The sequence below is a fragment of the Brevundimonas sp. SL130 genome (genome assembly GCF_026625805.1).
GTDB lineage: Bacteria > Pseudomonadota > Alphaproteobacteria > Caulobacterales > Caulobacteraceae > Brevundimonas.
Window position 1 is genome coordinate 2,802,472 of the sequence record NZ_CP113064.1, and the last position, 229,007, is coordinate 3,031,478.

Below are 229,007 nucleotides of genomic sequence, written 5' to 3' on the forward strand. Positions count from 1 at the left end.
CCACCTCGACCCGCCCGCCCTCAGGCGTCAGCCGATCCATGACCGCCAGCTCGGCGAAGGTCCGCCCCGTCCGGTCCCACTGCTCCAGCGCCAGGGCGTCACGCTCTGCGTCGCCCATGTCCGGAAAGGCGATCCGCAGATTGCGCATCACCGTCTTCTGCGTGCCCGTCTTCGGCCCCAGGGTCCGCAGCAGCCAGCCGCCCAGGCCCGAGGCCCGCTCGACGCCGAGCAGGCGCAGGAACGAAAACAGCGCCTGGAAGCCGAAGGCCTCCAGGCGCCACATCAAATCTTGTCGCACATTTCTGGCGCTACCGCCCTTCGGGCTGCTTGAGCGCGTTTTCTTACCAGGCAATCGTCAATCCACCGTCCACCACAAGGGTCTGCCCCGTCACATAGGCCGAAGCGGGGCTGCACAGATAGACCGCCGTGCCGGCGATTTCATCCGGCTGACCGATCCTTTTCAGCGGCGCGGGCTCGGCCACCGTCTTCAGCAGCTCGGGATTCTCCCACAGATATTTGGCGAAATCGGTCTGGACCAGGCCCGGGGCGATACAGTTGACCCGCACGTTCGACGGCCCCCACTCCACCGCCAGGTTCCGCACCAGCTGCATATCGGCCGCCTTGGAGATATTATAGGCCCCGATCAGGGCGTTGCCGCGCAAGCCCCCGATGGACGAGATCACCAGGATCGCCCCGTCCCGGCGCTCCACCATCTGCGGCGCGACCATCTGGATCAGCCAATGGTTCGAGATGACGTTATTCTGCAGGATCTTCTCGAACTGATCATCGGCGATCCCGCCCATCGGCCCGGCATAGGGATTGGTCGCGGCGTTGCACACCAGGATGTCGATCTGGCCGAAGGCGGCGTTGGTCTGATCCACCAGCCGCTGCAATTCCGCCTTCGAGGCGATATTGGCGGGAACGGCGATGGCGCGCCCCTCGCCGTACTTGCCGTTGATCTCGGCGGCGACCTCGTCGCAGGGGCCGGCCTTGCGCGAAGAGATGACCACCTTGGCGCCGTGTTCAGCCAGCCGCTCGGCGATCGCCTTGCCGATGCCGCGCGACGAGCCGGTGATGACGGCGACCTTGCCGGTCAGATCGAACAGTTCCATTGCGTTTCCCTTGGGTTCCGCCGGGTTATTTGCACCCCGGCTCTAGCCGAACGACATTGATAGCCTGATACTCAGGCGATTCCATCCGGGAGTGGCCACCGCCAGCCGATGCGTAACCTGACTACGGGCTTTTTGTTTTTCGCCTATCTGTTCCTCGGCATGACCGTGGGCGCCTTCCTGTGGCGTGCGGGCTTGGGCGCCGGCGCCGGCGTGGCGGGGGCGCTCGGAGCCCTGGGTCTGCTGGGCGCCTTCCACGGCATCGTCACGGGAATGGCGGCCCGTCGCGCCCTGAAGAAGGAGATCGATCAGGTGCGCGAGGCCCATCGGTTGCTGGCCGACGCCATGGAATCGACCCAGGGCGCCCTGACCGAACTGGCCCACGCCATCGAGAGCGGCGCCTTGACCGACACCGACGCCCTGACCGGCGAGGTGCGGATGCTCGAGACCCTGGTCCAGCAGATGAGCGACAGTATCGACCATCGTCTGTCCAGCGCGCCCAACATCGGCGTCGAGACCTTCGAAGGCCGCCGCCTGGCCCAGTCCAACGTCCTGCTGCGCACCATCCATGAGGCGCTGAGCGAGGGTCGGGTCGATCTGTACCTCCAGCCGGTCGTCTCCCTGCCCCAGCGGCGGACCATCTTCTATGAAAGCTTCACCCGCCTGCGGGATTCGACCGACCGGGTGATGATGCCGGCCGAGTACCTGTCGCTGGCCGAGGGCGAGGGCCTGGTGCCGGCGATCGACAATCTGCTGCTGTTCCGCTGCGCCCAGATCGTGCGCCGGCTGGCGCGGCAGGATCGCAAGGTCGGGGTCTTCTGCAATGTGGCCCTGACCTCGCTGGGCGACGACACCTTCTTCCCGCGCTTCCTCGAGTTCCTGAGCGAGAACCGCGACCTGAACCAGGCGCTGATCTTCGAACTGGGCCAGGCGAACTTCGACGCACGCGGCGCCATCGAGGCCCGCAACATGGCCAAGCTGGCCGATCTGGGCTTCCGCTTCTCGCTGGACAAGGTTCAGACGCTGGACCTCGACTTCGCCGACCTGCAACGGGCGGACGTCAAGTTCATCAAGGTCTCGGCCGACCTGCTGATCGAGCAGTTGCTGGATCTGGACGGCGGGGCGCCGCTGCGGTCCATGCCCGACATCCAGGCCGCCGACTTCGCCGCCCTGACCCGCCGCTACGGGGTCGAGGTGATCGCCGAAAAGGTCGAGTCGGAACGCCAGATCGTCGACATCCTGGAGCTGGACGTCGGCATGGGACAGGGCCACCTGTTCGGCGAACCCCGCGCCATCAAGGAAAAGGTCCTGGCCGAAACCGACCCGCCGGCGGAGTTCCTGCGCTCGACTCTGCGCAGCGCCGAGCAGCGGCGCCGGTTCAGCTGAACCTCTTCCCTTCTCCCCTTGCGGGAGAAGGTGGCCGAGCGCAGCGAGGTCGGATGAGGGGTTACCCCCTCTGACCTTGAACGCTGTAACACCCCCTCATCCGGCCCTTCGGGCCACCTTCTCCCACAAGGGGAGAAGGGCTATGGGATGGTCATGACCCTCCCCCACGCCCTGCCTCACCTCGGCGCCGTCGCCGGCGACTACGACATCCTGCTCTGCGACGTGTGGGGCGTGATCCACAACGGGCGCGAAAGCTGGGCGGCGCCGTGCGAGGCCCTGATGCGGTTCAACCGCGAGGGCGGGCATGTGGTGCTGATCTCCAACTCGCCGCGCCCGGCCTCGGATGTGATCGCCCAGTTGGACGGGCTGGGCGTGCCGCGCGAGGCGTGGAAGGCCTTCGTCACCTCGGGAGACGCCACCCGCGCCGAGCTGGCCAAGCGGGCGCCGGGGCCGGCGCTGCTGCTGGGGCCAGAGCGCGACGCGCCGCTGTACGCCGGTCTGGACCTGGACGTGGCGAGCAACGCCGCCGAGGCCGCCTTCGTCTCGGTCACGGGCCTTGTCGATGACGAGGTCGAGACGCCCGAGGATTATCGCGAGCGGCTGACGGTCGCCGCATCGCGCGATCTGGAACTGATCTGCGCCAACCCTGACCGGGTGGTTCAGCGGGGCGACCGGCTGATCTACTGCGGCGGGTCATTGGCCGACCTGTACGAATCGCTGGGCGGCCGCGTCGTCATGGCGGGCAAGCCCTATGCGCCGATCTATGATCTGGCGATCCGGGAGGCGCAGGCCCTGCTGGGGCGGCCGGTCGATCGGTCGCGGGTCCTGTGCATCGGCGACGGTGTGGTGACCGACGTCATGGGCGCCAACGCCCAGGCCCTGGACTGCCTGTTCATCGCCCAAGGCATCCACGGCGACCAGGCCAAGGGCGAGGACGGGACGCTGGATCCGGCCCGCGCCGGCGACCTGTTGAAGGCTGAAACAACATATGCGCGATACGCCGCGCTCGAACTGGCCTGGTAAGGCTCGCCATTTTGTCGCACCGCAGCTAAAGCCTGATCCATGGTCGAATTGGTACAGCAGCATCCGTCCGGTGGTTACATCCTGGACGAACTTCACGTCGGCATGGCCGCGGAAAAAATCGTGGTCGCGACGGAGGATCGCATCCGGCTGTTCGCCGAGGCGTCCGACGACTTCAACCCCGTCCACCTGGACGAGGCCTTTGCGTCCAAGACCGCCTATCGCGGTCGGATCGCACACGGTCTGCTGAGCGCCTCGTTCGGCTCGGCCGTGGTCGGGACGATGCTGCCGGGCGCCGGGTCGATCTACATCTCCCAGACCCTGGCCTTTCATCAACCGGTGCGGATCGACGATGTCGTCCGCATCCTGATCACCGTGATCGAGGTCGAACCCGAGAGCGCGCGGGTCAAGCTGAGCTGCGAAGGCTTCGTCGGCGAGACTATGATCATGGACGGCGTGGCCGTCGTCCGCGTGCCCCGCCGGCGCAAACCTTCCCAGCGCTGATGCAGATCGTCCGCGACTGGCGCGACGTGCCGGACGCCCTGAAGGGCGCGGCGGTGGCGGTCGGCGCCTTCGACGGCGTGCACCGGGGACATCAGTCGGTCATTGCCGGCGCCAAGGCGGCCGCCGAGCGCCTGGGCGCGCCCTTGGGCGTGGTCAGTTTCGATCCCCACCCGCGTCGCTGGTTCCAGCCTGAGGCGGCGCCGTTTCGCCTGATGACGGCGGACCAGATGGCCCAGGCCCTGGCGCCGCTGGGCGTGGACATCCTGTACGTGCTGCCGTTCGACGGCGAGATGGCCGGCATGAGCGACGCCGACTTCGCCGAGCGCGTGCTGTCCGAGGGCCTGGGCGTCCGCCATGCGGCGGTCGGCTTCGACTTCACCTTCGGCAAGGGGCGATCAGGCTCGCCCGAGGCGCTGAGGATCTATGGCGAACGGCTGGGCTTCACCGTCTCGGTGGCCGAGCGGCTGGACGACGCCGACGGGCTGAAACTGTCGTCCAGCGCCGTGCGCGAGGCCCTGAAGGCCGGCGACATGAAGCGGGCCGCCGCCATACTGGGCCGACCCTTCGCCATCCAGGGCCAGGTGATCCACGGCGACAAACGCGGCCGCACCATCGGCGTGCCCACCGCCAATATGCCGCTGGGCGATTATATGCGGCCCGCCTATGGCGTCTATGCGACGCGCAGCCGGCTGGCCGACGGGCGGGTCGTCGATGGCGTCGCCAGTCTGGGCGTGCGGCCCATGTATGCGCTGGAGACGCCGCTGCTGGAGGTCTGGCTGTTCGACTTCGACGGCGACCTGTACGGCCAAATCATCGAGACGGAACTGGTCGCCTGGCTGCGGGGCGAGGAAAGCTTTGACGGGCTGGAGGCCCTGAAGGCCCAAATCGACGCCGATGCGACGGCGGCGCGGGCGGTTCTGGCGGGGTACCGTCTCTAATCGGCGCGGCGCCGATGGATCGGGCGCTGAAATGGACGGAATCCACTCGATAAAAAAACAGTCTATTTTCGTACAATCTTCGCGGCCAGTGCAATTTGGCCATGGGATTGTTTTTTAAGAACAAAAAACTGCACCCTGTGCAAAGGAGTGCAATTTCAGGGATTGAGAAAGCGCAGAGCGGCGCGTCTCGGCCGGCAATGGCTCGTCCGCAACGATGTCAAAGACCCGGGCGAAAGCCCCACCCGAATCCTAACCTGGATCCAGAGACCGATAGGTCGATGGGCGAATTATTTCTCAAGCCCCTGAAAATCAGGCGCTTTGCCTTTCAGATTAGGAAATCTGGCGCAGGTCCGCCGCGAACCGTTTCCAGTTCTGGACATAGTGTTCGGCCGACATCTGGAGCACGGCGATCTGATCGGGATCGCGTTCGCGCACCACCTTGCCCGGCTGGCCCACCACCAGACTGTTGTCGGGGATGATCTTGCCCTCCGTCAGCAGGGCGTTGGCGCCGATGATGCAGTTACGGCCGATCTTGACCCCGTTCAGCACCACCGCCCCGATGCCGATCAGGCTGTAGTCTCCGACCTCGCAGCCGTGCAGCATGGCCTGGTGGCCGACGGTGACGCCCCGGCCCAGGGTCAGGGGCGAGCCCATGTCGGTATGAAGGACGCTGCCGTCCTGGATGTTGCTGTCAGGACCCACTGTGATCGGCTCGTTGTCGCCGCGCAGCACCGCCCCGAACCAGACGCTGGCGTTGGGATGCAGAATCACGTTCCCAATCACGGATGCGCTCGGCGCCACCCAGTATTCGCCCTCAGGCGGAAACTGAGGTTTGCTGTCGCCTAAGGCGTAAATGGTCATCAGAACGCCGCCTAATATTCTAAAAACGAGGGCTTTAACAGATTTCTAACCACGATAGCATCTAACTGTTGATGCGATTCGCAGGCCGCCATTTCGGCCCCGGATCCGAAGCCGGATCAAGCCCGATCCGGTCAGTTGTCGGGGCTTTCGCTTGGCGCGTTGGGATCCTGGTTCGGTTGTTCGGCGGCGGGTCCATCCCGTTGCGGACGGCCCAGCTGTCGATCCGGGCGGTCGCCGTGACGCGGGCCGCGACCTTTTCCTCCCCAAGACCAGCCAAGGCGGAACCCCTATGGGTCCGCCTTTTTTCATGCCCTGGAGGCGTCCATGACCAAGCGTGCGGCAATGAAGCGTCAGTCCCGTGAGAGCGGTATCCTCGATTCTCGGGAGTTCATCGAGGAGTCGAAGGTTCGCCGGCTCCACAGCCCTCACAACGAACGATCCGGGTGGTCGCCCCACCCGTCCAACGATGATCGCGAGCAGGGCTATCTGAAGACGCTGAAGCCGAAGTCGGAGGGCCAGATCGAACTGATGGCGGCCATCGACGCGCACAATCTGGTCATGGCCCTGGGTCCGGCAGGCACCGGCAAGACCTATCTGGCCGTGGCCAAGGCGGTCGAGGCGCTGGAGGCCGGCAAGGTCGGCCGTATCGTGCTGAGCCGTCCCGCCGTCGAGGCCGGCGAGTCCATCGGCTTCCTGCCGGGCGACATGGAGGACAAGCTGGCCCCCTATCTGCGCCCCCTCTATGACGCCCTGTCGGATCGGCTGTCGATGAAGCGGGTCAAGGCCCTGATGGCCGAGGGCCTGATCGAGATCGCGCCCATCGGCTATATGCGCGGCCGCACCCTGAACAACGCCTTCATCGTCGTCGACGAGGCCCAGAACTGCACATACGTCCAGCTGAAGATGTTGCTGACGCGGCTGGGCTGGCACTCGACCATGGTGGTCACCGGGGACCCGCAGCAGTCCGACCTGTTGCCGGGCATTTCGGGCCTGTCGGACATCTCGGCCCGGCTGGAAGCCATCGACAATATCGCCGTGGTGCGGCTGGCCGAACGCGACATCGTGCGCCACCCTCTGGTCGCCTCGATGATCGGTGTGCTCTGAGCCGGGGTTCGCCCTCAGGTTTTAAGGGGCCGACGCACCTCGACATCACGGATGCGGCCTGATGAGGGGCCGGGGATGAGACCCATCCCCGGCCCTTGCGTCATTCGCGATCGCTCCGCCTGCCTATTTCGCGCGCCAGGCGTTTGTGTCCAAAATGGCAAACAGTCCTGAGCGAACGAACCTCGGACAGGGCGCTGGCCGCCGCAGCAGCGGGTCCGACAGAGAGGCGGTCGTCCAGTCAAACGCTTGAATAAAAATAATAATTTCTCCAACATATAGCCCGCAGGCTTTCGCCGCCCTGAAACGACATGTGAAGCCCCGCCCCTCATACCCGCGTTCGATCATGTCCATTTCGTGTTGTGAACGCTCTCAATACATGCTTACCTAGGCTTGCGAGGGGCCGAAGAGCCTCCGCACAGGGAGCGGAAGATCATCGGCCTCATCGGTCGGCGAAATCTGGCGTCACAGACGTCATCCGCAAACATGATCGAAAAGCCTGCTGTCGCGGGCGATGCTGACGGCTGTCCGCCGCCATCATGGATTGTGTGCGCCGCCTCCCAACTCTTGTCCTGACGGCGGTCGCCGTCGCGGAGTAGGTCTTGGGGGACGTCTTGAAGTTTCGTACGCCGTCGCGGATCAGCCGTCTCGCCCTGGCTCTGGCCATAGGCGCAGCGCCGCTTTCCGCACTCGCCCGCTCGCCTGAAGCCGCGACCGTCGCAGCGATGGCGGACCTGACGGAGACGGACGTGGACGCACGGGCCGACGACCTGTTGTCGCGGATGACGCGCGACGAAAAGCTTCAGCTGATCCACGGCTATTTCCCGCCCATGGCCGAGCGCACCCCCGACGCGCCCGTCGCCGACATGATCCCCTCGGCCGGCCACATCCCCGGCATTCCTCGCCTGAGCATACCGACGCTGCGCGAGAGCGACGCCAGCCTGGGCGTCGCCAACCAGGTCGAACAGCGCAAGGGCGACGTCGCCACCGCCCTGCCCTCCAGCCTGGCCACGGCCGCCACCTTCGATCCCGAGATCGCCTATGCCGGCGGGGCCATGATCGGGTCCGAGGCGCGGGCCAAGCGGTTCAACATCCTGCTGGCCGGCGGGGTCAACCTGACGCGCGATCCGTGGAACGGGCGGAATTTCGAATATCTGGGCGAAGACCCGCTGCTGGCCGGGGTCATGGCCGGCGAACATATTCGCGGCGTCCAGTCGAACCGGATCGTCTCGACGATCAAACACTTCGCCTTCAACGCGCAAGAGACCGGGCGGATGATCATGGACACGCGCCTGGATGAGGCGTCCCTGCGCGAAAGCGATCTGCTGGCCTTCCAGATCGCCATCGAGCGGGGAAACCCCGGCGCGGTCATGTGCGCCTATAACAAGGTCAACGGCGACTGGGCCTGCGAGAACGACTTTCTGCTGAACCAGGTGCTGAAGCGCGACTGGGGCTATGACGGCTGGGTCATGTCGGACTGGGGCGCCGTCCACTCGACCGAGAAGGCGGCGCTGGCGGGTCTGGACCAGGCCTCGGGCCAGGAGCTGGACCGGGCGCTCTATTTCGACGCGCCGTTCCGCGCGGCCCTGGACGCCGGGCGGATCCCCGAGGCGCGGCTGGACGACATGGTGCGCCGCCTGCTGGTCGGCCTGATCGAGACGGGGGTGCTGGACGCGCCCGTGGTTACGACCGAACAGCCGATCGACTACGCCCGGAACGCCGAGGTCGCTCAGCGCGCGGCCGAGGCGGGGATCGTCCTGCTGAAGAACGAGGGCGGGGTCCTGCCGCTGGCCAGGACGGCGAAGCGGATCGTGCTGATCGGCGGCCATGCCGATGTCGGCGTCCTGTCGGGCGGCGGGTCGTCCCAGGTGCGGTCGGTCGGCGGGGCGCCGGTCGAGATTCCGCTGACCTCGGGGGCGGCGGCCTCGTTCGCGCGGATCACCTGGCATGCGTCGTCGCCGCTGAACGCCGTCCGCGCCGTCGCGCCGGACGCGACCGTGACCTATGTGGACGGCAAAGACCCTGCGGCGGCGGCTGCTGCGGCGCGGGCCGCCGATATCGCCGTGGTCTTCGCCACCCAATGGACGACCGAGGCCCAGGACGTCGAGAGCCTGTCGCTGCCGGACGGGCAGGACGGACTGATCGCCGCCGTGACCGCCGCCAACGCCCGGACAGTGGTGGTGCTGGAGACCGGCGGGCCCGTGCTGATGCCCTGGTTGGAGAAGACCCCGGCGGTGATCCAGGCCTGGTATCCCGGCCAGCGCGGCGGCGAGGCCATCGCCCGTATCCTGTTCGGCGAGGTCAATCCGTCCGGCCGCCTGCCGATCACCTTCCCCGCCTCGGCCGACCAGGCGCCGCGCCCGACACCGCCGGGGCTGGCGGAGATGAAGGCAGTTGATGCGGCTGCGGCCGCCAACCCCGGCGCGCCACAAGGGGCGGAGTTGCAGCCCTTCGCCGTCGAATACGTCGAGGGGTCGGACGTCGGTTATCGCTGGTACGCCCGCGAGGGCCGCAAGCCCTTGTTCCCGTTCGGCTACGGCCTCAGCTACACCCAGTTCGCCTATTCCAACCTGGCGGTTTCCAGCGCTGACGGCGTCAGCGTCAGCCTCGATGTGACCAATACCGGCGATCGAGCCGGGGCCGAGGTTCCGCAGCTGTATGTCGCCGCAGGCGATCACCCCCGACGTCTGGCGGCCTTCGCCCGCGTGAGCCTGGCGCCGGGCGAGACACGCCGCATCGTACTGACCGCCGAGCCGCGCATCCTGGCCGAGTACGACACCGCCCTGCCCGGCTGGCGGATCGCGCCGGGCGACTACCGCATCACCGTCGCCCGCGACGCCGCCGAGGCGGGGTTGAGCGCGACGGCCACGCTTTCAGGGTCGACCATCAAGCCTTGAACCAATGCCGCACAACAAAACGCGGCGCCAATGAGGAGGGAGAACGAGATGAGAATTTACAAGAGGCCCATGATGGCCGCCCTGCTGGCGAGTTCGGCGCTTGTCGCGCCGGCCTATGCCCAAACTGGGGCCCAGGTCGCGGAACAGGCGCCGATCCCGGCGCCCCAGGACCCGACCGAGATCGGCGAAATCGTCGTCACCGGCATCCGCGCGTCGCAAACCCAGTCGATCAACGTTAAGCGCAACGAGACCGCCATCGTCGACGCCATCTCGGCGGAAGACATCGGCAAACTGCCCGACGTCACGGTCGCCGACGCCCTGCAACGGATCGCCGGCATCCAGATCCGACGCTCCGCAGGCGAAGGCTCGACCGTCAATATCCGCGGCCTGCCGCAGGTCGTGACCCTGTTGAACGGCGAACAATATCTGAGCCCCGGCAACCTGGGCAGCGCCCAGCCGAACCTGAACGACGTGCCGTCGCAGCTGATGAGCTCGATCGTCGTGTTCAAGTCGCAGGACGTGTCGAACGCCCAGTCGGGCATCTCGGGCACCATCGACCTGCGCACCCGTCGACCGATGGACTTCAGCTACGGCACGACCGTGACGGGCGCGGCCGAATACCAGACCGGAGAACGCACCCGTCAGGACGACTATCTGATCAACGGCCTGCTGAACTGGCGCGGCGACCGGATGGGCGCGATGATCTCGGGCGTCATGAGCAACTCGAACCTTGGCAACAACTACGCCGGTTCGGCCGGCAGCCTGCTCGGCAGCAACGACTGGGGCGGCTCGGGCAACGCCTGGTTTGCACCTCACGGCTATGAGATGTTCAACCGCGTGGTGGAACGCGAGCGGATCGGCCTGAACGCCGCCTTCCAGTTCGACATCGAGGACGGCATCCGCCTGACGGCCGAAGCCTTCTACACCAAGCAGGACGAGTATAACCGCGCCGCCGGCCTGAACGTCTCCAACCGCTGGAGCGGCCTCGGCTGGCTGACGCCGACCGAGTCGACCGACACCGGTCTCGGCTGGCTGGACGTCGAGGAGTATGATGTCGACGCCTGGTGGGTGAACTCCTTCACCGTCAACCGCGTCACCAACAACGAGTCCAAGAACTTCAACCTGGAGCTGGACTACGACAAGGGCGGCCCCTTCACCTTCAACGCACGCGCCATCAAGGCCGACGCCTCGCTGCTGAGCATGAACGGCCAGGTGCAGGGCGACCTGTCGAACTGGCAGTATAATTCGGATCGGGCCTTCACCCTGTTCCGTCAAGGCGCCGACCGCACGCGCGGCACCTTCTTCCCCGCCTCGATCGCGGCGCTCTATCCCGCCTCGCAGTATTCGAACGGCGTGGTCGGCAGCCAGGGCGGCCGCTACATCAACCCGAACCCCCTGGGCTACGGCGCCGATCCGCAACTGCACATCGACACCGGCGGCTCGACCCTGGCCTGGAGCGGTTTCCAGAACAACATCACTGGCGGCCTCGGCAATGTCCCGCTGAGCCAGTATATGGCGAACCTCGACAGCTACACGGTCGGCGCCTATTCTTCGGAAAACAACCAGCGCAACAACTCGGATCTGACCGTTGTCCGGTTCGACGGTTCGTATGAGTTCCAGGAAGCCCCGGCCTTCGGCTTCCTGACCCGCGTCGACGCGGGCGTCCGCCACAGCGGCCGTGAAGTCGAAATCACCAACTTCCACCTGTTCTCGGAATTCTACGCCGGACAGGGCGCAGGCAACCAGGCGGGTTGTTCGGCGCAGTGGAAGGCCATCGACGTCGTGATGGACAACGCCCAGTGCCAGGCGGGTGAATATGTCACCAACCCCGGCTTCAACTCAGCCCTGGCGGTCGATGCGACGCCCAGCAGCTGCACCGCCGGCACCGTCTCCAACACCCCGACCTGCTTCCAGGGCTATACCGTCAACCGGCCCACGCTGCTGCGCGAGAACAACAACACCTACTTCCTGACCGACTTCGGCTCGGTCGCCTCGGGCATTCCTGGGGTGTGGGTGGCGGATCCGCGCGACTTCGACGACCCCCGCGCCTTCCAGGAGCGGGTGTTCGGCAACGCCTTCGACGTGATCATTCCCGGCAACTCGTATGACGTCGACCTCTATGAGGACAGCGCCTATGTGAACGGGGCGATCGAGTTCGGCCAACTGCACGGCGACGTCGGCGTGCGTATGGTCCGCACCGAACTGCGTGTCCGTCAGAACCAGACCGGCGATGTCCGCGCCTATGGCGACACCAACAACGACCTCGGCGACACCCTCACCAGCCGCAGCTACACGGATTGGCTGCCGTCGGTGAACCTGGCCTATGACTTCACCGACAAACTGAAGCTGCGCGGCGCCTTCGCCAAGACCATGATCCCGCTGGATCTGGGCAACTACGGCGGCGGCGTCACGATTTCGACAGCGGACTCCAACGGTCCGACGCCATCGGATCCGACGGCTCCGCCGCGCGGCATCCGTCGTGTGACCGGCGCCACCCTCTCCGGCAGCCCGGATCTGAACCCGTGGCGTTCGGACAACTACGACCTGACGCTCGAGTATTATTACGGCCCGGCGACGATGTTCAACATCGCGGCCTTCCGCCTGAACATCGAGAGCTTCGTCACGCGTCAGACCATTCCGCAAAGCGGGGAGTATCCCGACGCGGACGGCGTGGTGCGGCGACTGGTGGATGTGAACCGTCCGGTGCAGGGCGAAGGCGGCCAACTGCAGGGCGTTGAAATCGGCGCCAAGATCGGTCTGTCGGACTTCATCGATACGCCGATCTGGTCCGACTTCGGCTTCGACGGCAGCTACACCTACTCGGACAGCTCATCGAACGAGACCATGCTGGACGGGAATGAACTGCCCTTCCAGGATAACTCCGAGCATTCGCTGAACGCTGCGGTCTGGTACCAGGGCGACAAGCTTCAGGCCCGCCTGGCCTGGAACTATCGCACGCCGCGCCTTAACAGCACCCTCGGCACGACTTTGGACGGCGAGGCGGTGAAGATTCCGATCTATCAGGACACGTCGCAATACGTGGACGTGAACGTGACCTACGACGTCAGCGATATGGTCACGATCTACGCCAACGGTTCGAACGTCCTGGGCGAAATCGAGGAATACTACCTCGAGTTCAAGGACGGCGCGAAACAGTTCCAGAGCCGCAACGAGTTCGAGCCGCGTTACACCATCGGCGTGCGCGCTCGCTTCTGATCTCTTTCCTGAGCCGACTGGCCGGCGACATTCGTGTCGCCGGCCTCTTTTTTCGCCTATTGGTATCGAGCCATGGATGAGATCGACGATCCTCGCATCCGTTCCGTCGTCATCGTGGGTGGCGGCACCGCCGGCTGGATGACGGCTGCGGCCCTGGTTCAGCATTTCCGCACAACCCCGCTGAAGATCACCGTGGTCGAGTCCTCGGACATCGGCACGATCGGCGTGGGCGAGGCGACCATTCCCACCATCCGCCGCTTCTATGCCCAGCTGGGCCTGCGCGACGACGACGTGATGCGCGCCACCCAGGCGACGTGCAAACTGGGTATTCGTTTCCTCGACTGGTCCGGCCCCGGCTCGGACTTCATCCACCCCTTCGGCCTGTACGGTCAGGACGTGAAGGGGATCGGGTTTCATCATTACTGGCTGAAGCAGCGCCGCGCGGGCGACCTCGCGCCGCTGGCGGCCTATTCGCTGGGCGCGGCGCTGGCCGCCGGCGGGAAATTCACCCTGCCCTCGCCCAATCCGCCGTCGTCGTTGTCGGTGTTCGACTGGGCGCTTCATCTGGACGCCAGCCTGTTCGCCCAGCATCTGCGGACCTATGCCGAGGCCGGGGGCTGCGCCCGGATCGACGCCCGTATCCGCTCGGTCGAGCTGCGGCCCGAGGACGGGTTCGTGCGCGCCCTGACCCTGGACGATGGCCGCGAGGTCGAGGGCGATATGTTCGTCGACTGTTCGGGCTTCAAGGGGCTGGTGATCGGCGAGGCCCTGGGCGTCGGGTTCGAAGACTGGGGCCGCTGGCTGCCGTGCGACGCCGCCTATGCGGTGCAGAGCGAGAACCGGCCCGGCGACGCGCCGGCGCCCTTCACCCGCGTCACCGCCCGGTCGGCCGGCTGGCAGTGGGGGATTCCGCTGCGCCACCGGGCCGGCAACGGCCTGGTCTTTTCCAGCGCCCATCTGAGCGACGATCAGGCCCTGGCCGAGCTTATGCCCCATCTGCTAGGCGATCCTTTGACGGAGCCGCGCCGCATTCCCTTCCGTCCCGGCCGTCGCGCCCAGGCCTGGGCCAAGAACTGCGTCGCCATCGGCCTGTCGGCGGGCTTCCTGGAGCCGCTGGAGAGCACCAGTATCGCCTTGATCGAAACCGGGATCGAGCGGCTGAAGGCCCTGTTCCCCGACCGCCGCTTCGCCCAGCCGATCCTGGACGAGTTCAATGATCAGACGGCGCGCGAGATGGAGCGGGTCCGCGACTTCATCATCCTGCACTACAAGCTGAACCGGCGAACCGACACCGACTTCTGGCGCGACTGCCGCGCGATGGCGATCCCCGAGACCCTGGAGCGCAAGATCGCCCTGTGGACCGCGCGGGGTCAGTTCGTCCGCTATCGGTGGGAGATGTTCCACCCGGCCAGCTGGCTGGCCATCTATGACGGCTTCGGCCTGTACCCAGACAGTCACGATCCCGCCGTGGACGCCATGGACCCGGCCTATCTGGCGCGCAGCCTGGCCGAGATGCGCGCCAATATCGCCGACCTGGTCGCCCGCACACCCGACCACGCCCAATTCCTGGCCGGGCTCGATCCCGCCGCCTCTGCCGCATGAGACCCGACATGGACCAGCCCCGCCGCCCCCTGAAGAAGATCTGCATCGTCGGCGGGGGCACCGCCGGCTGGATCGCCGCCGCCCTGATGGCCGAACATTTCAAGGGGCGGATGGCCGAGATCGAACTGGTCGAATCCGACGATATCGGCACCATCGGCGTCGGGGAATCCACCGTGCCGCCCTTCCTGGAACTGCTGGCCAAGCTGGGCGTCGATGAGCGGGACTTCATCCAGAAGACCCAGGCCAGTTTCAAACTGGGGATTCAGTTCGAGGACTGGACGCAGAAGGGCGAAAGCTATTTCCACCCGTTCGGCGCCATCGGGGTTCCGGTGGATGTCAGCGACTTCTACCCCGTCTGGCTGAAGGCGCGGATGCACGGCTATGACCGGCCGCTGATGGACTTCGCCGCCTCGGCGCGGATGGCGGCCCAGGGCCGGTTCATGCTGCCCTTCAAGGCCCAGCGCACCCCTATCGGCGGCGCCGTCTACGCGGTTCACGTCGATGCGAAACGGGTGGCCCGCTATCTGCGCGACTTCGCCGAGGCGCGGGGCGTCAAACGCACCGAGGGGATCGTCGAGGATGTGATGACGCGGCCCGACGGCTTCGTCAGCGGCCTGAAGCTGAAGTCGGGCCAGACGGTCGAGGCGGACTTCTTCATCGACTGCACCGGCTTCCGCGCCCTGCTGATCGGCAAGACCCTGGGCGTCGGCTATACGGACTGGTCCGAATGGCTGATGTGCGACCGGGCCATCGCGGTCCAGACCGAGAATGTCGGCCCGCCCCAACCCTATACATTGGCCCAGGCTCAGGACTGCGGCTGGCGCTGGCGGATTCCGTTGCAGCACCGCACCGGCAACGGCCACGTCTTCTCCAGCCGGCATATGTCCGACGACGAGGCCACGGCCGTCCTTTTGGCGCAGGTCGAAGGTCGCCCGGTGGTCAATCCCATGGTCGTGCCGTTCAAGACCGGGGTCCGCGAGAAGATCTGGGACAAGAACGTTCTGTCCCTGGGCCTGGCCAGCGGTTTCATCGAGCCGCTGGAATCGACGGCCATCCACCTGATCTATCGCGGCATGGACTTCCTGTTCCGCCTGATGCCGGACCTGGATTGCGATCCGAACCTGGCGGCCGAGTACAATCGGCGGATGGCGGTGGACTATGAGGAGATCCGCGACTTCATCATCCTGCACTACGCCCTGACGCGACGGGACGACACGGCCTTCTGGCGGCAATGCCGCGACATGGTCCTGCCCGCGGGCTTGCAGCACAAGCTGGATGTCTTCCGCGCCAACGGCAGCCTGGTCGAGGCGCTGGACCCCTTGTTCCGCAATGTCAGCTGGTATGCGGTCATGGACGGCATGGGGGTGAGGCCCAGGTCCTATCCGCCGCTGGTGGACCGGATCGATTTCGCCGGCCTGACCGACGAGATGGATCGCGCCGCCGATATATTGAACGCCTTCGTCGCCGACCTGCCGACGCACCAGGCCTTCATCGACACCCATTGTCCGGCCCCATCTGCGGATCTGGCCGTTGACCTGCCCGCTCCATTGGCCGTCCCGGCCTGACATTGACGCGCTTGCCTTGGCGCAACCAAGGCTGACACAATGGCGCAGGGGATAAGGGATCAGAGTTTGCGTCGCGCCGTCACCATCAAACACGTCGCCGCCGAGGCGGGCGTTTCGCTGCAGACCGTGTCGCGAGTGATCAACAACGAGCCGAATGTTCGCCCGGTCGTGCAGGAGCGGGTGCGCGCCGCCGTGGCCAAGCTGGGCTATGTTCCCAGTCTGGCGGCGCGGAGGATGGGCGGCTCTCGGTCCTTTCTGCTGATGGCGCTGAACGACCGGGACCGGACCATCGAAGGCTGGAAGTCCGGGGAAGGCACCGACTGGGTCGATCAGATGCTGATGGGCGGCATGCTGAAGTGCGAGGCCCACGGCTATCGGATGATCTTTGAACTGGTCGACACCCATTCCGACCATGTGGATGCGGCGGTGCGCGGAGCTATCGCCGCCCTGCACCCCGACGGCGTGATCCTGACGCCGCCGCACAGCGAGAACCCGGCCATTACCGGCCTGCTGAGCCGGCTGGGTCTGCCCTTCGCCCGCATCGCCTCGATCGCCGAGGGGGACGGGTTCGCCGTGTCGATGGACGACGCCAAGGCGTCCGCCTTCGCCGTCGATCACCTGCTGGGCCTGGGCCACGTCCGCATCGGCTTCATCACCGGCAGCGAGGAATACGCCGTCAGCGGGGCGCGGCTGGAGGGCTATCGCCAGGCCATGGCGGCCTCGACGCACGGGCTGGACGAGACGCTGATCGCCCAGGGCGATTTCTCGTACGAGTCGGGCGTCGCCGCCATGGAGACCTTGCTGGCCCTGCCTTCCCGGCCCACTGCCGTTCTGGCCAGCAACGACCGCATGGCCCACGCGGCTTTGCGCACAGCCAAGCGGAACGGCCTTTCCGTCCCCGGCGACCTGTCGGTCATCAGCTTCGACAACACGCCCCTGGCCCGGTTCGCCGACATGACCGCCGTCATTCAGCCCATTGCCGAAATGAGCGCCGTCGCCGCCGAACTTCTGATCCGCTCCACCGCCGGCGAGGCCGAACTGCCCCGGCAGAGCATGGTGGATTTCGGCTTTGCGCCGCGCGGGTCGACGGCGGCGCCGCCACGCCCGAAGTGACTATGGCGACATCGGCTGCAGGCTAAAATCGGCAATCTTCAACGAACCATGTTCCCTGAGACGTGAAAGATCGCTAGGTTCAGGCGAGACGTCGGGGGGCGGGTTGACCAAAATCGACAACTTACAGGTGCTGCGGTTTGGGGCGGCGGCGGCCGTCGTTTATTCGCACGCCATGGATTTGGCCATTACGCGGCTAGGGCAGACAACGCTCATTCCCGCCGACAGCACTCTGCACCATCTGGGCGGCGCGGGCGTCGATATATTTTTCGTGCTAAGTGGTTTTATCATCGCCACGATCGCGCGGGGCCAGCACGGCGTCGCCGCGTCAGGCGCCTTCCTTTGGCGGCGTTTCAAGCGCGTGGCGCCCATGTACTGGCTGTTGTCACTACCGACGCTGTTCAGCAAGGCGCAGGAACAGGCGCTCGTACCCGCACAGCTGATCGCGACCTTTCTCTTCTGGCCGTTCAGCGGTCTGACCATATCGTTTCCGCTTCTGGGTCCAGGCTGGACGCTGTGTTTCGAAATGCTGTTCTACGTCGCCTTCGCGGCGGGCATCGCCTTTGGCGGCCGATTCATCTGGCTGCTGGTGGCAGGGTATTTCGCGGCGCTAGTAGCGGGATTTCTGGTGGAAGCGCCGCCCTTGAAGTTTCTCGGCTCGCCTCTGATCCTCGAGTTCCTGCTAGGGATCGTCATTGCAAAAACCTGGCGCGGGCTCCCGCTTCGGGAGGCCAAGTTTGTGCTGGCGCTCGGCGCTTGCGCCCTGCTCGCACCGCCCATATTCACGTCATTGGAGGTTGATGTCGCGGCCTCAATGAACGAAGCCGTCGGCGGCCTTTGGCGTGTGGCGATCTGGGGCTTACCGGCCGCGTTGATCGTGCTGGCGGCCGTTCGCATCGAGAACCCCGCCAGCGAAGCCGGCCCCTTGCGGCGAGCGCTGATCTTCCTCGGCGACGCATCCTACGCCATCTACCTCGTCCATACGATTGTGCTGCGGGGATTTGGGCAGGTCGTCGAGAAGACTCATATCTCCGTTCCCGGCGATGTGGTCGTTATCGTCGGCGTTATCGGGAGTATTGTCGGCGGAGCTCTGGTCCATGTTTGCCTGGAGAAGCCGCTGCTGCAGTTGATGTCGGGCAAGAAGTTGACCTGGCCGAAACTGCCTTTGCGAAGCGCGCACCCCGTCATCTAAGCCGCACTAAAACCAGCGTCAGCTCAAGGCCCGGTCCCGCTCAGCCGCATGCCAACGCCAGGCGGTGCGAACAATGTCGTCCAGGGTCCGGGTCGGGGCCCAGCCCAGCACCTCGCGCGCCCGGCTGTTGTTGGCCACCAGGCAGGGGGCGTCGCCGGCGCGGCGCGGCGTGGTCTCGACCGGGAAGGGCTGGTTGGTGGTGCGGCGGATGGTGTCGATCAGCTCCTTGACCGTCGTGCCCGTGCCGGTGCCCAGGTTGAAGACCGTCGTCTCGCCGCCCTCAAGCAGATATTTCAGCGCCCGCACATGGGCGTCGGCCAGATCCATGACGTGGATGTAGTCGCGCACCGCCGTGCCGTCGCGGGTGTCGTAGTCGTCACCGAACAGTTTGAAGCCCTGACGCTGGCCCAGGGCCGTCTGTAGTGCCAGAGGGATCGCGTGGGTTTCGGGGTAATGACGCTCGCCGATCCGGCCCTCTTCGTCCGCCCCAGCGGCGTTGAAATAGCGCAGGCAGACCGAGCGGAAGCCAGCGTAGGTCGAATAGTCGGCCAGGGCCTGTTCGACCATCAGCTTGGTCCGGCCATAGGGGTTCAGCGGCGCCTGGGGATGGGTCTCGTCCATCGGCAGCCGCACCGGGTCGCCATAGGTGGCGCAGGTCGAGGAAAAGACCATGACCTCAATCCCGCCACGCCGCGCCGCCTCGATCAGGGTGATCGCTCCGGCGACGTTGTTCTCATAGAAGCGGCCGGGCTCCTTGACCGATTCTCCGACCTCGATCAGTGCGGCGAAATGCAGAACCGCGACAGGTTTGTGCTGGGCGATCACTTCGTCCAGACGCGCGGCGTCGCGGATGTCGCCGGTCTCGAGCTCGCCCCACTGGACGAAGGCGGCGTGGCCATTCGACAGATTGTCATAGACGACCGGCCGGAACCCCGCCTGCGACAGCGCTAGACAGACATGCGAGCCGACGTAGCCCGCCCCGCCGGCAACCAGGACCGTGTCGTTCATTGTGATGTCTCCGGATGCGGAGGGCGGCGATACCGGCCTCATACCCGCGGAGTCTAGGGCTTTCGCCGTGGCCTGCAACACCCTCACACTCGAGCGGACCGAACCGTGTTCATGCCCCCTTCAGAGACCCAGGCGATGAACGAAACGTACACGGCCGGAATGTCTTTGATTCGCCACCCCAACGTCACCTATCGGCGTTCTCAACGTCGCTTCTCCGACATCGCCGCCGGTTACTGATCGCCGTTCAGGCCAAGCTGGGGGAAAACACGATGGCGAATGAATTCAAGACGCGGCTTATGGCTGCGGCGGCGATGACCGGCGCGATGGCGGCGGCGCACGGGGCTCAGGCCCAGACGGCGGAACCGGCGACGCTGGACGAGATCATCGTCACGGCCCAGCTGCGCGAACAGAAGACCATCGAGGTTCCGTTCGCCCTGACCGCCTATTCGGGTCAGTTCCTGGAAGACCTGGGCATCCAGGAGTTCGAACAGCTGTCGGCCTTCGTGCCCGGCTTCCTGGTGCAGAACCAGTCGCCCAACAACCCCGGTTTCGTGATGCGCGGCATCACCTCCGACTCGGGCGCCGCCACGGCCGAGGCCCGCGTCTCGGTGTTCCAGGACGGGGTGTCGATCTCCAAGTCGCGTGGCTCGTACGTCGAGCTGTTCGACCTGGAGCGGGTCGAGATCGCCAAGGGCCCGCAGTCGACCCTGTACGGGCGCGGCGCCCTGATCGGGGCCGTCAACCTGGTCCAGAACCGCGCCCATCCCGGCGAGACCGAGGCCTATGCCAATATCGAGGCCGGCAATGAAGATTACCGGATGGTCGAGGGCGCGCTGAACCTGCCCGTCGGCGAGACGGCCGGCCTGCGCGTCGCCACCCGCCTGAAGACGCGCGGCGGCTCGGTCGAGAACCTGCTGGGCGGCGAGGACTACAACGCCATCGAAACCAAGGCCGTGCGCCTGTCCGGCGTCTGGGCGCCGTCAGACGCCATGCGGTTCGACGTGATCGCCAACTACCAGAACGACAACGCCTCGGGCACCTCGTTCAAGTCGATGGCCTATGAGCCCGCCAACCCGACCACCGGCGCCGTCCTGGGCGGCACAGAGCCTTGGGAGGGCGCGGCCCTGACGCCGGGCGCCGACTTCGACGGCGGCAAGTCGCTGGGCCTGAGCCGCGAAGTCTGGGGCGTGACGGGTCTGGCCCAGATCGACCTGAACGCGGCCTGGAGCCTGAACTCGACCACCGCCTATCGCGAGTTCGACAACTACGAGACCTTTGACGCGGACGGCGTGTCCCTGCCGATCCTGACGGTGGCGGAAGACACCCATGGCGAACAGTGGAGCCAGGATCTGCGTCTGGGCTTCGACAACGGCGGCCGCCTGTCGGGCTTCGTCGGCGCCGGCTGGTTCCATGAGGAAGGCTATCAGCGCACGCCGACCCAGTGGAACGAGGCCATGGCCCTGGCGCAACTGTCCGGCCTGCTGGACGGATCGGCGACGGCGGTTGGGGACAACACCCTGCCGGTCTCGGCCTATCCGACCGTGGCCCGCAGCATCCTGGCCTCGCTGTTGACGCCGCTGGGCGCCGGCGCTCTGGCTGCGCCGATCGCCGCCAATCTGGACTCGAACCATATCGAGACCCCGATCAACAGCTCGGAGCTGACCTCGTACGACGTCTTCGCCGACGCCACCTACGCCTTCACCGACCGGTTCGAAATGTCGGCGGGCGTGCGCTACACCCGCGACGACAAGACGACCGGCTACGCCAGCTCGGTCGAGAGCCGCTCGGCCCTGGGGGCCCTGCTGGCGATCCAGGCCGGCGCGATCTCGTCTGCCCAGCTGCCGGCCTTCTTGTCGGCCATGGCCAGCCCGGCCTTCGCCAGCCTGCCGGCCAGCGCCTTCCCGCTGTTCGGCCTGACGTCGCAGCCGACCGCCAACAACGGAGACTTCTCCTACTATGACTCGGAAGACGACGGCGTCACCTGGCGGGTGACGGCCCGCTACGAACTGACCGACGACACCAATGTCTACGCCAACTATGCGCGGGGCCGTCGTCCGGAAGTGATCAGCGCCTCGGGCCCGTCGGCGCCCGGCGGCGCGCCGACCTTCAGCCCGGTCGACGCGGAAACCGTCGACAGCTACGAGATCGGGGCCAAGTCGGCCCTGCTGGACGGACGGCTGCGCGTCGACGGCGCGGTCTTCCTGTACAACTACGAAAACTTCCAGACGACGATCCAGGAAGGCACCCAGACGATCACGACCAACGCCGGCGAGGCCAAGTCCTACGGCTTCGAGGGCCAGGCCAACTTCGCCGTGGCGGCCGTGGCGTCGATGCTCAACCTGTTCGCGACCTACGCCTACAACCACTCGCGCTTCGAGAACGGCATCTACGAAGGCAACCAGTTCCGCCTGTCGCCGGACAACGCCGCCTCAATCGGCGCGACCTGGCGCCTGCCGGTCGCCGGCGGCGAGATCGAGGTCCAGCCGACCTATACCTGGCAGTCCAAGGTCTTCTTCGACGACGACAATGACATCCCGGCCTTGCAGACCAGCAACATCGTGGCTGACCTGGTCCAGGACGAATACCAGGACGCCTATGGCCTGCTGAACCTGCGCGTCCGCTATACACCGGAAGGCGGCGCCTGGGGCGTCGAGGCCTTCGGCGAGAACGTCCTGGACGAGGAATATATCAAGGACGCCGGCAACACCGGCGACGCCCTGGGCATGCCGACCTTCATCGCCGGTCGTCCGGCGGCGTATGGCCTGGTGTTCAAGCTGAAACTGTAAGGATCGAACCATGACTCTGGATCGCCGCAGCCTTCTGGGGCTGCTCGGCGCGGGGGCGGCGACGCCCGCCGTCGCCCAGTCCGCCCATACCGGTCAGGTCGCCTTCCTTCACGGGGTGGCCAGCGGCGATCCGGATCAGCATTCGGCGGTCTTCTGGACACGCGTCACCCCGGCCGATCCGTCGGTCGGGGAGGTCGCCGTGGTTCTGGAAGTGGCCCATGACGCGAGCTTCAGCGACAGGGTTCGCCGTTCGACCGGGCTGCGCGCCCTGGCCGAGCGCGACTTCACCGTCAAACATGACCTTGACGGCCAGGGCCTGGAGCCGGGCCGCGAGTATTTCTATCGCTTCGTCGCCAATGGCGTGACCTCGCCGGTCGGGCGGGTCCGCACCCTGCCCCAGGGCGCAACGCCCCAGGTGAGCCTGGCTGTCGTCTCGTGCCAACTGTATCCGGGCGGCCTGTTCAACGCCTATGAGGCGATCGCGCAGTTGGAGCGGCTGGACGCGGTCGTCCACCTGGGCGACTACATCTACGAATACGGCGCCGCAGCCGACGACTATGGCATGACCACCGGCGCGCCCCTGAACCGGGCGCCCCTGCCCCCACACGAGATCGTCAGCCTGGCCGACTATCGGACGCGCCACGCCCAGTACAAGACCGACCCCGACCTACAGGCCGCCCACGCCCGCGCTGCCTTCATCTGCGTCTGGGACGATCATGAGGTCGCCAACGACGCCTGGATGCTGGGCGCCGAGAACCATCAGCCGGCGACCGAGGGCGACTTCGCCACGCGCAAGGCGGCGGCCCTGCGCGCCTATTACGAATGGATGCCGATCCGCGAGGCCAAGGCCGGCGGCCTGAAGGAGGCGATCAATCGCAGCTTCCACTTCGGCGACCTGGCCAGCCTGCATATGGTCGAGACGCGGCTGCTGGCCCGCAACGAGCAGATGGACTTCGCCAACATCCCTAAGACCGCCGACGGCCGTCCCGACCTCGCCGCCTTCGAGGCCCAGCGGCAGGACCCGTCGCGCGATCTGCTGGGCGACAGCCAACGCCGCTGGCTGGGCGAGGCCATGAGCCAGTCCAAGGCCGCCGGTCGTCCGTGGCAGATCCTGGGCAACCAGGTCGTCATGGCCCGGGTCAAGGGACCGAACATCGAAGAAATGGTGCCGCCGGCCCAGCTGGCGGAGATGATCGCCGGCCTGCCCGCCGAGTACCAGCCCCAGGTGCAGGGCGCGATCCAGCTGTTCAAACTGGGTCTGCCGTTCAACCTGGACAGCTGGGACGGCTACCCCGCCGGACGCGAGCGCCTGTACGAGACGATGAAACAGGCCGGGGTCGAGCCCATCGTCCTGGCCGGCGACAGCCACGCCTTCTGGGTCAACGAACTGTATGACGAAGGCGGCGAGCGCCGCGCGGTCGAGTTTGGGACCTCGTCCATCTCCAGCCCTTCGCCGGGCGATCTGGTGGCCGGCTTGCCGCTGGGCCTGGCGCTTCAAGCCGCCAATCCCGAGATCAAGTTCTGCGACCAGTCGGCCAAGGGCTACATTCTGCTGACCCTGGACCGGGATCAAGCCGTCGGCGAACTGCGCACCGTCTCGACCATCCTGGCCAAGCCGTATGAGAAGAAGACGCTGAAAACCTATCGGCTGGCGCGGACCGAGACCGGTCTGGGTCCGCTGGAAGAGGTCACCGCACCCGCCTGATCGAGGCCACCGCCAGGGTCGCCCCGCCGAAACAGGCGGTGGCGGCCAGGAACAGGCTGCGGAAGTCCAGCCCCAGGGTCTCCAACAGGACCAGTGCGATCAGCGGCGCGATCGCCTGGGGCAGGGTCACGGCCAGATTGATCAGGCCCAGATCCTTGCCCCGGTCCTCGACCGAGGGCAGCACATCGGTCATCAGGGCGATGTCGATGGCGCCATAGCAGCCCTGGCCCACCCCATAGAGGGCGAAGGCGACGACCACGGTGGTCCAGTCCTGGGTGGTCGCCAGAACCGCCGCGGCTATGGCCAGCAGCACCCCGCCTGCAATAGCCAGCGGTTTGCGCCGGGTGATCCGCGACCCGCCCATGGCGACGATGGTGCTGACCCCGACGACCCCGACCACGGCGATAGCGGTCAGCAGCGAATGGCCGGCCTCGGCCGAGCGTCCGGGGAAGAGGCGCGGAAACCCGATGGCGTCGGCGATGTAGAAGAGCAGATAGAAGGCCACCAGCGAATAACCGGTCACCACCAGGAACCGATAGGTCCAGGCCAGGGTGAAGTCGCGAACAGCGAAGGGGCGCAGCAGGCTGGGCAAGGAAAAGCCCGACAGGGGCGCCCGCACCCGGTCGGCGGGCACGGGATCCTCTCGCGACAGCAGGGCGAAGGGCACGGTGGCGACCAGGACCACGGCGGCCAGGGTGGCGAAGCGCGCGACCTCGCCCTGGGGCCCCCAGGCCATGACGACCGAGCCGATCATGGCGGCCAGCGGATAGCCCATGCCCATGACCGCAGACATGGCGCTGCGCCGGTTTTCCGGCACCCGGTCGGCGAACAGGGCGATCAGAGGGGCCAGCAGGATATTGAAGGTCAGCTGGAAACAGACCAGGCCCAGCACCAGGCCCAGAGGGGTCGAGGACTGCTGGATGGCGGCGTAGCTGCCCATCGTCAGCACGGCGCCGACCACGATCCACGGACGCCGCCGGCCATGTCGCGAGCGGGTGCGGTCGCTCAAGGCGCCGCCGATGATATTGCCGACCCCGGCCGCCATACAGCCCCAGAACAGGGCCTGGCTGAGCAGCGGCCCCTTGGCCTGACCGTCGATAAGCTCAGCGTGGAGCGGCGCGAGCACCTGAAGCAGGGGCGCGACGCCGATGAAGGCGCCGATATAGGCGACGGCGTAGCCGATCAGGAAGGCCGACCCGACCGGCCGGGTGGACGCACCGGCGGTCATGCTTCTGGTCTCAGGCCCGGACGGCTCGGGTCGCTTCGACCCCCAGCGCGGTCAGGGACGCCGCCGCGATATGTTCGGCGTTCAGGCCAGCCTGGGCGTACATGGCGGCGGGCGCGTCCTGATCCTGGAAAACGTCGGGCAGGTTCAAAGTGCGGACCTTCAACCCGCGATCCAGCGCGCCCTTCTCGGCCAGCAGTTGCAGCACGAAGGCGCCGAAGCCGCCCATGGCTCCCTCCTCCACCGTGATCAGGGCCTCGTGCTCGCGCGCCAGGCGCAGGATCAGATCGACGTCCAGCGGCTTGGCGAAACGGGCGTCGGCGACGGTGGCGGATACGCCGCGCGCGGCCAGCAGATCGGCGGCCTTCAACGATTCCTGCAAGCGGGTGCCCAGGGACAGGATGGCGACGGACGTGCCCTCGCGCACGATCCGGCCGCGCCCGATCTCGAACGGGGCGGCCAGTTCCGGAATCTCCACGCCCACGCCGTCGCCGCGCGGATAGCGGAAGGCGCTGGGGCGGTCGTCGATAGCCAGGCTGGTCGAGATCATGCCCGCCAGCTCGGCCTCGTCGGCGGCGGCCATCAGCACCATCCCGGGCAAGGCGCCCATGAAGCCTATGTCGAACGACCCGGCATGGGTCGCGCCGTCGGCGCCGACCAGACCGGCCCGGTCCATGGCGAACCGCACCGGCAGCGACTGGATCGCCACGTCATGGACCACCTGGTCGTAGCCGCGCTGAAGGAAGGTGGAATAGATGGCGCAGACCGGCTTCATCCCGTCGGCGGCCAGACCGGCGGCGAAGGTGACGGCGTGCTGTTCGGCGATGCCGACGTCATAGGTCCGCTCGGGGAAGGCCTGACCGAACAGGTCCAGACCCGTGCCCGACGGCATGGCGGCGGTGATGGCCACGATCGAGGGATCGACCTTGGCGTGTTTGATCAGCTCGGTCCCGAACACCTTGGTGTAGCTGGGGGCGTTGGAGACGGCCTTGGCCTGTTTGCCCGAGACCACGTCGAACTTGACCACCGCGTGCAGTTTGTCGGCGCTGCTCTCGGCGGGGGCGTAGCCCTTGCCCTTTTGCGTGACGACATGGACCAGCACCGGCCGATCCTCGATGGCCGCCGCCTTCTTCAGGATCGGGACCAGATTTTCCATGTCGTGGCCGTCGATGGGGCCGACGTAGTAGAAGCCCAGCTCCTCGAAGAAGGTGCCGCCGGTCACCATGCCCCGGGCGTATTCCTCGGCCTTCTTGGCGGCCTTGCGGAACGGGCGCGGCAGGTGCTGGGCGAACGAGCGGCCCAGGCGGCGGACGTTCTGATAGGCGCCGCCGGACACCAGACCGGCTAAATAGGCGCTCATCCCCCCGACCGGCGGGGCGATGGACATGTCGTTGTCGTTCAGGATGACCATCAGCTGGCCATTGGTCGCCTCGGCCGCGTTGTTCATCGCCTCATAGGCCATGCCGGCGGACATGGAGCCGTCGCCGATCACGGCCACGACCTTGTTCTTCTCGCCCTTCTGATCGCGCGCGGCGGCGAAGCCGAGGGCGGCGCTGATCGAGGTCGAGGCGTGGGCGGCGCCGAACGGGTCGTATTCGCTCTCGCTGCGCTTGGTGAAGCCTGACAGGCCGCCGGGCTGGCGCAGGGTGCGGATGCGGTCGCGGCGACCGGTCAGAATTTTGTGCGGATAGCACTGATGGCCGACATCCCAGATCAGGATGTCCTTGGGCGTCTCGAACACATGGTGCAGCGCCGTGGTCAGCTCGACCACGCCCAGGCCCGCGCCCAGGTGGCCGCCCGTGACTGAGACGGCGTCGATGGTCTCGGCCCGCACTTCTTGCGCCAACTGTTTCAGCTGGGCGATGTCGAAGCCCCGCATGTCGGCGGGGAACTTGACGGTGTCGAGAAGCGGGGTGTCGGGCATTGAAAAGGGCGTCTCTTCGCGGACTTAGCCGCCTATTCTAGTCGTCATCCTCGGGCTTGTCCCGAGGATCCATACGCTCCAGCGCCTGAAGTCGACCTTCGATGTCGGAGTCTATGGATCCTAGGCACAAGGCCTAGGATGACGATCCTGGTTCCTTATGACCGGCGCTTTAGCACAAAGTCCACGCTCGCCTTGAGGATTTCCGCCTCCAGTCCGAACGGTTCCAGATGGGCGCGGGCCTGGTCTGACAGGTGGGCGACGCGCTGGCGCGCCTCGTCCAGGCCCAGCAGGGTGACGAAATTGGTCTTGCCCAGGGCGGCGTCCTTGCCGCCGGCGGCCTTGCCCATTTCTTCGGCCGAGCCATCGGCGTCCAGGATGTCGTCAACGATCTGATAGGCTAGGCCGACATCGTGGGCGAAACTGATCAGGGCGTGCTGATGCTGGGCCGAGGCGTCGGCGATGATCAGCGGAATCTCGAAGGCATAGGCGAACAGGGCGCCGGTCTTCAGCCTTTGCATCCGCGCCACCCCGCCCAGATCGTCGCGCACGCCCAGCAGATCGATCATCTGGCCGCCGGCCATGCCCCGCGCGCCCGAGGCCAGCGACAGCCGCGCCGCCAGCTCGCACCGCACGGCCGCGTCGTCGTGGGTATCCTCGTGCAGGATGATGTCGAAGGCCGCCGTCTGGAGCGCGTCGCCGGCCAGGACCGCCGTGGCCTCGTCATAGGCGCGGTGGACGGTCGGGCGGCCGCGCCGCATGTCGTCGTCGTCCATGCAGGGCAGGTCGTCGTGGACCAGGCTATAGGCGTGGACGCACTCCAGGGCGCAGGCCGCGCGCAGCACCGACCGCTCGTCGATGTCGAACAGCCGCGCCGCCTCCAGGGCGAAGAAGGGCCGCAGCCGTTTGCCCGGACCGAGCGCCGCATAGCGCATGGCCTCGGTCAGGCGGGCCTCCGGTCCTTCGGCGCGGGGCAGCAGTTCGTCGAGGGCCACGGTGACCAGGTCCGCGACCTCGGCGACCCGGTCGATCACAGCCTGTTCGGGCGAATTGGCGGCGAGGATATGGGTCAAAACAGCCGCCCGCCCAGCGGCAGGTCGTGATCCACCCCGACCAGCACCCCCTCGCCGTCAGCGTCGGGGAAGGCTTCCGCCTTGACGATCTGGCCGACGCCGCTATCGACCTTCATGAAGTCGTCGAAGGTGATCGCCTGCGTCATTCGAACGACGCCGCCTCGACGCCCTTGGCCTGGCCGTCGGGGCCGACCACGATCTTCTCAACGCGCAGCTGGGCCGCCTTCAGACGGGCCTCGCAATGGGCCTTCAGCTTGGTGCCTTCTTCGTACAGGGCGATGGATTCCTCCAGCGGCGCCTGGCCCGATTCCAGGCGCGAGACGATGGTCTCCAGGCGCTGCAGTGCGTCTTCGAAGCGGAGGTCGGCGGGGATGGCGGCGGCGGTATCGGTCATGGCGCGGACCCTAAAGGGGGTCGACGCCTGCATCAACGGTGGATGCGGCTATCGCTTCTCGTAACGGCGCTGGGACCAGTATTTGAAGCCCTGATTATGCACCAGTTTCCAGCCGTCGGCCCTCAGCCGGGCGCCGACCATATGGTTGAAATAGCCGTGGGCGAAGACCAGCACGTCCTGGCCGGTTTCGGCGCGGGCAATCAGTTTGCGCGCCGCCTGTTCGGCGCGGACCTCGGCCTCGGCGCGGGTTTCCTGGCCGCCGTGATGATCGAAGGCATGCCACCAGAATCGCGACACCACCCCCCACCATTTCGGCGACAGCTTGATCCAGTCGGGGATGGGCGGCGGCGGCAGGGGCGCCTCGATGAACAGGACGTCGGACACGACCTCGCGTTCGGCGGCGACGGCGGCGGCGGTCTCCTGGGCGCGCCGACGGGTCGAGGCGTAGATGACGCCGGCGCCCTGGGCCGTGACGATCAATTCCGGCGGCGGGGTCTGGCCGGCCAGCAAACCGCCGACCTCGTATTTCGCCCACCAGTCGCCGTATTGACGCGCGCTCAGCAGACATTTGCGCGACAGAGCCGGCTCGCCGTGGCGTGTCAGGGTGATGGCGCCGGCGCGCACGCCGACCCCGGCGCGGGACGCAGACCCGCCGGCGGACCGGGCGGCGGAGTCTTCAGTCGAATCGAGAGACAGGGCGGGGGATGACATGGCGAGCGGACGGGCCTTTAGCTTCAAGGCGTTATACGTCCTATTCCTCCCCGAGCGCGGCGACATGTGTGACCGCAGAGCGGCCTAGTCCTTCAAGGTCGTAACCGCCCTCGAGCGCGGACACAACCTCGCCCGAACATGTCTGCGCACCGCCTGTCGCCGGTGACGCGCAGCCCGCGCCGATGTAGAGCCGCATCATGACCGAGACCCTGATCCGACTTGCCCGCCCTGAAGACGCCGTCGCCCTGGGCGCCCTGGGCCGTCAGACCTTTATCGACACCTTCGTCACCGGTTTCGGCATTCCCTATCCCGAGGCGGATCTGAACGCCTTCCTGGACGCCAGCTTCGATCCCGAGCCGACGCTGAAGAAGCTGGCCGAGCCCGGCTGCGGTTGGTGGGTGGCCGAACGGGACGACGAGCTGCTGGCCTTCGCCAACGCCGGTCCCAACGGCCTGCCCCACCCCGAGGCCCGCCCCGCGCATATGGAGCTGCGCCGCCTCTATGTATCCAAGACCGCCCAGGGTCTGGGCCTGGGTACGAAACTGCTGACCCTGTCGCTGGACTGGATGGAGGCCCACACCCAGGGCCCGCTGTGGATCGGCGTCTGGAGCGGCAACGAAAAGGCCCAGCGCCTGTACGCCGCCTATGGGTTCGAGAAGGCGGGGGAGTATGAGTACCCGGTCGGCGCCTGGCGCGACCACGAGTTCATCTTGCGACGCGGATAGACTATGGTGCGGGCATGACCCGCGCCGAACTACTGGAAAAACTGCGCGACCTGAAGCCCTGGCTCGAGGAGCAGGGCATCGTCAACGTGCGCCTGTTCGGCAGCTACGCCCGCGACGAAGCGGGACCGGACAGCGACGTGGATTTGCTGGTGGACCTGGCTCAGCCGTTGGGTTTGAGGTTCTACAGCCTTGCCGAGGAGTTGACGGACAGGGTTGGTAGAGAGGTGGACCTCCTTACGTCGAATGGCCTCCGCAATCCCCACGTCCGAGCATCCGCACTGAGGGATTGTGTTGAAGTCTGACCGCTCAGATCGTGGCCTTCTGGCGGATATCCGCGAATCCACCGAGTTGATTGCGCGATACATCGACGGCCTTTCGGGCGACGATTTCGAAGCAGATTCACTGAGACGAGACGCCACGGCCTTCAGGCTTTTGATCGTTGGGGAAGCCGCCGGAAAATTGTCGCCTGCCGTGACCGATAAACTTCCCGACATCGACTGGCGAGGCATGTTGGGCCTACGTCACCGACTGGCGCATGACTACGGATCGACCGACTTCAGCGTCATTTGGACCATCGCCAGCATCGAAGCGCCCCGTTTGGCGCAAGCACTCCAAGACCTCTGATGCTCCTGCCCTTCTTCACCGCCCTGCGCGACGCCAAGGTTCCGGTGTCGATGAAGGAATGGCTCCATCTGATGGAGGCCATGGATCGCGACCTGGCCGGGCGCGAGATCGAGGCCTTCTATCACCTGTCGCGCGCGGTGCTGGTCAAGGACGAGAAACACTATGACCGGTTCGACCAGGTGTTCGGGACCGTGTTCAAGGGCGTGGAATCGGTCGGTGCAGGCGAGGATCTGACCACCGACATCCCCGAGGACTGGATGCGGCTGCTGACCGAAAAATACCTGACCGACGAGGAGAAGGCGCAGATCGAGGCGCTCGGCGGGTTCGAAAAGCTGATGGAGACGCTGAAACAGCGGCTGGAGGAGCAGAAGGAACGCCATTCCGGCGGCTCGAAATGGATCGGCACGGGCGGGACCAGCCCCTTTGGCCACGGCGGCTATAATCCCGAGGGCGTGCGCATCGGTGGACCGGGTCAGCATGGCCGGGCGGTCAAGGTGTGGGAGAAGCGCGAGTTCAGGAACCTGGACGACACGGTCGAACTGGGCACGCGCAACATCAAGGTGGCGCTGCGTCGGCTGCGCCGGTTCGCGCGCGAGGGGGCCGCGGAAGAGCTGGACATCGACGGCACCATCGACGGCACGGCCCGCCAGGGCTGGCTGGACATCCAGATGCGGCCCGAGCGGCGCAACACGATCAAGGTGCTTCTGTTCCTCGACATCGGCGGCTCGATGGACGGCCATATCAAGCTGGTGGAGGAGTTGTTCTCGGCCGCCCGGACCGAGTTCAAGAACCTGGAGTTCTTCTACTTCCACAACTGCCTGTACGAGGGCGTCTGGAAGGACAACCGGCGGCGTCACACCGAGCGGATCGCGACCTGGGACCTGCTGAACAAATATCCCGGCGACTGGCGCGCCATCTTCGTCGGCGACGCGACCATGTCGCCCTATGAAGTCACCATGCCCGGCGGCTCGGTCGAGCACTGGAACGAAGAAGCCGGCGCCGTTTGGCTGCAACGCGCCCGGCGGCAGTGGGAAAAGTCCGTCTGGCTGAACCCGGTGCAGGAGCGATACTGGAGCTATACCGCCTCGGTCGGCCTGCTGCGCGAGGTGATGGACGACCGAATGTTCCCCCTGACGCTGGAAGGGCTCGACAAGGCGATGCGCGCACTGACAAGGTAGGGTTCGCGTCCCAGGCGAAACCGGCCGGTGGACCATCGACAGGAGGCCTGAACCGTGCTCGCCGCCATTGCCCTGCTTCTTCTGGCCCAACAGGCCGCCTCGACCGTGGTGTGGGAAGCGCCCGCTGCGACTGTGGCCGAGACGCCTGCGCCACCCGCCGCCCATTCCGTCCCCGCATGGGGCGTCGCCGATCCGTTCGGCTATGAGCGGGCGCGGTGCAGCCCCCAACTGCGTGGAGCGCGGTCGCTGGAAGTCTGTCAGGCCGAGGTTCGCGGCCAGTTGGCCCTGGCCTTAGGACCGGACCTTCCCGACGCCCTGCGCCCGGCGGGCATGGCGGGCGACTGTCAGATGGCGCAGGCGGCGGAGGGCGACGGCTCGTCCTATGGCCTGCAATGCGGCCCGCAATCACGCGCGCCGGCGGACTCGCCCCTGCCCAAGGAACAGGATTGTCGGCCTCGCCCCGAACGCGGAGGCTTCAGCTCCGAATGCCGGCCGGTCGGTGCGACGGAGGACAAGGGCCTGACGCTGAAGCTGTGGGGCAACGACTGATACAAGTGAAAACGCCGCCCGCTCGCGCGGACGGCGTCGTACTGCACGACAGGTTTCGCGTCAGTTGCGATTGTCGCGAAGGCTGTCCTTCACGCCGCCGACGGCGTTCTGAACCTTGCCCTCGACCTGATCGGCCTTGCCTTCGGCCTGTAGTTTGGAATCGCCGATCAGCTTGCCCGCGCCTTCCTTGATCTTGCCGCCGATGGTCTTGGCGGAGCCTTCGATACGGTCATGATCTGCCATGGGAATTCTCCTTTTTCCGGCGGTGCCGCCATAGCGCCGCGACGTAAAGGAAGAACGGGACGGCGGGCCGCCTTGTTCCGTACGGTTCAGCTTGCGCGACGCAGCCAGACCGCCACAGCCCAGGCGTGGGCGTCATGGCGCAGACGCGACAAGGCCACCGTGGGCTCCAGCCAAACCAGGGTGTGATCGTCCTCGCACTTGGCGTCGGGATTCTCGGCAATGACCGATGCGGTCCAGAAGCCGCCGACGTTATAGAGGGGCTCGCCATTGCTCTTCAGATGATACTGGCCCGCCTCGGTGATGCGGTTCAGCGGCGCCACGCCGAGCCCCGTCTCCTCGACGAACTCGCGCACCAGGGCCTGGACCTCCGTCTCCTCGCCGTCCACGGCCCCGCCGGGCAGGTCGAAATAGGCGCCGGCCGGACGCTCCACCCGGACGCAAGCGATCAAGCCGTCACGCTCGACGACGCCGAAAGCCGTCGCGCGATGGCGATAATCGAGGGCGGGATTGCGAAGACCGAACTGGAGCATGGCGGATGTCCGACCTCAGAGGTCGAAGGCCAACCTGGCGCGCACGCCCTTGTGGGCCGTGTCGAACTCCACGGCCGAGCGCAGGCCCGAGGCCATGGCCGAGATGATCTTGCCGCCCAGGCCGGTGCCCTTGGGCGTGCCGTCGCCCAGACCGGGACCGTCGTCCTCGACGGTTAGGATGGCGCGATGCTCGCCGTCCGGCTTCAGGTGAATGCGGATCTCGCCGCCCTGCCCCGGCTGGTAAGCGTATTTCACGGCGTTGGTGACCAGTTCGGCGACGACGACGCCTAGCGATACGGCCTGGTCCGTTGTCACCCACAGGGGGGCGGCGTCGACAACCAGACGCGGCGAACCCTCGCCCGGACCGATCGACTTGGACAGCTCGTCCATCAACCCCTCCAGATAGTCATCCATGGCCACGCGGTTCATGTCGCCCGAGGTGTAGAGGCGGCGATGAACATGGGCCACGGCCTCGATCCGCGCCTGACATTCGCGCAGGGCCTCGCGGGCGCGCTCGTCGTCGATGTGGCGCATCTGCAAGGACATGAAGCTGGACACCAGCTGCAAGGAGTTGCCGACGCGGTGATTGACCTCGCGCAGCATGGCCTCGGCGCGGTCGCGGGCCAGGCGGATCTCTTCCTGGGCGGTCTCGTTCTCGCGCTGCAACCGGCGTCGCAGCAGGGCGTCTTCCAGTGCGGAACGCAACAGCGAGGTAAAGTCCTCGGAGACGTCCTTGATCACATAGTCGGCGGCGCCGGCCCGCAGGGCGGCGACGGCGATCCGACCGTCCTGGGCGCCAGTGACATAGACGATGGGCGGGGGTGCGTTCAGCGCCAGAATGTCCGGCAGGACGTCCAGGCCGTCGCGCGTGGGCATGTAGTGGTCCAGGGCGCAGACGTCGTACTCGTTGGCCTCAAGCAGCAGCAGCCCCGCGTCCCCGTCGGGGGCGCTGGTCACGGCGTAACCGTGGCGGCCCAACTCCTTCTCGACCAGCCGCGACAAGCCACGGTCGTCGTCGATATAGAGCAGGCGAATGGCCCCCGGGGTGTCGATCACTCGATCTCCGGGGCCTGCATCACCGACAGGAACAGCCCCAGTTGGCGGATCGCCCCGGCGAAGGATTCATAGTCCACGGGCTTGGTGATATAGACGTTGCAGCCCAGGTCGTAGCAGCGCTGGATCTCGACCTTGTCGTCCGTGGTGGTCAAAACCACGACCGGGGCGCGCTTCAGGCGATCGTCGGACTTCACCCGCTCCAGAATATCCGTTCCCGACATATCGGGCAGGTTGAGGTCCAGAAGGATCAACAACGGCCCATTGGCCAGGATTTCGGCGCTGAACAGATAGTCGAGGGCCGCGCCACCTTCATCGAAATGCTTGATATCGTTGCTGATGTTGGCGCGACGGATGTTTTTTTCGATCAGTTTGGCGTGACCGTGGTCGTCCTCGACCATGATAATTTTGACGGCTTGCGTCACAGTACGCCTCCGGGTTCGGACAGGATCAGTCGTTTGGGGAATTTCAGCAGGAAAGTCGAGCCCTTGCCAAGCTCGGACTCCACGTCGATCGTGCCGCCGATACGGCGTACGCTGTTGCGCACGAAGGCTAGGCCCAGGCCTTCGCCCGCGCGATCCTGTTTGCCGGAGCGGCGGAACAGTTCGAAGATGCGCTCGTGGTCGCGCGGGGCGATGCCGCGGCCATTGTCGGCGACCCGATAGACGACCCAGGCCCCGGCGACCTCCTCGCCCGTGACGATGATCTCTCCGGGACGGCCCGGCTCGAGATATTTGACCGCATTGTCGATCAGGTTGCCGAAAATCTGCTCCAGCGATAGACGGTCGTTCTCGATCGACGGAAGGTCTTCCACCACGATCCGGGCGCCCGAGGCCTCGGTCTGGTGATGGACGCTGTCGGCGATGTTGCGGACCATGGCGGTCATGTCCAGCGGTTCAGGCAGCGGGTTGCGACGGCCTTCGCGCGAAAGCTTGAGGATGGCGTTGATCAGCCGGTCCATCTTGGCGGTCGAGGCGCGGATGAAGCCTATGGCCTCGGGCATGTCCTCACGGACGGCCATGACGACATCGGGCGGAACGGTTTCACGCGTCTCGACCTCGGTGATGGCATGGTCGATGATCTTGCCGGCCTGCTCCAGCTCGGAGGTGTAGCCCATCACATTGACCAGGGGCGCGCGCAGGTCGTGGCTGACGATATAGGCGAAGCGCTGGATTTCGTCGTTGGCGCGCGTCAGGGCGGCGGTGCGGTCCCGCACTGTATCTTCCAGCCCCGCGTTCAGGGCGTCCAACTCTTCACGCGCTCTCTGAATCTCGCCGACGTAACGGCGGACGACCCAGGCCGACAGGATCGCCAGCACCAGCACCAGCAGCCCGGCGATGGCGTTCATCACGACGGTCAGGACGCCAAACCGTTCCGACAACCGCGTGCGCTCGGCGATCCGACTAGACTTCAGCGCATCGAACGCCTGCGTCGTGTGACGCAACTCGTCCATGTAGCGCTTGCCCTGCCCGGATCTCACCAGTTGGATCGACTGTCCGATCCGGCCGGCCCGTGTCAGGTTCAGGGTCCGGTCCATCTCGGCGAACTTGGCGTCGGCCAGCGTGTGGATATGCGTCACATAGGGCCGAAGCGACGGATCCCTGGCCGCGCCTTCGTCGAGCACCGCCAATGCCGGGACGATCTCTTCGCGCGCCTCTTCAAAGGGTTCGAGAAAGTCGCTCCGCCCGGTCAGAAGAAAGCCTCTCTGGGCCGTTTCGGCGTCCAGCATAGAGATCACGACCGTGCGCGACGCCCGCCGCATCAGCTGCGCCTTCTCGATGGCGTCGTTGATCGTCGCCGTCCGCTGGATCATCACGAAACTGGTGACATTGACCGTCAGCAGCAGGACGAAGGCCAGGATCAGGAGCGCCGCAATCGAACGCACAAGCGAAGGCGTGCGTACGAAGTCACTGAAACGCGACCAGTTCTGGCTTGAACGAGATCTCATGGGGCGGAGCATTAGCGGCGTGATCGCGCACGTCAAACGCCTGATGCACGAAACCTGAGGCCGTTTGGCGACTTGGGGTTAAGATGGCGGGCTTGGACTCTGCGGGGGCAGATCAAACACGGGGAGCGGGAAGATGATCTGGTGGTGGTGGATTTTGCCGGCGGCTGTGGCGCTGATCGGCTTCGTCGTGCTGATCCGGGGCCTTCGGGCGCTGTTCGGGGGCAAGCCGGTGCGGGGCGTAGCCGGGGCGCTGTTCGGCGGCGGGGCGCTGTGGGCCGCATCGCTGGCGACCTTGTTCGGCATGAACCTCCAAACCTTCGAACGTCTGACCTATGAGCGTCCGGTGGCGACCCTGGCTGTCCGCCAGCTTGGGCCACAGTATTACGAGATCAACCTGACCCAACCGACGCCGCAGGGACGGGCGGCCGACGCCGGCGCCCTGTATCCTGTTCACGGTGATGACTGGCGGATCGAGGCCCAGGTTCTGAAATGGAAACCCTGGGCCAATGTCATGGGGCTGGATTCGCAATACCGGCTGGATCGTCTGTCGGGCCGGTACCGCGCCATTGAGCAGGAACTGCACGGGGAACGCAGCGCCTATGACCTCGCGGCCGCGACGTCCAACGCCCGTAACGGCAGGGCGCCCTTCAAGGTCGAGGCCTGGGACGCCATCCGCAAGTACCGTCCCTATGTCGATGCGGCCGACACCCTTTACGGATCGGCGGCCTATATGCCGATGGCCGACGGCGCCCGGTACGAGGTGTGGATCACCCAGTCGGGCCTGGTCGCCCGGCCCGTCAACGACGTAGCGCGCAACGCCTCAGCCGGTGGTTGGACCGTGGCGAACTGAGCGGTCAGACCTGGCCCAGGGTGCGCAGCTTGGCGCGGGGGTGGATCTCATTCTGGCTCATGACAACGGTCTGTCCGCGGAACCGCTCGATGATCGAACGGACATAGGGGCGGGTCTGCGGACCGGTCAGCAGGACCGGGTTCTCGCCCGACATGGCGATCCGCTCGAAGGTGTCGCGGACACTGCGGATAAAGTCCTGCAGCCGTGACGGAGCCATGGCCAACTGCTTGTCCTCGCCGCCGCCGATCAGGCTCTCGGCGAAGGCGGCTTCCCATTCCGGCGACAGGGTGACGATCGGCAGGGCGCCGTCCCCGCCCTGATGCTGCCAGCACAGTTGCCGAGCCAGGCGGGCGCGGACATGTTCGACCAGGGTGGTCACGCTGGAGCTGTGGGGCGCCGCCTCGGCCAGACCTTCCAGAATGGCGGGCAGATCGCGGATCGAGACCTTTTCGCGCAACAGCGACTGAAGCACGCGCTGAAGCGTGGTGACGGTGACGACCGTGGGGATCAACTCCTCGACCAGCTTCTTCTCTTCGACGCCCAGTTCCTTCAGCAGTTTCTGGGTCTCGCTGTAGGACAGCAGGTCCGCCATATTCTCCTTGAGGATCTCGGTCAGGTGGGTCGTCAGCACCGTCGAGGGATCGACCAGCGTATAGCCGTGGAAGGTGGCTTCCTCGCGCAGGTTCTCGTTGATCCAGGTGGCGGGCAGACCAAACGCCGGCTCGCGCATGTGCTCGCCCGGCAGCTCGACCTGACGGCCGGAGGGATCCATGGCCATCAGGTGGCCCAGACGCACCTCGCCCTGGCCCGCCTCCATTTCCTTGATGCGGATAGCGTAGCCCTGGGTGGGCAGGCGCATATTGTCGAGGATGCGCACCTGGGGGATGACGAAACCGTATTCCTGCGCCAGCGACCGGCGCAGGGCCTTGATCTGATCGGTCAGCCGCCGGCCCTCGAGATCATTGATCAGGCTGAGCAGGGAATAGCCCAGCTCGATCTTCACCTCGTCGATGGTCAGGACATTGCTGATCGGCTCCTCGACCTCTTCCTTGGGCTTGGCGGCGGCGGCGGCGATCTCGGCCTCGGTCGGCTGGGGCTTCAGCCGACCCCGCCCCAGTTTCCAGGCCATAAAGCCCGAACCGATAGCCAGGGCGGCGAAGGGGATCAGCGGCATGCCGGGGATCAGGCCGATCAGGCCGGCCGCGCCCGACACCACGCCCAGCGAAACGGGGTTTGTGGCCAGCTGGGTGACCATGGCCTTGTCCGCCGTACCCTCGACGCCCGCCTTGGACACCAGGAAGCCGGCGGCGATCGAGATGATGATGGCCGGCACCTGGGTGACCAGGCCGTCGCCGATGGTCAGCTGGACATAGGTGTTGGCGGCCTCCATCGCCGGCATGCCGTGCTGGAGCGTCCCGATCAGGATGCCGCCGATGGCGTTGATGAAGGTGATGATAAGGCCGGCGACGGCGTCGCCGCGCACGAACTTGGAAGCGCCGTCCATGGCGCCGAAGAAGGTCGATTCCTGCTCCAGCTCCTTGCGGCGCAGCTTGGCCTGGTCATCGGTGATCAGGCCCGACGACAGGTCGGCGTCGATGGCCATCTGCTTGCCCGGCATGGAGTCCAGGGTGAAGCGGGCCGAGACCTCGGCGATCCGGGTCGAGCCCTTGGTGATGACGACGAAGTTCACCACCAGGATGATGGCGAAGATGATCACCCCGATGATGAAATTGCCGCCCATCATCAGCTGACCGAAGGCGTTGATGACCTGACCGGCGGCGTCGTGACCTTCCTGGCCGTGGGTCAGGATCAGGCGGGTCGAGGCCAGGTTCAGGCCCAGGCGGAACAGGGTCGAGACCAGCAGCACCGTCGGGAAGATCGCAAAATCCAGCGGCCGCTTCATCATCACGGCCGTCATCAGGATCAACACGGACGAGACCAGCGAGATCGCCAGCAGCAGGTCCAGAAGCATCTTCGGGACCGGCAGGATCAGCAGCATGATCACGCCGATCACGCCGACCGCCATCAACACTTCGCCGCGATTGACCCAGCCCAGGACGTCGCGCCCGGTGGGGCGCGCCATGCCGTCCTTCATCATTGTGGGCGCGTCAGTCGCGACAGGCGTATCAGTCACGGCCCAGCGCCTTCAGGGCGCGGCGGGTCGCCTCGGCGATCACGGCGTCGCGCTGATCGTCGGTCGCCTCGGTCGCGCCGCTGAAATAGGCCGCGACGATCACCGGCGCGCCGCTCAGCGGCGTCAGCATGGCGACGTCGTTGGCCGTGCCGTTGGCGCCGGTCCCGGTCTTGTGGGCGACGGTCCAGCCTTCGGGAACCCCTGCCTTGATCCGGTTCGGACCGGTCGTCGTCGCCGTCAACCAGCCGTTCAGCAGGGCGTCGTTCTCCGGCGTCAGCCGGTCGCTGAAGGCCATTTCGCGAATATTGGCCAGGGTCTGCTCGGGCAGGCAGGTGTCGCGCGGGTCGTTGGGCAGGGCGGTGTTCAGGTCCGGCTCCAGGCGCGAAATGACAGTGGTCGTGTCGCCGAAGGTCGGCCACCACGAACGCCATACGGCGATTCCGCCCATTTCGCGGATCAGGATATTGGCGGCGGGATTGTCGCTGAGTTCGACCGCCGCCTGCATCAGTTCGCGGATCGTCAGGGTGCGGCCGACGGCCTTTTCGGTCGTCGGGGCGTGGGGGATCAGGTCCGCCGCCGTGATCCGCACCGGCCGGTCCAACTGCTCCTCGTCGCGCTGTACTCGCTCCAGGGTGGCGGCGGCCAGGAAGGCCTTGAAGGTCGAGCAGAAGGGAAAACGCTCCTGCGCCCGCCACAGGACGCGGCGTCCGCCGCCCACGTCGAGTGCGGCCAGCCCCAGGCGGCCGCCATGCCGCGCCTCAAGATCGGACAGGAAGATGTCCGCTTCCTGCTCGGCGGGGCTTTCGGCCGGGGTGCGCGGCGCGCAGGCGGTCGCGGCAAGGCTGAGCCCGCCTGCGATCAACGCCCTGCGATCCACGCCGTCGCTCATGTTCAGGCCGCGTAGCCAGAGGCGGACACGCCCGACTGCGGCGCAGGAATAGTCGTGCCCTCGTCAGCGTATTCGTTCAGCTTGTTGCGCAGCGTCCGGATCGAAATGCCCAGGATGTTGGCCGCGTGGGTCCGGTTGCCCAGGCAATGGGTCAGGGTGTCCAGGATCAGGGTCTTCTCCATCGCCGCCACCGTCTGGCCGACGAAGCTGCGGGTCACGGCGTCGGCGGCCTGCGCCGCGCGCGCGGCCACGCCGCCGCCGTAGGGGTTCTCCTGTCCGGAGGGCGCTGCGCCCATCATGCCCGAAGCCGGCGTCAAGGGCTGGCCGTCCGGCAGGCGGATCGCATCGACGTCGATCTCAGGACCGGTCGCCAGCAGCACCGCGCGGTGCATGGCGTTCTCCAGCTCGCGGACGTTGCCGGGCCAGCGGTAGGCGCTGATCGCCTGGCTGGCCCGCGCGGACATGGGCCGCACCGGCACGCCGTTGGCGGCGGCGTATTTCTTGATGAAATGCTCGGCCAGAACGCCGATGTCGCCCGGACGCTCGCGCAGCGACGGCAGGCGCAGGTTCACGACGTTCAACCGGTACAGCAGGTCCTCGCGGAACGTGCCTTCCGACACGGCGCGGGCCAGATCGCGGTTGGAAGTGGCGATGATGCGGATATTGACGGAGACCGGCTTGGAGCCGCCGACCCGGTCGATGACCCGCTCCTGAATCGCGCGCAGCAGCTTGGCCTGGAGCCGGGCGTCCATCTCCGAGATTTCGTCCAGCAGCAGGGTGCCGCCGTCGGCTTCTTCGAACTTGCCGATCCGGCGCGCGACGGCGCCGGTGAAGGCGCCCTTCTCGTGCCCGAACAGTTCGGACTCCAGCAGATTGTCGGGAATGGCGGCGCAGTTGACGCTGATGAAGGGGCGTTCCGACCGGCGCGAATTGTCGTGCATATAACGCGCCATCACCTCCTTGCCGACGCCGCTTTCGCCGGTGATCAGGATGGAGGCTTCCGAGCGCGCCACCTGATCGGCCAGTTGCAGCACCGCCTTCATCGACGGGTCGGCCGAGATCATCGGCTTCTCGTCGTCGGCGACGGCGGCCAGCACCGCGGCGATCAGTTCGGCGTCCGGCGGCAGGGGGATGAACTCCTTCGCCCCGGCCTTGATCGCCGCCGCAGCTTCGCGGGCATCGGCGTCAACGCCGAAGGCCACGACCGGCACCGTGATCCGTTCAGCCTCGTTCGCGGCGATCAGGGCCGCGATGTCGAGCTGGTAGTCGACCATCAGCAGATCGGCGCCCTGCCCTCGTCGCAACTGTTCCGTCGCCTGGTCCGCGCGCTCGACGTGGCTGACCTTGGCGCCGTGCGCCATGGCCATCTTCACCGCCGAAGCGAGCTGTCCGCTCAGTCTGCCTACCACTAGAAGACGCATTGTTCTTCTCCTCTAAACTTCCATCCGGGTCGCCGTCGTTCAGCCGCGCAGAGCCTGCGCGGCCTCACCTCAGCTCCCCGAGTCCTCGGTCTTGATGATTTCCGTCATGGTCACGCCCAGTCGGTCGTCGACGACGACGACCTCACCGCGCGCGATCAGGCGGTTGTTGACGAAAATGTCGATCGCCTCGCCGACCTTGCGGTCCAGCTCCAGCACCGACCCCTTGTTCAGCTTCAGCAGTTGGGCCACCGACATGTGCGACTTGCCCAGCACAGCCGAGATATTCACCGGCACCTCGAACACCGTCGCCAGGTCGGCGGCGGTCTTGTCGCCATGATCGTCGATCGTGGCCAGGGCGGTGGAGTCCGGAAACTCCTCGAGCGGAAGATCGTCGGAGGCCATCAGAAATCACTCCGGGCAGAATTGATCGGGGGTTCGGCATGCCCGGCCTCGGCGGCCAGGGCGGCGGTCAGGGCCTCGGCCACGCGCTGGGCCGAGCCTGCGGGATCGTGGTCGGCGCGGCCGTCGGCCCATTCCAGCTGGAAGGCCGCCGTACCCATGCCCGGTTCGTCGCGGAAGGCGACGACGCCGGTGAAGCCGCTGTCGGCGCACGCCCGCTCGATCTGGGCGCGCCCCTCGTCGTCCAGGGCTTCCGCGCGCACGACCAGACGCGGCGAGGCGTCGATCTCTTGCGCCAGGGCCTCGAGGGCGGCGCGCAGAGGCGCCTGGGGGAAGCGCTCCAGCGCCGCGCCGCCGATGGCGCGGGCCGCCGCCAGGGCCAGATCGGCGGACTGTTCGCGATGGGCCTGGGCGACGCCGCGCAGCGAGGGCATGGCCGCCGCCACGCCCTGGGCGATGTTGGTCAGGGCCATGGCGCGAATATTCTCGATCTCGGCCAGCGCCTGCTGGCGGGCCTCCAGCTTGGCGTGCGCGACCAGGGCGTCCACCTCGGCCGGCAGATAGCTGCGCTTGGCCGGCTTCCAGGCGCTTTCACGCACCACCGAGCCGTCGGCGTCGAACTCTGTGTCAAAGGCGAAGGGGGTGCTCATGTCAGTAAATCAACTCATCTTCAGAACCCTGGCCGGCCAGCATGATCTCGCCCCGCGCGGCGAGATCCTTGGCGACCTGAACCATGGCCATCTGTGCGGTATCGACGTCCTTGAGGCGCACAGGGCCCATGGACTCCATGTCCTCGCGCATGATCTTCGACGCCCGCTCGGACATGTTGGAGAAGAACATCTCGCGAAGGGGCTCGGACGCGCCCTTCAGGGCCAGGCCCAGCGAGTCCTTGTCCACCGCACGAAGCAGGGTCTGAACGCCGCCGGGGTCCAGCTTGGACAGATCTTCGAACACGAACATCAGGGCCCGGATCCGCTCGGCGGATTCGCGGCTGCGCTCTTCCAGGGCGCCGATGAAGCGGGCCTCGGTCTGGCGGTCGAAGCTGTTGAAAATGTCGGCCATCATCTCGTGGCTGTCGCGCTTGGAGGTCCGCGCCAGGTTCGACATGAATTCGGTGCGCAGCGTCGCCTCGATCTTGTCCAAGATCTCGCGCTGGACCGGCTCCATCCGCAGCATCCGCTGCACGCATTCCAGGGCGAAGTCTTCCGGCAGGGCGGTCAGCACGCGGGCGGCGTGATCGGACTTCACCTTGGACAGGATGACGGCGACAGTCTGGGGGTATTCGTTCTTCAAATAGTTGGCGAGGACCGCCTCATTCACATTGCCCAGCTTGTCCCACATGGTGCGACCGGCCGGGCCGCGGATTTCCTCCATCAGGCCGTCGACGCGATCCTTGGGCAGGAAGGAGGCCAGCAGCTTCTGCGTCTGCTCGAAACTGCCCACGACGGCGCCCGAACCCGCCAGGCCCGAGACGAATTCGATCATCAGGGCCTCAACCGCTTCTGCGGTGACGGAGCCCAGGGTGGCCATGGCCTGGGAGATCTCCTTGACCTCCTCGTCGTCCAACCTTTCCCACAGGGCCGTATGTTCCTCGCCAAGCGCCAGCAGGATGACGGCGGCCTTCTCCGGCCCCGTCAGCTTGTTGGGATCGTCGATGGAGTTTTTCTTGACCAGCTTGGCCATCAGCCTTCCGCCACCCAGGTGCGCAGGATGCTGGCCGCCTCATCCGGATGGGCCGCGACGAAATCGGCGACCTTCTTGACCGAGGAGGCCTTAACCTGACCTTCGATCCGGGCGATGTCGATCTTCTGATCCATCTCGTTCGAGGATGGGAGTTGGACGAGTTTGGGCTGGCCGTCCGCGCCGATGACGGTGGTCGTCACCATCTCGACCGGCACGCCGTCCGGACCGGCGATCATCTTAGGCCCCGCCCCGGCCCCCGCCGTCTTCAGCAGCGGACGCAGCACGAAGAAGATCAGCAGCAGGGCGACCACGGCCAGGATCGCCAGCTCGATCAACCGCATGATGTCGGTGCGCGAGAAGTCGAACAGCGACGCCTTGCCCTCCAGGCCACCGGCGATGCCGGTGTCGTGGTTGAAGCGGACGTTGATCACCTCGATCTTGTCGCCCCGGGCCTCGTCGATGCCGGCAGCGGCGGCCACCAGCGACTTGATCTGGGCGATCTCCTCGGCGGTGCGCGGCGCGTAGGTCGGCTCGCCCTGGCCGTCTGCAGCGGGGGTCCATTTGCCGTCGACGGCGACGGCGACCGCCAGCTTCTTGACCTCGCCCGGCTCCTTGGTCGTCGTCGTGGTGGTGTTGGAGATTTCGTAGTTGGTCGTCTCGGCGTTCTCGGCGCTGGTCGCGCCGGCCGGCGTGTTGGCAGGCGGCGCGCCACCGGGGATGTTGTTGGCCGCCGTTACGCCGCCGTCGTTCTGGCCTGTCGTGTCCGACGATTGCGCGCCGTTGGCGGTGGTGGAGCGCACGACCTGGCCGTCCGGATCGAACTTCTGTTCCTGAGTGGTCGAACGGCTCTGATCGATGTCGGCGGTCACCTGAACACGCGCGGCGCCGATGCCGACCACGCCCTCGACGATATCCTTGATCCGGGCCTGCAACTGGGCCTCGGTGTTGCCCTTGGTTTCGGCGGCCGAGGCGGAGGAGAAGGTCCCATCGTCGGTGCCGGCCGCCAGTGTGCGGTTGTTCTGATCGGCGACCGTGACGCGGTCAGGCTTAAGGTTCGGGACCGACGACGCTACCAAATTGCGGATGGCCCGCACCTGATCCGGCGTCAGATCCCGACCGCCCAGCCCGACCAGTACAGCCGCAGTCGGCTCCCCGGCGGCGGCGGTGAACATCTCACGGCGCGGCATGGTGATATGGACGCGGGCGGCGGTTATGCCCCGCATCGACATGATGGTGCGCGACAGCTCGCCTTGAAGCGCGCGCTGTTCGTTCAATTGCTGCTGGAACTCGGTCTGACCCAGCACCGATTGGTTGTCGAAGATTTCGTACCCGACAGAGCCGGAGGTCACGAGACCTTTCTCGGCGATCAGCATCCGGGCCGTGCCGACGTCGTCCCGGTTCACCATCACGGTCGAGCCGTCGCCTTTGGACGCATATTTGATGCCGGCCTGTTGCAGGGCGGTGGTGATCTCGCCGGCCTCGCGCAGATCGAGATTGGAATACAGCAGCGCGTCCGGCGCCTGCCCCACGCGCAGCATCACGGCGACCAGCACGGCGGTCACGCCTGCGGCGACGCCGAGGACTGCGGCCAGACGGCCGATCCCGAACTTCTGCAACGCCGCCGTAAAGCCGCCCACGCGTTCCCGCCCCAAACTCGCGGAAGACACTGACGCTCCGCTAGGCAGAAAATGCCGCCTTGATGGTAAACGTCACGTTAAGAGACGTTTACGCGGTGTCCTCGAGGAACGTCGTTAACGCGGACAGCCATCTCGGTCTTGTGATCTGAAGCCCCGAACCCGAGACCCGACTCGCGCGTATGATCCGTGCACGCCCCCGTCAGAGGGGCATGGAGGATGCTATGACGATCTGGAATCCCGGCCCTCATCCGTCGCACGGCGGCCTATGGACCGCACTGGGCTATGCCGTTGCGGCCGTGATCTCAATCGGCGTGTGGGTCGCACTCGCCAGCTTCATGGCCTGACGTCCGCGGATTTCTCGAGCTGCGGCAGGACAGCCGGCGCGCCCGAAGGCAAGGGCGCCTCGGGATCCTTCAGCCACGACACCACGTCGCGATAGACGATTTCGGCGTCGAGATCGCGGTTCAGCAGATGCCAGCCGTCCGGATACCAGGCGGTGCGCAGGCTCCCGCCCTCGGCCTGAGCGCGCTCCAGGGCGATCCGCATCGGACCCTTTTTCACGATCTCGTCGTGGGCGCCGTACATCAGGATGGCGTCGCCGCGAATACGACCCAGACTGCGGGACGAAGTTTCCATCAGATCGACCAGTCCATAGACGGTGTCGAACCGGGTCGAGAGGATGCTCATCGGATCTCGTCCGTTACGGATCAGCTCCAATGTGTTCGACGAGGCATGGATGTCGCGGGTGATGAACTCCGGCGGCTCCAGGGCCACATCGCCCAGGGCGCGGGCGGCGATGTTCAGGGCCACGCTGTTCAGCGGCCCCTGGGTCGACCAGCCCCACACCCCCGGCGCCAGCAGTATGATCCGGTCCGCGTCCGGCGGATTGTCGGATCCAAAAGCGGCCGCCGTCACCGATCCCCCCATGCTCTCACCCACGACGGCGATGACAGCGTTCGGGTAGCGGGCGCGAGCGAGGGCCGTGATCTCGCGCAGGTCGTCGGTCATGCGCTGCTGCCCGGCCCAGACGCCACGACCGGGAGCCGCGCCGAAACCGCGCTGGTCATAGGCCCAGGTCTCGATCCCCTGCTCGGCCCACCAGGGCCCCGCCAGACGGAAGCTGGCGTCGTGATCATTCATCCCGTGCAGGGCCACGATCACCGCCCAAGGCGCCTGATCGGCCGGCCCCCAGCGCAGATAGGGCAGACGCGCGCCGTCGGACATCACCAGGGCGCGATCCTCGACGTGGGCGCCGGCGAACCCCGGCGGCGGCGTCATCGGCGGCTGGACATGGGGCGTGGCGCAGGCGGCCGCCCCCAAGGTCAAAACGAGCGCGGCGATAGCGAAAACGGCTTTCATGCGCACATCCTTGTGAAACCCCGTCGAGATCAGTCGTCATCATCCTCGACGACCGGCGGACGGCGGCTCAGGGCCAGGGCCGTCTCTTCCTCGGTCGCTTGACGCAAGCGTGTCACGCCCCGGAAGTCGTCCGGATCGACCGGCTTGCCCTTCTTGGTGATGGTCAGCTTGCCCTGGCGCATCAGGCCCAGGGCCGTGGCCCGCACCTTGGGCAGCATGCGCTGCCACTGCTCAGGCTGTAGCGCCTTGGCCACTTCGGCCGGCTCGATGCTCTTGCCGGGCTCAAGCGCGGAAATTTTGTTCAGGATTGCGGTTTCGATAGGATCGCTCATTGCGCCTATATGCTTCACAGCGAGACCAGAAGTAAGGCCGAGTCGTCATGCCGAAGAAAATCACCGTCACCGAAGGCGAATTCGCCGGCTGGCAGACCTATGACCTCCACGACACCTTCGATGTGGTGGTGGGGCCCTTTTACGGCCGGCTAGACCCCGACGGCCACATGCGCTGCGCCTTCCGCGCCGAGCAGAAACACATGAACGCCGGCGGGCGGATGCACGGCGGCTGTCTGATGACCTTCGCCGACATCGCCATGTTCCAGATCGCCTATCAGGAGATGGAAGGCGCATCGGGCGTAACCGTCCAGCTGGACTCCACCTTCATCGACGGCGCCTATGTCGGCGAACTGATCGAGGCGACCGGCCAGGTGACCAAGGCGGGCAAGAGCCTGATCTTCGTGCGCGGCCAGATCAACACGGGGGAACGGCTGCTGATGACCTTCTCCGGCGTGATCCGGAAATTCACGCCGCGTTGATCAGGTCAGCAGGATCGGCACGTCGTAGTCGGCAAGCGCGTGGTCGCCGGTTACCAGCACCATCCCCTCCTCCAGCGCCTGCGCCACCAGAAGCCTGTCGAAGGGGTCCGTATGGAGCACCGGGAGCCGGCTGACCCGCCAGGCGTGAATAGCCGATACGGGTAGGAAGCGAGCCTGCCGCTCCAGATCGCGGACCAGGTCGTCGTCAAAGGCCAACCGGCCTCTGGCCACCTTGGAGGCGATTTCCAGCAGCTATGCGGTGCTGACGATCAGTTCGTTGCGCCGATCAGCCAGGGCGGCCAGCACTTCTGGCCGCAAACGCTGCCGCCACCCGGTCATCCAGACCACGACATTGGTGTCGAGCAGCAGCTTCACTTGTCGTCGAACGAGACCGGCGGCTCGGCGACCTGCGTCATTCCCGCGACGCCCTCGACCCCATACAGCCGATCCAGCATGGCCTCGTCGAACTCGGGCTGGTCCCAAGCCTCATCCAGGATCACACGCCCCTGATATTTGTCGAAGGCGGCCATGCGGTCCACAGCGGCGTCCGCTGCGGTCACAGGCGACAACCGGACCAGCGGCTTGCCCGCCTTGGCGATGACGACCTCTTCGCCCGCCAAAGCGCGTTCGATCAGTTTCGACAGGGTCGTCTTAGCTTCATGGATGTTCGCTGTGACGGCCATGACGGTAAGCTAACCTAGCTAAGCCCGATCTTCAATCAGACCCCGGCCTTAGCCGCCGGCCGCGCCCGACAGGCGTCGAACCAGCGGTGCAGGTTCTCGAACTCGGCCGGGGGCCGGTAGCGGACCATCCGCGCAAAGTCCAAACCCACCACGGCGACGATGTCGGCGATGGTGAACCGGTCCAGGGCGATGAACTCCCGCTCGGCCAGATGCCGGTCCAGCGTCTTCATGAACCGCTCGGCCGACACCCGGTTGTAGTCCGCCACCTGCGGGATCTGCACCGCCTCCAGCGCCGCCAGCGCCGGGTGGGAGTGGCGCACGTTCAGCATGATCGGGTTGGACAGATAGAACTCGCACCGCCGGGTCCACATCTCGACCACCGCCTGTTCGCGGGCGTCGCGGCCGAACAGATTCGGCTCTGGATACAGGGCTTCCAGATAGCGACCGATGGCCACGGATTCCGAGATGGTCGTGCCGTCATCCAGCTCCAGCGCCGGCAGATGCGGCACGCCGACCTTGTTCCGATATTCCGGCTTCTTGTGATCGCCGGTCAGGATGTCGATCTCGATCAGTTCGACATCCTCGACGCCCTTCTCGGCCATGACCCAACGGACCCGGCGCGGATTCGGCGCGCGGTGCGAGGTGTAGAGCTTCATTGAGCGTCTCCGTTGTTTTGGGAAACGCTACTGCCCAAACACCGCCGCTGGCAAGGCGCCGACGATGGCGGCGCTCATCAGGGTGGCCATGAAGCCAGCGAACAGGGCCTTCCAGATCAGGCCCAGAACCTCGTGACGCCGTTCCGGCATCAGCACCGACAGACCGGTCACGGTGATCCCCACCGAGCCGATATTGGCGAAGCCGCAAAGCGCATAGGTCATCAGCATCCGCGTCCGCTCGCTCATGGCCTCAGGCGGCAGCTTGCCCAGTTCGATGAAGGCCACGAACTCGGTCAGGGTCAGTTTGACGCCCAGCAGCCAGCCGCCCAGCGCCGCTTCGCGCGTCTCGACGCCGATCAGCCAGGCCAGGGGGGTGAACAGCACGCCCAGGATCCGCTCGACCGTCAGCGGCTCGCCGAAGACGATGAAGCCGCCCAGCATGATGTTGACCAGGGCCACCAGGGCCACAAAGACGATAAGCACCGCCGAGATGTTCAGCACCACCATCAGGCCGTCCGACGTGCCCTTGGAGATGGCGTCGAGACTGCTGTCGTACTTGAGCGCCGAGTCATAGCTGATCGACTGAATGGCTTCCTTGTCCGGCTCGGGCACGATGATCCGGGCCAGCAGCACCCCGGCCGGCGCCGAGACGATGGAGGCGACCAGGACGTGGCCGGCGGCGTTGGGCAGGGCCTGGGACAGGATGCTGGCGTAGGCGACCATGGTCGAACCGGCGACCGTCGCCAGGCCCACGGTCATCATCAGAAAGATTTCGGACCGGCTCAGCTTGTCCAGATAGGCCTTGATGACGATCGGGCTCTCGATCGTGCCCAGGAAGATATTGGCCGCCACCGCCAGGGCCGAGGCGCCGCCCAGGCCCATGGTGCGCTGGAACAGCACCCCGAAGCCGCGGATCAGCCACTTCAGGATCTTCCAGTGCCACAGCAGGGCCGACAGGGCCGAGATGACCATGATCAGCGGCAGGACGTTGAAGGCGAAGGTGAACAGCGCCCTCTCGTTCTGCACCGCATAGGGCTGATCCCCGCCGGCCAGATAACCAAAGACGAAGCGTGTGCCCTGGGCCGTGGCGACCGCCAGACCGTCAATGGCGCCCGTCACGGCCGCCAGAACGGTTCGCGACCCCGGAATGGCGAACAGGGCCAGCACCAGCGCCGCCTGAACCGCGACGGCGCCGATGGCCAGTTTCCAGGGGAAGTCCCGCCGGTTCTCGGAAATCGCCCAGCACAGGGCGATGATGACGACCAGGCCGAACAGGCTCTGGAGGTTCAGAAGACTGAACATGAAAGGCGATCCCCTGACCGGCCCGCGCCGGTTTCATCCGCTTCAAGGACAAAGTGACGCGGCTGACAAGGGGCGCACGAAAAAGGGCGGCGCCGAAGCCCCGCCCCTCTTCACATCAAGACCGTTCAAACCGGCTTACAGCTGGCCGCGCACCAGCCGGCCGTAGGTCTCCATCAGGTCCAGCGACAGGGCGCCGGGGGTGAAGCGATAGTCGCCCACCTCGGCCACCGGCGTCACCTCGACGGCGGTGCCGGTCAGGAAGCACTCCGAGAAGTCCGACAGTTCTTCCGGCAGGATGTCGCGCACCACGACCTCGATCCCCTTGGACTGGGCGATCTCGATCACCGTCTGACGGGTGATGCCGTCCAGGATGTGCTCGACCTTGGGCGTGTGCAGCACGCCGTCCTTGACGAAGAAGACGTTGGCGCCGGTCGCCTCGGCCACATAGCCGCGCCAGTCCAGCATCAGGGCGTCGGCATAGCCGTCCCGCTCGGCCGTGTTCTTGGACATGGTGCAGATCATGTACAGGCCGGCCGCCTTGGCGGTGGTCGGCGCGGTCGCCGGATCGGGACGGCGCCACTTGGCCCATTGCAGACGCAGGCCGCGCGCCTTGACCTCAGGATCGAAATAGCTGGGCCAGTCCCACACGGCGACCGCCAGGTGAACCTTGTTGTTCAGGGCCGAGACACTGGTCTGTTCCGGACCGAGATAGGCGACCGGACGCACATAACAGTCGGTCAGACCGTTCTTGGCGCAGGTTTCGTTACAGATGGCGTCGATTTCGGCGACGCTGTAAGGTATCTCGAAATCGAGCAGGTTCGCGGACCGCTTCAGGCGCTCCGAATGCGGCGTCAGCTTGAAGATTTCGCCGCCATACATACGCTCACCCTCGAATACCGACGAGCCGTAGTGAAGGGCATGGGTCAGAATGTGCGTCTTCGTTTCCCGCCAGGGCACGAATTCGCCGTCCATCCAGATCCAACCATCGCGATCGTCGAAAGGAACCAAGGCCATTGAAACACGTCTCCCGCAGAATTGCCGGTGTTAGAGCCGCCCGAATCGTTCAGGTCAACGCCCTGATCGCGGGGAATGTCGCATGAGCATCACCGAATACCGTTCGCAAGGCCGGTCGGGCCCTATCGCCGGGCCAGGCGTCGGCCGCCATCTGCTGATCGTCGACGACGACGACCGCATCCGCGAGCTGCTGAAGGAATACCTGTCGCGCGAGGGCTATCGCGTCACCGGCGCCGCCCACGCGGCCGCCGCCAAGCGGATGATGGAACTGATCGAGTTCGACCTGGTCGTGCTGGACGTCATGATGCCGGGCGAGAGCGGCCTGGACCTGACCTCCTGGGTCCGCGCCAAGGCCGAAACCTCTAAGACGCCAGTCCTGCTGCTGACCGCGCGCGGCGATCCAGAGGATCGGATCGAGGGCCTGTCGCGGGGCGCCGACGACTATATGTCCAAGCCGTTCGAACCGCGCGAACTGGTGCTGCGGATCGAGGCCATCCTGCGCCGCACCGGCGGCAAGCCCATCGGCCCGCGCGAGATCAAGCTGGGAACGGCCGTGTTCGACATGGAGCGGCTGGAGCTGATCCGTGACGGCGCGCCCCAGCGCCTGACCGAGGCCGAGGCCCAGTTGCTGAAGACCCTGGCCCTGCACGCCCACGCCCCGGTCGAGCGGATGAGCCTGTCGCCCGACACGGCCGACATCACCGGCCGCGCCGTCGATGTTCAGGTCACGCGCCTGCGCCGCAAGCTGGAAGCCGACCCCAAGAACCCGCGCTACCTCCAGACCGTGCGCGGCGTCGGCTATATGCTCGCGCCCGACTGATATGCGGCTGCTGCCCGCCCAACTGTGGCCGCGCTTCCTGAAGCGGCGCCTGCCGACCTCGCTGTGGGGCCGGTCCCTGCTGATCATCGTCCTGCCCGTGCTGGTCATGCAGGTGGTGGTCACCTGGATCTTCTTCGACGCCCACTGGCAGACGGTGACGGCGCGACTGTCCGAGGGGCTGGCCGGCGATATCGCCTGGGCCGTCGAGAGCTACGAGGACGATCCCAGCCCGCGAAACCTGGACCGACTGGCCGACCGCGCCGAACGCTCCATGTCCCTGTCGATCGTGCTGCAGGAAGGCCGCAGCCTGCCCACCGAACAGAGGCGCGGAGCCATTGGCGTCGTCGACCGGGTTCTGGACAAGGCGCTGGCGGCGCGGCTGGACCGCCCCTACTGGTTCGACACCACCCGTTACCCCGCCTATGTCGACATCCAGGTGCAGGAGCCTCAGGGGGTGCTGCGGATCATCGCCCCGCGCGAACGGGCCGTGGCGACCCAGGCCCATATCTTCGTGCTGTGGCTGACCATCGCCACGGTCCTGCTGATGGGGGTGGCGATCCTGTTCATCCGCAATCAGGTCCGCGCCATCGAACGTCTGGCCGACGCCGCAGAGGCCTTCGGTCGGGGCGAAACCGTGCCCCGGTTCAAACCCCACGGTGCGCGCGAGGTGCGCGCCGCCGCCGTGGCCTTCCTGGCCATGCGCGACCGCATCCAGCGCCACATCGACCAGCGCACCGCCCTGCTCGCCTCGGTCAGCCATGACCTGCGCACCCCCCTGACCCGGCTCCGGCTGGAACTGGCGCTCGCGCCGCCGTTCAAACGTCAGGCCGACATGCGCGGCGACCTGGACGAGATGGAGCATATGATCGACGAATATCTGGACTTCGCCCGCGGCGAGGCCGGAGAGCCGCCCCAACCGGTGTCGATCCCCGACCTGCTGGCTGCGGCCGGCGACGACGCCCGACGTGCGGGGGCCGAGGTCGAGCTTGCGGTCGCTGAAGGGCTGACGGCCTCGCTTCGTCCCCTCGCCTTCAAGCGCGCCCTGGTGAACCTGGCCGGCAACGCAGCAGCCCACGGCGAGCAAGTGCGGCTGTCAGCACGGTCCTTGGCCTCGGGCGGGCTTGAAATCACGGTGGAAGACGACGGGCCCGGCATTCCCGAAGCCATGTACGACGAGGCCTTCCGACCGTTTTCGCGGCTGGACGAGTCCCGCAACCAGAACCGCAAGGGCGTGGGCCTGGGCCTGGCTATCGCCCGCGACGTGGCGCGCGGCCATGGTGGCGACGTCACCCTGGATCGCAGCGACATGGGCGGGCTGAAGGCGATCATCCGCGTGCCCGGCCAGGTCTCGATCGTCGCCCCCCTCTAGCGTAACGGCGTCATAAGGCGCATCTTCATTTCCGACAGGGCATGGAGACAAATACGATGCGCAAACTCGCCTTCTTCGCCCCTTTGGCCGCGATCCTCGCCGTCGCCGCCATGGCCCAGGCGCAGAGCCCCGCCGTCAACGTCACGGTCGGCCCCGAACTTCAGCGTGAGATGGAAAAGCTGGGCGACCGAGAGGTCAACGAACAGATCGCCGCCTTGCAGGCCGAGGTCGCGGACGCCCTGGCCAAACGCTACCCCGGCGCCACGGCCAATCTGGTGCTTCTGGATCTGAAACCGAACCGGCCGACCTTCGAACAGATCCGCCAGACGCCGGGCCTGGACCCGATCCGCAGCGTCTCCATCGGCGGCGCCGCGATCAAGGGCGAGATCGTAACCGCCGACGGCCAATCACGGCCGGTCGAGTTCTCGTACTTCTCGCCGAACATCCAGGACGTCTGGGGCTATAGCGTGTGGCGTGACGCCGACCGGGCCTTCGAACGCTTCGGCGACCGGATTGAACAAGGGCGCTATTAGGCTCCCTCTCCCGGCGGGAGAAGGAAACAGTCGTCACCCCATCTCGCGGTTACGGCGCACCGCCGCCGCGACCGTTTCGTCCAGCATGAGGCCAAGACGGCCGTCCTTCGCCAATGCGTCCAGCCCGGCTCGGGTCGAGCCGCCGGGCGAGGCGATCCGGCCGATCAGGGCCTCCAGCGCGTCTTCGCCCATCGAATCCGCCGCCGACCGCAGGGTGGCGCGAGCCAGGACATCGGCGGTCGGCGCATCCAGCCCAGCCGCCTCGCCCGCCCGGGCCAGGGCCTCTGTGAAGGCGTAGAAATAGGCCGCGCCCGACCCGGCCACAGCCGTCGCCGCATCCATCAGGGCCTCATCCGCCAGAACGACGGTCTCGGCCATCGGCGCGAACAAGGCCTGTCCCAGCGCCCTCGCCCGGTCGTCCGCCGACCAGACAGAGGCCACGCCGCGTCCCCGCGACACCCCGGTCGTCGGCATGACCCGCACGATAGGCCAGCCGCCAATTCTCTCCGCCAGGGTCGGAGCGGTGACCCCGGCCATGACCGACAGGATCACGGCCCGATCGCCGAGGAAGGGCAGCAGCGGCGTCACCACCGCGCGCCACATCGCCGGCTTGACCGCCAGCACGATCACGCTCGCTTCGGCCAGGGCCTCCAGCGGCGGATTGATCCGCGCGCCCTGGCTCCGCGCCGCCTCGGCGATGGGCTTTTCAGAGGGGCTGAGAATAATCAGGTCGGCGGCCGCGACGGTTCCGGTCAGCAACCAGCCTTCCAGAATCGCCGAACCCAGCCGGCCGCAGCCGACCAGGACGACGGGGCCGCCCCCTGGACCTAGGGCCGACATCAGGCGTTGCCGACCGTCTCGAACAGGCAGGCGTCGATCGCCTCCTGCGGCTTCTTGTTCCCGCGCACCATGAAGTCGAAGGCCGGATAATAGCGGTCCGCCGCCTCAATGGCCGCATCAATCATCGAGGCCGCCTGGGCCAAGGTCGGACGCTCGCCCATGGGCAGGGCCAGCGAATGCCGGAAGACGATCTCGCCGTCCTCGGCCCAGACCTCGAAATGCCCCATCCAGGTGCGCTGATTGATCAAGCCAACCAGTTCATAGGCGGCGGTCTTGCGGCTCTTGGCCACCTTGAGGTCCAGGGCGCAGCACAGTTGCAGACAGTCCCCTTCAGGACGCCAGGCGAACCAGAGTTCGTAATCCCTCCAGTCCCCCGCCAGGGCAAAGGCCAGGTCGCCATCGTCGGTGCGGTCGAACGGCAGGTTCTCGGCCGTGAGAACATGCTCGACGACCTCCAGCGGGTCGAAGGGCACGTCCGTTTCCTCGGGCCGGGCGATGTCCATCAAGTCTCTCGATTCACGTTGCCGCGCGAATCACGGCCGTTAACAGAGTGGTAAGCCTGTTCGCGGATTCGGCTCAACCGGCTGCGTCCCCGGGTTGAGTTCCATCTGTGGACGTTCCCGCCCCTGGCTTGCTCGAAGCCTTGCCGGCCGGCTTCTTCGTCGCCTTCAGTTCCGCGATCTCGGCCCGCAGGGCGGCGATCTCGTCCTTCAGAACATCGAATTCGTCGCGGCGCACCAGATCCATCTCGGCGGCGATCCGGTCGGTTTGGGCGCGCCAAGCCGTCTTGGCTTCTTCACCGGCGGCCTGCGCCAGGCCCATGGCGCCCGTCGTCAGCTTGGCGAACTCGTCCAGGATGGGGTTGCGGGTCTGCATCGATTGCTCCGACTCAAACGTCGTTAAGAGAGGATCACCAATCATGGTGAACGAAACCTTTCTTTCTGCTGCTTCGGGGGCGCCATCAAGGCGTCGTGATGCGTCTTCACAGGCGACGGCGGCGGCGGCGCTTGCTAAACCGCCCTCAGAGACAGGCCAGCACAGGAACGCCCCTTGCCCTTTCCCGAATTCGATCCGGTCCTGATCCATCTGGGACCGCTTCCGATCCGCTGGTACGCCCTGGCCTATGTCGCCGGCATCGTCCTGGGCTGGTGGTACGCCGCCCGCCTGATCAAGACCGAACGCCTGTGGCCCCCGGGCAAGCCCCCGATCAACACGACACAGCTGGACGATCTGGTGCTGTGGATCGTGCTGGGCATCATCCTGGGCGGCCGCCTCGGCTACGCCCTCTTCTACAAGCCGATCATGTACGCCCAGCTGTTCACCGGCCAAACCCTGGGCGAACGGTTCGAGCTGTTCCAGCTGTGGACCGGCGGCATGAGCTTCCACGGCGGTTTCCTGGGCGTCTGCCTGGCCATCGTCCTTTATGCCCGCAGCCAGAAGATCGACATGCTGCGCCTGGGCGACGTCATCGCGCCGGTCGTGCCCATCGGCCTGATGTTCGGCCGCCTGGCCAATTTCATCAACGGCGAGCTGTGGGGTCGCGAGACGACCGTCCCCTGGGCCGTGCGCTTCTGCAATGATCGCATCCAGCAGATGTACGGCTTCTGCCCCGCCGGCGACGCGCCGCGCCACCCCAGCCAGTTGTACGAGGCCGGACTGGAGGGGATCGTGCTCCTGTCCATCCTGTCGCTGGGCGTCTGGAGGTTCGATCTGCTGAAGAAGCCGGGCTATATCACCGGCCTGTTCCTGGTCGGCTACGGCGTCTGCCGCGCCGCGCTGGAGAATGTGCGAGAGCCCGACTACGGCATGCCCGACTTCCCGCTGGGCCTGACCATGGGGATGATGCTGTCCATCCCGATGATCCTGGTCGGCGCCTGGCTGATCTGGCGCGCCTGGAACCGGCCGCCCGTCGAAGCCCCCGCCTCAAAAGAATGAGCGCGGTCGAAAGCCTGAAGACCCGTCTGGCCCGCGAGATCGCCCTGACGGGGCCGATGACGGTCGCCGACTATGTCACCCGCTGCCTGCATGATCCCAAGGGCGGCTACTACGCGTCCCGGCCGGCTTTAGGCGAAAGCGGCGACTTCATCACCGCCCCCCTGATCAGCCAGATGTTCGGCGAACTGATCGGCCTGTGGGCGGTCGAGACCTGGACCCGGCTCGGCGCACCCGAGCGGTTCCGGCTGGTCGAGGTCGGGCCCGGCGACGGAACCCTGATGAGCGACGCGCTGAGGGCGGCCCGCCTGGCGCCCGGCTTCCTCGAGGCCTGCGACCTGATCCTGATCGAGCCCAGCGCCCCTTTGCGCGATCTCCAGGCCAAGGCCCTGGCCGGCGCCGACCTGTCGCCCCGCTGGGTGCGCGACCTGACGCGGATCGAGACCGACGCCCCCGTCATTCTGATCGCCAACGAGGTGCTGGACTGCCTGCCCGCGCGCCAGTTCGTGCGCACCGACGGCGGCTGGGCCGAACGCCGCATCGGCGTGACCGACGACAACGACCTGATCTTCGGCCTGACCGCCATCTCGGGCGGTTTCGAGAAGCCCGTCTTCGACGTCGAGCCCGGCGGGATTTTCGAGATTTCCGAACAGCAGGCCATCTTCGGCCGCGACCTGGCCCTGCTGATGAAGGCCGCCTCGGGCGCCGCCCTGCTGATCGACTACGGCCGCGCCCGGCCCGAGGCGGGCGACACTCTCCAGGCCCTGCGCCGTCACCAGAAGGTCGATCCGCTGGAAAGCCCCGGCGAGGCCGACCTGACCCAATGGGCCGACTTCCCGCGCGTGCTCGGGGCCGCTGTTCGCGCCGGCGCAGACGTCACCAGCTGCCTGGGCCAGGGCGAGTTCCTGCGACGTCTGGGGATCGAAGCCCGCGCCGAACGATTGAAGTCGGCGCGACCCGACGCCGCCCCCGTCATCGACCGCCAACTGAACCGCCTGACGGCAGAGGACCAGATGGGAAGCCTGTTCAAGGCCGCCGCGATCTTCTCGCCCCGCTCGCTGATCGTGCCGGGATGGGAACTGTGAGCGCCCTCGCCCCCATCACGCATCCGCTGCTCAGCGCCGCCGGGATCGACCACGGCTTCTTCACCCGCGCGGGCGGCGTCTCGACCGGCATCTACGAAGGTTTGAACGCCGGGGTCGGCTCCAAGGACGATCCTGCCGCCGTGGCCGAGAACCGCCGTCGCGTCGCCGCCCATTTCGGCGCCGACGCCGATCATCTGAACGGCTGCTATCAGATCCATTCCGCCGTCGCCCGCGTCGCCGAAGCCCCCTGGCATGGCGACCGGCCCGAAGGCGACGCCGTCGTCTCGGCCGAACCCGGCCTGCTCTGTTCGGTCCTGACCGCCGACTGTGCGCCGGTGCTGATGGCCGATCCCGAGACCCGTATCGTCGCCGCCGTCCACGCCGGCTGGAAGGGCGCCCTGGGCGGCGTGGTCCATTCCGCCGTCGCCGCCATGCAGGCCCTGGGCGCAGATCCGCGCCGCATCTTGGCCGTCGTCGGCCCCTGTATCGCCCAGGCCAGTTACGAAGTCGGCATGGATTTTCAGTCGCGGTTCGCCCACCACGACCCCGGCAGCGAGCGCTTCTTCCGCCCCGGCGACATCGACGACAAACGCCAGTTCGACCTGCCCGGCTTCGTCCTGTGGCGGTTACAGCAGGCCGGCGTCGGCCAAGCCGTCTGGACCGGCCACGACACCTGCGCCGATGCGGATCGCTTCTATTCGAACCGCCGGGCGTTTCAGCAGGGCGAACCGGATTTCGGGCGGTTGATCAGCGTGATCGGGGTCTGAGAAGAACCCTCGCCCACACTCACCCCGTCATCCTAGGCCTTGTGCCTAGGATCCATAGACTCGTTAGAAGACGGTGCGCACTCCCGTGATACCGGGAGTATGGATCCTCGCCACAAGGGCGAGGATGACGACGTTAAGATACTCGAGACAGCGCGTTCGCCTGCGTTAGCGGCTCACGGGATGAGCCTCACCCCGCCTGCGCCAGCTCCGGCACGCGCGTCACTTCCCGCCACGCATGGGGCGCAGCCAGCAGGGCGCGAACCAGCTTGTTATTGACCGCATGCCCGGCCTTGTAGCCTTCGTAACGGCCAAGCAGCGGCGCGCCCAGGACGTACAGGTCGCCGATGGCGTCCAGCGCCTTGTGACGCACGAACTCGCGTTCCATGCGCAGACCGCCGGGGTTCAGGATCTCGTCGCCGTCGATAACCACGGCGTTTTCCAGCGAGCCGCCGCGGGCCAGACCCGCCTGGCGCAGGGCCTCGACCTCATGGGCGAAGCCGAAGGTGCGGCAGGCCATGATCTCCTGGCGGAAGGTCGGTTCGTCCACAACGAAGTCGATCACCTGGTTGCCGATCACGGCCGAGGGGAAGTCGATCTCGAACCGCATCTCGTAACGGTCGCACGGCAGCAGGGCCGCGTGCTTGTCGCCGTCGGTGACGTGAACCGTCTCCAGGATCTCGATATAGCGCTGCGGCGTCGCCTGGGGACGGAAGCCGGCGCGGTCCAGCAGTTTGACAAACTCCAGCGCCGAGCCGTCCAGGATCGGCAGTTCGGGCCCGTCCACCTCGACCACGGCGTTAGATACGCCCAGGGCGCAGAAGGCCGCCATCAGATGTTCGATCGTCGACAGACGCACGCCGGCGGCGTTCTCGATCATGGTGTTCAGGCGGGCGTCCACGACGGCCTCGCCCGAAACCGGGATGCGATTATCGCGATCCGTGATGTCCGTGCGCACGAAGACGATCCCCGCGCCCGAAGGCGCAGGACGAACCGCCAGCCGCACCCGGCGGCCGGTATGCACCCCGACGCCGGCGATGATCGCCGGCGCGATGATGGTGCGCTCGTGATGGTCGTTCCTGACCGACAAACTCAAACTCGCTTCAACCTGTGCGGACCGCCTTGATGTGCGGATTACGCCCCACGACCGATCTAGCGCGGGGGGCTCAAGCTCGAAATGAAAGTCGAGTTTCGGATTGTTTCGTTCCGGGACTCTCGCGCCGACGCCGCCCGCCAAAGAAAACGCCCCGGAGCCTGGGCTCCGGGGCGTAAACTTCAGAATTTCAGTCGGTCAGTTTGCGAGCCGGCGGAGAAAAGAAGGAATCTCCAGATCATCGTCAGACTCGCCGGCGGTCGATTGCGGCTGGGTCTGCGGCTGTTCAGCCGTCCGCATCTGCGAGGTCGGCCGGGTGCTGTAGGTCGGCTCGGGCTGCGGCTGGGCGCGTTTTCCCCGGCCGAACAGGCTCCAGCCGCTACGACGGTGATCGCGATCGTCATAGTCTTCAACAGCCGGTTCCGGCGCGCGAGCGGCGTACAGATCGGGTTGCGGTTCCGGCGCGCGGGGCGACTGCGCCGACGGGGCGCGGGTCGTCTCATATTCTTCGACCCAGGGATCGACGATCGGATCCAGGGCGCGCGGGGTCGGCTCCGCGACGCGGATCACCGGCTCGGGCCGAGGTTCCGGCGCGGGAGGGGCCTGAAAGGTGGGGACGACGGGCGCCGGCTCGATGCGGGGCTCCGGCCGGGCGTCGAAACGGGGCTCAGGCGCGCGTTCGGCGCGGGCCGGCTCGCGATAGGGTTCGCGGGCGGGCTCGGGCGCGGTGCGCGAGGCCTGGGTTCCGTACAGGCCGCCGGCCGAACGGCGCGCGCCGTGATCGGCCAGGGGGGCGGCCAGGGGCGATGCAGGCGCCGAAGGCTCGGCGCGCTGCACGCCGCCTTCGTCCATGCCGGTGGCGACCACCGAGACGCGGATCTTGCCGTCCAGCGCCGGATCGAAGGCCGCGCCGAAGATGATGTTGGCGTCGCCGTCCACCTCAGCCGAGATGGCGTTGGCGGCCTCGTCGACTTCCAGCAGGGTCATGTCCAGACCGCCGGTGATGTTCACCAGCACGGCCTTGGCGCCCTTGAGCGAGGTCTCGTCCAGCAGCGGGTTGGCGATGGCGTTCTGGGCGGCCAGCAGGGCCCGGTCATCGCCCGAGGCCTCGCCCGTGCCCATCATCGCCTTGCCCATTTCGGACATGACGGCGCGCACGTCGGCGAAGTCCAGGTTGATCAGGCCCGGCAGGATCATCAGGTCGGTGATCGAACGCACGCCCGAGTGCAGCACCTGGTCGGCCATGCCGAAGGCGTCGGCGAAGGTGGTGCGTTCGTTGGCGACGCGGAACAGATTCTGGTTCGGAATGACGATCAGGGTGTCGACATAGCGTTGCAGCTCGGCGACGCCGGCGTCGGCTAGGCGCATCCGGTGACGGCCTTCGAAGGTGAAGGGCTTGGTCACGACGCCGACGGTCAGGATGCCGCGATCCCGCGCGCATTTGGCGATGACCGGCGCTGCGCCGGTGCCGGTGCCGCCGCCCATGCCACAGGTGATGAAGACCATGTGCGCACCCTCGAGGTGCTGATGGATCTCGTCGGCGGACTCCTCGGCGGCGTTCATGCCGACCTCAGGATGGGCGCCGGCGCCCAGACCCTGGGTGATGGTCTCGCCCAGTTGGATGCGGCGATCCGTCTTGGCGAAGCTGAGGTGCTGCGCGTCGGTGTTGGCCACGACGAACTCGACCCCTTCAAGGCCGGCGTCGATCATATTGTTCACAGCGTTGCCGCCTGCGCCGCCGACGCCGAACACGACGATACGGGGTTTCAGTTCAGTGTGTTGCGGCTTGACCAACGAGAGCGACATAGTTTTCCGACCTTCCGAGCCCTGGACCCCTTGGCACCAAAGCGAATACCCCGCCGAATCGCTTTGGTTATGAGCGCGTTAATGATTGCGCCCACGAGGGTTAAGAGAAGGTTACGGCGATAATGTGAGTCGGCTGGAAGGGGAGGCCCCTAATCGAAGCCTTGCCGCATAATTTAGTGGAAATCACGCTCGCCAAGCAATTTCTCGCTTTCAGTCACCGCACCGCTGACGGCGCTTGCGGTGGCCCGAGCAATTTGGTTCATTGTGGCCAGAATTGGGCCGCGACTGGCTCGGCGTGGGGAGTTTGTGATGTTGAGACTATCAGCCGTGGCGTTTGGAGCGGCTCTTCTGCTGAACTCGACCAGCAGCTTAGCGATGGAGACTGCGCCGGACGCCGCTCTGACGATACCCACAATCCAGCAGCTAGCAGCATTTGACGAACTCTCAGGCTTTGCCGTCTCTCCAGACGGGAAACATATGGCCGCACTGAGGGGCCAAGGCGAAGAGCGTGTCGCCCTGATCTTCGATGCGACTGACTTGAGCAAGGCCCCGCGGGTCCTCGGCTCAAGCCTCATGAAGATTCAAGGCGTCAGCTTCGTTAAAGACGATGTTGTCGCCATATCGGCTTGGCAGCCGTTCGACTTCGGCGAGGTGAAGACATTCACTGGAAAACTGTTTCTGATCAGTGTTGACGGGGGCGCCTGGCGCGACCCGCTCACGGTCATACCTACCCGCTCAGACAGCGAACGTGAACAACTTGATCGGTCTTCAGCCAACATTCTGGACCGACTCCCCAATGACCCTGACAGTGTTCTACTGAGTGTCAGGGGGGATATTTATAAATACAATGTCCACACCCACAGGACGGAGCGCGTCCTGCGCTCAGGCGAACGTGTCGTGGGGTATGAAACCGATCTCAACGGCGACATTCGGGCTAGAGTGTTGAGCGACCGCGACGGTGAAGGCCTTTATATCTCCACCGAGTTTCGAAATTCCGCGGGCGGATGGGACGAACACATCAGGACCCACATAAAAGACCGGGAAGTGTTTGCGGTCGCCGGCTTCACTGCGGACCCCAACATCGCCTATGTGATATCCAATCGCAATCGCGATAAAGCCGCTATATTTGAATACAATATCAACACCAGAACTATTGGAGACGTCGTTTTCGAACATCCACTATTCGAAGCGACTGGCGTATCCGTGTGGGATGTCCCGGGCACAAGCTCTTATGGCGAGATTGCATCATTTTCTTACGACGCGCTACGAAGTGAAAGCTATGCATTATTGCCGGACCTTGCACAGCTTCGAGAAAACATAAGAAGCGCACTGAATGTAAAGTCATCATCTGTTTCGGTAATCGACCCTGCAACGGGAACAAGCCGAACGATTGAATATGATACAGACCGATACTTCCGGATCGTGTCATCATCGCGGGATTATAACACTGCAGTCGTTTGGGCGGGCAGCGCCAATGACCCCGGCGCCTATTATTTGCTCAAGGACAGAACCAATCTTCAAAAGCTCGCAGTCCCCAAGCCGGACCTCAATCCATCAGTGCTTGGGAAGACCTCATTGGTCTATTACAAGGCGCGTGACGGACTCGACATTCCGGCATTTGTAACCAAGCCGTCGGAAGCGCTTTACGGACCAGGCCCCTATCCAACCGTCATCCACCCCCACGGCGGCCCCTGGTCAAGAGACCAGATGGAATGGGACAGCTCCATGTGGATTCCGCTGATGGTGTCGCGTGGTTACGCCGTCATACAACCACAGTTCCGAGGGTCCGATGGCTGGGGCACTCACCTCTGGCGGGCCGGAGATAATGAGTGGGGCCAGAAGATGCAGGACGACCTTGACGACGCCACGCGCTGGGCTGCGGAACAGAATATCGCCATTCCCAACAGGGTCGCCATGTTCGGTTTCTCATATGGCGGCTATGCGTCAATGGTTGCAGCTGTCCGGCCGAACGGACTCTATAAGTGCGCCATAGCGGGCGCCGGCGTATCTGATCTCGGACGCATTCGGAACCAACTCTTCGACAATCCCTATACGCGGGAAGCTCAGCGCGACACCGTAAGCGGGCTAAGTCCGTCCACTGTTGCGGCGCAAACCAGCATTCCGATCCTACTCTACCACGGCGAGCGGGATCAAACCGCGCCGCTCGAACACTCGCAGTGGTTCTACGATGCTGCGCGGACAAGTGGTCAGGACGTAAAGTTCGTCAAACTGCCCGACTACGGTCACGGTCCAGCATGGACGCGTGCGATCATGGCGCGACAGTTGGGACTCATAGACGACTATCTGCGCACCGGCTGCGGCGGCTCGGGTCTGTGACCCGGGCTTTCGCCTAATGCAAAAGGCCCGCCGCTTGGCGGGCCTTTTTCTTATGCATTGGGTGGCTCTACAAATTATCCCGCAGCCACCCGGCCACACGCCCCACCACATTGCCACGATGGATCCGCGGGGCATCCGCCGCCGTGATCTGCCGCGCCATCAGCTTGCGCGCCGACACCGCCTCGCGGGGCCCATAAGCCGCCCGCAACAACACGCCGGCGGTGGCGCAGAACGCCGGACCCGACGCGGCGTCGGCCAAATGCGGCGCGCGTTGGGGTTTTCCCAGGCGGACCGGGCGGTCGAACACCCGCACCGCCAGTTCACGCACGCCGTTCAGCTGGCTGGCGCCGCCGGTGAGCACCAGGCCCGCGCCGGGCTCCAGGCCCACGCCGGCGTTCTTCAGCCGGTCGCGCAGAAGCTCCAGCGTCTCTTCCACGCGCGGGGCGATGACGGTCTTCAACATGGCGCGCGGGACGATGACCGGACCGGCGGAGGCGTCCTCGCCGCGCGGCGGGGCCTCCAGCATTTCGCGGTCTTCGTTGGCGCTGGCCATGGCCGAGCCGTGCAGGGTCTTCAGCCGTTCGGCGCCGGCCTTGGACGTCGACAGGCCGCGCGCGATGTCCGAGGTGACATGGTCGCCGCCGACGTTCAGGCTCTCGATATGCAACAGCGAACGGCCGCCCCAGACGGCGGCGCTGGTCGAGCCGCCGCCCATGTCGATGCAGACGGCGCCCAGGTCCATCTCGTCCTCTTCCAGCGCGGCCAGGGACGAGACGACAGGCGCGGCGGCCACGCCTTGCAGGTCCAGATGCGCCAGCTCGAGGCAGTGACTCAGGGTCGTGAAAACGTTCTCGGCCATGGAGACGACCAACAGGTCGAGCCCCAGAGAACCGCCGCGCATCGAACGCGGATCATGCACGCCGCGCGCGCCGTCGACCGACCAGGCGATGGGCAGGACGTGGATCGGGCGGCGATTGGGCAGACGGATCTGGGCCAGGGCCATGCCGATGGCGCGCGCCAGATCGGCGTCCCCGACCGGATTGGCGCCGAGCGAGACCCGGGCCTGGACCCGGTGGCTGGCCATCTGGCCGATGGCGGTCGTGACGACGACGCCGGAGACGGGGCTCTGGGCCGCGCGCTCGGCACGTTCGACGGCGTGGCCGATGGCCTGGGCGGCCTCGTCCATATTGATGATGGCGCCGCCCTTGACGCCCTTGGACTGGACATGGCTGGCGCCGGCGACGCGGATGGTGCGGTCGGCGTGACGCACGCCGTCAGGCTTCATGATGAAGCACGAGACTTTGGACTGGCCGATATCCAGCGCAGCGATCACGGGGGCGCGGCCGGCGCGGGGGTCCATGCCCCGGCCCTGGTCGTTCGCCGATCCGCGCTGCTTTCCCGCCATCTCGTACTGGTCCTTTAAGCGTCGGCGGCGGGTCGCACGGCGACCTCATCGGGCGTTCTGAGATCGACACGGGCGAAGCCGAGGTCGAGCAGGCGTTCGCGCTGGTCCAGCGCGTCGAGACGGATCAGGGCCGCCTCCTGTTCAACGGCAGGCAGCTGGATCAGGCTACCGTCCTTCAGACGCAGATCCCAGCGGCGTTCGTCCACCCGCACCAGGGCGTCGATCCGGCTCATCAGGCGCGGACGCTGGGCCAGCAGGGGCAGGACCTCGCCGGCGGCCAGATCCGCCCCCTTGCCCACGACCAGAGGCAGGGTGGGATAGCGGCGGGCGTCGGCGCCCTTGATCACCTGGCCGCGCGCGTCGATGACCTTGATCTGGCCGGCGTCCTGCCAGACAGCGAGGCGGTCGTGCTCCTTGATCTCGACGATCAGGGTGTCGGGCAACAGGCGCACGACCCGCGCCTCCTTGACCCAGCCGACGGCCTGCACCCGGTTGCGGATGGCGTCCAGGTCCAGGCTGGTGATCGGCTGGCCGGAATAGAGCCCCAGAGCCTGCTGGATGGCCGGCTCGGCCTCGGCCGAGGCGCCGGTGATGTGCACACGTTTGAGCGACAGGCCCATGCCGGCCGTCATTCCGTCGACCCCGCGCGAGACCGACCGGCCGATCCGTTCGGCCCGCGCCCCGGTCGCCAGAACCCCGACGACCAGCAATGCGCTGGCGCCCAGGGCGATCATGACGGTGCGGGGGGAAACATCGATACGGCCGATGGCGGCCATCTTGCCGGGGATGGCGGACACGGGCTTGGGCGCGCCGCCGCGCGGCCGCCCGCCCTTCTTGGACGCCGCACCGCGCTGGGAACCCGTACTCTGTCGCCGACCGCCGCGAACTACCGCGGGCATGAGGCGTCCTCCACCATCCACCGAACCAGTTCTTCGTAGCTCATTCCGGTATGGGCGGCCTGCTCGGGAGCGAGCGAGGTCGGCGTCATGCCCGGCTGAGTGTTGACCTCCAAGAGAACCAGATCGTCCTTAACATCATCATAACGGAAGTCGCTTCTGGACACGCCTTGGCAACCCATGGCGACGTGCGCCGCCTCGGCCTGACGCAGGGCGGCCTCAAAAACGGCGGGCGGCAGGACGGCGGGCAGGACGTGGACCGACCCGCCCGGCGCATATTTGGCCTCGTAATCATAGAAGCCCTTGGTCGGGGTGATGTCGGTCACGGTCAGGGCGCGCGGGCCAGACTTTTCCCCGATCACGGCGACGGCCAGCTCCTTGCCGGCGATATAGGGCTCGACCATGACCTGCTCGCCATAGGTCCAGCCAGGCTCTCCCACCTCGGCGACCGGGGCGTCGCCCTCGCGCACCAGATAGACGCCGACGGACGAGCCTTCGGCGTTCGGCTTGACCACATAGGGGGGCGCGATCACGTGGCGCGACGCCACCTCGTGCCGGTCGTACAGACCGCCGCCGGGCACCTTGACGCCCGCCGCCTTCAGCACAGCTTTTGACTTATCCTTGTCCATGGCCAGGGCCGAGGCCAGGACGCCGGAATGGGTATAGGGAATCCGCAGGGTCTCCAGCACCCCCTGGACGCAGCCGTCCTCGCCCCAGGCGCCGTGCAGGCAGTTCAACACCACGTCGGGCTTGATCAGACCCGACAGCACATTGGCCAGGTCGCGCCCGGCGTCCACGCGGCTGACGCGCACGCCCTGCCGTTCCAGCGCCTGGGCGCACTGCTCGCCGGAGGTCAGAGACACCTCCCGCTCGGCGGAAAGACCGCCCATCAGGACGGCGACATGAAGGTCTTTGAAAGCGCGGGTCATGGCCTCTCCGATTGCGGCCGAGATGTTTAACAGGCCGTCAACCTTATCGCCCGCGCGTCGTGAAATTTGTGCGTCAAACCTCGGCGATCAGAGGCGCCGGCCGATCCGCTTGATCTCCCAGTCCAGCTGAACGCCGGTCTTCAACAGGACATCGGCGCGCACCGCCTCGCCCAGGCCTTCGATGTCGGCGGCGGTGGCTTCGCCGGGATTGATCATGAAGTTGGAGTGAAGGTCGCTGAACATGGCCCCTCCCCCGGTTTCGGCGTGGAGCTTGCCGCGCCAGCCGGCCTCATCGACCAGTTTCCACGACGAATGGCCGGGCGGGTTCTTGAAGGTCGAACCGCCGGTCTTTTCGCGGATGGGCTGGGTGGTTTCGCGGCGGCTGGTGATTTCGGTGATGCGGGCTTTGATCGCCGCAGGATCGCCCTGCTCCGTTTCGTAGAGAGCGGACAACACGATCACCCCCGCATCCTGAAGAGCGCTATGGCGATAGCTGTAGGCGAAATCCTCACCCCCGATCAGGGACGTCTTACCCTTGCGGTCCATGACCGTTGCGGTCGCGATCACATCCGCTGTCTCGGAACCGTAGCAGCCGGCATTCATAATCACTGCGCCGCCGATAGTACCGGGAACACCCGCGTAGAATTCGAGGCCCGCTACGCCCGCGTCCGCAGCTTTCCGGGCCAAGATCGCATCCGGCACAGCCGACCCAGCGGAAATGCTGATCGGATCGAGTATCTGAACCTTGTTGAACCCCCGGCCGAGCCGGATCACCACCCCCTCGACGCCGCCATCCCTAATGATGACGTTCGACCCGACACCAAGCGTCGTGATCGGCAGTCCGGAGTCAGTGTTGGCTAGAAAATGAGAAAGATCGTCCTCGTCTTCCGGCATGAACAGAACATCGGCGTTTCCGCCCACCCGAAACCAGGTGAAGGGGGCCAAAGGTTCGTCCCGCAGCAGCTTGCCACGCACGGTAGGGAGTTTGTCACGCCAGGTCATCAGATCCTCATCTCTCACTTTCCTTCTCCCGTGGGGAGAAGGTGGCCCGCAGGGCCGGATGAGGGACCGCTGGTGGGCCAGCCCGCACCACCTTACCCCTCACCCTTTCGCACAAGGACGACGGCTTCGCCGCCGTGCGCTCAAGCCCTCTCCCGACGGGAGAGGGTGATTATCACCCCAACGCCTCCAGCTGCGCCGGCAGGCCATAGGCCCAGCTGGTGATGTCGCCGGCGCCCAGCAGCACGACCACATCGCCCGGTTTGGCCTCTTCCTTAATCAGGCGCGGCAGGACGGCGGCGTTCTCCAGCGCCTGGACATGGCGGTGGCCATAGCGGCGGATGCCGTCGGTCAGGGCGTGCTTGTCCACCCCCTCGATCGGCTGTTCACCGGCCGGATAGACGTCGGCGACGATGACGCTGTCGGCGTCGGAAAAGGCCGTCGAGAAGTCGTCCATCAGGTCGCGCAGACGGGTGTAGCGGTGCGGCTGGACCACGGCGATGACCCGGCCTTCGGTCACCTGGCGCGCGGCCTTCAACACGGCGACGATCTCGACCGGATGGTGGCCATAGTCGTCGACGATGCGCACGCCGTTCACGACGCCCGTGGTGGTGAAGCGGCGCTTGACCCCGCCGAACCCGGCCAGACCCTCGCGGATCGCCTCGTCCGACACGTCCAGCTCGCGCGCCACGGCGATGGCGGCCAGGGCGTTGGAGACATTGTGCCAGCCGGCCATCGGCAGGTGCACGCCCTTGATCGTATGTGTCTCGCCGTTCTGGATCACGACATCGAACCGGCAACCGTCCGGCCCCATCTCGACATTGTCGGCCCGCACCATGGCCTGGGGATTGATCCCATAGGTCACCAGCCGCCGGTTATCGATCGAGGCGACCAGCTTCTGCACCTCGGGATGGTCCAGGCAGACGGCGGCGAAACCATAGAAGGGGATGTTCTCGACGAAATCGACGAAGGCCTTCCGCACCGCGTCGAAGTCGCCGTAGTGGTCCAGGTGTTCCGGGTCGATATTGGTCACGATGGCGACGGTCGATTTCAGGCGCAGGAAGCTGCCGTCGCTCTCGTCCGCCTCGACCACGATCCAGTCGCCGTCGCCGACCTTGGCGTTGGTGCCATAGGCGTTGATGATGCCGCCGTTGACCACCGTCGGGTCCAGGCCGGCCGCATCCAGCAGGGCCGCGACCATCGAGGTCGTCGTGGTCTTGCCGTGCGTCCCCCCGACCGCGATGGAGAATTGCAGCCGCATCAGCTCGGCCAGCATCTCGGCCCGGCGCACCAGGGGGATGCGGCGCTCGCGCGCGGCCTTCATCTCGGGATTGTCGGCCTTGACCGCCGTCGAATAGACCACAGCCGACGCGCCCTCGCTGACGTGAGCGGCGTCGTGCCCGATGAAGATCCGGGCGCCCAGCTTCTCCAGCCGTTCGGTATTGGCGCTGGCCTTGGCGTCCGAGCCCTGAACCGAATAGCCGATCTTCAGCATGATCTCGGCGATGCCGCTCATGCCTATGCCGCCGATACCGACGAAATGGACGGGACCGAGGTCGAACGGGACGGGGCGAAGGCGAGCGATCATCCGGTGCGCTTAGCAATAGATTTGGCGGAATGCACGGGGGTGTCTGTCTCCATGTCGCGGCTCGCCCCCTGTCCTGAGTCGGCCTTGGCCAGTCACGCCCCCTCCCGACCAGCCGTTGCTGGGCCAGATCGTCCTATTCCCGATGCACGAACAGGGCCGCTTCGGCGCTTCGGCGCCTTCAAATACTGCTGGTCTAAAGGCCCGAGGTGGTTCCGCCGGCCTGGGCCCGCTCGGCCTTCAGCGCGGCGATGGCCGCTTCCAGCGTCGGGTCCTCGCCGGCGCGGCGCTGGGCCACGGTGCGGGGGGCCTCGATGTCGGGCGTAACCCCGTGCTTCTCCAGCCGCACGCCCCCCGCCGTAACGAAATCGGCCCGGCTCAGGGTCAGCCGCCCGCCGTCCGGCAGCTCCGTCTCCTGGGCGATCAGAACCGAGCCTATGGTCTTTTCGCCCACCACGATCCCGCGCCGCGCCTCCTGCAAGGCTGCGGGGGTCAACTCCGCCGCGCTGCGGCTGCCCCGGTCCACCAGGACAGCGACCTCGTTGGGCACAGGCTCGCGCCGTCCGCCGCAGTCGCCCGAGGCGGTCAGCGTCACGGACCGTCCCGTCCGCCCTGTCTGGGTGGCCCAAACCTGATCGTACGGCAGGAAACAGGTCAGCACAGACTCCGCCTCCGACAGACGCCCGCCCGGGTTGGCCCTCAGGTCCAAGATCACGTCCACATCCGGCGACAGCCCGTCCAGTTCTCCTCCGATCCAGCCCCCCAGGCCCGGATCGAACTGCTCCACCGTCAGCACCAGCACCCCCGGCCGCGACTTGTCCGCCGTAAACGGCTGCGGCCCATCCATCAGGCGCGGCGTCAGCGTCGTCTCGCGCCGCGCGCCCGTCTCATCCGTCAGGACCAGATGCACCGGCCGGCCGTCCTGCACCTCGACATCCGGCCCCCAGGACCGGCCATCGACGCTGTTCAAGGTCCAGCCCAGCTGCACCCCGGCCTCCTGCGCCGGCGATCCCTCACGCACCCGTTCCACCGTCCATATGTCGGGATCTTCTCCCCGCATCAGGGTCATGCCCATGACCGCGCGGCGTGCATACTGCGTGTCCTGTCGGCGCACGGCGGCCGGCGGGCTGGCCCCGGCATGACCGTCGTCCAACAGATCCAGCATTTCGTTCAGCACCCGGTACAGGGCCCGGTCATCGACCGCCGACGCCGCCAGGGGCCGAAACCGATCCCGCGCCGCACCCCAGTCCACCCCGTGCAGGTTGGGATCGTAATAGCCGCGCCGCACCTCGCTCCAGACCTTGTCGAACACCCGCTGGTTCGTCCGCGCCCGATCACGCGAGGGCGCCATCTGCACGATGTCGGAGAAGCGCGTCCCGGTCGTCGCCTGGGGCGCGCCGAACGCCGATCCGGCCGCCAGCAGTAAGCTTAACGACAAGGCGCTGGAAACACTCAGGAAGCGGCGACCGAACATGGGACGATCCTTGGCCGAACCCCGCTCGCCGCGCAAATCACGAAGAGTCGCGCGCGTCTTGTCTTCGCCACAGGCTCGGGCCAAGAGCCCCGCACCTGATTTGCGGACCGCGCCCCGGACGACCCCCATGCCCATCACCACGGTCGGCCTCGATGCCGACGACACCCTCTGGCACAATGAGACGATCTTTCGTCTGACCCACGCCCGGTTCGTCGACCTGCTGGACGACCACGGCGACGCGGCCACCATCGAGGCGCGCCTGGCCGAGACCGAACAGCGCAACCTGCGCCTCTACGGCTACGGCGTGAAGGGCTTCACCCTGTCGATGATCGAGACGGCGATGGAGCTGTGCGACGGCGGCGCCCCGCCCGAGGTGGTGCGCGAGATCCTGGCCGCCGGCCGCGAAATGCTGGCCCACCCGGTCGAGACCCTGCCCGGCGTGGACGAGGTCGTCGCCCAACTGTCCGAAAACTACCGCCTGGTCCTGATCACCAAGGGCGACCTGCTGGACCAGGAACGCAAGCTGGCGGCCTCGGGCCTCGGCGACCTGTTTGCGGCGGTGGAGATTGTCTCGGAAAAGGACCGCGCCACCTACGAGCGCGTCTTCGCCCGCCACGGCACGGGACCGGCCGAAGCCGTCATGGCCGGCAATTCGATGAAGTCCGACGTCCTGCCCGCCATCGCCGCCGGCGCCTTCGGCGTCCACATCCCCTATCACGTCACCTGGGCCCATGAACTGGCCGACGCCCCCGAAAACGAGCCCCGCTACGTCTCGCTGAGCCGCATCGCCGAACTGCCCGACTGGATCGCGGCCATCGCTGACGCATAAGCTCTTGCCCCCCCGCCCCTCCCTCTCTAAACGGGCCGCTTAACCGACAACCCGACGCGAGCTCCGCATGGCGACGCCCTGCGGCGGCTACGCGCGCGCAAACAACGAAGGATCAGGTCGCCCCTTGGACGCCTCGGACATCAGTCATGACGAACGCGACGCCATGGTGCGTGCGGCGCTGGCCGAACAGGGCGACAGCGGCGTGACTCCGCGTCACACGCGGTTCTACTTCTATGGCGAGGGCGACCACGGCGACCTGAACGAGGTCGCGCGCCGCGCCGGCTTCCTGACCGGCGGCGCCGACGACTCCACCACACTCGAGACCACCATGGCGGTGGACGAGGCGTCCTTCGCGGCGACCTCCGCCATGATGCAGACCTGGGCCGCAGCGTTTCAGCTAGACTATGACGGCTGGGACTGCGCGGTCGTGACCCATTAGCGTTCAATAAGAAGAAGAGCTGGCGATGCCCAAGCGCACAGACATAAAGTCCATCCTCATCATCGGCGCAGGCCCGATCGTCATCGGTCAGGCGTGCGAGTTCGACTATTCCGGCGTCCAGGCGTGCAAGGCGCTGAAGGCCGAGGGGTACCGGGTCATCCTGGTCAACTCGAACCCCGCCACCATCATGACCGACCCCGAGGTGGCCGACGCCACCTATATCGAGCCGATCACGCCCGAGATGGTCGAGAAGATCATCGCCAAGGAGCGCCCCGACGCGCTTCTGCCCACCATGGGCGGCCAGACCGCGCTAAACACCGCCCTGGCCCTGGACGCCTCGGGCGCGCTGAAGAAGTACGGCGTCGAGATGATCGGCGCGAAAGCCGACGTGATCGACAAGGCCGAGGATCGCCAGAAATTCCGTGACGCCATGGACAAGCTGGGCCTGGAGAGCCCCCGCTCCAAGGCCGCCCACTCGATGGAAGAGGCGCTGGAGGGGCTGGAGTTCGTCGGCCTGCCCGCCGTCGTCCGCCCGTCCTTCACCCTGGCCGGCACCGGCGGCGGCATCGCCTTCAACCGCGAGGAGTTCGAGGAGATCGTCCTGCGCGGCCTCGACCTGTCGCCGACCACCGAGGTCCTGATCGAGGAATCGGTGCTGGGCTGGAAGGAATACGAGATGGAGGTCGTCCGCGACACGGCGGACAACTGCATCATCATCTGCTCGATCGAGAATATCGACCCGATGGGCGTCCACACGGGCGACTCCATCACCGTCGCCCCTGCGCTTACGCTGACCGACAAGGAATATCAGCGGATGCGGACCGGCTCGATCAACGTCCTGCGCGAGATCGGCGTCGAGACCGGCGGATCGAACGTCCAGTGGGCCATCAATCCGGCCGACGGCCGGATGGTGGTGATCGAGATGAACCCGCGCGTGTCGCGTTCGTCCGCCCTGGCGTCCAAGGCCACCGGCTTCCCCATCGCCAAGGTCGCGGCGCGTCTGGCCGTCGGCTACACCCTGGACGAACTGACCAACGACATCACCCAGGTCACGCCGGCCTCGTTCGAGCCGAGCATCGACTATGTCGTCACCAAGATCCCGCGCTTCGCCTTCGAGAAATACCCCGGTTCGGAGCCCCTGCTGGGCACCTCGATGAAGTCGGTGGGCGAGGTCATGGCCATCGGCCGCACCTTCCAGGAATCGATGCAGAAGGCCCTTCGCGGGCTTGAGACCGGCCTGTCCGGCTTCGACGAGATCGAGATCGAAGGCGTCGCTGACGTCGAAGACGCCGGCGCCGCCCGCGCCGCCGTGGTCCGCGCCCTGGGCGTGCCCACCCCCGACCGCATCCGCGTCATCGCCCAGGCCTTCCGCCACGGCCTGACGGTGGAGGAGGTCAACGCCGCCTGTTCCTACGAGCCCTGGTTCCTGCGCCAGATCGCCGACATCGTGCGCGAGGAAGGCCACATCCGGGTCAAGGGCCTGCCGACCGACCCGACCGAGTTCCGCCGCCTGAAGGCCAAGGGCTTCGCCGACGCCCGCCTGGCCCAACTGACCGGCGCGACCGAAAAGGCCGTGCGTCTGGCCCGTCGCGGCCTGAACGTCCGCCCGGTGTTCAAGCGCATCGACACCTGCGCCGCCGAGTTCGCCAGCGCCACCGCCTATATGTATTCGACCTATGAGACCGGCGCCCTGGGCCAGATCCCCGAGTGCGAGTCCGAACCGACGAACAAGAAGAAGGCCATCATCCTGGGCGGCGGTCCCAACCGGATCGGCCAGGGGATCGAGTTCGACTACTGCTGCTGCCACGCGGCCTTCGCCTTCGACGAGATCGGCGTCGAGTCGATCATGGTCAACTGCAACCCCGAGACCGTATCGACCGACTACGACACCTCCGACCGCCTGTATTTCGAGCCGCTGACGGCCGAGGACGTGCTGGAGCTGATCGAGGTCGAACGCTCCAACGGCGACCTGATCGGCTGCGTCGTCCAGTTCGGCGGCCAGACCCCGCTGAAGCTGGCCCACGCCCTGCAAGAGGACAATATCCCCGTCCTGGGCACCAGCGTCGACTCCATCGACCTGGCCGAGGACCGCGAGCGCTTCCAGCAGATGCTGGAGGCCATCGGCCTGAAACAACCGCCCAACGGCCTGGCCCGCAGCGCCGAAGAGGCCGCGCAGAAGGCGGAAGAGGTCGGCTATCCCGTCGTTCTACGCCCCTCCTACGTCCTGGGCGGCCGCGGCATGATGATCGTCCACGACCGCGAGCAGCTGGACCGCTACGTCCACGAGGCCATGCGCGTCTCGGGCTCCGACCCCGTCCTGATCGACCACTATCTGAACCGCGCCACCGAGGTGGACGTGGACGCCCTGTGCGACGACGAGACCGTCTTCGTCGCCGGCGTGCTGGAACATATCGAGGAAGCCGGCGTCCACTCGGGCGACAGCGCCTGCTCCATGCCGCCCTGGTCCCTGTCGGCCGAGACGGTGGCCGAGCTGAAGCGCCAGACCACCGAAATGGCCAAGGCCCTGAAGGTGCGCGGCCTGATGAACGTCCAGTTCGCCATCGAAGAACCGCACAGCGAGAACCCGCGCATCTTCGTGCTGGAGGTCAACCCGCGCGCGTCCCGCACGGCGCCGTTCGTGGCCAAGACCATCGGCCAGCCGATCGCCGCCATCGCCGCCAAGGTCATGGCCGGCGTGCCGCTGAAATCCTTCGGCCTGACCGACAAGCCCTACGATCATATCGCGGTCAAGGAAGCGGTCTTCCCGTTTGCCCGCTTCGCCGGGGTCGACACCATCCTGGGCCCGGAAATGCGCTCGACCGGCGAGGTCATGGGCCTGGACTGGAAGCGTGAGGGCGAGGCCGACATGGCCCCCGCCTTCGCCCGCGCCTTCGCCAAGTCCCAGATCGGCGGCGGCACCACCCTGCCCACGGCCGGCTGCGCCTTCGTCTCGGTCAAGGAGGACGACAAGGCCTTCATCGTCGAGGCGGTTCAGACCCTGCTGTCCGAAGGCTTCTCCATCATCGCCACCGGCGGCACCCGCGACTATCTGGCGACCCAGGGCATCGAGGTCGGCCTGGTCAAGAAGGTGCTGGAAGGCCGCCCCCACATCGTGGACGCCATGAAGAACGGCGAGGTCCAGCTGGTCTTCAACACCACCTCGGGCAAACAGTCGTTGCAGGACAGCTTCTCCCTGCGCCGCACCGCCCTGATGATGAAGATCCCCTACTACACCACCACCGCCGGCGCCCTCGCCGCCGCCCAAGCCATCGGCGCCATCAAGGCCGGCGACCTGGATGTGAGGCCGATCCAGGACTACGCCTGACGTTGACGAAAGCTCCGGTTTTCGGCCGCACGCTGCGAACGCGTAGCGGCCGGAAACCAGAGACATGCCGATCTCCAATCTCGACCTCACTCTGATAGCCATCCTGTGCGGCGAAGTCCTAGGCTTCGCCGCCTTCGCCAGGGACAAGCAAAAGGCGAAGGCCGGCCTGTGGCGTACGCCGGAGGCGACCCTGCTGCTGTTCGGCCTGATCGGCGGCCTGGGCGCCTGGATGGGTCAGCACCTGCTCCGCCACAAGACGCGCAAGGAACCGTTCAGGACGCAGTTCGGCGTGGTCGTGGTGATCCACCTGATCCTGCTGGCGGCGGGCGCGACCTCGACCCTTCTCTGAGCCTTGCCAGTCGGCTCCCAACCGCTAAGGTCGCCCCAGGGAACAAGGGGATCACGGATGAAACGCGCGATATTGACCACGGCGGCGATGGCTCTGGCCCTGGCGGCGGGGACGCCCGTCCTGGCGCAGGACGCCGGTCTGAAGGCGGCGGTGAAGGCGGATTATGACGCCAATCTCGCGACCCTGTTCGACTGGTTCCACCGCAATCCCGAACTGTCGGGGCAGGAGGTCCAGACCTCGGCCCGGCTGGCGCGCGAGCTGACGGCGCTCGGCTATCAGGTCACGACCGGCGTCGGCGGCACGGGCGTGGTCGCCGTGTTGAAGAACGGCGCCGGGCCCACCGTCATGATCCGCGCCGACATGGACGGCCTGCCGCTTCAGGAACGCTCGGGCCTGGCCAACGCCTCGACGGCGCGCCAGCTGGACGCCGACGGGGTCGAAAAGCCGGTCATGCACGCCTGCGGCCATGATGTGCACATCACCGCCCTGGTCGGCACGGCCCGCCAGATGGCGGCGCGCAAGGCCAACTGGTCCGGCACCCTGGTGCTGATCGGCCAGCCGGCGGAGGAGCGGATCTTCGGCGCCCGCGCCATGATGCAGGACGGCCTCTACACCCGCTTCCCCAAGCCGGACTACGCCCTGGCCTTCCACGTCTCGGCCGACACCCCGACCGGCAAGCTCGAGGCCCCGCTGGACATCACCTCGTCCAGCTCGGACAGCGTCGACATCGCGGTGCGCGGCGTGGGCACGCACGGCGCCTATCCGCACCTGGGCGTCGATCCGGTGCTGGTCGCCTCCCAGATCGTGGTCTCGCTCCAGACCCTGCGCAGCCGCGAGGTCAGTCCGCTGGAGGGGGCGGTGGTCACCGTCGGATCGATCCACGGGGGGATCAAGCACAACATCATTCCCGAACAGGTCGATCTGCAACTGACCGTCCGCGCCGACAGTCCCGAGGTTCGCACGACCCTGCTGGACGGCATCGACCGGGTGGCCCGCAACACGGCCCTGGCCCTGGACGTGCCCGAGGACCGGCTGCCCGTCGTCACCCGCTCGGCGACCGAGACCACGCCGGCGACCATCAACGACCGCGAGACCGCCCAGCGGGTGCGCGACATCTTCGCCTCGACCTTCGGCCCGGACGTGCTGCGCGACACCCCGCGCGGCGGCATGGGGGCCGAGGACTTCGCCTATTTCGTCCAGCCCGAGACCGGGGTGAAGGGCGTCTATTTCAGCGTCGGCGGCACGCCCGAGGCCGAGCTTGAGCAGGCCGCCGGCCACCATTCGCCCCTGTTCAAGATCACGCCGGAACCGGCCGTCACCCTGGGCGTCGAGGCCTCGGTCGCGGCGGCCGAGGGCCTGATGCCCCGCACCAACTAGGGACGGATTAGGCGGCTTCGGCCGCCTCGTCTTCCCCGTCCTCGCCCGCCACGATCCGCGTCGCCGCCAGGTCAGCGGTGACATTGCCGACGGTGCGGAAGATGTCGGGGATGACCTCGACCGCCAGCAACAGCGGCAGCACCCCCAGCGGCAGGCCCATGGCCAGGCAGATGGGGCCGACGCTGGCGAAGAAGCTGACCTGGCCCGGCAGGCCGACCGAGGCGATGGAGACGGCGACGGCCGTCAGCCCGCCCGCGATCAGGGCCCCGACGCTCAGCTCCACCCCGTTCAGCTGGGCGACATACAGACAGACCGCCAGATTGGCGACCGGGCTGGTGATGCGGAACACCGCCACCGCCAACGGCAGGACCAGACCCGCCGAGGTCTGAGGCACGCCCAGCCAGTCGCGCGCCCGCTCGATCATGACCGGCAGGCTGGCCAGCGACGACTGGGTCGAGACCGCCACCACCTGAGCCGGGGCCACGGCGCGCGCGAACCGGCCCAGCGAGATCCGCCCCCAGACCGTCGCGACGACATAGATGATCAGGATCAGGCCGATCTGGCTCAGGCAGACGATGGCGACATAATGGGCCAGGGTGCCCGCCACGCCCAGGCCGGCGCGCAAGCCCACGCCCAGGGCCAGGGCGAACACCCCGAACGGCGCGGCCAGTAGAACCCAGTGGACGATGACCACCATGGTCTCGGCCACCGCCTCGAAGAAGCCCGCCAGGGGCCGGCGCAGCTCGGCCTTGATCCGGGTCGCGGCGAAACCGAAGGCCAGGGCGAAGACCACCACGGCCAGCACTCCGTCGTCCGCCGCCGCCTTGATCAGATTGGACGGCGCCAGACTGGCCAGGAAGGCCCTCAGCCCGTCGGTCCGCGCCGCCTCGCCCACCGCCGCCACCGAGTCCGCCGGAATCCCGGCCAGCAGGGCCCGCCCCGCCTCCGGGTCGATGGGCCACAGCGCCAGCAGCCCCAGGCCCGCCAGGATCGCATAGACCGTCGCCCCGACCAGCAGGACGCCGAACACCGTCAGCGACCGCACCGCGATCCGCCCCGTCGCCGCGGCGTCGGCGATGGAGACGATCCCCGTCACCAGCAGGCTGAACACCAGGGGGATGACCGTCATCCGCAGGGCGTTCAACCACACCTGGCCCAGGTTCTCGACGACGCCCAGTGTTCCAGTCAGCCACGGGACATGGATCTCCTGGGCCAGGGCGCCGACGACGACGCCGGCGGCCAGGGACGCAATGACGAAAAAGCTCAGAGAGGTGAAGAAGGCGGCGACGCGAGATCTGTTCATGACTCATGGCTAGCATCGCTTTCGCCGCCGTGCGCGCCAAACTTCGCTGTGGCGCCGCAAGTTCATGTCGTCGCTGGCCGAAACGCCACGTCCGCGCCCCGCGATAGGTCTGGACTTCCCCGACGGCGGCGCGGAATAGTCTGCGCCGTTCGCACGGAGCCGCCCCATGATCAAAGTCCACCACCTGAACGACAGCCGCTCCCAGCGCGTCCTGTGGCTGCTGGAGGAACTGGGCCTGGACTATGAGGTGATCCGGTACGAACGGGATGCGGCCACCCGTCTGGCCCCTCCGGCCCTTCTGGCCATCCACCCGTTGGGCAAGTCCCCGGTGATCGAGGACGGCGACATCAAGGTCGCCGAAACCGGCGCCGTGGTGGAATATCTGCTGGAAACCTATAGCGCAGGCCGGCTTCGCCCGTTGGCGGGAACCGAGGACGCCCGCCGCTTCACCTATTGGCTCCATTACGCCGAAGGGTCGGCCATGCCGCCCCTGCTGCTGAAGCTGGTCTTCTCCATGTTGCCGCAACGCGCGCCCGGCCTGGTGAAGCCCCTGGTCAAGGGTATCTCCGCCAAGGCCCTGACCAGTTTCGTCGATCCGCAACTGCGCGCCCATGTCGGTTTCTGGGAGAGCGAACTGGGGCGGTCCGAATGGTTCGCGGGCGACCAGTTCACCGCCGCCGACATCATGATGAGCTTCCCGGTCGAAGCCGGCGCGGACCGGGCGTTCGCCCCGGCGGCCCAGCCGCGACTGAAGGCCTTTCTAGAGAAGATTCACGCCCGTCCGGCCTATCAACGGGCGCTCGAACGCGGCGGCGCCTACAGCTACGCCTGAGGCGATACGACTTCTTGGGACGCAACTTCATGCCGTTCGGGGCGTTAGGTCCGCATGAAGTTTCAAACGCTCCAGATCGTCGCCGGACTGGCCGCCGCAGTCGCCTTTGTCCTGGCCTTTATGGCGGCCGGCGTCGCCCTTGTGTCCTGGCTGTTCATGTTGATCGGCCTAGCCGCCGTCGCCTGGCTGGCCTATAGTCTGGTCAAGAGCGTCTTGCATCGCGACACCAAGCCCAAGCCGCCCGCCCGCGCTTAAGCACGCATCAACGCGGGGCTCGCTCTTGAATTCAAGTGCGAGAAACCCTAGTATTGATGCCCGGCCGCGCCCGCCCCGCGGCCTTTTGTGTGCCTATTTCGCGTCTTTCCAGTCTCCGGGCGAACCAGAAAAATCACGACACCAATGGAAAAAGTGCCGATGACGGGCGAGGGCTATCGCGTCCTCGACGATCAACTGAAGCAATTGAAGTCGGTCGAAAGGCCGAGCGTCATCGCGGCCATCTCTGAGGCCCGCGAACACGGCGACCTGTCTGAAAACGCCGAATACCATGCCGCCAAGGAGCGTCAGGGCTGGATCGAAGGCCAGATCGCCGACATCGAGGACAAGATCAGCCGCGCCCAGGTGATCGACGTATCGAAACTGTCGGGCAGCCAGGTCAAGTTCGGCGCCACAGTCACTGTGGTCGACGAGGACACCGAGGACGAGAGCCGTTACCAGATCGTCGGTGAACACGAGGCCGATGTGAAGAAGGGCAAGGTCTCAATCGCCTCGCCCATCGCCCGCGCCCTGATCTCGAAGGAGGTCGGCGACGTGGTCGAGGTCAACACCCCCGGCGGGGTGAAGGCCTACGAGATCCTCAAGGTCGAGTGGAAATAAGCCCAAACTCGCACAAACCTCTCCCTCCCCCTGCGGGGGAGGGGCGTCGCGCAGCGACGGGGTGGGGGCGGCCCAGTCGGGCCGCACTACCTGAATGCGACACAGGTCTGTGGGACTTCCGCCTTGCCCTCCCCACCCGGCTTCGCTCCGCTGCGCCCCCCTCCCCGTACCGGGGAGGGAGATTAAGATGACGCGTCCCCTCTCCATCTGGGTTGTCTCCGACGGCCGCGCCGGCATCGAGAACCAGGCCCTGGGTCTCGCCGAAGCCGTGCAACGCCTGACCCCGGCCGAGATCATCGTCAAACGCATTCAATGGCGAAGCCTGTTTGATCGCCTGCCGTCGGCGCTGAAGACGCCGTCGATGCTGGCCTCGACCTCCGACGCCGTAACAGCCCCCCAGCCCGACATGTGGCCCGACCTCTGGATCGCCACCGGCCGCGCCACCCTGCCCCTGTCCACCCGCGTCAAGGCCTGGAGCGGCGGCCGCACCTTCGTGGTCCAGACCCAGGATCCGCGCTGGGCCAAGGCCCGCTACGACATGATCGTCGCCCCGGCCCACGACGGCTTGGCGGGCGACAATGTCTTCGAGATCACCGGCTCGCCCCACCGCATCACGCCCGACCGGATCGCCCAGGCCGCCCCGGCCTTCGCCGACCGGATCGCCCCCCTGCCCCATCCGCGCGTCTCTGTGCTGATCGGCGGCAAGTCCAAGGCCTTCGACCTGACCGAGGCCCATGCGGCGGAACTCGCCGACCAGATCGCCGACGCCGTTCGCGCGTCGGGCGGGTCGCTGCTGCTGACCTTCTCGCGCCGCACGCCGCAGGCGGCCAAGGCCGTCATGACCGCCCGCCTGTCCGGCCTGCCCGGCTGGATCTGGGACGGCGCGGGCGACAACCCGATGTTCGGCTTCCTGCATTTCGCCGACCACATCCTGGTCACCGAGGACAGCGCCAACATGGCTGCGGAGGCGGCCTCCACGGGCAAGCCGGTCCACATCCTGCCCATGGTTCCGCTCAAGTCCGGCGACAAGTTCGCCCGGCTGCACGACGACCTGGCCGAACGCGGCGCCACCCGTCCCTTCGATGGAACGCTGGGCGGCTGGACCTATGCGCCCCTCGCTGAAACCGAGCGGGCGGCGCGGGCGGTGCTTGAGGCGATGGGGACGCGGTAAATCGCACCCTCACTTTCGTCATCCTCCGGCAAGCCGCGTCTTCGCGGCGCAGACCGGGGGACCCAGCGGCGCCGAAGGCGAAATCTTTCCGCAGCAAGATGCGGAAACAACTGGTCCGCGACAGGTTCGCGCTCTCGCGCGCCGCTGGGTCCCCCGGTCTCGCTACGCTCGCCGGAGGATGACGAAAGGAGGGGTTCAGTCGCCGCCTCCGCCGTCTCCCCCGCCGTCGCAACCCGCGTCATGACTGTGGTGATAGGTGTGGCCACCCGTTATCACCGGCCCGCCGCCGTCCGAACCGTCGCCCTTCTTTGACTTGGTTTTCTCACTGCTCAAAGCCACGCCCAGGCCGACGCCGATGGCGACCCCCAGGCCGATGCCAAAGACCAAATTGTCTAAAGCCAAGCCCAGCACTACCCCAATCGCAACCCCCGCGCCTATGTAGATGGTCACCAAGGCCGCCTTGTTATCGCTCATCCCCGTCTCCCTTTAACGCCCGAGGCGAGACTAACATCGCGCAAACGGGAATCAGCCCCTAAATAGGCGCATGACCCAAGCTCGTACCGTACGCGTCGCCATCATCGGTTCCGGCCCCGCCGGCTGGACCGCCGCCATCTACGCCGCCCGCGCCTCGCTGAATCCCGTCGTCATCGCCGGCCTCCAGCCCGGCGGCCAGCTGACCATCACCACCGATGTCGAGAACTATCCCGGCTTCGCCGAGACCATCCAGGGTCCGTGGCTGATGGAGCAGATGCAGGCCCAGGCCCTGCACGTGGGAACCGAGGTCATCCACGACATCGTCGTCTCCGCCGACCTGTCGCAACGCCCGTTCCGGCTGAAGCTGGACGGCGGCGACGAGATCCTGGCCGAGACCGTCATCATCTCCACCGGCGCCCAGGCCAAATGGCTGGGCCTGGAGTCAGAGGCCGCCTATCAGGGCTTCGGCGTCTCCGCCTGCGCCACCTGCGACGGCTTCTTCTATCGCGGCAAGAACGTCGTGGTCGTCGGCGGCGGCAACACCGCCGTGGAAGAGGCGCTGTTCCTGACCAATTTCGCCTCCAAGGTCACGGTCGTCCACCGCCGCGACGAGTTCCGCGCCGAGAAGATTCTTCAGGACCGCCTGTTCGCCAATCCCAAGGTCGAGGTGATCTGGAACTCGGCGATCGAAGAGATCGTCGGCGTCGTGGACGGCATGGCCAAGAATGTCACCGGCGTGCGGCTGAAGAACATCGAGGACGGCTCGACCCAAGAGATTCCGGCGGACGGCGTCTTCATCGCCATCGGCCACGCCCCGTCGTCGGAACTGTTCAAGGGTCAGCTCGAGACCAACTCGGGCGGCTATCTGCGGGTCAAGCCGGGCACGGCGCAGACCGCCATCGAGGGCGTCTGGGCCGCCGGCGACGTGACCGACGACATCTATCGTCAGGCCGTCACCGCTGCGGGAATGGGCTGTATGGCTGCGCTGGAGGCCAGCCGCTTCCTCGCTGAGGAAGACCACGCCAAGGCCAATCACCCGATCAGCCACAAGGAAGCCGAGAAGATCGGGGCCTGGTGACAGGCCCCTAGCCCTCCGTCAGGCGAACAGTTGCAGGCCCGGCGGCGCATACTGCGCCGGCTCGCCCTGACGGCGTCGCAGGGCGTAGTCGATGGCGGTCCGCACCGCGCGTTCGTCGGTCGGCTTGGACAGGACGCCGATGGCGCCGGCCACGCCTTCACGCACCATGCCGGGGTTGGCGGTCATGAACAGAACGGTCACGCCCATGTCCTGTCCCAGTTCCCGTCCCAAACCAATTCCGGTCGGGCCGTCTGAAAGATGAATATCGACCAGCGCCAGATCGACGTCGGTCTCGCGCGCCAGAACGCGCGCCGACTTCGCCGTCGCCGCGACCCCGACCACCTGATGGCCAAGATCCTCCAACACGAAACGCAGCTCCATCGCCACCAGAGCTTCGTCTTCGATGATCAGGATACGCGCGGGCATGGGGGTATGAGCTTGTGTTCGGGAACGTACCTAACGCGAAACCCGCCCAAGGGTTTCAACCCGAGCGTGATCAAATCGCCTTCTCGGCCGCTCGACGTCGGGACAGCGCGGTGGATGGCAAATCCACAACCATCCTGAGCCCCTCCGGCCGCCATTCGCTCGTCAGCCGGCCGCCCAGCTGGCCTTCGACCGACAGCAGAGCCAAAGACGACCCGAAACCCGTCTTTGTCGGCGCGCCTTCCACCGCGGGACCGCCGGTCTCGGCCCAGGTCAGGACGAACCGGTCTTCCTCCCCCCGCGTCGTCAGCTCGACCCGCCCATGGTCATTGGACAACGCGCCGTATTTGGCCGCGTTCGTCGCCAGCTCGTGGAACAACAGGGCGACAGAGGTCGCCGCCTGGTCGTCGAACACCGCATCGTCTCCGACAATATTGACCCGACACCGGCCCGTATCGTCGGCATAGGCGCCGAACAGGTCGGACAGGAAGGCGTGCAGGGTGGTCGGTCCCACCGTCGGCTTCGACGTCTCCGTGTGCGGCCGCACGAACTCATGGGCGCGCGCCAGGGCCGCGATCCGCGTCCTCAGCGAGGCGGCGAAGGCCTTGGCTTCCGGATACTGCCGGGCGGACAGGGCGACCAGGGCCGTGATCACCGCGAAGATGTTCTTGATCCGGTGACTCAGCTCCTGGCTGATCAGCTCCCGGCCCTGCTCCAGCCGCTTCAGCTCGTCGATATCGGTGCAGGCGCCGAACCACCGGGTGATCTCGCCCGCGTCGTTCAACACCGCCACCGCCCGGCCCAGCGTCCAGCGATAGACGCCCGAGTGATGCTTCAGCCGGTATTCGATCTCATAGGGTTCCCCCGTCTCCAGCGACCGGCTCCACCGCTCCCGCGCCCGGGCCTGATCGTCGGGATGGAACATGCCGTTCCAACCCTCGCCGTCGGTCGAACCCGCCGGCACGCCGGTGAACTCGTACCAACGCGCATTATAGTAGTCGTGGAATCCGTCCGGCCGCGTCGACCACACCATCTGCGGCATGGCGTCCGTTAGAACGCGGAATTGGGCTTCCATTTCGTTACGCAGACGCAGCACCCGGCGCAGTTCCATGTGCGACATGACCTGGCGGGCCATGGTCTCCAGCGCCATGGTCTGCAGGTCGTTGAGGCCTTCCGGTCGGGGCTTGGTGTCCAGCACGCACAGCGTGCCCAAGGTCAGGCCTTCCGGCGTCGTCAGAAGCCGCCCCGCATAGAAGCGCAGACCCGGCTCGCCGGTCACCAGCGGATGGTCGATGAAGCGGGGGTCCAGCGCCGCATCCGGCACCACCATGCCGTCTTCCAGCAACAGGGCGTGGGCGCAGAAGGAGGTGGCCAGGGGCGTCTCGCGCACGCCCAGTCCGGTCTCGGCCTTGAACCACTGCCGGTCGGCGTCGATCAGATTGACGGCCGCGATCGGGGTTTCGCAGATGCGGGCGACCAGGGCGACCACGTCATCGAACGCCGCCTCCCTCTCGGTATCCAGAACACCATAGTCCCGAAGGATCGCCAGACGTTCGGCCTCGTCCCACCCCGGACTGTCTCTATCGGGCACGGTCAATCAGGCGTCCTCGTTCGGCCGTCGGTAAGGTCGGTCCTTAAATGCTTCAACCCTGCCAAGCGTTTCACTAGAGCCTGATCAATTGGCGGGCCGCCCCACCTCCTCCACCGGCATCGTCGCCACGCCTTCGGGCGCCACGACGACACTGGGCGTCGAGGGCGCCGCGCGTTCGAGGGCTTGAAGCCGGGCGTTGATCGCGGCCACCTCGTCTTGTGTCGGCAGGCGACGGCCGCCCAGGCTGACCACTCCGACGACCCGCTGCTGGCCATCGATCTCGACGGTCTTCATCCGCGTCGCGGCGGCGTCCGGCAGCGGCGCATCCGGATCCGCCCCGCCGGTCGCCTGACCGGGTTGAACGCCGGGGCGCAGGCGCGAGAACCGCACCTCGTCGATCACCGGCTCATGGCCCTTGTAGGCGGTGCGGAAGGCGGCGGTTTCGCCATAGACGCCCTTCCAGCGATAGAAGACGTGCGCGCCGATCTTGTTGACCCTCGCCACCGACGGCGCCCACCAGGGATCGACATAGTCGGCGTGATAATGGGTGGCCGTTCCCACCTGCTGGGCGACTTCGCCGTTCAGCGCCTTCTCCGCCGCCTTGCGCGCCCGCTCCCAGGCCCAGGCCACCGGCGCCTGGGACAGCGACCCGTCGCAGGTGAAGCTGAACTGGCAGCCGGTGATCCGCTCGGCGCCTTCGAACACCACGCCGCACACCGTCTTGGCGTAGTTGGGATCGCGCACCCGGTTCAGCACCACCTGGGCCACCGCCGCCTGCCCGGCGTCCGGTTCCAGGGCCGCCTCGAAATAGACCGCCTGGGTCAGGCAACGCAGCGCGCGTCGGCGATCCTCGGCGCTGCCCTTGAAGACAAAGGGTCGTGCGGGGCGCAGCGCGCCGGTCGCCAGCAGGCCGGCGTCAGGCCGATAGGCCGCCGGCTGCAAGCCCGGGTCGTGGCGTTGCGCCAGGGCCAGCTGAGACGGCGTCAACCGCCCCTTCACCGCATCCAGACCGGCGGCGCTCAGATCCCCGCCCGTCACCCGCGCCACCGCTTCGGCCGTGCGGTTCACGTCAGGTCTGACGGTCGATCCCGCCGCCATGGCGACGCCCAGCACGGCGCCGGCGGCCGGCAGAGCCGCCGCTGAGCGCTTCAGCGCCGTCCAGATCATCTTCCAATGCGTCAGCGTCATTCCGGTCCACAAAAGACGAGGCTCCCGCCAAAGGGAGCCCCGCTTCAACCTCGTCATGCCCGCACTTCGGGGCCGTTTTCAGGCGCCAAAACGACCGGCGTTATCGCCCGCCCAGCGTCGAGCGCAGCATCCAGGCGAACTTCTCATGCGCGCCCAGCCTCTGGGTCAGCAGATCGACGGTCACGTCATCCCCGTCGCCGTCCGCCACATCCAGGGCGGCGCGCATGGTGGCGATCAGGGTCTCGTGGTCCCGCATCAGCTCGCGCAGCATCTCAGGCGCCTCCTTTTCCGGATCACCGTCGCGAATGCTCGTCAGATTGGCGAAGACGCCATAGCCCTGCGGGGCGAACTCGCCCAGCGCCCGGATGCGCTCGGCGATGGTGTCCAGCGCCTCCCACTGGTCCCGGTACTGCTGCTCCAACAGATTGTGCAGGGCGAAGAACTCCGGCCCCCGCACGTTCCAGTGATAGCCGTGCGTCTTCAGATAGACCGCATAGGCGTCGGCCAGCACGCGCGTCAGCTGTTCGGCGACGTCGCCGCGCTCGGCCTGGGACAGTCCGGTGTCGATCGTTGCGGTCATATTCGTTCCATCCGTTGATTAGTCTTTACCTCGGACAGGCGCTGTCCGAGCATGACCGTCAGGAACGCGAATCACGAGCAAGCGTTGCATCAACAAGCGCCGCACAAGATCGGTGCGATGAGGGCGGAGCGGCATGAACGCAAATGCGTTCTTCACGCGATTTCTGGACGCTGATCGCAGCCTTCTGGCGCTTGCACGCCTAAAGCGCGGCTCGGTCGGAACACGTATACTGATCGGCGTGATCGGCGCCGGGGCCGCACTGGCGATGCGCGCGGCGGGGGCGGCCTTCTACGGCGAGATCACCGGCTTCATGATCCTCTTGCCGGGGGTGATCCTGGCGGCCCTGGCGGGAGGGCGCCTGTCGGGCGCGACGGCGGTCTTCACCGCCCTGATCGGCGGTTGGGTCGTCGTCAGGCTCAGCGCCGGATCCGGCGCCGGCATGCCCCCGGGCCTCAGCGTCGTCGCCACGGTGAACTTCATTATCGTCGGCCTGTTCTGCGCCTGGCTGGGCGCGTCCCTGCGCCGCGCCCTGGCGCGGCTCGATGCGGTGGTCTCGGCCTTGTCCCTGTCCAACGCCCGCGTGGACGAGACCGAAGACCGGCTTCACATCATCAGCGAACTGGCCCCGGTCATGCTGTGGATGACCGATGCGCACGGCGACGTCATCCACCTGAACAACGACCAACGCCTCTTCTGGGGCGATGCGGACCTGCGCACGTTCGACGCCGACGCCATTCTTCACCCGGACGACCGTGACCGACTGCTCGCCGTGTCTCGACAGGCCAACGCCGCCCTTACCGGCTATGTCGTGGAGGGACGCCATCGTCGTCAGGACGGCGAATGGCGCGTGCTGCGCACCGAGGCCCGCCCGCGGCTGAACGCCGCCGGCGAATTCATGGGCATGATCGGCGTCAACATCGACGTCACCGACGCCCGCGCCGCAGAGGCCGCCCTGCGCGACAGCGAGACCCGGTTCAGACTTCTGGCCGACACCGCGCCGGTTCTGATCTGGGTCACGGACCAGAATCGGCAACGCGCCTTCGTCAATCAGGCCTATGTCGCCTATTTCGGCGCCGATTATGAAACGGCGCGAGCCGCCGACTGGCGCGCCTCCCTGCACCCCGATGATGTGGAGCGCATCCTCGCGGAGTCCATCGCGGGCGAAGCCACCGGCGAACCCTTCTCGCTCGAGGCGCGCTATCGCCGACACGACGGCGAATGGCGCTGGCTGAAATCCTTCTCCCGCCCCCGCCTGGCCGGAAAGACGGTGATTGGCTTCGTCGGCGTCGCCTTCGACGTCACCGACATGCGCGAAGCCCAGGCGCGTCTGGCCGAGTCCGAAGTCCGCTTCCGCACCGTCGCCGACAGCGCCCCGGCTCTGATCTGGATGACGGACGACAGCGCTAAGCTCGTCTTCAGCAACAAGCGCTACCGCCGCTTCTTCGGCATTCGGTCCCAAAAACAGTTGGCCGACGCGTGGCGCAGGTTGGTCCATCCCGACGACGAGGCCGTATTCGAGGCCGCCTTCATTCGCGCCTTCCGGGCCCGTGACCGGTTCGAGGCGCTCAGCCGCGTCAATCATCCGACCCTGGGCCTGCGCTGGATCCGCGCCGAGGGCGTGCCCCGTTTCGACGCCGCCGGCGGCTTCCAGGGCTATGTCGGCGCCAGTCTGGACGTCACGGACGCCAAGCGGGCCGAGGACGATCTCAAACATATCAACGAACTGCTCGAAGTCCGGGTCGCCGAGGCCCTGGAGGAAAAGGCGGCCGCCGAGGCCCATCTGATGCACGCCCAGCGGATGGAGGCCGTGGGCCGTCTGACCGGCGGCGTCGCTCACGACTTCAACAATCTGCTCACGGTGGTTATCGGCGCGCTGGACATCATCCTGCGGTCGAACGATCCGGCCAAGACGAAGAAGCTGGGCGAGGCCGCCCTGGCCGCCGCACGGCGGGGCGAAAGCCTGACCCACCAATTGCTCGCCTTCTCTCGCCGCCAGGCGCTGCGTCCCGAAGCCCTCGACCTGAACGGCCTGATCCGCGAGGGCGAACCCTTGCTGCGCCGCGCCGTGGGCGAGGCGGTCGATTTCAAGGTCAAGCTGAAGCGCGGCGGCGCGCCGGTGAAGGTCGACCCGGCCCAGTTCGAGGCCGCCTTGCTCAATCTGGTCGTCAACGCCCGTGACGCCCTTGGCGATGTCACGGGCGGCAAGGGGGCGCGGATCACGATCCAGACCATGAATTGCGTCATCGAGGCCGGTCAGGTCGCCGAGCTGGCGCCCGGCGACTATGTCTGTGTGACGGTGTCGGACAATGGATCGGGCATGTCGGCCGAGGTGATCGACCGCGTCTTCGAGCCCTTCTTCACCACCAAGCCGGTCGGCAAGGGCACCGGCCTGGGTCTCAGCCAGGTCTATGGCTTCGCCCGCCAGTCAGGCGGCGGTGTCCACGTCATATCGACGGTCGGGCGCGGCGCGGAGGTCCGCCTCTATCTTCCGCCGCTGCTCGCCGAAGATCTCCCCTCCCCGGTCGCCGCAAGCAGCACCGGTGAACGGGCTTCCACCCGAGGCGGTCGGATGCTGCTGGTCGAGGACGACGCCAGCGTCGCCGCCGTGGCGTTGGACCTGCTGGAAGGCTTCGGCCTGGAGGTGCAACTGGCCGAGAGCGGCCCTGACGCCCTGGAGGCCCTGCGCAAGGCCCGGTTCGACCTCATGCTGACCGACATCGTCATGCCTGGCGGCATGAGCGGCATCGACCTGGCGCGTCAGGCGGCTCAGGACTGGCCCGAGATGCGGATCGCCCTGACTTCCGGCTATGTCGGCGACGATGTGGATCAGGTCCTGGCCGGCTCGCCCTGGCCCTTCCTGCGCAAACCCTATTCGACCGAACAGCTACGCAGCATCGTCGATGGGTGCGCCGCCCCTTCGGCGGAATCGTAGCCGCAGCCGCACGTCAGGCAAAGAAAAGCGCGCCGCGAAACTCGCGACGCGCCAATCTTTCAGTCGACCTAAAAGGCCTTAACGACGCGCCTTGCGGGCGGCGTAGCGGGCGTCCCGCTTGGCCTTCTGCTCTTCCTTGGTCAGTTGCTTGCGCGCCTTGCGATCGGCGCGCTTCTCGGCCTCGATCTCTTCCTGGACCGCGAGTTCGGCCGCCATGCGGGCAGCGTCCTTCTCGGCCTTCTCGCGGCGCTGTTCGGCCTTGGCCAGCTCGTGCTGCTGGCGCAGGGCTTCCTTTTCGGCGGCGCGCTTTTCAGCCAGCCGTTCGAACTCGGGGTCGGGGGCGGCGGCCTTCGGCTTGAATTTGGCGAGCAGGGCCTTTTTGGCCTCCTGCTGGGCGGTAATGCGGTCGGAAAATCCGGTCTTCAGATCTTTCATGCGAAAGCGTCAGGGTTCCTTGTGAACAGCCAGGGGCGGCTATCGGGGGTCGGGCGGCGACTAGAAACACACGACCCGAAGCGGGGCGCACAAACCCGATACGCGCAGCAAAAGCAAGGTTTGCGGCGGTTAAATCGAGTCGGCGGGCGATTTGGGCGGCGTATTACGCCCCTCGCCCGCCTGAGTGATGCAGATAGGTCGCGCCCTTGCGACGACAAGCGCGCGGCTCAACCTAGTTCGGTTTTTGCGCCTGGCCGACGGCCGTACCGGCGACTCCGCCCACCGCCGCGCCGACCGGTCCGCCGACGACTGCGCCGGCGACGGCGCCGCTGGCCGCCTTCTGTTCTATAGTCGTGCCGCAAGCAGCCAAGGCCAGGGCTCCAGCGACAACGGCCGCTATGGTGACGATTTTCGACATGGGCTTCTCTCCAAAGGAGACGCTTCAACGCAGAACAGACATTCAGGTTCCAAAGCAGGCCGAATACGCGACTCGGCCCAAATATGAACAGACGATTCCCGCGCTTTAGCTGAAATGCGTTCGCGGCCCACCGCCGAATGAAGACACAGTGAAAGCCAATACAGTATTCGCCATCAGGACTGTCACATTGTTGCCCCAGCAGCGAAAAAGCCCTGGGGTTACAGTGAAAATACCTAATCCTTTCGACGCCTTAACCCCACACTTGCGAATCAGCCACATTCAGGTCACAAACTCCGTTATATAGGCCCCTCCTCGACGTCGGGCAGATTACGCCGTGCGTTGAAGCGCCCTCCGAACTGCGACCGTCAAAGGCGCCCGGAAGGCGAGACTACCCGGGGGCAGCGTTTCTCGCCCTGCTGAACAGGACGAACCGTTGTCGCATTCCTCTCAGATCCGCGCCGTGTCGCGCGCCGATCGTGTGGCTAAGATCAAGCCCATGACGGCTGCTGCGGCCTTTGGCGGTCTGGTGGGACTGGCGATCGGCGGCGCCTATCTGGGCGGAACTCTGGCGCGCACGACGACCTTGCGCGCCCAGGCCGAACGGATTCAGGGCGCCACCGCGGCCGGTTTCACCGAAGAGGCCCTGTCGGCTGCCGCCGGCGGGCTCGACGCCAGCGCCCTGTCCATCGCCCGTCGCCACGATCCCTATACCAGCGCGGGCTCGGCCCAGCGCGACCGTCAGGCCGAGCTCCTGGCCGCCCGCCTCGACCAGTTGGGCGAAAACCGCGACCCCAACCTGCGTCGCGCCAGCTTGAACGTCTCCGTCGGCGCCAAACCCTTCCGTATGGCCAATGCGCTGGACGCCAGCCGCGATCTCGATTGCCTGACCCAGGTCGTCTATTACGAAGCGCGCGGCGAAGGTCGCGACGGCATGCAGGCCGTGGCCCAGGTCGTCCTGAACCGCGTCCGCCACCCGGCCTTCCCCAAGACCATCTGCGGCGTCGTCTATCAGGGAGCCGCGCGCCGCACCGGCTGCCAGTTCTCCTTCACCTGCAACGGCGCCATGCGCGGCCGCGTCAATACCGCCGCCTGGAACCGCGCCAAGACCATCGCCTCGGGCGCCTTGTCGGGTTCGGTCTATTCGGCCGTCGGCAACGCCACTCATTTCCACACCACGGGCGTCGCGCCCGTCTGGCGCAATTCGCTGATCCGGGTGAACCAGGTCGGCAGCCACCTCTTCTACCGCTTCGGCGGTCGCTCGGGCTCCAGCGGCGCCTTCACCTATGCCGCTCGCCCCTCGACGGGGGATGATCAACCCCGCCTGATCCAGGCCGGGCTCGATCCGGTCGAGGCCGCCCGCCAGGCCGGTCAGGCCGTGGCCTATTCCCTGGTCCTGGCCCAGGAAAACCTGTCCGCGCCGGAACCCGTCGCGCCTCAGCCGCGCCCGCAGACCCCGCCGCAACCCGAAGCCGCCGCGCCGGCCGCCCAGGCCGCCGTCCGCACGACCCGCCCTACGGTCCCGCCCGGCAAGACCACCGCCAAGGTCGAGGCCACGGACGTCTCCAACCCGGCCTAAAGCCTCAAAGCGCGTCCAGACCGATGTCCAGCACGGGCGCCGAATGGGTCAGTGCGCCGACTGAGATCACATCGACCCCGGTCTCGGCGATGGCGCGCACGGTCGTCAGATCGACCCCGCCTGACGCCTCCAGCGTCAATCGCCCGGCCACGCGCGCCACGGCGGTCCTCAGGTCCGCCAGGCTGAAATTGTCCAGCATGACCACGTCCGGCGCCACGCCCTCGGCGATCAGCTCCAGCACGGCGTCCAGCTGATCCAGCCCGTCCACCTCGACCTCGACCTTCATCAGATGGGGCGCAAAGGCCCGCGCCCGCCGGACGGCCTCGGCCACCCCGCCCCCACCGCCACCAAAGACGGCCACATGATTGTCCTTGATCAGGATGGCGTCATCCAGGCCGAAACGGTGGTTCATCCCCCCGCCGCACGCCACCGCATGTTTCTCCAGCGCCCGCAGCCCCGGCGTGGTCTTGCGCGTATCCGCGATCCTCGCCCCGGTCCCGGCCACCGCCTGAACATAGGCCCGCGTCAGGGTCGCCACGCCGCTCATCCGTCCGACCAGGTTCAGCGCCGTCCGCTCGGCCGACAGGAAGGCCCGCGCATCGGCCTCCACCACCGCCAGCACCGCCCCCGCCTCGAACGCCGCCCCGTCTTTGAGCCGCACCTCGACCGAGGCCTTGGGATCCATGGCCAGCACCGCCAGCCGCACACAGTCGACCCCGGCCAGCACCCCCGGCTTGCGCGCCGCAAAGGCCGCCTTCATCCGCGCGTCTGCGGGAATACAGGCCATGGCGGTCACATCGCCCGCCCGCCCCAGATCCTCGGCCAGGGCCATCCGCACCACCGGCTCGATCATCACATCAGGCAGCACCCGGCTCATTCCGCCGCCTCCAGCACCGCCGCCTGCGTCGCCCTGACACGCGTATGGTCCGCCACCGCGTTCGTCTGCGGATAATCCGCCCGATAGTGACCGCCCCGGCTCTCGCGCCGGTCCAGCGCGGCCTGGACGATCAGCCGCGCCGCCCCCAGCGCCGCCGCCGGTCCATACTGGCCCTCCTGCCGGTCGATCAGGGCGATCAGCCCCGCCAGCCCCTCCGCCGTCCGCACCACCCCCGCATGATCCGTCATCCCCGCCCTCAGCGCGGCCAGGGCCGCCTCAGGCAGGTCCGGCGCCGCGACGACCGGCAGGGCCCGCCCGCCGCCCGTCTCATCCGCCGCCGCCCGCCCGGCGCGCCGCCCGAACGCCGCCGCCTCGAGCAGGGAGTTGGACGCCAGCCGGTTGGCCCCATGCACCCCCGTCGCCGCACATTCCCCGACCGCATAAAGCCCCGCGACCGTCGTGCGCCCATCGGCGTCGGCGGCGATCCCGCCCATGTGATAGTGGCAGGCCGCCATCACCGGGATGGGGCTGAGGCGCGGGTCCAGGCCGCTGCGCATACAGGCGGCGAACACGGCCGGAAACTCGTGCGGGAACGCCTCGCCTATGGCCGTACGCGCATCCAGAAAGGCGCCCCGCCCGTCGATCCGCGCCGCATGCACCGCCCGCGCCACCACGTCGCGCGGCTTCAGGTCGGCGTCGTCCTCGGGCCCCAGCAGGAACCGCCCCTGCCCGTCGATCAGCCGCGCCCCCTCGCCCCGCAGCGCCTCGGTGGCCAGGGGCGCTGGGTCCAGCCCCACGTCTATGGCCGTGGGGTGAAACTGCACGAACTCGGGATCCAGGATCTCCGCCCCGGCCCGCGCCGCCAGCGCCATCCCCTCGCCCTTCAGCGCCGCCGGCGTCGTGGTCGCGGCGAACAGTCCGCCCGCCCCGCCGGTGGCCAGCACCACCGCCGTCGCCGTGACCTCGACCAGCCGTCCGCCGCGCTCGACCACCGCCCCGACCACCCGGCCGTCGGCGTCCTGCACCAGGCCCTTCAGCCGCGCCTCGTCCCAGACCTCGATCATCTTCTCGGCCCGCACCGCCGCCACCACAGCCGACAGGATGGCCCGCCCGGCCCCGTCCCCGCCGACCCGCGCCACGCGCGGTACGGAATGGGCCGCCTCCAGACTGACCACGAAACCGCCCTCCGCATCCCGGTCGAACGGCGCGCCCTGGGCCGCCAGCCATTCCACCGTCTCGCGCCCGGCCTCGGTCAGGGCCTGGGCCGCGCCCGGCTCGACCAGACCCGCGCCCGCCGCCTCGGTGTCGCGGGCGTGCAGCTCGGGCGAATCCACAGCCGTCAGGGCCGCCGCCATCCCGCCCTGGGCCCAGGCCGAGGAACAACCGTTCAGCAAGGGCTCCGGCGTCGCCACCAGCACCTTGGCCCCGGCCCGCGCCGCCTCCAGCGCGGCCGACAGCCCCGCCAGACCCGCGCCGATGATCAGAGGCCCGTCATGTCGCGTTCGGTTCATCACCGCACTCCGAGAGAATAAAGGCCCAGGCGCACCGCGCTCGCGGGATCGCCTTCGACCATGGGCATCAGGGCGCCGACCGCCGCCGCCGCACAGACGGCCAGGGTCAGCAGATAAAGCGCCAGGCTCTTGCCCGCCTCAGACCAGCTCAGCGTGCCCCAGGCCGCGCGCCACACGCCGCGCTTCAGATGGCTGAACACCGACAGAGCCAGGAAGGCGGCCAGGATGAACCGGCCCGTGGACAGCCCCCACCAGACCACAGCCACGCCGATGGCCAGCAGCACGATCTGCTCCAGTCGCGGATGCACCCGCGTCAGCACCGGCCCCAGGGCCTTGGATCCGTCCAGCGGCGGCGCGGGAACCAGGTTGACCAGGTTCAGCATGGCGATGAAGAAGGCCCCCATCAGCCATTCCCCCTGCCCTGTGGCCAGCCAGACCCCGACAAACGGGATCATGGCCAACAGGCCGAACGCCGGCCCGGCCAACGACACCAGAACCCCGTCCCACTCGCTCTTCGGCGCCCGCCGCCCCTTGGCCAGACCGCCCAGGAAGGGAATGATGTAGATCCGCGCCGGCCCCATGCCGAGCTTGTTCATCACCACGGCGTGCCCCGCCTCATGGACGAACAGGCCGATCAGCACCGCCCCCGCCACAATGGCGCTGCCCGTCGCCCACCACAGGAAGCCGGCCATCAGGGCCGTGGACAGCAGGGCCCAGACCAGGCTCTGGTCCTTCTCGACCGGCTCTTCGAAGGCGGGCTGGACCTGCGCCCCGCGCGCGGCGGCCTCCTCGGGCCGGGCGTCCCAAGGACCGGGGGTGCGGCCGGGGGTGCGGGCGGGCGTCGGGTTCGGGGTGTCTGTATTGCTCATGGCGTTCAGATGGGCGCGCGGACCCGTCCCGTCGCCGGGACCGATCGCCGCGTCGCTCAGATCAGCTCCACATCGACGTGATGCCGCGCCTTGACCAGGTCATAGCGGGCGGGAACAGCGGGCGGCGGCAGGTCGATCATCCGCTGCACGGCCATCCGTCCGCGTTCGATCATCGCCTCCGGCACCGTCACCTCGAACTGCATGTGCAACAGGCAGTCGCGGATATTTTCCAGCGTGATCCGCTTCATGTGCGGGCACAGGTTGCACGGCCCGATGAACTGCACCCCCGGCACGTCCCCGGCGACGTTCGAGGCCATCGAACATTCGGTGATCATCACCACCTGTTTGGGCCGACGCGCCTCGACATAATCGGTCATGGCCGCCGTCGAACCGGCGAAGTCCGCCGCCGCCAGCACGTCTTCCGGGCATTCGGGGTGGGCCAGAATTTCGGCCCCCGGATAGGCGGCGCGCATCTCGGCGATGTCGTCCACCGTGAACCGTTCATGCACCTCGCAGCGGCCCTTCCAGGCGATGATCCCGACCGTCGTCTGGGCCGCGACATTGCGCGCCAGATATTCGTCGGGGATCAGGATGACCCGATCCACGCCCCATTCCTTGGCCGCCCATTCCACCACCTGAACGGCGTTGGCGCTGGTGCAGCAGATGTCGGTCTCGGCCTTCACATCGGCCGTGGTGTTCACATAGGTCACGACCGGCAGGCCCGGATAGCGCTGCTTGATCAGCCGCACATCCGCCCCCGTGACCGACGAGGCCAGCGAGCATCCCGCCCGCAGGTCGGGGATCAGCACGGTCTTGTCCGGGCTCAGGATCTTCGAGGTCTCGGCCATGAAATGCACGCCCGCCTGGACGATCACCTTGGCGTCCGACCGTGCGGCCTCCTTGGCCAGGCCCAGGCTGTCGCCGACATAGTCGCCGACCCCGTGGAAGATCTCGGGCGTCATATAGTTGTGGGCCAGGATCACGGCGTCGCGCTCGCGCTTCAGCCGGTTGATCTCGCTGATCAGGGCCGCCTGGGCCGGCCACTCCAGCGGCGTGACGTGGTCCTTGACCTTCGCCCACACCCCGGCGGTCTCCCGCTCCAGTTCCTGCGTCAGACCAAAGGCGCCGTCAGCCATGACCCTCTCCTATCGACCCTTATGCTCAAAGTTAGCATAAGCACAGCCAATGTAGGCCGATGGAGGCCGCGCGCAAGGGATTATTCAGTCGATCAGTTCGAACAGGTCGCTCAGCGGAACATTCAGGGCCTTCGCCAGGGTCAGGGCCACCACGACCGACGGCGTGAACACTCTGTTTTCAATCGTGTTCACCGTCTTGCGCGACAGCTTGGCCCGGTCCGCCAATTCCTGCTGCGTCAGACCGGCGGCCGTCCGCGCCTCCTTCAGCCGCACGACCAGCCGAGGCTCAGCCACGCTCGGCCTCGCGGTCCAGAAGATAGTAGCGCAACACCGCCGCCGTGGCGGTCAGATAGAGCAGGGCCGGCAAGGCCGCGACGGCCGCAGCCGGCCGCCAGAGTCCCAGTGCAAAGACGCCGATCATCCCAACGGCGGCGACGCCCAAGGCCATGGCCAGCGCCTTGTGCCGGAACGACAGGGTCAGTTCGTCCTCCAGCAGCCGCTTCATCCGCTTGTCGCGCGGATTATCCAGCCCGGCCACCATCAGCAACATGAGGCCGGCGACCATGGGACCGACCGCCACCATCAAATAGTCCGATCCACCCGGCACGCCCGAAGCCAAGCCCCAGCCGGCCTTGACCGACAAGAAGGTGAGATAGGCGCCGGTGATCGGCATGACGGCCATGGAAAGCGCCCGTTGCCGCTGCACCTTGTCGCGATAGCCGGAGCCGGTCTCCAGCTTGAACGTGTCTGCATTGGGCAAGAAGCGCCGTGCGAAGAAGGCGCTCGCAATCATGGCGACGACACCCGCCGCCATCGTCACGCCGCCGATCAGCCGCCCCATCTCGGGGTTCGCCGGCCACTCCTCCATGACCAGAAGGCCGGTCACCAGCAGGGCCAGTCCAGCTCCGCCCAGACCGGCGCAGATCGCCAGACGCTGTGTGCGCCTCCGCTCTCTCGCCCGTACGTCTCGTCTTTCCTGATCGTCCATAACGGCCTCACGTCACCTACAGGTGACATATAACCTATGGGTTACTCGGCGCGTCAAGAGGCTCGTTTGCATGCGCCGCTCCCCGCGCCGTCCTGTGAGAGGTTCAGCCGCCCATCGCCCACAATGCCGCTGGTCGCCGCTTTGCAATTTCAACGCCTTGCGGAATTGTCGAGGCGAGTTTCAAGCCTGAGCGCCGACCGCCCTTACGATAGACGCGATGAAAACCGCTCGTTCCAGTTCCGCGCCTGATCGCCCCCTTGTGTGTCGATTTTCGGTTAGTTTGCGAATGCGGGCGGTTGTTAGCGCAACCGCCCGCCGCGGCCTTGAACCCGCATGCCCCCTGGCTTTGATGCCGTGACGGAGCCTGGGTCAGGCTGTGATCTTCCAAACCCGAACAGTTGCACGGGACGAGGATCCCGCACTGGCAAGGAAGGGTCGCAAGATGACACAGGATAGAGTGTTTGTCGGCATTGATGTGAGCAAGGCGAGGCTGGATGTCGCCTTGACGACGGGCGAGGCCTGGTCGGTGAGCAATGATCGGGCGGGCTGGCGCGCCTTAGTCGACCAGCTCCAGACGATCCGGCCTGAAGCCGTCGGGCTAGAGCCTTCGGGCGGCTACGAACGGGGCCTGGTCGAGGCCTTGACGCAGGCCGGCCTTGCGGTGCGGCGGGTGGAGGCCGGTCGGGTCCGCGCCTTCGCGGGTGTTCTGGGCCTGAAGGCCAAGACCGATCTGATCGACGCCCAGCTGATCGCCCGCTTCGTCCAGACCCTGCCGGGACGGACGGTGGAGCCCAACGCCCGCGCCCAGGCTCTGGCTGAGTTGGTCGATGCCCGCCGCGCCCTGTGCGAGGAACAGGTTCGGGTCCGCAATCAAGCCGAACAGGTGCGCGACCCGATGCTGCGTCGCATGGCCGCCCGCCGCCTGAACCGGATGAAGGCCGACGTCGTGCTGCTGGAGAAGCGTCTGGCCGCCACCGTCGCCGCCGATCCCGACCTGGCCGAGCGCGACAGGTTGATGCGCTCGGTCCCCGGCGTCGGCCCGGTGTTGAGCTGGACCCTGATGGCCCACCTGCCCGAACTTGGTCGGCTGAGCCACAAGCAGATCGCCGCCCTCGTCGGCGTCGCCCCCTATGACCGCCAGAGCGGATCCTTGAAGGGCCGAAGCATGATCCGAGGCGGACGCGCCGTGGTCCGCAACGTCGCCTATATGGCCGCACTGATCGGGGCCCGCCACAACCCTGTCCTGGCCGCTATGAAACAGCGCCTCGCCGCAAAGGGAAAACCCGGAAAGGTCATCCTCGTCGCCCTGATCAACAAGCTGATGACCCTGCTCAACGCCGTCGTCCGCGACCGTTCCGAATGGAGAATCGCAACCCACTGACAAACACAGTTGCTCCGGCAGCCGCTCGTGGGTGGCGGTTTGGCGCCTTTGGCACGTTTGGCGCTTTGTCACCCTGTTTTTGCGCCAAAGACCGCCATCGCCGACGGCAAGAACCGTTCCCAAGCCCGGCAGGTTCGCTTAGACAGCGGCCAACTTCATTCCTCAGAACGCCGCCTTCCCGACATTTCCATGCAAGACACCATCCGCCGCATCCTCACCGCCCGCGTCTATGACGTGGCCGAGGAAACGCCCCTCGATCCGCTGCGTCGCCTGTCGGCGCGGCTCGCGCGGCCCGTGCTGCTGAAGCGCGAGGATCTGCAGCCGGTGTTTTCGTTCAAGATTCGCGGCGCCTACAACAAGATCGCCGGCCTGACCCAGGCCGAACTGTCCAAGGGGGTCATCTGCGCCTCGGCCGGCAATCACGCCCAGGGCGTGGCCCTGGCCGCCGCCCGCCGCAACGTCCCCGCCGTCATCGTCATGCCGACCACCACCCCCGGCATCAAGGTGGCCGCCGTCCGCGCCCTGGGCGGCGAGGTGGTCCTGCACGGCGACAGTTTCGACGAGGCCTACGCCCACGCCCGCCATCTGGAGAGCCAGACCGGCGCCGCCTTCATCCACCCCTTCGACGACCCCGACGTGATCGCCGGCCAGGGCACGGTAGGGCTTGAGATCGCGCGCCAGCACGCCGACCCCATCGAGGCCGTCTTCGTGCCCATCGGCGGCGGCGGCTTGGCCGCCGGGATGGCGGCCATCCTCAAATTCCTGCGCCCCGAGACCCGCGTCATCGGCGTCGAGCCGGTGGACGCTCCCACCATGAAGGCGTCCATCGACGCCGGCGAGGTGGTGACCTTGAACGAGGTCGGCCTGTTCGCCGACGGGGTGGCCGTGCGCCGCGCCGGGGATCACACCTTCCGCCTGTGCAAGGATCTGCTGGACGAGATCGTCCTGGTGGACACCGACGCCATCTGCGCCGCCATCAAGGACATCTTCGACGACAGCCGCGCCATCGCTGAACCCTCGGGCGCCGTCGCGCTTGCTGGATTGAAGGCCTGGGCCGCCGCCCATCCCGGCGCGGGCACGCTGATCGCCGTCAACTCGGGCGCCAACCTCAACTTCGACCGGCTGCGTCACGTCGCCGAACGGGCCGAGATCGGCGAGGGCGCCGAGGCCCTGCTGGCCGTGGCCATGAAGGACAACCGCGACGACTACCGCCGCTTCCTCGACAGTCTCGACGGCCGGTCGGTCACCGAGTTCAACTACCGCTGGTCCGGCGACGGCGCGGCCCAGATCTTCGTCGGCGTCGCCCTGCGCAACGGTCCGCACGAACGCGACGACCTGATCGCGACGCTCCGTTCCAACGGCTACGCCGTCGAGGACATGAGCGACAACGAGACCGCCAAGCTGCACATCCGCTACATGGTCGGCGGCCGCACCGTCGGCCTGCCCCACGAACGGATCCTGCGCTTCCAGTTCCCCGAACGGCCCGGCGCCTTCCTGCGTTTCCTCAACAGCCTCCAGCCCGCCTGGGCCCTGACCCTGTTCCACTATCGCAACCACGGCGACGACGTCGGCCGGGTGCTGGCGGGGATCAGCGTCCCCCCCGAAGAACAGGCCCAACTGTCCGCCGCCCTCGCCGACCTGGGCTACCCCTACATCGACGAAACCACCAACCCCGCCTGCCGCCTGTTCCTGGACGGGGTATGAGCGGCCGTCTTCACACCACACTGCCCCATGCCGCCCTGACCGCTCACAATTACCTGGAGCAGGCCTCGTCAAATCCCTGTGATTGTGAACAAGCTGCCCCAGGGAGAGGGAGACACCATCCATGTTGAAGGCTCTGGCTGCGGCCGCGGCGCTTGCGACCGCAATAATAGCGACCGGCCCCGCGCCCGCTCTTGCGGCGGCGCCCACCGCCAACGCGCAGGAGATGTCACGCCAGGAAAAGCAGGACCATGACCTGTTCCTCCGCGCCAGCGCCGACTTCCAGAGACGCGGACATTCGGCTCTCGCCCGGCACATTCCTGCCCTGCGTCAGGCGCTGGACCGAATGCCGGCAGACTATGGCCAGGTGGTGGAGCAGGACGGGCGTACCATCGTAAGGGTCAGCGATCCCGGCGACGTCCTGATCATGCTGACCGCCTTCGCCGCCTCCGACGAAAAGAGGCAGCAGTCGCCGGGCGGTGCGGCCGCCATGCCCAACGTCTATGGCGACATCACCTTGATGCTCGCCTCCGATGCCGTCGAAGCACGTCGCTACGAGGAAGGCATCGCCTATCTGGACCGAACGCTGAAGATCCAGCCGCAAAACTGGATGCTGCTGAGCGAAAAAGCCGCCGCCCTACAGGGGCTGGCGCGTTGGGAAGAAGCCCTGACCCTGGCCGACGACGCCCTGGCCTCTCCTGACCTGCTGATGATCCTTCACCGCGGCCCCTTCTATCGCCGACGCGGCTTCAGCCTGATTGAACTGGGCCGACTAGACGAGGCCAAGGCGGCCTACGAGGCCGCCCTCGAGCTCGATCCCGAAGACGCCAACGCCAAGCGCGAACTGGAGTATATCGCCCAACTGAAGGCTGGGGCTCCGCCGACCGCGCCTCAGGTGGTCGCGCCGCTCCCGTCCGAAGCGCCCAAGACCTAGAGCAGTCGCCCGCCGGCCTCGTGCGCCAACAGCCAGCGCTTGCGCTCTAGCCCGCCGGCATAGCCGGTCAGGGTCCCGTTCGCCCCGATCACCCGATGGCAAGGCACGATCACCCCGACCGGGTTGGAGCCGTTGGCCAGACCCACCGCCCGCACGGCCTTAGGCGAGCCGATCGCCGCCGCCAGCTGCCCGTAGCTGCGCGTCTCACCCGCCGGAATGGCCCGCAGCGCGGCCCACACCGCCCGCTGGAACACCGTCCCGCCGGTCTTCACCACCACCCCGTCGAACGCCGCCAGATCACCGCCGAAATAGGCCTCGACCGCCGTGCGCACCGCCTCCGGCGCCCGCCCCTCGACCAGTTCGACCGGGCCATGGTGAAGCCGCAACAGCCGCCGCATCCGCGCTTCGTAATCGTGGAAGTCCAGCGCCCGCACCGCCCCCTCGCCATCGGTCGCCACCAGCACCTCGCCCACCGGCGAGCCGATCCGATCCAGGGTCAAGGTCATCGACTGTCTAGGCATCGCCCGTCTCCTTCATGGTCCAGTACAGCGCCCCATAGGCCCGCCAAGGCCGCCACCGCTCGGCCCGCGCCGCCAGGGCCGCATCCGCCAACCGATCGCTGGGCGCATCCTCTCCGGCGTCGATCCAGTCGCCCGCCGGCCTCAGTCCCGGCCAGGCCTCGAGCGCCGCGCGCAGGTCCGGATCCGCCCACAGATCGCGCCGGATCGCCTCGGGATCGGCCGCCAGGTCGAACACCCGCCGCACCCGCGCCAGCACGCCGGGCAGGGCTCTCAGCTCATCCACCCGCGCCTCCACCGCCGCCTTACCCTCGGATCCGGGCCGCACCGAAACCTCGCCGTCCGTCCCGTCCGTCGCGCGCCAAAGCCGCCGCCGCCAGACCCCGTCGGCCACAGCCTCGTCGGGAGCGGCTCGCGCCGCCAGGGCCGACATCATCGCGGTCCAGTCATAGGGCGGGCGATAGGCCAGGCCCAGCTTCACCGCGCCCCCGCCTTCGCCCTCGACCCTGCGCCGCCGCAGCTCCGACGGCGGCCGCCCGTACAGGGCCTGAAAGGTCTCGTTGAACCGTCTCACACTGCCGAAACCGGACGCCATCGCCACCTCAGCCATCGACAGGTCGCTCTCATGGATCAGCTGTTTGGCCAGCAAGACACGCCGCGTCTGGGCCACGCTGACGGGCGCCGCGCCCAGGTGCTGGCGGAACAGCCGCCGCAAATGCCGCTCCCCCACCCCCAGCCGCGCCGCCAGGGTCTCGGCGTCACCGTCGTCCAGCGCCCCTGCCTCGATCAGGGCCAGGGCCCGACTGACGGTATTCGACGTCCCCCGCCACGCCCCCATCTCGGGCGCCGTCTCGGGCCGACAGCGCAGACAGGCGCGAAACCCCGCCGCCTCCGCCGAGGCCGCCGTGGGATGGAACACCACATTCTCGCGCCGGGGCGTCCGCGCCGGACACACGGGCCGACAATAGATCCCCGTCGAGGTCACCCCCGTGAAGAACCGCCCGTCGAACCGCGCATCCCGCGCCCCCAAGGCTCTCCAGCAGGCCTCCTGATCCAGCGTCTGTTCCATGACCCACAGGATGGCGGCTCAGCCCCGCGATGTCTCGCGGTTTTCGGACATGGATGAGGGTGCAGGCGCCATTTCCTTTTCCGAGTCTCCGGTTAAGGTGACCACCTCCCGGGGGGTTCAGTTCATGTCCAGTCATCGTCGCACCGTGCGTCCGCTCGCCTTCGCCCTGGCCGGCGCCTGCGCCGCCGCCTTGCTGTCGGTCCAGCCCGCCGTTGCCCGTCAGACCGCCGCCGACATCCCCACCGTCCGCCAGACCCTGGGCTACGACAGCGGTCAGGAGATCACCCGCGCCGCCGACGTCCGCCGCTATTTCGAGGCCCTGAAGACGGCCGCCCCGAACCAGGTCGCCATCGGCGACTATGCGACGAGCTGGGAAGGCCGCCCCCTGTTCTGGGCCGCCGTCGGATCGCCCGCCAACATCGCCCGCCTGGACCAGATCAAGGCCCAGTCCCGCGCCCTGGCCGATCCGCGCCTGACCTCGGCCCAGCAGGCCGCCGCCCTGATCGCGGACCAGCCGGTGCTGGTGTGGATGGCCTATTCGGTCCACGGCAACGAGATCAGCCCCGCCGACGCCGCCATGGAGGCCGCCCGCCGCCTGTTGACCGACCCGACCGCCAAGGCCTGGCTGGCCAATACCGTCGTCGTCTTCGTCCCGACCCAGAACCCGGACGGGCGCGAGCGTTTCCTCAACAGCTTCGCTTCGGGTCGCGGCTCCGCGCCCAATCCCGACCCCGCCTCGGCCGAGCGCGACGAGCCCTGGCCCAGCGGCCGCTACAACCATTATCTGTTCGACCTGAACCGCGACTGGTTCATCCAGACCCAGCCTGAGACCCAGGGCCACGCCGCCCAGGTCCACGAATGGCGCCCCCAGGTCGTCGTCGACAGCCACGAGATGGGCTCGGACGAGACCTTCTTCTTCCCGCCCGAGGCCGAGCCGCTGAACCCGTGGATCTGGCCGCGCACCCTGGAGAACCGCGCCCTGTTCGGCCGCAACACCGGCGCCCGGTTCGACGCAGCGGGCCTGCCCTACTTCAATCGCAAGGTCTATGACGCCTTCTATCCCGGCTATGGCGACGGCTGGCCCGGCTATCTGGGCGCGGTCTCCATGACCTATGAGGCAGGATCGGCGCGGGGTCTGGCCGCGCGGCGCAGCTCGGGCGAGGTCTTCACCTATGCCGACACGGTCCGCGCCCACCTGACCGCCACCCTGGCCACCATCGAGACGGCCTCGCGCAATCACGACCGGCTGCTGAACGACTTCTACGCCTATCACCGCGACGGGGTGAACGGACGCGGCGCCTATGTCCTGTCCCGCGCCTCGGATCCCGCCGCCGCCGACCGTCTGGCGGGCCTGCTGGTCCGCTCGGGCATCGAAGTCGGCGTCGCGCATCAGGCCTTCTCCTGCGCCGGCCAACACCGCGCGGGCGACTATGTGGTCAACCTGGCCCAGCCCCAGCGCCGCATGGCCGAGGTGCTGCTGACCCACGACGTGCCCATCCCCCCCGCCTTCCTGGCCGAGCAGGAACGCCGTCGCGCCCGGGGTTTGGGCGACGAGATCTACGACGTCACCGCCTGGTCCCTGCCCCTGATGTTCGGCGTCGAGGCCGCGCGCTGCGACAGCGCGCCGGGCGTCGCCGTCGAGACACGCGGCCCTGAACTGGTCACGCCCGCCGTCGTCCAGAACGCCGAAGCCCGCTACGGCTTCCTGGTCGCGCCCGGATCGGCCCAGCCCCGCTTCCTCGCCGCCGCATTGCAGGCCGGACTGACGATCAGTTCCGCCGACCAGCCGTTCACCCAGAACGGGCGCGACTGGCCCGCCGGAACCTTGGTCTTGCCCAAAGCCGGCGCCCCCGCCGACCTGGTCGCCACCCTGGGGCGTCTCGCCGCCGACACGGGCGCCGAGGTGACCGGCGTCGATGAATCCTGGGTCGAGCGCGGCGCCGGCTTCGGCTCCAGCGACGTGGTCCGCCTGCGCGCGCCGCGCATCGCCCTGGCCTGGGACAGCCCCGCCGCTCCCGACGCCGCCGGCGCGACCCGCTGGCTGCTGGAACGCGACCTGGGCTATCCCGTCACCGCCATCCGCGCCGCCAGCTTCAGCGAGGCCGACCTGTCGCAATACCAGGTCCTGATCCTGCCCGAGGGCCGCAACTACGCCGCCGTCCTGGGCGAGTCTGGGGTCAAGGCCCTGCACGACTGGGTCTCGCGCGGCGGCACCCTGATCAGCCTGGGAACCGCCACCCGCCTGCTGACCGATCCCGACAGCGACATGCTGGCCTCGCGTCGTGAGACCGGCGCCTCGGACAAGGACGAGGACAAGCCCGAAGGCGCCGCCCGGATCGCCAACCAGACCGACTACGCCGCCCTTCTGGCCCACAGCGACCACGGCCCCGACTCGGTCGCCGGCGTCCTGGCCCGCGCCCATGTCGATCCCGACCACTGGATCGGCGCCGGCCTGCCGTCCGAGTTGAATGTCCTGGTGCGGGGCGCCGACATCTACGCCCCGCTGATGCGCGGAGAGGGCGTCAACGCCGTCCGTTTCGAAGGCTCCGACCGCCTGCTGGCCTCGGGCCAGCTGTGGGCCGAAAACCAGGCTCAGCTCGGTTTCAAGCCGGTCGTCATGGTCGAGACGCTCGGATCGGGCCAGTTGATCGCCTTCACTCAGGACCCGACGGTTCGCGGCTATCTGGAGGGACTGAAACCTCTGTTCGCCAATGCGGTGTTCAAGGGACCGGCCCACGTCTCGCCGCGCTGGTAACGTCCCAGAGCCTGATCGCGATCAGGGCTGGACACAGGCCCAGACAGGCATAACCTCGTTTTTCGCCCGCAGAGGCGCACTTAGAAAAACGGGAGCTACGCCTTGATACGTCTGTCTCTTTCCACCCTCGCCACCATCAGCGCGGCCGTCGGGGCCGCCGGCCTGGTCGCCTTCACCGCCACGGCCCAGGACCGTCCGAGCCCGGAACCGGCCGCCTCGGGCCGCGCCCTGCCGGTCGGCGCCTATCGTGAGACCTGCCGCAGCATCAGCCTGAACGGCGACCGGCTGCGCGCGCTCTGTATCGCCAAGGACGGCCAGTCGGTCTCCTCGACCCTCAGTGTCCGCAGCTGCCATGGGGCGCAAATTCAGAACGACAACGGCCGACTGGCCTGCGCCGCCGCCCCCATGCGTTCAACCTGACAGCTGTCAAGCGCCGGTCCCGCCTCGGCGGGACCGGCGCGTCTACATGGGCCAGAACATCATAATGGACGGCAATGGTGGAAGCGGCCGGAGGTTCAACGCCGCCTACGTCCCTGCGACCAGCCGTCCCGCCGCCCGCACCATCCGCCAGATCTCGCCGACAAACGCCCAGACCACGATCATCATCAGGATCGTCGCCAGCTCGCCGCCGTCGCCGGCCGAACGGTCGAACAGGTCCCGCACCCGGTCCACGAATTCCGTCACCGTCCCGACCCAGATCACCGGGCTCAGCGGCGACCAGAACCACAGCCACAACAGGCCCCAGGCCGACGCCGCCCCAAACCCGATGTCGCCCAGGGCCGTCAGCCGCACATTGCCGCCCGACGCCGCCCGCATCAGGTCGAACACCACCTTGGCCGCCGCGAACAGGGTCACGGGCCAATAGGCCGCGTCCACGATCTGGCCCAGGATCCGGCCATAGTCGACGCCGTCCAGCACCCCCGCCACCTCGTCCGGCCGGATTGAGGCGACTGGCAGCAGGCCCGTCCACCACAGCAGCAGCACCGCCCAGGCGATGGCGCTCGACACCGCCCGCGCCACCGGCGACATCTCCGCGCTCTTCTTCACCGCCGGCCCCGGCTTGGCGGCTCCAGCCCCAGCCCCGCCCCGCGCCAGCCTCTGCCCCCAGGTCTCGGCGTCGATGTCGCCGCCCAGTTCGAACAGGCCCAGGTCTTTGACCCGCCATTTGGCGATGAAGTCCGGCTTCTTCTCCTGCCGCTCCAGCACGAAGCCGATCAGGGTCACCACCCCGATCACCGTCACCGCCCCGCTGAACAGACCGGCGAAGGCCTGACCGATGGCCTGCCCCGCATAGACATCGCCGCCCAGAACCCGCGCCGCCAACCCGATCAGGGTGACGCACGCCATCACCAGCAGCGCCGTCTTCACCGCAAACAGCCACCACGGATACAGCTCCGGCCCGATCAGCGCCTGCGGCCCCGACCGATACCGCGCCGCCACCGTCAGCGGATGGCCGACCTCGCGCAGCAAGGCCTCGACCTCGTCATCGCTGGGCGTCCGGCCCAGCCGCTCTTCCAGCGCCTCGAGCCGACCCATGATCTCGTCGCGCAGCTCGGCCACGATGTCGTCGCGCGTCGCCTTGGGCAGCTGGGCCGCCACCGCCTTCAGATAGGATTCAACCAGGTCCATCCCACGCTCTCCCTCTTTCCCGATGTTCACAGCATCTTCTCCAGCGAGGCCGACAGACCCCGCCATTCGGCCGCCAGCCGCGCCAGCATGGCCTCCCCGCGGGGCGACAGGCGATAGAACCGCTTCTTGCGCCGCGCCTCCTCGCGCCATTCGCTGTCCAGCAGCCCCTGGCTCTCCAGCCGGCGCAGCAGCGGATAGAGGGTGCTCTCCTCCATCTCGATCCCGGCCTCGCCCAGCGCGACCCGCAGCGAATAGCCGTATTGCTCGCGCCGCAAGCTCGCCAGCACCGCCAGGATCAACGACCCCCGCCGCAGCTCCAGCCGCAGACTCTCGAACAGCAGTTCCTCATCCTGACTCAACCGCCCCTCCAGACACGCGACGCCATACACTGTGCGATACACAGTGTATGGCGTCAAGCGATGACCTCGGCGGCCGCGGCAAAAAAAGAGGCGGCGGGTTTCCCCGCCGCCTCAAACTTCAGCCGATACGCCCGGATTAGAAGGTCTTTGAAATCCGCACGTAGCCGCGACGACCGCGCATGTCATAGCCGTTAAGAGCGGCCGTACCCACGCGGAACTCGCCAGTATTCACCGCAGGCGGACGCTCATCATACAGGTTGTTGACACCGACCTGGAACGTCCAGTCGTTAACATTGTAACGCATGGACGCAGAGTGAACAGTCGTAAACTCGGTGTAGTACTTATAGTAGGCGCAATAGTTGTTGGCCGCAGAGCAATCCGCCGAGCTTATGCCATTCGCAAGGTCGGCATAGCGCGAGTTGGCAAACACTTGGCCACCAGCTTCCGAGATATCAGACCCCCGACCGATGGCGTCGATTCCGTAGAACCAGGTCCAGTCGCCCTTCCTCAACGTGAAGTACATGTTGCCCGTATAGGCAGGGCCATTATAGTTGAAGGTCGTGCCGAGATAATTCTCGGTAACCCCACCCAGCAGACTCGTGAAATCTTCCAGCTTCCAGGTGTGCTGGCTGCTGATCGTCAGATCACCGAACGGCATTTCACGCGAATAGCTGAACGAAAAGTCAATGCCACGGTTGGTCTGCTTGGCGACGTTGATGTAGCTGTTATCGACACCCGTAACATAATGGGTGGTTGCGTCTCGCGTATACAGGCCACAGAAATCTGTATTCCCACGCAGGCACTGTTCGATGATGTTGTAACCACCGAATGTGCTGACCTGATTGTTGATTTCCAACTCCCAGTAGTCGATCGCGACATTCAGATCGGCAAACGACGGGGTCCAGATAAATCCGAAGTTCGTGGACTTGCCGGTTTCAGCTTCCAGACGCCCTTCACCACCAATGGTCGCAACCGGCACCGAGCTGCCGCCGACTGCAGTATAGTCGTCCGGAATCCCCAAGGCGGAGCAAGCTGACTGGATAGTCGTGTCGACGCCGGAGTCGCCATAGTTATAGCAGGGATCGGTGGCTGACTGGCTAGAGTAACCAATCTGCGAACCCAGATACAGTTCATAGAGCGCAGGAGCACGGAAGGAGGTGCCGTAGCTGGCCCGGAGGCGATACTCGGGCGAAATCTGCCAGTTCAAGCTGGTCTTGTATGTGTCAGAGGTGCCGTAAGAGTCATAATCCGAGAGGCGGCCCGAAACGTTGAAATCCAAGGCCTCCACGAAGGGAAGCGCCTTCAACAGCGGAACCTCGAACTCGGCGAAGATTTCGCGGACATTGTCATCACCCGCCGTACGGGCGGCCGACGTGTACAGCGCAATATTGCGGTTTGCCGCCCAGTAGGGAGGGGTGTCGTCGATGGCTTCGTGACGGACTTGGAAGCCGAAGGCGGCGCCGACGTCGCCGGCCGGAAGGCTGAACAGGCGATCGGTCGCCAGGGTGCCTTCGACATAGCCGTGCTCGTAGGTCGTTGTGCCTTCTTCCGTCACGAACAGGAAGTCACGTTCAGCTTGGGTGAAGTTGCCGGCCAGAACGCGATCGGACATCCACGGAATACCTGCGGGCAGGTCCGCGCAGTTGAAGTTCGACACATTGCCGCCCAAAGGCGTGTTGGTGCAGGCGACGTTGGGGCTGTTCAACGCGACGAACCGGTCCAGCAGAATGCGGGGGCCGTTGTCGTAAACCGCGTCGGAATAGGAGTACTGACCATAGACGTCGTAATCCCACTGGCGATCCAGAGCGCCGAAGCTGCCCCGCACCCCGGCGACGCCGCGATAGTAGTCGACCTCTTGATTAGAGCTCGATTCATAGACACCGACCGTGACCGCGTTGGTTCCCAGGAGATTGTTGGGGTTGCTGGCGGGCAGGTAGTTCGGCGCCCCGTTAATGATGTTCCTCTGAGCAAAGCTCTGGAAGACCTGCGCGACCCCGTTTTGATGCGAAGTGCGACGGTTGTACAGAAACTCCCCGTACAGTTCCGCGCTCGGGGTCAGATCATAGCCGCCCGAGAAGTTCAACGTCAGAGACTCCGACGGGCTGATGACGGACGACTTGCTCCACAGGGCTGAGTCGGTCGGCGCATAGAGATAGGTGCCCGGGTAGCCAGCGCGATTGAATCGAGCCCACCCAGCATAAGGCGAGTTGTTGCCGGCTACGGCATAGTTGTAGGCCGAACCATAGCGGGTCAGCGGCACGAGGTTCAGGCCTGACGTGGTCTGAACATAGCCGTTCGTCAGGTTGAAGCACTTGTAGGAACCGGTGCGCGGATCGATGTAGTCGAGACGCTCTTGAGTCTCCGGATCGAACAGATAGTCGGCAGCGCAGGACGTGTCGTCACGATCCGAACGGCGCAGTATCTCCGTTCGCAGATAGTTGACCGAACCGCTCCAGTAACCCCGGTCCATCGTCTGGCCATAAGCGGCGTCCAGTCGATACTGCTCGCCGCCGCCTTCGAAAGGCTGGCTCGCATAAGCGCTAATGGATCCACCGTCCATGTTGCGCTTCGTAATGATGTTCACGACCCCAGCGACGGCGTCGGAACCATAGATGGAAGAGGCGCCATCCTTCAGAATGTCGATGCGCTCGACTTGCGACTGCGGGATGATGCTGAGGTCAACGGCCTGAACCTGCCCGCGCGTTCCTGCCGGACCAAGGCGCCGACCATTCAAAAGCACAAGCGTGCGCTGCGCACCCAGACCGCGCAGCGACAAGGACTGCGTACCGCCGCCACCGGCGGTGACATAGCCGGTGAGTTGATCATTCAGTTGGAACGAACTCGCGGCCAGCACCGAGCTCAGCAGTGCGGTGGCGGCGTCCGGCACGCCGCGCAGATCAGTCTGCTCCGACGTGATAATGTTCATGGGCTGGGCGCTGCTGAACTCGTTACGACGAATGCGCGATCCGGTCACAACGATGTCTTCCACGCGAGCGCTCTCGGCCTTCGTCGTGGGTTCCGTGGACTGGGCGCTGGTTTGCGCTCCGGTCGTTGTCGACTGTGCGGCCGCAGAAGAAGCCGTAGCGATCATCGCTACGGCAACAAAGCCCGCAACCATGGTCGAACCGAGCAACTGGCTCTTTGATTGTAACATATTTAGCACGCCCCTCTTTCAAATCATCAGCGCCGCCGCGTGAAGCAGGCGGACCAGCGACGCTCTTATAGGGCGGCCAACGAAATGCGACATAGCGTCGGTCGCCTTTCCGCCACTTTCGTCGCAGCCAAGTTACATTTTTGCCACTTTCCTGAGACAAACAGGCCCCAAAAAATACTGCCCAAATTTCACCCAAAGTTCGATTTTTTCACTAAAAAATTCCCAATATGCGAACATTTTTGTCAAATCTGGCTATAGAATGAGACTACCCACCCGCTGTGATATTGGCATTGATGCGCGGCATGACCCCAACGTAATCCTTTTCGCCCCAACGTGACCAAAGAGTTTACGGGCCGATATCTCTCAACCAAAAGGGCGGCGGACCTCGGTCCGCCGCCCTGATTGTTTCAACAGAGTCGCCCTTAGAACGACTTGGTCAGGTTCACGAAGGCCGTGCGGCCCAGGTAGTCGTAGCCCGAGTACAGCGAGGCGTTGCCGACCCGGTTGTAATAGCCCGACGAGATGGTCGGCGGGTTGTCGTTCAACAGGTTGCGGACGCCGATCGTGGCGGTCCAGCCGTCGGACGCATACTGGACTGAGGCGTTGTGCAGCCAGTAGTCGTCGGCCTCGAGGTCCAGATCCGACGTCGCCGGATCTTCTTCGTAGTAGGCGTAGCTGTCGGTGCCCTGGATCCATTCGACGCCGTAGCGCACGCGCCACTTGTCCCAGGCATAGGAGACGTCAGCCGTTCCGGTGAACTCCGGATTGTCGAGCATGCCCAGGTCATCTTCCAGGGCGTCCTCGGCGAACAGCTTGCTCGAGATTTCCGTGTACTGGGTGATGGCCAGGTTGAACAGCGCCGTACCCGGGCCGACGTCCTGGCGATAACGGACGGTGTAATCCAGACCCTTCACATTGTCGGTGGCCAGATTGACGTAGCTGTCCGAGACGGTCAGGCCGTTGTCGGCCGGATCACGCGACACCAGGCGGCAGAAGCCGGCGTCGGCCGCGAAGTCCGACGGGTTGGAGTCGTAGCAGCGGTCCAGGATTTCCGTCGCGCCGGTGCGCGACACGCCGTTCTCGACCTCGATCTCGTAATAATCGACGGCGAAGGACAGATCGCCCCAGCCCGAGGGCAGCGGCGGCTGAATGACCAGGCCGACGGTCATGTTGGTCGAGGTTTCGGCCGACAGACCGGCGTCGGCGCCGCCTTCGGTGATGACCTGAACGCCCGTCGTCGCCTCATAGGTGTCCGGCAGGCCTTCGGCCCGGCAGTTGGCGACCCGGTTGGCGTTCACGCCGTCTGCGCCGAACTCGTTGCAGGCGTCGCTGGCGTTCGACAGGAAGCCGGAGGTGGCGCCCACATATTGCTCGAACAGCGCCGGGGCGCGGTACGAGGTGCCGTAGGTGCCGCGAACCGTGACCCAGTCGATCGGACGATAGACCAGGCCGACCTTGTAGGTCGTGTCGTCGCCGTAGGAGTCATAGTCGGTATAGCGGAACGAACCGTTCAGGGTCAGTTCGCGCACGCCCGGCAGATCGACCAGGATCGGCGCTTCGATTTCGCCGAACACTTCCTTCACCGAGTCCGAACCGCGCGTGATGGCCGAGGTGGAGTAGTTGTAGGTGTTGCCCAACTGGGAATCGAGGCCCGGGGTGTCGTCGATCTCGGACTCACGCCATTCGGCGCCGAAATAGCCCATGACCCGGCCGGCGGGCAGGCTGAACAGCGGGCCGTCGATGCCGATGCTGACCACCTTCTCGATGAACTCGGTCGTGCCGGTCACCGGACGGAAGACATAGTCGACCCAGTCCTGCGGCAGGACGCCGGCGATGGTCTGGGTCGTCAGCGCCGGGGCGGCGATACAGCCCGGATTCGACGCCAGATCGGCGCACTGGAACCCGCCCGAACCATTGCTGACGACGTCCAGGGACGCGATCAGATTAGCGGTCAGGAACTGTTCGCTGGTGTAGGTCGATTTGGACCGCGAGTAGCTGGCGTAGGCGTCATAGCGCCATTCCGGCAGGAAGAGGTCGCCCTTGATCCCCACGACGTAGCGGCCGAAATCGACTTCCTGCTCGGAATGGTCGTTGCCGAAGCCGATAAAGGCGCGCACGCCCACATTGTCGCCCTGGTTCAGACCTTGGTCGGCGAAGGCGACGCTGCCTTGCAGGTTGGTCGGGATCAGCGGGCTGCCGACGGCGTAGTCCAGCGCCAGTTGGCGATAACCGGTCTGCGACGACTTGCGCTGGTTGAACAGGGCTTCGCCATAGACTTCGGCATTGCCCAGGGCGTGCAGGTCGTAGCCGACTTCACCGTACAGGGTGGTGATCTCGACGGGCGAAATCAGCGACTCGTTCAACATCCGGTCTTCGAAGGTGTCACGGATGTTGACGCCGTTGCCGTTGCCGCCGACGCCTTCGAACCCAACAAGGCCGGTCGTGACGGCCGAGTTCGGACGCCAGCGGTTAAACTGCGTCCCGGTGGCGCCCGCAGCAGCCTGGCCCGCGGTCAAGCCCGTGGCGATGGTGTTGATCGTCACGCCGTTCGAGCCGGTCGTGGTGATCGGATAGCATTTCGACTGGCCGGTCAGCGGGTCGATGTCGTCCTGACCGTTGCGGAAGCCGTCGGTCTGGCAACGGGTGAACTCGCGGTCGCGCAGGGTCAGTTCGTCACGCTCGTAGCGTTCGACCGAACCGGCGGCGCGCCAGCGGTCGCCCTGCACGCCGGCCGTCAGCGACAGACGCGTTGAACCGCCTGCGCCATTGGCTTCCAGCGGCTCGTTGCGCTGAGCTTCGATGGTCAAGCCTTCGAAGTTTTTGCGGGTCTGGATGTTGACCACGCCGGCGACGGCGTCAGACCCATAGACCGACGAGGCGCCGTCGCGCAGCACTTCGACCCGGTCGATGATGGCGGTCGGCAGCACGTTCAGGTCGGCCGCGCCGACCGAACCGCGCGAACCGGCGGGCGAAACGCGACGACCGTTCAGCAGCACCAGGGTGCGGCTGGGGCTCATGCCGCGCAGGCCGATCGTGTTCGCGCCCGGACCGCCGTCGGTGACATAGCCGCCGTACGAGTTGTTGATCTGCGAGGTGCCGCCGGTCACGGCCGTGCTTTGCAGCGCCTCGGTCGTCGAGGTGAAGCCCTGAAGGGTCGCTTCCTCGCGCGTCACCACCTGGGTCGGCGACGGGGCGTTGTAGTTGTCGCGGCGAATGCGCGAGCCGATGACGACGATGTCGTCAACACCAGCCGGTTCTTCAGCCTGGGTGACCGAAGCATCCTGCGCCAGCGCCATGGACGGAGCAAACATCACCATGGAAGCGACTGCAATTCCACCGACCATGGTCGATGCAAGAAGATTGTTCTTACGAGTACGCATACGCCTCTTCACAGCTAAGGTTGTTTAATACTCGAATACGATATGTATAACTACGGTATGTATCGCCGATATACAGAATGTATCCGCTATGTGACCGGCCTAGGCGTAGCGAAGACGAACTACAACTAAAAAGTCGCATAAAAGTTGGGAACAAGGACAAATTGCGCGCGAAATGCGCCATTGCGCGGCGCGATATAGCATTTTATTTCCACATTACGCCGTTTTACCGCCATTTTTGACGCCCGCGCTGACGGAAGGTCGATCAGCCTTGAGACACCCCCATGGCGCGGTCGCCGCCCGAGCACTAAGTTCTGTTCATGAACCGTTCTTCGACGCCGAAGCCCGCCGCCGCAAAGCCGGCCAAGCCCGTCCATACGCCCGACCCCGGCGTGCGCGAGGCCGCCGCCGCCTTCAAACGCGACCACGCCGCGAACGGGGGCAAGATGCCGATGTTCGCCCCTGTCGCCGGCCCGCGCCTGACGCCGGAAGAGCCGGTCGCCGCCCCCGCCGACTGGGTGCCCCACCGCCCCTCGCACGAGGGCAAGAAGAAGGGCGGCCGCTTCCGGCTCGAGACCAAATACACCCCCGCCGGCGACCAGCCCGCCGCCATCGCCGAACTGGTCGCCCAGGCCGAGGCGGGCGATCGCGATCAGGTGCTGCTGGGCGTCACCGGCTCGGGCAAGACCTTCACCATGGCCAAGGTCATCGAACAGACCCAGCGCCCGGCGCTTATACTTGCACCCAACAAGACCCTGGCGGCGCAACTATACTCGGAATTTAAGTCGTTCTTCCCCGACAACGCCGTTGAATATTTCGTCAGCTACTACGACTACTATCAGCCCGAAGCCTACGTCCCCCGCACCGACACCTATATAGAGAAGGACTCGTCGATCAACGAGCAGATCGACCGGATGCGGCATTCGGCGACGCGGGCGATACTGGAGCGGGATGATGTGATCGTGGTGGCCAGCGTCAGCTGCATCTACGGCATTGGGTCGGTGGAGACCTATACGGCCATGACCTTCACGCTGAAGGTGGGGGACCAGATCGACGAGTCGAAGCTGCGGGCCGATCTGATCGCGCTGCAGTACAAGCGCAACGACCTGACCTTCGACCGCGGCATGTTCCGCAAGCGCGGCGACACCATCGAGATCTTCCCCGTCCACCAGGAGGACCGGGCCTGGCGCGTCTCCCTGTTCGGCGACGAGATCGAGTCCATCGCCGAGTTCGACCCCCTGACCGGCAAGAAGACCGCCGACCTGACCGAGATCACCGTCTACGCCGCCAGCCACTATGTGACCCCGCGCCCGACGCTGAACCAGGCCGCCGCCGGCATCAAGGCCGAGCTGAAGGAGACGCTGGACTGGATGATCGAGAACGGCAAACTGCTCGAGGCCCAGCGCCTGGAGCAACGCACCCGGTTCGACCTGGAGATGATGGAGGCCACCGGCAGCTGCGCCGGCATCGAGAACTATTCCCGCTGGCTGACCGGCCGCGCCCCGGGCGAGCCCCCGCCCACCTTCTTCGAATACATCCCCGACAACGCCCTGCTGTTCGTGGACGAGAGCCACGTCACCATCGGCCAGATCAACGGCATGTTCCGCGGCGACTACCGCCGCAAATCCACCCTGGCGGAATACGGCTTCCGCCTGCCCTCCTGCATCGACAACCGCCCGCTGAAGTTCGAGGAATGGGAGGCCATGCGCCCCCAGACCGTCCACGTCAGCGCCACCCCCGGCGCCTGGGAGATGGACCAGGCCGGCGGCGTCTTCGTCGAACAGGTCATCCGCCCCACCGGCCTGATCGACCCCCCCGTCGAGATCCGCCCGGTCTCGGGCCAGACCCGCAACCAGGTCGACGACGTCATCGACGAGGTCAAGGCCACCACCCGCGCCGGCTACCGCAGCCTGGTCACCACCCTGACCAAGAAGATGGCCGAGGACCTGACCGAATACATGCATGAACAGGGGATCCGCGTCCGCTACATGCACTCCGACGTCGACACGCTGGAGCGGATCGAGATCCTGCGCGACCTGCGTCTGGGTGCCTTCGACTGCCTGATCGGCATCAACCTGCTGCGCGAGGGGCTGGACATCCCTGAGTGCGGCCTGGTCGCCATCCTGGACGCGGACAAGGAGGGCTTCCTGCGCTCCGAGACCTCGCTGATCCAGACCATCGGCCGCGCCGCGCGCAACATCGACGGCCGCGTCATCCTGTACGCCGACCGCATGACCGGCAGTATGGAGCGCGCCATCGCCGAGACCGACCGCCGCCGCGAACGCCAGATGGCCTACAACACCGAACACGGCATCACGCCCGAAAGCGTCAAGCGCGACATCAAGGAGCTGATGGACAGCCCCTATGAGTCCCGCGAGATGGACCGCCTGACCCGCCCCGGCGTCGCCGAAGCCTCCAAACCCTTCGTCGGCTCAAACTTCCAGGCCGCGCTCAAAGACCTGGAAGGCCGCATGCGCGAAGCCGCCTCCAACCTGGAGTTCGAAGAAGCCGGCCGCCTGCGCGACGAGATCAAGCGCATGAAGCTGCTCGACCTGGAATTCGCCAACGAGGCCCTGACGGGGGCGGGCGAAGAGGTGGACCGGTCGGCGCCGAAGAAGTGGCGCGCGGAAGCGGCGGCGGAGAAGGCGGAGGCGTTTAGGAAGGGGCGGTTGTAGGGGCTATCGCTGCCTTAACCCCGCGAAGAAAGTATCGAGCAGTTCCTCGCGCGTCATCAAAGGCGGATGCGAACGGAAATGCGCTTCGAGATCGCCTATGATCACATCTGGCGTCCGCGCATCCTCAATGGATTTTGCGGCCCAGACTCGGCCGGGATGTAGCGTGTCCCATGGCGAACGCTTGTTGGCGCGTGTGGTCGCATCGTCGCCGTGCTTGCCAAGGCCATACAGAATATTCGTCTCGCTGTTCCAAACGGGTCGGAACAGGTGGATCAGAAAATCCTCCGCAGCGGTCTCCCATCCGGATTGCACGACCAAAAAACGCGCCTCGAAATCTTCCACCCTCAGCGTGGTCTCGGCTTTCGCGATGTTCTTCCGATGTTCATTCAGTCGCGCCGCAAGCCTGGGTCCCTGGTCTCGAGCGGTGTGTGCATTCGCCAAGGCTGGCGCCGCCTGTCCCACATAGATCGGGGTCTCACTATTCTTTAGCGGCCCGTAGGGTTCGAAATCGCCTCGGTAGTAGATCGCATAAACGCCAGACCCATAGAACTTGCCTATCTCGGCAAGCGACTCCCGGTCCTGCGCCACAAGGGCCAGAGCGGTGAAACGACCGATGATCTTAGGATTGCTGGGATCGAACACCACTGAGGGCAAGGCGATGGGATCAATCCGCTGTAGCGCGCCTTCAACGTCTTGAACCAATCCGCGAAGGGCGAGGTCCAGCCGATTGCGAAGCTTGGGTTGAAGCGCCTTTTCCGTCGCTGTCTCGACGAAAGATCGCACCTGCTGGCGGATGGCCTCGATCTCATCCGCGAAGTCAGACTTGCCGATCACGCGGCGAACCTCAGCCGCCGCGCCACGTCCTTGCCGACCATTTCCGCCAATCGTACCGGCACCGCATTCCCCAGTTGTCGCATCGTCTCGCTCCACGAGCCGTGGAATACATAGTCATCGGGGAAGGTCTGCAAGCGCGCGCTTTCACGGACGGTGAAATAGCGCACTTCGCCCGTCGGCTTCAGCAGCATGTTTTCGCCGCCCGGCACGCCGTGCACACCCGCCTTCAGGGTCTTCGCCGGTTCATCCAGGGGACTGCCCGTATGGCCAGGATAGCTGCGCGCCCCAGATTGAAACCGGTGGTTCGAAATCGCCTTCGCCTTATGCGGTGAATGTTCGGGGTCAGGCAGATCAGCAATGGCGTCGCGCACAGTCTTCCATGGCGCGGTCGTCGGCTTGGCGTCCATGCGCAGGGCGCGCTGAGCCATGGCCTCCTTCTCGGGGCGATCTTTGCGAGCCACCTTGTGACGATCCCAATAGGTCGCATCGCGATGCTGTTCCCAAAGCAAGGCCTCCGCCGAATGGGTTTCGACCGGGAAAGACCATTCAAGATCGAGATCTTCGCGGAACCCCACGAACAGGACGCGTTCGCGCTTCTGCGGAACACCGTGGTTCGCGGCATTCAGCAGACGGGTCACCAGCCGATAGTTCAGGCCTTCGCGAGATCCGGACATATGATGCTGTTCCAGCCGCGCATGATGCTCGCTCCAGTCCTCATCCGGCCGCGCCGTGATCTCGGGATGCCGCATCTGAAGCTGGATATATTCGAAATAGTTCTGGAAGCTGGCCCGCGTCAGGCCTTTGACGTTTTCGAATACGAAGGCCTTCGGCTGCGCCTCCCGCACCGCTCGAATGGCCTCGGGGAACATGTCACGCGCGTCGTCATAGGCCTTGTGCTTGCCGCCCATGGAAAAGGGCTGGCAGGGCGGCCCGCCGGAGATCAGGTCGAGCTTGCCGGAATAGGCGCCGAAATCGACCGACCGAACATCGCCCTGCTCCAAGGCCCAGTCCGCGACCACGGAACCCGCGCGTCTCTGGTTCTCGCGAATCGTGTCGCAGCAGTAGGCGTCACGCTCGACCACCTTCAAGGGATAAAACCCCGCGCGGTGGAGGCCGATGCCAAGCCCGCCGGCGCCCGCGAACAGTTCAATGGAGTTCATTTGATCCTTGCTCATGAATCCAAGAATGTTCCGATTTCGTTCTCAAGTGAAGCTGTTTTCACGCCGACGATCACCGTAAAGCGCCATCACAAATCAGCCAGCCACCCCATAGCATCTTCGTTGCGAAGCGCGCGGGCGATTTGGGGTTCGGGCATCCCCCTGATCTTTCGTCATCCTCCGGCAAGCCGCGTCTTCGCGGCGCAGACCGGGGGACCCAGCGGCGCGCGGGAGCGCGAGCCTGTCGCGGACTCGGTGTTCAGACAGTGTGCGGCGGATGGATTTCGCCTTCGGCGCCGCTGGGTCCCCCGGTCTCGCTACGCTCGCCGGAGGATGACGAAAGGCGGGGCGGGTTGACGGCTAAACCAGCTCCACCTTCAGCGAATGCCCCAGCACCCGTGCCGCACGACTGAGCGTGTCCAGCGTCACGTTCGACGCCTCCGGGTCGAGGACGCGGTTCAGTTGGGCGCGGCTGGTCTCCATTTCGGCGGCCATGGCGGCGCGGGTCAGGCCCTGGGCCTTCATCGCCTGCTGGAGCTGGAGGGCGATCACGCTCTTGACCGCGCGCAGGGTCACCTCCTCGCGGATGCCGTCCTCGTCGAGGACGTCGTCCAGGGTGGCGAGGTCCGACGGATCGCGGAACTTCATGTCTGTCGTCATCGGGCGCTTCCCAGGCCTGCGGCTGGATTGATCGTACCATAAATAACACGTTCGTCGTTGCGCTAAGGGGAGAAGGAAGAGGGTTGCGTCCGGGTTTGGCGTAACGGCGGTTTAGGCGTGGGGACATGAGCCAGGGCATCCACCGCAAGATCCGATCCGACGCCGTCTGGGCCGAGGTGCGCAAGGCGTGGGAGGATGGGGAGACCGCGCGGTCGGTGGCGCGGCGGTATGACGTCGGGGTTCACGCCCTGTGGAAGCGGCGCGAGGCGGAGGGCTGGACGCGGCCCGACCCGAAGGCGGGGCCGGTGGAGCCGGCCGAGGGCTGGGGCGCCTATGTGCAGGGGCGGCGGGACGCCTTCGAGGGGCGTCTGGAAGAGGCGCGGGCGCTGGCGGAATGTCTGGTCGAGGCGATGCAGGACGAGCGGCTGACGCGGGCGCCGCACTGGCATATTCCGTGGCTGTATCGCTGGCGCGCCGACCATCTGGGGGCCGAGGCGGCGGCGCGGGACCGGGAACGGGCGCGCGAGGCGGGGCATCCGTGGGCCGAGGTGTTCTGGGACGAGGACGGGGTGCTGAGGCCGCTGCGGCGGCTGGATGAAGAAATGGCGCGGCTGCACCCGCAGGACTGGCGCCGGGCGGTGGGCGTGCCGGAGGGGGTGGAGGTGGAGTGGCCGTAGCTCTCCCTCCCCTTCATGGGGAGGGGCGATCGCGCAGCGATCGGGGTGGGGCCCGAAGGGGCGCGAGCGGGGTGGCGTACAAAAGGGCCGTGCGGGCTGACACGGCCCCACCCGGGCTTCGCTCCGCTCCGCCGTCCCTCCCCATGAAGGGGAGGGAGAAGGGTTTTAGTCCTCGTCCATCTTGAGCGCGGCGATAAACGCTTCCTGCGGGATTTCGACCTTGCCGAACTGACGCATCTTCTTCTTGCCTGCCTTCTGCTTCTCCAGCAGCTTCTTCTTGCGCGTGGCGTCGCCGCCGTAGCATTTCGAGGTCACGTCCTTGCGCAGGGCGCGCACGGTCTCGCGGGCGATGATCTTGCCGCCGATGGCCGCCTGGATCGGGATGACGAACAGGTGGGGCGGGATCAGCTCCTTCATCTTCTCGACCATGCCCCGGCCGCGCGTCTCGGCGCGGGCGCGGTGGACCAGCATGGACAGGGCGTCCACCGGTTCGGCGTTGACCAGGATGGACATCTTCACCAGGTCGCCGACCTTGTATTCGGTGATCTCGTAGTCGAACGAGGCATAGCCCTTCGAGATCGACTTCAGCCGGTCGTAGAAGTCGAACACCACCTCGTTCAGCGGCAGTTCGTAGACCACCATGGCGCGGGCGCCGACGTAGGACAGTTCGACCTGCGAGCCGCGGCGGTCCTGGCACAGCTTGATCACGCTGCCGAGGTATTCGTCGGGCGTCAGGATGGTGGCCTTGATCCAGGGCTCGGAAATGGTCTCGATCTGCATCACGTCGGGCAGGTCGGCCGGGTTGTGCAGGTCGATCTCGGAGCCGTCGCGCAGGCCGATCTTGTAAACCACCGAGGGGGCGGTCGCGATCAGATCCAGGTTGAACTCGCGGCTGAGCCGTTCCTGGATGATCTCGAGGTGCAGCAAGCCGAGGAAGCCGCAGCGGAAGCCGAAACCCAGGGCGGCGCTGGATTCCATCTCGTAGGTGAAGCTGGCGTCGTTCAGGCGCAGCTTACCGATGGCGGCGCGCAGGTCCTCGAAATCGGCGGCGTCGACCGGGAACAGGCCGCAGAAGACCACCGACTGGACCTCCTTGAACCCCTTCAGCGGTTCGGCGGTCGGCTTTCTTTCATCGGTGATGGTGTCGCCGACGGCGGCGTGGGCGACTTCCTTGATCTGGGCGGTGATGAAGCCGACCTCGCCGGGGCCCAGCTGGTCCACCGGGGTGTTCTTGGGCAGGAAGACGCCGACCCGGTCGATCAGGTGGGTCGAGCCGTTGCGCATCATCTTGACCTTCATGCCGGTCTTCAGCACCCCGTCGAAGACGCGCACCAAGACGACGACGCCGAGGTAGGGGTCGTACCAGGCGTCGACCAGCATGGCCTTCAGCGGGGCGTCGGGGTCGCCCTTGGGCGCCGGGAGTTTGGTGACGATGGCTTCGAGGACGTCCTCGATGCCGATGCCGGACTTGGCGCTGCACAGCACGGCCTCGGAGGCGTCGATGCCGATGACGTCCTCGATCTGGGCGCGGACCCGCTCGGGCTCGGCGGCCGGCAGATCGACCTTGTTCAGGACGGGGACGATCTCGTGGTTGTTATCAATGGCCTGATAGACGTTCGCCAGCGTCTGGGCCTCGACCCCCTGGGACGCATCCACGACCAGCAGCGAGCCCTCGCACGCCGCCAGGCTGCGCGACACCTCATAGGCGAAGTCCACGTGGCCCGGCGTGTCCATCAGGTTCAGGACATAGTCCTGCCCGTCCTTGGCGCGGTAGTTCAGGCGCACCGTCTGCGCCTTGATCGTAATGCCCCGCTCCTTCTCGATATCCATATTGTCGAGCACCTGCTCGCTCATCTCCCGCGCGGTCAGGCCGCCGGTGAATTGGATCAGTCGGTCGGACAGGGTGGACTTGCCGTGGTCGATGTGCGCGACCACGCTGAAGTTCCGGATGTTCGAGATAGGGGGAGTCGTCATCCGCGCGCCCCTATCACGCGTAGAGGTCCGGGGCCAGCGGGCGTCGTGATCCGCTCCTCACACAGTGTCAGATTAAGCCTTTGCAACAATATGGATCGGCGTTTGAGAGCGGGTCGCGGACGCGGTATGGATCGCGCCTCCCGATAACCGGCGTGAGCCGGCGATCCGCTTCGCCTGCAACCGAGGAATTCCCCGTGTCCAAGACGACCCGAACCGCCATTAGCCTTGGCGCCCTCGCCGTGTCGGCCTTCCTACTGGCCGGCTGCGGAGGGAATGGCGACGAGGCGGCCGAGGAAAAGGCCGCCGGCGGCTCGCGCCAGACCGTCACCGCCGCCACAGTGACCCAGACCAATCTGCGGCGCACCGTCACCGCCTCGGGCAGCGTCTCGGCCTGGGAGGAAGTCCCGGTCGCGGCCGAGACCGGGGGGCTGACCGCCGTCGCCGTCTATGTGGATGAAGGCGCCTACGTCCGTCAGGGCCAGCCCCTGGTGCAGATGAACGACGTCCTGCTGCGCGCCCAGCTGCGCCAGCAGCAGGCCCAGGTGCAGTTGGCCGAGGCCAATGTGGCGCGCGACGACGCGGCCCTGGACAGGGCTCAGCAGCTTAAGGAACGGGGCTTCCTGTCTCAGGCCTCGCTGGACACCGCCCTGGCCAACCAGCGGGCGTCCAACGCCAATCTGGCCGCCGCCCGCGCCACCCTGGCCCAGACCCAGACGCAACTGTCCCAGGCCACCATCCGCGCGCCCGTCGCCGGCCTGGTGATCAGCCGCAGCGTGACCAAGGGCCAGATCATCGCCGCCGGGACCGAACTGTTCCGCATGGTCCGCGACGGTCGGCTGGAGCTGGACGCCCAGGTGCCCGAGACCGAGCTGGCCCAGGTCCGGGCCGGCCAGCCGGCGACAGTGACCTCCAGCGAGGCCGGAACCACCTCCGGCACGGTCCGGATCGTCACGCCCGAGGTCAACGCCAATACCCGCCTGGGCCTGGCGCGCATCTCGCTGTCGCCCGGCGCCCAGTTGCGGCCCGGCATGTTCGCCCGCGCCGACATCGACGTCGGTGACCAGCCCGCCACCACCGTGCCCACCGGCGCGGTCCTGTATCGCGACAACAAGCCGGGGGTCTTCACCCTGGTCGCCGACAGCCGGGTTCACTTCCAGCCGGTCGTGATCCTGTCGCGGACAGACACCCAGACGGCCGTCACCGGCGTCAATCTGGGCGCCCAGGTCATCGTCGACGGCGCCGGCTTCCTGAACGAGGGCGACCGCGTCAATGTCGCCCAGGCCCCCGGCGGCGCCCGCCCCGCTACACAGCCTGCGGCCAAGTAGGACCGACCCATGAACCAGATATCGTCCTGGGCGATCAAAAATCCGATTCCGATCATCCTGCTGTTCCTGCTGCTGACGCTCGGCGGCGTGGTCGGCTTCATGGGGATGCGGATCAATCAGAACCCTGACATCGACTTCCCGCTGGTCGCCGTCACGGCCGCCCGCCCCGGTTCGGCGCCGGCGGAAATGGAGGTCCAGGTCACGCGGCTGATCGAGGACTCGATCGCCGGCCTATCCGGCGTGCGCCACATCTATTCCAGCGTCACCGACGGCGTCTCCTCGACCTCTATCGAGTTCGAACTGGGTACGGACACCGAGCGCGCGACCAACGACGTCCGCAACGCCATGAGCGGCGTGCGCGCCAGCCTGCCTCAGGACATGCAGGAGCCGACCGTCCAGCGCATCGACATCACCGGCGACGCCCTGATCACCTATGTGGTCCGGTCGCCGACCATGACGCCGGAACAGATCAGCTGGTTCATCGACAATGAGATGAGCCGCGCCCTGCTGGCCCTGGGCGGGGTGGGCGAGGTCAACCGCTCGGGCGGGGTGGATCGCGAGATGCGGGTCGAACTGGATCCGCAGCGGCTGGCCGCCTATGGCGTCACGGCGGCCGAGGTCAGCCAGGCCCTGACCAGCGTCAACAACAACCTGCCCGGCGGCCGCGTCACCATCGCCGGGTCAGAGCGGGCCGTGCGCACCCTGGGCGCCGCCACCTCGCTGGCGCAGCTGCGCGAGACCCTGGTGCCGCTGGGCGACGGCAAGACCGTCCGACTGGATAATCTGGGCACGGTCGAGGACAAGTGGAGCGAGCCGCGTCGCCTGGCCCGCTACAACGGCCAGGAAGCCGTGACCTTCAACTTCCTGCGCTCGCGCACGGCGTCCGAGGTCAAGGTCGCGGAAAAGGTCCGTGAAGCGGTCAAGACCATCGACGAGGCCCATCCCGAGCTGACCATCAGCCAGGTCACGGCCAGCGTCGAGGAGATCGAAGAAAGCTATCTGGCCTCGCTTGAGGCCCTGCTGCTGGGCGGCGTGCTGGCCGTCATCATCGTCTTCATCTTCCTGCGCGACTGGCGGGCCACCCTGATCGCGGCGACGGCCATGCCAATGTCGCTGATCCCGACCTTCGCCATCCTGGGCCCGCTGGACCAGTCGCTGAACGTCGTCACCCTGCTGGCCCTGTCGCTGACCATCGGCATTCTGGTCGATGACGCCATCGTGGAGATCGAGAACATCGTCCGCCACATGCGCGACGGCAAGCCGCCCTATGACGCCTCGCTGGAGGCGGCGGACGAGATCGGCCTGGCGGTCGTGGCCACCACGGCCACCATCATCGCCGTCTTCGCGCCCGTCGGCTTCATGCCCGGCATCATCGGCCAGTTCTTCAAGGCCTTCGCCCTGGCGGCCTGCGTCTCCGTGGCCTTCTCGCTGCTGGTGGCGCGGACCCTGACGCCGCTGATGGCGGCCTTCATCCTGAAACACTCCCACCATGAGGACCGCGATCCCTTCTGGATGAGCGGCTATCTGAAGGCCCTGCGCTGGTCGCTGGGCAATCGGTGGAAGGTCTTCATCATCGGCATCCTGTTCCTGGTCGGGTCGATCGCGACCTCGGTCGTGGCCAAGATGTCGTTCGAGTTCATGTCGCCGGGCGACACGGCGCGCGCGGCCTTCCAGGTCGAGCTGCCGCCGGGTTCGACCTTGCGCCAGACTGACGCCGTGGTGCAGCAGATCACCCGCAAGCTGGAGGCGCGCCCCGAGGTCACCTCGGTCTATGCCGCCATCGGCGGCCAGGACGTGACCCAGGCCAACATCTATGCCGACATGGTGCCCAAGGGCGACCGCGAGCTGAGCCAGCAGGCCTTTGCGCGGGTCATGGTCGACGAGATGAAACAGATCCCCGGCGCCCGCATCCGGGCCGGCATCGCCCAGTCGGGCGGCGGTCCCGGCGACGGCACCACCTACACCTTCTCGATCCTGAGCGACGATCCGGTCGCCCTGACCGCAGCGGCGCGCAAGGTGGAAGAGGAGATGCGCGGCGTCCCGGGCCTGGCCAATGTGGTCAACTCGGCCGCCATCGCCCGTCCGGAAATCCTGGTCACGCCGCGTCCAGACGAAGCGGCCCTGGCCGGGGTTTCGGCCGGCGACATCTCCCAGGCGGTCCGGGTCTCCACGATCGGCGACGTCGACCAGAACCTGCCCAAATATAATCTGGGCGACCGCCAGATCCCGATCCGGCTGCAGCTGACCGAAGAGGCCCGCAAGGACCTGAGCGTGCTGGAAACCCTGCGCGTGCCGGGCAACAACGGCGCCTCGGTGCCGCTGAGCGCCGTCGCCGACATCGAGTTCGGCGCCGGTCCGGCCACCGTGTCCCGCCAGGACCGGTCGCGCATCGCCTCGATCAGCGCCGAACTGGACGGCATCACCACCGGGGCGGCCGGCACGGCGGTCAACCAGCTGCCCTCCGTCAAGGCCCTGCCCGCCGGCGTGCGCCAGGTGCCGGCCGGCGACGCCGAGTTCATCCAGGAGATGCTGACCGGCTTCGGCGTCGCCTTCGCCTCGGGCATATTGCTGATGTATGCGGTTCTGACCCTGCTGTTCAAAAGCTTCGCCTATCCGATCACCATCATGGCGGCCCTGCCCCTGGCCATCGGCGGCGCCTTCATCGCCCTGGCCATCGGCGGCGCCAACTTCTCCATGTCGGCCCTGATCGGGGTGCTGATGCTGATGGGGATCGCGGCCAAGAACTCCATCCTGCTGGTCGACTATGTCATCATGGCCGAGAAGGACGGGATGCCCCGATACGAGGCCATCATGGACGCCGCGCACAAGCGGGCCCGTCCGATCCTGATGACCACATTCGCCATGGGCGCAGGCATGGTGCCCATCGCCATGGGCATAGGCGCAGACGTCCAGTTCCGCTCGCCCATGGCCATCGCCGTGCTGGGCGGACTGATCTCCTCGACCTTCCTGTCCCTGCTCTACATCCCGGCCATCTTCACCATCATCGACGACGTGGCCCAATGGGCGCGACGCATCCTGCACCGTTCAACAGCGGGACAGCGGGAGCTGGCGAAACCGAGGCAGGGGCCATTGGTGGAGTAGCGGCTCCCGCTTGGATCCGTCATCCTTGTCCTGCGGGCTCGGCGCCCAACATCGGCCCCGGAAACGGTTCGGGGTGGTTGATGAAAGGCGGACAATCAGACACGGCCGTCAACAGACAGGGGTGACGGGTCGGGGAGCGGTCAGAGATCAAGGCGGAAACACGGCGGCGCACACGGCAGCGCACTGGCGCGACGCAAAAGCGGCGGTTATAGCTGGGGGATAAGGCGAGTTCATCGCCAGCCCAATATAGAGATGAAACGCATGGCCGACGCGCACGCCGCTCCGCACCACGACTATCACCTCGTGCCGCCAAGCCCATGGCCGCTGCTGTCGTCCATTGCGGCGACTATCATGTTCATCGGCGCCGTGATCTGGATGAAAGGGCTGGCGCCGGCCGAGAATGGGCCGATCGCCGCCAACTTCCTGGCCGAGGGACGCCAGGGGGTGTTCTTCGCCGGACTGGCGGGGGTGCTGATCTCGGCCTTCGGCTGGTGGTCGGACGTGATCAAGGAATCCAAGGCGGGCGACCATACGCCGGTCGTGTCGATCGGCCTGCGCTACGGCATGATCCTGTTCATCGCCTCCGAGGTGATGTTCTTCGTCGCCTTCTTCTGGATGTTCTTCGACATGGCCCTGTTCCATGAATCGCGGGCGCTGACGCCCGAGATCGGAACCTGGGCGGATACGGCCAAGGCCTGGTCGACCTGGCCGCCGCAAGGGGTCGAGGTTCTGTCGCCCTGGCAGCTGCCGCTGCTGAACACCGTGACCCTGCTGCTGAGCGGCTGCACCGTGACCTGGGCCCACCACGCGATCCAGGTCGGCGACAGCAAGGGCGCCAAGATCGCCCTGGTCATCACCGTGATCCTGGGCGTCTTCTTCACCAGTGTTCAGGCCTATGAATATCATCACATCCTGCACGAGCACCTGTTCTTCAACGAGGAGGCGGTCAACTCGGGCCTGTATGGCTCGATCTTCTTCATGGCGACGGGCTTCCACGGCTTCCACGTCCTGATCGGCACCATCTTCCTCGCGGTCTGCCTGATCCGCCTGCTGGCCGGGGACTTCACCCCGCAGAAGCATTTCGGCTTCGAGGCGGCGGCCTGGTACTGGCATTTCGTGGACGTGGTCTGGCTGTTCCTGTTCGCCTTCGTCTACGTCGTCTTCGGTTGATCGAAGACGGTCCTGAAGACCTCGAGACGGCGCGGGACGAGGGATCGTCCCGCGCCGTCGTGGTTTGCGACACGCCGGTTCGGGCGGCGATGCGCGGACGCTGTCCCCGGTGCGGCCAGGGCGCCCTGTTTGCAGGCTTTCTGAAGGTGCGACCGGCCTGCGCCGTCTGCGGCCTGGACTACGCCACCATCCAGACCGGCGACGGACCGGCCAGTTTCATCATCCAGATCGCCGGGTTTGTGGTCGGGTTTTCGGCCCTGGTGGTGGAGATCAAATTCCACCCGCCCATGTGGTTGCACCTGATCGTCTGGCTGCCGCTGGTGGTCGCCCTGTCGCTGGCGCTGATGCGGCCGGGGCGGGGGCTGATGATCGGCTTGCAGTACAGGAACCAAACCGCCCCCTCCACCGCTGCGCGGTCCCCCTCCCCCGATCCGCTTCGCTCCACGGAGGAGGATCTATGAGGCGGTTTCCCTGGATATTGACCGTGCTGACGGTGGCGGCCCTGGTGCTGCTGATCGGGTTGGGCCTGTGGCAGGTCGAGCGGCTGAAGTGGAAAGAGGGGCTGATCGCGGCGTCCGAGGCGGCGGCGGCGAAACCGCCTGCGCCGCTGGATCAGGTTTTGGCTGAGGGCGATCTGGAGTTCAGGAAGGCGTTGATCGTCTGTCCGGGCCTGGCCAGCGCGCCCTATGTCGAGCTGCAGTCTATCCATGACGGCGAGGCGGGGGTGCGGCTGATCTCAGCGTGCAAGCCGGTCGGCGCGGCGTTCAGCCTGCTGATCGACCGGGGCTTCATCGCCGACGGTGTGTCGGCCCGGCCGCGCGTGATCGAGACCAGCCTGCCGCTGGTGCTGATCGGCGAGTTCCGCAGCTTTGATCCGCCGAGCGGCATGACGCCGGCGCCGGCGAACGGCCGCTTCTACGGCCGCGACACGGCGGCCATGGCCGAGGCCCTGAAGGTCCACGGGCCGGTGCGACCCGAGGCAGTGTTCGCGGTCAGCCCGACCAATCCCGAGTTCGCGCTCTTGCGGCCGTCCGCGCCGCCGGCGGCCTTTTCCAACAATCATTTCGGCTACGCCCTGACGTGGTTCGGACTGGCGATTGCCCTGGCGGGCTTCTATGTGGCCCTGTTTCGACGTCGAATGAAGAAAGACATCCCCTGACGGCTTCCCTGCACACCCTGTCCAACGGCGTTCGCGTGATCTGCGACCCCATGCCCGGCCTGAAGACTTTAGCCGTCGTCGTCACCGTCAAGGGCGGGGCGCGGTGGGAGGCGGAGGATCGCTCCGGCTGGTCGCACCTTTTGGAGCATCTGGTGTTCAAGGGCGCCGGCGACATGGCCGCGCGCGAAATCGTCGAACGGATCGAGGCCGAAGGCGGCACGATCAACGCCTCCACCGGCTATGAGCGGACCAGTTTCGAGGTGCGGGGGCTGGACGGGTCGCTGCCGCTGGCGATGCAGGTGCTGTCGGACCTGGTGTTCCGGCCCACGCTGGACCCGGCCGAGATCGAACGCGAAAAGGACGTGGTGGCCCAGGAGATCGCCGAGGCCTTCGACACGCCTGACGACCATGTGTTCGAGATGGTGCAGACGCGGGCCTTCGCCGGCCAGCCGCTGGGCCGGCCGATCCTGGGGTCGGTCGCCAGTCTGAAGCCGGCGGACAAGGCGAGCGTCGAGACCTGGCGCGCGCGGCTGTATTCGCCCGACCGGATGGTGGTGTCCGTGTCCGGCGCCGTGGACGAGACCGAATTGCTGGCCCTGGCCGAGCGCTGGTTCGGCCATGCGGTCGCCACCCCGGTCGAGGCGCCGGCGTCGGCCCTGTTTGTCGGCGGGCATGCGGCCCTGACGCGCAAGATCGAACAGGCCAATCTGGTGTTCCAGCTGCCGGCCCTGGCGGCGACCGATCCGGCCCTGTCGTCGATGCGGCTGTTCGGCGAAATCCTGGGCGGAGGCATGGCCTCGCGCCTGTTCCAGAGCGCGCGCGAGGAGCGGGGCCTAGCCTACGCCATCGACGCCTATCAGGAGCCGTATGAGGACACGGGGGTGCTGGGCATCTACGCCGGGGCGGCGGCCGACCGGGCGAAAGAGCTGGCCCAGGTGGCGGCGGGCGAGGTGCGGGCCCTGGCCGAGACCGGGCCGACCGAAAAGGAGCTGTCGCGGGCCAAGGCGGTGATGAAGGCCGGGCTGTGGATGTCGGACGAGAACCCGATGAGCCGGGCGGGACGCAACGCCGCCCAGACCCTGATCTTCGGCGCGCCCCGCGCCAGCCTGTCGATGACCGAACAGCTGGAAGCCCAGACCGTCGAGGACGTGCGGGCGGTCGGCGCGCGGATCCTGTCGGGCGGCCAGGCGGCCAGCGCCGTGCTGGGGCCCAAGTCGGCGGCGCCGGCGGGCGAGGCGTTTGCGGCGGCCTTGTTTGGGGGATAGCCCCTGCCCCAAAGAAAATGGGCCGCCTCGTTTCCGAAGCGGCCCAAGTTTGCTCAGGGGAGAAATCAGAAGCGGTAGTTCATGCCCACCGCGAAGGTCCGGCCGTAGCTCTGATAATCGATGGTCTGACGCTCATCGCCGTTCTGGAAGGTCTTGAACGGTTCGTCGGTCAGGTTGTTGACCTGGGCCAGGATGGACAGGCCCTCCAGCGGACCCGACTGGAACTCGTAGCCGACCTGGGCGTCGACGACGGTTTCCGCCGCGACCGAACGCAGGGTGCGGCCGTTGCCGAAGCCGGCGACCTCGCCCAGATAGTCGGAGCGGTAGCGGGCCGAGACGCGGGTCTGGAAGCCGTAGCGCTCATAGTAGAGGGTGCCGTTGACGACGGTTTCCGACAGGCCCGGCATGGTGGTCGGCGCCTCGTTCGGATCGGGCTGGACCTCGCTGTCGGTCTGGGAGGCGCTGAACATTCCGCCGAAGCCTTCGAGGGCGGGGTGGATGATGTCGAACGGCGCCGAAACCGAGAACTCCACGCCCTTGATCCAGCCGCCGTCGCCGTTGTCCGGTCGCGAGGACAGACCCTGGTTGATCACCGGCGTCACGCCGCCGGTCGGGTAGCCGGTGAAGTCGACGATCTCGCTATGGTTATAAACATAGCTTTCGAGGTGCTTGTAGTAGGCCGCCAGCGAGACATAGCCCTTGCGGTTGGCGAAATACTTCTCGATCGATATGTCCGCCACATCAGCGATATAGGGCCGAAGTCCCGGATTGCCGCCGCTGGCGCCCCAGGGCGACTGGTTGTCGGGCTGGGCGCTGGGGATGTTGTTCGCCACATTGAACGAATAGTTCTGCGAGGCGCGCATGTCGTCCATCCGCGGGCGCGCCAAGGTGCGGGCCACGGCGAAGCGGGCGAACAGGTCGTCGCCGACTTCCAGGATGAAGTTCGAGCTGGGCAGGATCTCCAGATAATCCACGCCGCCGCTGACGGCGATGGTTTCCGACACGCCGGGACCGACCTGGCGGGCCGAGAACCCGTTGGACTGCTGGTCGGTGTAGACGAACTGCATGCCGACATTGCCGGTCAAGGGGCGGCCGAACAGCTCGTGGTCGATGTTGGCGCGGACATAGGCGGTCGAGACCTTTTCGGTCACTTCCCAGTTGCCGGCGGCGACGTCGGCGTTCGGGTTGCGGACCAGGTCAAGCAGGCCGCTGTTGACCAGGCCGAGAGCGTCATAGCTGAGCACCTGCGAGATGCCGAGATAGCCCAGATCGGTCGGGTCCAGCAGATATTCCGACGGAACGAACAGGTCGCCGCCGCCGGGGACGCCGATATAGTACTGGTCGTTGACGAAGGTCTTGTTGCGCTCCGAATAGTTCAGGCCGAAGTCGATCGACTTGAACGGGCTCTGATGCAGCTGGCGGTTCGCGGTCAGGCGCACAGCCTTGATCTCGTCCTCGATCGACGGGGTGTTCATATAGCCGACCTGACCGCCCGGAATGACGTCCCCGCCCCAGCCCTGGGCCGAGGTGATGCGGATCAGGGTCGGGTCGGCGTAGTCGAGCTGGCTGGTGAAGCGGGTGACGCCGTCATCGGTCAGTTCGAAGCCGAGGGTGTCCAGCGCGCCGTTGATGTTGCGCCCGGTGCCGGCGTTGGTCTCGAGGATGATGTCTTTCCGCTCGACCTTCGAATAGTTGACGTCCAGGCCCAGGGTCCAGTCGTCGTTGGCGACGAACTCGGTGTTCCAGCCCAGGGCCGTGATGTTGCTGTCGCGCTTGTTCAGGTCGTTGCGGACGACGCCCTTGATGTTGTCCCAGGTTCCCGCGACGATCAGACCGTCCTCGACCGTGTAGCCCGAGCGGAGCGATGGGGCCGGGCGGCAGAGCGACGAGGCCACGTTCACGGTGCAGTCCCCAGCCGAACCGCCCCAGGCCAGCGGGAATTCGATGCCGCGCAGGACCTGGGTGTTCTTGAACTCGGAATAGAAGGCATCGATCGTCGAATGGATGCGATCGTTCGGGCGCCATTCCAGTACGCCCATATAGCCGTCGCGCTCCAGCTCCGACGACATGACATAGGGTTTGACGCCGCCGGTCAGCAGATTGCCGTCGCTGTAGGTCGGGTAGCCCCAGGCGTTGAACCGCTCGGACTGGTAAGGCGAGCTCATGTGGGCGTAGCCCAGCGCGACGCCCAGGGTGCCGTCCATGAACTGGTCGATATAGGAAATCGTGTAGCGGTCGCCGCTGTCGGTCGTGCCCGAGTTCAGGGCGCCGATGTCGTTCCACTCGTGACGATAGTTCAGGGCGATGGCTTGGCGGCCATAGGCCAGGGGTCGAACGGTGCGCAGGTCGACGGTGCCGGCCAGGCCCTGACCGATCAGGGCGGAGTCCGGAGTCTTGTAGACGACGACGCTGCCCAGCAGTTCCGACGGGAACTGATCGAACTCGACGCCGCGGTTGTCGCCGGTGGTGACCAGTTCACGGCCATTCAGCAGGGCGGTGGTGAAATCGGGGCCGAGGCCGCGAATCGAGATGGCCTGGCTGCGGCCGTCGAGGCGCTGCGAGGTCACGCCCGGCAAGCGGGCCAGGGATTCGGCGATGGAGACGTCCGGCAGCTTGCCGATGTCCTCGGCCGAAATGACTTCGACGATCGAGGTATTGTTGGCCTTGGCCGAGATCGAGGCCTCGATCGAGCGGCGGATGCCGGTGACGACAATCTCGCCGACTTCGGCGGCTTGCTCGTCGGCCTGGGTCGTGTCGGCGGTTTGGGCGTGAACGCTGCTGACGGCCATCAGCATGGCGGCGCCGAATGCGGCGCCCGACATCAGGCGCACGCGCCGGTTAAGACGTTGAGACATGGTCATCCTCCCTGAGGCTGTCGCGATTCTGAATGTCGCAACCGAAGCCTTCGCAAAAATATGCAAACATTTGTCATTCTTGCAAGCAGTTAATCTCTGCGGCGCATTTTCGCCGCGAGCCAAGCTATGCAATTGCCCCTATCCAGCCGCTTTTGCACCACTCCATGCTGTGTAAATGCTGCGTCGCAGCAATCTAATGCGCGTTGACACATCGCACCGGGACTGCAAAATCTTGCAAATCGATCTGGAAGGCTTTGCACTTTCCGGACGGGGAGGACGACAGGATGACGCTTGCTCGACAGTGGAAGACGCCGAAGCGCGCCGTGATGATGGCCGCCGCCCTGCTGGCCTCGACCTCTCCCCTACCCGTCCAAGCCCAGGCGGCTGCGCCGGACGCCCTGACCGCGCTGCGTCAGCGTCCGCCCCAGGACGAGGTGATCTATTTCCTGCTGCCCGACCGTTTCGCCAACGGCGATCCGTCGAACGACCACGGCGGCTATGCGCCCGAGCGGTTGACGAGCGGCTTCGACCCGTCCGACACCGACTTCTATCACGGCGGCGATCTGGCCGGCGTGACCGAGCGGCTGGACTATATCCAGGGCCTGGGCGCGACGGCGGTGTGGCTGGCGCCCATCTTCAAGAACAAGCCGGTCCAGACGCACGGCAATTACACGGGCGCGGCCCACCACGGCTATTGGATCACCGACTTCACCGCCGTCGATCCGCATTTCGGCGACGAGGCGGCGATGCGCGCCCTGGTCGACGCGGCTCATGCGCGGGGCATGAAGGTCTATCTGGACATCGTCGCCAATCACACGGCCGACGTGATCCGCTATCGCGAGTGCCCGGACCGGCCCTGCGAATACCGCAGCCGGGCCGACTATCCCTACACCCGCCGTGGCGGGCTGGGCGGGGCGGCGATCAACGCGGGTTTCGACGGGCGGGACTTCTCGCGCCTGACCCGGCCCGACTACGCCTACAGCCCCTATGTTCCCGCGGGCGAGGAGAAGGCCAAGGTTCCGGCCTGGCTGAACGACCCGATCCACTATCATAACCGTGGCGACAGCACGTTTGCAGGCGAAAGCTCGCTGGACGGGGACTTCGCCGGTCTGGACGACCTGCTGACCGAGGACCCGGTGGTGGTCCAGGGCATGATCGACATCTTCGGCGGCTGGATCGACAAGTACGGGATCGACGGCTACCGCATCGACACCGCCCGCCATGTGAACCCAGCGTTCTGGCAGGCCTTCATCCCCGCCATGCTGGAGCGGGCGCGGGCCAGGGGGATTCCGAACTTCCACATCTTCGGCGAGGTGTTCGACGCAGACCCGGCGGTGACAGCACGGTTCACGCGGGTGGACGCCTATCCGGCCGTGTTGGACTTCCCTTTTCAAAAGACGGCGGTCGAGGTCGCCTCGGGCAAGGCGGGGACCGACGCCCTGACGCGGCTGTTCGCCGCCGACGCCGTCTACGCCAAGGGCGCCGATACGGCCGCCATCCTACCGACCTTCCTGGGCAATCACGACATGGGCCGGGTCGGCTTCTTCGTGAAACAGACCAATCCGACCGCCGACGAGGCCGAGATCCTGGCCCGGGTGAAACTGGCCCACGCCCTGATGATGTTCAGCCGCGGCGTGCCGACCCTCTATTACGGCGACGAACAGGGCTTCGCCGGGGCCGGCGGTTACGGAAACTCGCGACAGGACATGTGGGCCGGCCAGACCGCCGTCTATGCGGCCGAACACCCCATCGGCGGACGCCAGCCGGCCTATTCGACCGAGGCGCCCCTCTATACGGCCATCGCCGAGATGGCCCGGATTCGCGCGGCCGAACCGGCCCTGCGCCGCGGCCGTCAGGTCGTGCGGGCGGCCGGTGACAAGCCGGGCCTGTTCGCCCTGTCGCGCCTCGACGAACCCGGCGGCGAGACCCTGGTTCTGTTCAACACCTCGAGCGCCGCCGTCACCGCCCAAGTGGAGGTGGAGCCCGGCTCGCTGCGGTGGCAAGCTGTACGCGGCGACTGCACGACCCAGGCCTCGGCCCCCGCCAGCTACGCCGTCCGCATTCCTCCTCTCGACTATCTGATCTGCAAGAGCGCCCCACAGTGAACGCCCAAACCCTCGACCTCGCGACCGCCGCCCGACCGGCGACCGCCCACACCGAATGGTGGCGGGGCGCCGTGCTGTACCAGATCTATCCGCGCAGTTTCGCCGACGCGAATAACGACGGCGTCGGCGACCTGAAGGGGATCACCGCCCATCTGGACCATGTCGCCTCGCTGGGCGTGGACGGGATCTGGCTGTCGCCCTTCTTCACCTCGCCGATGAAGGACTTCGGCTATGACGTCGCCGACTATTGCGACGTCGATCCGATCTTCGGGACCCTGGCCGATTTCGACGCCCTGGTGGCGCGCGCCCATGCTCTGGGACTGAAGGTCGTGATCGACCAGGTCTTCTCCCACACATCGGACGAACACCCCTGGTTCCTGGACAGCCGCGCGTCAAAGACCGGCCCGCATGCTGACTGGTACGTCTGGGAGGACGCCAAGCCCGACGGCTCGCCGCCCTCGAACTGGCAGTCAGTGTTCGGCGGCCCGGCCTGGACCTGGAACGCCCGGCGCGGCCAGTATTACATGCACAATTTCCTGGCGTCTCAGCCGCAGCTGAACGTCAGGAACCCCGCAGTTCAGGACGCCCTGATCGCGGCGGCGCGGTTCTGGCTGGACCGGGGGGTGGACGGCTTCCGCCTGGACGCCATCAACTTCTCCATCCACGACCTGAAACTGACCGACAATCCGCCGATCAATGACGGCAAGAAGCGCACCCGCCCGTTCGACTTCCAGGACAAGATCAACAATCAGAGCCAGCCGGAGATCATCGGCTTCCTGAACCGGATCCGCGCCCTGACCGACAGCTATGAGGGCCGGTTCACGGTCGCGGAAGTGGGCGGCGACCACGCGGATCGGGAGATGAAGGAATATACCGCCGGGGCGGACCGCCTGCACTCGGCCTATGGCTTCCTGTATCTGTACGCCGACACGCTGAAGAGCGAACTGGTGGCCCAGGGCGAGACCATGTGGCCGGACCAGCAGGGCGAGGGCTGGCCGTCCTGGACCTTCTCGAACCACGACGCGCCCCGCGCGGTGTCGCGCTGGGCCCAGGGCCGGGACCGCAAGGCCTTCGCCGAGATGGCCCTGTTGCTGCTGGTCTGCCTGCGCGGCAACGTCTTCGTCTATCAGGGCGAGGAACTCGGCCTGCCCCAGGCCGAGGTGCCGTTCGAGCGGCTGGTCGATCCCGAGGCCATCGCCAACTGGCCCGAGACCCTGGGTCGCGACGGCGCCCGCACCCCCATGCCCTGGCATGCGGACCAGAAGAACGCCGGCTTCTCCACCGTCGAGCCCTGGCTGCCGGTCGATGCGCGCCACCTGCCGCTGGCGGTCGATGCGCAGGAGGCCGATCCGGCCTCGACCCTGCATGTCGCCCGCCGGATGATCCGGCTGCGCCACCAGCATCCGGCGCTGCGATACGGCGGGATGGAGGTCGTCGAGACGTCAGGCCTGCTGGTGTTTGAACGCCAGGAACGCGGCGGCGGCGGGGAACGGCTGCTGTGCGTCTTCAACCTGGGTCACGACACCGTCGATTGGCGCCCGCCCGTCGAGGCGACGCGGATCGAGGCGATCAACTGGACCGAGGCCGACGGCGCTGCCCTGCCGCCGCTGGCCGGACTGGTCTTCAGACGGGCATGAGCCTGTCAGCCGCCACAGGTCTCGCGCACGATCAGGTCGGTGGGAATCCGTTCCGACCGACCGGCCGTCGCGCCCCCGTGGTCCAGCAGTTTGGACACCATCAGCCGGCCGGCCTTCATCGTGTCTTGGGCGATGGTGGACAGGGCCGGACGCGAATAGCGGCTGAAGGGCACATTGTCGAAACCGATCACCGAGACGTCGCCCGGCACGGTCAGTCCGGCGTGCTCCAACGCCCGCACCGCGCCCAGGGCGATCTGGTCGGAGGCCGCCACCACGCCGTCGAACTTCACGCCCCGACGCACCAGGGCGTCCACCGCGGCCTCGGCGGACTCGACCTCGAAATGGGCGGGGACGATCAGGTCGGCGTCCACCGACAGACCCGCCGTCTCCAGCGCCTCCAGATAGCCCCGGTGCCTCTGCATCGCCTCGGGCGGATCCAGATCGCCCAGAAACACGATCCGCGAGCGACCCAGCCGCGCCAGGTGCGAGGTCGCGCGGCGACCGCCGGAGAAGTTGTCCGAGCCGATGGAGCAATAGTCCTGCTCCGGCAGGTCGGCGCCCCAGACCACGAACCGATGGTCGCCCGCCGCCAACCGGTTGAAGGCGCCGTGCAGGCTGGACTGACCCAGGAAGATCACGCCGTCGGCGCGGCTGGTGTTCATCGCCGCCGACAGCTCGTCATAGGTGGCCGGCGAGATATGGCTCATCAACAGGTCGCAGCCGCGTTCGCGCGCCGCCTCGCCCACCCCGGCCAGCAGCTCCAGGAAGAAGGGATCCGAGATCCGGCCCTCTCGCCCCTGCGGTCGCGGCGTCACCAGGGCGATCGTGCCCTGGGCCCCGATCGGGCCGGCCGGCATGTAGCGGCGGAACGGATAGTCGTGCTCCTTCGCCAGCTTCCAGATCAGTTGTTTGGTGCGGTCGTTGACGGCGGGGCTGTCGTTCAGCGCGCGGGAGGTGGTGGCCACCGACACGCCGGCCAGGCGCGCGATGTCTTCAAGTCGAGTGGTCTTGCGGCTCAAGCTCGCGGGTCCCCAGGCCAGCCTGTTCCGGCTGCAAATTTTTCTGCAAACATTTCAGCCACCGTTCGCGGCGGTTGGCAAGAGGCGGCGTAACGGAGTTCCCATGATGAAGCGCAGATCCTTTCTGGCCCTCGGCGGCGCCTCGATCCTGGCCTTCGGCGCGACGGGCGTGCGGGCCCAGACTAGCCCGGTCCATGCCCGCGCCAGCTCGCCCGGCGGCGTCCTGACGGTCGAGGCCTTTACCGACAACGACGGCCGGCCGATGTATTCGGTGCTGCGCCAGGGCCGGATGGTCGTGGCGCCGTCGAAGCTGGGCTTTCTGCTGACCGACGCCCCGGCGATCGAGCGCGGTCTGGCCCTCACCGCCGGCCAACCGGTGACGGTGGACGAGACCTGGGAGCAGCCGTGGGGCGAGCGCCGGTTCATCCGCAACCACTACACCGAATGGCGGGTCAGCTATGCCGAGACCAGCGGCCTGCAACGCCGGGTGGACGTGGTGTTCCGCCTGTATGACGACGGCCTGGGCTTCCGCTACGAGTTCCCGGACCAGGCCGCGCTGAAGACGGTCCGCATCGGTTCGGAGCTGACCGAGTTCAACCTGGCTGAAAACGGCGAGGCCCTGTGGGCGCCCGCCTGGGAATGGAACCGCGAGGAATACCTCTACAACCGCACCCCCATCGACGCGGTCGGCAGCGCCCAGACGCCGATGACAGTCAGGGGCCAGTCGGGCCTGCACGTCTCGATCCACGAGGCCGCCTGCGTGGACTACGCCGGGATGAACCTGCGCCGTTCGGAGGAGACGAAGTTCCGCACCCAGCTGACGCCGGGCCTGACCAACGCCGCCGTGGTGCGCCAGGCGCCCTTCAATACGCCGTGGCGGACGTTGCAGGTGTCGGACACCGCCGCCGGCCTGATCGAGTCCAGCCTGATCCTGAACCTGAACGAGCCCAACAAACTGGGCGACGTGTCGTGGTTCAAGCCGATGAAATACGTCGGGGTCTGGTGGGAGATGCACCTGGACCTGAAGAGCTGGAACTCCGGTCCCAAACACGGCGCGACCACCGAAAATGCGATCAAACACATCGACTTCGCGGCCAAGCACGGCTTCGGCGGGGTTCTGGTCGAGGGCTGGAACAAGGGCTGGGACGGCCAGTGGTTCGCCAATGGTTCGGACTTCAGCTTCACCGAGGCCTATCCCGATTTCGACATCGAGGCGGTCTGCGCCCACGCCCGGTCCAAGGGCGTGCAACTGATCGGCCACCACGAGACCGGCGGCAACGCCTTCCACTATGAGCAGCAGCTCGAACCGGCCATGGCGCTTTACGAGCGGCTGGGCGTCCATTCGGTCAAGACCGGCTATGTCGCCGACGCCCAGGGCGCCCGCGTCGCCGGACCGGACGGCCAGATGGTCATGGCCTGGCACGAGAGCCAGGCGATGGCCCAGCACCATATGAAGGTCGTCGAGGCGGGCGCCCGGCACAAGGTGGCGATCAACGCCCACGAGCCGTTCAAGGATACGGGCCTGCGCCGCACCTATCCGAACATCATCAGCCGCGAAGGTCAGCGGGGCATGGAATATTCGGCCTGGGGCGATCCCGGCAATCCGCCCGAGCACGAGCCGAACCTGGTCTTCACCCGCCTGCTCGCCGGGCCGATGGACTATACCCCCGGCATCTTCGGCATGGAGACGCGCAGTCCCGGCGGGGTGCAGACGACCTGGGCCAAACAGCTGGCCCTCTATGTCGTCATCTACAGCCCGATCCAGATGGCGGCCGACCTGCTGGTCAATTACGAGGCCAATCCGGCGCCCTTCCAGTTCATCAAGGACGTGCCCTGCGACTGGGCCGAGACCCGTGTGCTGGCGGCCGAGATGGGCGATTACGTCGCCATTGCGCGCAAGGACCGGGCGTCGGACGTCTGGGCCCTGGGCGCCGTCACCGACGAACATCCGCGCGTCCTGACCGCCCACCTCGACTTCCTGGACGACGGGCGCCGCTATCGCGCCGAGATCTACCGCGACGGCCCCGACGCCGACTATCGCGGCAAGCGCGAGGACATCGTCATCGAGCAACGCGAGGTGACGTCGGCCGATGTCCTGACCCTGGCCCTGGCGCCCGGCGGCGGGCAGGCGATCCGGTTCGTGCCGGTCGGGCGGGGGCGTCGCAAATGAGCGCCCCTCAACCCTCAAACCCGTCATCCTCGGGCTTGTCCCGAGGATCCATACTCCCGGTGTCCACCGGTGCGCACCGTCTTCGACGGAGTCTATGGATCCTAGGCACAAGGCCTAGGATGACGACGATAAGGAGAGGCGTCGCATGACCCTGCTCGCCCACCGCCCGCGCCTGTCCGGCCTGGCGATCTGGAACATGTGCGTCGGCTTTTTCGGCATCCAGATCGGCTTCGGCCTACAGAACGCCAACACCAGCCGGATCTTCCAGACCCTGGGCGCCGAGGTCGACAGCCTGGCCATCCTATGGATCGCCGCGCCGCTGACGGGCCTCCTAGTCCAGCCGATCATCGGCCATTTCAGCGACAAGACCTGGACCCGGTTCGGGCGTCGCCGCCCCTATTTCCTGGTCGGGGCCATCGCCACGACCCTGGCCCTGATCGCCATGCCCAACAGCCCCGGCCTGTGGTTCGCCGCAGCTATGCTTTGGATCATGGACGCCTCGATCAATATCACCATGGAGCCGTTCCGGGCCTTCGTCGGCGACAATCTGCCGGAGGAGCAGCGCACCGCAGGCTATGCGATGCAGAGCTTCTTTATCGGCGCCGGCGCCGTCTTCGCCTCGGTCCTGCCCTGGCTGCTGTCCAACGTCTTCGGCGTGGTTCCGACGGCCGCGGCGGGGGTCGTGCCCCTGTCGGTCAAGATCGCCTTCTACGTCGGCGCGGCCGGCCTGTTCTCGGCCGTGCTTTGGACCGTACTGAGCACCAAGGAATATAGCCCCGAACAGATCGCCGCCTTTGAGCGCGCCAAGCAGGCGGCCCTGGGCGCGCCTGCTGACGACGGCGCCGAGGCGCCGGCGCGCAGCGTTCAGGGCTGGATGACGTCGGGCCTGGTCTGCGCCGTGCTGGGGGGGCTGGGTTTCGTGCTGATCGGCGCGCTGAACCTGGAGAAGGAGCTGCTGGTCCTGGCCGGCTTCTTCGCCGGTTTCGGCCTGTTACAGATCGCGGTCGGCATGATGCAACGCCGCCAGATCGTCAACGCCGCGACCGAGATCCTGAACGACATCTTCCGCATGCCCGAGACCATGCGGGGTCTCGCGGTGGTCCAGTTCTTCAGCTGGTTCGCCCTGTTCTCCCTGTGGATCTACACCACCGCCGCCGTGACCCGCGTCCATTACGGCACGACCGATGCGACCTCGGCCGCCTATGCCGCCGGGGCCGACTGGGTCGGGGTTCTGTTCGGGGTCTATAACGGCGTGGCGGCCCTGGCGGCCTTCACCCTGCCGGTCCTGGCCAAGCGGATCGGGCGCAAGGCGACCCACGCCCTGATGCTGTTGCTGGGCGCGGCGGGCCTGTTCGGGGTCTTCGTCATCCGCGATCCGGGCCTGCTGTGGCTGCCGATGATCGGCGTTGGCTTCGCCTGGGCCTCGATCGTCTCCCTGCCCTACGCCATCCTGTCGGCGGCGGCGCCGGACCGAAAGATGGGCGTCTATATGGGCGTCTTCAACATCTTCATCGTCGTGCCGCAACTGCTGGCCGCCACCGTTCTGGGCCTGATCCTGAAGCATTTCTTCGGCGGGCAAGCCATCTGGGCCCTGGTGCTGGGCGCCGTTTCCTTCGTGCTGGCTGCGATCAGCGCGCTGTTCGTCCGCGAGTCCGGCTCGCTTCCCCCCACGCGCAATCCGTGAGGACCTCCATGCGTATGTCAAAGACACTCTGCCTCGCCGGCGTCGCCGGCCTGGCCCTCGCCTCCGCCGCCTCGGCCCAGTCCGTCGCACCCGGTGCGCCTGGGGCGGCGCCCGTGTGGTCCAGCGCCGCCAAGACCGGCGCCGGGGCCTCCTACGAAGCCTATGTCGACGGCCAGTATCGCGACGGCGGCCCGACCGGGGCGGTGTCCAAGGTCTGGTTCTCCATCGCCGACGGCGTCCTGACCGAGACCATGTACGGCCTGATCCACGAGGCCCAGATCAAGCAGCTGCGCTTCGCCGTCGTCACACCGGAGGGTCTGGCGCTGGAAGGCGACGACACCACGGCCAAGACCGAATACCTGCACGTGGACGCCGAGGGCCGCCCGCTGTCGCCCGCCTACAAGATCACCACCCGCGACAAGGCCGGCCGGTTCGAGATCGAGAAGCGCATCTTCGCCGACCCCGACCGCAACGCCTTGGTGCTGCGGGTCGTCATCACGGCCCTGAGCGGCGAGGCCACGCCCTATCTGCTGCTGGAGCCGCACATCGCCAATACTGGGGTGGATGATCGCGGCGCCGTCACGCCCCAAGGCTTCCACGCCTGGGAAGGTTCGATCCATCTGGTGCTGAAGCCCAGCGAGGCCTTCACTGCGGCCAGCGTCGGCTTCGTCGGCGCGTCGGACGGGCTGACCGACCTGAAGGACGGAAAGCTGGCTTGGACCTATGGTTCGACCGGCGAGACGGCGGGCAATACGATGATGACCGGCGCCCTGCCGACCCTGCGCATGGGCCAGAGCCTCACCCGTGACTTCGTCGTCGGCTTCGGCGACAGCGAGGCGGCGGCCCAGGCGGCGGCGGACGGCGCCTTCGCGACCGGACTGGACGAGGTGCTGGCGCGGTTCAACGGCGAGGGCGCCCGCACAGGGTGGGAGGACTATGTCGCCTCCCTGACCGAACTGCCGCGCATCGCGCAGCAGGCGACCGACGGCGGCAAGCTGGCCTATGCCTCTGCCCTGATGCTGAAGGTGCAGGAGGACCGCACCCACGCCGGCGCGCTGATCGCGTCGCTGTCCAACCCGTGGGGCGACACGGTGGACGCGTCGAAATCCTCGACCGGGTACAAGGCGGTCTGGCCGCGCGACTTCTATCAGGTGGCCATGGCCCTGGCGGCCCTGGGCGACAAGGAAACGCCGCTGGCGGCCTTCAACTATCTGCCCCAGGTGCAGGTCGGACCGAACACGCCCGGCAATACGGGCGTCGGCGGCTGGTTCTTGCAGAAGACCCACGTCGATGGCGAGCTGGAGTGGGTTGCGGTTCAGTTGGACCAGACGGCCATGCCGATCATGCTGGGCTATCGCCTATGGAAGATGGGCTGGCTGTCCGATGCGGAAATGGCCGACCACTATCAGTCGATGCTGAAACCGGCGGCCGACTTCCTGGTGGACGGCGGCAAGGTCGGGCTGTTGTGGAACGACGCGGATATCAAGCCGCCCTTCACCCAGCAGGAACGCTGGGAGGAGCAGCAGGGCTATTCGCCGTCCACCACGGCCGCCGTGGTCGCCGGCCTGACGGTCGCGGCCGAGATGGCCCGCGCCTCAGGCGACGCATCGGGCGCGACCCGCTACCAGGCCGCCGCCGACGGCTACGCCTCGAAAATCGAGGACCGGATGTTCACGACCAACGGCGATTTCGGCGACGGCCGCTACTACATCCGCATCAGCCAGAACGAGAACCCGAACGACAAGGCCCCGATCGGCGCCGCCAACGGCCAGATCGCCCCGGCCGAGGATCGGGTGGTGGACGGCGGCTTCCTGGAGTTGGTGCGGTACGGCGTGCGCAAGGCCGACGATCCGCACATCCTGTCCACCCTGCCGGTCTATGACGACCAGTCGTTGGAGGATCTGTACCGGGTCCGCTACGACTTCGGTCTGGAAGGCGACACGACGCCGGGCTGGCGTCGCTACGGCGTCGACGGCTATGGCGAAGACCGTGTCACCGGGGCCAACTATGGCGTCGGCGGCCAGATGAGTCCCGGCCAGCGCGGCCGGGTCTGGCCCTTCTTCACCGGCGAGCGCGGCCATTATGAACTGGCCCGCGTCAGTGTGAACGGGACGCCGTCCGCCGCCGATATCGCCGCCATCCGCCAGACCTATGTGCGCGGCATGGAGCGGTTCGCCAATGACGGCCTGATGCTGGCCGAACAGGTCTGGGACGGGGTCGGGGATCCGACCGAGCGCGACTACGCCCTGGGTCAGAACACGGATTCGGCGACGCCCCTGGCGTGGACCCATGCCGAATATCTGAAGCTGCTGCGGTCCCTGGCCGACGGCAAGGTCTGGGACCGGTACGACCCGGTCGCAAGCCGCTACGCCCGCTGAAACGAAAAAGGCCCCGGAGATCGCTCTCCGGGGCCGATTTCTTAGGTCAGCGATGCGCTGGGATCAGAAGACCAGCTTGACGCCTGCCACGACCCGATCATAGGCGCCGTCGACACCCTTAACGTCGGTGTCGTGATAGCGGACATCCAGCGCCAGGTTATCGGTCAGGGCGTAGGCGACGCCGGCGTTCCAGGTCGCATAGTCATCGGTGACGTCCAGCCATTGCTGGCCGATGGCGCCCGAAACCGTCCACTTATCAGCCGGGCTGAAGGACCCGTTGATTTCAGCATAGGTGGCGGCTTCGTCCACGCCGAAGAAGTCCGGCGAATAATAGACGGCGGCGCCGATCGTGGCGGGCCCGACGGCGCGCGACGTCGCAGCCTTGAACTCCACATAGTTGTAATCGACCTCATCCGGCGTACCCGCATAGAGGTAGCCGATCACGCCGAAGTCGAGGGCGAAGCCAGAGGCCTCGGTGCGATAGCCGCCATAGATGTCGAACTCGGCATCCGTGTCGTCGCCGAAATCAACGTTCGAGGCCCAGGCGCCGGCGTAGAAGCTGCCGGAGGTCAGATCGACGCCGCCCTGGATGGCGGGATCTTCGGCCGTCTGGCTGAAGCCGCGGAACACATAATCGGTCACGATCCCGGCGTTGAAGGCGACGTCGATGTCGCTTTGCGCCGAGGCGGGCGCCGCCAGGCCGATCAGGCCCGTGGCGAGAGCCGCCGCAGCGGCGGAACGGAAGAATCCAAACTTCATAGTCATATCCCCTTGATTATATTTGTTTCTGTAGCGCCGAGACAGGCCCGGCAGGCTGGATGCGGCCGGCGGAGCCGCATCCAGATCTCATTAGTGGTCCAAAGTCTCGCCGTGCAGCGAGGTGTCCAGACCAGCGGCTTCTTCCGCCTCGCTCACGCGCAGGCCCGTGGTGAACTTGCAGATAACCAGGATGACGAAGGTGCCGACCGCGCTGTAGGCGATGGTCCAGGCCAGACCGAGGGCCTGGGTGCCGACATTGGCCCCTTCCGACAGGCTGTTGATCGCGGTGGTGGCGAAGACGCCGGTCAGCAGGGCGCCGATCAGACCGCCGGCGCCGTGGATGCCGAAGGCGTCCAGGGAGTCGTCGTAGCGCAGCAGCTTCTTGATCCAGACCGACGAGATATAGCAGACCGGTCCGGCGATCAGGCCGATGATGACCGCGCCCTTGGGATCGACGAAGCCGGCGGCCGGGGTGATGGCGACCAGACCGGCGACCACGCCCGACAGCATGCCGATCAGCGAGACCTTCTTCTTCTCGATCAGTTCGATGATCTTCCAGGTCAGGGCGGCGGCGGCGGCGGCCAGGACGGTGTTCAGCAGAGCCACAGCCATCAGGTCGTTGGCCGCGCCCGCCGAACCGGCGTTGAAGCCGATCCAGCCGACCAGCAGCAGCGAGGCGCCGATCATGGTCAGAACGGGGTTGTGGGCGATGATCGGTTCAGCGCCATAGCCTTTGCGACGGCCCAGGAAGATGGCGCAGACCAGACCGGCCACGCCCGAGTTGACGTGAACCACGGCGCCGCCGGCGAAGTCCAGCACGCCGGCCGAACCCAGGAAACCGCCGCCCCACACCCAGTGACAGATGGGCGAATAGATCAGCAGCGACCAGAGGGCCGTGAACAGCAGCAGACCCGAATATTTCATCCGCTCGGCGAAGGCGCCGGTGACGAGGGCTGGGGTGATGATCGCGAAGGTCATCTGGAATGCGATGAACAGATATTCGGGGATGCCCGTCAGCAGGCTGTTGGCCGTGCCCAGGGTCACGCCGTTCAGGAACAGCATTTCGATGCTGCCGACATAGGGCTGAAGCACCGGGTCGGGGTTGGCGCCGAAGGCGATGCTGTAGCCGGCGATGAACCAGACCAGCGACACGACGGCGAAGACGCCGACCGATTGGGTGATGGTTGCGATGACGTTCTTACGGCGCACCATGCCGCCGTAGAACAGGGCCAGGCCCGGCAGGGTCATCAACAGGACCAGGGCGGTCGAAGTGCCCAGCCAGGCCGTGCCCGCGCTGTCCAATTCGAGCGCCGACTGGTGCGCCAGAAGCGCAGGCGCCGCCTCGGGCGTTTGGGCGAAGGCCCCGCCCGCATAAAACAGCCCGATGGTCAGAAGCAGGAGCGCGACGGCTCCCGGAAGTCGATTCCAGACACGCGACATGAGCAAAAATCCCCCTTAGCAATCTCGCAGATGCGAAGGTTTTACTGCAATCGCTTCTGACGCAAGGGGCTTGACCGTAAACGGTGCAACTTTCTTGCAACGGTCATTGAAGAAAAGTTAAGCCCCACATGATCGTTGCGTCATGCGGGGCCTTTTAGATCGATTAATGTTCCACCAAACGGTGTTTGCGGTACGAAATTCGCACCCCGATTTGGTCAGGCCCAGTGCATTTGCACCCGATGCGCCGCCGCCCAATGGATCGCACGGATGGCGTCGATGACCGCCTCAGTCGCGGCGCGGGTGCCCAGCGCTCCGCCCAGATCCGCGGTGACGGCGCCGGCGGCGAGGACGGCCGCCACGGCGGCCTCGATGGAATCAGCCTCGTCCTCCAGCTTCAGACTGTGACGCAGCAGCAGGGCGGCCGACAGGATGGTCCCGACCGGATTGGCCAGGTCCTGCCCGGCGATGTCCGGCGCCGAGCCGTGGATCGGCTCGAACAGGCCCGGCCCCTCCGTGCCCAACGAGGCCGAGGGCAGCAGGCCGATCGAACCGCCCAGCACCGAGATCTCGTCCGACAGGATGTCGCCGAACATATTTTCGGTCAGGATGACGTCGTATTCGCGCGGCTTGCGAATCAGGTGCATGGCCATGGAATCGACCAGGGCGTGTTCCAGCTCGATCTCGGGGAATTCCTCGGCGTGGATACGGGTCACGACCTCGCGCCACAGGCGGCTGGTCTCCATGACATTGGCCTTGTCCACCGAGGTCACCTTGCCGCGGCGCTGGCGGGCGGTCTGGAAGGCGGCGCGGGTCACGCGCTCGATTTCAGGCACCGTATATTCGCACAGGTCCGTGGCCCGGTCGGCGGTGCGGGTCTTCTCGCCGAAATAGACGCCGCCGGTCAGCTCGCGGAAGACGATCAGATCGACGCCTTCGACGATCTCGCGCTTCAGCGGCGAACGATGCGCCAGCACCGGCGACACCTGCAACGGCCGCAGATTGGCGAACAGGCCCATGGCCTTGCGGATCGCCAGCAGGCCTTCCTCGGGCCGACGCTTGCCGCCGTCCCATTTAGGACCGCCGACCGCGCCGAGCAGAACGGCGTCGGCGGCGACGCAGACGGCGCGGGTCGCCTCCGGCAGGGGCTCGCCCGTCTCGTCGATGGCGGCGCCGCCGATCAGATGTTCGGTGAAGTTGAAGCTGTGGCCGTAGAAGTCGCCGATCACGGCCAGCACGTCGCGAGCGGCGCGCGTCACCTCGGGCCCGACGCCGTCGCCGGGCAGCAGGACGATATTATAGGTCTTGGGAGCGGTGTGGGGCATCAGACAGTCTCTCGCGAGCGCTCAAAGGCTTCGATCTCAGGCAGGTTTGATTGCAGCCAGCCCAGGGTGTCCACCCCGTCCAGCAGGCACTGGCGTGCGAAGGATTCGACCTCGAACGGCACGGGCTGCGCATTGCCGCGCCGGATCTGGTTGGCCTGGAGGTCGATCGTGACCGGCTGATCCGGTTGTGACGCCAGATCGTCCCAGACCGCCTGGTCGACGACGATGGGCAGCAGGCCGTTTTTCAAGGCGTTAGATGTAAAAATGTCAGCGATTTCGGTCGAGATCACCGCCCGGAACCCATAGTCGTACAGGGCCCAGGGCGCATGTTCACGCGACGAGCCGCAGGCGAAATTCTTGCCCGCCAGCAGGATGCGGTGCTCGGCCGGCTCGATCCGATTCAGGATGGCTTCGGGCTTTTCCGAACCGTCGGTTTCGTAGCGCCAGTCATAGAAGGCGGCCTTGCCCAAACCCTCGCGCGACGTCGTGGTCAGGAAGCGCGCGGGGATGATCTGGTCGGTGTCGATATTGGCCTGGCTCAGGATCACGGTTTTAGAGGTCAGGACCTGGAAGGGTTCAGACATTTTGCACTCCTACCGTCTCGCGCGCGGCGCTCGCCTGCTTGAGGGCCGCCTCGCTCAAAAAGACGCGCGGATCGGTCAGCACCCCGGCCACAGCCGTCGCCGCCGCCGTCGCGGGGCTGGCCAGGATGGTGCGGGCGTCCTTGCCCTGGCGGCCTTCGAAATTGCGGTTGGAGGTCGAGACGGCCAGCTGACCCGGCGCGACGAAATCGCCGTTCATGGCGATACACATCGAACAGCCGGGGATACGCCATTCGGCGCCGGCGGCGATGAAGACCTGATCCAGGCCTTCCGCCTCGGCGTCGCGACGCACGGCCTCGGAGCCCGGCACGACCAGCATGCGCAGACCCGGCTTGACCTTGCGGCCGCGCAGCACCTCGGCGGCGGCGCGCAGGTCGGGCAGACGGCCGTTGGTGCACGAGCCGATGAAGACCACGTCCACCGGCTGGCTGGTCGTCGCCTCGCCGGCGGTGAAGCCCATATAGGCGATGGCCTTGCGGTCGCTGTCCGACTGGGGTTGCGGCACGGGCGTGCCGATGGGAGCGCCCGCATCCGGCGTCGTGCCCCAGGTCGCCATCGGGCGAATGGCGGCGCCGTCGATGACGACTTCCTGGTCGAAGACCGCGTTCGGATCGCTGGACAGTTTCAGCCATTCGGCCGTCGCGGCCTCATAATCGGCGGGCACATGTTTGCGGCCGCGCAGCCAGTCGATGGTGGTCTGGTCAGGGGCGATCATGCCCGCGCGGGCGCCGGCCTCGATGGACATGTTGCACAGGGTCATCCGCCCTTCCATGTCCAGCGACCGCACAGCCTCGCCAGCGTATTCGATGACATAGCCGGTGCCGCCGCCGAAGCCGATGGCGGCGATCACGGCCAGGGCGACATCCTTGCCCGATACGCCGGGTTGCAGCCGACCGGTCACCGTCACCCGCATGGCCTTGGCCTTGCGCTGCAACAGGCATTGGGTGGCCAGAACATGGCCGACCTCGGACGTGCCGATGCCGAAGGCTAGGGCCCCGAAGGCCCCATGCGTCGCCGTATGGCTGTCGCCGCAGACCACGGTCATGCCCGGCTGGGTCAGGCCCAGTTCCGGCCCCATCACGTGGACCACGCCGCGGTCGTCGGAGTCCCAGCCCGCCAGCGGTACACCGTGGGCGGCGCAGTTCTTCTCCAGCCGATGGACCTGAGCCTCGGCCTGGGCCGTGACATAGGGCTTCAGCCCGTTCAGCCCCGCCGGCAGGGTCGGGGTCGAATGGTCCAAGGTCGCATAGGTCCGGTCGGGACGCCGCACCTTCAGCCCGCGCGCCTCGATCTCGCTGAAGGCCTGCGGGCTGGTGACCTCGTGGACCAGGTGCAGGTCGATATACAGAACGCCGGGCGTGTCGCCTGTTTGCGGCCGCACGACGTGGGCGTCCCAGACCTTGTCGAACAGGGTGCGGGCCGTCAGCTTACGCATACTGGGCCACCGTCTCCTCAACGCCGTCGACCCGGTCGATGATGGCGATCAGTTCGGCGTCGCTGATCTCGCCGATCTGGTCAGCGCGCTGCTTGAAGCCGACCACCACGGCCGCCAGACGCTCGCCCTCGATGGGACGGCCGATGGTCTCGGCGCGCTTGGCGATGGCGTGGCGGCCCGAGTGTTTGCCCAGCACGAACCAGCTGCCTTCGAAGCCCACGTCCTGGGGCCGCATGATCTCATAGGTGCGGCTGTCGGCCAGCATGCCGTGCTGGTGAATGCCGGCTTCGTGAGCGAAGGCGTTGATTCCGACGACCGACTTGTTGCGGGCGATCACCGTCTCGGTGATCTCGCACAGGATCTTGGAGGCGCGCACCAGATGGCGGCTGTCGGCCCCGGTGGTGACGCCGTACCGGTCCTCGCGGACCTTCAGCGCCATGATGACTTCTTCGATCGAGGCGTTGCCGGCGCGTTCGCCGATGCCGTTGATCGCGCCCTCGACCTGACGCGCCCCGCCCTCGATGGCGGCCAGGGAGTTGGCGACCGCCATGCCCAGGTCGTCGTGGCAGTGAGCCGAGAAGATCACATGGGGATGGCGTTTGTGGATGCGGGCCGCCAGGGCGCGGTAGGTCTCGCGCACCTCTTCCGGGGTCGCATAGCCGACGGTGTCGGGCACGTTCAGGGTCCGGGCGCCGGCGTCTGCGGCGGCTTCCAGCACATCGGCCAGGAACTCGGGCTCGGTGCGGAAGGCGTCCTCGGCCGAGAACTCGACGTCGTCGAACAGGCTGACCGCGTATTCGACCGAGCGGACGGCCGTGGCCAGAACCTCGTTGGTCGACATCTTCAGCTTGGCGGTGCGGTGGATCGGGCTGGTGCCGATGAAGGTGTGGCAGCGACGATGCGACCTGGGCGCCGGCTGCAGGGCGCGGAAGGTGGCGTCGATGTCCTTTTCGTTGGCGCGCGACAGGGAGCAGAAGATCGGCCCCTCGACCTCGCCAGCGACCCGGCGGATGCAGTCTTCGTCGCCGGGCGAGGCGGCGGCGAAGCCGGCCTCGATAACGTCGACGCCCAGGTCCTTCAGGACCTGGGCCATCTTCAGCTTGGCTTGGGCGCTCATGGAGAAACCGGGCGCCTGTTCCCCGTCCCGCATCGTCGTGTCGAAAACGATGACGCGGTTGGGGTCGGCGGCGATCTCCTCAGTTCGGGATACGCCGGATACTCGTACTTTTTCGGCGGTCATTATGCGGCCTCGGATTGAATAATGTCATTGCCGATACGGCGCACGCCGAACAGCCGGTCAATCTGGCACCCCAGATTGTCGATGGAACGGCCGGCGTCGCGGCCGCGCACGGTCAGGGCCAGGTGTCGGAAGGCGCCGCCCGAACCGGGAATGTCGGCCATGTTCATGCCGTCGATGTGGAAGCCGCGGCGTTCCACAAGGCCAATGAGACGCTGAAGCGAACCGTCTGCACGGTCGATCTGGATGTGGATCGTGTTGCTCATCTCAGGAGCCCTCCATCATTTCGGCGTTGCTCTTGCCCGGCGGAACCAGCGGCCAGACATTGTCTCGGGAATCGATGACCACATGGGCCAGGCAGGGACCGTCGGCGGCCAGCAGGCGCTGGATGCCGTCGGACACCTGATCGCGGCGATCGATACGGAAGGCCTCGATGCCAAAGGCCTCGGCCACCTTCACGAAGTCCGGATTGTCGGACAGGTCGATCTCGGAATAGTTCTCGGCGAAGAACAGCTCCTGCCACTGGCGCACCAGGCCCAGGGAGGAGTTGTCGATCAGCACGATCTTCAGCGGGATGCCGTAACGCTTCAGCGTCGCCAGCTCCTGGATGTTCATCATGAAGCCGCCGTCGCCGGCGATGGTCACGACCGTCGCCGACGGATCGGCCAGTTTGGCGCCGATGCCGGCGGGCAGGCCGAAGCCCATGGCGCCCAGGCCGCCCGAGGTGATGTGGGCCTCGGGCCGCGAGAAGCGACAGTGCATGGCCGCCCACATCTGATGCTGGCCCACGTCGCAGGCGGCGACGAAATCATCGCCCGCCGCTTCGGACACTTCCTTCAGCAGGGCCGGGGCATAGACGCCCTCGCCCGGCGCATCATAGCGATAGGCGTGGGTCGCGGAGGCCTCGGCGCAGTCGACAACCCACGGCTGGATGTCCAGGGCCGGGCCGCCGGCCATCCGCGCCGTCAGGGCCTCGACCCCGTCCTTCAACTCGCCGACGACGGCGACATTGGCCGCCCGCAGCTTGCCGACTTCCGAGGCGTCGATGTCGAAATGAATGATACGGGCGTTGGGCGCGAACTCGGCCAGCTTGCCCGTCGCACGGTCGTCGAAACGGGCGCCGACGACGATCAGCAGATCGCTGTCCTGCACCGCATGATTGGCGGCGCGCGTCCCGTGCATGCCCAGCATGCCCAGCATGCCCGGCGCGTCGGTCGGGATGGTGCCCAGGGCGTTCAGGGTCGAGACCTGGGGGATGCCGGTGGCGGCGACGAAGGCGCGCAGGGCCTCGGTCGCACGGCCGATCTTCACCCCGCCGCCGATATAGACCAGCGGCTTCTTGGCGGCGCGGATCGCGGCCTCGGCGGCGGCGATGGCGTCGTGGTCGATGCGCGGCGTCTCGTTGGGGATATGGAAGCCGTAGTCGTCGCTGGTCGTGGCGAACTGCACGTCCTTGGGCAGATCGACCAGAACCGGCCCCGGACGGCCCGAGGCCGCGATATGGAAGGCTTCTTCGATGGCCGCCGGAACATCGGCGGCCGCGCGGACCAGGATCGAGTGTTTCACGATCGGCAGGGTGACGCCCAGGATGTCGATCTCCTGGAAGGCGTCGGTGCCCATCAGCCCCTGCGCCACATTGCCGGTGATGCAGACCATGGGCACCGAATCCATCATCGCATTGGCGATGCCGGTGATCAGATTGGTGGCGCCGGGGCCGGAGGTGGCCATACAGACCCCGACCTTGCCGCTCTTCCTGGCATAGGCGTCGGCGGCGAAGGCCGCGCCCTGTTCGTGGCGGACCAGGATATGCTTCAGCTTGGATCCGGCCAGGGCGTCATAGACCGGCATGATGGCGCCGCCCGGATAACCGAACACCACCTCCACGCCCAGCCGCTCCAGGGTGGAGACCAGCAGGCGCGCCCCCGATTGAGGGGCGGCCTCGGCTGAGGATTTGAAGGCGGCGGCGGTCATCAGGGTCATCCGGTCTTTACGCTTGGGCTCAGGCCGCTTCGGACTTGGGCGTGTTCAGCCAGGCCATCCGCTCGCGCAGACGGGCGCCGACCTGTTCGATCTGGCTTTCGCGGTCCGCCTTCAGCCAGGCTTCGTACTGCGGCTTGCCGGCCTCGTTCTCGGCGATCCAGTTGCGCGCGAAGGTTCCGTCCTGAATCTCTTCCAGGATGGTCTTCATGCGGGCCTTGGTCTCTTCGTTGACGACGCGCGGACCGCTGGCGACGGCGCCGTACTTGGCCGTCTCAGAGATGAAGTGGTGCATCTTCGAGATGCCGCCCTCGTAGAACAGATCCACGATCAGCTTCAGCTCGTGCAGGCATTCGAAATAGGCGATCTCGGGCTGGTAGCCGGCCTCGACCAGGGTGTTGAACCCTTGAATGACCAGTTCCTTAGCGCCGCCGCACAGGACGGCCTGTTCGCCGAACAGATCGGTCTCGGTCTCTTCACGGAAGGTGGTTTCCAGCAGGCCGCCGGTCGCGCCGCCATTGCCCTTGGCGTAGCCCATGGCCCGGTCGCGGGCCTTGCCGGTCACGTCCTTCTCGATGGCGAACAGCGAGGGCACGCCGCGACCGCGCTGGAACTCGCGACGGACCAGGTCGCCCGGGCCCTTGGGCGCGACCAGGATGACGTCCATGTCGGGGCGCGGGGTGATGCGCTCGTAGATGATCGAGAAGCCGTGGGCGAACAGCAGGGCCGAGCCCTCCTTGGCGTTCGGCTCGATGATGTCGCGATAGACCTCGCCCTGGACCATGTCCGGGGTCAGGATGGCGATGATGTCGGCGCCCTTGACGGCCTCGGCCGGCTCGGCGGTCGGCACGCCGTCCTCGGTGGCGTGTTTCCAGCCCGTGCCGCCGTGACGGACGCCGGCGACCACGTCATGGCCGCTGTCCTTCAGGTTCTGCGCATGGGCGCGACCCTGCGAGCCATAGCCGATGATGGCGATGCGCTGACCGGCGATGGCGCCCGGCTTGATGTCTTCGTTGGTGTAGATGGTGATGGCCATGAGAATTCAGGCGTCCTGAGCAGCAGTGGATTTGTGAGACGCCTGGCCAAAATCGGGAATTTGGGCCGGCGGCGGGTTGGGGATGGTGACGGCGCCCTGGGCCGCCGAGGCGACCGAGGCGCGGTACTTGGCAAAGACACCTCGCGCCGGGCGGACTACGTGGGGCGTAAAGCCCGCCCGGCGCGTCGCCAGATCGACATTGACGTCGATACGGCGGTTGGTGACGTCAATGGTGATGCGGTCACCATCGCGAATGAGAGCGATCGGGCCGCCGACGGCGGCTTCCGGGGAGACATGGCCGGCGACGAAGCCGTAGCTGGCGCCCGAGAACCGGCCGTCGGTCAGCAGGGCGACATTGTCGATCTTGCGCCCCTTCAGGGCGGCGGTGACCTGCAGCATTTCGCGCATGCCGGGGCCGCCTTTAGGCCCTTCGTAGCGGATGATGATGACGTCGCCTTCGCCGACCGAACCGTCCTGAACGGCGTGGAAGGCGTCTTCCTCGCTGTCGAAGACGCAGGCCGGACCCTCGAACTTATCGACCTTGTGGCCCGTCAGCTTGATGACCGCGCCTTCCGGGGCGACGTCGCCATAGATGACGGCGAAGCTGCCACGCTCCATGACCGGGGCTTCAAAGCTGGTCACCACCACCTGGCCGGGCGTCTCCTCGGCCTCGGCGGCCTCGGCGAACAGGCTGCGGCCGGTGACGGTCGGGGTGTTCACGATCTTGCCGGCCTCGGCCATGCGTTGCGTGACCAGGCGGGTGCCGCCGGCGGCGAACAGGTGCGAGGCCAGGAAACGGCCGCCCGGCTTCAGATCGCAGATGACCGGCGCCTCGACACAGGCCTGGTGGCAGTCCTCGACCCCAAAATCGACGCCGGCTTCCGCTGCGATGGCGGTCAGGTGCATGACGGCGTTGGTCGACCCGCCCGAGGCCGAGACGGCGACGGCGGCGTTCTTCAGGCTGGCGCGGGTGATGTATTTGCGGGCCGTGTCGCCGGCGAAGACCCGCTCGACGATCAGTCGGCCGCAGCGCTCGCCCTCGGCCGCCTTGTTCGGATCGACGGCCGGCACGTCATTGGCGCCCATGGGCGAGATGCCCATGACCGACAGGGCCATAGCCATGGTGTTGGCCGTGAACTGGCCGCCGCAGGCCCCGGCGCCGGGGCAGACGGCTTGCTCGACCGCCTTCAGACCGGCGTCGTCCAGCGCTCCGGCCGAATGAGCGCCGATAGCCTCGAACACCTCCTGGACCGAGACCTCCTTGGTCCCGATCACGCCAGGCATGATGGTCCCGCCGTAGTAGACCAGGCCGGGGATATCCATCCGCGCCAGGGCCATGGCCGCCGCCGGGATGGTCTTATCGCAGCCGACGATGCAGACCACGCCGTCCAGCTGGTGACCCTCGATGGCCAGTTCGATGGAGTCGGCGACGACCTCGCGGCTGATCAGCGAGGCCTTCATGCCCGCCGTGCCCATCGAGATGCCGTCCGTGACGACGATGGTGTTGAAGTCGACCGGATAGCCGCCCGCCGCGATGATGCCGGCGCGCACGTCCTTGGCCAGCCGGTCCAGGTGCATGTTGCACGGGGTGACCGTCGACCAGGTGTTGACGATGCCGACCATCGGCTTGTCGAAATCGGCGTCCTGCATGCCGGCGGCGCGCAGATACGAACGGGCTGCGGCCCGGTTCGGGCCAGCCGTCACCGCCGCGCTGCGCGCGTTGGGCTTTCTGGGCTCTGAGGTAGAATCTTGCGTCATCGGTCCGGTTCTTTTTGAACCGCCAAGCACTAAAAACCCCGCTTCCTTTCGGGAGCGGGGTGGTGCGAGGCGATCCTGAGTGTGTCTAGTTCAGGTCGCGTGCATCCACGCCGCTTGCGTAAGCAGGCCGAGGAGTACGAGGAGAATGAGGAATACAGGGCGTTCCAGGCCGATCGGCACGCGAACGGCCGCGACCGCCTTTGCGGTGCATCCCTTCATCATGTCGCGCGTCATTGTGGCCACGGGGGCTCCCTGTTCTGACGCCAAGAAACCATACCGGCCGGAGTCGCACAACCCCTGTCGCAAAAATTTTGCTCAAAGAGGCCAAAGCCGCCTCAAGAAAGGTGTTTCTTGCCGGAAACGATCAAACCGAGCCTGGAAGGTAACGCTTGCTCACTCCTTGTTAGGGGTCTGGGGCGGCGGCGGGGTTGAAACCGGGCCGCGACAGTTCCATTGAGACGCCCAACACCATAATCGTTCAGAGGAGCCTCCCATGACCGTTCGCGTCGCCATCAATGGTTTCGGCCGTATCGGCCGTCTCGTCCTTCGCTCGATCATCGAGCACGGCCGCACGGACATCGAAGTGGTGGCGATCAACGATCTGGGCCCAGTCGAGACCAACGCCCACCTGTTCCGCTATGACTCGGTGCACGGCCGCTTCCCCGGCACGGTGACCTCGGGCGAAGACTGGATCGACGTCGGCACGGGCAAGATCAAGGTCACGGCCGAGCGTGATCCGGCCAACCTGCCCCACGCTGAACTGAAGGTGGACATCGCCTTCGAATGCACCGGCATCTTCACTTCGAAGGACAAGGCCAGCGCCCACCTGAAGGCCGGCGCCAAGCGCGTCCTGGTCTCGGCCCCCGCCGACGGCGCCGACAAGACCATCGTCTACAAGGTCAACCACGAGACCCTGACCGCCGACGACATCGTGGTGTCGAACGGTTCGTGCACCACCAACGCCCTGGCCCCGGTGGCCAAGGTGCTGAACGACCTGTTCGGCATCGAGCGCGGCTATATGACCACCATCCACTCCTACACCGGCGACCAGCCGACGCTGGATACGATGCACAAGGATCTGTACCGCGCCCGCGCCGCCGCCCTGTCGATGATCCCGACCTCGACCGGCGCCGCCAAGGCCCTGGGCCTGGTTCTGCCGGAACTGAAGGGCAAGCTGGACGGTTCGTCGATCCGCGTGCCGACCCCGAACGTCTCGGTCGTCGATCTGAAGGTCGTCTCCGGCCGCGACACCTCGGTGGACGAGATCAACGCCGCGCTTCAGGCCGCCGCCGACGGCCCGATGAAGGGCGTCCTGTTCACGACGACCGAGCCGCTGGTCTCCAGCGACCTGAACCACATCGCCGCCTCCTCCACCGCCGCCCTGCCCCAGACCCAGGTCATCGACGGCAAGCTGGCGCGTGTCCTCAGCTGGTACGACAACGAATGGGGCTTCGCGACCCGCATGGCCGACACGGCCCTGGTGATGGCGAAGTTCCTTTAAACCGCAGCGTCTCCTCCCCACACCGTGGGGAGGGGGACCACGGAGTGGTGGAGGGGCTCTCTCCGCCGCACCGAACCTGGGGCCAGAGCCCCTCCGTCACGGCGCAAGAGGCGCCGCGCCACCTCCCCATCGCTTCGCGATAGGGAGGAGACAGGGAAACGACAGTATGACCTTCCGCACCCTCGACGACGCTCACGACCTCGCCGGCAAGACGGCCCTGGTCCGCGTGGACTTCAACGTCCCGATGGAGGGCGGCAAGGTCACGGACGACACCCGACTGCGGGTCGCCCTGCCGACGATCCAGCGCCTGCGCGACGCCGGCGCCAAGGTCGTGCTGCTGGCCCATTTCGACCGGCCCAAGGGCCAGCGCGTCCCGTCGATGAGCCTGAAGCCGGTGGTCCAGCCGCTGGAGGAACTGCTCGGCGCGCCCGTCCGCTTCGCCGACGACTGCATCGGCCCGGACGCCGTGGACGCCATCCGCGACCTGGACGCCGGCGGCGTGGTCCTGCTGGAAAATGTGCGCTTCCATGCGGCGGAAGAGGCCAATGATCCGGTCTTCGCCCAGAAGCTGGCCGACCTGGGCGACCTCTATGTCAATGACGCCTTCTCGGCGGCGCACCGCGCCCACGCCTCGACCGAAGGCATCGCGCACCACATCCCCGCCTATGCCGGCGAGTCCATGCGCCGCGAACTGGACGCCCTGGACGCCGCCCTGGGCAATCCGCAGAAGCCGGTCATCGGCATCGTCGGCGGCGCCAAGGTCTCGACCAAGCTGGACCTGCTGAAGAACCTGGTCGGCAAGCTGGACCGGCTGGCCATCGGCGGCGGCATGGCCAACACCTTCCTGTTCGCCCAGGGCATCGACATCGGCGGCTCGCTGGCTGAACGCGACATGGCCGACACGGCCCGCGAGATCATGGCCGAGGCCGAGGCGCGGGGTTGTGCGCTGCTGCTGCCGGTCGATTTCGTGGTGGCGACGGAGGTCAAGCCGGGCGCCGCATCACGGCCCGTGGTCGCCGGCGCCGCCCTGTCGGCCGACGACAAGATCCTGGACGCCGGCCCCGCCACGGTCGCCCGCCTTCTGGAGGCCCTGACGGCGTCCAAGACCCTGATCTGGAACGGCCCCCTGGGCGTGTTCGAGATTCCGCCCTTCGACGCCGCGACCGTGGCCGTGGCCCGCCATGCGGCGGCTCTGGCCAAGGCCGGGGTGCTGGTCGCCGTCGGCGGCGGCGGCGACACGGTCTCGGCCCTGAACCACGCAGGCGTCTCGGACGACATGACCTTCGTCTCCACCGCCGGCGGCGCCTTCCTGGAATGGATGGAGGGCAAGCCCCTGCCGGGCGTCGAGGCCCTTAGGGTTTAACCGTCGGCGCCCGCGCCGCGCCGTGCTGCCCGGGATAGGGATTGTCGCAAGACCCAGAAGCCGCTTGCGGATCCCTACAGGCCGGCACATCGCAGCGTGAGGATTGTCGGCACGTGCCCTCCAGGGCACTTGCCATAGACCCCGCCCAATCTATTTTTGGCGGGGTCGCACATGCGCTCAGCCCTGCCGATACAGCGACGATCAAAAACGTACGCATCGTTCAATTCCAACGTGTAAACCACGCCGACGATCTCACGCCTCAGTTGCTTGCACAACCGTCCTGATGGTGATCCACGGGATTTGCACACGCGGAGGCGCAGCGGCATCGCGCCCCCGACTTCGTAATATCCCAGGAAGGCGGTTGTTACACGGCGTGACTTTGTTGCGCCGCAACGCTAGTCTCTCGCCCAATCACAAAAGACTTTCGGCTCAGGAGATTTCATCATGGCGCGCATCACGCTGCGACAGCTGCTCGACCACGCGGCAGAGAACGACTACGCCCTGCCCGCCTACAACATCAACAATATGGAACAGGGTCTGGCGATCATGGAGGCGGCCCACGAGGTCAACGCCCCCGTCATCATCCAGGCCTCGCGCGGCGCCCGCAACTACGCCAACGACATCGTCCTGGCCAAGCTGATCGACGCCCTGGCCGAACTCTATCCCGACATCCCGGTCTGTATGCACCAGGACCACGGCAACGGCCCGGCCACCTGCGCCACCGCCATCCAGTACGGCTTCACCTCGGTGATGATGGACGGCTCGCTGGAAGAGGACGCCAAGACCCCCGCCTCCTACGAATACAATGTGGAGGTCACGCGCCGCGTCACCGAAATGGCCCACGCCTGCGGCGTCTCGGTCGAGGGCGAGCTGGGCGTTCTGGGCTCGCTTGAAACCGGCATGGGCGAGGCCGAAGACGGCCACGGCTTCGAGGGCAAGCTGGACCATTCACAGCTGCTGACCGACCCGGATCAGGCCGTCGACTTCGTCGCCGCCACCAAGGTCGACGCCCTGGCCATCGCCATGGGCACCAGCCACGGCGCCTACAAGTTCAGCAAGAAGCCGGACGGCGACATCCTGGCCATGAATGTGATCGAGGACATCCACCGCCGCCTGCCCAACACCCACCTGGTGATGCACGGCAGCTCGTCGGTGCCGCAAGATCTGCAAGACATCATCAACCAGTACGGCGGCGAAATGCCCCAGACCTGGGGCGTGCCGGTCGAGGAAATCCAGCGCGGCATCCGCCACGGCGTGCGCAAGGTCAATATCGACACCGACAACCGTATGGCCATCACCGGCGCCATCCGTAAGGCGTTGATGGAAAACCCGCGCGAGTTCGATCCGCGCGCCTATCTGAAGCCCGCCAAGGCGGCGATGAAGAAGCTCTGCTTGGAGCGGTATCAGCAGTTCGGCTGCGAAGGTCAGGCGTCGCGCATCCGCCCCCTGTCCACCGCCCAGATGGCCCACCGCTACGCCTCGGGCGATCTGGATCCGTCCTTCCGGGGCGCGGCCGTCAAGGCCGCCTGACCGATCAGAACACCGGGTAGCGGCCGCTCAGTTCGCCCCGCACCTGGCGCAGGTCCCATTCGGCGCGATCCAGCGCGTCGCGCGCCTCTCGGGCGTTGCGACGCGCGTCGCGGATTTCCCCGCGTACTTCGTCGATCCGGTCGCGGATTCGCTGCTTCTGTTCGTCCGTCAGGCCGTCCTGGCGAAGTTCGCGCTGCTTGGCGTCCAGCTTTTCCTCGCGATCCTCGATACGGGACTCGGCGCTGCTTAGCGCGCTTTCGGCGTTCTCGACCGCCGCCTCGACCTCATGCAGCCTGCGCCCGTCATTATAGGCGGGCAGGAACTCCGCCTCCTCTTCGGGTCGGCAGACTCCGTAGTAGCTATTGCCCGCACGCCCTTCGACCCAGCCCCGCTGGAAGGTGCAGTAGCTTCTCAGCCCGTCCTCGCGCGCCGATCCATAGGCGGCCGGATTGGGCGACACCTGATATTTCTCACAAGCCTTGGCGTGGTCGTCCAGCCGACTCATCGGATAGCCCGCCGTTCCGTCGGCATAGCCTTTTTCACCCCAGGCGCCGGCCAGGCATTCATCCTTGCTCATGGTCGTGCAACTGCCCAGCAGCGCCGCTGCGGCGATCCCGCCGCCCGTGATCAGAAAATGCTTCATCAGTATCCCCTACGCCCCAAGGGTCACTATCAAACGGTGACGGGTCCTCGCGCAAGCCGCGCGTCGTGCTAATGAGCGCCGGTGTCCGACCCAGGTATGATCGACGAAGAAGACCTGCCCCTCCCGCTCTCTGCGGCCGAGGTGTTGGAGGCCCATGTCGACGCGCCCGGAGTTCGGCTGGACAAGGCCCTGGCCGAAGCCTTCCCAACCCTGTCGCGCGCCCGCCTTCAGGCCCTGCTGGCCGAAGGCGCTGTCAGCCGCGACGGGCTGATCCTGACCGCCGGCTCCGCCAAGGCCCAGCCCGGCCTCTATGTCGTCGCCCTGCCGCCCGTCGCTCCCGCCACGCCCCAGCCCGAAGCCATCCCCCTGACCGTCCTCTACGAAGACGCGGATCTGATCGTCATCGACAAGCCCGCCGGCATGGCCGCCCACCCGGCGCCCGGCTGCGAGACCGGCACCCTGGTCAACGCCCTGCTGGCCCACTGCGGCGACAGTCTGTCGGGCATCGGCGGCGTCGCCCGCCCCGGCATCGTCCATCGCCTAGACAAGGACACCTCGGGCGTCATGGTCGCCGCCAAGACCGACCGCGCCCATCAGGGCCTTTCCGCCCTGTTCGCCACCCACGACATCGAACGGACCTATATCGCCCTGACGCGCGGAATGCCGATTCCACGACAAGGTCGCATCGAAACCCAGATCGGTCGCTCATATGGCGATCGAAAGAAGATGGCTGTGCTTACGTCCGGCGGGCGCCACGCCGTTACAGACTATAGGACCGAAAAGGTGTTCGGGCTGCCTTCGAAGCCAGGCGGCCCGCCGCCCGCCGCCCGCGTAGCCTGCACGCTCCACACCGGCCGGACCCACCAGATCCGAGTCCACCTGTCGTCCAAGGGTTCCCCCATCCTCGGCGACGCGACCTATGGCTCGGGCAGCCCCGCTGCGGCGGTCCGCACCGCCGTCGCCGAGGCCGGCCTGACCCGCCAGGCCCTGCACGCAGCTGTCCTAGGCTTCGTCCATCCAGTCACCGGGGAAACCCTGCGCTTCGAGACCGCGCCGCCCGCTGATATGGTGCAGCTCGAAACCCTGCTGTCCGACCTCTGAGGCTCGCCATGCTCGGCCCTGAAATTCACGACAAGGTCGAGCTCAACCGTTACGAACGGCCCGTCGATGGCGAGGTGGCGGTCGTCACCTACAACCTGTCTCCGCCGAACCTGATGATCACCGAAACTTTGGCGCCGCAACGGCTCGAGGGGCAAGGCATCGCCAGCCGACTGGCGAAGCATGTCCTCGCCGATGCCCGGGCGCGAGACCTTTTGATACTGCCGGTCTGCCCCTTTTTCTCGGCCTATCTCAACAAGCACCCTGAGTACGCGGACGTCGTGCATCCCACCTATCGGGGACTTCTGGGAATCTGACGAGGGGTCGCCGAATTCTCCAACGATCACATTCGCTCACCGAAGGGTTGTCACCACACCCGCCAGTGACATAGCGTCAGTAGATAAACAGGAGCTCCAGGCCATGATCATTTTCGTCGTTGCGATCGCTCTTTACAGCCAAGCCGCAAGCCTGCCGCTTCCGGCCACATCCTCGGCGCCGTCGGCTCAACCCACCGCGCCACGGGTTGTCGAAGTCGCGACCGCCGACACAAACGGAAGCGAGGCGGAAGAACGCCGGGCCGGGCGCCGTCTGATCTGCCGCAACGAGCCGGTCGTCGGATCGCGGTTTCCGGTTCGGCGTTGCCGGCCTGCTGATCTGACTCCGGAAGAGCGCGCGCTCGCCGCCGATCAGTTGCGCCGACAGCAAAGCCAAAACATGAGAGCAGACGGAAGTCAGCTTTGAGCAGAAAACGAACTTAAATAACACCATTGTACAAAGGGATTTCACGCCATGATCATTATCGCATTCGCTCTTGCGCTCTCCGGTCAGACGACGACGCCGCCCCTTCCAACCGACTCATCTGCCGTTCCGATTCAAACTGCCGAAGCCACCACGGCCACCCCCTCGAACGGAACGGCGGCGGAAGAACGCCGGGCCGGACGGCCTTTGGTCTGTCGGAACGAGCCGGTCGTCGGATCGCGTTTTCCGGTTCGGCGTTGCCGGCCTGCTGATCTGACTCCGGAAGAGCGCGCGCTCGCCGCTGACCAACTGCGCCGCCAACAAATCGGCACCCTGAATGGAAGCTGATCGCCGACCGGCCAAGACGCGCGTCTTGAATAGCAACTGACTAGGTTCTATATCAGACACCAGCCGGCACGAGTGGCGCCGGGGCCACGGTCACGCTTTCGTGTGACCCCCCGCCTCTAAAAACGGCGGCAACCTATCGCTACTTCAACGGTTGAGGGGTGAGACGTCGGTGCACACGCCGTGGCCGACGACGAAGAACCCGCTCGTTTGACGGTCGGAGGGACCATATGGCTGCCAATAGTACGCTCGCGGTGATGTCGCCTGAACAAGGCTTGTCGCGTTATCTGACGGAAATCCGCAAGTTTCCGATGCTGACCAAGGACGAGGAGTTCATGCTCGCCAAACGTTGGTCGGAGCACCAGGACCCCGAAGCCGCCCACCGTCTCGTAACCTCGCACCTTCGTCTCGTGGCCAAGATCGCCATGGGGTATCGCGGCTACGGCCTGCCGATCGGCGAAGTGATTTCCGAGGGCAATGTCGGCCTGATGCAGGCCGTCAAGAAGTTCGACCCGGACAAGGGTTTCCGACTGGCGACCTACGCCATGTGGTGGATTCGCGCGTCGATCCAGGAATACATCCTGCGCAGCTGGTCGCTCGTGAAGATGGGCACCACGGCGGCGCAGAAGAAGCTGTTCTTCAACCTGCGCAAGGCCAAGAGCCAGATCTCGGCCTTCGAGGAAGGCGATCTGCACCCTGAACACCTCGCCGCCATCGCCACCAAACTGGGCGTCAGTGAGGAAGAGGTCACCAACATGAACCGCCGCCTCGGCGGCGACGCCTCGCTGAACGCACCTCTGCGCGCTGACGGTGAAAGCGAGTGGCAGGACTGGCTGGCCGACGACACGGCCGTGTCCCAGGAAACCCAACTCGCCGAAGACGAGGAAAAGGGCATCCGTATGAGCCTGCTTCAAGAGGCCATGGAGGAGCTGACAGATCGGGAGAAGCACATTCTGACCGAGCGCCGCCTTAAGGACGACCCGGTCACCCTGGAAGAGCTCGCCGGCGAATACGGCGTGTCCCGCGAGCGCGTTCGTCAGATCGAGGTCCGCGCCTTTGAAAAGCTACAGAAGGCCATGCGCGCCGCCGCTGAAGAGCGCAATCTGGTGGATGCGTGATTTGACCCTGGGGGTCGCCTGACGGCGGCCCTCCGGCGTCAGAAAATCAGGACGCCCGCGCCATCTCTGCGGCGGGCGTCATGCGCGCCGTCGCCAGGATCTCTTCGATCGGCCGTGTCAGTCCGGCCTTGGTCACTGCGCCCGACCCCATGAGGGCTTCAAGCCCACCGGCTGCGATCGCCAACTTGGCGTCGCCGGCCTTGACCGCCAAGGTCTTCAAAGTCTGCGCCTGCTGTTGGATGGCGCGCACCGCTTGGGCCGGATCCTGATCGAATTGCGATATGGCGGCAGCCAGAATACGGATCGCTTGGTCCTTGACGTCGATCTTGCCGGCTGCTGCTGAGCCGTCCGCCCGGCGTTTGCGCGCTCCGGAATATTCGCCCGAGTTGAAGCGGCGCCGGTCCGGGCCGACATAGCCGACAGCCTCGACCCAGGGGCGTGATTTCAAAGCGACGTTCTCGACCCGTTTGAACAGATCGCCGATCGTATAGGGCTTGCGCAGAAACTCATGCACGCCGGCGTCGCGCGCGCCCTTGATGGCGGCGGCGGTGGCCTCGTTCGTGATCATGATTATGGGCGCCGTGCGGCAGGCCATGTTCGACCGCCGTATCCGTCGCGCCAGGGCCTCGCCGCTCAGCGCCTCGCCCGCGTGTTCCGTAAAGATGATTCCCGGCTCGACGTCGCGCAGCAATTCCAGCGCGCTTTCCTCGTTGACAGCGACATAGACCTCGCGCGCGCCCAGGCCCTTCATGACGTCGGACAGAAGTCGCGCGGCGGCGACATTCGGTTCAACGATCACGACCCTGCGCACGGCGGGCTCAATGCGGCTCAAGGTTCTGGCGTCGGCGGTGAACAAGGGCTTCTGCTCCGGTTTCAGCCGAAACCTTACGCAGTGCTGGTTAAGGCCCGTTGAATCGAAGCGCCTTTTCGTCTCACCCTTGGAAAGGATCGCGCATCAGGATGGTGTCGTCCCGCTCCGGGCTGGTCGAAAGCAGGGCCACCGGCGCGCCGATCAGCTCCTCAATCCGACGCACATATTTGATCGCATTGGCGTTGATATCCTTAAAGCTGCGAACGCCGGCGGTGCTCTCGCTCCAGCCTTCCAGCTCTTCGAACACCGGTTCGGCCGCCGCCTGGGCTTTCAGGCTGGACGGCAGATAGTCCAGCACCTGACCATCGACCTTATAGCCGATGCAGATCTTCAGCGTCTTCAACCCATCCAACACGTCCAGCTTCGTCAGGGCGATTCCGTCGATGCCGTTGATCGCCACCGACTGGCGCACCAGCACGGCGTCGAACCAGCCGCAGCGACGCGCCCGGCCGGTATTGACCCCGACTTCGCGGCCGACCGTCGCCAGATGCCGGCCGACTTCGTCGTCCAGCTCACAGGCGAACGGACCCTCGCCGACGCGGGTCGTATAGGCCTTGACGATCCCCAGCACATAGCCGACGCCCCGCGGTCCGATCCCGGATCCTGCTGCGGCCTGCCCCGCCACGGTGTTTGAGCTGGTGACATAGGGATAGGTGCCGTGGTCCACGTCCAGGAAGGCGCCCTGCGCCCCCTCGAACAGCACCCGCTTGCCGTCCTTCTGCGCCTGATCCAGCACCCGCCAGGCCGGCTTCACATAGGGCAGGATCTTCGGCGCGATCTCCAGCAGCGACGCCAACAGCGCCTCGGGATCGATAGGCTCCAGCCCCAGGCCCGCGCGCAGCGGATCGTGGTGCGAACGCAGACGCTCAATCTTGACCTTCAGGTCGTCTTCATTGGCCAGGTCGCACACCCGAATGGCGCGCCGACCGACCTTGTCCTCGTAGGCCGGACCGATGCCGCGACCGGTCGTGCCGATCTTGGCGCCCGGCGCGCTGGCCGCCGCCTCGCGCGCCACGTCCAGCGCAGGGTGGATCGGCAGGATCAGGCAGGCGTTATCTGCGATGGTCAGGATGTCGGGGCTGATGGCCACGCCCTGGGCCGCGATCTTCTCGATCTCGCCCACCAGGTGCCAGGGATCCACGACCACGCCATTGCCGATGATCGACGGCTTGCCCTGGACCACGCCGCTGGGCAGCAGGGCCAGTTTGTAGACCTTGCCGTCCACGACCAGCGTATGGCCCGCATTGTGCCCGCCCTGGAACCGCACGACCATGTCGGCGCGGTTGGACAGCCAGTCCACGATCTTGCCCTTGCCCTCGTCGCCCCACTGGGCGCCGACCACCGCTACGTTCGCCAAAGTCCGTACTCCGCTAGAATGCGGGCGCAGCCTATAGCGGGAGAATCGTCCGGTGTCCCATCAGGCCGAGGGCTTTTTGGGTCGATAGTCGCGCTTATCGATACAAGCGTCGTACATCGCCCGGTCGATCTTGATCCAGTCGGTCTTGTTTATGCCTCGCCATCCCTTTGTCGCCGGGCTGAAAGGATAGGCAGAAGCTACCTTGATCCAACGATCTTGCTGGCTGGCGAGGAGCCTGATCTCTGACGCCACCTCTGCCAAATCCTGATCGCGGCAGAACAGCAGCGCTACGTCATATTCATCGCGATGCGCCATTTGAATGACGTCCAATGCAATCCTGACGTCGATACCCTTCTCGTCGCCATCCAGAAACGTATGGATCGACCCGTCCGGCAGTTTCACCTGCTTGTTCCGATAACGAAGGGGTCTGGTGCAGATATAAGCACCTTCACGACCCATTTGCGCTCCCTTGGCCGTCCAGAAGTGATGCCAGAACGGGTTGTCTGCGGCGTCGGGAACCCCGGTATAAAATCGCACTCCCTCGACCTGCCAGCCTTGAGCTGCACAGATCGCCTTCGCCAAAGCGACGGGATCGAAGTTCGGAAATGGATAGCCAAACGCGGCTTTTGCGCTGTGAAACAGGTTCTGGCCGTCAAAGAAGGCGACGGCTCTGATTGCCTGGGGAATATGGACCATACCGCGAGAGTTGCAGAACTTGGACCCAAAAATCAATAACCCCGCCGGAGGCCCCTTTCGAGGCGTGTCCAGCGGGGAAGAAGTAATAACCGCTATATGGCGCGCTTAATCTGGATATTCAACTTCAGTTTAAATAATCCCCACCGCCGTCTCGAACGCCCACTCCAGCCAAGGCGTCGCATCGACCACATCGGCGACCTCGACCGTGCAACCGCACCACAGCCTCAGTCCCGGCGGCGCATTGCGGTGCGGCTCCATGTCGAACACGGCCGCCTCGCCCTCCAGCAACGCCTTGAACCGCATCACGAAGGCCTTCTGCGCCTTGGCGTCCAGGGCCGCGATGCGCGGGTCGGTGAACTTCAGACACACCGAGGTGGTCGAGCGGATCTCGGGCCGTTCGGGCAAGAAATCGATCCAGTCGGTCCGCGCCACCCATTCGGCCAGGGCGGCGTAGTTCGCGTCCGTCCGCCGGATGAGTTCGCTCAAGCCCCCGATCCCTTGCGCCCACTCCAGGGCGTCGATCCAGTCCTCGATGGTCAGGATCGAGAAGGTGTTGATCGCCACCCCCTGCCCCAAGGCCCGGTCGAACCCCTTGCCGTCCGTCAGCCGCAGCAGCTTGGGAATGGCCCGATCCGGCCGATACGTATCCAGCCGCGCCACCGCGCGCGGCGACAGGGCCATCACGCCGATGCCCGCCTCCCCGCCCAGCGCCTTCTGGAAGCTGAAGGTCACGACATCCAGCTTGTCCCACGGCAGCGGCATGGCGAAGGCGGCCGAGGTGGCGTCGCAGATGGCCAACCCCTCGCGGTCATCTGCGATCCAGTCGGCGTCCGGCACGCGCACGCCCGAGGTCGTGCCGTTCCAAGGAAACACCACGTCCTTGGACCAGTCGGCCCGGCTCAGGTCCGGCAGTTGGCCCCAGGGCGCCGTCAGCGCCTCCGGCTCCAGCCCCAGATGATCCTTCACATCCGCCAGCCATGTCAGGCCGAAATTCTCGAACGCCACCACCTGCACCGGCCGCGCCCCCAGCATCCCCCACAGGGCCGCCTCGACCGCCCCGGTGTCCGAGCCCGGCGTATAGAGCAGCACATGGCTCTCGGGGACCTCCAGCACCGCCCGCGTCAGCCGCAAGCCGTGCGCGAACCGCTCCACCACCTCCGGCGCGCGGATGCCGCGCCCCAGCAGATCCTGCGGCAGACCGGCTAGGCTGTACCCCGGCCGCTTGGCGGTCGGCCCGGCCGAAAACCACGGCCGCGCCGGCTTCACATCAGGCTTTGCGATCATGATTCCATCTCCTCGGCGCTACTGCGCGGCTTGAGCGCCGTTTAGCGTCCCGGCGTATAGGGCCGCTTGGCGCGCCAGTCCTCGGCGAATTTTACCAGGGCCGCATCCGGCTCGTCCGGCAGGGTCACAACCAGCCGCGCCAGCAGATCGCCCCGCCGTCCTTGTGCGAAGGCGCCCCGCCCCTTCAACCGCAGCAGCTTGCCTGAGTTGGATCCGGCCGGAATCGTCATCTGCACCGCGCCCTCGGGCGTCGGCACCCGCACCTTGGCGCCCAGCACCGCATCGGGCACCGACACCGGCAGGTCCATGGTCAGGTCCGCCCCGTCGCGCTTGTAGATCGGATGCGGCTCGATCTTCAGCTCAATCAGGGCGTCGCCGTTCTCGGCCCCGCGTCCTGGCGATCCCTGGCCGCGCAGGCGAATGGTCTGGCCATCGGCCGCCCCCTTGGGAATGGTCACATCCAGTGTGCGCCCATCCGAGAACTGGATTCGCTTGGTCGCCCCGGCGATGGCGTCTTCCAGACTGATGTCCAGCGTCGCCTTCACGTCCTGTCCGCGCGCGGTGAAGTCTCGCGCCCCGCGCTGACGGCCGCCCCCGCCGAACATGCCGAACAGGTCGTCCAGATCGACGCCGTCAAAATTGCCCCGGCCGCCCGGCCCGCCGCCAGTCGCGCCTCCGAACGGACTGCCGCCGGTCCGCGCGCCGCCGCCGAAACCGCGATATTGTTCGTTGCCGTCGTTATCCAGCTGACCGGCGTCGTACTTGGCCCGCTTCTCGGCGTCGCCCAGGATGTCGAAGGCCGCCGTCACCCGCTTGAACTTGTCCTCGGTGATCTTGTCGCCGGGATTCTTGTCGGGGTGCAGTTCCTTGGCCAGTTTGCGGAACGCCTTCTTGACCTCGTCCGCGCTCGCGCCCTTCGAAACGCCCAGTTCCTTATAGGGATCGCCTGCCACGTGCGTTGCCGCTCCAACTGAAAACACCGAGAGGCCGTCAGTTAAGCCATGGCCTCGCCCCCGCAAAGGGCCGGACCCGGCATATTTGCTCAAACCAGCCCGATTTCCGCCTCGACGCCCCAACCGAACCCATCGCCCCACTGCGAGACGCCGATCCGCGCCATCGGGCTCGCCCCGCCCGGAAAGTCCGCCTCTAAGTCCAGTGCGGAATACAGAACCGTCGTCCCCCCGACCTCCATCGTCCGCACGACCGTCGCCTCGCCGTCGATCACCCGCACCCGGAACCGCAAAGGATCGACCGCCGTCGGCTCGCCATCCCAGCCGTCCCCATACAGCCGCACACGCGGCGTCCATCGCACCGTCAGTCCATCGCTTCCGCCCTCGACCGCCAGTCCGGCTGGAGACCAGGGCCGCGCGTAAAGCCCCTGCAGGGTGAAACCGACCTCGCTGAACCCCGCCCCGCCCGGCGCCGACCCCGCCGGACCGACGCGACAGACCAGCGGCAATCCCCGCTCGTTGCGCCCGATCTCCGCCCGCGCCGGCCGATCGTCCAGGAACACCACGATCGACCCGGCCCTCGCCCCCGCCCGCATCTCGACCTCGGTCCCCTGCTGCCCGCGCAACAGACCCGTCAGCCGCCAGGTCTCCGGCCCGACCAGTACGGCGGACCGATATTGCACCACCTCCCACCCCGCCGCCGTCTCGACCGCAAGCGCATTGGCGCCGCCCAGCACCGCCGCCTCGACTGCGCTCTGAGGCGACGCCCCTTCGATACGAACAACGATCGCGCTGACCTCGTCCCAGCGATGGCGCACGCCGGCGCCCAGCTCATCCATCAGGACCCCAACCGTCGCCGGCGCTTCCATGTCCGCCCGCGCCGTCAGGGTCTCGACCGAGGCCCCGGCATACAATCGCATCGCTCGCCACGGCTCCGCCGCCGCCGCAACGACCGGCCGCCGGTCTTCCTCCCCGCCCATCAGGGGCGGCAGGTCCATCACCAGTGCGAAGGGCGCCCCGACCAGGGAAGGCGTCTCGCCTCCACCTACGCCGACCTGGTCCTCGTACGTCCGCCTTCCCCCGACCGGCTCCAGCACGGCGGACGGCGTCTCGTCGGCCATGACCCGCATCACCCGCCAATCGCCGCCCCGCCCCTCCAATTGCAGAACGTCGCCCGGCTCAAACTGCAAGGCTTCCAGCGGCCCCAGCGCAAGGGTGACCGTCTCAGCCCTCGCCGCATCCAGCGCCCGCTCCGCCGCCGCCCGCGCCAGACCGTCGCCGCACGCCAGCGGTAGGTCCATATCCACCCCTCCGCCGGTCGCCGCAGTATCGGCGTCCTCCGCCCGCACCGTCACGGCGCCCGTCTGATAGTCGGCCGTCTCGTCGATGAACCGCACCCGCGCCTCGCCGGGCCGCATCTCCAGCCCGCGCGTGACCGTCTCCGCAGCGCCCTGATCCGCCAGGGCCAGGGCCTCCCGCGCCAGATCGGCGCAGATCGGTGTCCGGCCCAGCACCGCCACCCGTCCGTTCCGCTCGGACGCCACCGCATCGAACGCGGCGAGTAAGGGCTCCAGCGCATCCCGGGTTCGCATCGGCCGGTCAATGACATAGCCCGCCGCCGCCCCTTCGACGCCCTCGACGGACATCTCGTCCACCGCCAGGCCGCCGCGCGTCAGCACTGCCTCGATCAGGTCGCGCCCATCTCCAGCCAAGCGTCCGTTCAGCCAGTGCCCGGCGCGCCACGCCTGCGCATCCGCCCAGACATCGCCCCGCGCGGGAAAGGCCGGATAGGGCCGCGCGTCCCAGCACCAGGCGTCCGCTCCCTCCAGCATCCGCCCGCCATAGACCGCCGACACGGGATTGTTCTCAGGTCTGCCATAGTGACCCAGCACCGCCTCCAGAGCCGCCCGCTGCACCGCGTCGTCTCGCACCCCGGTTGATCCCGGCGGCAGGCTGCTCTCGCGGCTCTTGGGGTCCTGGAACAGATTGGGCGCATTGCCGCCTCGGTTCACCGCCGCACAGCCGAACTCCGACAGCCGCACCGGCTTCATCCCCGGAAGCCAGGCCGTCGGCGTCGCTCTCCGCACCCCGCCCGGCCGGTCATAATGAAGGCTGGACCACCAGGATTTCAGATCCTTGGGCCGGAAGACCCAGTCCTCGCCATGCGCCGTATCGACGATAGGCGTCCGCACCTGCGCCGCCCGATCCACCTCATTCGCATAGTACCAGTCGAACCCGTCCCCGCCCGCGACGCCCGCCGCCAGATAGGCCGGATCAGCCGCGCCGTCGAACACGGCCGCATCCACACCGCCGTCGCCTTCGCGCCAGTCGGTCAGCGGCGGGTACCAGTCGATCGATACGTGGTCGATGTTCGGATCAGCCCATAACGGATCGAGGTGAAACACCACCTCGCCACCCGTCTGCCGCCCGAAATATTCGCTCCAGTCGGCGGCATAGGACAGCTGCACCTCCGGCCCCGCCACCGCCCGACATTCCGCCGCCAGGGCCCGGAACTGCGCCACCGCCGGAAAGCTCCCGGCGGCACCCCGGGTCCAGGTCACGCCCCGCATCTCTGAGCCGATCAACAGGCCGCCCGCCCCCTCCTCGGCCGCGATCCGGGCATAGTGCAGCGCCATCCGCCGCAGACCCCAATCCTCGGCCCCACCGAACAGGGCCGCAATCTCTGCCGTAGCCCCCGCCCCATCCACGCCAGCCACCCGTCCGCGCCACGGATAGCCGGGGCAGTCCATGAAGACGAACGGATACAGCGTCACCTCCAGCCCCCGCGCCTTCAGTTCAGCGATCGCCTGCCGAACGCTCTCATCCGACGGCGTCCCGCCATAAGCCGGGGCGCCGTCCACGCGAGTGACCTCATAGGCCTCCTCACGCCGCACCCCCGCCACCGACCAGACCAGCGGTTCAGTCGGCTTGTCGCGCCGCTCCACGCCCGGCCGAACCCGGCAATGTCCCGCCCGCAGATCATCCCCGAACCATCCCACCACCAGACTGACCCGTCTCAGGTTCGGCAACTGCGCCTGCAGCTGGTCCAGCGACACGACCAGGTCCGCCCGCCCCTCGCCGTTGTGGACGTTCTCGACCGTCGTCCGCGTCAGCCCCTCGCGCCGCACCACCGCCTGCGTCGCCAGGGCGAACTCTCCCGCGCCGGGGATCAGACACACCCCTTCCAGCAAATCCTCCAGCCGCGCCTCCCGCCCTCGCGGCCGACGAAACACTTCGAAGCTCAGCTGCGGAACCCGATCCCCGAACGGCCCCAGCGGCAGGTCCTCGAACACCACATAGGCCGTGCCGCGATAGGCCGGCGCATTTCCCTCGACGGCCTCGATAAGGGGGTCCGGCGTCTGGTCCTCTCCCCCGCGATAGACCCGCATCGCCACGCCGCTCAGGTCCATCAGCCGGCCGTCGGCCCAGACCCGGCCGATCCCGTCGATCTCCCCCTCGCACAGGGCCACAGCGAAGCTCAGCGAATAGACATAGTCGACCGTCGTCGGCCCGCCCTTGCCCGCCTGCCCCTTGTTCCTGCTCTCCAGGAACCGCGCGGCCCAGATCACCTGCCCCGTCACCCGCGCCCGTCCCAAGACACAGGCCATCGGCGACCCTTCCGCCGTCCCCTGCACATTCAAGGCGTCCAGCCTCGGCCCGACCTGCCGCGCCGGCGACAAGGATCCGACCACCCGATTGTCGATCGCCCGCCCGATCGTCGCCCCGATTACCCGCCCGACCGCCCCCCCGACCGACTGCCCCACCGCGCTCAGTACGACTTGCGCCATCTACGCCTCCTCAAACCCGACAAATCCTCCCCCCCTTGGGGGAGGTGGCGCGGCGCTTCTTCAGCGCCGTGACGGAGGGGGCCAGGGCGTCCACCTCCCAGGGGAACCGGAACACGGCGACCAGCCTTCGCCGCCACCACGTCCCCATCCAGCTCTCAACCACCGCCCGTCCCCAATAGGCGTGGATCATCCTCGGCTCCGGCTCTCCGCTGTCGCTCAGGATGGCGCAGTGTTTCGCCGCCGCGCCCGTCGACATGCGGAACACCAGCACGTCGCCCGCTTGCATGTCCGCGACCGGCACAGGCTTCAGCCACCGTCCCGCCGCCTCCAGCAGGGTCTCGCGTCCGCCGGTCTCGGCCCAGTCCGCCGAATAGGCCGGCGGCGCCTCAGGCTCCGCGCCGACCACCTCTCGCCACACCCCGCGCACCAGTCCCAGACAATCCGCCCCCACGCCCTTCACGCTGGCCTGATGCCTGTACGGCGTGCCCAGCCAGGAACGCGCCGAGGCGACGATCATCCGCCCCCTCACCGCCGGCTTCCGCCATCGTTCCGCGCGCTCCCCGCCGGGTAGGCCATCAGGAAATCATCGCCCGGCACGTCCGCGAACCCTCGAAAATTCACGCCATTGCCGAACGTACCGACGCAGGTTTCCCACCGCTTGTCGCAGCCCCGTCCCGTCGTATCCGCGACCCGGCAGCGCTCATCCCCCAGCCGCGCATCGCACATCCGCCCATAGGTCCGCCCGACCACCCGCTCCAGCGTCGCCAGAGGCCCTTCCAGATCGGCCAGGAACCGCCCCTCTTCGCGACGTATCCGCGCCAGGGTCCCGGCCCACAGCCGCACCTTCAGGCCCGGCTCCGACCAGTCCACCCGCCATAGCTCCACCGCCGCCCCGTCAAACCGCCCCGCCGCCACATCCGCCTCGGTGATCGCCGCATCGTCCAGCACCCCCGAAGCAGACGCCGCGCCCGCCGCCAAACCCACCGCGCTCTCGGCCGCCCCGGCGGTCCAGCCGCTCCCCGCCCGGCAGACCACCCCGTCCACCACCAGGTCGCGGTCATGATCCGTGAACCCGGTCACGCACCCGTCGGCCCGCTCCAGCCGCCAGACATGGCACAGCGGCGCCGCCCCGCTCTCGATGCGGGCGGCCATTTCCTCCGGTACGTCTCTCATGATCAGACCCGAACCTCGATCAACGGAACCGCCGCCATCCGCCCCGCGTCGAAACTCTCCAGCGTCGTCTCGATCCGGTCCGTGTCGAACCGCACGGGCGTGTCGAACAGGAAGCCCGCCGTCACCCCCACCCCCGCCCCCGGCGCGATCATCAGGGTCACTTCCCCAGTCGTCGCGTCCACCGCAAAGCTCGAAGTCTCGACGCCGCCGACCGCGACCCGAACCGATCCCTGGACCGGCTTCGTGATCGGCCGTTCCACGTCGCCGTAGGCCTTGCTCAGCTGGAACGCCGTCCGCTCCCCGTCCCCGACGCCCAGCCCCTGGTCCGTCGCCGAGACCGTCTCGCTGGGCGCGCACGACTTGAAGTCCGCAAAATCCTTGAACCGGAAGCCGTACAGCCGCCCCCGCCGCGCCTCAAAGAAGGCGATCAGCTCGGCCATATCGTCCAGCGACCTCAGATTCGCCCCGATCAGAAACCGTCGCCGCCCCAGGGCCCACGGTGTCGATCGTCGCTCAAACCCGGACGCCAGGGTGGCGATCTCCGTCCGCCGCTCCACCCCGCCCGTCGAACCGAAGGCCAGCCGTACGGGCAGGCGCGCCTCGTGGAAGTCCATCCTAACCTGTCCTCTGTTTTACTTGTTCGCAATGCGCCGGTCGTCCATGCTCGCCCCATCGCGGTCGCAACGGCCGTATCGAGACGGGAGCGAAGACTTGCGCGGCGAAATCCTCAGCTATGACACCACGGCCGGAACCGGTTTAATCAGCGGCGACGACGGCGTGCGCTACAGCTTCGTCTCATCGGGACTTCAGTCGCCGGCCGTTCCCGCCGCCGGCGTGCGCGTCGATTTCGTGCCCGAAGGCGAAGAGGCGACCCAGATCCTGATCCTAGCCGGCGCCCCCTCGACGGTCGGCGTCGCCGGCGGCCTGGCGGCTTCGAGCGACAATCCCGTCGCCGGACTCGACTGGCAAAAGCTTCTGTTCGCATTCGAGGGTCGAACGCGCCGCAGCCATTTCTGGATCGGCTGGCTGATCCTGCTGGGCGTCGGCGTCGTCGCCGGCTGGCTGCCGATTATAGGCAGCCTGATCTCCCTCGCCCTGATCTGGCCCAACCTCGCGATCTCGGTGAAACGTCTGCACGACATGGGCAAGACGGGCTGGTTGATCGCCATTCCCTGGGCCTCGTCGGTCGTCTTCTTCATCGTTGGCTTCGTCATGGTGGTCATGGCCGCCGTCGCCAACGGCATGACCGACTACGACTTTGACGAGGACCCCGCCGCCATGCTGGCTCTGATCGGCCCCGGCATTATCGCCTTCCTTCTCTCCGCCGTCGTTCCCCTGATCTTCCTGCTGTGGATCGGCCTGGTCGACAGCCAAAAGGGCGACAACCGCTACGGCCCCAACTCCAAGGGCGAATGATCCGAACGGGGGGTGAGCGAGAAGTCGGGTGAGCAAGGCGTGAAGAGTGAGCAAGGGGTGAGCTAAGGCCGACCACCATCTCACCTCCATCTCCCCTTCAGCTCACCTCTCGCTCACTCCCTTCTCACTTTTCACTCGCCACTCGCCACTCAAAAACCCTACATCCGCCGCGCCCCCAGACTGACAGCCCGCGCCAGCATCTGGGCGATCTGGGCCTCGGAGCGCAGCAGGGCCGGCGCCCCGCCGTCCACCGCCACATTGACCGTCACCCCGCCGCTCGCCGACGGCCCGATCTCGCCGCCGGTCGCCGGCCGAAACACCTCCGGCCCGCGCTCCCCGACCAGATAGGCGGCGCCGCCCATCACCGGTCCGCCGTCGGCCCGCGCCCCGCCAAAGCTCGACATCGCCGCCTGGATCGCCGCGCTCAGTCCGTTGCCCGATCCGCCCGATCCCGCCGCCGCATTGACCGCGTTCAGCACCGCCTTCGCCAGCTCGCCCAGCGACACCTCCCCGTCCGCCGCCGCCCGCGCCAGCGACCGGGTCAAACTGTCGCCCGCTCGCCCGAACGCCGCTTCAATGGCGTTGGCCGCATCCTCCGCCGGACCTTTCAGCGCCTCCAGCGCCGCCCCCGCCTCGGCCGCCTTCAGCGGCAGATCATCGACCGCCTTCCGCCCGAACTCATCCGCCATCCGGCCAGTCCTCCATCAGTTTCGCCAAGCCCGCCCGCCCCATCCGCGGCGACGCGCGAGGCGCCTCGGTCAGCATCCGCCATTCCTTCAGCGACAGCCGCCAGAAGGCCTCCGGGGCGATCCCCATCCGCATCGCCGCCCGCAACATCTCGCCCCACGACGTCCGCCCGGCGCTCACCGCGCCGCCGCCTCAAACGCCGCCGCCACCGCCACCGCCGCCTCGCGCGGATCGACCCCGGCCACATCCACCGCCTCCCCGCCTCCGCGCAGCACCGCCCCCAGCACCACCATCAGATCTCGCGCCGACAAGGCCTTCATCCGCTCCGCCGCCGCCGCCAGCCCCTCGACCCCCAAGCCGGTTTCGATCTCCGCCAGGGCTCCCAAGGTCAGACACACCCTTCGCCGCACCCCGCCCAGCACCACTCCCGCTTCCCCGCGCGGGCCAATCTCCCCTCCTTGGGGGGAGAGGGCCGCCCTTCGGCCCGAGGGGGGCCAGTCCCCGCCGCTCATGTCGCCGAAAACCCGATCTCGCCCGCGCTGGCCAGGCTCAGCGCAAAGGTCGCCTCCCCCTCGTGCTCGCCGGCGTACTCCAGCGCCGCCACCAGAAAGGCCCCCTCCAGCACGCCGAAGTCCGGCACCACCAGCCGCCACCGTTTCGCCGCCTGGTCGAAGAAGGCCTCCCGCACCAAGGCGTCCGACGCCGCGTCGCGGAAGATCCCCTGCCCCGACACCGCCGCCGACTTGACCCCGGCCCCCGCCAGCAACTCGCGCCACCGCCCGGCGCTGTCGCCGTCGGTCGCATCCACCGTCCGCGCGTTGAGCGAAATCGTCCGCGCCCTCAGCCCCGCCACCGTCGTGAACACGCCCGGCGCGCCCTCGATCTTCAGCAGCATGTCCTTGCCCGCCTGTGCGGTCATCTTCGTCCTCGCTTTGCTTGTTGATTGGCGAGCGGCGAGTGGCGCGTGTTTCAGTGAGCAGAGAAATGACGAGTGAGCGAGAGGTGAGCATGCAACTTCAGCTCACTTCTTCGCTCACGCCTTCGCTCACTACTTACTGGCCACTCCACACTTCTGCGCTCACTCCACCTCTTCCGTCACCGCCCTCAGCCGCACGACCGCAAAGGTCCGCCGCCCGTCCGACGCCCTGAACACCTCCGAAACCCCGGCGCTCAGCGACACCGTCCGCACCCCGTCGGCCTCCAGCCGCGCGTCGTGCAGACAGGCCCGCACCGCCGCCGCCATGGCCTTGGCCTCTTCCGATCCCGCGAACCGCGACACCCCCGTCAGGGTCAGGTCGTGTTCGACCCCGCATCCGTCCGCCGCCACAGGCCGGCTCTCGCATCGGCCGATCGCCAGATAGGGACAGACCGCCGCCTCCGGCGCCTGATCCCATATCCGCCCCTCCAGCAGGGCGCCCAGCGTCGCATCGGCTTTCAACGCCGCCAGGATCGCCCCTTGCAGGGCCCGTTCGTGATCTCTCATCGCCCCCGCTCCAGATCCAGCAGGGCACGGCCCGGCCGCGGCGTATCGACCGCGACGATGGTCCAGTCCGCCCCGCCGAAGCGCAGCACCCGGCCCGGCGTCAGGCGCGGATCGGCCCGCGCCTCGGCCGTCGCCGTCTCGATGATGCGCCGCTCGTCGCCGTCGCCCCGTTCGACACGCCGACGCACCCCGCATTTCAGCCAGGCCGAGCCCACGGCTTCAAAACTGATGCTGCGCCCGCCATACGGCGTCTGGGTCTCCACCGGCTGGAACAAGCCGGCTAGCACCCTCAGCCCGCCGCTCACAGCCGCACCACGCGATAGGGCGCGACCCAGGTCTCGACCGCCGTCGCCGCCCCGACCGCCTCGCCCCGCTCATAGGCCCGCAGCACCAGCATCAGGATCGCCAGCCTCAACCCCGCCGGCGAGGTGGAGGTCAGGTTCAACCCCACATCCCCCTCCACCCGCGCCTGGGCCGCCTCGATCAGGGTCTGGATCAGCCCGTCCTCGGCCTCATGCTCGACCCGCAGAAACAGCTTCGCCTCCGCCACCGTCACCGGCTGCGCCATGTAAAACCTCGCTTGTCTTGAAAGAGGCGAGTGGCGAGTGAAAAGTGAGCAAAAGGTGAGCAAGCCGTGAGCCGCTCTTGTCTTTACGCTCACTTCTCGCTCACTACTCACCTACTATGGACTCGCCACTCGACGACTAACCCGCGCTGAACCGCATCACCTTCACCGCGTCGAAGTTCTGCACCCCGCCCCCGACCCGCTTGGTCGTGTAGAACAGCACATAGGGCTTGGCCGAATAGGGGTCGCGCAACACCCGCACCCCCGCCCGGTCCACGATCAAATACCCGCGCTGGAAGTCCCCGAAGGCGATGGACAGGCTGTTGGCCGCCACATCCGGCATGGTCTCGATCTCAGTGACCGGATAGCCCAACAGCGACGCCGTCTCGCCCAGCCGCGTCGCCGGCTGCCAGATATAGTTGCCGTCCGCGTCCTTAAACTTGCGCACGGCCGAGACCGTCTTTCGGTTCATCACGAACCGCCCGTTCGGCCGGTACTGGGCCTTGGGCGCATAGACCAGGTCGATCAACCGGTCCGCCGGACTGGTCGGCGCGAACCCGCCCGCCGCACCCGACGCCACATAACCGATCTGACCCCAGGCCTGACCCGCGTCCGCCACGGTCGGATAGGTCAGGAAGCCCTTGGGCTTGTTCACCCCGTCGCCGTTGACGAAGGCCTGGGTCTCCTGCGCCGCAAAGGCGTCCTCGACCTCGGCCGCCAGCCATTCGTCCAGATCGACCATGGCGTCGTCCAGCAGGGCCTGGGTCGCCGCCGGATTGGCGTACAGATCCGCCGACGGAAACTCCAGCAGGGCCAGGGTCGCCGGGTCCGTTTCGGGCCGCGCGGCGGCCTCCGCCACCCAGCCGCAGGACACGCCCCCCGTCGACACCGGCTTTCTGAACACCCCCGCCGCCACCGTCCTGACCGTGGCGATCTCGCGCATCGGCGACGCCGCCATCAGCCGTCGCTCGATGGCCCGCTCGGTCTCATACGGCACCACATAGCCGCCCGAGGTCGCCCCGCCCGACAGCCCCGCCTTGACCTCCAGCGCGCCAGACTGGCCCGTCTTCAAATACCCATCCCACGCCGCCTTCGCCTCCGGTGCAGACGCCGGTTCGACCCGCTCCCCGCCGATCATACCGCCGATAGCCGGACGCCTGTTCTGGCTCATCACCCGATCCAGCCGCGCCTGCGCCGACGCCACCGCCTGGTCGATCCGCGCCACCTTCTCCTCCAGCAGCACATCCGCCGCCGCCTTCCTCTCGATCTCGCCCAGCCGGGCGTCATTCGCCCCCTTGAACGCCTCGAACGCCGCCATCATCTCGCGCACGACAGCGGGCGCTTCCGGCGAGCCGGAAGCCTGTTGGGTCTCTTTCATGATATCTCCGGTATTAGAAACCGCTAGTTGCGGTTAGGGACGAGGCATGAACCGCCTCAAAGAAATTTTCCTATCGGGCACTTCTCGCGACCGTCGAGAATGTGGCCATAGGCGCGCCATGACCTAGGATCATTCAATAAACTCGCGACCGCACTTGCAATGGCAAAGCTCGCGCCTAGGTTATGGTTAACAAAAACCTAAGGAGGCTACGCGATGGGATTACGCTACGAAAATCTCGATGCTGAAACGCGGACATTAATGTCTGAAGAGATCGACATGGATCGCCAAGAACAGTCCATGTACGTCAGCAACCACCTCAATGATCGAGGTGCGGAGCTCTGGCCGGAATTAACCAGCGAAGCCGCGAAGACCGGTACCGACGACAGCTTGGCGCGCGCACTCACTGACCAGAACCTTCTAAAGGACCGAGTCGAGCGGCGAACACCAAGTGGGGGAACCACCATGGCAAAGGTGCCTTATACGGCCCCCAGCACCCTCGCTGAAGCTCAGTTCAATATGTACTATATGCGCGCCTTGGCTCGTCGAGCGATAAGCACAGGCAGCCCCCTCGTCGTCTATAGAGGCAAAGAAGTCACCTACGCGCGACCAGAGAGCGAGAAACTTCTCGGCACCCACTTCGATCCTCAAGTTCTACTGGATGAGCTACGGCGTACGAAGGGTGTCGATCCAGCGATACCCATGCCCCTGCCGAATTCAGGACTTTGCGTCCGTTTATAGACGTTCCAGTCGACCCACCTCGTTACAGGTGTATCGGAAAGAAAAATCCTCTGCTTCCATCACAAAAAGCTCTGCATCTTCATTGATGCCGAGATCGTGCTTATTCGCGATTGAAGTTAAATCACGAAGAAAATCAGCTTGAGAACATGGAGAACCATCATCGGCCTCAATATCGTTCTGTTTTGAAGCATTACAGATCGTCATAGCTTTTCTCCTTCACCCCAAACATTTTTCAAAGCCATAAACCGCGCCCTTGGCAGCATCGGGAAGGTCACCAGCGACACCTCCCACAGCTCGATCCCGCTCAGCACCCTCAAACGCCCCTGACGCTGCGCCCGCGCCTTTGCAACGCACGGTAATCTTACCGCTCGCGCATCTCAAAAACACTGATATGTCTGAAAGGCGAAACCCCGCGAGGGCCTTTCGGCTGTCGCGGGGCTCTATCAGTCCGAAACCGTATGCCAAGGCAGTGACGGGTTCCGGCTCACTGGGATGTCTATACGCATAGTGGCGAACCTAGTTCAACAAACTCTTATCGAGCAGCTGAGGCCCGTCATATCCGATGACCGGATGGGGACCTATCTAACAGCCGCAGGCTTTGATCCCGAGCGCGCCCTACGCCTCTACATCTGGAATGCTCTAGTTGGTGAAGCATTTCATCTTCCCGTTCAATCTGTTGAAGTCGGACTTCGAAACAGGATCAACCATCATCTGATCAGTCTCTATGGCCAGAAGTGGTGGCAGGAAGACCAGTTCTTGAAGATGGCCGGTCCCGAACGCGCTTCTGATATCGAGGTCGCCCTGCGGCGGATCCGCAACAGGGGCGCAACACTGGATACCGGCCAGGTTGTAGCCACACTTTCCTTCGGCTTCTGGGCAAGCCTGCTTCAGAAGCGATATAATCCAAACCTCTGGGGCGGACGACTGCATACCGCCTTCCCCCATTTGGCCTCTGGACGGACCCGAGGAGATCTCGCACAGCGAGTCAAACGCGTCGCCGATTTTCGAAATCGCGTCTGGCACCATGAACCCATCATCAAGAAGGATCTGTCAGCCGAATATTCGGCTGTCATGGAGCTGCTGGGTTGGATCTGCCCAGTGAAAGCCCAATGGGTGCGGCCTCACTGCCGCGTCCCCGCGCTTATCCGACAAAAGCCCTAGCCGCCGGCGGGACGGTCGCTCTCAACAGCCGCAAACCTAGCCCCCGGCAGCATGGGAAACGTCACCAGCGACACCTCCCACAGTTCCACCCCGCTCAGCACCCGCAGCCGCCCCTGACGTCGCGCCCGCGCCGTGCGGTATCCAATCGACAGACCGTCCATCGCCCCCGCCCGGCTCAGCGCGGCGGCGAAGCGGGCCTCGGCCGACCAGTCCTCGATCCGGCCCCGCACGAACAAGCCCCGCGCGTCCTCAATGATCTCGTCCCAGACCCCGACCGGCGCCCGCGCGTCATGCTGGTTCAGCATCCGCACCCCCGCCGCCCCCGTCTTCGCCAGACTGTCCGCAAACGCCCCCGCCTGCACCACGTCCCCGTTCAGATCCGCCACGCCCCACAGCGAGGCGTAGCCCTGGATCATCACAGCCCCTCTCCCCTTGCGGGAGAGGGAGACCGCGCACGGCGGCGCAGCCGTCGTTCTGGCGCGGTCGGGCGAGGGGTCAAACCAGCCCTTCCATCCATGACCGACCAACCCCTCATCCGACCTCGCTGCGCTCGGCCACCTTCTCCCGCAAGGGGACCGTTGCATTATTCGCGGATCGTGATTCCCTGTCCCTGACGGAGGGATTACGATGTCGGTGAAGCGGACGGGCCAGTTGGGATTTGGCGAGGTTGCGCTGGCGCGGCGTAGTGGCAGCGCGGCCCTGGAGCGGGTGTCGGCTCTGGTCGATTGGACCGGGTTCGAGCGAACGCTGGCGGGGCTTCGCGAGGAGGGGCCGGGCCGACCCGGCTATCGGCCTCTGCTGTTGTTCAAGGCCCTGCTTCTTCAGGCCTGGTATGGGCTGTCGGACGCCGAGCTGGAGTTCCGGCTGGGCGACAGCCTGGCGTTCGGGCGGTTCGTCGGGCTGAGCCTGGAGGACGAGGTTCCCGACCACACGACCCTGTGCCGGTTCCGTAACCGGCTGGTGCGGGATCGGCTGCTGGAGCGTCTGTTCGCAGAGCTGGATGGTCAGTTGGAGGGTGCGGGCGTGGTCCTCAAGCAGGGCACGATGCTGGACGCCACCCTGATCGAGACGCAGGCCGCAGGACGGCGCGGCCCCGGCGAGGCCAGGGTCGATCCCGACGCCGCCTACGCCCGCCGCTCTGGCAAGCCGGGTTCGACCCACGGCTACAAGGCCCACGTCGGCGTCGATCAGGGCTCGGGCCTGATCCGGTCGATCCTGACCACTCCGGCCAACGTCAACGACACCACTCCCGCCGACGCTCTGGTCCGGGGCGATGAGAGGGCCGTGCTGGGCGATGCGGCCTATCACACCCATGCTCGGCAGGCCGCGCTCAAGGCTCAGGGCATCAAGCCGCGCCTGATGCGACGGCCCAACAAACATCACCCGACACTGCCGCCCCGTCTGGCCCGGCTCAACCGCCTGATCGCTCGCCGGCGCGCCGCCGTGGAGACCACCTTCGCCACCTGGAAGCGCCGCATGGGCCTGACCGGCATCCGCTACATCGGTCTGACCAAGGCGTCCGGCCAGATGCTGATGGTCGCCATGGCCTTTAATCTGCGCCGCTGGGCCGCCCTGCAACCCGCCTGACCAAGCCCGGAATCCGTCCAAAACCCGCCGACCCGACCCGAAACAACCCAATCTCACCAGCATGAGCGCTGCCTTATCGCGCCAAGCCAAAAGCGGGACCGTAACGCAATGGTCCGGCAAGGGGAGAAGGGATCATTCGACGCCCTCATCGCCCCTCCAGCCTCCGCTCGATCCGCTCCACCGCCGCCGCCGTCGCCTCCCCTTGCGTCTCCAGCCGCGCCAGCCGTTCGGCCACCAACCTCTGCTCCCCGACCCTCTGCTCCAAGGTCGCGATCCGCGCCGCCGCGCCCCCGGCCCAGACCAGGCCCCCGACCGTCTGCACCGCCAGGGCGGCGATCAGGGCCGCCACGGCCTTCTTCACCGCATCGCTCATCCTTCCACCCCCGCCATCCGCCGTCGCTCCTCGTCAGTCAGGAAGCTCGCCGCCTCCAGCCGCGCCCACAGGGCGTCGCGCTCGGGCTGCAGCGCCGGCACGGCCTCCAGGTCGGCCCGCACCTCGCAACCGGGGAACCGTTCGCCCAGCCAGCCCGTCATCGCCCCCGCCGCCTTGCGCACCAGGGGCGCGATCGTCTGCCGCCAGAAGGCCGTGTTGGCCTCGCGATAGTTGGCGTAGGTGGCGTCCCCCGGTATCCCCAGCAGCTGCGGCGGCACCCCGAAGGCCAGGGCGATCTCGCGCGCCGCCGCATGTTTGCCGGCGGTGAAATCCATCTCGGCCGGCGTCAGGCTCAGCGGCTTCCAGTCCATCCCGCCTTCCAGCAGGATCGGCCGCCCGGCGTTCCCGGCGCCGGCGTATGTGGACGACAGCTGCGCCTTCAGCGCCTCGAACTGACCGTCGGTCAGCCGCTCACCCTTCTGCGCCCCATAGACCAGCGCCCCCGACGGCCGCGCCGCATTGTCCAGCAAGGCCTTGTTCCAGGCCCCCGCCGCATTGTGCGCATCCACCCCCTGCGCCGCCGCCTCCATCGGAGACAGCCCGTACCAGTCGTCCAGCGGGTGCCACAGTTTCAGCTGCATCACCGGCCCCCAGCCGTCCGCCGCCCGCCCGATCCGCATCGACCGTCCGTCGACGCAATACTCCCATGCCTCGGGCCAGCCCGACCGGCCGGGAACCACCTTCACCCGGTCCGACCTCAGCGCCCACAATTCCTCCGGAACCTCGTCCCCGACCGCCTCGACCCAGGCATTGCCCGACACTTGAAGCGCCCCATAGACCGACTCCATCAGCTCCGCCCCCGACTGTTCGGGATTGGGCCGGCGGATCAGCCGCGCCAGCGGATGGGCCTCGTCCCTCACCCCCTCCACAAACACCGCAAAGGGCGCCGAGGCCGCCGCCTCCGCGATCATGCGGATACAGCGATAGGCCACCGCATTCTTCTGATACCCCTCGCGCGCCAGACTGGCGTAGTCATTGGGCGTCCACCGCGCCCGTCCCACGCCGTGCAGCAGCACCGCCGCCCGACTGGCCTTCTCTTCGGGCGCGCGCAGACGCACGCCCTGGCCGAACGGCCACCGGATCGAAACCATCAAAATCTCCTGGAAAATTCTCCCTCCCCTTCATGGGGAGGGACGGCGAGGCGTCAGCCGAGCCCGGGTGGGGCCGTGCGATCCCGCACGCCGCCCTCGCCCACAACGTCTTTCAACCCTGTCCCGTCGGACCCCACCCTGATCGCTGCGCGATCGCCCCTCCCCATGAAGAGGAGGGAGAGATGTGGCTTCGCCATCCACCGCATCAACGGCCGCTCGACCCAGACATGCACCGCCGCCCCGGCCGTCAGACTGAGGCTGACGGTCAGCACCACCACCGCATCCCCCGGCAGGACCGCGCCCGCTTCAAACATCCGACCCAGCCCCCGGATCACCAGCACATGAACCAGATAGACCGCATAGGAGGCGTCCCCCATGAACATCAGCCCGCGCCGAACCAGGCCGGGCGCCGGATCATCCCGCCCCATCCGCGCCGCCCCCAGCACGACCAGTCCCGCCGGCAGCCCCCAAATCACAACCCGCGCCAGCCCGACCAGCGGCTGGTTCAGCGCCGCCGCTCCATCGATCTCACCGTATCCCAACCCCAGCGACAGCCCGAACCCGATCAGTCCCAGAACCACCGCAGCAACCGCCGCCTGTTCCGGCAGGCCACGCCCCCAACGCGCGATTCCCACCCCGATCAGAAACTCCAGCACCATCGGCGACCCGACGAACCTCAGCACCGGCGTCGCCACGACCAAGCCCAGGATCACCGCCCCGACGGCGACGCTCGCCAGCCCCCATCCCACCCGTCCACCGCCCGCCATCGCGAGCCCGAACCCGGCGTAGAACAACATCTCAAAACACAGGGTCCATCCCGCCCCCAAGGCCGGAAACGTCATCTCCAGCCCGCTGAACGGCCAGAACAGAAAGGTCGCCGCCGCCACATCGGGCGCCAAAGCTCCACCCCGCGCCATCCCGACCAGGATCGGCAGGGACAACAGCCAGTAAATCGGTGCCACCCGCCGCACCCGCCGCCACAGGAAATCTCCCGCCGCCCGCAATCCCGCCTGCCCCTGCGTGGTCATTGCGATGATGAAGCCGCTGATCACGAAGAACAGATCGACCCCCGCCACCCCGAAATCCTCCGCCGTCCCGCCTGCGAGCACAGTCTCTAGCCCCAGCCGCCCCGCTGTCAGATCGACGGCGTGCGCAACCACCACCCCCGTGGCCGCCACGAACCGCAACACCTGGATCTCGTCGAACCTCTGCCTCATCCGCAACGGTTAACACCGGCGCGAACTCAACCCAACTTCAGATCATCACTCGCGCTCGCACAGACTGTGCGATCAGCGCCTGCCCCGCCGCATTCGGATGAACCGAATCGAACATGAGGCTTGTCGCAAAAGCCCCGCCGAACAGAGCCGCCCCGTCGATGGGCGCCGCCAGTCCCTTCTCCGCCGCCACCGCCACGGCCGCCGCCGCTATGGCCTGCTGCGTGGCGTAGCTCGCCTTGCCCTGGGCGGGATTTGACGGGGCCCCGGTCATCATCAGCACATCGCCGCTGATCAAGGCGCGATCCACCAACAGATCCAGACTGGCCCGATAGGCCGCGACCGCCGTCCCATTATTCCAGTCGTTGATGGTCAGACAGATCACTGTCAGATCCGCGCCCGCGGCCGGCAGGCCGCCATAGGCCCGGTAAGCCTGATCCGTCGCCGTCCAGTCCGCCACGCGTGAGCCGCCCCAACCGGCGTTGATCACCTGCACCCGCCGCAGCTCGGACTTCCAGGCCACGCCCCCGGCGATAAAGACCGCACCGCCCGACGCCCGACGCACCGAGATCGGCCCCGTCGTCTCGGGAAAGGCCACCGTATGTCGCTCCAGCCCCGGCGGCTTCAGCGTATCGATGGTCGCGCGCACCACCCCGTCGGTCTCGACAGCGATCACGCCCAGGGCCGTGTTGCACACTGCATAGAGGTCGAACCGGTCCACCGCCCCGTCGGGCTGAAACGTCCAGGTCTCGGTCCCCCAGTCCGGGGTGGTGAACAGCTTCCCGCCCAGACTGGTCAGGCTGGTCACGCTCCATCCGCTCCCCAGGCTGACGCGCGGGTCATAGGCGCCATATCCCCCCGTGGCCAGATCGCCCGCTCCCGCCCCCGCCAGCGACGCCGCCGAGGCCGGCAGTCCCCCTGCGCTCATCAGATCCGCCAGCCGCTTCGGCCACGCCGCCCCGCGCCCGTCCGGCGTCCATCCGCCCGGCACGCCGCCGAACCCCTGGGCCACGCTGTCGCTGACCACCAGCAGCCGCGCATCCCGAACCCCCGCCAACATCTCGCGCACCGCCGCCGACCAACGCGGCAGGTCCGGCACATCGAACCCCGGCCGAGACGGCGCCAGCATCCCGCCTGGCGCCGTCGTCATCGCCTCGACCGACAGGCTCAATCGCACACCGCCACGACCTGGGCCGCCGTCGTTCCCGTGGCCAGAACCCGGCGCACCTGCACCGGCAACCAGCCGACCGGATGATTGGCGAAGGTCACAGCCTCCCCGTCCTCGCCCTCGACCGTCAGCACCCGCAGATTCCCCGCCGCCCCGACGTACAGGGCCTTGGCGTAGGTCGTCAGATCGACCGTATCGCTGGGCGTCACCGCCACCGCGCGCCGCCCCGGCCCGCTGGCGTCCCGCCCATGGTTCAGCAACCCGTCCCGCTCCGCTATGGCCGGCATGTCTCTCTCCTCCCAAGATAAGAATAACTCTCCCTCCCCCTCGGGGGAGGGCAGGCCGCGTCAGCGGCCGGTTGGGGGCGGTCGGGCGACATTCCCCCGTCGCCCGGCGCGTGCTAATCTTCGCCTATGACGATCCACGTCGACATCGCCCGGTCGCACGCCACCCTGGCCGAACTCGCCGCCCAGGCCGAGAACGGCGAGGAGATCGTCCTGTCCCGCGACGGTCAGGCCGTCGCCGTCATCCGCGCCGCGGCGGCCCCTGAAACGCCTCGGTTTCGTTTCGGCGCCCTGGCCCACCTCGGCCCGCTGACGGACGAGGAAGCCAATCTCTTCCTCCAGCCCGACCCGGAATTCATAGAAGCGGCCGAGGCCGCCGACGAAGACGATCTTTATCGTTGAGCGGCGTCCTGCTCGACACGCACGTTCTGATCTGGAGCCTGTTCGATCAGCCCCAAATGACGCCGACAGCCCGATCCTGGATTGATCCTTCAGAACCGATCTATGTCAGCGTCGTCAGTATCTTCGAAATCGACAACAAGCGTCGTCGCGGAGGCAGTCGAGCGGCAGACGCTCTTCTGCACCGTATGCCACGCAACATGCCGGCCGCCCTGCCTCAACTCGGCTTCACCCTGCTTGCAATCGATCCGGACGTCGCGTGGCGCGCGGCCAATTTGCCTATCGACGCCCGCGATCCATGGGACCGCATCCTCGTGGCCCAAGCCTTGGCGTTGGACGTACCCTTGGTCAGCGCCGACGGCCCCTTGCGGGCATCGACGCAGACACACCCCCAGACCGCCGGCGTCATAGTCTTCTGATCCCCTGCTTGCTGTCTCTCCAGCAACGCCCGCCCGGCTCATCGCTATTTCCCGCCATGCCCAAACACTACAGCACCAGCGTCCTCAGGCGCGCAAACAGCCGCGACAAAAGCACAAGCCTTTGAAGCAAAAGGATTCAGACCAGCGTCATTGTAATAGCAGCCGCCGCGAACCCATCAGGCTGCGACCATCAGCCCCGTTCGACCGCCCACTCGGGCGCCTCGAAATCCAACGCGTCTTCGGGCTCGGCCAGCGACAGTTCCGAAATCGTCTGCCCCCGCACCGACACCCCGGCCGTATGCACCGTCTCCGGGTCGCCCGAGACCAGCGGATGCCAGGCCGCCAGCGGTCGCCCCTCGTGCAGCCGGCGATAGGCGCAGGACTTGGGCATCCACCCCAGGGCCTCGATATTGTGCGGCGTCAGCTTGATACAGTCCGGCACCTGGGCCTTGCGGTTCACATAGTCCGAACAGGAACAGGCCTGAGAGTCGAACAGCTTGCAGTGAACCCGCGTCGGGATCACTTCGCCCGTATCCTCGTCCTCGAACCGGATCACGCAGCACAGGCCGCACCCGTCGCACAGCCCCTCCCACTCGGCCGCAGACATCTCTGCCAGGGTCTTGGTTTCCCAATAGGGATGGGTGGGGGAAGAAACGGAAAGCATGGGGCGTCGCGCCTAGTCGATGGATGCGGCCATCAGATGGCGGCCGCGTCCTGAACCAGGCACCCATACCATCCCAGCCCCTCATAGGTCTCGTATCCGGGCGTGCGGGCATAGCCGACTGTCCGATCGCCATTGGAATAGCTGCCCATGGCGCCCGCGCCGACATCCAGTTTCACCGTCTCGCTCAGCACCCCGGCCCCGTCGGAGGCGGCCAACACCCGGTGCTTCTGGTCCAGCAACAGCACCCGCGTCCTGGCCCGCTCCTCGGGCGTCAGCCGCACCCCGTCCACCACCGTCTGCGCCTGGCTCTGCCAGTCGAAATGGATTCCCAGCACCCCGATCACCGCTCCGTTCGCCAAGCCGCCCTTGCGGATCGCGGTCGCGTAGGTGGCGACTGGCGCCCCGTTCAGTTCCTCCAGCCTGATGACGTCCGCCACCGCGAAATCATCGCCCGACTTGGTCGCCATGGAGTCGCGGAACCAGGACATGTCCCGCACCGACCGTCCCTGCACCGAATAGCGATCCGGCCGGCCATTGGCCACGACTGCGCCGCTCCGGTCGCAGATCCACAGGTCCAGATAGACGGTATAGGCGTCCAGTATGACCTTCAATCTCTGGCTGGCGTGCTCAGCCTTGGCCGCGTCCGGTTCAGCGACGCAGTCCACCACCGCGCTGTCCGTCGCCCACCAGCGAACGTCGCAGGTCCGCTCGTACAGGTTCCGGTCGATGATCTCGATGGCGTTCAGCGCCAGGTCCGCCAGCCTCTGCCCCCGCAGTTGCCCAAGGATCGCCCCGCCGATGGCCGATAGCTCGGTCAGATCGCCCCGCACCTGCTGCTCCAGGGCGCCCGCGACGTCGTCGATCTGCCCCGAGATCCGCTTGAACTCCTCGGCCACCACCATGAAGCTGCGGCCCGCCTCGCCGCTGCGCGCGGCCACCACCTGGGCGTTGACCACCAGCATCTTGGCCGCCCGGTTGACCGAGGCGATCTCGCCGATCTTCTCGCCGGCTACGGCGTTCAGCCGCTCGGACAGCTCGAGAATACGCTCGGGCCTGGCGCCCGCGCCCACATCGCTCATTTGAGATCCCCACCTCGTCACCTTGGCGCGCCACAGGGGGAGTAGGGGCGAAACCAAAGATGCCCTTCAACCTAAAGCCTTAAAACTTAACGCATTATAACCATGATTCACAGAACGTCGGTCTGCGTGATTGGACGGAGAACGCCCCTCAAGGCCGAAGGTCGTGGCGGATCGACGTCCCCTCCTCTATATGGCCGCCCATGGCAGCCAGACCCCCCCTCGTCGCTCTCAAGGACGTCCGTCTTCAGGACGGCCAGCGCCCCCTCTTCGACGGTGTCGACCTCGCGGTCGAACCGCGCAGCCGAGCAGCCCTCGTCGGCCGCAACGGCGCCGGCAAATCCACCCTGATGAAGGTGGTCATGGGCATGATCGAACCCGACAGCGGCGACCGCTCGGTCCAGTCCGCCGTCCGCTTCGCCTATGTGCCGCAGGAACCCGATCTCAGCCCGCCCTCAAGTAGCGCCAGCGATAGGGCGACAAAGGAGTGGACCCTGCTCGACTACGCTTCGTCCGGCGAGGCCGAGAGCTGGACCGCCGAAGCCTGGCTGGCCACCTTCGGCCTGAACCCCGAGAAGTCCACCCAGGGCCTTTCCGGCGGCGAAACCCGCCGCGCCGCCCTGGCCAAGGCCTTCGCCGAAGAGCCCGACCTGCTGCTGCTGGACGAGCCGACCAACCACCTCGACATCCTGGCGATCGAACTGCTGGAGAACGAGCTGATCCAGGCCCGGTTCGCCCTGCTGGTCGTCAGCCACGACCGCGCCTTCCTGAACCGTGTCACCAATACGGTCCACTGGCTGGAAAACCGCCGCGTCCGCACCCTGAACAAGGGCTTCGTCGAGTTCGACGAATGGTCGACCAAGGTCATGGAGGAAGAGGCCGAATCCCTGCGTCGCCTGACCAAGACAATCGAGCGCGAGACCGCCACCTTCTACAGCTCAATCACCGCCCGCCGCAGCCGCAACGAAGGCCGCGCCCGCTCGCTGAACGCCCTGCGCGCCGAACGCGCCGAGAAGATGAAGGACGCCCCGCGCGAGCTCTATCTCGGCGTCGATTCCGGCTCGACCTCGGGCAAGCTGGTCGCCGAGATCAAGGGCGTGTCCAAGGGCTTCGCCGGCCGCACCCTGTTCCGCGACCTGACCACCCGCATTATCCGCGGCGACCGGCTGGGCATCGTCGGCCCCAACGGCGCAGGCAAGACCACCCTGGTCAAGACCCTGCTGGGCGAACTGCCGCCTGACGAGGGCACGGTCCGCATGGGCTCCAATCTGGAATCCGTCTATCTGGATCAGTCGCGCGAGGGGCTGAAGTCGGACATGACCCTGTGGGACGCCCTGACGCCGGGCGGCGGCGACTCGATCCTGGTGCGCGGCGTGTCCAAACACGTCGCCGCCTACGCCAAGGACTTCCTCTTCTCCGAGGCCCAGCTGCGCCAGCCGATCTCGACCCTGTCGGGCGGCGAGCGCAACCGCCTGCTGCTGGCTCGCGCCCTGGCCAAGCCGGCCAATCTGCTGATCCTCGACGAACCGACCAACGACCTGGACATGGACACGCTCGACAAGCTGGAAGAGCTGCTCGAGAACTATGACGGCACCCTGATCCTGGTCAGCCACGACCGCGACTTCATCGACCGCCTGTCCACCTCGACCCTGGCCCTGAACGGGCGCGGCGACATCGTCGAGACCCCCGGCGGCTGGACCGACTTCATCCGCCAGAATCCCGGCTTCCTCCAGCCGGGCTCGAACCCCCGCCCCCAGGACAAGGCCGCCGCCCAGCGCGCCGCCGACAACCCCGCGCCCGCCGTCGCCCAGGCCGCCGTCAAGAAGACCGCCAAACTCTCCTTCAAGGACGCCCACCGCCTGAAGGAGCTGGAGGCCCTGATCGACAGCCTTCCCGCCGTCATCGTCAAACACGACGCCACCCTGGCCGACCCCAACCTCTACACCCGAGACCCCAAGGCCTTCGACGCCGCCATGAAGGCCGCCGACAAGGCCCGCGCCGACCTTGAGGCCGCCGAACTGGAATGGCTGGAACTGGAAGAGAAGAAGGCGGCGCTGGCGGGGTGAAGGGTCATATGGCCCAAAGGACCGTCCTCTCAGCCCTACCAGCCTGAATCATATTCCCCCACCCGTCATCCTCGCCCTTGTGGCGAGGATCCATAGACTCCGTGGAAGAAGCGACCCACGCCGTCGAACACTGGGCGTCTGGATCCTCGGGACAGGCCCGAGGATGAGGGCTGTGGGAAACGCCGCCCGCGCCCTTGAAACCAAACCCGCCGTCACCCACTCCAGCAGCATGACCCTGCGCACTCATGACGTCGAATTCCCCCCGGCCCAGCAGGCGGCCGTGCGGCGCGTCAACTCCGTCCTGGCCCGCGCGCCGCGCCTGCGCACCGACGCCTGGCGGATCGATGCGGGCCAGCGGATGTCGCTCTGGCTGGACGCCGCCGCCGGAGCCGTCACCGTCCCGCGGCTGCGCAAGCGCGGCGTCACGGTCGAGATCGTTCAGACCGACGGCGACCACCCCGTCCCCTTGCGCATCCTCCACCCCGAGGGCCCGCCCCGCGCCGTTGTTCTGGACATCCACGGCGGCGGCTGGGTGCTGGGAAGCGCCGGCCTGAACGACCGGCTGAACGCCCATCTGGCCCGCCACGGCTTCTGCGTCGTTTCGGTCGATTACCGTCTGCTGTCCGAGCGCCGCCAGGTCTATATCGACGCCGCCATCGCCGACTGCCTCGCCGCCGCCCACTGGACCGTGACCCATGTTGATCGCCTGGGCGCCGCGACCGTCTTCCTGATTGGAGAATCCGCAGGCGGCCACCTCGCCGCCCTGACCGCCGTGGCCCTGCGCGACCAGGGGTTGATCGACCGGGTGTCCGGCTGCGTCTTCACCTATGGCGTCTTCGACCTGTCGGGGACCGAAAGCGTCCGCACGGCTGGCCCCGACACCCTGTTGTTCAACGGCCCGTCCATGCAGGCCGACCTGGCTCGTCTGGCCCCGGACCGAGACGAGGCTGGCCTGCGCCGGTCGGACGTCTCGCCCCTCTACGCAGACCTGACCGGCCTGCCCCCCGCCCTCTTCCTCGCCGGCGAATACGACCCCCTGTTCGAGGACAGCCTGCTGATGGCGACCCGATGGAGTGAGGCCGCCGAAGCCGACCTGATCCGCGTGCCCGAGACGCCGCACGGATTCCTCCATTTCGGCGGCCCGGCCGCCAGGGGCGCACGGGGCGCCGTTCGCGCCTGGTTGAGCAACCGGCTCACAAGCTGAACCATTTCACGATTGTCGCAACGAAGGATTTCCCTTACCGCAGAAACCTTCACCGCCGCGCAGTCCATACGCAGAGAAGAAGAGGAAGCGGCTTTTGAGTCCGGCGTGGTTTCGCAGCAATCCGATCTATGGCTATGGCTTGGCGATCTGCGCCTGGCTGACGGCCTTTGGCGTCAGGATGGCGCTGGCCGACTGGTTCCCGCCCGGCTTCCCCTATCTGACCTTCTTCCCGGCTGTCGTGGTCGCCGCCTATTTCGCCGGCCTGAGGCCCGCCCTGCTGACCGCCGTTCTGTCCGGCCTCAGCGCCTGGTGGTTCTGGATCGGAGCGCCCGGATTTGACTGGAGCCTGGCGACCGGACTGGCGCTGATCTTCTATGTCTTCGTGGTCGCGGTCGATATCTTCTTCATCATCGGCATGAACTCCGCGACCGACAATCTGCGGCTGGAGGTGGCGCGCAACGCCGCCCTGGCCGAAAGCCGCGACCTGCTGCTGAAAGAGGTTCAGCACCGCGTCTCCAACAACATCCAGGTGGTCAGCAGCCTGCTGCGGCTTGAGGCCGGGATGTCCAAGGATCCCGCCACCCGTCGCGCCCTATCAGAGGCCTCGGCCCGCACCGCCATGATCGCCAATGTCCAGCGCAGCCTATTGGACGCCGACGGAGCGGCCGCGCCTTTCGACGACCTGGCGCGCCGTCTGGTCTGCGACGCCCTGAACGCCGCCGGCCGCAACGACGTGACCGTCATGGTCGAGGACGCCCGCCACGCCCTGACGGCTGAAGAAGCGACGCCGGTCGTCCTGATCCTGCTGGAATGCGTCAACAACGCGCTGGAACACGCCTTCCCCAACCGTGCCGGCCGCATCGACGTTCGCCTGTATGAAGACGGGCCCGAGCGTCGGCTCGAGGTGCGCGACGACGGCGTCGGCCCTCCGCCGGACTTCGATCCCGCAAAGGGACGCAGCCTGGGCCTGAGGATTGTTCTAGGCCTTGCGGAACAGCTTCACGGCCGATTCGACATCGTCGACGCCGCCCCCGGCGCGCTCTGCGTTCTCAGCTATCCCCGGCCTGTCGCGCACTGAAATCGCGCAGTCGCGTTTCTGTGGACAAGACAAACCGCTGATACGCCAAAGCGAATTCGATCCGTCCACCGATGTTCACAGGCTTGTCCACCGCCGCCGGGCCAATCATGCACATCGGGGCGAGTTCGGGCGCTTGCCTCATACCGGGTTTCGCGAGAACGTCAACAGGCCGAGGGACACGGCGGCGCGGAAATCGGGGGAGACCCCGGCATCAAGCGAACCGGCCCGGCTCTACGACCCGGCGCGAACGGGCGGTCTTCGGATCGTAACGGGCGGCGGGCGGGATCCACGGCCCCGGTCTTCGACGGTCTTTGGATCGACGCTGCACAGGGGAACCGGATCGGGATCGACGGACGACGCGGACGCAATGCCGTGGGACGCCTGAGACCCGGAGCGCGACAGGATACAGCCGACCGTCCTCGCGGGTTCGCCCCCGACGACGCCCAGGCCGAGGCCCTGACCCAACCGGCCAAGTCCAACCCGGACTTGGCGAGGGGACGAAGTTCACGGGTTCCCCCTGAACGCTTCGTCCCCTCGCTCAATTCGGGCCTGCGCCACACCAGACAGGTTCCCTCCGGGCCCTCTGCCCCCCAATCAATGCGCCGTCGCTCGCCCCCCGCCTTCCCAACGCCGCCATCCCCTCGTAAAGCAGGGCCATGATCCAGCGTGGGAATCGCCTGCTGACCCGACGCCGCGCTCTGCTCGCGGGCGGCGCGGCCGTGGTCGGAGGCGCGGCGCTCGGCCTTCGCGCCTGCACGCGATCCGAAGCGCCGGTGGACGAACAGGGCCGCGTGCGGCTGCGTTTCGCCACCGACTGGCGCGCCCAGGCGGAACAGGGCGGTTTCTATCAAGCCCTGGCGACCGGCGCCTATGAGAAGCGCGGCCTGAACGTCGAGATCATTCAGGGCGGGCCGGGCGTCAACGTGCCGCAACTGCTGGCCTCAGGCGCCGTCGAACTGGGCATGGGGTCCAACAGCTTCATCCCGATGAACCTGGTCGCCGCCGGCGCCCCGGTGAAGGCCGTCGCCGCCTTCTTCCAGAAAGACCCCCAGGTCCTGATCGCCCATCCCGATCCGGCGCTGGAGACCATCGCCGATCTGGCCGGTCGGCCGATCCTGCTGGCCGACGCCTCGATCAACGCCTTCTGGGTCTGGCTGAAGGCCAAATACGGTTTTACCGACGACCAGGTCCGCAAATACACCTTCAACCCGGCGCCCTTCCTGGCCGACGAGCGGGCGGTGCAGCAGGGCTATCTGACCAGCGAACCCTACACCATCGAACAGGAAGCCGGGTTCGAGCCCAAGGTCTTCCTGCTGGCTGACGAAGGCTATCCTTCCTACGCCACCATGGTCCTGGCCCCCAACGCCTTCGCCCGGGACAACGCCACGGCCCTGCGCAGCTTCATCGCCGCCTCGGCCGAGGGCTGGCGCGACTATCTGCGGGGCGACCCAAAGCCCGGCGACGCTTTGATCCGCAAGGACAATCCGGAAATGACCCAGGCCATCCTGGATCAGGCCCGGCAAAAGCTGCGCGACAACGCCATCGTCGACGGCGGCGACGCCGCCCTCTATGGCCTGGGCGCCATGACCGCCGACCGCTGGCAGGCCTTCTTCGAGGTCACCAGCCAGGCCGGAGTCTTCGATCCGGGCCTGAACTGGCGCGAGGCCTTCACCGACAACTATCTGCCGGGCCGTGGCTGAGCCCATCGCCTTACTGCGGGGGGTAACGGTCGATCTTGTCGGCCGCCCCCCGCTCGGCCCCATCGACCTGACCGTGGCGCGGGGCGAGATCCTCGCCCTGGTCGGCGCATCGGGCGCGGGCAAGTCCACGATCTTGAGGCTGCTCGCCGGACTTCAGCAACCCAGCGCGGGCAAGGTGTCGCGCGCCGCCGGCTTGGGCCGCACCGGCTTCGTCTTTCAGAGCCCGACCCTCATGCCCTGGGCCGACACCTTGTCCAACGTCGCCCTGCCGTTGGAACTGGCCGGCGTCTCCAAGACCCAGGCCCGCGACCGCGCCGCGGCCGCCCTCTCGGCGGTCGGCCTGGGCGACCGGCTCGACGCCCGACCTTCCCAGCTGTCGGGCGGCATGGCCATGCGCGCCGCCCTGGCCCGCGCCCTGGTGACAGGCCCCGACCTGCTGCTGCTCGACGAGCCCTTCGCCGCCCTGGACAGCGTGACCCGCCGCCGCCTGATTGAGGATCTGCACGCGCTCTGGGCCACGGCCGATCCCCGCCCCGCCGTCGTCTTCGTCACCCATGACGTCGAAGAGGCCGTCTATCTGGCCCAGCGGGTCGTGGTTCTTGCGGCGACCACCGGCCGCCCCGTCGCTGATCTACCGACGCCCGGCGCCCCGCCGCGTCCCGACCGCTGGCGCGCCGACCCCGCCTATCGCCAGACGGTCGAGGCCGTCGCCGACGCCCTGGAGGCCGCCATGGCCCCGCAAGCCGAGACAGCGGCATGAGACGCCTCGCCAACCTCGCCCCGCCGCTGTTGCTGGCCGCCGTCCTACTGACGGTCTGGGAGACCGCCTGCCGCCTCCTCGATCTGCCCGTCTATCTGCTGCCTCCGCCCAGCGCCGTGGCCCTGGCCCTGGTCGAAGCGGGGCCGCGCCTGGCCGCCTCGGCCTGGATCACCTTCGGCATGGCGGTCCAGGCCCTGGTCCTGGCCGGTCTGATCGGCGGAGGCCTGGCCTTGGCGGTGTCGCTCCACGCAGGCGCCGAGCGGGCCGTGCGCCCCTTGGCCGTGGCGCTTCAGGTCACGCCCGTCGTCGCCGTCGCCCCCCTGGTGCTGATCTGGGCCGGGCTGGACCACGCCGACCGGGCCGTCGTGGCCCTGGCGGCCCTGGTCGCCTTCTTCCCCCTGTTCTCTGGCGTCCTGACCGGGTTGAAGTCCGCTGATCCGGACCTGGAGCGGTTGTTCGACCTGTACGGCGCCACGCCCCTGCAACGACTGTGGCGGCTGCGCCTGCCCTCGGCCCTCCCCTTCGCGCTTGAGGGGCTTCGGGTCGCCGCGGGCCTCGCCGTCATCGGCGCCGTGGTGGCCGAGTTCGTATCCGGCTCCGGCGCAACCCAAGGATTGGCCTGGCGCCTGCTGGAGGCCGGCAACCGACTGCGCACCGCCGAAATGCTGGCCGGCGTCCTGTGTTTGACCGTCTTGGGCCTGGTTTTGAACGCCGCCGTCGGTCTGGCCGCGCGATTCCTGTTGCGCCGTTAGCGGCGGGTTAAGCGATGACCGCCTAGCGTGTGGGCTGTCTATCAATCGCGTGAGAACCGCCCCTTTGCGACGCGTCCTGATCCTGTCGACTGTCCTGGTCGCCGCCTGTGCGGCGTCGGGCGCCGCCATGGCCCAGGCCCAAGGTCAAACGCAGACCACCGCCGATGGCCTGCGCTATCTGTCTTGGCCGGGCAAGGTTAAGACCGGACAGGCAGCCGCCCCGCGCGCTGCGGCGCCTTCGCCGACCCCGGTCGGTCGGTCGCTTCCCCTGCCCCGGATCACCGCGCCGCCGCCGGCCGCCTCATCGCCCCGTCGCGGCCTGACCCCCGCCAGCGACTGGACGTCGCCGCCCGTCCACGCCCAGACAGCCGCAGCCCCTTCTCCCGCTCCCAGCGCCCTGCCCGAACAGGTTCTGGTAGAAGCCCAAGGTCAGGCCGAGGCCGCATCGGCCGCCGCCGTCTTCGACCCGATGGCCCCCCGTCGCGACGCACCGATCTTCCGGCTGCAGGCGCAGACGGCGCCGCGCTTGAACCCATCCGAGACGTCCGATTCCAGTCCGGCTCCTGCACCCCAGACCGCCGACCAGCCCCCGATCGTCCAGGCCGCGCTGTCTTCCGCACCCGTGCTCGGGGCGCGCTTCTATTCCGTTCACCGTCAGGCCGGCCGCAAGCCCGACCCGATCGCCCCGGCTCAGCCCGTCTATCTGGACGCTCTGCCGGTCGAGATGACCCAGACCCCGTCGTCCGCTGACCTCGCTCGACCCGACGGCCCGCCGGCCCTGCTGCGCAATAGCGACGGCACGGTTCGCGCCGCGCCCCAGACCCAGGAGGACGCCCTTCCGTGACCGACGGCTCTTCCACCGACAACGACATCATCCAAACGTCGCGCCTGCCCGACCTCATCGCCCTCGCCAACGAGACCTCCAGCGAGAAGCGTCGGCTGCTGCTTCGTGAACTATCCGACCACTTCATGGGCGGCGCCGAGCACAGCGCAGCCGAGACCGAGCTCTACAGCTCTGTGCTCGAAACCCTGTCCGACGAGATGGAGACGGCCGTCCGCGCTGAGCTGGCCGCCCGTTTCGCCACATCCCCCAATGCGCCCGCTGGCCTGATCCGGCGTCTCGCCGAAGACCAGATCGAGGTCGCCGGCCCTGTGCTGCGCGGCTCGACCGTACTGACCGACGCGGACCTCATCGGCGTGGTCAGTCGCCAGGGCCAAGACCATATGCGCGCCGTTTCGGGCCGGGTCGAAGTGTCCGAAGCCGTGTCAGAAATCATCGTCGAGCGGGGCGACGACCAGACCCTGGGCGTGCTTCTGCGCAATGACGGCGCCCAGCTGTCGCGCGCGGCGTCCGAGACCGCCGTCGAACGCGCCAAGATCAATCCCGACCTTCACGCCCCCGCCGTCGAACGCAAGGGCCTGCCCGCCGACCTGCTGAACGACATGTATTTCGTCGTCGAGGCCCGGCTGCGTCAGCAGATCCTCGAACAGAACGCCCAGATGGATCCGGAGCTGCTGGAAGCGGCCCTCGCCGCCGGCCGCACCCGCGTGGCCACCGACGACGGCGCCCTCCCGCCCGACTACGCCGACAGCCAATCCTATGTCGAAGAACTCTATGCCGCCGGACAGCTGACGCCGCAGATGCTGATCCGCTTCCTCCGCTCCAAGGGCCGCACCCCGTTCCTGATCGCCCTGTCACGCCTGTCGGACGTGGACTTCCACACCGCGCGCAGCATCGTTGATCGTCGCGACCTGGACGCCCTGTCGATCATCTGCAAGGCGGCCGACATCGATCGGGCCATCTTCCTGACCTATGCGGTGTCGCTGCTGGGGGCGGACTCCAATCCGATGGGCAAGGCCGCCGCCTATGGCCGGATGTATGGCGAACTGACCCGCGAAGCCGCCATGCGCACCCTGCGCTTCTGGCGCATGCGCCGCGTCGCCCAGGCGGCTTAAGCCCAATCTCCCTCCCCTTCATGGGGAGGGGCGATCGCGCAGCGATCGGGGTGGGGCCCGAAAGGGCGTAAGCAAGCGGCTCGCCACCGCCTCAAACATGAGCAGCGCGCTTCTGACTACCCCCGCCATCCCTCCCCATAAGGGGAGGGAGAACAAACAAAAAAACGCCCGCCTCCTCTCGGAAGCGGGCGTCTCTATGCCGGTAAAGACCGACCCTACTTCTTGGCGCGCGTGGTGCGAGCGGGTTTGCGACCGCCCTGACCCAGGCCCATCTGCTTGGCCAGCTCCGAACGCGCCTTGGCGTAGTTCGGCGCAACCATCGGATAGTCTTTCGGCAGGCCCCACTTGGCGCGGTAATCTTCGGGGCTCATGTCGTACTTGGTGCGCAGGTGACGCTTCAGCGACTTGAACTTGCGGCCGTCTTCCAGGCAGATCAGGAAGTCCGCGTTGATCGACTTGCGGATCGGCACAGCCGGCTCTTTGGGCTCGGGCTCGACCTCAACGGGACCATTCGAAACGCCCGACAGCGCGGCGTGAATATTGGCGATCAGCGCCGGCAGGGCTTCAGCCGTTACGGTATTGTTGCCAACATAGGCCGACACGATGTCGGCGGTCATTTCGAGCAGTTCGGGCTTCTCTTCCATTCGCGGCGTCTCTTTCGTGATCTATTTCATTCGACTGAAACGCCAGTCGAACTTTGATGACGGGTCTTAGAGTTGTTTGACGTCAAAAGCAATCCAGCCAAATACGGGCATTTCGCATCAGTGTCATAACACTTCCAGTGGTGCTGATCTAACGACCAAAGTCTTCGGCCAAGGCCATCATGGCGGCTCGCTCAGGAGCCGAATATTCATCAACCGCGTCATCCTCGCCCTCGCGGATCGCGCGCAAAAGATTGGGAGTCAGCGCTGACGACAGAGACCAGTTCCAGTAACGCAATACGGTCTGGGCCCGGTCCACCGCCAGAATTTCATAGGTGATCTGCACTCGGTCCAAATCCGGGTGCACCGCGCCTTCCGCCGTTATCTCGGGCCGACGCATTGAGCGCCACAGGTTGAGCAGATCGGCGCGCGACAGGCCCGTAGCCTTGCACAGGATCGCCAGAGGCTCCCCCCCCGGATCGCCCAGAATCTTGGCCCCTGTCAGCGGCTTCACCCCCGCCAGGAAGGCGATCTCGGACGCCACTTCGCGCGACAGCCCGTCTTGGGCGGCGACGGCGATGGCGTGCTCCAGTCCGTCATAGGGACTTTTCTCGATCGCGGCTCGGTTGCGTTGCCGCCGTTCGATGAACTGCAGCGCCTTGCGCGACACCGGGTCTGACCAAGCCTCGTCCGCCGCCATGGCGAAGACGTCCTCCGACACCTCCTGCATCAACTCCCGCGACACGGCGAAGCGCTGCAGGATGACGCGCCGATCGTCGGCCCCGCACCACCAGAACATCACATAGGCGCCCGACGGCCTCAACTCGGGCCGTTTCAGCAACAGGCCGCACAGCCTGGGCTGTTTGCGGCTCAGGGCGACCACCGACTCTATTCCCACCTGGGACAGTCGGGCGCTAGGGTTGCGCAACACCGCCTCGATGGTCTCGACCTCGCCGAAGCTGAACAGGGTCTCTGTGACGATCTCGGACAGGCCGCGCCGCCCGGCCATGATCAGCCGATGCTTCGGCCCCGCATCCCGCGCACATCCCACCAGATCGGCGTCGCTCAGGGCGGCGCACTGTTCGATCAACAGGCCGGCGATCTCGGGCGTGTCGCGCAATAGCAACCGCGCCACGCTGTCGGGCAGTTCGGCCAGCGGCGTCAGCCGCGACGCGACGCGTTGGCGATCTTGCGGCGAGGCCTGACGCAGCATCTCGACCAGCAGATCGCCGGTGACGGCCCGCTCGAAGGCGTTGATCCGGCTGGCCGGCAGTGAGACGACGTCGGCCAGCCGCTTCAGCAGAGCGTGCCGCGCCTTCAGCGCCGGCGGCGCCGCCTCTTCGTCATCCACGGCAGTCGCCTCGTTCATGGCTCCAGACTAGGGCGGCGCGGGTTAACCCCACGTATCGCCGCCCCGGCCGTCACAGGCCTTCGAACAGGGCCGTGGACAGATAGCGTTCGGCGAAGGACGGAATGATCACCACAATGGTCTTGCCCGCGTTCTCGTCGCGCGCCGCTAGGCGGAAGGCGGCGGTCAGGGCCGCGCCCGAACTGATGCCTACCGGGACACCCTCCGTGCGGGCTGCCTTGCGCGCCATGTCGAAGGCGTCGTCGTTCGAGACCTGCTCGACTCCATCGACCACCGACGCATCATAGATGGCGGGCGTGAAGCCGGCGCCTATGCCCTGGATCTTGTGCGGGCCGGGCGCGCCGCCCGACAGGACCGGCGAGGCCTCGGGCTCGACCGCGATCATCTGCACCGAGGCCTTGCGGGCCTTCAGCGCCTGACCGACGCCCGAAATCGTGCCGCCGGTGCCGACGCCGGCCACCACCATGTCCACGGCGCCGTCGGTGTCGTTCCAGATCTCTTCCGCCGTGGTCGCACGGTGGATGGCCGGATTGGCCAGGTTCTCGAACTGCGAGGGCATGACCGCGCCCGGCGTCGAGGCCAACAGCTCCTCGGCCCGGGCGATGGCGCCCTTCATCCCCTTCTCGGCCGGCGTCAGCTCCAGCTGAGCGCCCAGCAGGGCCAGCATCTTGCGCCGCTCGATCGACATACTCTCGGGCATGCACAGGATCAGCTTCAGCCCCTTGGCGGCGGCGACGAAGGCCAGGGCGATGCCGGTGTTGCCGCTGGTCGGTTCGATCAGCACCGTATCGGCCTTGATCTTGCCCGCGTCCTCCAGCGCCTCGACCATGGCCACCCCGATCCGGTCCTTGACCGAGGCGATCGGGTTGAAGAACTCCAACTTGGCCAGAACCGTGGCCTTGGCCCCATACTCCGCCGAGAGGCGCGGCAGCCGCACCAGCGGCGTGTCGCCGATGGTGTCGATGATCGAGTCATACACCTTGCCCCGCCCCTTCTTCAGATGGCGGGACGCGTCGTAGCTGAAGTCGGACATGGGGGGCTCCGGTCGGTTCGGGTCGTTCAGGGTGCGTAACAGATAGGCGGCGAAGTCGATCCGCAAGGGGTCAGGGGCGATGATTTCTCTCCGCCGCGCCCAGATCCGGCGCCTAGCCGAAGAAGACCCCGAACATCGCGATGGCGAACAGGACGAAGATGCTGACGAACGACACCGCCGCAGCGACGGCGCCCATTCCGAGCATGATCATCAGCAGACGGTCGGATTTTCTGGCCATGCGCCCAGCCTAACGACGCGATCCCTGGACGTCGAGCCGACGCCCGGCTCCGCCTACAACCACCCCGCCGCCCGCAGCGGCCCGACCCGCGCCCGCGACACCGGGGCCGTCAGCCCGCCCTTCAGCCTCAGGCTCAGATTCCGACCGTCCTCCACCACGCCGACGACGGCCGCACGCGCCACCCACCAGGAGCGGTGGGTCTGACGCCCTTCGACTCCCGCCAGCCCGGCCATGGCCTGCGACAGCGACATCAGCACGAGGTCGGACCCCAGGGGCGTGTGGACGCGCACATAATGATCCTCCATCTGCAGGCAGATCACCTCGCGCCCCAGGTGGACGGGCAGTCGGTCGCGTGGATCGGCCGACAGCGGCGCCGACGCTGCCGTCCCGGCGGCGGCGGACGGGCGGGACATCAGCCATAGGATGGCTCCGGTCGCCACGGCGCTGACGATCAGGCTCTGACCGAACCATTCCAGCAGACCGACCTCGAACGTGCGGCCCCACACCATCTGCGCCAGGGCGCGACTGATCAGCGTCATCGGGGCCGCCAGCAGCAAGACCGACGGCGGCGCCCACAGCCACGGCGACAGCCCCCGCCGCATCGCCTGTTTCGCCAGCAAGGGCAGGGTCAGGCCGAACAAGGCCCAGCCGGCCCAGAGGCTAACCACCCAATACAGGATCCGCACCGGTGCGGCGCCGTTCATATAGGAGCCGAACGGCCCGACCAGACCCAGCAGCACGCCAAGACCGGTGGCGACAGCCAGCCCCAGCCGCGCCGCCCGTCCGACGCCCCATCGCGAATCCCCGATCGTCATCCCTCGCTTCTAGCCGTTCGGCGGCCGCTGCGGAATCGCCTCGGCTCTCCTCCGTTCGCCGGATCGCGAACCCGTTCGCCCATTGGCGCAAACCCGGTGGCGCGCCGGGTTCGGCGCACGGCAGGAAGACGGCTCCCGCCCCCCCGACAAACGAGGCTTCCATGTCCCTGACCGCCGCCCTCAATCTCGCCCTGGCCGCCCTGAACCTTCAGGCCGCGCCGCTGCCTGTCGCCCCCCCGGCGTCGCCGGTCGTCGCCGCCCAGACCGTGGACTTCGCCCGGCTGGAAATCGCGGACGGCGCCGGCCCCGCCATAGAGGCCGGGGTCTGGACGCCCCCCTCGAAGGCCGGGACCCGCCGGCCGCTGATCGTCATCTCCCACGGCAACGGCGGCGATTTCCGCAGCCACGAAGCCACCGCCCGCGCCCTGGCCCAGGCCGGGTTCACGGTCGCCGCCCTGACCCACACCGGCGACAACTGGCGCGATCAGAGCCAGGCCACGAACGTCGCCCAGCGTCCGCGCCAGCTTCACGTCCTGATCGATTATCTGGTGAAGGACTGGACGGGGCGCGACGCCATAGATCCGGCTCGCGTCGGCGCCTTCGGCTTCTCCTCCGGCGGCTTCACCGTTCTGACGGCCGCAGGCGGCGAACCCGATCTGGGACGCGTCCTCGATCACTGCCGCGCCCATCCCGAATTCTACGACTGCGGCCTGGTGTCGTCGCACGGCGCGCCGCCGTCTGTCATGGACCAGACCTGGGGGCACGACGCGCGGATCAAGTCGGTCGTGGCCGCCGCCCCGGCCCTGGGCTTCACCTTCACGCGCCAAGGTCTGTCCGGCGTGACCCAGCCGGTCCAGCTATGGCGCGCCGAGGGCGACCATGTCCTGCCAAGCCCCTTCTACGCAGAGCCGGTGCGCGACGCCCTGCCTCGCCCGCCCGAGTATCACTCGGTTCCGGTCGCCGACCATTTCGACTTCCTGCCGCCCTGCTCGTCCCGTTTGGCCGCGCTCGCGCCGGTGATCTGCACGCCGACGCCCGGCTTCGACCGGGCGGCCTTTCAGGATCAGTTTAACCGCGAGGTCATCGGCTTCTTCCGCCGGACCCTATAGCCGCCGCGCCTTAGAAGGACTCCCACCCGTCAGCGTCCGGGGCGGAAGCCGGCGCGGGCGCGGCGCCGCCCCTGCCGACCGTCTTCAGGGCGGCGACAGGCCGGTGCGTGGGCGCGGCCACGACGCGGGCCGGCTTGGCGGCGCCGCCCACCTGGAACCGGGACACGGCCGCGGCCAGCCCGTCGGCTTCCTGCGACAGCGAGTGGCTGGCGGCGGTGGATTCCTCGACCATCGCCGCATTCTGCTGCGTCATCTGGTCCATCTGGTTGACCGCAGTATTGACCTGCTGAAGACCCGTCGCCTGTTCGGCGGCCGAGGACGAGATCTCCGTCACCAGACCTTCGATCTGGGCGACATGGGCCACGATCCGGTCCAGCGCCTGTCCGGTCTCCGTCACCAGCTTCACACCCGATCCGACCTGCACCGTCGACTGGCTGATCAGGGCCTTGATCTCCTTGGCGGCGTCGGCGGACCGTTCCGCCAGGGCCCGCACTTCCGAGGCGACGACCGCGAAACCGCGACCGGATTCGCCGGCCCGCGCGGCCTCGACGCCCGCGTTCAGGGCCAGAAGATTGGTCTGGAAAGCGATCTCGTCGATCACCCCGATGATCTGGTTGATCTGGGCCGACGAGCGTTCGATCTCGCCCATGGCGGTGACGGCGTCGCGGACCACCGCGCCGCTCTTGTCGGCGTCCGTGCGCGCCGCCTGGACCACGCCGGCCGCCTGGACCGCGCCCGAGGCGGTGGCGCGGACCGTGGCCGTGACTTCTTCCAGGGCGGCGGCGGTTTCCTCAAGGCTGGCGGCCTGTTGTTCGGTGCGACGCGACAGCTCGTCGGCGGCCTTGGCGATCTCGGCGGCGCCGGCGTTGATCGCGCCCGTATTGGCGGCGATGGTGCCTATGGCCTCCTGCAGCCCCTCGACGGCGGCGTTGAAATTGGTCCGCAGCTGTTCGTAGACGGGCGGGAAGGCGTCGGTGATGCGCACCGTCAGATCGGCCTGCGCCAGGGCGTCCAGCCCCCGGGTCAGACCGGAGACGACGACGGCCTGCTCGCGCGCGGCGGCCTCGCGCGACTGATCGCCGACGGCGCGGTCCTGCTCTTCCTTCGTCCGACGTCGGTCCGCTTCCGCCGCCTCGGCCTGGGCGCGGGCGACGATCAGGGCTTGGATATCAACCACGGCGCGGGCGATATCGCCAACCTCGTCCTGACGGCGCGCCTCGCCCTGCTTCACATCGGTCTGGCCCTGGGCCATGGCCCGCAGGTCGACGGTCAAGCGTCGGATCGGGGCGACCACGCCGCGCGACCCGGCGACCATCACGCCGATGCTTATGGCCAAGGCGGCCAGAATGGCGGCCATCATCACCAGTCGGCCGGTCTCCGCTGCAGCGTCGGCGGCGATGCGGTTCTTGTCCGCCGTGGCCTCGATCTTGTCGGCCGCCGTGCTCATGGCGGTTTCCAGAGCCGTGAACTGGACCTGAAAATCCGCCATCTTTCCCTGGGCCGCGACGACGTCGCTCTCGGCCAGTTCGACGATCTCGCTCGCCGCCGCGATATAGGTGTTCAGCGGCGCCTCGACCGCGCCCAGCGCCGCCTGCATCTCGGGGTCCGTCGCCAGCGCCCTGTTCTCGGTCAAGGATTGTTCAAAGCTGTCGCGATGTTCGGCCAAGTCGGCCTTCACCGCCTCGATCGAAACCCCATTGGCGGGGTTCGGCGCCAGCATGGCGCCGAACACATCCGACCTCAGGGCGTCATGCATCATGTCGGCCTGCATGTGATTACGCAGAATCGCAGATGAAATTGACGCGTGGTGCAGGGCGTCGCCCAACTGCTGGTTCATGACCAGGCCGACGCCCGCCGTACCGACCGACAGCAGTAATACGGCGATCCCGGTCGCCGCCACCTTATTGCTGATCGTCAAACGCATGCCGCCGCCACCCCTCGGATCTTATCCGAACACCGGTAGGCGAACAGGGTTAACGCGGCGTTTGCACACGCCTACGTCGTTTCCCCACGCCACCCTAAGGACGATTTTCACGGGTGGGCGCTAGCTTTGCCGTGGAACAGGACGGACCATGGCCATGCAGAACGCTCAGCCGGAAAAACTGAAATCTCTCGCCGCCGCCATCGTCGGCGCGACCCTATTCGTTCTACCGGCCGTGGCGCGGGCGGCGGATGCCGAGCCGACCTGGACGGTGTCAGCGGAATATACGTCCGACGTCTCGGGCGTCGTTTCGGGCGGGACCAAACGGGCCGGCCGCTATCTGGACAATCTGAGCGTCGAACTGGACGGCGACCTGGAACAGGCCTGGGGCTGGCGCGGCGCGCGACTGCACATGTCGGGCCTCTACAACGGCGGGGGCGAGCCCAACGGCCTGGCCGGCACCCTGCAAGGCGTCGACAATATCGAGGTCGGGGCCCAGGGCGCCCGCCTGTTCGAGGCCTGGATCGAACAGGATCTGGGCCGATCCGCCACGCTTCTGGCCGGCCTGTATGACCTCAACAGCGAATTCTACGCCACCGAGGCCTCGGGCCTGCTGATCTCGCCCCCGTTCGGCATAGGCTCCGAACTGGCCTCGACCGGCCCCAACGGCCCGGCCATCTTCCCCTCCTCGTCCCTGGCGGCGCGGCTGCGGCTGGGCGACACGGACAAGACCTATGTCCAGGTCGCCGTCGTCAACGCCGACGCCCGCACCCTGGGCGACCACGGCGGGGTGGACACGGATCTCGACCACGGCGTCCTGGCCATCGCCGAGTTCGGCAGCCACGCCCCCATCCGCTATGCGGTCGGCGGCTGGCGCTATAACCAGCGCCAGGACGACATCCGCGACCTGGCCCCTGACGGCGACCCGGCCCGCAGCCACGCCCAGGGCGCCTACGCCCTGGCCGAGGGTCAGGTCTGGGGCGCCGCCGCCCCCGACGGCCCCCAGATCGACGCCTTCGCCCGGCTGGGCATATCCGACGGCGACACCACCGACTTCAAGGGCGGCTGGCAGGCCGGCCTCTTGGTGCGCCAGGTCTTCGCCGCCCGCCCCGACAGCCAGCTGTCGTTCGGCGTCCACCAGGGCTGGCTGTCCTCAAAGGCCCGCGCCAACTTGGCCGACACGCCCGCCGACCCAGCCCGCTATGAAGAGGGGCTGGAGCTGACCTACGCCGACCGCATCGGCCGCTTCACCATCCAGCCGGACGTCCAGCTGATCCGCTACCCCGGCGGCCTGAAGGACGCCGACGACGTGGTGGTGGTGTCCCTGCGGGTGATCACGCCGCTGTTTTGAGGGGGTGGGGGGCTGACTGTGTGGACTATTGAATCGGAACGGCGGCTATCGCCTGATCATTGAGCTATGGCGTCGTTGTGGTCACTGAGAACGCCGCGAGCATTGCCGCCAACCTATCCGCCTCCTGCTGCAAGGAGGCTCGCTGCACCTTCATCATTTTGCAAAGAATAGCGTCGGTGTTTCGCCGCTTTTCGCCAAAATTCTCCGCAATGAAATCGATAGCCTCCAAGGTTTTGTCGAGCCGAGGGCCGTAAAGCGGTTCGTGATGCGCGATCCGGTTTCGAGCCTGATAAATCACCTCCAGCTGCGCCGCGACTTCAGCCCGCGTCAATTGCTTGTTCGGGAACATGCGCTTTAATGAGCGATCCCAAAGACTCGCTTCATAATCGCTTGAGAAAAGACGCTTCCAGAAGTGGATCGTAAGCTGCGCTATCTGCTGCCCCGCGTTAATCCGGATGGCCTGCTGCCGACGTTTCGCTCTGTGTTCATGGCTAAGGTTGTGCGGAACGCCATTCGGGTAAGCGATGGCGTCGAGCGCCTTTTTCTCGGCGTTTGATTTCTTCGCATATTCAGCTCGCTGGCCTTGCCTCGTGGCTCGGACCAAGCTGCTTGCTTCCTCTCCTCGCCACGAAAAGGGAGCGGGAGGATTATTGAGCCAATCGGGTGCGCCAAACATCTGGCGAAGCCTGTCGCAAATTGCGTTGCGTAAGACGATCTCAATGAGGCCGGATACGGGCATCAACGCCGCAGCCACGGCCATCATCTGCTGATGCACTTCAAAAGCGTCGCGTTCCGTCCCGGTGATACGGAGCAGGGAGGCAAGCCGATCACCTGAAAGCAGCGAAGCTGCCAATATGACATCCTGATCTGACAATCCCTTTGACATTCGCCTACTGTAGCATTAGCTTGATAGATGAAACATCGGGACCAAGGGCGGCTGCGCGCTTTGTTCGTTAACGGCCCCCCGATGCCATATTAAGAGGCGCTCTTCGTGAGCGCCTTTTTCGTTTCTAGACCCTGAAATACGGTCGGCCGCAAGACATTGGTTTCACTGAACGCCGATGGTCCTTCCGCAACCAAGTCTTTAAAACTGAACAAGTGCTAACCGGCGTCGTACGCAAGTCGTGAACGCATTCCCCCCCCCCTTTCACCCCCCGTTAACCATGATGGCCCATTTGGTTAACGCCTGTTCCTGGGGTCCGTCTTGCACAATCTCGTCGCCGCCGTCGAAGCGATCGACCCGCTGGTCGTCACCGGCAAGGTGGCGGGCGTGTCGGGCCTGTTGATCGAGTCGCGCGGCGGCCTGTCGCGTCTGGCGGTCGGGGCGCGGGCCGAGATCAGCCGGCGCGGGCTGGCGGCCCTGCCGGCCGAGGTGGTGGGGTTCCGCGACGCCAAGGCCCTGCTGATGCCGTTCGGTCCGGTCGAGGGCGTGGCGCCCGGCGCCGAGATCCGCATCATCGACCAGGCCGCCAGCGTGCGCCCGACCACCGCCTGGCTGGGCCGGATCATCGACGCCTTTGGCCAGCCCATCGACGGCAAGGGCCCCCTGCCCCAGGGCCAGGCCCCCTATCCGCTGCGCGCCCCGCCGCCCCCGGCCCATTCGCGCGGCCGGGTGGGCGAGCGGCTGGACCTTGGCGTGCGGGCCATGGACGTCTTCACCACCACCTGCCGGGGCCAGCGCCTGGGCATTTTCGCCGGCTCGGGCGTGGGCAAGTCGGTGCTGCTGTCCATGCTGGCGCGCCAGGCCACCTGCGACGCCGTGGTGGTGGGCCTGATCGGCGAGCGGGGTCGCGAGGTGCGCGAGTTCGTGGAAGAGACCCTGGGCGAAGAGGGGCTGAAACGCGCCGTCGTCGTGGTCGCCACCTCGGACGAGCCGGCCCTGAAACGCCGCCAGTCGGCCTATATGACCATGGCCATCGCCGAGTTCCTGCGCGATCAGGACCTGGAGGTCCTGTGTCTGATGGACAGCGTCACCCGCTTCGCCATGGCCCAGCGCGAGATCGGCCTGGCGGCAGGCGAGCCGCCGACGACCAAGGGCTATACCCCCACCGTCTTCACCGAACTGCCCAAACTGCTGGAGCGGGCCGGGCCGGGCCCGGTGCGGCCCGACGGCACCACGGCGGCCCCCATCACCGCCCTGTTCACCGTCCTGGTGGACGGCGGCGACCATGACGAGCCCATCGCCGATGCCGTGCGCGGTATTCTGGACGGCCACATCGTCATGGACCGCAAGATCGCCGAACGCGGCCGCTTCCCCGCCATCGACGTGCTGAAATCCGTCAGCCGCACCATGCCCGCCTGCCAGACCCCGCCCGAGCGCGAACTGAACAAGCGCGCCCGCCAGTCCCTGTCGGCCTATGCGAACATGGAGGAGCTGATCAAGATCGGCGCCTATCGCACCGGGGCCGACCCCATCGTGGACCGCGCCATCGCGCTGAATCCCGCGCTGGAAGATTTTTTGACCCAGGACAAGGACGACGCCACGCGTCTTACCGATTCCTTTACCCGGCTCGAGCAAATCCTGAACCAAGGCATGGTGCAGGGGTGACGAGTGCTAGTGAGCAAGACGTGAGCTTGGATCGGTTGGCGTTCTCCGCCTCGCTCACCCCTTGCTCACCAGCACTCGCCCCCCCTTCGCTCGGCCCTGTCGCCTCGTACACCTCATAGAAGACGCAGTGATCTCATGACCGCTTGGGCCCAATCCCTGATCCGCATCTCCAACTACGAGGTCGAGACGCTGCAAAAGCGCCTGGCGGAGATCACGGCCCGCCGCGCCACCGCCGAAATGCGTCTCGCCGTTCTGGACGCCGAGGTCGAGATTGAACGTGAGCGCGCCCGTACGGACGCCGACGCCGGCATGATGCTGTCCGCCTATCTGAACGGCTGGAAGGTCCGCAAGGCCGCCGCCGAGGGTGATCTGACCGTGGTCGACGCCGAAGAAGCCGGCGCCCGCGACGCCCTGACCGGCGCCTTCGAAGAGCTGAAGAAGTTCGAACACGTCGCCGAAACCACCCGCCTGAACACCCTGCTCGCCATCGCCAAGCGCGAAACCGCCGCCTTCGACGAGCTGGGCCTGCGGAAACGTGCGGTCTGACGACTTCATAAATTCTCCCTCCCCTTCATGGGGAGGGGCGATCGCGCCGCGATCGGGGTGGGGCCCGAACGGGCGTGAACCAGGTTCTGACCACCCCACCCGGGCTCCGCTTCGCTTCGCCGTCCCTCCCCATGAAGGGGAGGGAGAAATCCCATGATCTCCCGCCGCACCCTCCTCGCCTCGTCGCTCGCGCTTCCGCTGGCCGCGCCCTTGGCCGCCTGCGACCGCACCTCGGCCGAACCGACCCCGCCGAACGTCCCCCCGCTGAAATCCATCGCCCCCTGCCCCTTCGGCACGGCGATCAAGGCGATGCAGATCGATGACCCAGACTGGGTCGCCCTGGCCCGCGCCAATGTCTCCCAGCTCACACCCGAGTGGGAGATGAAGATGGAATATGTCCTGGCCGACGGCCTGGACCGCCCCCGTTTCGACCGGACGGACCGGATCGCCGCCTTCGCCGCAGCCAATGGCATGGCCCTGCACGGCCACACCCTGATCTGGTACGCTCAGGGCAAGGCCGTATTCGAAGGCTTGGACGCCGCCGCCTTCGACCGCGCCTTCGACGGCTATATCGCCGCCATGGCCGGCCGGTATCGCGGCAAGGTCCGCAGCTGGGACGTGGTCAACGAACCGATCCTGGACGACGGCTCGGCCCTGCGCGACTGCCACTGGAGCGCCCGCTACGGCCATGACGGCTATATCCTGCGCGCCTTTGAGAAGGCCCAGATCGCCGATCCCGACGCCGTGCTGTTCCTCAACGAATACAATCAGGAAAGCGTCCCGGCCAAGGGAACCCAGTTCCTGAAACTGGTCGAGCGCCTGCTGAAGGCCGGCTGCCCGCTCCAGGGGCTGGGGCTGCAATCCCACCTGTGGATCGACGTCAAAGACGGCGCCATCGCCGCCTTCATGCGCGAGGCGGCCCAGTTCGGCCTGCCGATCCACGTCTCCGAACTGGACTGCACCCTGCGCACCGAGAACCGGCTGGATCTGCGCAGCCAGGCCGACCGACTGGCGCTTCAGACCGCCCGCGTCACCGAAATGGCCGAGGCCTTCATGGCCCTGCCCCCGGCCCAGCGCTTCGCCTTCACCGTCTGGGGCCTGCGCGACACCGACAGCTGGTACCGCCAGGGCGACAAGGACGACGGCCGCGACAAGCCCCTGCCCTTCGACAGCTTCAGCCGTCCCAATCCGATGGCGGCGGCCTTGGCGGCGGCTTTCCGGGGCTGAATCCACGTCAGATCGCCCGGCGTTCGAAAGGGTACGACGCCTCATAGCGAGCCAACTTCCACACATCCCGCGCGGTTCAGTTTACTTGACGTGAACGTTTCACGAACTATGTTCACCCATCAGCTAGGAGAGCATTCCATGCGTGAAGGCAAGTTTGAGTGAAGCTTAGGGGCTCTCCAGCGATTGGCGGAGCCATCCGTCGCGCGGCGACCCTAATCAACATCCTTCTGACGCTTTTGGCCCTGGCCATGGCGGCCGGAGGCGCAATCGGCGCAATCCATTTCATCCTGTCAGGACAAGATCGTCTGGCGCCGCCGTGCGCGGTCTTCGCCGCCGCTGGCCTGGCCACTTTGGGATGGCTGATCGCCGCATCGAACCAGCGGACGCTTTCTCGCAAACAGCACACGCTGAACCTGCTGATGCAGATGCGGCATGCGGAGGCCTACAATCGCCATCACAGCGCTCTGTCTCTACTCTCGCCTGGCGCGACGCCGATCAGCGCCGAGCTACTAGCCTTGATGCGAGATCAGCGGCAGCCCGCGAACGAAGGCGAAAAGGCCTTTCGCACCGCAGCCGTCTATATCCTGAACTATTGGGAGTTCGTCTGCGCCGCCCTGACCGTGGGCGATCTCGACGCCGAACTGATGCGACGCACAGTCAGACAACATATCGTCGGCTACCACAGCAAGTTCGCAGCCTTCATTGATGCCGAGAGAGCGGCTGGGGATCGTCTAGTCTACCAGCAACTCCGAGCGATCGCGAACGACTGGCGCTCGCCGGACTGACACCAGAAACCCCGCCAAACGCAAAACGCCCGCCGTTTCCGGCGGGCGTTTCAGGATCAGTTGTCGGCGGCCGTTCAGGCGGCGACGCTGTTGGCGCCCTCGGCCGGATCGCGCAGCACATAGCCGCGGCCCCAGACGGTCTCGATATAGTGTTTGCCGTCGGCGGCGGTGGCCAGCTTCTTGCGCAGCTTGCAGATGAAGACGTCGATGATCTTCAGCTCGGGCTCGTCCATGCCGCCGTACAGGTGGTTCAGGAACATTTCCTTGGTCAGGGTCGTGCCCTTGCGGAGCGAGAGCAGCTCCAGCATCTGGTATTCCTTGCCCGTCAGGTGCACGCGGTGACCGTTCACCTCGACCGTCTTGGCGTCCAGGTTCACGGCGATTTCGCCGGTGTGGATGATCGCCTGCGAGTGGCCCTTGGAGCGGCGGACCACGGCGTGGGTGCGCGCGATCAGCTCGTCCTTGTGGAAGGGCTTGGTCAGATAGTCGTCGGCGCCGCCGCCGAAGGTCTTCACCTTGGTCTCGATCTCGTGGCTGCCCGACAGGATCATCACCGGGGTGTTGATCTTGCCGACGCGCAGCTGGCGCAGAACCTCAAGACCGCTCATGTCCGGCAGGTTCAGGTCCAGCAGAATGAGGTCGTAGTCATAGATCTTACCCAGATCGATGCCTTCTTCGCCCAAGTCGGTCGTATAGACATTGAAGCCTTCCGACTTAAGCATCAGCTCGATGCTTTGGGCAGTTGCGTGATCGTCTTCAATCAACAGGACGCGCATTCGTGCCCCTCCAGGCAAAAGCTTTGCGGTAACCACCCGGCCGCACGACCGGGTAACCTTGTTCGCAAGTTAAGACCCGAAAACCTTAAGAAGGGTTAATGCCGGGCGATTGAGTCGTTCCTAAGCTGATTTGCGAATCGCCGTCGAGAGTAGGGAGTCAATGATTCGAAATTTATTAACCATGTTCGCCCCAGCCGACCCCGACCGGCCCCGACCGCGCCCGAGGCTTCGCCCGTCCAGCGCTCACATCCGCCGCATCACAACCTCAAGTCCGCAAAGGCCGCACGTCCGCTTCTGACGTGCACTAGGATGATATTCCCATCACAGACGCCCATCGATCTAGGATGAGGCATCGAAAGTTTGTGACGGGAGGCAAGTGATGCTGGAGGAATACAGGGCGCCGGTCGGCGACGACGATCGGCGAAAGGCGGGGCTGGCCATCCATCTGGTGGCCGTGCGGACGGGCGCCCTGCCCGAGCGGATGACCGCGCGCGGCCGGCTGGATCCGCTCAGCTCCCGCGCCCGGCGCATGGCCATGTATCTGTCCCATATCGCCTTCGGCTGGACGCTCGAGCGGGTCGGCCATGTCTTCGGCGTCAATCGCGCCACCGTCGGAGCCGCCTGCCGCTGGGCCGAGGACGAGCGCGACGCACGCCCGGTCGATGACCTGCTGAACCAGCTGGAGGCCTGTATTTCGGGCCTCTATGACGCCCCCCGCACGGAGCCCCGGCCATGAGCCGGTCCGTCGAACGCGCCCGCGCCCTTCTGGATCGCTCCGGCGCCTGGCTGGCGGCCGAGAACGGGGTCTACGCCCTGCGTCTGGGCCCGGACCGGCGCAGCCGCATCAGCCTGACCCTGGCCGAGCCCGAGTTCCGCGCCCTGATCGAACGCCCCGGTCTGCGCCGCCGCCCCCAGGGCGGATGGACCGCCCGCCCCGTCGCACCCAGCGCTGGCTCAGCCCCGCCGCCCGGACGCCCCGGCGTCATCGACGGCGAACGCGACCTGATCGGCGCCGGCGGCCGTATGGTGCGCCACGCCGCCAACCTGGGCGAAAGCCCCATCGCCTGGCTGGCGCGCCGCAAGGACGCGATGGGCCGCCCCTGGCTCGCCCCGGCCCAAGTCGCCGCCGGCGAACGCCTGCGGACCGAGGTCGAACAGGCCCGATCCGGTCCGTCCCTGACCATGCGCTGGGACGCCCTGCCTCGCGTCGGGGCGGGGTCGGCCGAACGGTTCGAGCCCGGAGACCGGACCCTGAGCGCCGCGCGCCGCGTAGAGGAAGCCCTGCGCGCCGTCGGCCCGCGCCTGCGCCCGATGCTGACCCGGATCTGCGTCCACGGCGACAGTCTGACCCTGGCCGAAACCGGCCTGGGCCTGCGCCGCCGCCAGGGCAAGACCCTGCTCAGACAGGCGCTGGAGGCTCTGGCCGAGCACTACGGGATCGGCTGAGCGCACCCCGTCGCCTCACCCCGCCGCCAGCGCCGCCTCCCTGATCCGGCCCACCATGTTGTTCAGGCCGTTGGCGCGTTGGCGGGTCAGGGCCGAGGGCAGGCCCAGCCGGTCCAGGGCGGCCTTGACGTCGAAGCCTAGGATCTCGCCAGGGACGCGGCCGGAATAGAGTTTCAGCAACAGGGCGATATTGCCCTTGGATAGGGCGCTGTCGCTGTCGGCGGCGAACCACAGCCGCCCCTCCTGCGACGCCGTCGCCAGCCAGACCTGGGCCGCGCAGCCCGGAACCTTGTTGGCCTCGACCCGGTCGGCCTCGTCCAGCGGGGCCAGTCCCTTGCCCAGTTCGATCACATATTCGATCCGCTGTTCCCAATCGCCCAGCAGGTCGAAATCCTCGGCCAGCTCCGCCAAAATCTGGTCCAGGCTTTCGGTCGGGGGCGTGCGATCAGTCATGACCGCCACATAGGCCGCAGCGCCGTTAACGACAACCGGCCGTTTTGTCCCCCGATATTCATGGTGAACGCCTGTCAGGATATCGCCTGGAACGGGAGCGGCCTCGCGCCAACCCTCCCCCCGGTCTAGAGTTTGTGTGAGAAACAACGGCTTCACGCGCTTGTACGTCCACACCCCACAGCCCCGGCAGAGCCTGCCCACGACGGACGCCCCGCGCCCGTCGATGGCGACCCCGTCGCTTGTGGACCAGTCGGTTGTGGACCAGTCGTTTGTGGATCAGTCGTTTGTGGATCAGTCGTTTGTGGATCAGTCGTCGGTGGCTCCCTCGCTGCTCGCGCTCTGGCATGCCGCATGGGCGGTGGCGGTCTGCGCCACGGCCTTCGTCGGCGAAAGCCTGGGCGGACTGCGGGGCGAGGGTCTTGCGGCCCTGCTGATCATGGCCATGCCCGGCGTCAGCGGGGTCATCCTTATGCTGCGGGACTCCGTCGGCCTGCGTTTCGCGCTTATGGCGGCCTGGCTGATGGCCTCGGTGGCGGCCGCGGGTCTGACGGGCGGCGCGACCGGAGCGGTTCCGGGCCTGCTGATCATGCCCTTGGCGGCGGGGATCGCGCTGGACCATCCCCGTATCGGACCCGGCATAGGCGACGGCCGTCTGACCAAGGTGGGCGTCGCCGCCCTGATCCTGCCGCTGGGGTCGGGCCTGATCTCCGCCCTGCTGAACGGAACCGGCGCCCAGCCCCCGGTTCTGGCGGCGCTTTCCGGTCTGCTGGCCCTGGCCGCCACCGCCGCCGCCATCCGCCTGACCTGGGGCGAGCGCCAGTCTCGGCTGACCGCCGCCGAAGCGAACAGCAGCCGCATCGAGGCGGTGCTGAACGCTCAGCCCGGGCTGACCCTGCTGCTCGATCCCGCCGGCCGCGCCGTCGCCGCCTGGGGAACACCGCCCCCGTCCCTGTCGGTCGAGGCCCTGTTCGACCAGGGACTGATCGCCGCCGTCCACGCCCCCGACCGCCCCGCCGTCGGCGTCGCCCTGCAACGCGCCCTGGCCGGCCACCCCGCTGAAATCCTGTTCAGCCCCCGCGTCGCCCTGGACCGTCGCGTGGTCATGATCCTGCGCCGCTTCGACCATGCGGGGGGCCAGCCCCAACTGATCGCCCAGGCCTTCGACGGCACGGCCCAGTTCGCCCGCGAACTGGGGCTGGAGACCGCCCGGGTCGAGGCCGAGGCCCAGAGCGCGGGCAAGACCCGTTTCCTGGCCAATATGAGCCACGAGCTGCGCACCCCGCTGAACGCCGTGATCGGTTTCGCCGACATCATGCGCGAACGGCTGTTCGGCCCCCTGCCCGACCGCTACTCCGGCTATGCCGACTCGATCCACCAGGCCGGCGGCCATCTGCTGGACCTGATCAACGACGTTCTGGACCTGTCGAAGATCGAGGCCGAACGCTACGAACTGTCCTTGGAAAGCCTGGACGCGCGCGACCCCGTCTCGGCCGCCGTCGCCCTGGTCCGCGTCCAGGCTGACGAAAAGGGCGTCGACCTGGCCCCGGTCCTGCCCTCCACCCCCCTGATGGTTCAGGCCGACGCCCGCGCCCTGAAACAGATGGCCCTGAACCTGCTATCCAACGCGCTGAAGTTCACCCCTTCCGGCGGCTCCGTCACCCTGACCCTGGACGGGGTCGGGCCGTATCTGGAGCTGGTGGTGTCCGACACCGGCGTCGGCATCGCCCCGGAAGACCTGCAACGCATCGGCCGCCCGTTCGAACAGGCCGGCGACGCCGACCAAAAGGCGCGCGGCACGGGCCTGGGCCTGTCGCTGGTCCGCTCCCTGACCGAGTTGCACGGCGGCCGCATGAGCCTCGACAGCACCCTGGGCGAAGGCACCGCCGTCATGATCCGCCTGCCGGTGATCCCCGTGGTTCCGGTCGTCGACGAGGCTCAGGTCTGAGATTTCAAAGGAGCAGCTTAATAGAGGTGGAAACTCGACATTGAGCAGCGGTAAGAAGTTCGGATGGAAGAAGCAGCTCAATCAAAGAGGTCGGTTCGGGCGCGCGCCGATGCGATCAAACCGTTTCGGTGCAAGAACCTTATCGCGGTGATCGAAAATCCGACCGATGTGAAAAACATCGGCACCGTGATCCGAAACGTAAACGCCTTAGGCGTTGAGAAGGTCTATGTGGTCGATAGTCGAGGTTCCTTGCCAGATGATTGGCAAGAATTGCGCGACGCCAAGGCTGTGTCAAAGACCTCCGTATCGGCGGTAAAATGGACGTTTGTGAAACGGTTCGACAGCACGGACGCCTGTTTCGATTACCTTGAATCCAAGAAGTTCACGTCAATCGTCACGTCCCCTCACGTCAAAGGAAAAACGTCCATATACTTGGATGAAGGCGACTACACGGTTCACCACAAACTCGCTGTTTGGTTTGGAAGCGAGGCCGTAGGAATCAGCGACCGAGCGGTCGAACGGAGCGAAATGTGCGTCAGCATTCCGATGTTCGGCATGATCGAAAGCCTTAACCTCGGCACCAGTTCAGGAATTGTCCTTTACGAGGTCGCCAAGCAAAGACGCGAATATCAAAGCAAATATAGGTGGCGCGATCAGAGGGGAGAGCGCCCGATCCCCTTGCCGACGGTGATGCTTCCGAGCGACTAGAGACGCATCCGTCGTTGATCATCTGAACGGACTGCCGACCTAAGTCCGCCCCATCGACAGAAACGCGCGGCCGGCGGCGAAGTCGCCGGTCTCGAAGCTCGAACGGGCCACGCTGCCGTCGCGGAACAGGAATTCGACGACGAATATCTCACGCGGATCCAGGGCCGAGACGGCGTCCGCCGCCGCAGCGGGGAACAGCCAGACCTGCCCCGCCTTGCGCCCCTCGACCAACAGGCCGGCGTCAGCCGCCTCTACGCCCGCCGCCCAGATCGAGCGACGCTGCGACACCGGCGGCAGTTCGCGCGCCAGCCAGGGCCGGGGCGCCACATTGGCGTCACGCAGGATGATCCGCACCGCAGTCGGGCGCGACCGCCCCTGCCAGGACACCACCGCCGCCATCTGATCCGGGCGGTCCATCCTGCCGATCACCCCGAACCGCACGGGCGACACGCCGGTCCGCGCGCCCTGCATCAACCGCCAGGTCGGCCGGGCATAGGCCGCGCGATCCGCGCTCCAGCCCGCCCGCTCGCCGGGGAAATTCATCCGCGTCACCCGCGACCAGCCGGCGAAGGCGTCGCGCACCCGGCTGCTGACCGTCTTCAGATCGGCGGAATCGCACCGCGTCGTCGCCGCCCGCGTCCGGGCGCGCTGCGCCGTCTCGGCCAGGTCGGGGGCATTGCCCCCCGCCCGCAGCGCCGCGCCCCGCGCCTGCCAGGTGGCGGCGGTCAGGGCGGCGGTCAGTTGCGGCTGAAACAGACCACACCGGGCGTTGGCGGCCAGGACGAAACTGCGCTCGTAATAGCGATCGACCGGCGCCGCGCCCGCCAGACTCGGGGCCGCGATCACCACGGCGGCGATCAGGGCTTGGGTTCGCCGGGGGGAAGGGCCTATCCTCATCCCCCGATCCTGGCACATCCCGCCTTTGGGTCTGGTTTCCGTACAGGGTTAGCGAATTGCTTCTATCCAGCGACCTGTGGGTCAGCGCCCTGATCCGCCGCGCCGAGATCGAGGGCGCCTATGCGACCGTGGTCAAGAAGGGCGACGACCGCGCCGGCTCGGTCATCGTCAAGGCCTATGACACCGCGACCCGCACGGCCAAACTCTACACTGAGGCCTTCGGCGCCGACGGCGAACGCCTGTGGATCCAGCCGGTGACCTCGGACAGCGAATCCGAACTGGACGCCTACATCGCCCGCCAGCGCACCTACGACCCCGACCTCTGGGTCGTCGAAATCGAAGACAAACAGGGCCGGCATTTCATCACCGAGAAGGTGCAGGGATAGCCGTCACCTCCCCGCGCGCGAAGGCGCGCGGGGAGGACAGATCGCGCAGCGATCAGGAGGGGGCGACTCCGGCGGCGGTGATGACTTGCCCACTTCAGACACCGAGTCGCCCCCTCCTGGCGTTCGCTGACGCTCCCGCCTGTCCTCCCCGTCGGCCTTCGCCGACGGGGAGGTGGCCCGTTCCATTTCCGACCTACCGCCCCACCGTGATCTCCAGCGGCCGGCTCATGAACAGCCGCACCCCGCCCAGGTCCAGCGCCAGCCGCCGATCCTCAAACGCCCCCATGCCGATCAGGGCCTTGGGGAAGCCCGGCACAGGCACGTCGTCATAGATGGCCACCTCCGCATTGCGATACAGCTCATCGCCGAACGTCAGGGTGCGCACCGTGACCGTCTCAGCCCGCACCACCCCGCCCAGCACCAGGCTCTGCCCCGGCCGCCGCTCGCGCCCGTCCAGCAGACCCGCCGCCTGGGCCGTCTCACGCGTCACCGCCAAAACGGCCGAGGCGCCGGTGTCGATCACCGCCTCCACCGTCGCCCCCTCGACCGTGATCCCCGCCTGCAAGGCCTTGCCCGCCCGGCTCACGGCCACCGAAACCATATCCGGCGTCGGCGCCCAGGCCTCAGCCGCCAGGAACCGCATCCGCCGGCGTCCCGTGTCCAGTTCCAGCACCAGTTCGCGCAGCACGTCCTGCCCCAGGATCAGCGGCGCCCCCAGCCCCTGTTCCCCCGCCAGCGGCCCCAGATCCAGGATCGCCGCTCGCAATCCGTCCAGCCTCAGCCCCCCGACCGCCACATCCAGCGCCGCGCCCCGCCCCATCTGCGGCTCGCCCCCGACGCCGTAGGCCACCATCGGAATGTTGAAGACATCGGTCAGGCCCAGCCGCTGCACCAGCGACCGATCGATCACCGAATACTGCGCCCCGGAATCCACCAGAGCCCGCACCCCCACCCCATTGACCGTCGCCTCCACCGTCGGCGTCGGCGCCCGCCGCTCGGCATAGTCCAGCCAGCCGGACGATCCGTCCGCCGCAAACCCGACCGCCGGCCCCTTCCACAGCACATGGTCGCGCAGCCACCAGGCCCCGCCCACAGCCCCGGCGACCAGCCCCAGCCGGATCAAAAGATCGCGTCGTCTCATCCGTCAGACATGGACCGTCGCGCGCTCTGGCGCCAGCGGGGGATGGTCGCAGCACCGTTCAGGCTTCGTCACCCTCGGCCTTGTGCCGAGGGCCCATACGCCCGGTGTTTCCGCAAAATGCGCCGCTCCCTGACACCGAGAGTCTGGATCCTAGGGACAAGCCCCGGGATGTCGGACGCTTGTGAAAGGGCGTCAAAGACCCGGCATGAATTTGTCGCACAAGCGCACCCTCCTCCCCCACCCGACAATTTCCTCCCCCAAACCGCCAAAAACCGGGTGACGCCGCCGCCCCGGCTGGTTACGACCAGACCATTATGAGCACCTCAAGCGCCCGTTACGTCTCCACCCGCGGCCAAGCCCCCGAGACCGATTTCACCGACGCCCTGCTGCGCGGCATCGCCCCCGACGGCGGCCTCTATATGCCGACCGCCTGGCCCAGCCTGTCGCCGTCCGCGTGGGACAAGGGCGCCGACTACAAGTCCATCGCCCTGCAAGCCATCGCCCCCTTCATCGGCGACGCCCTGCCCGCCGGGGCGCTGGACCGCGCTCTGGACCGCCTCGCCGCCGGCTTCGCCCACCCCGCCGTCACCCCCCTGGTGGAGCTGGAGCCCGGCCTGTTCGTGCTGGAGCTGTTCCACGGCCCCACCGCCGCCTTCAAGGACCTGGCGATGCAGCTGGTCGCCGCCCTGACGGACGAGGCCCTGGCCGCGTCGGGCGAGCGTCTGACCATCCTCACCGCCACCTCGGGCGACACCGGCGCCGCCGCCGTCCGGGCCTTCGCCGGCGCCAAGTCGGTCGATCTGGTCGTGCTCCACCCGCTGGACCGCGTCTCGCCGGTTCAGCGCAAGCAGATGACCACGGTCCAGGCCGACAATGTGCTGAACCTGGCGGTGCGCGGCGACTTCGACGACTGCCAGCGTCTGGTGAAGGGGCTGCTGGCCGAGGAGTCCCTGCGCGAACGCGGCCGTCTGTCCTCGGTCAATTCGATCAACTGGGCGCGTCTGGCGGGCCAGATCCCCTATTATGTCTCGGCCACGGCCCAGCTGGGCGGCCCGGCCACCTTCGTCGTCCCCACCGGCAATTTCGGCGACGCCTTCGCCGGCATCGCCGCCACCAAAATGGGTCTGCCGTGCAACGGCTTCGTCGCGGCGGTGAACCAGAACGACGCCCTGGCCCGCGCCATCAACGACGGCCTCTATTCGCGCCGTCCGGCGGTCGAAAGCGGCAGCGTCTCCATGGACGTCCAGGCCCCGTCCAACTTCGAACGCCTGGTCTATGAGGCCACCGGCCGCGACGGCGACCGCACCCGCGCGGTGTTCGAAACCTTCGCCCGCGACGGCGCCGTGACCTTTGATCCCGACCTGCTGGCCGCCCTGCGCGCCGCCGTCTCGGCCGTCTCCATCGACGAGACCGAGACCCGCGCCGAGATCGCCCACGCCTATAAAACCTGGGGCCGCGTCGTCTGCCCCCACACGGCCGTGGCCCTCGCCGCCGCCCGCCGCCTCGACCGCTCGACCGGCCCCGTCGTCGCCCTGTCCACCGCCCACCCGTCCAAGTTCGGCGCCTTCGTCTCGGGCGTCCTCGGCTTCGAACCCGAACCCGCCCCCGTCATCGCCGCCCTGGGCGACCAGGCGGAGCGGATGACCATCATCGACGGCACGATGGACGCAGCCCTCGCCGCGATCCGCTAACTCTCCCTCCCCTTCATGGGGAGGGGCGGCGCAGCCGGGGTGGGGCCGTCAGACCATCTCGCTCGCGCCCTTACGGGCCCCACCCTGATCGCTGCGCGATCGTCCCTCCCCATGAAGGGGAGGGAGATTTTCTATCGACGCCGCGTCAGCATCCCGAGCAGCATCAGGCCCACGCCCGCCACCGACAGGGTCGTCACCAGCGGCCGCTTGCGCGCCTCGCCGGCCACGGCGCGGGCCTTGTCGCGATAATCGACCGGGGCCTTCTCGACCAGCCGGTCCACCGCGTCCATCGCCTTGCCGAAGGTCTCCAGCGACCGGCCCTTGGCGTCCTCGAACGCCCCCTCGACCTGCAGCTTCTGGTCGCCGACCAGCTTGCCGAAACCCTTTTTCGTCTTGCCGTTCGCCTGATACGCGGCGCCCTCGATCCGTTCGTCGGTCATGTCTCTCATCCTCGGGGAGCACGGCCCTCATGGCCGCCTAACCAAGAAAATCCCGGAACCCGCTTCCGTTCCAGCGACAATTTCACCGCCCCTCTCCCTCCCCTTCATGGGGAGGGACGGCGCAGCGCAGCGAAGCCCGGGTGGGGCCGTTCGAACACCCGCTCACGCCCCTTCGAACCCCACCCCGATCACTCCGTGATCGCCCCTCCCCATGAAGGGGAGGGAGAGCGAGCTCAGGACCGCTTCCCATCCTAATTCCACAATCAAACCCTCGTCTTTTCAACCCCCTGGCGCCCGCAAGCGGCCCTCTACTCAGCGCCCCTCAAAACCGTGCCATACTCCCTGCCCGATCTTTGAAAACTGAACCCCAGCCGCCCCGGCGAAATTGCACTCTTTTGCACATTGCACCGTCTTTTCCGCCCGGTGCAATTTCACCACGCGCCCGAGAATAGACGAAAATAGACTCCATTTTTTCGGAGTCTAATCATGCATTTTCCAGCGCCCGCCAGTGGTCCATCCGCCTCAGGAAGACCGCCGGGTCCTTGGGCGTGACCAGTTTGGACGGGTCGTGGAAGATGCGGTCGTGCAGGCGGGTGACGGTGAACCTCAGGGCCGCCGCCTCGCCCAGTCGCGGCAGGGCCGCGCGCTCGGCCTCGCTCAGCGGCCGCACCGCCTCATAGCCGCGCTGGAAGGCGGCCAGGGCCTCGGGCATGGCCCGGCCCTCGGCGTCAAAGCCCCAGGCCGACAGGGCGATGGCCAGGTCATAGACCAGCGGCCCGGTGCAGCCGAAGTAGAAGTCGATCACCGCCGACACCGCCCCCTCTTCGAACAGGATATTGTCGGGGAAATAGTCGGCATGGATCGCCCCGACCGGCAGATCGTCCCCAAGACCATGGGAAATGGGCGGATCATCCAGCCGCGCCAGCGCCGCCTCGACCTGGTCCAGCAAGCTCCGGTCCTCGCCCGAAGCCCCCGCCGCGCACCGGTCCGCCAGCCGCCGCCACATCGCCGGACCGACCGGATTGTCCCGCCGCCCGACGAACCCGGACGCCGTCTGGTGCAGCCGCGCCAGCACCGCTCCCGCCGCCGCCTGATCGGCTTCTGACGGATGGCGCAGCCAGGCGCCGGTCTTCCATTCGATCACCGCCGCCGCCCGGCCGTTCAGCCGCCCCAGCCAGCCGCCCGACCGATCCTCGATCGGCGTCGGGCAGGGAAAGCCCCGCCCCGCCAGATGGGCCGTCAGCCCCAGGCAGAAGGGCAGAGACGCCTCGTCCGTCCGCGCCTCGAACAGGGTCAGGACGAACCGACGCCGGGCCGATCCGGCCTGCGTCTCCAGCCGGTAGTTGGTGTTCTCCACCCCCTCGGCGATGGCGGTCAGTTCGACCACCTCGCCCAGGTCGTAGCCGGCCAGGAACCGCCTGGCCTCGTCGAACGAGACGGGAGTGAAGACGGCCATGACCTAGTTCAGGCCCGCGTCGGCGCGGCGCGCGCGCACGATCTCGGCCAGATCGGCCATGATGCTCTCGGTCGTGGCCCAGCGGCCGGCGCCCCGGCCCCGGCAGCGCCACACCCGCCCATCGGCGCCATAGACCTTCAAGGCGTTGCCCTCGCCGCGCAGGCCGGAGAACAGCGGGTCGCCGTGCTCGCCCGTCAGCTTGACCGACGGCGTGATCACCCCGTCCTTCAAATGGGCGGCGCCGATCTGGCGCACCCCGCCGTCGGCCGAGGTGGCCTCGGTCAGATGGTCGCGCGGGATCTCGCCGTCGGGCGAGCGGCCGAAGGCCTCGTGGCACAGCAGCCGCACCTTGGCGGCGGCGTCCAGACCCTCCAGATCCGCCGACGGATCCTCCTCGGCAAAGCCCGCCGCACGGGCGTCGGCCAGGGCCTCGGCGAAGGCGGCGCCGTCGCCCAGCCGCTCCAGCATGAAGTTGACCGTGCCGTTCAGCACCGCCTCGAACCCGACCACCTCGCCGGCGGCGCGGGCGGCCCGCACCGTCTCGATCATCGGCGAACCGCCCCCGACCGAGGCCGACCAGAAGATCCGACGGCCATGGGCCTTGGCCAGATCCTGCAAGCCGCCGGGATCGCGGCTGACCGCCTGTTTGTTGGCGCTGGCCACGTCGCAGCCGGCCTCAAGGGCGGCGCGGATGACCGCATGACCCGCCTCGCCTTCCGACAAGGCCTCCAGCACGATGTCCGGCTTCTTGGCCCAGAGGACGGCCGGATCGGCGGTGAACAGGGACTGGGGACAGGCCACGTCGCGGACCTTCTTCGGATCGCGCACCAGCACCCCGACCACGTCATAGCGCGGATCGCTGAGCAGCCGGGCCAGAACCCCGCCGCCCACCACGCCGCAGCCCGCGACCGCCACCTTCAGCGGCGGCAGAGCCGGCGCCGGTCCAGGGGGGGCCGACTTCTTGCCGATGACGGTGCCGTCGGCCCGGTCCAGGGCCGCAACCTCGATCTCCACGCCCCGGCTCTCGCCCAGGTCGATGGCGTCGTGCTGGACCAGGGCGCCGCCCAGCTTGCGCGCCACGTCCCAGGACGCGCGGCGATAGCGCAGGGCCGGGGCCGTCCGGTCGTTCGGATCGTGGTCGTACAGGCCGTCGACGTCCTTCACCAGCCGCACCTTCTTCAGGCCCAGTTCCGCCGCCAGGAAGACCGCCGTCAGGTCCGATCCGCCCCGGCCCAGCAGGGCGATCCGCCCGTCCGGCCGCACCGCGCCGAAGCCGGGCACCACCACCACCTCGTGCCGGTCCAGCGCCTGTTTCAGATGGTCGGGTCGCAGGCCGCAGGGGCGCGAATGCTCCGGCTCGCCCTCGGCGACGATGCCCAGCTCCCGCACCGACAGGGCGCAGGCGTCCAGGCCGATCCGGTCGCAGGCGATGGCGACCAGGGCCGCCGACTTCTCCTCGCCCAGGGCCACATAGCCGGGCAGCAGATCGTTGGAATGGGCCAGGCCCAAGGCCCGCGCCTCACCCAGCATCTGGTCCGTCGCCCCGCCGAAGGCCGAGACCACCGCCACCACCTTGCGCCCCGCCCGCACATGGCCATAGACGGCCGAGGCCACCAGCGGCGCCTCCGCCGGGCTGCGCAGGATCGACGACCCGAACTTCAGCACCACCACCTCGGTAAGCTGACTGCTGGGATCGAGGCTCTCGGACTTCTCTACGACGGCGAGTGAGGCGGACATTTGGGGTTCTCGGGGATGTTCAGAGGGGGTGGGGTGAATAGAAAAACCCCGCCAGGCGGACCGGGCGGGGTTCGGGTTCTGCGGTTGCCGGTGTTCGGCGCGCTAAACTCGTCCCGCCCGTGAGGGCATGGTGGTGGTGGTGCCGGTGGTGCCAATAATCATGCCGAGACGCGTCGCGGCGAGGCCGGCGACGGTCGAAAGTTCGGCGATGAGGGTGCGCTGTTGCACGAGGCGGTTCCGATTGAAATCTGATCCTAGGGTGATCGGACGCCCCCCAGACTGTCAAGTCGTATTGGATGATTTTTTCACGACAGCGCCTTTTGGGTCCGTTTTACGCCCCACGCCGTCAGTCGCTCGGGACGTCAGGGTCGAATTTTTCGCTTGACCGGCGCCCTGGCATTGATCAACGTAAAGTCACTCATCAAGACCAGCCGAGGGATTAGGCCCTTTGACGCTGGGGCAACCATCGGGTCTTACCATCCGAAACGGTGCCAACTCCTGCGAGATCCTTCGGGATCGCGAGAGATGAGTGGAGCATCGGCGAGACGACGCTCCACGATCTGTCACCGCACCGAGACTTGCTGAGGCGAGAACGATGCGGACGACGATAGATGACCCTGGCTGAAACATCCCTGCTTGAAGAGCCCGCCTGTCGGCCACAGCCGACTCAGGCGCCCCGTGAACGCGGCGGCGCCCGCGACATTATTGTGCCCATCCCCGCCGACTTCCGCCTGACCTCGGGCGAAAGGCTGAGCCAGCCCAATATCGTGGGTCGCATCCACGGCCGCGCCGGCGCCCCTGTCGTCGTCGTCGCCGGCGGCATCTCGGCTGGGCGTTTCGTCCACCGGACAGAGACAAACGGTCTGGGCTGGTGGTCCGGCGCCGTGTCGGTGCGCGGCCCGATCGATCTGTCGCGCCTTCAGGTTCTGGCCGTCGATTTCGCGCCCGGCGCCGAATTCTCCGACACCCCGGTGACCATCACCACCCACGATCAGGCCCGCCTGCTGGCCCTGGTGCTGAACCATCTGAAGATCGAGCGGGTCGCCGCCTTCGTCGGCTGTTCCTACGGCGGCATGGTCGGCCTGGCCTTCGCCGAGCTTTATCCCGACTGGGCCGAGCAGCTGATCATCGTCTCGGCCGCCCACCGCGCCCACCCCCAGGCCACCGCCTGGCGCGGCATCCAGCGTCGTATTCTCCAGTTCGCCGTCGCCGCCGGCCGCCCGGAAGAGGGCGTCGCCCTGGCCCGCGAACTGGCCATGACCACCTACCGCACGGCCGAAGAGTTCAACGACCGGTTCGACACCACCGCGCCCCAGGCCGTCGGCGGCGCCTATCCCGTCTGCGACTATCTGACGGCGCGGGGCCAGGCCTATCGCACCCACACCACCCCGGCCCGCTGGCTGTCGATGTCCGACTCGCTAGACCGTCACAGCGTGACGCCGGAAGCCATAACCACCCCCGTCACCCTGATCGGCTTCACCTCCGACCGGCTGGTGCCGATCGACGACATCCGCGAGCTGGCCGCGCGGTTGCCGACCCTGTGGCGCTTCGTCGAAGCGCCCTCCCTGTATGGCCACGACGCCTTTCTGAAGGAGGACGCCTTCGTCGGCGACATCCTCCGCGCCGCTTTCAAGGACATTAAAGCATGACCCGTATCGCCAATCCGCACACCATCGCCGCCCGCACAGGCGTGGATTCGGACACGGCCCATGGCGCGGTCATGCCGCCCCTGTATCTGTCGTCGAACTATTCCTTCGCCGGCTTCGAGCAGAAGCGGAAATACGACTACAGCCGCTCGGGCAATCCCACGCGCGACGTCCTGGCCGAGACCCTGGCCGAGCTGGAAAGCGGCGCCGGCTGCGTCATTACCGCCACCGGCATGGCGGCCGTCGATCTGCCCCTGGCCCTGCTGGAGCCCGGCGACCTGCTGGTCGCCCCGCACGACTGTTACGGCGGCACCTGCCGCCTGCTGAACGCCCGCGCCAAGAAGGGGCATTTCGACCTGTTGCTGGTCGATCAGGGCGATGCGCAAGCCCTTGAGGCCGCCCTGGCGCTGAAGCCCAAACTGGTTCTGGTCGAGACCCCGTCCAACCCCCTGCTGCGTCTGGTCGATGTCGCCGACATCTGCGCGCGCGCCCATGCCGCCGGGGCCAAGGTGGTGTGCGACAACACCTTCCTGTCGCCCGCGCTGCAGAACCCGATCAAGCTGGGCGCCGACTTCGTCGTCCACTCGACCACCAAGTTCATCAACGGCCATTCCGACGTGGTCGGCGGCGCCGTCATCTCGGCCGACGCTGAGGATCATCAGACCCTGGCCTGGTGGGCCAACTGCACCGGCGTGACCGGCTCGCCCTTCGACGCCTATCTGACCCTGCGCGGCGTGCGCACCCTGTTCGCCCGCATCGAGCGGCAACAGGCCACGGCGGGCAAGATCGCCGAACGGCTGGCCGCCCACCCGGCGGTCAAGGTGGTTCACTATCCCGGCCTGAAGTCGCACCCCAACCACGCCCTGGTCGCCGCGCAACAGGCAGGACCGGGCGCCATGCTCAGCTTCGAACTGGAAGGCGGCACGGATGCGGTGCGCGCCCTGGTCGAGACGCTGGAGATCTTCACCCTGGCGGAATCCCTGGGCGGGGTCGAAAGCCTGATCGCCCACCCCGCCACCATGACCCATGCCGCCATGACCCCGGAGCAGCGCGCCACCGCCGGCATCGTCGACGGCCTGGTGCGGCTGTCGGTCGGACTGGAGCATGTCGAGGACTTGATCGCCGACCTGTTCCCGGCCCTGGACGCCGTCGTCCCGGCCAAGGCCGAGGCCGCCTGATTTTTTGCTTGCAGAAGGGGCCGATCCGGGGCAAATGCGCCGCCCCGG

At 66.9% G+C, this 229,007-nt stretch carries 212 protein-coding genes, 1 pseudogene and 1 riboswitch (1 of these 214 running past the window's edge); of the genes and pseudogenes, 94 read left to right on the top strand and 119 right to left on the bottom strand.

The genetic code is table 11. The features are described 5' to 3' along the window. Window positions 1-283: the start of a lysophospholipid acyltransferase family protein gene (locus tag OU998_RS13775; protein WP_267514216.1), read on the bottom strand. The gene continues 596 nt to the left of window position 1, outside the view; only the first 283 of its 879 coding nucleotides appear in the window; the start codon lies at window positions 281-283; its stop codon lies off the left edge, out of view. Window positions 284-341: 58 nt separating this feature from the next. After that, complete coding sequence (locus OU998_RS13780) at window positions 342-1,112, bottom strand: SDR family NAD(P)-dependent oxidoreductase (protein WP_267514217.1); 771 nt, start codon at window positions 1,110-1,112, stop codon at window positions 342-344. Between the two features lie 108 nt (window positions 1,113-1,220). Between OU998_RS13780 and OU998_RS13785 the strand changes: the two genes are divergently transcribed. The 4 genes from OU998_RS13785 to OU998_RS13800 all read left to right on the top strand — a co-directional run bounded on the left by OU998_RS13785 (window position 1,221) and on the right by OU998_RS13800 (window position 4,957). Beyond that, window positions 1,221-2,495: an EAL domain-containing protein gene (locus tag OU998_RS13785; protein ID WP_267514218.1), complete on the top strand. Its 1,275-nt coding sequence runs from the start codon at window positions 1,221-1,223 to the stop codon at window positions 2,493-2,495. A 153-nt stretch (window positions 2,496-2,648) separates the two neighbouring features. Next, the gene (locus OU998_RS13790) at window positions 2,649-3,518 is read left to right on the top strand and encodes a TIGR01459 family HAD-type hydrolase (protein ID WP_267514219.1); all 870 of its coding nucleotides are present in this window, start codon (window positions 2,649-2,651) and stop codon (window positions 3,516-3,518) included. Window positions 3,519-3,557: 39 nt separating this feature from the next. Further along, on the top strand, window positions 3,558-4,019 hold the full coding sequence (locus OU998_RS13795; RefSeq protein WP_267514220.1) for a MaoC family dehydratase: 462 nt from the start codon (window positions 3,558-3,560) through the stop codon (window positions 4,017-4,019). Further along, complete coding sequence (locus OU998_RS13800) at window positions 4,019-4,957, top strand: bifunctional riboflavin kinase/FAD synthetase (RefSeq protein ID WP_267514222.1); 939 nt, start codon at window positions 4,019-4,021, stop codon at window positions 4,955-4,957. Before OU998_RS13795 ends, OU998_RS13800 begins: the two co-directional genes overlap by 1 nt. Before the next feature lie 330 nt (window positions 4,958-5,287). Here OU998_RS13800 and OU998_RS13805 read toward each other — a convergent pair whose 3' ends face one another. Then, entirely contained in the window at window positions 5,288-5,818 is a 531-nt protein-coding gene (locus OU998_RS13805; protein WP_267514224.1) for a gamma carbonic anhydrase family protein, read from the bottom strand. A gap of 312 nt (window positions 5,819-6,130) precedes the next feature. Here OU998_RS13805 and OU998_RS13810 point away from each other — a divergent pair, with 312 nt between their 5' ends. The 7 genes from OU998_RS13810 (at window position 6,131) to OU998_RS13840 (ending at window position 18,501) form a co-directional block, all read left to right on the top strand. After that, window positions 6,131-6,922: a PhoH family protein gene (locus OU998_RS13810; RefSeq protein ID WP_267516801.1), complete on the top strand. Its 792-nt coding sequence runs from the start codon at window positions 6,131-6,133 to the stop codon at window positions 6,920-6,922. 722 nt (window positions 6,923-7,644) lie between these two features. Further along, window positions 7,645-9,816 carry a beta-glucosidase gene (locus tag OU998_RS13815; RefSeq protein WP_420709838.1) on the top strand — a complete coding sequence of 724 codons (2,172 nt, stop codon included), beginning with the start codon at window positions 7,645-7,647 and terminating at the stop codon, window positions 9,814-9,816. A 48-nt stretch (window positions 9,817-9,864) separates the two neighbouring features. Next, on the top strand, window positions 9,865-13,032 hold the full coding sequence (locus tag OU998_RS13820) for a TonB-dependent receptor (RefSeq protein ID WP_267514226.1): 3,168 nt from the start codon (window positions 9,865-9,867) through the stop codon (window positions 13,030-13,032). Between the two features lie 72 nt (window positions 13,033-13,104). Further along, window positions 13,105-14,634 carry a tryptophan halogenase family protein gene (locus OU998_RS13825; RefSeq protein WP_267514227.1) on the top strand — a complete coding sequence of 510 codons (1,530 nt, stop codon included), beginning with the start codon at window positions 13,105-13,107 and terminating at the stop codon, window positions 14,632-14,634. A gap of 8 nt (window positions 14,635-14,642) precedes the next feature. After that, window positions 14,643-16,199: a tryptophan halogenase family protein gene (locus tag OU998_RS13830; RefSeq protein WP_267514228.1), complete on the top strand. Its 1,557-nt coding sequence runs from the start codon at window positions 14,643-14,645 to the stop codon at window positions 16,197-16,199. Window positions 16,200-16,265: 66 nt separating this feature from the next. Next, window positions 16,266-17,312, top strand: a complete 1,047-nt coding sequence (locus OU998_RS13835) for a LacI family DNA-binding transcriptional regulator (RefSeq protein ID WP_267514229.1) — start codon at window positions 16,266-16,268, stop codon at window positions 17,310-17,312. A gap of 103 nt (window positions 17,313-17,415) precedes the next feature. Further along, on the top strand, window positions 17,416-18,501 hold the full coding sequence (locus OU998_RS13840) for an acyltransferase family protein (RefSeq protein WP_267514231.1): 1,086 nt from the start codon (window positions 17,416-17,418) through the stop codon (window positions 18,499-18,501). 18 nt (window positions 18,502-18,519) lie between these two features. Here OU998_RS13840 and galE read toward each other — a convergent pair whose 3' ends face one another. Continuing rightward, a complete protein-coding gene (galE, locus tag OU998_RS13845) occupies window positions 18,520-19,509 on the bottom strand; it encodes a UDP-glucose 4-epimerase GalE (RefSeq protein ID WP_267514232.1) in 990 nt (329 codons plus the stop codon). 269 nt (window positions 19,510-19,778) lie between these two features. Here galE and OU998_RS13850 point away from each other — a divergent pair, with 269 nt between their 5' ends. Both OU998_RS13850 and OU998_RS13855 read left to right on the top strand, forming a co-directional pair. Beyond that, window positions 19,779-22,295: a TonB-dependent receptor gene (locus OU998_RS13850; protein ID WP_267514233.1), complete on the top strand. Its 2,517-nt coding sequence runs from the start codon at window positions 19,779-19,781 to the stop codon at window positions 22,293-22,295. A gap of 10 nt (window positions 22,296-22,305) precedes the next feature. Beyond that, entirely contained in the window at window positions 22,306-24,000 is a 1,695-nt protein-coding gene (locus OU998_RS13855) for an alkaline phosphatase D family protein (RefSeq protein WP_267514234.1), read from the top strand. Here the strand turns inward: OU998_RS13855 and OU998_RS13860 are convergent. The 6 genes from OU998_RS13860 to OU998_RS13885 all read right to left on the bottom strand — a co-directional run bounded on the left by OU998_RS13860 (window position 23,984) and on the right by OU998_RS13885 (window position 29,324). Beyond that, window positions 23,984-25,228: an MFS transporter gene (locus OU998_RS13860; RefSeq protein WP_267514235.1), complete on the bottom strand. Its 1,245-nt coding sequence runs from the start codon at window positions 25,226-25,228 to the stop codon at window positions 23,984-23,986. The genes OU998_RS13855 and OU998_RS13860 overlap by 17 nt on opposite strands. Before the next feature lie 10 nt (window positions 25,229-25,238). Continuing rightward, window positions 25,239-27,149, bottom strand: a complete 1,911-nt coding sequence (dxs, locus tag OU998_RS13865) for a 1-deoxy-D-xylulose-5-phosphate synthase (protein ID WP_267514237.1) — start codon at window positions 27,147-27,149, stop codon at window positions 25,239-25,241. 155 nt (window positions 27,150-27,304) lie between these two features. Continuing rightward, complete coding sequence (locus OU998_RS13870) at window positions 27,305-28,180, bottom strand: polyprenyl synthetase family protein (RefSeq protein ID WP_267516803.1); 876 nt, start codon at window positions 28,178-28,180, stop codon at window positions 27,305-27,307. Window positions 28,181-28,215: 35 nt separating this feature from the next. Further along, on the bottom strand, window positions 28,216-28,365 hold the full coding sequence (locus OU998_RS13875) for a hypothetical protein (protein ID WP_267514238.1): 150 nt from the start codon (window positions 28,363-28,365) through the stop codon (window positions 28,216-28,218). Beyond that, window positions 28,362-28,613, bottom strand: coding sequence for an exodeoxyribonuclease VII small subunit (locus OU998_RS13880; protein WP_267514240.1), 252 nt, complete (start codon window positions 28,611-28,613; stop codon window positions 28,362-28,364). Before OU998_RS13880 ends, OU998_RS13875 begins: the two co-directional genes overlap by 4 nt. A gap of 48 nt (window positions 28,614-28,661) precedes the next feature. After that, complete coding sequence (locus OU998_RS13885) at window positions 28,662-29,324, bottom strand: histidine phosphatase family protein (protein WP_267514241.1); 663 nt, start codon at window positions 29,322-29,324, stop codon at window positions 28,662-28,664. A 197-nt stretch (window positions 29,325-29,521) separates the two neighbouring features. Here OU998_RS13885 and OU998_RS13890 point away from each other — a divergent pair, with 197 nt between their 5' ends. The 5 genes from OU998_RS13890 to OU998_RS13910 are packed head-to-tail and all read left to right on the top strand — an operon-like array spanning window position 29,522 to window position 32,400. Then, the gene (locus tag OU998_RS13890) at window positions 29,522-30,049 is read left to right on the top strand and encodes a GNAT family N-acetyltransferase (protein WP_267514242.1); all 528 of its coding nucleotides are present in this window, start codon (window positions 29,522-29,524) and stop codon (window positions 30,047-30,049) included. Window positions 30,050-30,063: 14 nt separating this feature from the next. Then, window positions 30,064-30,351: a nucleotidyltransferase family protein gene (locus OU998_RS13895; protein WP_267514244.1), complete on the top strand. Its 288-nt coding sequence runs from the start codon at window positions 30,064-30,066 to the stop codon at window positions 30,349-30,351. After that, entirely contained in the window at window positions 30,341-30,673 is a 333-nt protein-coding gene (locus OU998_RS13900; protein WP_267514245.1) for a DUF86 domain-containing protein, read from the top strand. The genes OU998_RS13895 and OU998_RS13900 overlap by 11 nt, the downstream gene beginning before the upstream one ends. Beyond that, on the top strand, window positions 30,673-31,851 hold the full coding sequence (locus tag OU998_RS13905; RefSeq protein ID WP_267514248.1) for a vWA domain-containing protein: 1,179 nt from the start codon (window positions 30,673-30,675) through the stop codon (window positions 31,849-31,851). Before OU998_RS13900 ends, OU998_RS13905 begins: the two co-directional genes overlap by 1 nt. Window positions 31,852-31,905: 54 nt before the next feature. After that, window positions 31,906-32,400: a hypothetical protein gene (locus OU998_RS13910; RefSeq protein ID WP_267514249.1), complete on the top strand. Its 495-nt coding sequence runs from the start codon at window positions 31,906-31,908 to the stop codon at window positions 32,398-32,400. A 60-nt stretch (window positions 32,401-32,460) separates the two neighbouring features. Here the strand turns inward: OU998_RS13910 and OU998_RS13915 are convergent, their stop codons facing one another. The 5 genes from OU998_RS13915 to OU998_RS13935 all read right to left on the bottom strand — a co-directional run bounded on the left by OU998_RS13915 (window position 32,461) and on the right by OU998_RS13935 (window position 36,174). After that, on the bottom strand, window positions 32,461-32,643 hold the full coding sequence (locus OU998_RS13915) for a CsbD family protein (protein ID WP_267514251.1): 183 nt from the start codon (window positions 32,641-32,643) through the stop codon (window positions 32,461-32,463). Window positions 32,644-32,729: 86 nt separating this feature from the next. Continuing rightward, on the bottom strand, window positions 32,730-33,173 hold the full coding sequence (locus OU998_RS13920; RefSeq protein ID WP_267514253.1) for an NUDIX domain-containing protein: 444 nt from the start codon (window positions 33,171-33,173) through the stop codon (window positions 32,730-32,732). Window positions 33,174-33,188: 15 nt separating this feature from the next. Further along, window positions 33,189-34,229 carry a sensor histidine kinase gene (locus OU998_RS13925; protein ID WP_267514254.1) on the bottom strand — a complete coding sequence of 347 codons (1,041 nt, stop codon included), beginning with the start codon at window positions 34,227-34,229 and terminating at the stop codon, window positions 33,189-33,191. Beyond that, window positions 34,226-34,651: a response regulator gene (locus OU998_RS13930; protein ID WP_267514255.1), complete on the bottom strand. Its 426-nt coding sequence runs from the start codon at window positions 34,649-34,651 to the stop codon at window positions 34,226-34,228. Before OU998_RS13930 ends, OU998_RS13925 begins: the two co-directional genes overlap by 4 nt. Then, window positions 34,648-36,174 (bottom strand): sensor histidine kinase, encoded by a 1,527-nt coding sequence (locus tag OU998_RS13935; RefSeq protein ID WP_267514256.1) that lies wholly within the window; start codon window positions 36,172-36,174, stop codon window positions 34,648-34,650. The genes OU998_RS13930 and OU998_RS13935 overlap by 4 nt, the downstream gene beginning before the upstream one ends. A 133-nt stretch (window positions 36,175-36,307) precedes the next feature. On the opposite strand from OU998_RS13935, the gene OU998_RS13940 reads away from it, so the two are divergent. Then, the gene (locus tag OU998_RS13940; protein WP_267514257.1) at window positions 36,308-37,024 is read left to right on the top strand and encodes a hypothetical protein; all 717 of its coding nucleotides are present in this window, start codon (window positions 36,308-36,310) and stop codon (window positions 37,022-37,024) included. Window positions 37,025-37,028: 4 nt separating this feature from the next. Here the strand turns inward: OU998_RS13940 and flhA are convergent, their stop codons facing one another. From flhA to fliF, 7 genes are all read right to left on the bottom strand, one after another. After that, the gene (flhA, locus tag OU998_RS13945; RefSeq protein ID WP_267516805.1) at window positions 37,029-39,122 is read right to left on the bottom strand and encodes a flagellar biosynthesis protein FlhA; all 2,094 of its coding nucleotides are present in this window, start codon (window positions 39,120-39,122) and stop codon (window positions 37,029-37,031) included. Window positions 39,123-39,150: 28 nt separating this feature from the next. After that, window positions 39,151-40,047, bottom strand: a complete 897-nt coding sequence (gene bla, locus OU998_RS13950) for a class A beta-lactamase (RefSeq protein WP_267514258.1) — start codon at window positions 40,045-40,047, stop codon at window positions 39,151-39,153. Between the two features lie 2 nt (window positions 40,048-40,049). Continuing rightward, on the bottom strand, window positions 40,050-41,468 hold the full coding sequence (locus tag OU998_RS13955) for a sigma-54 interaction domain-containing protein (RefSeq protein WP_267514259.1): 1,419 nt from the start codon (window positions 41,466-41,468) through the stop codon (window positions 40,050-40,052). A 69-nt stretch (window positions 41,469-41,537) separates the two neighbouring features. Next, window positions 41,538-41,870 (bottom strand): flagellar motor switch protein FliN, encoded by a 333-nt coding sequence (gene fliN, locus OU998_RS13960; protein ID WP_267514260.1) that lies wholly within the window; start codon window positions 41,868-41,870, stop codon window positions 41,538-41,540. Beyond that, complete coding sequence (locus tag OU998_RS13965) at window positions 41,870-42,517, bottom strand: flagellar assembly protein FlbE (RefSeq protein ID WP_267514261.1); 648 nt, start codon at window positions 42,515-42,517, stop codon at window positions 41,870-41,872. The genes fliN and OU998_RS13965 overlap by 1 nt, the downstream gene beginning before the upstream one ends. Window position 42,518: 1 nt before the next feature. Further along, window positions 42,519-43,550, bottom strand: coding sequence for a flagellar motor switch protein FliG (fliG, locus tag OU998_RS13970; protein WP_420709747.1), 1,032 nt, complete (start codon window positions 43,548-43,550; stop codon window positions 42,519-42,521). Continuing rightward, complete coding sequence (fliF, locus tag OU998_RS13975; protein ID WP_267516807.1) at window positions 43,550-45,187, bottom strand: flagellar basal-body MS-ring/collar protein FliF; 1,638 nt, start codon at window positions 45,185-45,187, stop codon at window positions 43,550-43,552. Before fliF ends, fliG begins: the two co-directional genes overlap by 1 nt. 221 nt (window positions 45,188-45,408) lie before the next feature. Between fliF and OU998_RS13980 the strand changes: the two genes are divergently transcribed. Then, window positions 45,409-45,531: a hypothetical protein gene (locus OU998_RS13980; protein WP_267514262.1), complete on the top strand. Its 123-nt coding sequence runs from the start codon at window positions 45,409-45,411 to the stop codon at window positions 45,529-45,531. Here OU998_RS13980 and OU998_RS13985 read toward each other — a convergent pair. Together OU998_RS13985 and OU998_RS13990 are read right to left on the bottom strand one after the other, a co-directional pair. Continuing rightward, window positions 45,521-46,546, bottom strand: coding sequence for an alpha/beta fold hydrolase (locus tag OU998_RS13985; RefSeq protein WP_267514263.1), 1,026 nt, complete (start codon window positions 46,544-46,546; stop codon window positions 45,521-45,523). The genes OU998_RS13980 and OU998_RS13985 overlap by 11 nt on opposite strands. Before the next feature lie 29 nt (window positions 46,547-46,575). After that, complete coding sequence (locus tag OU998_RS13990; protein ID WP_267514264.1) at window positions 46,576-46,878, bottom strand: DUF3253 domain-containing protein; 303 nt, start codon at window positions 46,876-46,878, stop codon at window positions 46,576-46,578. A gap of 47 nt (window positions 46,879-46,925) precedes the next feature. On the opposite strand from OU998_RS13990, the gene OU998_RS13995 reads away from it, so the two are divergent. Beyond that, on the top strand, window positions 46,926-47,357 hold the full coding sequence (locus OU998_RS13995) for a PaaI family thioesterase (protein WP_267514265.1): 432 nt from the start codon (window positions 46,926-46,928) through the stop codon (window positions 47,355-47,357). Here the strand turns inward: OU998_RS13995 and OU998_RS14000 are convergent, their stop codons facing one another. From OU998_RS14000 to OU998_RS14025, 6 genes are all read right to left on the bottom strand, one after another. After that, window positions 47,358-47,609, bottom strand: coding sequence for a type II toxin-antitoxin system VapC family toxin (locus tag OU998_RS14000; RefSeq protein ID WP_324287992.1), 252 nt, complete (start codon window positions 47,607-47,609; stop codon window positions 47,358-47,360). Continuing rightward, on the bottom strand, window positions 47,610-47,732 hold the full coding sequence (locus OU998_RS14005; RefSeq protein WP_267514266.1) for a hypothetical protein: 123 nt from the start codon (window positions 47,730-47,732) through the stop codon (window positions 47,610-47,612). Beyond that, entirely contained in the window at window positions 47,729-48,040 is a 312-nt protein-coding gene (locus OU998_RS14010; protein ID WP_267514267.1) for a type II toxin-antitoxin system Phd/YefM family antitoxin, read from the bottom strand. The genes OU998_RS14005 and OU998_RS14010 overlap by 4 nt, the downstream gene beginning before the upstream one ends. 35 nt (window positions 48,041-48,075) lie before the next feature. Then, window positions 48,076-48,696, bottom strand: coding sequence for a glutathione S-transferase family protein (locus OU998_RS14015; RefSeq protein WP_267514268.1), 621 nt, complete (start codon window positions 48,694-48,696; stop codon window positions 48,076-48,078). A 27-nt stretch (window positions 48,697-48,723) separates the two neighbouring features. After that, window positions 48,724-49,998, bottom strand: coding sequence for a NupC/NupG family nucleoside CNT transporter (locus OU998_RS14020; protein WP_267514269.1), 1,275 nt, complete (start codon window positions 49,996-49,998; stop codon window positions 48,724-48,726). 135 nt (window positions 49,999-50,133) lie between these two features. After that, the gene (locus OU998_RS14025; RefSeq protein WP_267514270.1) at window positions 50,134-51,012 is read right to left on the bottom strand and encodes a branched-chain amino acid aminotransferase; all 879 of its coding nucleotides are present in this window, start codon (window positions 51,010-51,012) and stop codon (window positions 50,134-50,136) included. An 82-nt stretch (window positions 51,013-51,094) separates the two neighbouring features. Here OU998_RS14025 and OU998_RS14030 point away from each other — a divergent pair, with 82 nt between their 5' ends. Genes OU998_RS14030 through OU998_RS14040 form a run of 3 tightly spaced genes read left to right on the top strand, consistent with a single transcriptional unit; the run spans window position 51,095 to window position 53,734 of the window. Next, a complete protein-coding gene (locus OU998_RS14030) occupies window positions 51,095-51,832 on the top strand; it encodes a response regulator (RefSeq protein WP_267514271.1) in 738 nt (245 codons plus the stop codon). Between the two features lies 1 nt (window position 51,833). Continuing rightward, window positions 51,834-53,201, top strand: coding sequence for an ATP-binding protein (locus tag OU998_RS14035; RefSeq protein WP_267514272.1), 1,368 nt, complete (start codon window positions 51,834-51,836; stop codon window positions 53,199-53,201). A gap of 56 nt (window positions 53,202-53,257) precedes the next feature. Then, complete coding sequence (locus OU998_RS14040; protein WP_267514273.1) at window positions 53,258-53,734, top strand: hypothetical protein; 477 nt, start codon at window positions 53,258-53,260, stop codon at window positions 53,732-53,734. A 33-nt stretch (window positions 53,735-53,767) separates the two neighbouring features. On the opposite strand, the gene OU998_RS14045 is transcribed toward OU998_RS14040, so the two are convergent. From OU998_RS14045 to OU998_RS14055, 3 genes are all read right to left on the bottom strand, one after another. Beyond that, window positions 53,768-54,574, bottom strand: a complete 807-nt coding sequence (locus OU998_RS14045) for a pyrroline-5-carboxylate reductase family protein (protein WP_267514274.1) — start codon at window positions 54,572-54,574, stop codon at window positions 53,768-53,770. Then, window positions 54,574-55,077, bottom strand: coding sequence for a YbjN domain-containing protein (locus OU998_RS14050; RefSeq protein WP_267514275.1), 504 nt, complete (start codon window positions 55,075-55,077; stop codon window positions 54,574-54,576). Before OU998_RS14050 ends, OU998_RS14045 begins: the two co-directional genes overlap by 1 nt. Window positions 55,078-55,150: 73 nt before the next feature. Beyond that, window positions 55,151-55,450 (bottom strand): accessory factor UbiK family protein, encoded by a 300-nt coding sequence (locus tag OU998_RS14055; RefSeq protein WP_267514276.1) that lies wholly within the window; start codon window positions 55,448-55,450, stop codon window positions 55,151-55,153. Between the two features lie 174 nt (window positions 55,451-55,624). Between OU998_RS14055 and lgt the strand changes: the two genes are divergently transcribed. From lgt to pgeF, 3 genes are read left to right on the top strand one after another with little or no spacing between them, the layout of a single operon-like run. Next, on the top strand, window positions 55,625-56,509 hold the full coding sequence (lgt, locus tag OU998_RS14060) for a prolipoprotein diacylglyceryl transferase (RefSeq protein ID WP_267514277.1): 885 nt from the start codon (window positions 55,625-55,627) through the stop codon (window positions 56,507-56,509). Further along, window positions 56,506-57,591: a class I SAM-dependent methyltransferase gene (locus OU998_RS14065; RefSeq protein WP_267514278.1), complete on the top strand. Its 1,086-nt coding sequence runs from the start codon at window positions 56,506-56,508 to the stop codon at window positions 57,589-57,591. The genes lgt and OU998_RS14065 overlap by 4 nt, the downstream gene beginning before the upstream one ends. Then, the gene (pgeF, locus tag OU998_RS14070) at window positions 57,579-58,358 is read left to right on the top strand and encodes a peptidoglycan editing factor PgeF (RefSeq protein ID WP_420709752.1); all 780 of its coding nucleotides are present in this window, start codon (window positions 57,579-57,581) and stop codon (window positions 58,356-58,358) included. Before OU998_RS14065 ends, pgeF begins: the two co-directional genes overlap by 13 nt. 187 nt (window positions 58,359-58,545) lie before the next feature. On the opposite strand, the gene lpxC is transcribed toward pgeF, so the two are convergent. Together lpxC and ftsZ are read right to left on the bottom strand one after the other, a co-directional pair. Beyond that, the gene (gene lpxC, locus OU998_RS14075; RefSeq protein WP_267514280.1) at window positions 58,546-59,445 is read right to left on the bottom strand and encodes a UDP-3-O-acyl-N-acetylglucosamine deacetylase; all 900 of its coding nucleotides are present in this window, start codon (window positions 59,443-59,445) and stop codon (window positions 58,546-58,548) included. Window positions 59,446-59,646: 201 nt separating this feature from the next. Next, window positions 59,647-61,254, bottom strand: a complete 1,608-nt coding sequence (ftsZ, locus tag OU998_RS14080) for a cell division protein FtsZ (RefSeq protein WP_267514281.1) — start codon at window positions 61,252-61,254, stop codon at window positions 59,647-59,649. A gap of 309 nt (window positions 61,255-61,563) precedes the next feature. Between ftsZ and OU998_RS14085 the strand changes: the two genes are divergently transcribed. Continuing rightward, window positions 61,564-63,591, top strand: a complete 2,028-nt coding sequence (locus OU998_RS14085) for an alpha/beta hydrolase family protein (RefSeq protein ID WP_267514282.1) — start codon at window positions 61,564-61,566, stop codon at window positions 63,589-63,591. A 67-nt stretch (window positions 63,592-63,658) separates the two neighbouring features. On the opposite strand, the gene ftsA is transcribed toward OU998_RS14085, so the two are convergent. From ftsA to OU998_RS14115, 6 genes are all read right to left on the bottom strand, one after another. Next, window positions 63,659-64,951 carry a cell division protein FtsA gene (gene ftsA, locus OU998_RS14090; RefSeq protein WP_008263640.1) on the bottom strand — a complete coding sequence of 431 codons (1,293 nt, stop codon included), beginning with the start codon at window positions 64,949-64,951 and terminating at the stop codon, window positions 63,659-63,661. Window positions 64,952-65,010: 59 nt separating this feature from the next. Then, on the bottom strand, window positions 65,011-65,895 hold the full coding sequence (locus tag OU998_RS14095; RefSeq protein WP_324287966.1) for a cell division protein FtsQ/DivIB: 885 nt from the start codon (window positions 65,893-65,895) through the stop codon (window positions 65,011-65,013). After that, a complete protein-coding gene (locus OU998_RS14100) occupies window positions 65,883-66,821 on the bottom strand; it encodes a D-alanine--D-alanine ligase (RefSeq protein WP_267514284.1) in 939 nt (312 codons plus the stop codon). Before OU998_RS14100 ends, OU998_RS14095 begins: the two co-directional genes overlap by 13 nt. 87 nt (window positions 66,822-66,908) lie before the next feature. Continuing rightward, window positions 66,909-67,823: a UDP-N-acetylmuramate dehydrogenase gene (gene murB, locus OU998_RS14105; protein ID WP_267514285.1), complete on the bottom strand. Its 915-nt coding sequence runs from the start codon at window positions 67,821-67,823 to the stop codon at window positions 66,909-66,911. 172 nt (window positions 67,824-67,995) lie between these two features. Further along, on the bottom strand, window positions 67,996-69,408 hold the full coding sequence (gene murC, locus OU998_RS14110; RefSeq protein ID WP_267514286.1) for a UDP-N-acetylmuramate--L-alanine ligase: 1,413 nt from the start codon (window positions 69,406-69,408) through the stop codon (window positions 67,996-67,998). Window positions 69,409-69,601: 193 nt separating this feature from the next. Further along, entirely contained in the window at window positions 69,602-70,879 is a 1,278-nt protein-coding gene (locus OU998_RS14115) for a S41 family peptidase (protein WP_267514287.1), read from the bottom strand. Window positions 70,880-71,006: 127 nt separating this feature from the next. Between OU998_RS14115 and OU998_RS14120 the strand changes: the two genes are divergently transcribed. The 5 genes from OU998_RS14120 (at window position 71,007) to OU998_RS14140 (ending at window position 77,198) form a co-directional block, all read left to right on the top strand. After that, complete coding sequence (locus OU998_RS14120; protein ID WP_267514288.1) at window positions 71,007-71,708, top strand: HAD family hydrolase; 702 nt, start codon at window positions 71,007-71,009, stop codon at window positions 71,706-71,708. 124 nt (window positions 71,709-71,832) lie between these two features. After that, window positions 71,833-72,147 carry a hypothetical protein gene (locus OU998_RS14125; protein ID WP_236547491.1) on the top strand — a complete coding sequence of 105 codons (315 nt, stop codon included), beginning with the start codon at window positions 71,833-71,835 and terminating at the stop codon, window positions 72,145-72,147. Between the two features lie 25 nt (window positions 72,148-72,172). Beyond that, window positions 72,173-75,472, top strand: a complete 3,300-nt coding sequence (carB, locus tag OU998_RS14130) for a carbamoyl-phosphate synthase large subunit (protein ID WP_267514289.1) — start codon at window positions 72,173-72,175, stop codon at window positions 75,470-75,472. 64 nt (window positions 75,473-75,536) lie between these two features. Then, complete coding sequence (locus tag OU998_RS14135) at window positions 75,537-75,821, top strand: DUF1294 domain-containing protein (RefSeq protein ID WP_267514290.1); 285 nt, start codon at window positions 75,537-75,539, stop codon at window positions 75,819-75,821. 57 nt (window positions 75,822-75,878) lie between these two features. Beyond that, the gene (locus OU998_RS14140; RefSeq protein WP_267514291.1) at window positions 75,879-77,198 is read left to right on the top strand and encodes an amidohydrolase; all 1,320 of its coding nucleotides are present in this window, start codon (window positions 75,879-75,881) and stop codon (window positions 77,196-77,198) included. Between the two features lie 7 nt (window positions 77,199-77,205). On the opposite strand, the gene OU998_RS14145 is transcribed toward OU998_RS14140, so the two are convergent. Further along, entirely contained in the window at window positions 77,206-78,501 is a 1,296-nt protein-coding gene (locus OU998_RS14145; protein ID WP_267514292.1) for a dicarboxylate/amino acid:cation symporter, read from the bottom strand. 166 nt (window positions 78,502-78,667) lie between these two features. Here OU998_RS14145 and OU998_RS14150 point away from each other — a divergent pair, with 166 nt between their 5' ends. From OU998_RS14150 to OU998_RS14165, 4 genes are all read left to right on the top strand, one after another. Further along, window positions 78,668-79,333 carry a glutathione S-transferase family protein gene (locus OU998_RS14150; protein WP_267514293.1) on the top strand — a complete coding sequence of 222 codons (666 nt, stop codon included), beginning with the start codon at window positions 78,668-78,670 and terminating at the stop codon, window positions 79,331-79,333. A gap of 54 nt (window positions 79,334-79,387) precedes the next feature. Continuing rightward, window positions 79,388-79,588: a hypothetical protein gene (locus OU998_RS14155; RefSeq protein WP_267514294.1), complete on the top strand. Its 201-nt coding sequence runs from the start codon at window positions 79,388-79,390 to the stop codon at window positions 79,586-79,588. Window positions 79,589-79,732: 144 nt separating this feature from the next. Next, window positions 79,733-80,206 carry a transcription elongation factor GreA gene (gene greA / locus OU998_RS14160; RefSeq protein WP_267514295.1) on the top strand — a complete coding sequence of 158 codons (474 nt, stop codon included), beginning with the start codon at window positions 79,733-79,735 and terminating at the stop codon, window positions 80,204-80,206. A gap of 187 nt (window positions 80,207-80,393) precedes the next feature. Beyond that, entirely contained in the window at window positions 80,394-81,377 is a 984-nt protein-coding gene (locus OU998_RS14165; RefSeq protein WP_267514296.1) for a mitochondrial fission ELM1 family protein, read from the top strand. Window positions 81,378-81,572: 195 nt separating this feature from the next. On the opposite strand, the gene OU998_RS14170 is transcribed toward OU998_RS14165, so the two are convergent. Continuing rightward, window positions 81,573-81,851, bottom strand: a complete 279-nt coding sequence (locus tag OU998_RS14170; protein ID WP_267514297.1) for a hypothetical protein — start codon at window positions 81,849-81,851, stop codon at window positions 81,573-81,575. Between the two features lie 70 nt (window positions 81,852-81,921). Here OU998_RS14170 and trxB point away from each other — a divergent pair, with 70 nt between their 5' ends. Continuing rightward, the gene (gene trxB / locus OU998_RS14175; protein ID WP_267514298.1) at window positions 81,922-82,929 is read left to right on the top strand and encodes a thioredoxin-disulfide reductase; all 1,008 of its coding nucleotides are present in this window, start codon (window positions 81,922-81,924) and stop codon (window positions 82,927-82,929) included. An 18-nt stretch (window positions 82,930-82,947) separates the two neighbouring features. Here the strand turns inward: trxB and OU998_RS14180 are convergent. The 4 genes and pseudogenes from OU998_RS14180 to OU998_RS14195 all read right to left on the bottom strand — a co-directional run. Beyond that, window positions 82,948-83,364: pseudogene (locus OU998_RS14180) on the bottom strand (response regulator); the annotation flags it as partial. 61 nt (window positions 83,365-83,425) lie between these two features. After that, window positions 83,426-84,943 (bottom strand): sensor histidine kinase, encoded by a 1,518-nt coding sequence (locus OU998_RS14185; RefSeq protein WP_267516815.1) that lies wholly within the window; start codon window positions 84,941-84,943, stop codon window positions 83,426-83,428. Between the two features lie 84 nt (window positions 84,944-85,027). Next, window positions 85,028-86,131 (bottom strand): cell wall hydrolase, encoded by a 1,104-nt coding sequence (locus tag OU998_RS14190; protein ID WP_267514299.1) that lies wholly within the window; start codon window positions 86,129-86,131, stop codon window positions 85,028-85,030. A gap of 100 nt (window positions 86,132-86,231) precedes the next feature. After that, window positions 86,232-86,711 carry a Dps family protein gene (locus tag OU998_RS14195; protein ID WP_267514300.1) on the bottom strand — a complete coding sequence of 160 codons (480 nt, stop codon included), beginning with the start codon at window positions 86,709-86,711 and terminating at the stop codon, window positions 86,232-86,234. 133 nt (window positions 86,712-86,844) lie between these two features. Here OU998_RS14195 and OU998_RS14200 point away from each other — a divergent pair, with 133 nt between their 5' ends. Then, window positions 86,845-89,643, top strand: coding sequence for a hybrid sensor histidine kinase/response regulator (locus OU998_RS14200; protein WP_267514301.1), 2,799 nt, complete (start codon window positions 86,845-86,847; stop codon window positions 89,641-89,643). A gap of 78 nt (window positions 89,644-89,721) precedes the next feature. Here the strand turns inward: OU998_RS14200 and OU998_RS14205 are convergent, their stop codons facing one another. Together OU998_RS14205 and OU998_RS14210 are read right to left on the bottom strand one after the other, a co-directional pair. Beyond that, window positions 89,722-90,078 carry a DUF6481 family protein gene (locus tag OU998_RS14205; protein WP_267514302.1) on the bottom strand — a complete coding sequence of 119 codons (357 nt, stop codon included), beginning with the start codon at window positions 90,076-90,078 and terminating at the stop codon, window positions 89,722-89,724. A 232-nt stretch (window positions 90,079-90,310) separates the two neighbouring features. After that, on the bottom strand, window positions 90,311-90,496 hold the full coding sequence (locus OU998_RS14210; RefSeq protein WP_267514303.1) for a hypothetical protein: 186 nt from the start codon (window positions 90,494-90,496) through the stop codon (window positions 90,311-90,313). Between the two features lie 433 nt (window positions 90,497-90,929). Here OU998_RS14210 and OU998_RS14215 point away from each other — a divergent pair, with 433 nt between their 5' ends. Then, window positions 90,930-92,072: a cell wall hydrolase gene (locus OU998_RS14215; protein ID WP_267514304.1), complete on the top strand. Its 1,143-nt coding sequence runs from the start codon at window positions 90,930-90,932 to the stop codon at window positions 92,070-92,072. Window positions 92,073-92,076: 4 nt separating this feature from the next. Here the strand turns inward: OU998_RS14215 and nadC are convergent, their stop codons facing one another. The 6 genes from nadC to OU998_RS14245 form a co-directional block, all read right to left on the bottom strand. Then, entirely contained in the window at window positions 92,077-92,949 is an 873-nt protein-coding gene (nadC, locus tag OU998_RS14220) for a carboxylating nicotinate-nucleotide diphosphorylase (protein ID WP_267514305.1), read from the bottom strand. Beyond that, complete coding sequence (locus OU998_RS14225) at window positions 92,946-94,460, bottom strand: L-aspartate oxidase (RefSeq protein WP_267514306.1); 1,515 nt, start codon at window positions 94,458-94,460, stop codon at window positions 92,946-92,948. Before OU998_RS14225 ends, nadC begins: the two co-directional genes overlap by 4 nt. Then, the gene (locus OU998_RS14230; RefSeq protein ID WP_267514307.1) at window positions 94,460-95,329 is read right to left on the bottom strand and encodes a metalloprotease; all 870 of its coding nucleotides are present in this window, start codon (window positions 95,327-95,329) and stop codon (window positions 94,460-94,462) included. Before OU998_RS14230 ends, OU998_RS14225 begins: the two co-directional genes overlap by 1 nt. Window positions 95,330-95,385: 56 nt before the next feature. Further along, window positions 95,386-96,465 carry a quinolinate synthase NadA gene (nadA, locus tag OU998_RS14235; RefSeq protein WP_267514308.1) on the bottom strand — a complete coding sequence of 360 codons (1,080 nt, stop codon included), beginning with the start codon at window positions 96,463-96,465 and terminating at the stop codon, window positions 95,386-95,388. 84 nt (window positions 96,466-96,549) lie between these two features. Beyond that, window positions 96,550-96,759 carry a helix-turn-helix transcriptional regulator gene (locus OU998_RS14240; protein ID WP_267514309.1) on the bottom strand — a complete coding sequence of 70 codons (210 nt, stop codon included), beginning with the start codon at window positions 96,757-96,759 and terminating at the stop codon, window positions 96,550-96,552. Continuing rightward, window positions 96,752-97,453 carry a hypothetical protein gene (locus tag OU998_RS14245; protein ID WP_267514310.1) on the bottom strand — a complete coding sequence of 234 codons (702 nt, stop codon included), beginning with the start codon at window positions 97,451-97,453 and terminating at the stop codon, window positions 96,752-96,754. The genes OU998_RS14240 and OU998_RS14245 overlap by 8 nt, the downstream gene beginning before the upstream one ends. A gap of 442 nt (window positions 97,454-97,895) precedes the next feature. On the opposite strand from OU998_RS14245, the gene OU998_RS14250 reads away from it, so the two are divergent. From OU998_RS14250 to OU998_RS14260, 3 genes are all read left to right on the top strand, one after another. Next, entirely contained in the window at window positions 97,896-98,834 is a 939-nt protein-coding gene (locus OU998_RS14250; RefSeq protein WP_267514029.1) for an IS110 family transposase, read from the top strand. Between the two features lie 189 nt (window positions 98,835-99,023). Further along, window positions 99,024-100,538, top strand: coding sequence for a threonine ammonia-lyase, biosynthetic (ilvA, locus tag OU998_RS14255; RefSeq protein WP_267514311.1), 1,515 nt, complete (start codon window positions 99,024-99,026; stop codon window positions 100,536-100,538). A gap of 121 nt (window positions 100,539-100,659) precedes the next feature. Next, the gene (locus tag OU998_RS14260) at window positions 100,660-101,469 is read left to right on the top strand and encodes a tetratricopeptide repeat protein (protein ID WP_267514312.1); all 810 of its coding nucleotides are present in this window, start codon (window positions 100,660-100,662) and stop codon (window positions 101,467-101,469) included. Here the strand turns inward: OU998_RS14260 and OU998_RS14265 are convergent. Continuing rightward, window positions 101,466-101,990 (bottom strand): methylated-DNA--[protein]-cysteine S-methyltransferase, encoded by a 525-nt coding sequence (locus OU998_RS14265; RefSeq protein ID WP_267514313.1) that lies wholly within the window; start codon window positions 101,988-101,990, stop codon window positions 101,466-101,468. The genes OU998_RS14260 and OU998_RS14265 overlap by 4 nt on opposite strands. Continuing rightward, window positions 101,983-103,056 carry a bifunctional transcriptional activator/DNA repair enzyme AdaA gene (locus OU998_RS14270; RefSeq protein ID WP_267514314.1) on the bottom strand — a complete coding sequence of 358 codons (1,074 nt, stop codon included), beginning with the start codon at window positions 103,054-103,056 and terminating at the stop codon, window positions 101,983-101,985. The genes OU998_RS14265 and OU998_RS14270 overlap by 8 nt, the downstream gene beginning before the upstream one ends. 124 nt (window positions 103,057-103,180) lie before the next feature. Here OU998_RS14270 and OU998_RS14275 point away from each other — a divergent pair, with 124 nt between their 5' ends. Together OU998_RS14275 and OU998_RS14280 are read left to right on the top strand one after the other, a co-directional pair. After that, complete coding sequence (locus tag OU998_RS14275; RefSeq protein ID WP_267514315.1) at window positions 103,181-105,811, top strand: M14 family metallopeptidase; 2,631 nt, start codon at window positions 103,181-103,183, stop codon at window positions 105,809-105,811. Between the two features lie 102 nt (window positions 105,812-105,913). After that, window positions 105,914-106,231, top strand: a complete 318-nt coding sequence (locus OU998_RS14280) for a hypothetical protein (RefSeq protein ID WP_267514316.1) — start codon at window positions 105,914-105,916, stop codon at window positions 106,229-106,231. 105 nt (window positions 106,232-106,336) lie between these two features. Here OU998_RS14280 and OU998_RS14285 read toward each other — a convergent pair whose 3' ends face one another. From OU998_RS14285 to OU998_RS14300, 4 genes are all read right to left on the bottom strand, one after another. Continuing rightward, window positions 106,337-107,440, bottom strand: a complete 1,104-nt coding sequence (locus OU998_RS14285) for an HAAS signaling domain-containing protein (RefSeq protein WP_267514317.1) — start codon at window positions 107,438-107,440, stop codon at window positions 106,337-106,339. Window positions 107,441-107,466: 26 nt separating this feature from the next. After that, window positions 107,467-107,799, bottom strand: a complete 333-nt coding sequence (locus tag OU998_RS14290; protein WP_267514318.1) for a PadR family transcriptional regulator — start codon at window positions 107,797-107,799, stop codon at window positions 107,467-107,469. Window positions 107,800-107,935: 136 nt separating this feature from the next. Then, entirely contained in the window at window positions 107,936-110,953 is a 3,018-nt protein-coding gene (locus OU998_RS14295; protein WP_267514320.1) for a TonB-dependent receptor domain-containing protein, read from the bottom strand. 422 nt (window positions 110,954-111,375) lie between these two features. Further along, a complete protein-coding gene (locus OU998_RS14300) occupies window positions 111,376-114,333 on the bottom strand; it encodes a TonB-dependent receptor domain-containing protein (RefSeq protein ID WP_267514321.1) in 2,958 nt (985 codons plus the stop codon). A 317-nt stretch (window positions 114,334-114,650) separates the two neighbouring features. Here OU998_RS14300 and uvrB point away from each other — a divergent pair, with 317 nt between their 5' ends. Continuing rightward, a complete protein-coding gene (gene uvrB / locus OU998_RS14305) occupies window positions 114,651-117,005 on the top strand; it encodes an excinuclease ABC subunit UvrB (RefSeq protein ID WP_267514322.1) in 2,355 nt (784 codons plus the stop codon). Window positions 117,006-117,008: 3 nt separating this feature from the next. Here the strand turns inward: uvrB and OU998_RS14310 are convergent, their stop codons facing one another. From OU998_RS14310 to OU998_RS14320, 3 genes are all read right to left on the bottom strand, one after another. Continuing rightward, a complete protein-coding gene (locus OU998_RS14310; RefSeq protein WP_267514323.1) occupies window positions 117,009-117,839 on the bottom strand; it encodes an Eco29kI family restriction endonuclease in 831 nt (276 codons plus the stop codon). Then, a complete protein-coding gene (locus OU998_RS14315; RefSeq protein WP_267514324.1) occupies window positions 117,836-118,999 on the bottom strand; it encodes a DNA cytosine methyltransferase in 1,164 nt (387 codons plus the stop codon). The genes OU998_RS14310 and OU998_RS14315 overlap by 4 nt, the downstream gene beginning before the upstream one ends. A gap of 357 nt (window positions 119,000-119,356) precedes the next feature. After that, window positions 119,357-119,656 carry a helix-turn-helix domain-containing protein gene (locus tag OU998_RS14320; protein WP_267514326.1) on the bottom strand — a complete coding sequence of 100 codons (300 nt, stop codon included), beginning with the start codon at window positions 119,654-119,656 and terminating at the stop codon, window positions 119,357-119,359. A gap of 125 nt (window positions 119,657-119,781) precedes the next feature. Between OU998_RS14320 and OU998_RS14325 the strand changes: the two genes are divergently transcribed. Then, window positions 119,782-120,333, top strand: coding sequence for a hypothetical protein (locus OU998_RS14325; RefSeq protein ID WP_267514328.1), 552 nt, complete (start codon window positions 119,782-119,784; stop codon window positions 120,331-120,333). A 165-nt stretch (window positions 120,334-120,498) separates the two neighbouring features. On the opposite strand, the gene lepA is transcribed toward OU998_RS14325, so the two are convergent. After that, window positions 120,499-122,307 (bottom strand): translation elongation factor 4, encoded by a 1,809-nt coding sequence (gene lepA / locus OU998_RS14330; protein ID WP_267514329.1) that lies wholly within the window; start codon window positions 122,305-122,307, stop codon window positions 120,499-120,501. Between the two features lie 194 nt (window positions 122,308-122,501). Here lepA and OU998_RS14335 point away from each other — a divergent pair, with 194 nt between their 5' ends. The 6 genes from OU998_RS14335 to OU998_RS14360 all read left to right on the top strand — a co-directional run bounded on the left by OU998_RS14335 (window position 122,502) and on the right by OU998_RS14360 (window position 130,328). After that, entirely contained in the window at window positions 122,502-123,632 is a 1,131-nt protein-coding gene (locus OU998_RS14335) for an efflux RND transporter periplasmic adaptor subunit (RefSeq protein WP_267514330.1), read from the top strand. 9 nt (window positions 123,633-123,641) lie between these two features. Then, window positions 123,642-126,734 (top strand): efflux RND transporter permease subunit, encoded by a 3,093-nt coding sequence (locus OU998_RS14340; protein WP_267514331.1) that lies wholly within the window; start codon window positions 123,642-123,644, stop codon window positions 126,732-126,734. Window positions 126,735-126,995: 261 nt separating this feature from the next. Next, the gene (locus tag OU998_RS14345) at window positions 126,996-127,904 is read left to right on the top strand and encodes a cytochrome c oxidase subunit 3 (RefSeq protein ID WP_267514332.1); all 909 of its coding nucleotides are present in this window, start codon (window positions 126,996-126,998) and stop codon (window positions 127,902-127,904) included. Further along, entirely contained in the window at window positions 127,901-128,365 is a 465-nt protein-coding gene (locus OU998_RS14350) for a DUF983 domain-containing protein (RefSeq protein WP_267514335.1), read from the top strand. The genes OU998_RS14345 and OU998_RS14350 overlap by 4 nt, the downstream gene beginning before the upstream one ends. Further along, window positions 128,362-129,063: an SURF1 family protein gene (locus OU998_RS14355; RefSeq protein ID WP_267514337.1), complete on the top strand. Its 702-nt coding sequence runs from the start codon at window positions 128,362-128,364 to the stop codon at window positions 129,061-129,063. Before OU998_RS14350 ends, OU998_RS14355 begins: the two co-directional genes overlap by 4 nt. A gap of 50 nt (window positions 129,064-129,113) precedes the next feature. Beyond that, entirely contained in the window at window positions 129,114-130,328 is a 1,215-nt protein-coding gene (locus OU998_RS14360) for a M16 family metallopeptidase (RefSeq protein ID WP_267514338.1), read from the top strand. Window positions 130,329-130,393: 65 nt separating this feature from the next. On the opposite strand, the gene OU998_RS14365 is transcribed toward OU998_RS14360, so the two are convergent. After that, window positions 130,394-133,183 carry a TonB-dependent receptor gene (locus OU998_RS14365; protein ID WP_267514339.1) on the bottom strand — a complete coding sequence of 930 codons (2,790 nt, stop codon included), beginning with the start codon at window positions 133,181-133,183 and terminating at the stop codon, window positions 130,394-130,396. A gap of 284 nt (window positions 133,184-133,467) precedes the next feature. Here OU998_RS14365 and OU998_RS14370 point away from each other — a divergent pair, with 284 nt between their 5' ends. Then, a complete protein-coding gene (locus tag OU998_RS14370; RefSeq protein WP_267514340.1) occupies window positions 133,468-135,288 on the top strand; it encodes an alpha-amylase family glycosyl hydrolase in 1,821 nt (606 codons plus the stop codon). Beyond that, window positions 135,285-136,925 (top strand): alpha-amylase family glycosyl hydrolase, encoded by a 1,641-nt coding sequence (locus OU998_RS14375; protein WP_267514341.1) that lies wholly within the window; start codon window positions 135,285-135,287, stop codon window positions 136,923-136,925. Before OU998_RS14370 ends, OU998_RS14375 begins: the two co-directional genes overlap by 4 nt. Window positions 136,926-136,930: 5 nt before the next feature. Here the strand turns inward: OU998_RS14375 and OU998_RS14380 are convergent, their stop codons facing one another. Further along, window positions 136,931-137,983 (bottom strand): LacI family DNA-binding transcriptional regulator, encoded by a 1,053-nt coding sequence (locus OU998_RS14380; RefSeq protein ID WP_420709839.1) that lies wholly within the window; start codon window positions 137,981-137,983, stop codon window positions 136,931-136,933. A gap of 64 nt (window positions 137,984-138,047) precedes the next feature. Between OU998_RS14380 and OU998_RS14385 the strand changes: the two genes are divergently transcribed. From OU998_RS14385 to OU998_RS14395, 3 genes are all read left to right on the top strand, one after another. Then, window positions 138,048-140,114 (top strand): glycoside hydrolase family 97 protein, encoded by a 2,067-nt coding sequence (locus OU998_RS14385; RefSeq protein ID WP_267514343.1) that lies wholly within the window; start codon window positions 138,048-138,050, stop codon window positions 140,112-140,114. Window positions 140,115-140,259: 145 nt separating this feature from the next. After that, window positions 140,260-141,798 carry an MFS transporter gene (locus tag OU998_RS14390; RefSeq protein WP_267514344.1) on the top strand — a complete coding sequence of 513 codons (1,539 nt, stop codon included), beginning with the start codon at window positions 140,260-140,262 and terminating at the stop codon, window positions 141,796-141,798. Window positions 141,799-141,806: 8 nt separating this feature from the next. Further along, window positions 141,807-144,176, top strand: coding sequence for a glucan 1,4-alpha-glucosidase (locus OU998_RS14395; RefSeq protein WP_267514345.1), 2,370 nt, complete (start codon window positions 141,807-141,809; stop codon window positions 144,174-144,176). A gap of 63 nt (window positions 144,177-144,239) precedes the next feature. Here the strand turns inward: OU998_RS14395 and OU998_RS14400 are convergent, their stop codons facing one another. The 10 genes from OU998_RS14400 to OU998_RS14445 all read right to left on the bottom strand — a co-directional run bounded on the left by OU998_RS14400 (window position 144,240) and on the right by OU998_RS14445 (window position 155,742). Further along, window positions 144,240-144,935 carry a TorF family putative porin gene (locus OU998_RS14400; protein WP_267514346.1) on the bottom strand — a complete coding sequence of 232 codons (696 nt, stop codon included), beginning with the start codon at window positions 144,933-144,935 and terminating at the stop codon, window positions 144,240-144,242. Between the two features lie 90 nt (window positions 144,936-145,025). Continuing rightward, window positions 145,026-146,375, bottom strand: a complete 1,350-nt coding sequence (locus OU998_RS14405) for an ammonium transporter (protein WP_267514347.1) — start codon at window positions 146,373-146,375, stop codon at window positions 145,026-145,028. Window positions 146,376-146,590: 215 nt separating this feature from the next. Then, window positions 146,591-147,697: a 3-isopropylmalate dehydrogenase gene (leuB, locus tag OU998_RS14410; protein WP_267514348.1), complete on the bottom strand. Its 1,107-nt coding sequence runs from the start codon at window positions 147,695-147,697 to the stop codon at window positions 146,591-146,593. Beyond that, complete coding sequence (gene leuD, locus OU998_RS14415) at window positions 147,697-148,281, bottom strand: 3-isopropylmalate dehydratase small subunit (protein ID WP_267514349.1); 585 nt, start codon at window positions 148,279-148,281, stop codon at window positions 147,697-147,699. Before leuD ends, leuB begins: the two co-directional genes overlap by 1 nt. Continuing rightward, a complete protein-coding gene (leuC, locus tag OU998_RS14420) occupies window positions 148,274-149,734 on the bottom strand; it encodes a 3-isopropylmalate dehydratase large subunit (protein WP_267514350.1) in 1,461 nt (486 codons plus the stop codon). Before leuC ends, leuD begins: the two co-directional genes overlap by 8 nt. Next, on the bottom strand, window positions 149,727-150,974 hold the full coding sequence (locus OU998_RS14425) for a 2-isopropylmalate synthase (protein WP_267514351.1): 1,248 nt from the start codon (window positions 150,972-150,974) through the stop codon (window positions 149,727-149,729). The genes leuC and OU998_RS14425 overlap by 8 nt, the downstream gene beginning before the upstream one ends. Then, on the bottom strand, window positions 150,974-151,237 hold the full coding sequence (locus tag OU998_RS14430) for an ACT domain-containing protein (protein ID WP_267514352.1): 264 nt from the start codon (window positions 151,235-151,237) through the stop codon (window positions 150,974-150,976). The genes OU998_RS14425 and OU998_RS14430 overlap by 1 nt, the downstream gene beginning before the upstream one ends. 1 nt (window position 151,238) lies before the next feature. Further along, the gene (gene ilvG / locus OU998_RS14435; RefSeq protein ID WP_267514353.1) at window positions 151,239-152,951 is read right to left on the bottom strand and encodes an acetolactate synthase 2 catalytic subunit; all 1,713 of its coding nucleotides are present in this window, start codon (window positions 152,949-152,951) and stop codon (window positions 151,239-151,241) included. 19 nt (window positions 152,952-152,970) lie between these two features. Then, a complete protein-coding gene (gene ilvC, locus OU998_RS14440) occupies window positions 152,971-153,984 on the bottom strand; it encodes a ketol-acid reductoisomerase (protein WP_267514354.1) in 1,014 nt (337 codons plus the stop codon). Window positions 153,985-153,990: 6 nt separating this feature from the next. Then, window positions 153,991-155,742, bottom strand: coding sequence for a dihydroxy-acid dehydratase (locus OU998_RS14445; RefSeq protein ID WP_267514355.1), 1,752 nt, complete (start codon window positions 155,740-155,742; stop codon window positions 153,991-153,993). A gap of 493 nt (window positions 155,743-156,235) precedes the next feature. Between OU998_RS14445 and gap the strand changes: the two genes are divergently transcribed. The 3 genes from gap to fba all read left to right on the top strand — a co-directional run bounded on the left by gap (window position 156,236) and on the right by fba (window position 160,136). Next, complete coding sequence (gap, locus tag OU998_RS14450; RefSeq protein WP_267514356.1) at window positions 156,236-157,243, top strand: type I glyceraldehyde-3-phosphate dehydrogenase; 1,008 nt, start codon at window positions 156,236-156,238, stop codon at window positions 157,241-157,243. A gap of 166 nt (window positions 157,244-157,409) precedes the next feature. Further along, window positions 157,410-158,606 (top strand): phosphoglycerate kinase, encoded by a 1,197-nt coding sequence (locus OU998_RS14455; RefSeq protein ID WP_267514357.1) that lies wholly within the window; start codon window positions 157,410-157,412, stop codon window positions 158,604-158,606. A 444-nt stretch (window positions 158,607-159,050) separates the two neighbouring features. Next, window positions 159,051-160,136, top strand: coding sequence for a class II fructose-bisphosphate aldolase (gene fba, locus OU998_RS14460; protein WP_267514358.1), 1,086 nt, complete (start codon window positions 159,051-159,053; stop codon window positions 160,134-160,136). Between the two features lie 4 nt (window positions 160,137-160,140). On the opposite strand, the gene OU998_RS14465 is transcribed toward fba, so the two are convergent. Then, window positions 160,141-160,779, bottom strand: a complete 639-nt coding sequence (locus OU998_RS14465; RefSeq protein WP_267514359.1) for a DUF2799 domain-containing protein — start codon at window positions 160,777-160,779, stop codon at window positions 160,141-160,143. 81 nt (window positions 160,780-160,860) lie between these two features. On the opposite strand from OU998_RS14465, the gene OU998_RS14470 reads away from it, so the two are divergent. The 5 genes from OU998_RS14470 (at window position 160,861) to rpoH (ending at window position 164,078) form a co-directional block, all read left to right on the top strand. Next, complete coding sequence (locus OU998_RS14470; protein WP_267514360.1) at window positions 160,861-161,880, top strand: RluA family pseudouridine synthase; 1,020 nt, start codon at window positions 160,861-160,863, stop codon at window positions 161,878-161,880. Window positions 161,881-161,888: 8 nt separating this feature from the next. Further along, window positions 161,889-162,194 carry a GNAT family N-acetyltransferase gene (locus OU998_RS14475; protein ID WP_267514361.1) on the top strand — a complete coding sequence of 102 codons (306 nt, stop codon included), beginning with the start codon at window positions 161,889-161,891 and terminating at the stop codon, window positions 162,192-162,194. Between the two features lie 103 nt (window positions 162,195-162,297). Continuing rightward, entirely contained in the window at window positions 162,298-162,618 is a 321-nt protein-coding gene (locus tag OU998_RS14480) for a hypothetical protein (RefSeq protein ID WP_267514362.1), read from the top strand. Between the two features lie 48 nt (window positions 162,619-162,666). After that, a complete protein-coding gene (locus OU998_RS14485; RefSeq protein ID WP_267514363.1) occupies window positions 162,667-162,963 on the top strand; it encodes a hypothetical protein in 297 nt (98 codons plus the stop codon). A gap of 227 nt (window positions 162,964-163,190) precedes the next feature. Next, window positions 163,191-164,078, top strand: coding sequence for an RNA polymerase sigma factor RpoH (gene rpoH / locus OU998_RS14490; RefSeq protein ID WP_267514364.1), 888 nt, complete (start codon window positions 163,191-163,193; stop codon window positions 164,076-164,078). A gap of 46 nt (window positions 164,079-164,124) precedes the next feature. Here the strand turns inward: rpoH and OU998_RS14495 are convergent, their stop codons facing one another. The 9 genes from OU998_RS14495 to OU998_RS14535 form a co-directional block, all read right to left on the bottom strand. Then, on the bottom strand, window positions 164,125-164,934 hold the full coding sequence (locus OU998_RS14495) for a response regulator (protein ID WP_267514365.1): 810 nt from the start codon (window positions 164,932-164,934) through the stop codon (window positions 164,125-164,127). A gap of 76 nt (window positions 164,935-165,010) precedes the next feature. Further along, window positions 165,011-166,306, bottom strand: coding sequence for an adenylosuccinate synthase (locus OU998_RS14500; RefSeq protein WP_267514366.1), 1,296 nt, complete (start codon window positions 166,304-166,306; stop codon window positions 165,011-165,013). 60 nt (window positions 166,307-166,366) lie between these two features. Beyond that, window positions 166,367-167,002 carry an NYN domain-containing protein gene (locus tag OU998_RS14505; RefSeq protein WP_267514367.1) on the bottom strand — a complete coding sequence of 212 codons (636 nt, stop codon included), beginning with the start codon at window positions 167,000-167,002 and terminating at the stop codon, window positions 166,367-166,369. 129 nt (window positions 167,003-167,131) lie between these two features. Next, window positions 167,132-168,286, bottom strand: coding sequence for a phosphoserine transaminase (locus tag OU998_RS14510; RefSeq protein ID WP_267514368.1), 1,155 nt, complete (start codon window positions 168,284-168,286; stop codon window positions 167,132-167,134). Window positions 168,287-168,327: 41 nt separating this feature from the next. Continuing rightward, window positions 168,328-169,239 (bottom strand): DnaJ C-terminal domain-containing protein, encoded by a 912-nt coding sequence (locus OU998_RS14515; protein ID WP_267514369.1) that lies wholly within the window; start codon window positions 169,237-169,239, stop codon window positions 168,328-168,330. An 89-nt stretch (window positions 169,240-169,328) separates the two neighbouring features. After that, the gene (locus OU998_RS14520) at window positions 169,329-173,024 is read right to left on the bottom strand and encodes a baseplate multidomain protein megatron (RefSeq protein ID WP_267514370.1); all 3,696 of its coding nucleotides are present in this window, start codon (window positions 173,022-173,024) and stop codon (window positions 169,329-169,331) included. A gap of 10 nt (window positions 173,025-173,034) precedes the next feature. Then, window positions 173,035-173,541 carry an NlpC/P60 family protein gene (locus tag OU998_RS14525; protein WP_267514371.1) on the bottom strand — a complete coding sequence of 169 codons (507 nt, stop codon included), beginning with the start codon at window positions 173,539-173,541 and terminating at the stop codon, window positions 173,035-173,037. 8 nt (window positions 173,542-173,549) lie between these two features. Beyond that, window positions 173,550-174,197 carry a baseplate hub protein gene (locus OU998_RS14530; protein WP_267514372.1) on the bottom strand — a complete coding sequence of 216 codons (648 nt, stop codon included), beginning with the start codon at window positions 174,195-174,197 and terminating at the stop codon, window positions 173,550-173,552. A 2-nt stretch (window positions 174,198-174,199) separates the two neighbouring features. Continuing rightward, the gene (locus tag OU998_RS14535; RefSeq protein WP_267514373.1) at window positions 174,200-174,811 is read right to left on the bottom strand and encodes a DUF2460 domain-containing protein; all 612 of its coding nucleotides are present in this window, start codon (window positions 174,809-174,811) and stop codon (window positions 174,200-174,202) included. 97 nt (window positions 174,812-174,908) lie between these two features. On the opposite strand from OU998_RS14535, the gene OU998_RS14540 reads away from it, so the two are divergent. Continuing rightward, the gene (locus tag OU998_RS14540; RefSeq protein WP_267514374.1) at window positions 174,909-175,613 is read left to right on the top strand and encodes a DUF805 domain-containing protein; all 705 of its coding nucleotides are present in this window, start codon (window positions 174,909-174,911) and stop codon (window positions 175,611-175,613) included. A gap of 158 nt (window positions 175,614-175,771) precedes the next feature. On the opposite strand, the gene OU998_RS14545 is transcribed toward OU998_RS14540, so the two are convergent. The 8 genes from OU998_RS14545 to OU998_RS14580 all read right to left on the bottom strand — a co-directional run bounded on the left by OU998_RS14545 (window position 175,772) and on the right by OU998_RS14580 (window position 179,726). Continuing rightward, a complete protein-coding gene (locus OU998_RS14545; protein WP_267514375.1) occupies window positions 175,772-176,302 on the bottom strand; it encodes a phage tail tape measure protein in 531 nt (176 codons plus the stop codon). Further along, entirely contained in the window at window positions 176,292-176,480 is a 189-nt protein-coding gene (locus tag OU998_RS14550; RefSeq protein WP_324287967.1) for a phage tail assembly chaperone, read from the bottom strand. Before OU998_RS14550 ends, OU998_RS14545 begins: the two co-directional genes overlap by 11 nt. Then, window positions 176,477-176,686, bottom strand: coding sequence for a gene transfer agent family protein (locus OU998_RS14555; protein WP_420709756.1), 210 nt, complete (start codon window positions 176,684-176,686; stop codon window positions 176,477-176,479). The genes OU998_RS14550 and OU998_RS14555 overlap by 4 nt, the downstream gene beginning before the upstream one ends. A 122-nt stretch (window positions 176,687-176,808) precedes the next feature. Beyond that, a complete protein-coding gene (locus OU998_RS14560) occupies window positions 176,809-177,219 on the bottom strand; it encodes a phage major tail protein, TP901-1 family (RefSeq protein WP_267514376.1) in 411 nt (136 codons plus the stop codon). A 159-nt stretch (window positions 177,220-177,378) separates the two neighbouring features. After that, entirely contained in the window at window positions 177,379-177,783 is a 405-nt protein-coding gene (locus OU998_RS14565) for a DUF3168 domain-containing protein (protein WP_267514377.1), read from the bottom strand. Continuing rightward, on the bottom strand, window positions 177,780-178,058 hold the full coding sequence (locus OU998_RS14570; RefSeq protein WP_267514378.1) for a head-tail adaptor protein: 279 nt from the start codon (window positions 178,056-178,058) through the stop codon (window positions 177,780-177,782). Before OU998_RS14570 ends, OU998_RS14565 begins: the two co-directional genes overlap by 4 nt. Before the next feature lie 26 nt (window positions 178,059-178,084). Further along, window positions 178,085-178,351: a head-tail connector protein gene (locus OU998_RS14575; RefSeq protein WP_267514379.1), complete on the bottom strand. Its 267-nt coding sequence runs from the start codon at window positions 178,349-178,351 to the stop codon at window positions 178,085-178,087. 136 nt (window positions 178,352-178,487) lie between these two features. Continuing rightward, on the bottom strand, window positions 178,488-179,726 hold the full coding sequence (locus tag OU998_RS14580; protein ID WP_267514380.1) for a phage major capsid protein: 1,239 nt from the start codon (window positions 179,724-179,726) through the stop codon (window positions 178,488-178,490). Window positions 179,727-179,939: 213 nt separating this feature from the next. Here OU998_RS14580 and OU998_RS14585 point away from each other — a divergent pair, with 213 nt between their 5' ends. Continuing rightward, the gene (locus tag OU998_RS14585; RefSeq protein ID WP_267514381.1) at window positions 179,940-180,464 is read left to right on the top strand and encodes a hypothetical protein; all 525 of its coding nucleotides are present in this window, start codon (window positions 179,940-179,942) and stop codon (window positions 180,462-180,464) included. Here OU998_RS14585 and OU998_RS14590 read toward each other — a convergent pair. After that, window positions 180,459-180,668, bottom strand: coding sequence for a hypothetical protein (locus tag OU998_RS14590; RefSeq protein ID WP_267514382.1), 210 nt, complete (start codon window positions 180,666-180,668; stop codon window positions 180,459-180,461). The two genes, OU998_RS14585 and OU998_RS14590, sit on opposite strands and share 6 nt — an antisense overlap. Window positions 180,669-181,034: 366 nt before the next feature. On the opposite strand from OU998_RS14590, the gene OU998_RS14600 reads away from it, so the two are divergent. Further along, window positions 181,035-181,625 carry a hypothetical protein gene (locus OU998_RS14600; RefSeq protein ID WP_267514383.1) on the top strand — a complete coding sequence of 197 codons (591 nt, stop codon included), beginning with the start codon at window positions 181,035-181,037 and terminating at the stop codon, window positions 181,623-181,625. Here the strand turns inward: OU998_RS14600 and OU998_RS14605 are convergent. Beyond that, window positions 181,622-182,041, bottom strand: coding sequence for an HK97 family phage prohead protease (locus tag OU998_RS14605; RefSeq protein ID WP_267514384.1), 420 nt, complete (start codon window positions 182,039-182,041; stop codon window positions 181,622-181,624). The genes OU998_RS14600 and OU998_RS14605 overlap by 4 nt on opposite strands. A gap of 211 nt (window positions 182,042-182,252) precedes the next feature. Here OU998_RS14605 and OU998_RS14610 point away from each other — a divergent pair, with 211 nt between their 5' ends. Continuing rightward, window positions 182,253-183,212 (top strand): IS5 family transposase, encoded by a 960-nt coding sequence (locus OU998_RS14610; RefSeq protein ID WP_267514385.1) that lies wholly within the window; start codon window positions 182,253-182,255, stop codon window positions 183,210-183,212. A gap of 145 nt (window positions 183,213-183,357) precedes the next feature. Here OU998_RS14610 and OU998_RS14615 read toward each other — a convergent pair whose 3' ends face one another. Genes OU998_RS14615 through OU998_RS14635 form a run of 5 tightly spaced genes read right to left on the bottom strand, consistent with a single transcriptional unit; the run spans window position 183,358 to window position 187,405 of the window. Continuing rightward, complete coding sequence (locus OU998_RS14615) at window positions 183,358-183,585, bottom strand: hypothetical protein (RefSeq protein WP_267514386.1); 228 nt, start codon at window positions 183,583-183,585, stop codon at window positions 183,358-183,360. Continuing rightward, a complete protein-coding gene (locus OU998_RS14620) occupies window positions 183,582-184,736 on the bottom strand; it encodes a phage portal protein (protein ID WP_267514387.1) in 1,155 nt (384 codons plus the stop codon). Before OU998_RS14620 ends, OU998_RS14615 begins: the two co-directional genes overlap by 4 nt. A gap of 53 nt (window positions 184,737-184,789) precedes the next feature. Beyond that, entirely contained in the window at window positions 184,790-185,953 is a 1,164-nt protein-coding gene (locus tag OU998_RS14625) for an acyltransferase family protein (protein ID WP_267514388.1), read from the bottom strand. Window positions 185,954-185,990: 37 nt separating this feature from the next. Next, window positions 185,991-187,121: an SGNH/GDSL hydrolase family protein gene (locus OU998_RS14630; RefSeq protein ID WP_267514389.1), complete on the bottom strand. Its 1,131-nt coding sequence runs from the start codon at window positions 187,119-187,121 to the stop codon at window positions 185,991-185,993. Next, the gene (locus OU998_RS14635; RefSeq protein WP_267514390.1) at window positions 187,118-187,405 is read right to left on the bottom strand and encodes a spike base protein, RCAP_Rcc01079 family; all 288 of its coding nucleotides are present in this window, start codon (window positions 187,403-187,405) and stop codon (window positions 187,118-187,120) included. Before OU998_RS14635 ends, OU998_RS14630 begins: the two co-directional genes overlap by 4 nt. 126 nt (window positions 187,406-187,531) lie before the next feature. Between OU998_RS14635 and OU998_RS14640 the strand changes: the two genes are divergently transcribed. Together OU998_RS14640 and OU998_RS14645 are read left to right on the top strand one after the other, a co-directional pair. Further along, the gene (locus OU998_RS14640) at window positions 187,532-187,804 is read left to right on the top strand and encodes a hypothetical protein (RefSeq protein ID WP_267514391.1); all 273 of its coding nucleotides are present in this window, start codon (window positions 187,532-187,534) and stop codon (window positions 187,802-187,804) included. Then, on the top strand, window positions 187,801-188,220 hold the full coding sequence (locus tag OU998_RS14645; RefSeq protein ID WP_267514392.1) for a type II toxin-antitoxin system VapC family toxin: 420 nt from the start codon (window positions 187,801-187,803) through the stop codon (window positions 188,218-188,220). The genes OU998_RS14640 and OU998_RS14645 overlap by 4 nt, the downstream gene beginning before the upstream one ends. A gap of 190 nt (window positions 188,221-188,410) precedes the next feature. On the opposite strand, the gene OU998_RS14650 is transcribed toward OU998_RS14645, so the two are convergent. Then, on the bottom strand, window positions 188,411-188,884 hold the full coding sequence (locus OU998_RS14650) for a YcgN family cysteine cluster protein (RefSeq protein ID WP_267514393.1): 474 nt from the start codon (window positions 188,882-188,884) through the stop codon (window positions 188,411-188,413). 32 nt (window positions 188,885-188,916) lie between these two features. Then, window positions 188,917-189,963, bottom strand: coding sequence for a chemotaxis protein (locus OU998_RS14655; RefSeq protein ID WP_267514394.1), 1,047 nt, complete (start codon window positions 189,961-189,963; stop codon window positions 188,917-188,919). Window positions 189,964-190,163: 200 nt separating this feature from the next. Between OU998_RS14655 and OU998_RS14660 the strand changes: the two genes are divergently transcribed. From OU998_RS14660 to OU998_RS14695, 8 genes are all read left to right on the top strand, one after another. Then, on the top strand, window positions 190,164-192,026 hold the full coding sequence (locus tag OU998_RS14660) for an ABC-F family ATP-binding cassette domain-containing protein (RefSeq protein WP_267514395.1): 1,863 nt from the start codon (window positions 190,164-190,166) through the stop codon (window positions 192,024-192,026). A gap of 172 nt (window positions 192,027-192,198) precedes the next feature. Beyond that, on the top strand, window positions 192,199-193,230 hold the full coding sequence (locus OU998_RS14665) for an alpha/beta hydrolase (RefSeq protein ID WP_267514396.1): 1,032 nt from the start codon (window positions 192,199-192,201) through the stop codon (window positions 193,228-193,230). A 94-nt stretch (window positions 193,231-193,324) separates the two neighbouring features. After that, a complete protein-coding gene (locus OU998_RS14670; protein WP_267514397.1) occupies window positions 193,325-194,308 on the top strand; it encodes a sensor histidine kinase in 984 nt (327 codons plus the stop codon). Window positions 194,309-194,964: 656 nt separating this feature from the next. Beyond that, on the top strand, window positions 194,965-196,008 hold the full coding sequence (locus OU998_RS14675) for an ABC transporter substrate-binding protein (protein ID WP_267514398.1): 1,044 nt from the start codon (window positions 194,965-194,967) through the stop codon (window positions 196,006-196,008). Continuing rightward, a complete protein-coding gene (locus OU998_RS14680; RefSeq protein ID WP_267514399.1) occupies window positions 196,001-196,768 on the top strand; it encodes an ABC transporter ATP-binding protein in 768 nt (255 codons plus the stop codon). Before OU998_RS14675 ends, OU998_RS14680 begins: the two co-directional genes overlap by 8 nt. Next, complete coding sequence (locus OU998_RS14685; protein ID WP_267514400.1) at window positions 196,765-197,520, top strand: ABC transporter permease; 756 nt, start codon at window positions 196,765-196,767, stop codon at window positions 197,518-197,520. The genes OU998_RS14680 and OU998_RS14685 overlap by 4 nt, the downstream gene beginning before the upstream one ends. A gap of 64 nt (window positions 197,521-197,584) precedes the next feature. Continuing rightward, the gene (locus tag OU998_RS14690) at window positions 197,585-198,364 is read left to right on the top strand and encodes a hypothetical protein (protein ID WP_267514401.1); all 780 of its coding nucleotides are present in this window, start codon (window positions 197,585-197,587) and stop codon (window positions 198,362-198,364) included. Further along, entirely contained in the window at window positions 198,361-199,476 is a 1,116-nt protein-coding gene (locus tag OU998_RS14695; RefSeq protein WP_267514402.1) for a DUF2336 domain-containing protein, read from the top strand. The genes OU998_RS14690 and OU998_RS14695 overlap by 4 nt, the downstream gene beginning before the upstream one ends. A 215-nt stretch (window positions 199,477-199,691) precedes the next feature. Here the strand turns inward: OU998_RS14695 and OU998_RS14700 are convergent, their stop codons facing one another. From OU998_RS14700 to OU998_RS14720, 5 genes are all read right to left on the bottom strand, one after another. Then, window positions 199,692-200,120 carry a MucR family transcriptional regulator gene (locus tag OU998_RS14700; RefSeq protein WP_267514403.1) on the bottom strand — a complete coding sequence of 143 codons (429 nt, stop codon included), beginning with the start codon at window positions 200,118-200,120 and terminating at the stop codon, window positions 199,692-199,694. Between the two features lie 148 nt (window positions 200,121-200,268). After that, window positions 200,269-201,486, bottom strand: a complete 1,218-nt coding sequence (locus OU998_RS14705) for a DUF2336 domain-containing protein (protein ID WP_267514404.1) — start codon at window positions 201,484-201,486, stop codon at window positions 200,269-200,271. 52 nt (window positions 201,487-201,538) lie between these two features. Continuing rightward, the gene (gene cysK, locus OU998_RS14710) at window positions 201,539-202,519 is read right to left on the bottom strand and encodes a cysteine synthase A (protein WP_267514405.1); all 981 of its coding nucleotides are present in this window, start codon (window positions 202,517-202,519) and stop codon (window positions 201,539-201,541) included. Window positions 202,520-202,631: 112 nt separating this feature from the next. Beyond that, window positions 202,632-202,757: a hypothetical protein gene (locus tag OU998_RS14715; protein ID WP_267514406.1), complete on the bottom strand. Its 126-nt coding sequence runs from the start codon at window positions 202,755-202,757 to the stop codon at window positions 202,632-202,634. 53 nt (window positions 202,758-202,810) lie between these two features. Next, window positions 202,811-203,572: a LytTR family DNA-binding domain-containing protein gene (locus tag OU998_RS14720; RefSeq protein WP_267514407.1), complete on the bottom strand. Its 762-nt coding sequence runs from the start codon at window positions 203,570-203,572 to the stop codon at window positions 202,811-202,813. 161 nt (window positions 203,573-203,733) lie between these two features. Between OU998_RS14720 and OU998_RS14725 the strand changes: the two genes are divergently transcribed. Next, window positions 203,734-204,681: an alpha/beta hydrolase family protein gene (locus tag OU998_RS14725; protein WP_267514408.1), complete on the top strand. Its 948-nt coding sequence runs from the start codon at window positions 203,734-203,736 to the stop codon at window positions 204,679-204,681. Window positions 204,682-204,691: 10 nt separating this feature from the next. Here OU998_RS14725 and OU998_RS14730 read toward each other — a convergent pair whose 3' ends face one another. Continuing rightward, window positions 204,692-206,605, bottom strand: coding sequence for a HAMP domain-containing methyl-accepting chemotaxis protein (locus tag OU998_RS14730; RefSeq protein WP_267514409.1), 1,914 nt, complete (start codon window positions 206,603-206,605; stop codon window positions 204,692-204,694). Window positions 206,606-206,753: 148 nt separating this feature from the next. Between OU998_RS14730 and OU998_RS14735 the strand changes: the two genes are divergently transcribed. Then, window positions 206,754-207,953 (top strand): carbohydrate porin, encoded by a 1,200-nt coding sequence (locus OU998_RS14735; protein WP_267514410.1) that lies wholly within the window; start codon window positions 206,754-206,756, stop codon window positions 207,951-207,953. Between the two features lie 64 nt (window positions 207,954-208,017). On the opposite strand, the gene OU998_RS14740 is transcribed toward OU998_RS14735, so the two are convergent. After that, the gene (locus OU998_RS14740) at window positions 208,018-208,806 is read right to left on the bottom strand and encodes a hypothetical protein (RefSeq protein ID WP_267514411.1); all 789 of its coding nucleotides are present in this window, start codon (window positions 208,804-208,806) and stop codon (window positions 208,018-208,020) included. 351 nt (window positions 208,807-209,157) lie between these two features. On the opposite strand from OU998_RS14740, the gene fliI reads away from it, so the two are divergent. From fliI to OU998_RS14760, 4 genes are all read left to right on the top strand, one after another. Beyond that, window positions 209,158-210,501, top strand: a complete 1,344-nt coding sequence (gene fliI, locus OU998_RS14745; protein ID WP_267514412.1) for a flagellar protein export ATPase FliI — start codon at window positions 209,158-209,160, stop codon at window positions 210,499-210,501. Between the two features lie 135 nt (window positions 210,502-210,636). Beyond that, window positions 210,637-211,047, top strand: coding sequence for a flagellar export protein FliJ (locus OU998_RS14750; protein WP_267514413.1), 411 nt, complete (start codon window positions 210,637-210,639; stop codon window positions 211,045-211,047). A 153-nt stretch (window positions 211,048-211,200) separates the two neighbouring features. Beyond that, window positions 211,201-212,274 carry an endo-1,4-beta-xylanase gene (locus OU998_RS14755; protein WP_267514414.1) on the top strand — a complete coding sequence of 358 codons (1,074 nt, stop codon included), beginning with the start codon at window positions 211,201-211,203 and terminating at the stop codon, window positions 212,272-212,274. A 236-nt stretch (window positions 212,275-212,510) separates the two neighbouring features. Next, on the top strand, window positions 212,511-213,059 hold the full coding sequence (locus OU998_RS14760; protein WP_267514415.1) for a DUF4760 domain-containing protein: 549 nt from the start codon (window positions 212,511-212,513) through the stop codon (window positions 213,057-213,059). A 74-nt stretch (window positions 213,060-213,133) separates the two neighbouring features. On the opposite strand, the gene ctrA is transcribed toward OU998_RS14760, so the two are convergent. After that, window positions 213,134-213,835 carry a response regulator transcription factor CtrA gene (gene ctrA, locus OU998_RS14765; protein WP_267514416.1) on the bottom strand — a complete coding sequence of 234 codons (702 nt, stop codon included), beginning with the start codon at window positions 213,833-213,835 and terminating at the stop codon, window positions 213,134-213,136. Window positions 213,836-214,214: 379 nt separating this feature from the next. On the opposite strand from ctrA, the gene OU998_RS14770 reads away from it, so the two are divergent. Together OU998_RS14770 and OU998_RS14775 are read left to right on the top strand one after the other, a co-directional pair. Further along, window positions 214,215-214,571, top strand: coding sequence for a chromosomal replication initiator DnaA (locus tag OU998_RS14770; RefSeq protein WP_267514417.1), 357 nt, complete (start codon window positions 214,215-214,217; stop codon window positions 214,569-214,571). Then, window positions 214,568-215,281 (top strand): DUF6456 domain-containing protein, encoded by a 714-nt coding sequence (locus tag OU998_RS14775; RefSeq protein WP_267514418.1) that lies wholly within the window; start codon window positions 214,568-214,570, stop codon window positions 215,279-215,281. The genes OU998_RS14770 and OU998_RS14775 overlap by 4 nt, the downstream gene beginning before the upstream one ends. A 15-nt stretch (window positions 215,282-215,296) precedes the next feature. Here the strand turns inward: OU998_RS14775 and OU998_RS14780 are convergent, their stop codons facing one another. Next, entirely contained in the window at window positions 215,297-215,734 is a 438-nt protein-coding gene (locus tag OU998_RS14780; RefSeq protein WP_267514419.1) for a SufE family protein, read from the bottom strand. A gap of 223 nt (window positions 215,735-215,957) precedes the next feature. Here OU998_RS14780 and OU998_RS14785 point away from each other — a divergent pair, with 223 nt between their 5' ends. Together OU998_RS14785 and OU998_RS14790 are read left to right on the top strand one after the other, a co-directional pair. Further along, window positions 215,958-217,679, top strand: a complete 1,722-nt coding sequence (locus tag OU998_RS14785; protein ID WP_267514420.1) for a sensor histidine kinase — start codon at window positions 215,958-215,960, stop codon at window positions 217,677-217,679. A 63-nt stretch (window positions 217,680-217,742) separates the two neighbouring features. Continuing rightward, window positions 217,743-218,387 carry a TrmH family RNA methyltransferase gene (locus OU998_RS14790; RefSeq protein WP_267514421.1) on the top strand — a complete coding sequence of 215 codons (645 nt, stop codon included), beginning with the start codon at window positions 217,743-217,745 and terminating at the stop codon, window positions 218,385-218,387. Window positions 218,388-218,426: 39 nt separating this feature from the next. On the opposite strand, the gene OU998_RS14795 is transcribed toward OU998_RS14790, so the two are convergent. Further along, window positions 218,427-219,284, bottom strand: coding sequence for a hypothetical protein (locus OU998_RS14795; protein WP_267514422.1), 858 nt, complete (start codon window positions 219,282-219,284; stop codon window positions 218,427-218,429). Window positions 219,285-219,340: 56 nt separating this feature from the next. On the opposite strand from OU998_RS14795, the gene OU998_RS14800 reads away from it, so the two are divergent. Continuing rightward, window positions 219,341-219,670 carry a DUF1491 family protein gene (locus OU998_RS14800; protein ID WP_267514423.1) on the top strand — a complete coding sequence of 110 codons (330 nt, stop codon included), beginning with the start codon at window positions 219,341-219,343 and terminating at the stop codon, window positions 219,668-219,670. Between the two features lie 193 nt (window positions 219,671-219,863). On the opposite strand, the gene OU998_RS14805 is transcribed toward OU998_RS14800, so the two are convergent. Continuing rightward, a complete protein-coding gene (locus tag OU998_RS14805; protein WP_267514424.1) occupies window positions 219,864-220,811 on the bottom strand; it encodes a retropepsin-like aspartic protease in 948 nt (315 codons plus the stop codon). A 314-nt stretch (window positions 220,812-221,125) separates the two neighbouring features. Here OU998_RS14805 and thrC point away from each other — a divergent pair, with 314 nt between their 5' ends. Further along, on the top strand, window positions 221,126-222,502 hold the full coding sequence (gene thrC / locus OU998_RS14810; RefSeq protein WP_267514425.1) for a threonine synthase: 1,377 nt from the start codon (window positions 221,126-221,128) through the stop codon (window positions 222,500-222,502). Window positions 222,503-222,633: 131 nt separating this feature from the next. On the opposite strand, the gene OU998_RS14815 is transcribed toward thrC, so the two are convergent. The 4 genes from OU998_RS14815 to OU998_RS14830 form a co-directional block, all read right to left on the bottom strand. Continuing rightward, on the bottom strand, window positions 222,634-222,942 hold the full coding sequence (locus OU998_RS14815; RefSeq protein WP_267514426.1) for a CsbD family protein: 309 nt from the start codon (window positions 222,940-222,942) through the stop codon (window positions 222,634-222,636). A gap of 484 nt (window positions 222,943-223,426) precedes the next feature. Further along, entirely contained in the window at window positions 223,427-224,398 is a 972-nt protein-coding gene (gene thrB, locus OU998_RS14820) for a homoserine kinase (protein WP_267514427.1), read from the bottom strand. Window positions 224,399-224,401: 3 nt separating this feature from the next. Then, the gene (locus tag OU998_RS14825; protein ID WP_267514428.1) at window positions 224,402-226,135 is read right to left on the bottom strand and encodes a homoserine dehydrogenase; all 1,734 of its coding nucleotides are present in this window, start codon (window positions 226,133-226,135) and stop codon (window positions 224,402-224,404) included. Between the two features lie 102 nt (window positions 226,136-226,237). Next, window positions 226,238-226,363: a hypothetical protein gene (locus OU998_RS14830; protein WP_267514429.1), complete on the bottom strand. Its 126-nt coding sequence runs from the start codon at window positions 226,361-226,363 to the stop codon at window positions 226,238-226,240. A gap of 187 nt (window positions 226,364-226,550) precedes the next feature. Next, window positions 226,551-226,667: riboswitch (SAM riboswitch) on the top strand. Window positions 226,668-226,746: 79 nt separating this feature from the next. Between OU998_RS14830 and metX the strand changes: the two genes are divergently transcribed. Together metX and metB are read left to right on the top strand one after the other, a co-directional pair. Beyond that, window positions 226,747-227,784, top strand: coding sequence for a homoserine O-succinyltransferase MetX (gene metX / locus OU998_RS14835; RefSeq protein WP_267514430.1), 1,038 nt, complete (start codon window positions 226,747-226,749; stop codon window positions 227,782-227,784). Continuing rightward, on the top strand, window positions 227,781-228,959 hold the full coding sequence (gene metB / locus OU998_RS14840) for a cystathionine gamma-synthase (protein WP_267514431.1): 1,179 nt from the start codon (window positions 227,781-227,783) through the stop codon (window positions 228,957-228,959). The genes metX and metB overlap by 4 nt, the downstream gene beginning before the upstream one ends. Window positions 228,960-229,007: the final 48 nt, after the last annotated feature.

Coding starts and splice junctions, on each gene's coding strand:
- leuB (WP_267514348.1), bottom strand. CDS start 147,697: ATGCCCCACACCGCTCCCAAGACCTATAATATCGTCCTGCTGCCCGGC.
- OU998_RS14390 (WP_267514344.1), top strand. CDS start 140,260: ATGACCCTGCTCGCCCACCGCCCGCGCCTGTCCGGCCTGGCGATCTGG.
- OU998_RS14430 (WP_267514352.1), bottom strand. CDS start 151,237: ATGAGCAACACGATCCACATCCAGATCGACCGTGCAGACGGTTCGCTT.
- OU998_RS14010 (WP_267514267.1), bottom strand. CDS start 48,040: ATGGCCGTCACAGCGAACATCCATGAAGCTAAGACGACCCTGTCGAAA.
- OU998_RS13890 (WP_267514242.1), top strand. CDS start 29,522: ATGACCGAGACCCTGATCCGACTTGCCCGCCCTGAAGACGCCGTCGCC.
- OU998_RS14135 (WP_267514290.1), top strand. CDS start 75,537: ATGCCGATCTCCAATCTCGACCTCACTCTGATAGCCATCCTGTGCGGC.
- OU998_RS13815 (WP_420709838.1), top strand. CDS start 7,645: ATGGCGGACCTGACGGAGACGGACGTGGACGCACGGGCCGACGACCTG.
- ilvG (WP_267514353.1), bottom strand. CDS start 152,951: ATGACCCTGATGACCGCCGCCGCCTTCAAATCCTCAGCCGAGGCCGCC.
- OU998_RS14300 (WP_267514321.1), bottom strand. CDS start 114,333: ATGCGTACTCGTAAGAACAATCTTCTTGCATCGACCATGGTCGGTGGA.
- OU998_RS14015 (WP_267514268.1), bottom strand. CDS start 48,696: ATGAAGCTCTACACCTCGCACCGCGCGCCGAATCCGCGCCGGGTCCGT.
- OU998_RS14210 (WP_267514303.1), bottom strand. CDS start 90,496: ATGTCGAAAATCGTCACCATAGCGGCCGTTGTCGCTGGAGCCCTGGCC.
- OU998_RS14790 (WP_267514421.1), top strand. CDS start 217,743: ATGGAAGAAGCAGCTCAATCAAAGAGGTCGGTTCGGGCGCGCGCCGAT.
- OU998_RS13985 (WP_267514263.1), bottom strand. CDS start 46,546: ATGAAAGCCGTTTTCGCTATCGCCGCGCTCGTTTTGACCTTGGGGGCG.
- OU998_RS13875 (WP_267514238.1), bottom strand. CDS start 28,365: ATGACGCAGGCGATCACCTTCGACGACTTCATGAAGGTCGATAGCGGC.
- OU998_RS14545 (WP_267514375.1), bottom strand. CDS start 176,302: ATGGCGGATGAGTTCGGGCGGAAGGCGGTCGATGATCTGCCGCTGAAG.
- OU998_RS14050 (WP_267514275.1), bottom strand. CDS start 55,077: ATGGACATCGCCCGGCCCGAGGAAACGGACGTGCCCTTCGACCCGCTG.
- bla (WP_267514258.1), bottom strand. CDS start 40,047: ATGAGCGACGGCGTGGATCGCAGGGCGTTGATCGCAGGCGGGCTCAGC.
- OU998_RS14755 (WP_267514414.1), top strand. CDS start 211,201: ATGATCTCCCGCCGCACCCTCCTCGCCTCGTCGCTCGCGCTTCCGCTG.
- OU998_RS14620 (WP_267514387.1), bottom strand. CDS start 184,736: ATGGTTTCGATCCGGTGGCCGTTCGGCCAGGGCGTGCGTCTGCGCGCG.
- nadA (WP_267514308.1), bottom strand. CDS start 96,465: ATGGCTGACGGCGCCTTTGGTCTGACGCAGGAACTGGAGCGGGAGACC.
- OU998_RS14780 (WP_267514419.1), bottom strand. CDS start 215,734: ATGACTGATCGCACGCCCCCGACCGAAAGCCTGGACCAGATTTTGGCG.
- OU998_RS14085 (WP_267514282.1), top strand. CDS start 61,564: ATGTTGAGACTATCAGCCGTGGCGTTTGGAGCGGCTCTTCTGCTGAAC.
- ftsZ (WP_267514281.1), bottom strand. CDS start 61,254: ATGTCGCTCTCGTTGGTCAAGCCGCAACACACTGAACTGAAACCCCGT.
- OU998_RS14195 (WP_267514300.1), bottom strand. CDS start 86,711: ATGACCGCAACGATCGACACCGGACTGTCCCAGGCCGAGCGCGGCGAC.
- murB (WP_267514285.1), bottom strand. CDS start 67,823: ATGACCTGGCGTGACAAACTCCCTACCGTGCGTGGCAAGCTGCTGCGG.
- nadC (WP_267514305.1), bottom strand. CDS start 92,949: ATGAGCCGGGTGCTGCCTGATGTGATGATCGAGCCGGTGGTGCGGATG.
- OU998_RS14150 (WP_267514293.1), top strand. CDS start 78,668: ATGATCAAAGTCCACCACCTGAACGACAGCCGCTCCCAGCGCGTCCTG.
- OU998_RS14625 (WP_267514388.1), bottom strand. CDS start 185,953: ATGAGGCAGAGGTTCGACGAGATCCAGGTGTTGCGGTTCGTGGCGGCC.
- OU998_RS14525 (WP_267514371.1), bottom strand. CDS start 173,541: ATGATCGTCGCCTCGGCGCGTTCCTGGCTGGGCACGCCGTACAGGCAT.
- OU998_RS14730 (WP_267514409.1), bottom strand. CDS start 206,605: ATGCGTTTGACGATCAGCAATAAGGTGGCGGCGACCGGGATCGCCGTA.
- OU998_RS13860 (WP_267514235.1), bottom strand. CDS start 25,228: ATGACCGCCGGTGCGTCCACCCGGCCGGTCGGGTCGGCCTTCCTGATC.
- OU998_RS13935 (WP_267514256.1), bottom strand. CDS start 36,174: ATGAGATCTCGTTCAAGCCAGAACTGGTCGCGTTTCAGTGACTTCGTA.
- OU998_RS14400 (WP_267514346.1), bottom strand. CDS start 144,935: ATGAAGTTTGGATTCTTCCGTTCCGCCGCTGCGGCGGCTCTCGCCACG.
- OU998_RS14455 (WP_267514357.1), top strand. CDS start 157,410: ATGACCTTCCGCACCCTCGACGACGCTCACGACCTCGCCGGCAAGACG.
- OU998_RS14055 (WP_267514276.1), bottom strand. CDS start 55,450: ATGCAGACCCGCAACCCCATCCTGGACGAGTTCGCCAAGCTGACGACG.
- OU998_RS14225 (WP_267514306.1), bottom strand. CDS start 94,460: ATGAACCGAACGCGACATGACGGGCCTCTGATCATCGGCGCGGGTCTG.
- OU998_RS13850 (WP_267514233.1), top strand. CDS start 19,779: ATGGCGAATGAATTCAAGACGCGGCTTATGGCTGCGGCGGCGATGACC.
- OU998_RS14805 (WP_267514424.1), bottom strand. CDS start 220,811: ATGAGACGACGCGATCTTTTGATCCGGCTGGGGCTGGTCGCCGGGGCT.
- OU998_RS14655 (WP_267514394.1), bottom strand. CDS start 189,963: ATGAGCGATGTGGGCGCGGGCGCCAGGCCCGAGCGTATTCTCGAGCTG.
- OU998_RS14675 (WP_267514398.1), top strand. CDS start 194,965: ATGATCCAGCGTGGGAATCGCCTGCTGACCCGACGCCGCGCTCTGCTC.
- OU998_RS14120 (WP_267514288.1), top strand. CDS start 71,007: ATGCCCATCACCACGGTCGGCCTCGATGCCGACGACACCCTCTGGCAC.
- OU998_RS14245 (WP_267514310.1), bottom strand. CDS start 97,453: ATGGACGATCAGGAAAGACGAGACGTACGGGCGAGAGAGCGGAGGCGC.
- metB (WP_267514431.1), top strand. CDS start 227,781: ATGACCCGTATCGCCAATCCGCACACCATCGCCGCCCGCACAGGCGTG.
- OU998_RS14600 (WP_267514383.1), top strand. CDS start 181,035: ATGGGGACCTATCTAACAGCCGCAGGCTTTGATCCCGAGCGCGCCCTA.
- OU998_RS14250 (WP_267514029.1), top strand. CDS start 97,896: ATGACACAGGATAGAGTGTTTGTCGGCATTGATGTGAGCAAGGCGAGG.
- OU998_RS14825 (WP_267514428.1), bottom strand. CDS start 226,135: ATGTCCGCCTCACTCGCCGTCGTAGAGAAGTCCGAGAGCCTCGATCCC.
- OU998_RS13915 (WP_267514251.1), bottom strand. CDS start 32,643: ATGGCAGATCATGACCGTATCGAAGGCTCCGCCAAGACCATCGGCGGC.
- OU998_RS14325 (WP_267514328.1), top strand. CDS start 119,782: ATGAGCCAGGGCATCCACCGCAAGATCCGATCCGACGCCGTCTGGGCC.
- OU998_RS13940 (WP_267514257.1), top strand. CDS start 36,308: ATGATCTGGTGGTGGTGGATTTTGCCGGCGGCTGTGGCGCTGATCGGC.
- OU998_RS14480 (WP_267514362.1), top strand. CDS start 162,298: ATGATCATTTTCGTCGTTGCGATCGCTCTTTACAGCCAAGCCGCAAGC.
- pgeF (WP_420709752.1), top strand. CDS start 57,579: ATGGGAACTGTGAGCGCCCTCGCCCCCATCACGCATCCGCTGCTCAGC.
- fliG (WP_420709747.1), bottom strand. CDS start 43,550: ATGGCCAAGCTGGTCAAGAAAAACTCCATCGACGATCCCAACAAGCTG.
- OU998_RS14205 (WP_267514302.1), bottom strand. CDS start 90,078: ATGAAAGATCTGAAGACCGGATTTTCCGACCGCATTACCGCCCAGCAG.
- OU998_RS14315 (WP_267514324.1), bottom strand. CDS start 118,999: ATGAACTCCATTGAACTGTTCGCGGGCGCCGGCGGGCTTGGCATCGGC.
- OU998_RS14405 (WP_267514347.1), bottom strand. CDS start 146,375: ATGTCGCGTGTCTGGAATCGACTTCCGGGAGCCGTCGCGCTCCTGCTT.
- trxB (WP_267514298.1), top strand. CDS start 81,922: ATGACCCAAGCTCGTACCGTACGCGTCGCCATCATCGGTTCCGGCCCC.
- OU998_RS14485 (WP_267514363.1), top strand. CDS start 162,667: ATGATCATTATCGCATTCGCTCTTGCGCTCTCCGGTCAGACGACGACG.
- OU998_RS13820 (WP_267514226.1), top strand. CDS start 9,865: ATGAGAATTTACAAGAGGCCCATGATGGCCGCCCTGCTGGCGAGTTCG.
- OU998_RS14345 (WP_267514332.1), top strand. CDS start 126,996: ATGGCCGACGCGCACGCCGCTCCGCACCACGACTATCACCTCGTGCCG.
- OU998_RS13855 (WP_267514234.1), top strand. CDS start 22,306: ATGACTCTGGATCGCCGCAGCCTTCTGGGGCTGCTCGGCGCGGGGGCG.
- OU998_RS14685 (WP_267514400.1), top strand. CDS start 196,765: ATGAGACGCCTCGCCAACCTCGCCCCGCCGCTGTTGCTGGCCGCCGTC.
- OU998_RS14585 (WP_267514381.1), top strand. CDS start 179,940: ATGGGATTACGCTACGAAAATCTCGATGCTGAAACGCGGACATTAATG.
- OU998_RS13790 (WP_267514219.1), top strand. CDS start 2,649: ATGACCCTCCCCCACGCCCTGCCTCACCTCGGCGCCGTCGCCGGCGAC.
- OU998_RS14340 (WP_267514331.1), top strand. CDS start 123,642: ATGAACCAGATATCGTCCTGGGCGATCAAAAATCCGATTCCGATCATC.
- OU998_RS14140 (WP_267514291.1), top strand. CDS start 75,879: ATGAAACGCGCGATATTGACCACGGCGGCGATGGCTCTGGCCCTGGCG.
- OU998_RS14115 (WP_267514287.1), bottom strand. CDS start 70,879: ATGTTCGGTCGCCGCTTCCTGAGTGTTTCCAGCGCCTTGTCGTTAAGC.
- OU998_RS14320 (WP_267514326.1), bottom strand. CDS start 119,656: ATGACGACAGACATGAAGTTCCGCGATCCGTCGGACCTCGCCACCCTG.
- greA (WP_267514295.1), top strand. CDS start 79,733: ATGGAAAAAGTGCCGATGACGGGCGAGGGCTATCGCGTCCTCGACGAT.
- OU998_RS14700 (WP_267514403.1), bottom strand. CDS start 200,120: ATGGAAGAGAAGCCCGAACTGCTCGAAATGACCGCCGACATCGTGTCG.
- OU998_RS14395 (WP_267514345.1), top strand. CDS start 141,807: ATGCGTATGTCAAAGACACTCTGCCTCGCCGGCGTCGCCGGCCTGGCC.
- OU998_RS14715 (WP_267514406.1), bottom strand. CDS start 202,757: ATGGCCAGAAAATCCGACCGTCTGCTGATGATCATGCTCGGAATGGGC.
- OU998_RS14045 (WP_267514274.1), bottom strand. CDS start 54,574: ATGTCGGCCCTAGGTCCAGGGGGCGGCCCCGTCGTCCTGGTCGGCTGC.
- OU998_RS14270 (WP_267514314.1), bottom strand. CDS start 103,056: ATGGAACAGACGCTGGATCAGGAGGCCTGCTGGAGAGCCTTGGGGGCG.
- OU998_RS14510 (WP_267514368.1), bottom strand. CDS start 168,286: ATGATCGCAAAGCCTGATGTGAAGCCGGCGCGGCCGTGGTTTTCGGCC.
- fba (WP_267514358.1), top strand. CDS start 159,051: ATGGCGCGCATCACGCTGCGACAGCTGCTCGACCACGCGGCAGAGAAC.
- OU998_RS14165 (WP_267514296.1), top strand. CDS start 80,394: ATGACGCGTCCCCTCTCCATCTGGGTTGTCTCCGACGGCCGCGCCGGC.
- OU998_RS13955 (WP_267514259.1), bottom strand. CDS start 41,468: ATGCGTCTTCTAGTGGTAGGCAGACTGAGCGGACAGCTCGCTTCGGCG.
- OU998_RS14505 (WP_267514367.1), bottom strand. CDS start 167,002: ATGGTCCATATTCCCCAGGCAATCAGAGCCGTCGCCTTCTTTGACGGC.
- OU998_RS13920 (WP_267514253.1), bottom strand. CDS start 33,173: ATGCTCCAGTTCGGTCTTCGCAATCCCGCCCTCGATTATCGCCATCGC.
- OU998_RS14520 (WP_267514370.1), bottom strand. CDS start 173,024: ATGGCGCAAGTCGTACTGAGCGCGGTGGGGCAGTCGGTCGGGGGGGCG.
- OU998_RS13895 (WP_267514244.1), top strand. CDS start 30,064: ATGACCCGCGCCGAACTACTGGAAAAACTGCGCGACCTGAAGCCCTGG.
- OU998_RS14365 (WP_267514339.1), bottom strand. CDS start 133,183: ATGTCTCAACGTCTTAACCGGCGCGTGCGCCTGATGTCGGGCGCCGCA.
- ftsA (WP_008263640.1), bottom strand. CDS start 64,951: ATGGACCCCCGCGCCGGCCGCGCCCCCGTGATCGCTGCGCTGGATATC.
- OU998_RS13830 (WP_267514228.1), top strand. CDS start 14,643: ATGGACCAGCCCCGCCGCCCCCTGAAGAAGATCTGCATCGTCGGCGGG.
- OU998_RS14065 (WP_267514278.1), top strand. CDS start 56,506: ATGAGCGCGGTCGAAAGCCTGAAGACCCGTCTGGCCCGCGAGATCGCC.
- thrC (WP_267514425.1), top strand. CDS start 221,126: ATGAGCACCTCAAGCGCCCGTTACGTCTCCACCCGCGGCCAAGCCCCC.
- uvrB (WP_267514322.1), top strand. CDS start 114,651: ATGAACCGTTCTTCGACGCCGAAGCCCGCCGCCGCAAAGCCGGCCAAG.
- fliN (WP_267514260.1), bottom strand. CDS start 41,870: ATGGCCTCCGACGATCTTCCGCTCGAGGAGTTTCCGGACTCCACCGCC.
- OU998_RS14200 (WP_267514301.1), top strand. CDS start 86,845: ATGAACGCAAATGCGTTCTTCACGCGATTTCTGGACGCTGATCGCAGC.
- OU998_RS14020 (WP_267514269.1), bottom strand. CDS start 49,998: ATGTTCAGTCTTCTGAACCTCCAGAGCCTGTTCGGCCTGGTCGTCATC.
- ilvA (WP_267514311.1), top strand. CDS start 99,024: ATGCAAGACACCATCCGCCGCATCCTCACCGCCCGCGTCTATGACGTG.
- OU998_RS13995 (WP_267514265.1), top strand. CDS start 46,926: ATGCCGAAGAAAATCACCGTCACCGAAGGCGAATTCGCCGGCTGGCAG.
- OU998_RS14260 (WP_267514312.1), top strand. CDS start 100,660: ATGTTGAAGGCTCTGGCTGCGGCCGCGGCGCTTGCGACCGCAATAATA.
- OU998_RS14590 (WP_267514382.1), bottom strand. CDS start 180,668: ATGACGATCTGTAATGCTTCAAAACAGAACGATATTGAGGCCGATGAT.
- OU998_RS14640 (WP_267514391.1), top strand. CDS start 187,532: ATGACGATCCACGTCGACATCGCCCGGTCGCACGCCACCCTGGCCGAA.
- OU998_RS14355 (WP_267514337.1), top strand. CDS start 128,362: ATGAGGCGGTTTCCCTGGATATTGACCGTGCTGACGGTGGCGGCCCTG.
- OU998_RS13885 (WP_267514241.1), bottom strand. CDS start 29,324: ATGTCATCCCCCGCCCTGTCTCTCGATTCGACTGAAGACTCCGCCGCC.
- OU998_RS13990 (WP_267514264.1), bottom strand. CDS start 46,878: ATGAGCGATCCTATCGAAACCGCAATCCTGAACAAAATTTCCGCGCTT.
- OU998_RS14170 (WP_267514297.1), bottom strand. CDS start 81,851: ATGAGCGATAACAAGGCGGCCTTGGTGACCATCTACATAGGCGCGGGG.
- OU998_RS14580 (WP_267514380.1), bottom strand. CDS start 179,726: ATGAAAGAGACCCAACAGGCTTCCGGCTCGCCGGAAGCGCCCGCTGTC.
- OU998_RS14775 (WP_267514418.1), top strand. CDS start 214,568: ATGAGCCGGTCCGTCGAACGCGCCCGCGCCCTTCTGGATCGCTCCGGC.
- OU998_RS14610 (WP_267514385.1), top strand. CDS start 182,253: ATGTCGGTGAAGCGGACGGGCCAGTTGGGATTTGGCGAGGTTGCGCTG.
- OU998_RS14360 (WP_267514338.1), top strand. CDS start 129,114: ATGCCCGGCCTGAAGACTTTAGCCGTCGTCGTCACCGTCAAGGGCGGG.
- dxs (WP_267514237.1), bottom strand. CDS start 27,149: ATGCCCGACACCCCGCTTCTCGACACCGTCAAGTTCCCCGCCGACATG.
- ilvC (WP_267514354.1), bottom strand. CDS start 153,984: ATGGCCATCACCATCTACACCAACGAAGACATCAAGCCGGGCGCCATC.
- OU998_RS14385 (WP_267514343.1), top strand. CDS start 138,048: ATGATGAAGCGCAGATCCTTTCTGGCCCTCGGCGGCGCCTCGATCCTG.
- OU998_RS13965 (WP_267514261.1), bottom strand. CDS start 42,517: ATGAGCACCCCCTTCGCCTTTGACACAGAGTTCGACGCCGACGGCTCG.
- OU998_RS14095 (WP_324287966.1), bottom strand. CDS start 65,895: ATGCCCGCGGTAGTTCGCGGCGGTCGGCGACAGAGTACGGGTTCCCAG.
- OU998_RS14650 (WP_267514393.1), bottom strand. CDS start 188,884: ATGCTTTCCGTTTCTTCCCCCACCCATCCCTATTGGGAAACCAAGACC.
- OU998_RS13800 (WP_267514222.1), top strand. CDS start 4,019: ATGCAGATCGTCCGCGACTGGCGCGACGTGCCGGACGCCCTGAAGGGC.
- OU998_RS14275 (WP_267514315.1), top strand. CDS start 103,181: ATGTCCAGTCATCGTCGCACCGTGCGTCCGCTCGCCTTCGCCCTGGCC.
- OU998_RS14190 (WP_267514299.1), bottom strand. CDS start 86,131: ATGACGCTGACGCATTGGAAGATGATCTGGACGGCGCTGAAGCGCTCA.
- OU998_RS13880 (WP_267514240.1), bottom strand. CDS start 28,613: ATGACCGATACCGCCGCCGCCATCCCCGCCGACCTCCGCTTCGAAGAC.
- lepA (WP_267514329.1), bottom strand. CDS start 122,307: ATGACGACTCCCCCTATCTCGAACATCCGGAACTTCAGCGTGGTCGCG.
- OU998_RS14770 (WP_267514417.1), top strand. CDS start 214,215: ATGCTGGAGGAATACAGGGCGCCGGTCGGCGACGACGATCGGCGAAAG.
- OU998_RS14475 (WP_267514361.1), top strand. CDS start 161,889: ATGCTCGGCCCTGAAATTCACGACAAGGTCGAGCTCAACCGTTACGAA.
- OU998_RS14575 (WP_267514379.1), bottom strand. CDS start 178,351: ATGGCGCAGCCGGTGACGGTGGCGGAGGCGAAGCTGTTTCTGCGGGTC.
- OU998_RS14560 (WP_267514376.1), bottom strand. CDS start 177,219: ATGACCGCACAGGCGGGCAAGGACATGCTGCTGAAGATCGAGGGCGCG.
- metX (WP_267514430.1), top strand. CDS start 226,747: ATGACCCTGGCTGAAACATCCCTGCTTGAAGAGCCCGCCTGTCGGCCA.
- OU998_RS14025 (WP_267514270.1), bottom strand. CDS start 51,012: ATGGCCTTGGTTCCTTTCGACGATCGCGATGGTTGGATCTGGATGGAC.
- OU998_RS14295 (WP_267514320.1), bottom strand. CDS start 110,953: ATGTTACAATCAAAGAGCCAGTTGCTCGGTTCGACCATGGTTGCGGGC.
- OU998_RS14815 (WP_267514426.1), bottom strand. CDS start 222,942: ATGACCGACGAACGGATCGAGGGCGCCGCGTATCAGGCGAACGGCAAG.
- rpoH (WP_267514364.1), top strand. CDS start 163,191: ATGGCTGCCAATAGTACGCTCGCGGTGATGTCGCCTGAACAAGGCTTG.
- flhA (WP_267516805.1), bottom strand. CDS start 39,122: ATGATGAAGGACGGCATGGCGCGCCCCACCGGGCGCGACGTCCTGGGC.
- carB (WP_267514289.1), top strand. CDS start 72,173: ATGCCCAAGCGCACAGACATAAAGTCCATCCTCATCATCGGCGCAGGC.
- OU998_RS13795 (WP_267514220.1), top strand. CDS start 3,558: ATGGTCGAATTGGTACAGCAGCATCCGTCCGGTGGTTACATCCTGGAC.
- OU998_RS14660 (WP_267514395.1), top strand. CDS start 190,164: ATGGCAGCCAGACCCCCCCTCGTCGCTCTCAAGGACGTCCGTCTTCAG.
- OU998_RS13805 (WP_267514224.1), bottom strand. CDS start 5,818: ATGACCATTTACGCCTTAGGCGACAGCAAACCTCAGTTTCCGCCTGAG.
- OU998_RS14040 (WP_267514273.1), top strand. CDS start 53,258: ATGCGCAAACTCGCCTTCTTCGCCCCTTTGGCCGCGATCCTCGCCGTC.
- OU998_RS14425 (WP_267514351.1), bottom strand. CDS start 150,974: ATGACCGCCGAAAAAGTACGAGTATCCGGCGTATCCCGAACTGAGGAG.
- OU998_RS14750 (WP_267514413.1), top strand. CDS start 210,637: ATGACCGCTTGGGCCCAATCCCTGATCCGCATCTCCAACTACGAGGTC.
- OU998_RS14230 (WP_267514307.1), bottom strand. CDS start 95,329: ATGAGCAATACAGACACCCCGAACCCGACGCCCGCCCGCACCCCCGGC.
- OU998_RS14030 (WP_267514271.1), top strand. CDS start 51,095: ATGAGCATCACCGAATACCGTTCGCAAGGCCGGTCGGGCCCTATCGCC.
- leuD (WP_267514349.1), bottom strand. CDS start 148,281: ATGTCTGAACCCTTCCAGGTCCTGACCTCTAAAACCGTGATCCTGAGC.
- OU998_RS14285 (WP_267514317.1), bottom strand. CDS start 107,440: ATGGACCTGGTTGAATCCTATCTGAAGGCGGTGGCGGCCCAGCTGCCC.
- ctrA (WP_267514416.1), bottom strand. CDS start 213,835: ATGCGCGTCCTGTTGATTGAAGACGATCACGCAACTGCCCAAAGCATC.
- OU998_RS13780 (WP_267514217.1), bottom strand. CDS start 1,112: ATGGAACTGTTCGATCTGACCGGCAAGGTCGCCGTCATCACCGGCTCG.
- OU998_RS13825 (WP_267514227.1), top strand. CDS start 13,105: ATGGATGAGATCGACGATCCTCGCATCCGTTCCGTCGTCATCGTGGGT.
- murC (WP_267514286.1), bottom strand. CDS start 69,408: ATGATCGCTCGCCTTCGCCCCGTCCCGTTCGACCTCGGTCCCGTCCAT.
- OU998_RS14795 (WP_267514422.1), bottom strand. CDS start 219,284: ATGAGGATAGGCCCTTCCCCCCGGCGAACCCAAGCCCTGATCGCCGCC.
- cysK (WP_267514405.1), bottom strand. CDS start 202,519: ATGTCCGACTTCAGCTACGACGCGTCCCGCCATCTGAAGAAGGGGCGG.
- OU998_RS14265 (WP_267514313.1), bottom strand. CDS start 101,990: ATGCCTAGACAGTCGATGACCTTGACCCTGGATCGGATCGGCTCGCCG.
- OU998_RS14615 (WP_267514386.1), bottom strand. CDS start 183,585: ATGAGCGATGCGGTGAAGAAGGCCGTGGCGGCCCTGATCGCCGCCCTG.
- OU998_RS14705 (WP_267514404.1), bottom strand. CDS start 201,486: ATGAACGAGGCGACTGCCGTGGATGACGAAGAGGCGGCGCCGCCGGCG.
- OU998_RS14155 (WP_267514294.1), top strand. CDS start 79,388: ATGAAGTTTCAAACGCTCCAGATCGTCGCCGGACTGGCCGCCGCAGTC.
- OU998_RS14530 (WP_267514372.1), bottom strand. CDS start 174,197: ATGAGAGACGTACCGGAGGAAATGGCCGCCCGCATCGAGAGCGGGGCG.
- OU998_RS14535 (WP_267514373.1), bottom strand. CDS start 174,811: ATGGACTTCCACGAGGCGCGCCTGCCCGTACGGCTGGCCTTCGGTTCG.
- OU998_RS14735 (WP_267514410.1), top strand. CDS start 206,754: ATGGCCATGCAGAACGCTCAGCCGGAAAAACTGAAATCTCTCGCCGCC.
- OU998_RS14605 (WP_267514384.1), bottom strand. CDS start 182,041: ATGATCCAGGGCTACGCCTCGCTGTGGGGCGTGGCGGATCTGAACGGG.
- galE (WP_267514232.1), bottom strand. CDS start 19,509: ATGAACGACACGGTCCTGGTTGCCGGCGGGGCGGGCTACGTCGGCTCG.
- OU998_RS14445 (WP_267514355.1), bottom strand. CDS start 155,742: ATGACGCAAGATTCTACCTCAGAGCCCAGAAAGCCCAACGCGCGCAGC.
- OU998_RS13980 (WP_267514262.1), top strand. CDS start 45,409: ATGACGATCTGGAATCCCGGCCCTCATCCGTCGCACGGCGGCCTATGG.
- OU998_RS14370 (WP_267514340.1), top strand. CDS start 133,468: ATGACGCTTGCTCGACAGTGGAAGACGCCGAAGCGCGCCGTGATGATG.
- OU998_RS13785 (WP_267514218.1), top strand. CDS start 1,221: ATGCGTAACCTGACTACGGGCTTTTTGTTTTTCGCCTATCTGTTCCTC.
- OU998_RS14035 (WP_267514272.1), top strand. CDS start 51,834: ATGCGGCTGCTGCCCGCCCAACTGTGGCCGCGCTTCCTGAAGCGGCGC.
- OU998_RS14725 (WP_267514408.1), top strand. CDS start 203,734: ATGTCCCTGACCGCCGCCCTCAATCTCGCCCTGGCCGCCCTGAACCTT.
- OU998_RS13905 (WP_267514248.1), top strand. CDS start 30,673: ATGCTCCTGCCCTTCTTCACCGCCCTGCGCGACGCCAAGGTTCCGGTG.
- gap (WP_267514356.1), top strand. CDS start 156,236: ATGACCGTTCGCGTCGCCATCAATGGTTTCGGCCGTATCGGCCGTCTC.
- OU998_RS14785 (WP_267514420.1), top strand. CDS start 215,958: ATGGCGACCCCGTCGCTTGTGGACCAGTCGGTTGTGGACCAGTCGTTT.
- OU998_RS14720 (WP_267514407.1), bottom strand. CDS start 203,572: ATGACGATCGGGGATTCGCGATGGGGCGTCGGACGGGCGGCGCGGCTG.
- OU998_RS14465 (WP_267514359.1), bottom strand. CDS start 160,779: ATGAAGCATTTTCTGATCACGGGCGGCGGGATCGCCGCAGCGGCGCTG.
- OU998_RS14635 (WP_267514390.1), bottom strand. CDS start 187,405: ATGCCGGCCATAGCGGAGCGGGACGGGTTGCTGAACCATGGGCGGGAC.
- OU998_RS14100 (WP_267514284.1), bottom strand. CDS start 66,821: ATGACCCGCGCTTTCAAAGACCTTCATGTCGCCGTCCTGATGGGCGGT.
- thrB (WP_267514427.1), bottom strand. CDS start 224,398: ATGGCCGTCTTCACTCCCGTCTCGTTCGACGAGGCCAGGCGGTTCCTG.
- leuC (WP_267514350.1), bottom strand. CDS start 149,734: ATGCGTAAGCTGACGGCCCGCACCCTGTTCGACAAGGTCTGGGACGCC.
- OU998_RS14565 (WP_267514377.1), bottom strand. CDS start 177,783: ATGAGAGATCACGAACGGGCCCTGCAAGGGGCGATCCTGGCGGCGTTG.
- OU998_RS14145 (WP_267514292.1), bottom strand. CDS start 78,501: ATGAACAGATCTCGCGTCGCCGCCTTCTTCACCTCTCTGAGCTTTTTC.